At 40.3% G+C, this 230,686-nt stretch carries 191 protein-coding genes and 16 tRNA genes (1 of these 207 cut by a window edge); 134 read left to right on the top strand and 73 right to left on the bottom strand.

Going from position 1 to position 230,686, the window contains the following annotated elements:
- Positions 1-852, top strand: partial view of a YjiH family protein gene (locus PP2015_RS09845; RefSeq protein WP_058030102.1) — the 3' portion only. Its footprint begins 519 nt before the window's first position; 852 of the gene's 1,371 nt are visible here — the last part of the coding sequence; its start codon lies off the left edge, out of view; the stop codon is at positions 850-852.
- 30 nt (positions 853-882) lie between these two features.
- On the opposite strand, the gene PP2015_RS21630 is transcribed toward PP2015_RS09845, so the two are convergent.
- Positions 883-1,044 (bottom strand): DUF2897 family protein, encoded by a 162-nt coding sequence (locus tag PP2015_RS21630; RefSeq protein WP_083496560.1) that lies wholly within the window; start codon positions 1,042-1,044, stop codon positions 883-885.
- Positions 1,045-1,209: 165 nt separating this feature from the next.
- Here PP2015_RS21630 and PP2015_RS09840 point away from each other — a divergent pair, with 165 nt between their 5' ends.
- Complete coding sequence (locus tag PP2015_RS09840) at positions 1,210-2,538, top strand: ankyrin repeat domain-containing protein (RefSeq protein ID WP_058030101.1); 1,329 nt, start codon at positions 1,210-1,212, stop codon at positions 2,536-2,538.
- Between the two features lie 95 nt (positions 2,539-2,633).
- Here the strand turns inward: PP2015_RS09840 and PP2015_RS09835 are convergent, their stop codons facing one another.
- The 5 genes from PP2015_RS09835 to PP2015_RS09815 are packed head-to-tail and all read right to left on the bottom strand — an operon-like array spanning position 2,634 to position 6,145.
- Entirely contained in the window at positions 2,634-3,077 is a 444-nt protein-coding gene (locus PP2015_RS09835; RefSeq protein ID WP_058030100.1) for a DUF2069 domain-containing protein, read from the bottom strand.
- Positions 3,074-3,625, bottom strand: a complete 552-nt coding sequence (wrbA, locus tag PP2015_RS09830) for an NAD(P)H:quinone oxidoreductase (RefSeq protein WP_058030099.1) — start codon at positions 3,623-3,625, stop codon at positions 3,074-3,076. Before wrbA ends, PP2015_RS09835 begins: the two co-directional genes overlap by 4 nt.
- On the bottom strand, positions 3,625-3,972 hold the full coding sequence (gene arsC, locus PP2015_RS09825) for an arsenate reductase (glutaredoxin) (RefSeq protein WP_058030098.1): 348 nt from the start codon (positions 3,970-3,972) through the stop codon (positions 3,625-3,627). Before arsC ends, wrbA begins: the two co-directional genes overlap by 1 nt.
- A gap of 51 nt (positions 3,973-4,023) precedes the next feature.
- The gene (gene bepA, locus PP2015_RS09820; protein ID WP_058030097.1) at positions 4,024-5,472 is read right to left on the bottom strand and encodes a beta-barrel assembly-enhancing protease; all 1,449 of its coding nucleotides are present in this window, start codon (positions 5,470-5,472) and stop codon (positions 4,024-4,026) included.
- 1 nt (position 5,473) lies between these two features.
- Positions 5,474-6,145, bottom strand: coding sequence for a hypothetical protein (locus PP2015_RS09815; RefSeq protein ID WP_058030096.1), 672 nt, complete (start codon positions 6,143-6,145; stop codon positions 5,474-5,476).
- Between the two features lie 349 nt (positions 6,146-6,494).
- Here PP2015_RS09815 and PP2015_RS09805 point away from each other — a divergent pair, with 349 nt between their 5' ends.
- The 3 genes from PP2015_RS09805 to adk all read left to right on the top strand — a co-directional run bounded on the left by PP2015_RS09805 (position 6,495) and on the right by adk (position 10,395).
- Entirely contained in the window at positions 6,495-7,562 is a 1,068-nt protein-coding gene (locus PP2015_RS09805; RefSeq protein ID WP_058030094.1) for an AI-2E family transporter, read from the top strand.
- Positions 7,563-7,686: 124 nt separating this feature from the next.
- Positions 7,687-9,600: a molecular chaperone HtpG gene (gene htpG, locus PP2015_RS09800; RefSeq protein ID WP_058030093.1), complete on the top strand. Its 1,914-nt coding sequence runs from the start codon at positions 7,687-7,689 to the stop codon at positions 9,598-9,600.
- Positions 9,601-9,750: 150 nt separating this feature from the next.
- Positions 9,751-10,395, top strand: a complete 645-nt coding sequence (gene adk, locus PP2015_RS09795) for an adenylate kinase (protein ID WP_058030092.1) — start codon at positions 9,751-9,753, stop codon at positions 10,393-10,395.
- 53 nt (positions 10,396-10,448) lie between these two features.
- Here adk and tpx read toward each other — a convergent pair whose 3' ends face one another.
- Positions 10,449-11,066, bottom strand: coding sequence for a thiol peroxidase (gene tpx / locus PP2015_RS09790; protein WP_058030091.1), 618 nt, complete (start codon positions 11,064-11,066; stop codon positions 10,449-10,451).
- A gap of 193 nt (positions 11,067-11,259) precedes the next feature.
- Between tpx and PP2015_RS09785 the strand changes: the two genes are divergently transcribed.
- Together PP2015_RS09785 and PP2015_RS09780 are read left to right on the top strand one after the other, a co-directional pair.
- Positions 11,260-12,264, top strand: coding sequence for a response regulator (locus PP2015_RS09785; RefSeq protein WP_058030090.1), 1,005 nt, complete (start codon positions 11,260-11,262; stop codon positions 12,262-12,264).
- A 4-nt stretch (positions 12,265-12,268) separates the two neighbouring features.
- Positions 12,269-13,240, top strand: a complete 972-nt coding sequence (locus tag PP2015_RS09780; protein ID WP_058030089.1) for a sensor domain-containing diguanylate cyclase — start codon at positions 12,269-12,271, stop codon at positions 13,238-13,240.
- Between the two features lie 11 nt (positions 13,241-13,251).
- On the opposite strand, the gene PP2015_RS09775 is transcribed toward PP2015_RS09780, so the two are convergent.
- The 4 genes from PP2015_RS09775 to PP2015_RS09760 all read right to left on the bottom strand — a co-directional run bounded on the left by PP2015_RS09775 (position 13,252) and on the right by PP2015_RS09760 (position 18,791).
- Positions 13,252-14,766, bottom strand: a complete 1,515-nt coding sequence (locus PP2015_RS09775) for a SpoVR family protein (protein ID WP_058030088.1) — start codon at positions 14,764-14,766, stop codon at positions 13,252-13,254.
- 15 nt (positions 14,767-14,781) lie between these two features.
- Positions 14,782-16,068 carry a YeaH/YhbH family protein gene (locus PP2015_RS09770; protein ID WP_058030087.1) on the bottom strand — a complete coding sequence of 429 codons (1,287 nt, stop codon included), beginning with the start codon at positions 16,066-16,068 and terminating at the stop codon, positions 14,782-14,784.
- A gap of 25 nt (positions 16,069-16,093) precedes the next feature.
- A complete protein-coding gene (locus PP2015_RS09765) occupies positions 16,094-18,016 on the bottom strand; it encodes a PrkA family serine protein kinase (RefSeq protein ID WP_058030086.1) in 1,923 nt (640 codons plus the stop codon).
- Between the two features lie 193 nt (positions 18,017-18,209).
- Positions 18,210-18,791: a Fe-Mn family superoxide dismutase gene (locus PP2015_RS09760; protein ID WP_058030085.1), complete on the bottom strand. Its 582-nt coding sequence runs from the start codon at positions 18,789-18,791 to the stop codon at positions 18,210-18,212.
- A gap of 240 nt (positions 18,792-19,031) precedes the next feature.
- On the opposite strand from PP2015_RS09760, the gene PP2015_RS09755 reads away from it, so the two are divergent.
- The 24 genes from PP2015_RS09755 to PP2015_RS09640 all read left to right on the top strand — a co-directional run bounded on the left by PP2015_RS09755 (position 19,032) and on the right by PP2015_RS09640 (position 38,557).
- On the top strand, positions 19,032-19,373 hold the full coding sequence (locus tag PP2015_RS09755; protein WP_058030084.1) for a Grx4 family monothiol glutaredoxin: 342 nt from the start codon (positions 19,032-19,034) through the stop codon (positions 19,371-19,373).
- Between the two features lie 848 nt (positions 19,374-20,221).
- The gene (tolQ, locus tag PP2015_RS09750) at positions 20,222-20,911 is read left to right on the top strand and encodes a protein TolQ (protein WP_058030083.1); all 690 of its coding nucleotides are present in this window, start codon (positions 20,222-20,224) and stop codon (positions 20,909-20,911) included.
- 1 nt (position 20,912) lies between these two features.
- Positions 20,913-21,338: a protein TolR gene (gene tolR, locus PP2015_RS09745; RefSeq protein WP_058030082.1), complete on the top strand. Its 426-nt coding sequence runs from the start codon at positions 20,913-20,915 to the stop codon at positions 21,336-21,338.
- A 2-nt stretch (positions 21,339-21,340) separates the two neighbouring features.
- Positions 21,341-22,279 carry a cell envelope integrity protein TolA gene (gene tolA / locus PP2015_RS09740; protein ID WP_058030081.1) on the top strand — a complete coding sequence of 313 codons (939 nt, stop codon included), beginning with the start codon at positions 21,341-21,343 and terminating at the stop codon, positions 22,277-22,279.
- An 8-nt stretch (positions 22,280-22,287) separates the two neighbouring features.
- The gene (tolB, locus tag PP2015_RS09735; protein ID WP_058030080.1) at positions 22,288-23,646 is read left to right on the top strand and encodes a Tol-Pal system beta propeller repeat protein TolB; all 1,359 of its coding nucleotides are present in this window, start codon (positions 22,288-22,290) and stop codon (positions 23,644-23,646) included.
- Positions 23,647-23,684: 38 nt separating this feature from the next.
- On the top strand, positions 23,685-24,221 hold the full coding sequence (gene pal, locus PP2015_RS09730) for a peptidoglycan-associated lipoprotein Pal (RefSeq protein WP_058030079.1): 537 nt from the start codon (positions 23,685-23,687) through the stop codon (positions 24,219-24,221).
- Between the two features lie 15 nt (positions 24,222-24,236).
- The gene (gene ybgF, locus PP2015_RS09725; RefSeq protein ID WP_058030078.1) at positions 24,237-24,986 is read left to right on the top strand and encodes a tol-pal system protein YbgF; all 750 of its coding nucleotides are present in this window, start codon (positions 24,237-24,239) and stop codon (positions 24,984-24,986) included.
- A 150-nt stretch (positions 24,987-25,136) separates the two neighbouring features.
- Positions 25,137-25,212, top strand: a tRNA-Lys gene (locus tag PP2015_RS09720).
- Positions 25,213-25,235: 23 nt separating this feature from the next.
- A tRNA-Lys gene (locus tag PP2015_RS09715) sits at positions 25,236-25,311 on the top strand.
- 28 nt (positions 25,312-25,339) lie between these two features.
- Positions 25,340-25,415, top strand: a tRNA-Lys gene (locus PP2015_RS09710).
- Positions 25,416-25,444: 29 nt separating this feature from the next.
- A tRNA-Lys gene (locus tag PP2015_RS09705) sits at positions 25,445-25,520 on the top strand.
- Between the two features lie 29 nt (positions 25,521-25,549).
- Positions 25,550-25,625 (top strand) — tRNA-Lys (locus tag PP2015_RS09700).
- Positions 25,626-25,652: 27 nt separating this feature from the next.
- Positions 25,653-25,728, top strand: a tRNA-Lys gene (locus PP2015_RS09695).
- A gap of 28 nt (positions 25,729-25,756) precedes the next feature.
- A tRNA-Lys gene (locus PP2015_RS09690) sits at positions 25,757-25,832 on the top strand.
- A 30-nt stretch (positions 25,833-25,862) separates the two neighbouring features.
- A tRNA-Lys gene (locus PP2015_RS09685) sits at positions 25,863-25,938 on the top strand.
- Positions 25,939-25,967: 29 nt separating this feature from the next.
- A tRNA-Lys gene (locus tag PP2015_RS09680) sits at positions 25,968-26,043 on the top strand.
- A 29-nt stretch (positions 26,044-26,072) separates the two neighbouring features.
- A tRNA-Lys gene (locus PP2015_RS09675) sits at positions 26,073-26,148 on the top strand.
- 120 nt (positions 26,149-26,268) lie between these two features.
- Entirely contained in the window at positions 26,269-27,312 is a 1,044-nt protein-coding gene (gene nadA / locus PP2015_RS09670) for a quinolinate synthase NadA (protein ID WP_058030077.1), read from the top strand.
- Positions 27,313-27,414: 102 nt separating this feature from the next.
- Positions 27,415-27,504, top strand: a tRNA-Ser gene (locus tag PP2015_RS09665).
- A gap of 206 nt (positions 27,505-27,710) precedes the next feature.
- Positions 27,711-28,739, top strand: coding sequence for a GGDEF domain-containing protein (locus tag PP2015_RS09660; protein WP_058030076.1), 1,029 nt, complete (start codon positions 27,711-27,713; stop codon positions 28,737-28,739).
- Positions 28,740-28,933: 194 nt separating this feature from the next.
- Entirely contained in the window at positions 28,934-32,218 is a 3,285-nt protein-coding gene (gene recC, locus PP2015_RS09655; RefSeq protein WP_058030075.1) for an exodeoxyribonuclease V subunit gamma, read from the top strand.
- Complete coding sequence (gene recB / locus PP2015_RS09650) at positions 32,205-35,774, top strand: exodeoxyribonuclease V subunit beta (RefSeq protein ID WP_058030074.1); 3,570 nt, start codon at positions 32,205-32,207, stop codon at positions 35,772-35,774. Before recC ends, recB begins: the two co-directional genes overlap by 14 nt.
- Complete coding sequence (gene recD, locus PP2015_RS09645; RefSeq protein WP_058030073.1) at positions 35,774-37,711, top strand: exodeoxyribonuclease V subunit alpha; 1,938 nt, start codon at positions 35,774-35,776, stop codon at positions 37,709-37,711. The genes recB and recD overlap by 1 nt, the downstream gene beginning before the upstream one ends.
- 333 nt (positions 37,712-38,044) lie before the next feature.
- Complete coding sequence (locus tag PP2015_RS09640; RefSeq protein ID WP_058030072.1) at positions 38,045-38,557, top strand: Mpo1 family 2-hydroxy fatty acid dioxygenase; 513 nt, start codon at positions 38,045-38,047, stop codon at positions 38,555-38,557.
- Positions 38,558-38,574: 17 nt separating this feature from the next.
- Here PP2015_RS09640 and PP2015_RS09635 read toward each other — a convergent pair whose 3' ends face one another.
- A complete protein-coding gene (locus PP2015_RS09635) occupies positions 38,575-39,534 on the bottom strand; it encodes an FHA domain-containing protein (RefSeq protein ID WP_058030071.1) in 960 nt (319 codons plus the stop codon).
- 281 nt (positions 39,535-39,815) lie between these two features.
- Between PP2015_RS09635 and PP2015_RS09630 the strand changes: the two genes are divergently transcribed.
- From PP2015_RS09630 to ruvB, 9 genes are all read left to right on the top strand, one after another.
- Entirely contained in the window at positions 39,816-40,406 is a 591-nt protein-coding gene (locus PP2015_RS09630) for a CBS domain-containing protein (RefSeq protein WP_058030070.1), read from the top strand.
- Between the two features lie 185 nt (positions 40,407-40,591).
- The gene (locus PP2015_RS09625; protein ID WP_058030069.1) at positions 40,592-41,848 is read left to right on the top strand and encodes an efflux RND transporter periplasmic adaptor subunit; all 1,257 of its coding nucleotides are present in this window, start codon (positions 40,592-40,594) and stop codon (positions 41,846-41,848) included.
- 27 nt (positions 41,849-41,875) lie between these two features.
- A complete protein-coding gene (locus PP2015_RS09620) occupies positions 41,876-42,583 on the top strand; it encodes an ABC transporter ATP-binding protein (RefSeq protein ID WP_058030068.1) in 708 nt (235 codons plus the stop codon).
- A gap of 10 nt (positions 42,584-42,593) precedes the next feature.
- The gene (locus tag PP2015_RS09615; protein ID WP_058030067.1) at positions 42,594-45,014 is read left to right on the top strand and encodes an ABC transporter permease; all 2,421 of its coding nucleotides are present in this window, start codon (positions 42,594-42,596) and stop codon (positions 45,012-45,014) included.
- A 15-nt stretch (positions 45,015-45,029) separates the two neighbouring features.
- Positions 45,030-46,433: a sigma-54-dependent transcriptional regulator gene (locus PP2015_RS09610; protein WP_058030066.1), complete on the top strand. Its 1,404-nt coding sequence runs from the start codon at positions 45,030-45,032 to the stop codon at positions 46,431-46,433.
- A 1-nt stretch (position 46,434) separates the two neighbouring features.
- On the top strand, positions 46,435-47,790 hold the full coding sequence (locus PP2015_RS09605) for a sensor histidine kinase (protein ID WP_058030065.1): 1,356 nt from the start codon (positions 46,435-46,437) through the stop codon (positions 47,788-47,790).
- A 56-nt stretch (positions 47,791-47,846) separates the two neighbouring features.
- A complete protein-coding gene (gene ruvC / locus PP2015_RS09600) occupies positions 47,847-48,368 on the top strand; it encodes a crossover junction endodeoxyribonuclease RuvC (RefSeq protein ID WP_058030064.1) in 522 nt (173 codons plus the stop codon).
- 5 nt (positions 48,369-48,373) lie between these two features.
- Positions 48,374-48,991: a Holliday junction branch migration protein RuvA gene (gene ruvA, locus PP2015_RS09595; RefSeq protein WP_058030063.1), complete on the top strand. Its 618-nt coding sequence runs from the start codon at positions 48,374-48,376 to the stop codon at positions 48,989-48,991.
- A gap of 8 nt (positions 48,992-48,999) precedes the next feature.
- Positions 49,000-50,004: a Holliday junction branch migration DNA helicase RuvB gene (ruvB, locus tag PP2015_RS09590; RefSeq protein WP_058030062.1), complete on the top strand. Its 1,005-nt coding sequence runs from the start codon at positions 49,000-49,002 to the stop codon at positions 50,002-50,004.
- A 31-nt stretch (positions 50,005-50,035) separates the two neighbouring features.
- Here the strand turns inward: ruvB and PP2015_RS21625 are convergent, their stop codons facing one another.
- The 3 genes from PP2015_RS21625 to PP2015_RS09575 all read right to left on the bottom strand — a co-directional run bounded on the left by PP2015_RS21625 (position 50,036) and on the right by PP2015_RS09575 (position 53,080).
- Positions 50,036-51,886 (bottom strand): aspartyl/asparaginyl beta-hydroxylase domain-containing protein, encoded by a 1,851-nt coding sequence (locus tag PP2015_RS21625; protein ID WP_227009249.1) that lies wholly within the window; start codon positions 51,884-51,886, stop codon positions 50,036-50,038.
- Positions 51,887-51,972: 86 nt separating this feature from the next.
- A complete protein-coding gene (locus tag PP2015_RS09580) occupies positions 51,973-52,512 on the bottom strand; it encodes a PhoD-like phosphatase N-terminal domain-containing protein (protein ID WP_058030061.1) in 540 nt (179 codons plus the stop codon).
- 28 nt (positions 52,513-52,540) lie between these two features.
- Entirely contained in the window at positions 52,541-53,080 is a 540-nt protein-coding gene (locus PP2015_RS09575; RefSeq protein WP_058030060.1) for a GNAT family N-acetyltransferase, read from the bottom strand.
- A 455-nt stretch (positions 53,081-53,535) separates the two neighbouring features.
- Here PP2015_RS09575 and PP2015_RS09570 point away from each other — a divergent pair, with 455 nt between their 5' ends.
- From PP2015_RS09570 to PP2015_RS09530, 9 genes are all read left to right on the top strand, one after another.
- Positions 53,536-53,916: a DUF6916 family protein gene (locus tag PP2015_RS09570; RefSeq protein WP_058030059.1), complete on the top strand. Its 381-nt coding sequence runs from the start codon at positions 53,536-53,538 to the stop codon at positions 53,914-53,916.
- A gap of 32 nt (positions 53,917-53,948) precedes the next feature.
- The gene (locus PP2015_RS09565) at positions 53,949-54,509 is read left to right on the top strand and encodes a phage tail protein (RefSeq protein ID WP_058030058.1); all 561 of its coding nucleotides are present in this window, start codon (positions 53,949-53,951) and stop codon (positions 54,507-54,509) included.
- An 11-nt stretch (positions 54,510-54,520) separates the two neighbouring features.
- The gene (locus tag PP2015_RS09560; RefSeq protein WP_058030057.1) at positions 54,521-55,051 is read left to right on the top strand and encodes a phage tail protein; all 531 of its coding nucleotides are present in this window, start codon (positions 54,521-54,523) and stop codon (positions 55,049-55,051) included.
- Positions 55,052-55,090: 39 nt separating this feature from the next.
- Complete coding sequence (locus PP2015_RS09555) at positions 55,091-55,663, top strand: phage tail protein (protein WP_058030056.1); 573 nt, start codon at positions 55,091-55,093, stop codon at positions 55,661-55,663.
- 165 nt (positions 55,664-55,828) lie between these two features.
- On the top strand, positions 55,829-56,965 hold the full coding sequence (locus PP2015_RS09550; RefSeq protein ID WP_161568512.1) for a S8 family peptidase: 1,137 nt from the start codon (positions 55,829-55,831) through the stop codon (positions 56,963-56,965).
- Between the two features lie 31 nt (positions 56,966-56,996).
- Positions 56,997-58,178: a TIGR03032 family protein gene (locus PP2015_RS09545; RefSeq protein WP_058030054.1), complete on the top strand. Its 1,182-nt coding sequence runs from the start codon at positions 56,997-56,999 to the stop codon at positions 58,176-58,178.
- A complete protein-coding gene (locus tag PP2015_RS09540; protein WP_058030053.1) occupies positions 58,168-73,014 on the top strand; it encodes a tandem-95 repeat protein in 14,847 nt (4,948 codons plus the stop codon). The genes PP2015_RS09545 and PP2015_RS09540 overlap by 11 nt, the downstream gene beginning before the upstream one ends.
- A gap of 481 nt (positions 73,015-73,495) precedes the next feature.
- Positions 73,496-77,953 (top strand): glutamate synthase large subunit, encoded by a 4,458-nt coding sequence (gltB, locus tag PP2015_RS09535; protein WP_058030052.1) that lies wholly within the window; start codon positions 73,496-73,498, stop codon positions 77,951-77,953.
- 10 nt (positions 77,954-77,963) lie between these two features.
- Entirely contained in the window at positions 77,964-79,379 is a 1,416-nt protein-coding gene (locus PP2015_RS09530) for an FAD-dependent oxidoreductase (protein ID WP_058030051.1), read from the top strand.
- A 77-nt stretch (positions 79,380-79,456) separates the two neighbouring features.
- On the opposite strand, the gene recN is transcribed toward PP2015_RS09530, so the two are convergent.
- The 3 genes from recN to nadK form a co-directional block, all read right to left on the bottom strand.
- Complete coding sequence (recN, locus tag PP2015_RS09525) at positions 79,457-81,133, bottom strand: DNA repair protein RecN (protein WP_058030050.1); 1,677 nt, start codon at positions 81,131-81,133, stop codon at positions 79,457-79,459.
- Positions 81,134-81,202: 69 nt separating this feature from the next.
- A complete protein-coding gene (locus tag PP2015_RS09520) occupies positions 81,203-81,766 on the bottom strand; it encodes a hypothetical protein (protein ID WP_058030049.1) in 564 nt (187 codons plus the stop codon).
- A 52-nt stretch (positions 81,767-81,818) separates the two neighbouring features.
- Complete coding sequence (gene nadK, locus PP2015_RS09515; RefSeq protein ID WP_058030048.1) at positions 81,819-82,703, bottom strand: NAD(+) kinase; 885 nt, start codon at positions 82,701-82,703, stop codon at positions 81,819-81,821.
- Positions 82,704-82,786: 83 nt separating this feature from the next.
- On the opposite strand from nadK, the gene PP2015_RS09510 reads away from it, so the two are divergent.
- The 4 genes from PP2015_RS09510 to PP2015_RS09495 all read left to right on the top strand — a co-directional run bounded on the left by PP2015_RS09510 (position 82,787) and on the right by PP2015_RS09495 (position 86,570).
- The gene (locus PP2015_RS09510; RefSeq protein WP_058030047.1) at positions 82,787-83,722 is read left to right on the top strand and encodes a hypothetical protein; all 936 of its coding nucleotides are present in this window, start codon (positions 82,787-82,789) and stop codon (positions 83,720-83,722) included.
- Positions 83,723-83,776: 54 nt separating this feature from the next.
- Complete coding sequence (gene grpE / locus PP2015_RS09505; RefSeq protein ID WP_058030046.1) at positions 83,777-84,367, top strand: nucleotide exchange factor GrpE; 591 nt, start codon at positions 83,777-83,779, stop codon at positions 84,365-84,367.
- 168 nt (positions 84,368-84,535) lie between these two features.
- Positions 84,536-85,330, top strand: coding sequence for a M48 family metallopeptidase (locus tag PP2015_RS09500; protein ID WP_058030045.1), 795 nt, complete (start codon positions 84,536-84,538; stop codon positions 85,328-85,330).
- 397 nt (positions 85,331-85,727) lie between these two features.
- Entirely contained in the window at positions 85,728-86,570 is an 843-nt protein-coding gene (locus PP2015_RS09495; RefSeq protein WP_058030044.1) for an isopenicillin N synthase family dioxygenase, read from the top strand.
- Positions 86,571-86,644: 74 nt separating this feature from the next.
- On the opposite strand, the gene PP2015_RS09490 is transcribed toward PP2015_RS09495, so the two are convergent.
- The gene (locus tag PP2015_RS09490) at positions 86,645-87,445 is read right to left on the bottom strand and encodes a DUF2989 domain-containing protein (RefSeq protein ID WP_058030043.1); all 801 of its coding nucleotides are present in this window, start codon (positions 87,443-87,445) and stop codon (positions 86,645-86,647) included.
- Positions 87,446-87,690: 245 nt separating this feature from the next.
- Here PP2015_RS09490 and PP2015_RS09485 point away from each other — a divergent pair, with 245 nt between their 5' ends.
- The 6 genes from PP2015_RS09485 to PP2015_RS09460 all read left to right on the top strand — a co-directional run bounded on the left by PP2015_RS09485 (position 87,691) and on the right by PP2015_RS09460 (position 95,558).
- Positions 87,691-89,136: a glyceraldehyde-3-phosphate dehydrogenase gene (locus PP2015_RS09485; protein ID WP_058030042.1), complete on the top strand. Its 1,446-nt coding sequence runs from the start codon at positions 87,691-87,693 to the stop codon at positions 89,134-89,136.
- A 179-nt stretch (positions 89,137-89,315) separates the two neighbouring features.
- Positions 89,316-90,443 (top strand): M14 family metallopeptidase, encoded by a 1,128-nt coding sequence (locus PP2015_RS09480; protein WP_058030041.1) that lies wholly within the window; start codon positions 89,316-89,318, stop codon positions 90,441-90,443.
- 71 nt (positions 90,444-90,514) lie between these two features.
- Positions 90,515-92,191: an alanine/glycine:cation symporter family protein gene (locus PP2015_RS09475; protein ID WP_058030040.1), complete on the top strand. Its 1,677-nt coding sequence runs from the start codon at positions 90,515-90,517 to the stop codon at positions 92,189-92,191.
- Between the two features lie 98 nt (positions 92,192-92,289).
- Positions 92,290-92,616, top strand: coding sequence for a hypothetical protein (locus tag PP2015_RS09470; protein WP_058030039.1), 327 nt, complete (start codon positions 92,290-92,292; stop codon positions 92,614-92,616).
- A 1-nt stretch (position 92,617) separates the two neighbouring features.
- Positions 92,618-92,899, top strand: a complete 282-nt coding sequence (locus PP2015_RS09465) for a YeaC family protein (protein ID WP_058030038.1) — start codon at positions 92,618-92,620, stop codon at positions 92,897-92,899.
- Positions 92,889-95,558, top strand: a complete 2,670-nt coding sequence (locus PP2015_RS09460) for a DUF349 domain-containing protein (RefSeq protein WP_058030037.1) — start codon at positions 92,889-92,891, stop codon at positions 95,556-95,558. Before PP2015_RS09465 ends, PP2015_RS09460 begins: the two co-directional genes overlap by 11 nt.
- A 95-nt stretch (positions 95,559-95,653) precedes the next feature.
- Here the strand turns inward: PP2015_RS09460 and PP2015_RS09455 are convergent, their stop codons facing one another.
- Positions 95,654-96,550 (bottom strand): TIGR01777 family oxidoreductase, encoded by an 897-nt coding sequence (locus tag PP2015_RS09455; RefSeq protein ID WP_058030036.1) that lies wholly within the window; start codon positions 96,548-96,550, stop codon positions 95,654-95,656.
- A 110-nt stretch (positions 96,551-96,660) separates the two neighbouring features.
- On the opposite strand from PP2015_RS09455, the gene PP2015_RS09450 reads away from it, so the two are divergent.
- On the top strand, positions 96,661-97,701 hold the full coding sequence (locus PP2015_RS09450; protein ID WP_058030035.1) for an AI-2E family transporter: 1,041 nt from the start codon (positions 96,661-96,663) through the stop codon (positions 97,699-97,701).
- Positions 97,702-97,745: 44 nt separating this feature from the next.
- On the opposite strand, the gene PP2015_RS09445 is transcribed toward PP2015_RS09450, so the two are convergent.
- The 5 genes from PP2015_RS09445 to PP2015_RS09425 form a co-directional block, all read right to left on the bottom strand.
- Complete coding sequence (locus tag PP2015_RS09445; protein ID WP_058030034.1) at positions 97,746-98,156, bottom strand: hypothetical protein; 411 nt, start codon at positions 98,154-98,156, stop codon at positions 97,746-97,748.
- Positions 98,149-99,480 (bottom strand): ATP-binding protein, encoded by a 1,332-nt coding sequence (locus PP2015_RS09440; protein ID WP_058030033.1) that lies wholly within the window; start codon positions 99,478-99,480, stop codon positions 98,149-98,151. The genes PP2015_RS09445 and PP2015_RS09440 overlap by 8 nt, the downstream gene beginning before the upstream one ends.
- Entirely contained in the window at positions 99,474-100,148 is a 675-nt protein-coding gene (locus tag PP2015_RS09435; protein WP_058030032.1) for a response regulator transcription factor, read from the bottom strand. The genes PP2015_RS09440 and PP2015_RS09435 overlap by 7 nt, the downstream gene beginning before the upstream one ends.
- 1 nt (position 100,149) lies before the next feature.
- Positions 100,150-100,398 (bottom strand): PepSY domain-containing protein, encoded by a 249-nt coding sequence (locus PP2015_RS09430; protein ID WP_058030031.1) that lies wholly within the window; start codon positions 100,396-100,398, stop codon positions 100,150-100,152.
- A 79-nt stretch (positions 100,399-100,477) separates the two neighbouring features.
- Positions 100,478-100,777, bottom strand: a complete 300-nt coding sequence (locus PP2015_RS09425; protein ID WP_058030030.1) for a YciI family protein — start codon at positions 100,775-100,777, stop codon at positions 100,478-100,480.
- Positions 100,778-100,955: 178 nt separating this feature from the next.
- On the opposite strand from PP2015_RS09425, the gene PP2015_RS09420 reads away from it, so the two are divergent.
- Complete coding sequence (locus PP2015_RS09420) at positions 100,956-102,380, top strand: sodium-dependent transporter (protein ID WP_058030029.1); 1,425 nt, start codon at positions 100,956-100,958, stop codon at positions 102,378-102,380.
- Between the two features lie 52 nt (positions 102,381-102,432).
- Here PP2015_RS09420 and PP2015_RS09415 read toward each other — a convergent pair whose 3' ends face one another.
- Positions 102,433-103,083, bottom strand: coding sequence for a CPBP family intramembrane glutamic endopeptidase (locus tag PP2015_RS09415; RefSeq protein WP_058030028.1), 651 nt, complete (start codon positions 103,081-103,083; stop codon positions 102,433-102,435).
- Positions 103,084-103,167: 84 nt separating this feature from the next.
- Complete coding sequence (locus PP2015_RS09410; protein WP_058030027.1) at positions 103,168-103,764, bottom strand: inner membrane-spanning protein YciB; 597 nt, start codon at positions 103,762-103,764, stop codon at positions 103,168-103,170.
- Between the two features lie 127 nt (positions 103,765-103,891).
- On the opposite strand from PP2015_RS09410, the gene PP2015_RS09405 reads away from it, so the two are divergent.
- Positions 103,892-104,167: an HU family DNA-binding protein gene (locus PP2015_RS09405; protein ID WP_058030026.1), complete on the top strand. Its 276-nt coding sequence runs from the start codon at positions 103,892-103,894 to the stop codon at positions 104,165-104,167.
- Positions 104,168-104,303: 136 nt separating this feature from the next.
- Here the strand turns inward: PP2015_RS09405 and trpA are convergent, their stop codons facing one another.
- From trpA to PP2015_RS09375, 6 genes are read right to left on the bottom strand one after another with little or no spacing between them, the layout of a single operon-like run.
- Positions 104,304-105,110: a tryptophan synthase subunit alpha gene (gene trpA, locus PP2015_RS09400; protein WP_193330510.1), complete on the bottom strand. Its 807-nt coding sequence runs from the start codon at positions 105,108-105,110 to the stop codon at positions 104,304-104,306.
- The gene (gene trpB, locus PP2015_RS09395; RefSeq protein ID WP_058031600.1) at positions 105,110-106,294 is read right to left on the bottom strand and encodes a tryptophan synthase subunit beta; all 1,185 of its coding nucleotides are present in this window, start codon (positions 106,292-106,294) and stop codon (positions 105,110-105,112) included. Before trpB ends, trpA begins: the two co-directional genes overlap by 1 nt.
- Positions 106,295-106,301: 7 nt before the next feature.
- Positions 106,302-107,669: a bifunctional indole-3-glycerol-phosphate synthase TrpC/phosphoribosylanthranilate isomerase TrpF gene (gene trpCF / locus PP2015_RS09390; protein ID WP_058030024.1), complete on the bottom strand. Its 1,368-nt coding sequence runs from the start codon at positions 107,667-107,669 to the stop codon at positions 106,302-106,304.
- Positions 107,662-108,666: an anthranilate phosphoribosyltransferase gene (gene trpD / locus PP2015_RS09385; protein ID WP_058030023.1), complete on the bottom strand. Its 1,005-nt coding sequence runs from the start codon at positions 108,664-108,666 to the stop codon at positions 107,662-107,664. Before trpD ends, trpCF begins: the two co-directional genes overlap by 8 nt.
- Before the next feature lie 8 nt (positions 108,667-108,674).
- Positions 108,675-109,265 carry an aminodeoxychorismate/anthranilate synthase component II gene (locus PP2015_RS09380; protein ID WP_058030022.1) on the bottom strand — a complete coding sequence of 197 codons (591 nt, stop codon included), beginning with the start codon at positions 109,263-109,265 and terminating at the stop codon, positions 108,675-108,677.
- A complete protein-coding gene (locus PP2015_RS09375; RefSeq protein WP_058031599.1) occupies positions 109,265-110,836 on the bottom strand; it encodes an anthranilate synthase component 1 in 1,572 nt (523 codons plus the stop codon). The genes PP2015_RS09380 and PP2015_RS09375 overlap by 1 nt, the downstream gene beginning before the upstream one ends.
- A 441-nt stretch (positions 110,837-111,277) precedes the next feature.
- On the opposite strand from PP2015_RS09375, the gene rnm reads away from it, so the two are divergent.
- Genes rnm through rluB form a run of 5 tightly spaced genes read left to right on the top strand, consistent with a single transcriptional unit; the run spans position 111,278 to position 115,059 of the window.
- Positions 111,278-112,129, top strand: a complete 852-nt coding sequence (gene rnm / locus PP2015_RS09370) for an RNase RNM (protein ID WP_058030021.1) — start codon at positions 111,278-111,280, stop codon at positions 112,127-112,129.
- Positions 112,129-112,749: an L-threonylcarbamoyladenylate synthase gene (locus PP2015_RS09365; protein ID WP_058030020.1), complete on the top strand. Its 621-nt coding sequence runs from the start codon at positions 112,129-112,131 to the stop codon at positions 112,747-112,749. Before rnm ends, PP2015_RS09365 begins: the two co-directional genes overlap by 1 nt.
- Positions 112,750-112,768: 19 nt before the next feature.
- A complete protein-coding gene (locus PP2015_RS09360; protein WP_058030019.1) occupies positions 112,769-113,557 on the top strand; it encodes a segregation and condensation protein A in 789 nt (262 codons plus the stop codon).
- A gap of 48 nt (positions 113,558-113,605) precedes the next feature.
- Entirely contained in the window at positions 113,606-114,193 is a 588-nt protein-coding gene (gene scpB, locus PP2015_RS09355) for an SMC-Scp complex subunit ScpB (RefSeq protein WP_058030018.1), read from the top strand.
- The gene (gene rluB / locus PP2015_RS09350; RefSeq protein WP_058030017.1) at positions 114,193-115,059 is read left to right on the top strand and encodes a 23S rRNA pseudouridine(2605) synthase RluB; all 867 of its coding nucleotides are present in this window, start codon (positions 114,193-114,195) and stop codon (positions 115,057-115,059) included. The genes scpB and rluB overlap by 1 nt, the downstream gene beginning before the upstream one ends.
- 84 nt (positions 115,060-115,143) lie before the next feature.
- Here the strand turns inward: rluB and PP2015_RS09345 are convergent, their stop codons facing one another.
- The gene (locus tag PP2015_RS09345) at positions 115,144-115,881 is read right to left on the bottom strand and encodes a YciK family oxidoreductase (protein WP_058030016.1); all 738 of its coding nucleotides are present in this window, start codon (positions 115,879-115,881) and stop codon (positions 115,144-115,146) included.
- Positions 115,882-116,077: 196 nt separating this feature from the next.
- Here PP2015_RS09345 and PP2015_RS09340 point away from each other — a divergent pair, with 196 nt between their 5' ends.
- Both PP2015_RS09340 and sohB read left to right on the top strand, forming a co-directional pair.
- The gene (locus PP2015_RS09340) at positions 116,078-118,468 is read left to right on the top strand and encodes a VolA/Pla-1 family phospholipase (protein ID WP_058030015.1); all 2,391 of its coding nucleotides are present in this window, start codon (positions 116,078-116,080) and stop codon (positions 118,466-118,468) included.
- 93 nt (positions 118,469-118,561) lie between these two features.
- Positions 118,562-119,566 (top strand): protease SohB, encoded by a 1,005-nt coding sequence (sohB, locus tag PP2015_RS09335; protein ID WP_058030014.1) that lies wholly within the window; start codon positions 118,562-118,564, stop codon positions 119,564-119,566.
- Positions 119,567-119,599: 33 nt separating this feature from the next.
- Here sohB and PP2015_RS09330 read toward each other — a convergent pair whose 3' ends face one another.
- Complete coding sequence (locus PP2015_RS09330) at positions 119,600-120,487, bottom strand: AraC family transcriptional regulator (protein ID WP_058030013.1); 888 nt, start codon at positions 120,485-120,487, stop codon at positions 119,600-119,602.
- 155 nt (positions 120,488-120,642) lie between these two features.
- Here PP2015_RS09330 and exaC point away from each other — a divergent pair, with 155 nt between their 5' ends.
- Positions 120,643-122,163, top strand: a complete 1,521-nt coding sequence (exaC, locus tag PP2015_RS09325; protein ID WP_058030012.1) for an acetaldehyde dehydrogenase ExaC — start codon at positions 120,643-120,645, stop codon at positions 122,161-122,163.
- A gap of 86 nt (positions 122,164-122,249) precedes the next feature.
- Here the strand turns inward: exaC and PP2015_RS09320 are convergent, their stop codons facing one another.
- The 3 genes from PP2015_RS09320 to PP2015_RS09310 all read right to left on the bottom strand — a co-directional run bounded on the left by PP2015_RS09320 (position 122,250) and on the right by PP2015_RS09310 (position 124,614).
- Positions 122,250-123,164, bottom strand: a complete 915-nt coding sequence (locus PP2015_RS09320; RefSeq protein ID WP_058030011.1) for a M14 family metallopeptidase — start codon at positions 123,162-123,164, stop codon at positions 122,250-122,252.
- A gap of 101 nt (positions 123,165-123,265) precedes the next feature.
- Positions 123,266-123,673, bottom strand: a complete 408-nt coding sequence (locus PP2015_RS09315) for a hypothetical protein (protein WP_058030010.1) — start codon at positions 123,671-123,673, stop codon at positions 123,266-123,268.
- 86 nt (positions 123,674-123,759) lie between these two features.
- On the bottom strand, positions 123,760-124,614 hold the full coding sequence (locus PP2015_RS09310) for a hypothetical protein (protein ID WP_227009250.1): 855 nt from the start codon (positions 124,612-124,614) through the stop codon (positions 123,760-123,762).
- A 152-nt stretch (positions 124,615-124,766) separates the two neighbouring features.
- Here PP2015_RS09310 and PP2015_RS09305 point away from each other — a divergent pair, with 152 nt between their 5' ends.
- Positions 124,767-125,159 carry a tellurite resistance TerB family protein gene (locus PP2015_RS09305; RefSeq protein ID WP_058030008.1) on the top strand — a complete coding sequence of 131 codons (393 nt, stop codon included), beginning with the start codon at positions 124,767-124,769 and terminating at the stop codon, positions 125,157-125,159.
- 3 nt (positions 125,160-125,162) lie between these two features.
- Here PP2015_RS09305 and PP2015_RS09300 read toward each other — a convergent pair whose 3' ends face one another.
- Complete coding sequence (locus tag PP2015_RS09300; protein ID WP_058030007.1) at positions 125,163-126,173, bottom strand: GlxA family transcriptional regulator; 1,011 nt, start codon at positions 126,171-126,173, stop codon at positions 125,163-125,165.
- Positions 126,174-126,286: 113 nt separating this feature from the next.
- Between PP2015_RS09300 and PP2015_RS09295 the strand changes: the two genes are divergently transcribed.
- On the top strand, positions 126,287-128,188 hold the full coding sequence (locus tag PP2015_RS09295) for a beta-ketoacyl synthase (RefSeq protein WP_058030006.1): 1,902 nt from the start codon (positions 126,287-126,289) through the stop codon (positions 128,186-128,188).
- 157 nt (positions 128,189-128,345) lie between these two features.
- Here PP2015_RS09295 and PP2015_RS09290 read toward each other — a convergent pair whose 3' ends face one another.
- Positions 128,346-129,536 (bottom strand): class I SAM-dependent methyltransferase, encoded by a 1,191-nt coding sequence (locus PP2015_RS09290; RefSeq protein ID WP_058030005.1) that lies wholly within the window; start codon positions 129,534-129,536, stop codon positions 128,346-128,348.
- Positions 129,537-129,629: 93 nt separating this feature from the next.
- Here PP2015_RS09290 and PP2015_RS09285 point away from each other — a divergent pair, with 93 nt between their 5' ends.
- The 10 genes from PP2015_RS09285 to PP2015_RS09240 all read left to right on the top strand — a co-directional run bounded on the left by PP2015_RS09285 (position 129,630) and on the right by PP2015_RS09240 (position 139,105).
- Positions 129,630-130,274: an HD domain-containing protein gene (locus PP2015_RS09285; protein WP_227009251.1), complete on the top strand. Its 645-nt coding sequence runs from the start codon at positions 129,630-129,632 to the stop codon at positions 130,272-130,274.
- Positions 130,275-130,507: 233 nt separating this feature from the next.
- Positions 130,508-131,518 (top strand): LacI family DNA-binding transcriptional regulator, encoded by a 1,011-nt coding sequence (locus tag PP2015_RS09280; protein ID WP_058030003.1) that lies wholly within the window; start codon positions 130,508-130,510, stop codon positions 131,516-131,518.
- A gap of 242 nt (positions 131,519-131,760) precedes the next feature.
- Positions 131,761-132,003: an HP1242/YdcH family protein gene (locus tag PP2015_RS09275; RefSeq protein ID WP_058030002.1), complete on the top strand. Its 243-nt coding sequence runs from the start codon at positions 131,761-131,763 to the stop codon at positions 132,001-132,003.
- A gap of 323 nt (positions 132,004-132,326) precedes the next feature.
- Positions 132,327-133,238: an N-acetylglucosamine kinase gene (gene nagK, locus PP2015_RS09270; protein ID WP_058030001.1), complete on the top strand. Its 912-nt coding sequence runs from the start codon at positions 132,327-132,329 to the stop codon at positions 133,236-133,238.
- Complete coding sequence (gene nagA, locus PP2015_RS09265; RefSeq protein ID WP_058030000.1) at positions 133,238-134,362, top strand: N-acetylglucosamine-6-phosphate deacetylase; 1,125 nt, start codon at positions 133,238-133,240, stop codon at positions 134,360-134,362. Before nagK ends, nagA begins: the two co-directional genes overlap by 1 nt.
- 65 nt (positions 134,363-134,427) lie before the next feature.
- Entirely contained in the window at positions 134,428-135,555 is a 1,128-nt protein-coding gene (gene nagX / locus PP2015_RS09260) for a transmembrane glucosamine N-acetyltransferase NagX (RefSeq protein ID WP_058029999.1), read from the top strand.
- Between the two features lie 246 nt (positions 135,556-135,801).
- Complete coding sequence (nagB, locus tag PP2015_RS09255) at positions 135,802-136,596, top strand: glucosamine-6-phosphate deaminase (protein WP_058031598.1); 795 nt, start codon at positions 135,802-135,804, stop codon at positions 136,594-136,596.
- Between the two features lie 10 nt (positions 136,597-136,606).
- Positions 136,607-136,885 carry a hypothetical protein gene (locus PP2015_RS09250; RefSeq protein WP_058029998.1) on the top strand — a complete coding sequence of 93 codons (279 nt, stop codon included), beginning with the start codon at positions 136,607-136,609 and terminating at the stop codon, positions 136,883-136,885.
- Positions 136,886-136,985: 100 nt separating this feature from the next.
- A complete protein-coding gene (gene nudC, locus PP2015_RS09245; RefSeq protein ID WP_058029997.1) occupies positions 136,986-137,906 on the top strand; it encodes an NAD(+) diphosphatase in 921 nt (306 codons plus the stop codon).
- Positions 137,907-137,935: 29 nt separating this feature from the next.
- Positions 137,936-139,105, top strand: a complete 1,170-nt coding sequence (locus PP2015_RS09240) for a cystathionine beta-lyase (protein ID WP_058029996.1) — start codon at positions 137,936-137,938, stop codon at positions 139,103-139,105.
- A gap of 97 nt (positions 139,106-139,202) precedes the next feature.
- Here PP2015_RS09240 and PP2015_RS09235 read toward each other — a convergent pair whose 3' ends face one another.
- The 3 genes from PP2015_RS09235 to PP2015_RS09225 form a co-directional block, all read right to left on the bottom strand.
- Positions 139,203-140,351 (bottom strand): RNA polymerase sigma factor, encoded by a 1,149-nt coding sequence (locus tag PP2015_RS09235; RefSeq protein ID WP_058029995.1) that lies wholly within the window; start codon positions 140,349-140,351, stop codon positions 139,203-139,205.
- Entirely contained in the window at positions 140,348-141,298 is a 951-nt protein-coding gene (locus tag PP2015_RS09230) for an alpha/beta fold hydrolase (RefSeq protein ID WP_058029994.1), read from the bottom strand. The genes PP2015_RS09235 and PP2015_RS09230 overlap by 4 nt, the downstream gene beginning before the upstream one ends.
- A gap of 80 nt (positions 141,299-141,378) precedes the next feature.
- Positions 141,379-142,614, bottom strand: a complete 1,236-nt coding sequence (locus tag PP2015_RS09225; RefSeq protein WP_227009257.1) for a benzoate/H(+) symporter BenE family transporter — start codon at positions 142,612-142,614, stop codon at positions 141,379-141,381.
- A 77-nt stretch (positions 142,615-142,691) separates the two neighbouring features.
- On the opposite strand from PP2015_RS09225, the gene PP2015_RS09220 reads away from it, so the two are divergent.
- Entirely contained in the window at positions 142,692-143,231 is a 540-nt protein-coding gene (locus PP2015_RS09220) for a helix-turn-helix domain-containing protein (protein ID WP_058029992.1), read from the top strand.
- Between the two features lie 36 nt (positions 143,232-143,267).
- A complete protein-coding gene (gene ybaK / locus PP2015_RS09215) occupies positions 143,268-143,738 on the top strand; it encodes a Cys-tRNA(Pro) deacylase (protein WP_058029991.1) in 471 nt (156 codons plus the stop codon).
- A gap of 61 nt (positions 143,739-143,799) precedes the next feature.
- On the opposite strand, the gene PP2015_RS09210 is transcribed toward ybaK, so the two are convergent.
- Both PP2015_RS09210 and PP2015_RS09205 read right to left on the bottom strand, forming a co-directional pair.
- Positions 143,800-144,951, bottom strand: coding sequence for a Card1-like endonuclease domain-containing protein (locus tag PP2015_RS09210; RefSeq protein ID WP_058029990.1), 1,152 nt, complete (start codon positions 144,949-144,951; stop codon positions 143,800-143,802).
- A 174-nt stretch (positions 144,952-145,125) separates the two neighbouring features.
- The gene (locus PP2015_RS09205; RefSeq protein ID WP_058029989.1) at positions 145,126-147,012 is read right to left on the bottom strand and encodes a phytase; all 1,887 of its coding nucleotides are present in this window, start codon (positions 147,010-147,012) and stop codon (positions 145,126-145,128) included.
- 368 nt (positions 147,013-147,380) lie between these two features.
- Between PP2015_RS09205 and PP2015_RS09200 the strand changes: the two genes are divergently transcribed.
- From PP2015_RS09200 to PP2015_RS09190, 3 genes are all read left to right on the top strand, one after another.
- Positions 147,381-147,725 (top strand): VOC family protein, encoded by a 345-nt coding sequence (locus tag PP2015_RS09200; protein WP_058029988.1) that lies wholly within the window; start codon positions 147,381-147,383, stop codon positions 147,723-147,725.
- A 144-nt stretch (positions 147,726-147,869) separates the two neighbouring features.
- A tRNA-Pro gene (locus PP2015_RS09195) sits at positions 147,870-147,946 on the top strand.
- Positions 147,947-148,159: 213 nt separating this feature from the next.
- Positions 148,160-148,984: a DUF2971 domain-containing protein gene (locus PP2015_RS09190; RefSeq protein ID WP_169792725.1), complete on the top strand. Its 825-nt coding sequence runs from the start codon at positions 148,160-148,162 to the stop codon at positions 148,982-148,984.
- Between the two features lie 240 nt (positions 148,985-149,224).
- On the opposite strand, the gene PP2015_RS09185 is transcribed toward PP2015_RS09190, so the two are convergent.
- Positions 149,225-150,517, bottom strand: coding sequence for an anti-phage deoxyguanosine triphosphatase (locus PP2015_RS09185; RefSeq protein WP_058029986.1), 1,293 nt, complete (start codon positions 150,515-150,517; stop codon positions 149,225-149,227).
- 232 nt (positions 150,518-150,749) lie between these two features.
- Here PP2015_RS09185 and PP2015_RS09180 point away from each other — a divergent pair, with 232 nt between their 5' ends.
- The 5 genes from PP2015_RS09180 to PP2015_RS09160 all read left to right on the top strand — a co-directional run bounded on the left by PP2015_RS09180 (position 150,750) and on the right by PP2015_RS09160 (position 154,509).
- Complete coding sequence (locus tag PP2015_RS09180) at positions 150,750-151,574, top strand: glucosaminidase domain-containing protein (RefSeq protein WP_058031597.1); 825 nt, start codon at positions 150,750-150,752, stop codon at positions 151,572-151,574.
- Positions 151,564-152,226 carry a DUF2987 domain-containing protein gene (locus tag PP2015_RS09175; RefSeq protein ID WP_058029985.1) on the top strand — a complete coding sequence of 221 codons (663 nt, stop codon included), beginning with the start codon at positions 151,564-151,566 and terminating at the stop codon, positions 152,224-152,226. The genes PP2015_RS09180 and PP2015_RS09175 overlap by 11 nt, the downstream gene beginning before the upstream one ends.
- Positions 152,227-152,430: 204 nt before the next feature.
- Positions 152,431-153,258 (top strand): AraC family transcriptional regulator, encoded by an 828-nt coding sequence (locus PP2015_RS09170; protein WP_058029984.1) that lies wholly within the window; start codon positions 152,431-152,433, stop codon positions 153,256-153,258.
- Between the two features lie 140 nt (positions 153,259-153,398).
- On the top strand, positions 153,399-154,199 hold the full coding sequence (locus tag PP2015_RS09165) for an AzlC family ABC transporter permease (protein WP_227009252.1): 801 nt from the start codon (positions 153,399-153,401) through the stop codon (positions 154,197-154,199).
- The gene (locus PP2015_RS09160) at positions 154,192-154,509 is read left to right on the top strand and encodes an AzlD domain-containing protein (RefSeq protein WP_058029983.1); all 318 of its coding nucleotides are present in this window, start codon (positions 154,192-154,194) and stop codon (positions 154,507-154,509) included. The genes PP2015_RS09165 and PP2015_RS09160 overlap by 8 nt, the downstream gene beginning before the upstream one ends.
- A 154-nt stretch (positions 154,510-154,663) precedes the next feature.
- Here PP2015_RS09160 and asnB read toward each other — a convergent pair whose 3' ends face one another.
- The 7 genes from asnB to PP2015_RS09125 all read right to left on the bottom strand — a co-directional run bounded on the left by asnB (position 154,664) and on the right by PP2015_RS09125 (position 162,209).
- Positions 154,664-156,325 carry an asparagine synthase B gene (asnB, locus tag PP2015_RS09155; protein WP_058029982.1) on the bottom strand — a complete coding sequence of 554 codons (1,662 nt, stop codon included), beginning with the start codon at positions 156,323-156,325 and terminating at the stop codon, positions 154,664-154,666.
- Positions 156,326-156,542: 217 nt separating this feature from the next.
- The gene (gene pcp / locus PP2015_RS09150; protein ID WP_058029981.1) at positions 156,543-157,226 is read right to left on the bottom strand and encodes a pyroglutamyl-peptidase I; all 684 of its coding nucleotides are present in this window, start codon (positions 157,224-157,226) and stop codon (positions 156,543-156,545) included.
- On the bottom strand, positions 157,219-158,241 hold the full coding sequence (locus PP2015_RS09145; RefSeq protein ID WP_058029980.1) for a DUF979 domain-containing protein: 1,023 nt from the start codon (positions 158,239-158,241) through the stop codon (positions 157,219-157,221). Before PP2015_RS09145 ends, pcp begins: the two co-directional genes overlap by 8 nt.
- Positions 158,238-158,966 (bottom strand): DUF969 domain-containing protein, encoded by a 729-nt coding sequence (locus PP2015_RS09140; RefSeq protein ID WP_058029979.1) that lies wholly within the window; start codon positions 158,964-158,966, stop codon positions 158,238-158,240. The genes PP2015_RS09145 and PP2015_RS09140 overlap by 4 nt, the downstream gene beginning before the upstream one ends.
- Positions 158,967-158,970: 4 nt before the next feature.
- Positions 158,971-159,906 (bottom strand): 5-oxoprolinase subunit C family protein, encoded by a 936-nt coding sequence (locus tag PP2015_RS09135; protein ID WP_058029978.1) that lies wholly within the window; start codon positions 159,904-159,906, stop codon positions 158,971-158,973.
- The gene (gene pxpB, locus PP2015_RS09130; RefSeq protein WP_058029977.1) at positions 159,906-160,553 is read right to left on the bottom strand and encodes a 5-oxoprolinase subunit PxpB; all 648 of its coding nucleotides are present in this window, start codon (positions 160,551-160,553) and stop codon (positions 159,906-159,908) included. Before pxpB ends, PP2015_RS09135 begins: the two co-directional genes overlap by 1 nt.
- Before the next feature lie 141 nt (positions 160,554-160,694).
- Positions 160,695-162,209, bottom strand: coding sequence for a leucyl aminopeptidase (locus PP2015_RS09125; RefSeq protein WP_058029976.1), 1,515 nt, complete (start codon positions 162,207-162,209; stop codon positions 160,695-160,697).
- A 220-nt stretch (positions 162,210-162,429) separates the two neighbouring features.
- On the opposite strand from PP2015_RS09125, the gene msrA reads away from it, so the two are divergent.
- Together msrA and PP2015_RS09115 are read left to right on the top strand one after the other, a co-directional pair.
- Positions 162,430-163,626, top strand: a complete 1,197-nt coding sequence (gene msrA, locus PP2015_RS09120) for a peptide-methionine (S)-S-oxide reductase MsrA (RefSeq protein ID WP_058031595.1) — start codon at positions 162,430-162,432, stop codon at positions 163,624-163,626.
- A 171-nt stretch (positions 163,627-163,797) separates the two neighbouring features.
- Positions 163,798-164,826, top strand: coding sequence for a sensor domain-containing diguanylate cyclase (locus PP2015_RS09115; RefSeq protein ID WP_058029975.1), 1,029 nt, complete (start codon positions 163,798-163,800; stop codon positions 164,824-164,826).
- A 14-nt stretch (positions 164,827-164,840) separates the two neighbouring features.
- On the opposite strand, the gene PP2015_RS09110 is transcribed toward PP2015_RS09115, so the two are convergent.
- The 4 genes from PP2015_RS09110 to PP2015_RS09095 form a co-directional block, all read right to left on the bottom strand.
- Positions 164,841-164,917: transfer RNA gene (locus tag PP2015_RS09110), tRNA-Val, on the bottom strand.
- Between the two features lie 13 nt (positions 164,918-164,930).
- Positions 164,931-165,007: transfer RNA gene (locus PP2015_RS09105), tRNA-Val, on the bottom strand.
- A 102-nt stretch (positions 165,008-165,109) separates the two neighbouring features.
- A complete protein-coding gene (locus PP2015_RS09100; protein ID WP_058029974.1) occupies positions 165,110-166,111 on the bottom strand; it encodes a DUF3080 family protein in 1,002 nt (333 codons plus the stop codon).
- Entirely contained in the window at positions 166,089-167,438 is a 1,350-nt protein-coding gene (locus tag PP2015_RS09095; protein WP_058029973.1) for an MATE family efflux transporter, read from the bottom strand. Before PP2015_RS09095 ends, PP2015_RS09100 begins: the two co-directional genes overlap by 23 nt.
- A gap of 137 nt (positions 167,439-167,575) precedes the next feature.
- Between PP2015_RS09095 and PP2015_RS09090 the strand changes: the two genes are divergently transcribed.
- The gene (locus tag PP2015_RS09090) at positions 167,576-168,205 is read left to right on the top strand and encodes a riboflavin synthase (RefSeq protein WP_058029972.1); all 630 of its coding nucleotides are present in this window, start codon (positions 167,576-167,578) and stop codon (positions 168,203-168,205) included.
- A gap of 67 nt (positions 168,206-168,272) precedes the next feature.
- Here the strand turns inward: PP2015_RS09090 and PP2015_RS09085 are convergent, their stop codons facing one another.
- Positions 168,273-168,476, bottom strand: coding sequence for a CPXCG motif-containing cysteine-rich protein (locus tag PP2015_RS09085; protein WP_058029971.1), 204 nt, complete (start codon positions 168,474-168,476; stop codon positions 168,273-168,275).
- Between the two features lie 81 nt (positions 168,477-168,557).
- A complete protein-coding gene (locus tag PP2015_RS09080; RefSeq protein ID WP_058029970.1) occupies positions 168,558-169,415 on the bottom strand; it encodes a fructosamine kinase family protein in 858 nt (285 codons plus the stop codon).
- A 157-nt stretch (positions 169,416-169,572) separates the two neighbouring features.
- On the opposite strand from PP2015_RS09080, the gene PP2015_RS09075 reads away from it, so the two are divergent.
- Positions 169,573-170,265, top strand: a complete 693-nt coding sequence (locus PP2015_RS09075) for a hypothetical protein (protein WP_058029969.1) — start codon at positions 169,573-169,575, stop codon at positions 170,263-170,265.
- A 68-nt stretch (positions 170,266-170,333) separates the two neighbouring features.
- Here PP2015_RS09075 and PP2015_RS09070 read toward each other — a convergent pair whose 3' ends face one another.
- Complete coding sequence (locus tag PP2015_RS09070; RefSeq protein WP_058029968.1) at positions 170,334-170,699, bottom strand: DUF3718 domain-containing protein; 366 nt, start codon at positions 170,697-170,699, stop codon at positions 170,334-170,336.
- Between the two features lie 562 nt (positions 170,700-171,261).
- On the opposite strand from PP2015_RS09070, the gene PP2015_RS09065 reads away from it, so the two are divergent.
- Positions 171,262-172,644: an amidohydrolase gene (locus tag PP2015_RS09065; protein ID WP_058029967.1), complete on the top strand. Its 1,383-nt coding sequence runs from the start codon at positions 171,262-171,264 to the stop codon at positions 172,642-172,644.
- A gap of 9 nt (positions 172,645-172,653) precedes the next feature.
- The gene (locus PP2015_RS09060) at positions 172,654-173,892 is read left to right on the top strand and encodes an amidohydrolase family protein (RefSeq protein ID WP_058029966.1); all 1,239 of its coding nucleotides are present in this window, start codon (positions 172,654-172,656) and stop codon (positions 173,890-173,892) included.
- A 65-nt stretch (positions 173,893-173,957) separates the two neighbouring features.
- On the opposite strand, the gene PP2015_RS09055 is transcribed toward PP2015_RS09060, so the two are convergent.
- Genes PP2015_RS09055 through PP2015_RS09035 form a run of 5 tightly spaced genes read right to left on the bottom strand, consistent with a single transcriptional unit; the run spans position 173,958 to position 175,984 of the window.
- Complete coding sequence (locus PP2015_RS09055) at positions 173,958-174,287, bottom strand: TusE/DsrC/DsvC family sulfur relay protein (RefSeq protein ID WP_058029965.1); 330 nt, start codon at positions 174,285-174,287, stop codon at positions 173,958-173,960.
- A 1-nt stretch (position 174,288) separates the two neighbouring features.
- The gene (locus PP2015_RS09050; RefSeq protein ID WP_058029964.1) at positions 174,289-174,555 is read right to left on the bottom strand and encodes a hypothetical protein; all 267 of its coding nucleotides are present in this window, start codon (positions 174,553-174,555) and stop codon (positions 174,289-174,291) included.
- Entirely contained in the window at positions 174,552-174,911 is a 360-nt protein-coding gene (locus PP2015_RS09045) for a DsrE family protein (protein ID WP_058031594.1), read from the bottom strand. The genes PP2015_RS09050 and PP2015_RS09045 overlap by 4 nt, the downstream gene beginning before the upstream one ends.
- Positions 174,908-175,261, bottom strand: a complete 354-nt coding sequence (gene tusD / locus PP2015_RS09040) for a sulfurtransferase complex subunit TusD (protein WP_058029963.1) — start codon at positions 175,259-175,261, stop codon at positions 174,908-174,910. The genes PP2015_RS09045 and tusD overlap by 4 nt, the downstream gene beginning before the upstream one ends.
- 54 nt (positions 175,262-175,315) lie before the next feature.
- The gene (locus PP2015_RS09035; RefSeq protein ID WP_058029962.1) at positions 175,316-175,984 is read right to left on the bottom strand and encodes a Bax inhibitor-1/YccA family protein; all 669 of its coding nucleotides are present in this window, start codon (positions 175,982-175,984) and stop codon (positions 175,316-175,318) included.
- A 264-nt stretch (positions 175,985-176,248) separates the two neighbouring features.
- Between PP2015_RS09035 and PP2015_RS09030 the strand changes: the two genes are divergently transcribed.
- The 21 genes from PP2015_RS09030 (at position 176,249) to PP2015_RS08930 (ending at position 205,265) form a co-directional block, all read left to right on the top strand.
- Positions 176,249-176,339 (top strand) — tRNA-Ser (locus PP2015_RS09030).
- Positions 176,340-176,379: 40 nt separating this feature from the next.
- A tRNA-Ser gene (locus PP2015_RS09025) sits at positions 176,380-176,470 on the top strand.
- A 155-nt stretch (positions 176,471-176,625) separates the two neighbouring features.
- Positions 176,626-177,000, top strand: a complete 375-nt coding sequence (locus PP2015_RS09020) for a hypothetical protein (RefSeq protein WP_058029961.1) — start codon at positions 176,626-176,628, stop codon at positions 176,998-177,000.
- A 131-nt stretch (positions 177,001-177,131) separates the two neighbouring features.
- Positions 177,132-177,590 (top strand): GAF domain-containing protein, encoded by a 459-nt coding sequence (locus PP2015_RS09015; protein WP_058031593.1) that lies wholly within the window; start codon positions 177,132-177,134, stop codon positions 177,588-177,590.
- Positions 177,590-177,868: a hypothetical protein gene (locus tag PP2015_RS09010; protein ID WP_058029960.1), complete on the top strand. Its 279-nt coding sequence runs from the start codon at positions 177,590-177,592 to the stop codon at positions 177,866-177,868. The genes PP2015_RS09015 and PP2015_RS09010 overlap by 1 nt, the downstream gene beginning before the upstream one ends.
- Before the next feature lie 14 nt (positions 177,869-177,882).
- Positions 177,883-178,536 carry an RNA chaperone ProQ gene (gene proQ, locus PP2015_RS09005; RefSeq protein WP_058029959.1) on the top strand — a complete coding sequence of 218 codons (654 nt, stop codon included), beginning with the start codon at positions 177,883-177,885 and terminating at the stop codon, positions 178,534-178,536.
- A gap of 10 nt (positions 178,537-178,546) precedes the next feature.
- Positions 178,547-180,583, top strand: coding sequence for a carboxy terminal-processing peptidase (prc, locus tag PP2015_RS09000; protein ID WP_058029958.1), 2,037 nt, complete (start codon positions 178,547-178,549; stop codon positions 180,581-180,583).
- 272 nt (positions 180,584-180,855) lie between these two features.
- Positions 180,856-182,316: a Na+/H+ antiporter NhaC gene (gene nhaC, locus PP2015_RS08995; RefSeq protein WP_058029957.1), complete on the top strand. Its 1,461-nt coding sequence runs from the start codon at positions 180,856-180,858 to the stop codon at positions 182,314-182,316.
- A gap of 54 nt (positions 182,317-182,370) precedes the next feature.
- The gene (gene pepN, locus PP2015_RS08990; protein WP_058029956.1) at positions 182,371-184,968 is read left to right on the top strand and encodes an aminopeptidase N; all 2,598 of its coding nucleotides are present in this window, start codon (positions 182,371-182,373) and stop codon (positions 184,966-184,968) included.
- Entirely contained in the window at positions 184,969-185,190 is a 222-nt protein-coding gene (locus PP2015_RS08985) for a DUF2835 domain-containing protein (RefSeq protein WP_058029955.1), read from the top strand.
- A gap of 315 nt (positions 185,191-185,505) precedes the next feature.
- On the top strand, positions 185,506-187,617 hold the full coding sequence (locus PP2015_RS08980) for a DUF1302 domain-containing protein (protein ID WP_058029954.1): 2,112 nt from the start codon (positions 185,506-185,508) through the stop codon (positions 187,615-187,617).
- Positions 187,618-187,628: 11 nt separating this feature from the next.
- Complete coding sequence (locus tag PP2015_RS08975) at positions 187,629-188,996, top strand: DUF1329 domain-containing protein (RefSeq protein ID WP_058029953.1); 1,368 nt, start codon at positions 187,629-187,631, stop codon at positions 188,994-188,996.
- A complete protein-coding gene (locus tag PP2015_RS08970) occupies positions 188,926-190,095 on the top strand; it encodes a WD40/YVTN/BNR-like repeat-containing protein (RefSeq protein WP_237113191.1) in 1,170 nt (389 codons plus the stop codon). Before PP2015_RS08975 ends, PP2015_RS08970 begins: the two co-directional genes overlap by 71 nt.
- A complete protein-coding gene (locus tag PP2015_RS08965; protein WP_058029952.1) occupies positions 190,095-192,425 on the top strand; it encodes an efflux RND transporter permease subunit in 2,331 nt (776 codons plus the stop codon). Before PP2015_RS08970 ends, PP2015_RS08965 begins: the two co-directional genes overlap by 1 nt.
- Positions 192,426-192,625: 200 nt before the next feature.
- Entirely contained in the window at positions 192,626-197,464 is a 4,839-nt protein-coding gene (locus PP2015_RS08960; protein ID WP_058029951.1) for an NAD-glutamate dehydrogenase, read from the top strand.
- A gap of 80 nt (positions 197,465-197,544) precedes the next feature.
- A complete protein-coding gene (gene pyrD / locus PP2015_RS08955) occupies positions 197,545-198,555 on the top strand; it encodes a quinone-dependent dihydroorotate dehydrogenase (RefSeq protein ID WP_058029950.1) in 1,011 nt (336 codons plus the stop codon).
- Positions 198,556-198,674: 119 nt separating this feature from the next.
- Entirely contained in the window at positions 198,675-199,205 is a 531-nt protein-coding gene (locus tag PP2015_RS08950) for a cell division protein ZapC domain-containing protein (RefSeq protein ID WP_058029949.1), read from the top strand.
- A 68-nt stretch (positions 199,206-199,273) separates the two neighbouring features.
- The gene (gene rlmKL / locus PP2015_RS08945; RefSeq protein WP_058029948.1) at positions 199,274-201,385 is read left to right on the top strand and encodes a bifunctional 23S rRNA (guanine(2069)-N(7))-methyltransferase RlmK/23S rRNA (guanine(2445)-N(2))-methyltransferase RlmL; all 2,112 of its coding nucleotides are present in this window, start codon (positions 199,274-199,276) and stop codon (positions 201,383-201,385) included.
- Positions 201,378-201,605, top strand: a complete 228-nt coding sequence (locus tag PP2015_RS08940) for a glutaredoxin family protein (RefSeq protein WP_058029947.1) — start codon at positions 201,378-201,380, stop codon at positions 201,603-201,605. Before rlmKL ends, PP2015_RS08940 begins: the two co-directional genes overlap by 8 nt.
- 1 nt (position 201,606) lies before the next feature.
- Positions 201,607-203,517 carry an ATP-binding cassette ATPase Uup gene (uup, locus tag PP2015_RS08935; RefSeq protein ID WP_058029946.1) on the top strand — a complete coding sequence of 637 codons (1,911 nt, stop codon included), beginning with the start codon at positions 201,607-201,609 and terminating at the stop codon, positions 203,515-203,517.
- A gap of 11 nt (positions 203,518-203,528) precedes the next feature.
- Positions 203,529-205,265, top strand: a complete 1,737-nt coding sequence (locus PP2015_RS08930; RefSeq protein WP_058029945.1) for a DUF3466 family protein — start codon at positions 203,529-203,531, stop codon at positions 205,263-205,265.
- Between the two features lie 66 nt (positions 205,266-205,331).
- On the opposite strand, the gene PP2015_RS08925 is transcribed toward PP2015_RS08930, so the two are convergent.
- Positions 205,332-205,838 carry a DUF2062 domain-containing protein gene (locus PP2015_RS08925; RefSeq protein WP_058029944.1) on the bottom strand — a complete coding sequence of 169 codons (507 nt, stop codon included), beginning with the start codon at positions 205,836-205,838 and terminating at the stop codon, positions 205,332-205,334.
- Here PP2015_RS08925 and PP2015_RS08920 point away from each other — a divergent pair.
- The 7 genes from PP2015_RS08920 to tcdA all read left to right on the top strand — a co-directional run bounded on the left by PP2015_RS08920 (position 205,818) and on the right by tcdA (position 213,483).
- Positions 205,818-208,100, top strand: a complete 2,283-nt coding sequence (locus PP2015_RS08920; protein ID WP_157599078.1) for a DNA internalization-related competence protein ComEC/Rec2 — start codon at positions 205,818-205,820, stop codon at positions 208,098-208,100. The two genes, PP2015_RS08925 and PP2015_RS08920, sit on opposite strands and share 21 nt — an antisense overlap.
- A 267-nt stretch (positions 208,101-208,367) precedes the next feature.
- Positions 208,368-210,116, top strand: a complete 1,749-nt coding sequence (gene msbA, locus PP2015_RS08915) for a lipid A export permease/ATP-binding protein MsbA (RefSeq protein ID WP_058029942.1) — start codon at positions 208,368-208,370, stop codon at positions 210,114-210,116.
- A gap of 2 nt (positions 210,117-210,118) precedes the next feature.
- Positions 210,119-211,099: a tetraacyldisaccharide 4'-kinase gene (lpxK, locus tag PP2015_RS08910; protein ID WP_058029941.1), complete on the top strand. Its 981-nt coding sequence runs from the start codon at positions 210,119-210,121 to the stop codon at positions 211,097-211,099.
- Positions 211,089-211,286, top strand: a complete 198-nt coding sequence (locus PP2015_RS08905) for a Trm112 family protein (RefSeq protein WP_058029940.1) — start codon at positions 211,089-211,091, stop codon at positions 211,284-211,286. The genes lpxK and PP2015_RS08905 overlap by 11 nt, the downstream gene beginning before the upstream one ends.
- The gene (gene kdsB, locus PP2015_RS08900) at positions 211,274-212,032 is read left to right on the top strand and encodes a 3-deoxy-manno-octulosonate cytidylyltransferase (RefSeq protein ID WP_058029939.1); all 759 of its coding nucleotides are present in this window, start codon (positions 211,274-211,276) and stop codon (positions 212,030-212,032) included. Before PP2015_RS08905 ends, kdsB begins: the two co-directional genes overlap by 13 nt.
- Entirely contained in the window at positions 212,025-212,684 is a 660-nt protein-coding gene (locus tag PP2015_RS08895) for a pseudouridine synthase (RefSeq protein WP_058029938.1), read from the top strand. Before kdsB ends, PP2015_RS08895 begins: the two co-directional genes overlap by 8 nt.
- A 1-nt stretch (position 212,685) precedes the next feature.
- Positions 212,686-213,483, top strand: a complete 798-nt coding sequence (gene tcdA, locus PP2015_RS08890; RefSeq protein WP_058029937.1) for a tRNA cyclic N6-threonylcarbamoyladenosine(37) synthase TcdA — start codon at positions 212,686-212,688, stop codon at positions 213,481-213,483.
- Here the strand turns inward: tcdA and PP2015_RS08885 are convergent.
- From PP2015_RS08885 to PP2015_RS08875, 3 genes are all read right to left on the bottom strand, one after another.
- Positions 213,480-213,884, bottom strand: coding sequence for a SufE family protein (locus tag PP2015_RS08885; RefSeq protein ID WP_058029936.1), 405 nt, complete (start codon positions 213,882-213,884; stop codon positions 213,480-213,482). The genes tcdA and PP2015_RS08885 overlap by 4 nt on opposite strands.
- 3 nt (positions 213,885-213,887) lie before the next feature.
- A complete protein-coding gene (locus tag PP2015_RS08880; RefSeq protein WP_058029935.1) occupies positions 213,888-215,102 on the bottom strand; it encodes an aminotransferase class V-fold PLP-dependent enzyme in 1,215 nt (404 codons plus the stop codon).
- An 80-nt stretch (positions 215,103-215,182) separates the two neighbouring features.
- Positions 215,183-216,469: a citrate synthase gene (locus tag PP2015_RS08875; RefSeq protein ID WP_058029934.1), complete on the bottom strand. Its 1,287-nt coding sequence runs from the start codon at positions 216,467-216,469 to the stop codon at positions 215,183-215,185.
- Positions 216,470-216,869: 400 nt separating this feature from the next.
- Here PP2015_RS08875 and sdhC point away from each other — a divergent pair, with 400 nt between their 5' ends.
- From sdhC to sucD, 8 genes are all read left to right on the top strand, one after another.
- Positions 216,870-217,247 (top strand): succinate dehydrogenase, cytochrome b556 subunit, encoded by a 378-nt coding sequence (gene sdhC, locus PP2015_RS08870; protein WP_058029933.1) that lies wholly within the window; start codon positions 216,870-216,872, stop codon positions 217,245-217,247.
- On the top strand, positions 217,238-217,585 hold the full coding sequence (gene sdhD, locus PP2015_RS08865) for a succinate dehydrogenase, hydrophobic membrane anchor protein (protein WP_058029932.1): 348 nt from the start codon (positions 217,238-217,240) through the stop codon (positions 217,583-217,585). The genes sdhC and sdhD overlap by 10 nt, the downstream gene beginning before the upstream one ends.
- The gene (sdhA, locus tag PP2015_RS08860; protein ID WP_058029931.1) at positions 217,586-219,358 is read left to right on the top strand and encodes a succinate dehydrogenase flavoprotein subunit; all 1,773 of its coding nucleotides are present in this window, start codon (positions 217,586-217,588) and stop codon (positions 219,356-219,358) included.
- A 9-nt stretch (positions 219,359-219,367) separates the two neighbouring features.
- Positions 219,368-220,078 (top strand): succinate dehydrogenase iron-sulfur subunit, encoded by a 711-nt coding sequence (locus tag PP2015_RS08855; protein ID WP_058029930.1) that lies wholly within the window; start codon positions 219,368-219,370, stop codon positions 220,076-220,078.
- Positions 220,079-220,162: 84 nt separating this feature from the next.
- Positions 220,163-222,976 carry a 2-oxoglutarate dehydrogenase E1 component gene (locus PP2015_RS08850; protein WP_058029929.1) on the top strand — a complete coding sequence of 938 codons (2,814 nt, stop codon included), beginning with the start codon at positions 220,163-220,165 and terminating at the stop codon, positions 222,974-222,976.
- A gap of 10 nt (positions 222,977-222,986) precedes the next feature.
- The gene (gene odhB / locus PP2015_RS08845; protein ID WP_058029928.1) at positions 222,987-224,483 is read left to right on the top strand and encodes a 2-oxoglutarate dehydrogenase complex dihydrolipoyllysine-residue succinyltransferase; all 1,497 of its coding nucleotides are present in this window, start codon (positions 222,987-222,989) and stop codon (positions 224,481-224,483) included.
- Between the two features lie 175 nt (positions 224,484-224,658).
- Positions 224,659-225,825 (top strand): ADP-forming succinate--CoA ligase subunit beta, encoded by a 1,167-nt coding sequence (gene sucC / locus PP2015_RS08840; RefSeq protein ID WP_058029927.1) that lies wholly within the window; start codon positions 224,659-224,661, stop codon positions 225,823-225,825.
- Positions 225,825-226,697, top strand: coding sequence for a succinate--CoA ligase subunit alpha (gene sucD, locus PP2015_RS08835; RefSeq protein WP_058029926.1), 873 nt, complete (start codon positions 225,825-225,827; stop codon positions 226,695-226,697). Before sucC ends, sucD begins: the two co-directional genes overlap by 1 nt.
- Before the next feature lie 86 nt (positions 226,698-226,783).
- Here sucD and map read toward each other — a convergent pair whose 3' ends face one another.
- The 4 genes from map to PP2015_RS08815 form a co-directional block, all read right to left on the bottom strand.
- Positions 226,784-227,557, bottom strand: coding sequence for a type I methionyl aminopeptidase (gene map, locus PP2015_RS08830; RefSeq protein WP_058029925.1), 774 nt, complete (start codon positions 227,555-227,557; stop codon positions 226,784-226,786).
- Complete coding sequence (locus tag PP2015_RS08825; RefSeq protein WP_058029924.1) at positions 227,550-227,753, bottom strand: ParD-like family protein; 204 nt, start codon at positions 227,751-227,753, stop codon at positions 227,550-227,552. Before PP2015_RS08825 ends, map begins: the two co-directional genes overlap by 8 nt.
- Before the next feature lie 115 nt (positions 227,754-227,868).
- On the bottom strand, positions 227,869-229,092 hold the full coding sequence (locus tag PP2015_RS08820) for a M24 family metallopeptidase (RefSeq protein ID WP_058029923.1): 1,224 nt from the start codon (positions 229,090-229,092) through the stop codon (positions 227,869-227,871).
- Positions 229,093-229,101: 9 nt separating this feature from the next.
- Positions 229,102-230,343, bottom strand: a complete 1,242-nt coding sequence (locus PP2015_RS08815) for an NAD(P)/FAD-dependent oxidoreductase (RefSeq protein WP_058029922.1) — start codon at positions 230,341-230,343, stop codon at positions 229,102-229,104.
- Between the last annotated feature and the right edge of the window lie 343 nt (positions 230,344-230,686).

Raw genomic sequence — 230,686 nt, 5'->3', positions numbered from 1 at the left:
CCATTATTCGGAGTACCAGGTAGAAGTGCGGTTAATTGCGTGGCTTCTTGGTTAGGCGACGGCAGTGTGGGTATTTTGATGACGGCCCGTCAATATGAAGAAAAGTACTATACACAAAAAGAAGCAGCCATTATTGGAACGACTTTCTCTGCTGTTTCGATTACTTTTTGCTTAGTAGTAATTGGCCAAGTAAAGCTTGAACATTTATTTGCACCTTTTTACTTAACTGTCTGTTTAGCAGGATTTGTTGCAGCGCTTATTGTGCCTAGACTGCCGCCTTTAAGGTTTAAAAAATCAACTTATATTGATGGTACTGAGCCTGCACATGATGCAGAAGCAGTTCCAGATGACAAAACGTTGTTTCAACATGCATTATCTGTTGCTTTAGAAAAGGCAGAAAAAGCGCCCGGTGTTAAAGGTACCTTAAAAGAGGGGATGACAAACGCACTCGATATGGTATTTGCTGTGCTACCTGTTGTGATGGCTGTTGGTACTCTTGCATTGATCATCGCAGAATATACGCCAATCTTTCAATATCTAGGTACGCCGTTTGTGCCATATCTTGAATTATTACAAGTTCCAGAAGCAGCGCAAGCAGCACAAACGATCGTTGTTGGCTTTGCAGATATGTTTATCCCTTCAATTCTTGCCGCAAGCAGTATTGAAAGCGATGTAACGCGCTTCATTGTTGCAGCGATGAGTGTGACACAGCTTATCTATATGTCAGAGGTTGGCGCATTACTACTTGGTAGTAAAATCCCAGTTAACATCCTTGAGTTGTTCACAATCTTCATTTTAAGAACATTAGTCACACTGCCAGTGATTGCTTTGATGGCTCATTGGTTAGTTTAACGCATTCAGGGAGGGTAAAGTTATATCGCTTTACTCTTCCTTTTCATTATCTGGTTTTATCTGCTTATCAATTTTCTTTTTAATATCAAACTTAGCTGAGTATTTAAGCAGGGCGATATTACTCCAAATAATACCTAGAACACCAATAATGAGAAGAATGATTTGCCAAGTCTCGAATTTAGTTGATGCCATGATAGGGCCCTTAAATCGGTTTCAAATTATATTGTCATTATAATTTCGAAAGTTTCATTAAGATACCTTGAATTCAGCTGAAAAAATAAGATTTTATATATATGAACTGCTATTATCAGCGCAATTCAAACGAATACATTTAGCTTCAAACTTTGTGAGTAATCGATGGAAAAAGTTTTAATTTGGCCTGCACAATATCCATTACTTCTTAAAGGTCTTGCGGAGCAAAATGGTGCATTTATTTTAGATGCACTAGAAGCTTGGCCTGAGTGTCAAACCTTGACTGACGAACAGGGTGTTGAAAGTACTATTTTGCCACCGATTTTTTATTTGGTCTGGTTAAAGCCTCTTGATCCATTTGAAGCTTGTCATTTTCAACATATTGATGAATATGAAGAAGAGCACCGTGCTTATACTGAAATGTTGATTTCTCATTTCAATCAGGCCGGACTTGATCATCAAGCTATTGTACTGATGCTTATTCAGCGTCTTGCTCAGTATAGCCAAATTAATGCGCAGTTAAGTTGTGTAACATACCCAGATTTTTTCGAGTTATTATCTGATAAATCTATGACTGATGTCATACTTTGGAATATTCAGAATGGTGTAAATCTATCGCCTGAACAATTGCTTATCTGTTGGCGAGAGGATACTTTAAAAGCGCCTCTCAAAACATTATTACCCGACTGTTTACAGAATCTTGAAGAGACGACGAAGTATTTACTTACTCAAACTAATAAAGAAGAACCTGTTTTTGATTTATTGAGTCATTTAATCGATGCAGATGAAGTTAAAAATCTTATGGAGCAAGCCCTACTTAATTTGATAACGTCCGAACAAGTTAAGCAAGTGGATTTAATTGAATATATTAAGCAAGGTGCAACAGGTTCTTTAAAAGATGAATTTGGAAAGAACGCTTTTATGTATGCTATTGAGCAGGGCTTCGTTAGTATTGTAGAGCAATTAATAGATTCACAAGATCTGACGCAAAAAGATGAGCAAGGTAATGGCATGATGCATTTTGCTGTTTTATCTAACTCTTCAGCTATGATTTCCTTACTGTTTAACCATGGTTGCAAGGCAAAAGTAGTGAATGAGTTTGGCCAAACACCTTATCGATTAGCGCTGAAGCATGGTGCGTTTATAGCTAAGAAAACACTTGAACAGCACGGGATTAAAGAACTCTCTGAAGGAGAGCAATATAATAAAATTAGGTTAGTGCACCTGTTTGTGGCAATCGCATGTTTTGCTTTTCCGCTTCAGCTATCATTATTCTTTAGCGACACTTTTGATTATAAAAGTGAAAGTGTGTGGCTTTTTTCGATATTAAGTATTGCGCTTGTTACCTTGTCTCGAAAAATTAAGAGAGGGGCCTTGTATCCAGTTAAGCGTCACCCATGGTCTTTAAAACTTCTCTACGTCAAAGCGTATTTAAGTACGAGTTTACAAGTAATGTTGTCATTGTTAGTACTATTTACTGTTTTAACGAGTTAATTGATGTACTTTCTTAATAAGAAAGACTGTAAGTAAAAAAGAGCACCAATCGGTGCTCTTTTTCTATATTAAAAATTGAATATTAAGGCTTGTTATCAATCACGATCTTTGGTGTATTCGTGGGCTTCTTTTTCATCAGCAAGATCTTGCTTGAGTTTACGAATTCTTAGTCCCAATTCTTGACCGCGGTGTTTTGCGTAATAAGTACAACCAACAAACATTAAACTTGCAAAGAGTAGTTCTAATAGCACCCAAACCAGTTCATCAGTTGCAATCCACAATAAAGTGAAACCATGCAAAAAGTAAATTAATACTATGAAGTTCGCCCATGCGTACGTGTAAGGATTATCTTTTATAAACCCTCGTAAAGGTAACAATAGTGGAAGAATATATACTGTAAACATAAACCCGAGGCTGTGACCTTCTCTAGGTGAAAGTACAAACAACCATAGCGGCATTAAAATCAGCAAGCCTATGTAGCCTGTTAAAGCCATATTTTGAAAGCGTTTCGTTAGAGGTTTTTTTTCAACAGATGTCATTTTAATTTTTCAGCAATAGTGATGAGACGTTTTCCAACAGAGCGACAGATTTTCATTTCTGTCTCACTGAGCATTGATGTATTTTCAGTGCCTGAGACATGACTAGCACCATAAGGTGTGCCACCAGTTGTGGTTTGAGATAACTCTGGTACATCATATGGGACACCCAATAACATCATGCCATGGTGCAGTAATGGCAGCGATAGGTTAAGTAGCGTTGCTTCATTACCACCATGCATGCTACTTGAAGAAGTAAACACGCAAGCTGGTATATCAATTAGCTGTCCCTTTAGCCAAATATCACTGGTAGTTTCCCAAAATTGTTTAGCTTGTGCTGCCATCATGCCAAATCGAGTTGGTGTACCAAATGCAAGTGCATCACAACGTAACAGGTCGTCCTTTGAGACGACGATGTCATGAGCTTCTCTTTGTTCAAAAGTACGGAGCAAGACTGTTGCGCCTAGTGTCTCAGCAGCTTCTGCAATTTCATTTGCCATGGCTCTTACAGAGCCATGGCTAGAATGAAATAAAACCAGTAGTGTGGTCATTAAAGGATAGCCAGTACAGACTCAGGTGGACGACCAATTGCTGCTTTATCGCCTTTTACTACGATAGGGCGCTCAATCAATTTAGGATTTTCTAACATTGCTTGCTTAAGCGCAGCCTCGTCGGTGTCTTTATTCAGACCCAATTCTTTGTAAAGTGTTTCTTTACTGCGTACGAGTTGATGTGCTGATTCAAAGCCCAATTGTGTGAGCAGTGAGTTTAGCTTTGCTAAATCAACAGGTGTTTTTAAGTACTCAATAACTTCTGGTGTTACACCATTTGATTCCAGTAAAGAAAGCGTTTCTCGAGACTTTGAACAACGAGGGTTATGATAAATTGTCACTGACATAATCAATTCCTAAATAAATTTTTTCATATTTTAATTTAACCAATCTGAGACTTAAAGTTTGGCAAGCTCTTTTTGCATTTGCCTGTATTGCTTTAATAGTGCTTTAAGTCTAGTTTTCTTGACGGCTTCTAGTGTATCAACATGATTTAGTGCACGTTGTATTTCATCAGCAGCCTTTAAGAAGGCTCCATAAGCTGCGAGCACACTTGCTTTTGCTTCGTAATAGGCTGCTTGGTTGCCATTATTTTTGTAAAGCTCTGTGAGTAACTCTTTTGCAAGTAAATGTTCAGGGTCATCGAGTAGAAATAACTTCAAAGTTTGCTCAGCAATATCATATTGTTTTGCTTTGATGGCTGAATTTGCATAATTTAAAGCTAAAACCTGATTATTGGGTCGTAAATTATTATGTTTAGTTAATATGTCTACTGCGTGTTCGGCTCGGTCTTGGCTAATCAAGATATCAGTGTAAACATCCAGATAAAATAGGTTATTAGGTTCATCGTCAAGCAAAGGTAAGAGTATTTTTTCAGCTTCTTTAGTCTTTTTTTGATCTAGCAAGCTGATGGCAAGTCCATATTCAAGATGCTTTTTATCTAACAAAGTTGATTTGCGAATTTCGTTTTCAAAATAGGCTTGAGCATCTTTACTGTCTAATTGATATCGCGCAATGACACGACTTTTAGCTGAATTGAAATCATGGCTTGGCTGTATTTGTCTCGCCTGATATTGCTGAGCCCTTAGCCGAACATCTGAAACTCGAGAGTCAGGCAGAGGGTGAGTGAGTAAAAAAGCTGGTGGCTTTGTTTGAAAACGGACTTGATTTGATAGTTTAGTTAAAAAAGCGCCTGCTTGAGTGGGGTCGAAGCCTGCATTATAAAGGGTTTGCATACCAAATCGGTCAGCTTCTTGCTCTGCTTTTCTACTATGAGAAAGTTGACTCAGACCCGCTTGAGTAGTACTGGCTGATAAAATAGCCATACCAGCATCTGGGGCTATAATGGTTGCTAATATACCTGTGACAATTCCGGCAACAGTCAGGGCTGAGTTATCTTTTTGATGCTGTAACCGCCGAGCTAGGTGTCTTTGTGTGACGTGGGCGATTTCATGACCTAATACTGAAGCAAGTTGACTTTCATTATCTGATTGGGCAATTAAACCTGTATGAATGCCTACATGGCCACCATAAAAAGCAAATGCATTAATTGCTTGGTTATCGATCATAAAAAAGGTAAATGGAAAGCGCACATTATTGGCATTCGCGACAAGCTTATTGCCAAGTGATGAGATGTATTCATCTAAAACAGGATCTTGGACGAGTGGTGATCCGCCTCTGATCTGCATCATCATAACTTTCCCCAAAGTTTTTTCTTTATCTATGGGGAGTACTTCTAAAGCAGATGAGCCTAAATCGGGAAGTTTAAAGTCTGTTTGGGCGTTTGAACTACTAGAAAACAGTAGCATAGTGCCGAGTAAGCCACCCAGCAGTAAGCTTTTTAGCATGTTATTCCTTATAGCCTCCGAGTCCGAGCATGATTTGAGCCAAATCAATTTCATCACTACACATACGGCTGTCTTTTTCGCACAGTTGATAGAATTCTTTTATTGAGACACCTTTAACGGTAACAACGTTCATTTCTTTTTTTAGGAAAGTAATTATTTTATGAACTACTTTGTGAGAATGAAGTATAAGGGCTTTGTCAGCAACATCTCCACGCTCAAAGTAAAAAGCAATAAATTTATGTAGTTGGTTGAAGCGCAGAAGCGTCTTCATAGAATGAGGGTCCCAAGTATTAAATTCTAGAAATTTATTATCCTTAATTAACATATCAGTTTCTAAAGGTTTATCTTTTGCGTATGGGATTGCCCATAATTCAAAACCACGGTCAGTAAAAACTTGGTCTATGGCTATTCTAGGTTTGTTATCACAAGAGATGTTGCCATTATCGTCTTCATACCCTTCGAGAAGGGCCAAGTTCCAATTTCGTTTATCAACAAGGCGTGTTACCGCATTATCAAAGCCATGTTGAAATAAGCCATCACTTTCACTTACTGACGATGCAACTAAGTGGTAGAACGGCGGTAACTCTCCCCAGTTTAGCTGTTTTTTATACCAGTTGATGTCTTTTAGTGTCGGATTGTCTGGTAGTTTTGCTTTGTTATTGACTCTAGCCATAGATATGCGCGTACAAATAAAATTACTTATAGAATAAACGATTGTGGCTGAGCTATCTACTTTCTGGATGGTTATGAGTAATTTTTTAATGTTACACTGTTGCGACTAAAATTTGGTAAAACGATTATGTGTTTAACAATTGATTTAAGTACTTATCAGTGTCCACAATTATTTGTGCAGTTTAAGTTTCAGTTGAAGCAAGCTCAAGTGAAGAAACAAACTGTGTGTTTCATTTATGATAACAACCAACTGATAAATGACATTTTAGTGTTTTTAGAAACAAAAAAGTTTAGTTATGCTCATCACAACGATGCTAAACCATATCCTTTTATAGAGGTAAATCTTTAATATGTTTGAACTTGTTTCAAAGTGGTACAAGAATAAGTTTTCTGATCCTAATTCTGTCACGCTTTTGTTTATTGTATTGGGTCTAGCTATATCACTTTATATATTTGGGCCATTTATTCTTCCTGTATTGGTGGCTTTGGTTATTGCATATTTATTGGAGTGGCCAGTTGCAAAGATTGAAAATGTCATAAAAAGTCGTGTGTTGGCGACCAGTTTTATTATTTTGCTGTTTTCTGGCGTGTTGCTAACCATGGCGTTGGGGCTTATCCCGGTATTATGGCAACAGCTGAGTAATTTATTACAAGAAGCGCCAGTTATGCTGGAGGAGGGGAAAGATTTTCTATTACACCTGCCAGATCAATACCCGACCCTTATTTCCAGCGAGCAAGTAAAAGCTTTAGTTGCAACGACCGAGAGTAAAATCCTTGAAGCTGGTCAAGTTATTTTATCGTTCTCATTAACATCAATTAAAGATATTGTCGCTTGGATGATTTATTTGATTTTGGTGCCACTTTTGGTTTTCTTTATGCTGAAAGATAAAGAAGTATTGACTAAAAGTATGTCTGTATTGGTGCCTAAAGATAGACGTCTAATCCAACAAGTGTGGCATGAGATGGACCATCAAATCATGAACTATATTCGCGGTAAAGTACTTGAAATATTTATCATTGGCACATCAACGTTTGTTGCTTTTTGGGTTTTAGATTTACGTTATGCTGCATTATTAGGTGCTTTGGTAGGGTTTTCAGTGCTTATTCCATTTGTTGGTGCTGCGCTAGTGACTATACCGGTTGCCGCTGTAGCCATGTTCCAATTCGGATTAGATACTCAGTTTTGGACCATTTTAATTGTGTATGGGATCATTCAAGCTTTAGATGGTAACGTGTTAGTTCCGCTTTTATTCTCTGAAGCGGTAGATTTAAACCCCGTGTTCATTATCGTGGCAGTATTATTCTTCGGTGGTTTGTGGGGCTTTTGGGGGGTATTTTTTGCGATCCCAATGGCATCGCTTGTAAAAGCATTATTCAATGCTTGGTCCGATAGTTGGAAACCCCAAACTCAAAATTAAGCATCCTTATTTTTGCGCTGCAGCCTTGCAGCGCAAAAAAATTCAAATTTCCCCTTGAAGTTATTTCTCCTCGCCCCATATACCTCATAACACTGTGCAAATACTGGTTTAATCGGAGATAAAGATGACCACAGCTCAAAAAGAAACATTAGGCTTTCAAACAGAAGTCAAACAATTACTAAACCTAATGATCCACTCTTTATATTCAAATAAAGAGATCTTTTTACGTGAATTGGTTTCAAACGCATCGGATGCAGCTGACAAACTTCGCTTTTTAGCGCTGCAAAATGGTGACCTATATGCGGGAGATGCAAACTTACGCGTTCGTATTAGTGCAGACAAAGATGCAAAAACTGTGACTATCTCAGATAACGGCATCGGTATGACCCGCGAAGAAGTGATCAACTCATTGGGTACAATTGCTAAGTCTGGTACAGCAGAGTTTTTCCAAAACTTGTCTGGTGACCAAGCTAAAGATTCACAATTAATTGGACAATTTGGTGTTGGTTTTTATTCTGCATTTATTGTTGCTGATGCAGTAACGGTCGTAACACGCAAAGCTGGCGAAGAAAAGGCCGTTGAATGGCATTCAAAAGGCGAAGGTGAGTTTACCCTTGCTGAAGTTGAAAAAGCATCACGTGGTACAGACATTATTCTTCACTTACGCGAAGACGAAGGTGAGTTTCTAGAAGAGTACCGCTTACGTAGCATTGTGACTAAATATTCAGATCATATTTCAATTCCTGTTGAAATGTATAAGCAACCGGTTGAAGAGTCTGAAGGTCCAGACGGTGAGAAAATTCCGGCGCAACCAGGCGAGTGGGAAGCAATTAACCGTGCTACAGCACTTTGGACGCGTGATAAATCAGAAGTTTCTGACGAAGAATACAAAGAGTTTTATAAGCATGTAGGCCATGACTGGGAAGAACCTCTCACTTGGGCGCATAATAAAGTAGAAGGTAAGACTGAGTATACGAGCCTACTTTATATTCCTAAAAAAGCACCATTCGATTTGTGGAACCGTGACCGTCAAAGTGGCTTGAAGCTTTACGTGCAACGCGTATTCATTATGGATGATGCAGAGCAGTTTATGCCAAGCTACCTGCGTTTTGTAAAAGGTCTTTTAGATTCAAACGATTTACCGTTAAACGTATCTCGTGAAATTCTACAAGATAATAAGATCACCCAAGCGATCCGAAAAGGTTGTACATCTCGAGTTCTTAAGATGCTTGACCGCATGGGTAAGAACAAGCCAGAAGAGTATCAAACATTTTGGAATGAATTCGGTAAGGTATTAAAAGAAGGCCCTGCTGAAGATATTTCTAATAAAGAAGCTATCGCGAAACTACTTCGTTTCAGCTCAACGCATACTGACGAAAGCACGGAAAATGTGTCTTTAGAACAATATATTGAGCGCATGAAAGATGGCCAAGATAAAATTTACTATGTTGTTGCAGATAGCTTTGAAGCGGCTAAAAGTTCACCTCACTTAGAAATCTTCCGCAAGAAAGGCATTGAAGTATTACTGATGGCTGATCGCGTTGATGAGTGGATGATGAGTCATCTTACAGAATTCAATGAAAAGCAATTTGCGTCAATTACACGTGGTGATTTAGATCTGGGTGATTTAGACGACGAAGAAACAAAGAAAGCGCAAGAAGAAAGCGAAAAAGAAGTTGAAGGCTTAGTAGAACGCATTCAAACAGTATTAGGTGATAAAGTGAAAGAAGTACGATTCACCCACCGTTTGACTGATTCTCCGGCGTGTGTAGTTGTTGATGACAACGACATGAGTTCGCAAATGCAAAAACTGATGGAATCAGTAGGCCAAGCTGTGCCAGAAGCAAAGCCTATATTCGAGTTAAACCCTGAGCACCAACTTGTGAAACATTTAAACGTTGAACAAGATGAAGATAAATTTGCTCAGTGGTCTGATGTTTTATTAGACCAAGCGCTACTAGCAGAGCGTGGTAGCTTAAAAGACCCAGCTGCATTCGTAGCTAAACTTAACAAGCTAATGCTTGATTTAAGCAAGTAAAAGCATCTTTGATTTGAAGAGGCCAAAGTTTTACTTTGGCCTTTTTTTGTTTAGTTAATCAGCAATTAGTATAAGTTGCTTGAGATAACATGCAGCTTGTGAAAAAATCCCATCAACTTCAAATAAACTCCCGAATAAGAGGAACACACTATGCGCATCATCCTTCTAGGCGCGCCGGGTGCAGGTAAAGGCACTCAAGCTCAATTTTTAATGGACAAATACGGTATCCCGCAAATTTCAACTGGTGATATGCTACGTGCTGCAATCAAAGAGGGCACGCCTCTGGGTCTTGAAGCAAAGAAAGTAATGGACGCAGGTCAGCTAGTTTCTGATGAAATCATCATTGGCCTAGTTAAAGAGCGTATTGCAAAAGCAGATTGCGAAAATGGTTTCTTATTAGATGGTTTCCCACGTACGATCCCGCAAGCTGATGCAATGAAAGAGAATGGCATTGCGATTGATCACGTTATTGAATTTGATGTTGCTGATGAGATCATCGTTGAGCGTATGGGCGGCCGCCGTGTACACCCTGGATCTGGTCGTGTTTACCATGTAGTTTACAACCCACCTAAAGTGGAAGGTAAAGATGACGTAACAGGTGAAGACCTTATCATTCGTGATGATGACGTTGAAGAAACAGTGCGTAAGCGTTTAGGTATCTACCACGACCAAACTAAGCCACTAGTTGATTATTACCAAGCAGAAGCAGAGCAGGGCAATACTCAGTACCACCGTTTAGATGGTACACAGGCTGTAGAAGCGGTAAGCGCTCAGCTAGGTGAATTACTAGGTTAATTTAGTTTTTAACCTAAAAGAAAAGCCGCAATAGCGGCTTTTTTATTTTTACTTCATTTTTCCTCAGAATGAGGCTTATTCTTTACGCTTGATAACTCATTTAGATGGGCAATTGCCTCTTCATAATTTGGTTCTGTGGCTAGGTTTGATACAAGCTGCTTGTATGTAATTTTATGCTCCTTGTCTAACACCAAGATAGCACGACTTAAAAGCCCCATATCTTTTATATAAAGTCCATATTGTTTACCGAAATCTCGCCAAACAGAGTCTGACAGCGTTTGAATTTTATCTATTCCCTCAACTGCACAAAACCGCTTCTGTGCAAAAGGTAAATCTGCGCTGATAGTAAGCATTGCAATGTCTGGAAATTTGTCAGCAACTTCTTGGTTGAAGAACTTTGTCTGCAGGCTACAAACACCTGTATCAAGGCTAGGTACTATGCTTAGTAATACAGCTTTACCAGAAAATTCAGTTAATGAAACAGGCTTGAATTGAGCGTCGACGACTTTAAAATTTGGCGCCTGTTGACCAATTGTTACACCATTGCCCAATAAAGTAACTTCTTTACCTTGTGCAAATACTTTGCCTTTATCGACTTTATTCTCTTCAATTTCCAGTGCAAGAGTTGCTGATGAAGCTAAACTCAATGCTAGTATGATTTTTTTCAGCATAAAGTATTCCTTATTGGGTTAACTTAATTGTTTTAACTGTATTATACTTATAATTAGATGATTTGTTACTTAGAATAATTGCGTTGTAAATCTAAGCCAAATTTATTAACATTTGCAATCGTTCTGCACTTCAAATAATTATAATCAAAAGAGAATTACGGTAATTTGTAGTTCAACAGTGAAGAGAGCTTTTATGTCAACATTGGTATTAATTTGTGATGATTCCAAACTTGCGCGTAGGCAATTAGCCCGTTCGTTGCCAGAAGACTGGGATATCAAGGTTGAATTTGCAGAACACGGCTTAGATTGCCTTGAGAAGATCAAACAATTCTCTCCAGAAATACTTTTCTTAGATCTCAATATGCCACACATGGATGGATACGAAGTACTGCAGGCTATCAATGAGCAGCAATTAAATGTTTTGACAGTGGTAGTGTCTGGAGATATTCAACCTAACGCGCATGAGCGTGTCATGTCTCTTGGTGCAATTGATTTTATTCGCAAGCCTTGTGATAAAGAAAAATTAATTGAAATCATTGAACAACACGGAATCCGAGACAGAGCAATTCGTGAGAGCCTAGTCCATAAACTAGGTGAGCAAGTTGATTCTGAGTTACGTGACATTTATCAAGAGTTAACAAACGTAGCTATGGGTCAGGCGGGCGATTTACTCGCAAGGCTGCTAAATGTCTTTGTTGAGCTGCCTATACCAAATGTCAATGTGCTAGAAGTAAGCGAACTTCATATGGCACTGCAAGCTATTGATGCTAATGCATCGACTTCTGGTGTGTGTCAGGGGTTCATCGGCGGCGGCGTTTCAGGTGAAGCTTTATTACTATTAAATGACTCTAGCTTTAAAGAAATTGCCTCATTAATGAATTACTCTGGTGAGTTAAATAATAAAGTTGAGTTAGAGCTGCTGATGGATATCAGCAATATATTGATTGGTGCTATTTTATCAGGGTTATCACGTCAACTAGATATGCCATTTAGTCAGGGCCATCCTGTTGTGTTGGGTCAACACTGTGAGGTAGCAGACCTGGTAAAAGCTAATAAAGGTCGCTGGCAAAGAACATTAGCGATTGAAATTAGTTATGGTATTGAAGATCATGATATTAAGTGTGACCTAATGCTGTTATTCACTGAGGATTCTATCAAAACCCTCAAATACAAAGTTGCTTACTTACTAGAAGAATAATCATATGCCTGCTGCAGATTTTGACATGAATGAAGTTCACTGGCTGATGGATATGTTTAACACCGTTGACGTAGGTCTAGTTGTGTTAGATAGAAATTATCAAGTCTGTGTGTGGAATGGTTTTATGGAAAACCATTCAGGGCTGCTACCCAGTGCGGTTAAAGATAAAGACATTTTTGACTTGTTTCCGAGTTTAGATGAAAAGTGGTTTAGAAGTAAAACAGAACCAGTTTTTGTGCTAAAGAACCGTTCTTTTACGATTTGGGAGCAACAACCATACATCTTCAAATTCAAAAACTATCGTCCAATCACCGGTAAAGCTGATTATATGTATCAGAATTCTACGATTATTCCTTTGACGACTCTCACTGGTGAAGTAAGTCATATTTGTTTGATTATTTATGACGTAACTGATGAAGCAGTTAACAAACAAGACCTAGAATTAGCTAATCGTCAACTAGAGAAAATGAGCCGTACAGATAGTTTAACCAAGCTTTCAAACAGGGGATTCTGGGAAGATCAGCTTAAAAAAGAGTACTTACGATTACAAAGAAGCCAAGGTGTAAGTAGTCTGTTAATGTTTGATATAGACTTTTTTAAGAAGATTAATGACGAGTATGGTCACGGTGGTGGAGATGAAGCAATTAGGCATATCTCTGACTTACTGAAGAAAACCCTAAGGGAGTCTGATACTGCTGGTCGTTATGGTGGTGAAGAATTTGCTGTCACCCTAGTCGATACACCTCAAGAGGGGGCTGTTGTTTTCGCAGACAGATTAAGGTCACTTATTGAGAAGTCATCTATTTTTTATGATGATAAAGTAATTAATGTAACAGTGAGTATCGGTGTCGCCACCTTCTCAAGTGAATTCCAAAAGCATGAAGAGTGGATTGAAGCCGCTGATACTGCGTTATACCATGCAAAAGAAACAGGCCGTAATCGCGTTGCTTGTTATAGTCAGGAAATGAAAGAGTAAGCTGATTAGTTTCAGCTTACTTTTTTTGTATCTTCTTCTTTAGGGCATTGAGCAATAGTATCAACGATACCAGCCTCATTAACTTGTTCAAGTCGAACGGTAAAACCCCAAAGCCGATAAAGATGCTTTATTACTTCTGCTTTAGAGTCATGAAGCGGGATGCCATTTTGAGGCACATATCGAAGGGTTAACGACCGATCTCCTCTTACATCTACATTATAGACTTGTATGTTAGGTTCATGATTGCTTAAGTTATACTGCGCTGAGAGTGCTGAGCGTACTTTTTGGTAGCCTTCTTCATTATGGATAGCACCGACTTCTAAATGTGGCGCCTTTTGTTTATCGATAATGGTGAAGAGTTTGAAGTCTCTAATTAGTTTTGGGGATAAAAACTGACTAATAAAACTTTCATCTTTGAAATTTTGCATGGCGAAATGCAATGTATCAAGCCAGTCAGCGCCCGCAAATTCAGGAAACCAACGCTTATCCTCTTCGGTTGGGTTTTCGCAGATACGTCTGATATCTGTCATCATATTAAAACCAAGCGCATATGGGTTTATGCCAGAATAGAATTTACTATTGTAAGGTGGCTGAAATACAACGTTCGTATGGCTTTGAAGAAATTCTAACATAAATGCATCTGATAGTTTTCCTTCATCATAGAGGTGATTCAGAATAGTGTAATGCCAGAATGTAGCCCAACCTTCGTTCATGACTTGGGTTTGTTTTTGTGGATAGAAATACTGCGAAATTTTACGTACGATCCTAATCACTTCTCGCTGCCATGATTCCAATAGTGGTGCGTTTTTCTCAATAAAATATAAAATATTTTCTTGAGGCTCAGATGGAAAGCGAGCCTGATTTACAGCTTCTTCTTGCTGGTTCTTTGGAATAGTTCGCCAAAGCTCATTCACTTGAGATTGTAAATAGTCTTCTCGCTCCTTTTGGCGCTTCTGTTCTTCATACATTGAAATTTGTTGGGGTCGTTTATATCTATCGACACCATAGTTCATCAGCGCATGGCAAGAGTCTATAAGGTTTTCGACTTCATCAATACCATATTTCTGTTCACACTCAGAAATATAGTTTTTGGCGAATAGTAAGTAATCTATGATAGAAGATGCATCGGTCCAAGTCTTAAATAAGTAGTTGCCTTTGAAAAACGAGTTATGTCCGTAGCATGCATGTGCCATTACCAGCGCTTGCATGGGCAGGGTATTCTCTTCCATCAAATAAGCGATGCAAGGGTTTGAATTTATTACAATTTCGTATGCTAAACCCATTTGGCCACGGCGATAATTTTGTTCAGTTTGAATAAACTTTTTGCCATACGACCAGTGACTATAACCAATAGGCATACCTACACTAGAATAGGCATCCATCATCTGTTCTGCAGTGATAACTTCAATTTGATTTGGATACGTGTCTAAACGATAAAACTCCGCTACTCGAGCAATTTCAGCTTGGTATTCTTCAAGTAATTCAAATGTCCAATCAGGACCATCGTTGATCGGATTATATGTCATAACCCCTCCTTAAGACTAAGCGGCGCCTTGGTGTTGTTTTTGGTTCTTTTTAAATAACTCTCTAAATATTGGGTATATATCTTCAACACTACGAATATGCTGCATTGCAAAGTTACTATGCGTTTGCGCGATACCCTGATATTCTCGCCATAAGCTTTGATGAGCGCGTGTTGTTATTTCAATATAAGCGTAATACCGTACAGTTTTAAGTAGTTTATTTGTTAAAATATCGGTGCAATGTGGAGAATCATCTGCCCAGTTGTCTCCATCTGAAGCTTGTGCAGCGTATATATTCCAATCACCTTGTGAATAACGCTCTTTTACTATTTCATCCATAAGTTTGAGTGCGCTAGATACAATGGTGCCACCTGTTTCTTGAGAATAAAAAAACTCTTGCTCGTCGACTTCCTTAGCTTGAGTATGATGGCGAATATAAACGACTTCGATGTCTTTATAAGTTCGAGTTAAAAACTGATAGAGCAAGATGTAAAAACGTTTTGCCATATCTTTAGTCGCTTGATCCATAGAACCAGATACATCCATTAAACAAAACATAACAGCTTTGCTTGTTGGGTGAGGGCGCTTTTCATAATTACGAAAACGCAAATCATAATTATCAATAAAAGGCACCGCTGCTATCTTTCGCTTAAGCTCTTCTATTTCAAGCTTTAGATTATTGATCTGGTGTTCGGGAGGCACGCTTTCATTCATTAATGCTTTAAGCTCATCCTCAACTTCTTTAAGTCTACGCTTTTTCCCGGCAGACATAGCTACTCTTCTTGCTAAAGATCCCTGCAATGAGCGGACGATATCAAGATTACTTGGCATACCGTCATTACAAAACCCTGATCTGTGGGTTTTCATTTGTACTAATTTATCAAGTTGACTTTGTTGAAGGTTAGGAAGCTCTAAGTCTTCGAACAACAGATCGAGGTACTCATCCTTCGATATTGAAAAAACAAAATCATCTTGACCTTCTCCCTGATCGCTTGCTTCACCTTCGCCGCCGCCGCCCCCTTGACCTGAAGGCGGACGTTGTATCTTGTCACCAGTACTAAATTGGTCATTTCCGGGATGGATCATATCGCGATCCCCCCCTTTACCTTGATGAAATACAGGTTCACTGATATCTCTTTGCGGTATTGAAATGCTTTCACCACTACTTATATCGGTGACACTTCTTTTATTAATTGCATCTGATACCGCTTCTTTTATCTGTTTTTTATACCGCCTGATAAAGCGCTGACGATTCAACGTACTTTTATTCTTCCCATTCAGGCGACGGTCTATAAAATGTGCCATAAATCACCCTCCAAGAACCCAAGCTTTACTGAGACTTCCTAACTCTTAAATACCATTCAGATAGCAGGCGAACCTGTTTTTCTGTGTAGCCTTTTTCAACCATTCGATTTACGAAGTCTTCGTGTTTCTTCTGGTCTTCAGCAGACGTTTTGGCGTTGAATGAAATCACAGGTAGAAGATCTTCAGTGTTCGAGAACATTTTCTTTTCTATGACAGTACGTAGTTTTTCATAGCTAGTCCAAACTGGATTCTCACCGTTATGATGCGCTCTAGCACGAAGAACAAAGTTAACAATTTCGTTTCTGAAGTCTTTCGGATTAGAAATGCCCGCAGGTTTTTCTATTTTCTCAAGCTCAGCATTTAAAGCTGCCCTGTCGAATAGTTGGCCTGTATCTGGGTCACGATATTCTTGATCTTGGATCCAGAAGTCAGCATAAGTGACATAACGATCAAAAATATTTTGACCATATTCGGAGTAAGATTCTAAGTAAGCGGTTTGCAATTCTTTGCCAATAAACTCTACATACTGAGGAATTAAGTAGCCTTTTAAGTGGCTGAGGTAACGCTCTTGCACTTCGGCATTAAATTGTTCACGTTCAATTTGCTGTTCAAGTACGTAGAATAGGTGAACAGGGTTGGCTGCAACCTCAGCATGATCGAAATTGAAGACTCGAGATAGAATTTTGAAAGCAAAGCGAGTTGATAAGCCTGTCATACCTTCATCGACACCAGCATAATCTCGATACTCTTGATAAGACTTGGCCTTTGGATCTGTGTCTTTTAAACTTTCACCATCATACACTCGCATTTTAGAATAAATACTTGAATTCTCCGGTTCTTGTAACCTTGAGAGTGAAACAAACTTAGCGAGGGTTTCGAGCGTACCAGGGGCACACGGTGCAGCAGACAGCTCACTATTGTCCAATAGCTTTTGATAAATTTTGACCTCTTCGGATACTCTCAAGCAATACGGCACTTTTACAATGTAGACACGATCTAAGAACGCCTCATTGTTTTTATTATTCTTAAAACTTTGCCATTCAGATTCGTTTGAGTGAGCTAAAATCATACCGTTATATGGTAGTGCTGAAATGCCTTCTGTACCGTTGTAGTTACCCTCTTGTGTTGCAGTTAAAAGAGGGTGAAGTACTTTAATTGGTGCCTTAAACATTTCAACAAATTCCATCAGGCCTTGGTTGGCTAAGCACAAAGAACCAGAGTATGCATAAGCATCAGGGTCATTTTGCGCATAATGTTCAAGTTTGCGAATATCTACTTTACCAACCAGTGCCGAAATGTCTTGATTGTTTTCATCACCAGGTTCAGTTTTAGCAATCGCGACCTGATCAAGAATTGATGGATAACGTTTCACGACTTTGAACTGGGTAATGTCACCACCAAATTCGTGTAGACGCTTTGTTGCCCATGGAGACATAATTGTTTTTAAGTAACGTGGCTTAATGCCATATTCTTTCTCTAACAAATTTGCATCTTCAACGGGGTTGAATAAAGAAAGAGGGTGGTCGTTAACAGGCGAACCTTTGATGGCATAAATCGGAACTTGCTGCATTAGATATTTCAGCTTTTCCGCAATCGAAGACTTACCACCACCAACAGGTCCTAATAGATACAGCACTTGTTTACATTCTTCTAAACCTTGCGCAGCATGTTTTAAGTATGAAACAATTTGTTCAATTGCTTCTTCCATACCATAAAATTCACTAAAAGCTGGATATCTCGCGATTACACGATTAGAAAATAACCGGCTTAACCTTGCATCTGTTGAAGTATCGACCATCTCAGGCTCACCAATAGCCATGAGTAAACGTTCTGCTGCACTTGCATACGCCGATTTATCGTTCTTACAGATCTCTAGAAATTCAGCGATTGAATATTCTTCTTCTTGGGAAGCTTCATATCTGGCTTGATAATGTTCGAATATTGTCATAACGACCTCCAAATAACCTGTGTGAGCTAAGAATAAGAAACTATTTAATAGTAAAAGGTATAACTAAAGCTTAGACATGAAATCAGGAAATTGCCTAAAAAATCCAAATATTTAATTGATGAATGATAAAGTGAGAAATATAAAAAAGGCGCCAATAGGCGCCTTTATACAATTATCTGCAATTAAAGATATATTAAGCTAGGTTGCTATTAGCAAATTCCCAGTTAACAAGTGCCCAGAAACCTTTAAGGTATTCAGGACGCACATTGCGGTAATCGATATAATAAGCATGTTCCCAAAGGTCAACAGTTAAGATTGGTGTAACACCTTCTTCAGTCAACGGAGTTGCTGCGTTTGAAGTATTAACGATATCTAGTGAACCGTCAGCTAGTTGCACAAGCCAAGTCCAGCTTGAACCGAAGTTATTAACTGCTTTGTCATTGAAAGCTTCTTGGAATGCTGCGAATGAGCCCCATTTCGCATTGATTAGTTCTGCTACTTTGCCTGTAGGCTCGCCACCTGCATTTGGTGCAAGGCTATGCCAATAGAAAGTGTGGTTCCAGATTTGTGCTGCGTTATTGAAAACGCCACCTTCAGAGTTGCGTACTACTTCTTCAAGAGTTTTATCAGCAAAGTCAGTACCTTCAACTAAACCATTTAATTTCACTACATAAGTGTTGTGGTGCTTACCGTGGTGAAATTCTAAAGTTTCTTTAGAAATATGTGGTTCTAGCGCATCGATTGCATAAGGTAATGACGGTAGTTCAAAAGCCATGGTTATCTCCATTTGTTATGTATTTTGCTAATTACGACTGAAACATAGACTACTGAAGCCCAGATTTCTATACGAATTAACTTTATAGTGATACTATAATTCCTGAGTATTTTACTCAAGTTTAGGCAAACAGCAATGGCGTAGTTAGAGACTATTTGTTTTATTTGCCAAAAATGCGTGTTTTACCACGTAACGAATTCGATTTTTCATGGCTACGCATCGTCACATAGAGGTTAATAAATGGAAACCATTGATAAAATTAAGCAACAAATTTCTGAAAACCCAATCATTTTATACATGAAAGGCTCACCTAAGCTGCCTAATTGTGGTTTTTCTTCACAAGCATCTCAGGCATTAATGGCTTGTGGTGAACAGTTTGCTTATGTTGATATTCTTTTAAATCCAGATATTCGTGCTGAGTTACCTCACTATGCGAACTGGCCGACTTTCCCACAGCTTTGGGTTGAAGGTGAGCTAATCGGTGGTTGTGACATTATTTTAGAAATGTTCCAAAAGGGTGAGTTGCAGCCGTTAATTAAAGAAACTGCTGACAAATATAGAGATGAAAGCGAAGAAGCTTAATCTAATTTATTCATTATCAAGAGCTCGAACTAATGTTCGGGCTTTTTTTTGTCTGAATTTTACCTTAATAAAAAATGGGCAAAAAAAAGCCCGCTAAAAAAGCGGGCAAAACAACAAGTTGAAGGAAGTAATAAGGGAACATTAAATACATAAAGTTGTATCTAAATAAGCAATACGACAATCAGAAATCATATTACTAAAATCTGTTTCGGTAAGATGTCTTACTGGAACGAGAAATATAATACGAGTTTTATTATTTGTTATCAAACTAGAAAATTTATACATTTCAAATCAAAAAAACTAATGCGAAGGTGCTTTTGATGACGTTTGTTCTTGATTTGCATTTGCCATTCTTTATTTATATTGTTGATTTAAATAGGAAAGTCATATTTTAATCACTTTTCTCTTGATTAGTTAATTTGTTGGAAATTGGTATTACCAATGCTGTTTTGAGGGTTTATTCATGTATTGTGAATAAGTGCTTTGATTTATGCATTATCCTTTCATAAATAAGCGTCAGTTCAGTTTGCCGCTATTAACATCAAAATTTGGCAGAACTCTCATCATAATCACATGGTCTTAATTAGATTTTCTGTCAGGGTAAAAGCGCAAACTTTAGAACGGTTTTTGAACAAAAAGGACTGAATTAGAGAAATAAAACCAGTGGCTTAGTAAATTAAGAATGCTATTTAAACAGTTTGTCGTTAAATCACTTTAATTCGTAGTAATCAGATTGTCAGGTTTGAAATGTCTGGGTAAACTAAATGAACTATTAGCGCACGACATTGTCGATGAATAAGCTGATGGCGCTGAACGCCCAAACACAACTATTTTAGGAGTATAACAAAGTGGAATCGGGTCTAAATTTCGTTGATCTTATATTAAAAGCAAGTTTATTAGTTCAACTAGTTATGTTGACGTTAGTGGGCATGTCAATTGCTTCGTGGGCAATCATCTTTCAGCGCAAGTCGATTATTTCAAAGGCTATGAACCATACTAAAAAGTTTGAACAAAAATTTTGGTCAGGTATGGAACTCAGTAAGCTATATAATGAAATAAGTGCGCGAACAGGTAGCCCTGAAGGTTTAGAAGCATTATTTGTGTCTGGTTTTAAAGAATTTGCAAGGCAAAAGAAAAGCTCTAATCAAAGCACAGGGCTTGTTATTGAGGGGACACATCGCTCAATGCGTGTAGCACTTTCTAGGGAAGTAGAAAAACTAGAATCTAGCCTTTCGTTTTTAGCAACAGTGGGTTCAATTAGCCCTTACATCGGTTTATTCGGAACTGTGTGGGGTATTATGAATGCCTTTATTGCATTAGGTGAGGTTCAGCAAGCAACACTTCAAATGGTTGCACCAGGTATTGCCGAAGCACTTATCGCGACTGCTATAGGTTTATTTGCCGCTATACCTGCTGTAATGGCTTATAATCGTTTTGCAAAGAATGTTGAAAAGCTTGAAAGTCATTATATTAATTTTATGGAAGAGTTTGCGAATATACTTCATCGCCAAGCTGCAAATTCGGTAGAGGCTAAATAACATGTACTTACGTAAGAAACGACGTCCGGTTGCAGAAATAAACGTAGTACCGTACATCGATGTTATGTTGGTACTCCTTATTATTTTTATGGCGACAGCTCCTCTTATCACCCATGGCGTGAAAGTAGATCTCCCTAAAATGTCAGAATCTGATTTAGTTGAGACAAAAGAGGCGCCACCTATTATAGCGAGTATTGATGCTGAAGGCCGCTATTATGTGAGTGTAGGAACAGATCCAGAAGCACCAATGGACGCGGTTGAGGTTGCAGCAGTTATTAAGCTCAAACTCCAACAAAATCCTGAAACGCCAGTTTTAATTAAAGGTTCAGGCCGAGTTTCTTATCAAGAAGTACTTCTGTTGATGGATTTTTTGAAAAATGCAGGTGTGCCTTCGGTAGGGTTAATGACCAAGTCGTTTGAGGAGTAGTAATGGAATCATTAACCAGCGGATTAATTAAGTCATCCTTACTTCACGTTGCATTAGGGGGATTTCTATTTGCTACGGCAAATTTTGAAATGCCCGCGCCAACAGTAATGGAAGTTCAACTCAACTCAGTTGTTGAGGAACAAGAAGAAAAGGTTGTCTCAGCTGTATCGGTTGATCAGAAGCTTGTAGAACAAAAAATTGCTGAACTTAAACAGCAAGAAGACAAAAAAAAGCGTGCTGAAGAAAAGCGTATTAGAGACTTAGAAAAACGCGCGCAACAAGCGAGGAAAGAGCGAGAGGCTGAAGCGCGGCGAATTAAAAAGTTGGAGCAACAACGATTAGCTAAGTTAGAAGAAAAACGAAAGGCTGAAGCTCAAGCTAAAAAAGCCAGAAAAATTGAAGAAAAACAGAGAGCCGATGCTGAAAAAGCCAGAGCTGAAAAGTTAGCTGCAGAAAAAGCAGCTAAAGCTGCCTCTGACAAGCGAAAGGCTGAAGAAGATGCATTGCGTAAGGCTGAAAATGCCAGGAAAAAACGTGAAGCAGAAGAAAAACGTCGTGCAGAAGAAGCCGAAAAAGCACGCTTAAAGGCACTCGAAGAGCAATTGCTTCAAGAGCAATTAGCTCAAGAACAAGCTGCAAGAAATAAGTTAAGAAAGCAGCAGGTTTTGAGTGAAGTTGAGAAGTTTCAGGCGCTTATTTCACAGCGTATCCAGTCCAACTTACTGACTGATGAAGCAATGAGAGGCAAAGAGTGTCGTGTAAATATTAGACTTGCTTTCAATGGATTAGTGACAAGTGTGAAACCTCTCGGAGGGGATAAACTTGTCTGTGATGCTGCTTTAAGAGCTATTCGCTTAGCGGACACTTTACCTGTTTCTAAAGATAAAGATGTATTTGAACAACTCAAAAACATCAATTTAACAATTAAACCTGAACTATAAGGAAAACTATGCTCAAGCGATTAAAAGTACTACTAGTTTGCTTAGTTTTATCTATTCAAAATTATGCTTTTGCGGCCCTAGAAATTGTCATCACTGAAGGGGTAGACAGTGCAAGGCCTATTGCCATCGTTCCGTTTAAATTCGAAGGTGTAGGTGAGTTACCTATGCAATTAAGCGATGTTATTGCAGCTGACTTAACACGAAGTGGTAAGTTTAAGCCATTAGCTTTGACTGATTTACCGCAAATGCCCTCTACAGATGATGATTTAGATTACGACGCTTGGGTGTCAAAAGGTGTTGAAGCTGTTCTGGTTGGTTCAATTACACAGCAGCCAGCTGGTCGTTATCTAGTTAAGTACGAATTAATCGATGTGATCAGAGCGCAAATTACTGGTGGTGAAACGCGTATGATGACCAATGGTCAGCTAATGAAAAGTCAGGATCATATTCAAGAATCTCGTCAGTCGATCATTAATGAAGCGGGTTTTAGAAGCTATGCGCACCAAATCAGTGATGTAGTTTATGAATCACTAACAGGTGAAAAAGGGGCGTTTAGGACGAAAATTGCTTATGTCATTGTTCGAGAAAATACTGATAAGCCCTACCAACTGGTTGTAGCGGATTATGACGGCTATAACGAGCAAGTATTGCTTCGCTCAAATGAGCCATTAATGTCACCAGCTTGGTCTCCAGATGGAACGAAACTGGCTTATGTCACTTTTGAAAACCGCCAGTCACAAATTATTTTGCAAGACCTGTACACTGGTAAGCGCGAAATTATCACAAGCTACCCTGGTATAAACGGTGCGCCACAATTCTCGCCTGATGGGAAAAAATTACTTATCGTACTTTCTAAAGACGCGGGTGGTGCAACTGAGGTTTACCTATTAGACTTAGAAACACGTAAGGAAAAGCGTCTTACTAAGCACAGAAGTATAGATACTGAGCCGTCTTGGCACCCGAACGGGAAAGAAATTGTCTATACATCGGAAAGGGGTGGTAATGCTCAGATATATAAGTTAAATTTACAAACAGGTAGATCAAAGCGTGTCACCTTTGATGGCGATATGAACTTAGCCGGTTCAATTACACCTGACGGCAAACAGCTTGTTATGGTGAATAGAACGTTAGGAAAGTACCATATTGCGAAAAAAGAATTAAATTCAGGGTTATTCCAAGTGCTAACACGTACTCGTTTAGACGAGTCACCAAGTATTGCGCCGAATGGCTCTATGATTATGTATAGTACCTTGTACAATAACAAACAGGTATTAGCTCTGGTTTCTATGGACGGCAGGTTTAAAGCACGTCTTCCTGTTACTGATGGGCAGGTAAAGTCACCAGCATGGTCACCTTTTTTACAGTAGTTTTACTGGTATAAATTTTTGATATAGGAATATACTCGATGCAACTTAACAAAACCTTAAAAGCTTTATTGGTCGCTTTACCAGTAATGACACTTGCAGCATGTAGCTCATCTTCTAATGTTGACGAAAGTGCAGCAAATCAAACTAATGCTGCTAACGCATCACAATCTGGTAGCAACGTTGAAGTAAACACTTTAACACCAGAGCAAGCTGCAGCTGAGAAACTACAACAGAAATACGAAGCGCTTCGTCAAGAGCAGATCGTTTATTTTGATTTTGATAAATCAAGTATTCGTGGTCAGTATGCTGAACTTCTTCAAGCTCACGCAGACTTCCTAGTTAAAAACCCAAGTGTTAAAGTGCTAGTTGAAGGTCATGCGGATGAGCGTGGTACGCCTGAGTACAACATTGCATTAGGTGAAAGCCGTGGTAAGTCAGTTGCTAAATACCTACAAAGCCTAGGTGTTTCTGACAGCCAAATCTCAGTAGTGAGCTACGGTGAAGAGAAGCCAATGGTAAAGTCTCGCACTGAAGAAGCTTTTGCTAAAAACCGTCGTGCGGTTTTAGTTTACTAATTTGAAAGAGTGATTATGAAGCCGAAATATATTTTGGCAGCCATAATGATGAGCGGGAGCACCCAACTATGGGCTGCTCCCGCTCCTGTATCTGAGGCTGCAAACTCGACCCAAACAATAGAACAGCGTTTAGCCCAGCTCGAAAGCATGATGAAAACACGTAACTTGCTTCAGGTAGAACTTCAGCAACAACTTAACTTGCTGCAAGATGAAGTGTCTCAAGTAAGAGGCGTGACAGAAGAGCAAAGTTATAAACTTGAAAAAGTGTTACAAAGACAACGAGAGTTATATCAAGAAATAGAAAATCGTGTTTCTAAGGTTTATGAGCAGTCAAGCGTAACGACTTCTGCGAATGTCGCAGTTAACAGTTCGCAAGCGATCAGTAGCGACCTATCTGAAAACGAGGCCTATGACCGAGCTGTTGCTTTGATCATGAAAGATAAGCGTTATGATGCGGCTATTCCAGAATTACAAAACTTCTTAACCGCTTTCCCTAATTCTGTATATATGCCAAATGCGCACTATTGGTTAGGTCAGTTGTTTTCAATAAAGAATAACGACGCACAAGCGCGAATTCATTTTCAAGATGTTGTGAGTAATTATCCGAACTCAAATAAACGTCCTGATGCTTTATTAAAGTTAGGTATTATCTTCCAAAAAGAAAACAACTTTGAAAAAGCCAAAGAGTTGTTGAATACTCTAATTAAAGAATATCCAAGTACGACTGCTGCAAAATTAGCCACAGAACGTCTTGGTAAGATGTAATGGCATAATATTTTGCCAGTATGGTTTAAAATTAGGCGCTTAGACGCAAAAACTGAAAAAAACTACGCATTTCAGTTGCACTCATTTTTTAAATAAGTATTATAAGCGCCCGCAGCAGGCGATTGATTCAAATCACTTGTTGCACTAAGTGGGTCATTAGCTCAGTTGGTAGAGCAGTGGACTTTTAATCCATTGGTCGATGGTTCAAGTCCATCATGACCCACCACTTATTAAGTTTTGATATCCTGCGGGTCATTAGCTCAGTTGGTAGAGCAGTGGACTTTTAATCCATTGGTCGATGGTTCAAGTCCATCATGACCCACCATTACTTAATTAAGAACTGATATCCGAGCGGGTCATTAGCTCAGTTGGTAGAGCAGTGGACTTTTAATCCATTGGTCGATGGTTCAAGTCCATCATGACCCACCACTTTTAATAAGTGTCAGATATCCCCGAGCGGGTCATTAGCTCAGTTGGTAGAGCAGTGGACTTTTAATCCATTGGTCGATGGTTCAAGTCCATCATGACCCACCACTTCTTAATTAGCTAGATATCTCATGAGCGGGTCATTAGCTCAGTTGGTAGAGCAGTGGACTTTTAATCCATTGGTCGATGGTTCAAGTCCATCATGACCCACCACTTCTTAATAAGTTTGATATCCAGAGCGGGTCATTAGCTCAGTTGGTAGAGCAGTGGACTTTTAATCCATTGGTCGATGGTTCAAGTCCATCATGACCCACCACTATTTGAAGTATCTGATATCCTCGAGCGGGTCATTAGCTCAGTTGGTAGAGCAGTGGACTTTTAATCCATTGGTCGATGGTTCAAGTCCATCATGACCCACCACTTACTTTTAAGTGTCGAGATCCCTAGAGCGGGTCATTAGCTCAGTTGGTAGAGCAGTGGACTTTTAATCCATTGGTCGATGGTTCAAGTCCATCATGACCCACCATTTACTTTAAATATCGATATCCTTTGAGCGGGTCATTAGCTCAGTTGGTAGAGCAGTGGACTTTTAATCCATTGGTCGATGGTTCAAGTCCATCATGACCCACCATCTCAAAAAATCTTAATTCCTATCTGTATGGGTCATTAGCTCAGTTGGTAGAGCAGTGGACTTTTAATCCATTGGTCGATGGTTCAAGTCCATCATGACCCACCATACACCTCTATGTTCATTAAATTTTAATAATCCTGCACTATTCGCGTCACAGACTAGGATTATCAACTTCAATTTCGTATAATTCGCGTCAATTTTGCAAAGTGCACTGATGGTCGAGAAATGAGTTTAGCAGAACAAATTATGCCAGAGGATTACATCTTTCCTCCAAAGCCGGCGCCTCTTAATGACGCCGAAAAAGCTGAATATAAAGCACGTATAAAACAACTTCTAAAAGATAAAAATGCCGTATTGGTTGCGCATTATTATACAGATCCTGAGATCCAAGCATTAGCTGAAGAAACTGGCGGCTGTGTTGCAGATTCTTTAGAGATGGCACGTTTTGGTGCTAACCAAGAAGATAAAGACATCATTATCGTAGCGGGTGTTCGTTTCATGGGTGAAACGGCAAAGATATTAACGCCTAACAAAACCGTTGTTATGCCAACACTTGCAGCAACCTGTTCACTCGATGTGGGCTGTCCAATTGATGAATTCTCAAAGTTTTGTGATCAATACCCTGATCGCAAAGTAGTGGTTTATGCGAATACGTCTACGGCGGTAAAAGCCCGTGCAGATTGGATCGTAACCTCTTCTTGCGCCCTTGAAATTGTTGAACATCTGGACTCTGAAGGTGAAAAAATCATTTGGGGTCCTGATAAGCATCTAGGTTCTTACATTCAGAAGAAAACTGGTGCTGATATGATCATGTGGAATGGCGCTTGTATCGTTCACGATGAGTTTAAAACGAAAGCGCTGAAAGATATGAAGGCACTGCACCCAGATGCTGCAGTTTTAGTCCACCCTGAGTCTCCAGCCGAAATTGTTGACCTTGCTGATGCTGTAGGCTCGACAAGTCAGCTAATTAAAGCTGCACAAGACATGGATAATCAAAAGTTCATTGTCGCAACTGATCGCGGTATTTTTTACAAGATGCAACAGCTATGCCCAGAGAAAGAGTTCTTTGAAGCACCAACAGCTGGTGAAGGTGCAACTTGCAAGAGCTGTGCTCACTGTCCTTGGATGGCGATGAATGGCCTTAAAGCAATCGAAGAGGCACTTGTTAGTCCTGAAGGTAAAGAAGTGTTTGTTGATATGGACTTACGTGAAGGGGCACTGCGCTCTCTCAATCGTATGTTAGATTTCTCTTCGAACTTGAAGAAGTAATCAAATTTGCCGATAAGTTAAGCAGTTAGCTCAGCATATTGGCAAAAAAGCTTGCTTAAGTGTGGTGCTTTACTTAGTATAGCTTCGCGCTTAGGCGCAAGTGGAGAGGTGGCTGAGTGGCTGAAGGCGCACGACTGGAACTCGTGTATAGGCTAACCCCTATCGAGGGTTCGAATCCCTCCCTCTCCGCCATTCCTCATTATTAGAAAATTTCAATTAATCTCCATATTTCTCCCTTTAAAGGGTACATATGCAAAATTCTTTATTCCTATCTTAATACTATTCGATTAGAATTGTCTTCCGTCAAAGAAATTGGACTTTAACTGTGTTTTTGCTGCTCATGGTTAGCGAATGAATGGTGCTTTAGTTCGAACTATCATTTATTGATTGGAAGTATTATGCAAGAAGAGCTACTTAACTCGGTCATCAAAATTACAAAAACTCGTGATGTTGACTCTTTAGAATACAGTTTAATATCGACCATACAGGAGTTTATAGGTTGCCAAGAAATTGGTATTTATAAAGATTTACAAGTGCAAGGCCAGTTAGTGATTGAGCGAAGCTTGTGCTTAAAAGTATTGCCTCATGACGATTTTTTATGGGAAGACCGTGATGTAGTCAAAGAGCCACCTTCAGAGCTGGTTTCTTGTTTACAGTCTGCTTGTATCATCACAGTTCAGTCTGCCGACGGAACTGAACGCCGTTGGTTGCCTATCACATTACAAGAAAAGCCTATAGGTGCAATTGCAATAGTGAGTAAAGGGCTTAGCAGCCCAGATCAAGTCTTGCTAAATGCTTTTTGTCGAATATTTGAAAATTACTTAAGTATTCTGCATGAAAATGAGCGCGATAAATTAACGGGTTTATTAAACCGTCAAACATTTGAGAAGAAACTGAAGCAATTACTTGAAAAGCAATTGATTGATCATCATAAATCTTCTTACCCTAATGACAGTCGAAAGCGTGGCATGGGTGCAACTTCATGGTTGGCGATGGTAGATATTGATCACTTTAAAAAGATAAATGACAGTTATGGCCATGTCTGTGGTGATGAAGTGTTATTAATCTTGGCTCAAAAGATGCGTCAGTACTTTAGATCGAGCGATTTGATTTTCAGATTCGGTGGTGAAGAGTTTGTCTTAGTATTTGAGCCTTGTAACTACGATTCTATCAAAGCGAAAATTGAAAAATTCATGGAGTTAGTAAGAAGTACACACTTTCCATTCGTGAAAACCATGTCCGTAAGTATCGGAATGTCACGCATAAGCCCTTACGATTTTCCAATTACTGTACTCGAGCAGGCGGATAAAGCACTTTATTTTGCTAAAGAAAATGGTCGAGACAAGCTATGCTTCTACGAGGAGCTTATAGAACAAGAGCTTATCGCCCAGCAGAGCGATGAAAGTAACGACATCGACCTGTTCTAGTTCATTTTAAAATCATCAAAAGTGCAGTTTGTTTGGGCTGCACTTTTATTTCTACCAGTTTTAGCCCCTTAAGACTATTTCAATTCTTTCCAAGCTAGCTTTCAGGTTTATTGGCTATATATTGTTTTTATTAAATAAATTAAACTAGAAACAGTAATTTTTTCATATGCATTGGAACGCAAAGGCTTGTCATCATGTTACATATCATTCAGTCAAATCGGATGGAGGCGTTGCAATCGCAACTCCATAAAGTATTAGACACAGCGCCGCTAGACAGTATTTTTAGTAAAGAAATTATCCTTGTTCAGTCACCGGGTATGTCGCAGTGGTTAAAACTGGGAGTGAGCCAACATTCAGGTTTGGCTGCGCAACTCGATTTTCCATTGCCTTCAAGCTTTATTTGGCAGCTATATCAGACATTTCTACCGCAAGTTCCGAAAGAGTCACCTTTTAACAAAGCGAATTTAACTTGGAAGCTGATGACGTTGTTGCCTGAGCAACTCGGATTACCTGTTTATGAGCCTCTGAAACGTTACTTAGAAGATGATGAAGCTGGCAAAAAGCGTTTTGCTTTGTGTGAAAAAATTGCTGACGTGTTCGACCAATATTTAATGTATCGTCCCGAGTGGTTAGATACATGGGAGTTGGGCATGGATGAATTGCCGGATGTAGACGTTTCTATAGCGCCATGGCAGCCTGACTTATGGCGAAAGCTTGTTTCATTAACTGAAGATTTAGGGCAAAGTCCTTACCACCGTGCCAACATGCATGGCATGTTACTCGAAGCCTTAGCTGAAGCCTCTGCGGAGCACTTACCTGAGAGAATAAGTTTATTTGGTCTGTCCGCCATTCCAAGTAGTCAGCTTGAGATTTTCCAAGCGTTAGCTCAGAAAACCAATGTGTTGCTGTTCTTGTTCAATCCGAGTGAGCACTATTGGGGAGACGTGGTTGACGAAAAAACACAGGCTAAAATAGCCGCTAAATTTGTAAAGTATCCAGAGCTCGAAGCGCAATCAGGGGAATATTTCCAAATCGGTAATCCGCTCTTATCGGCATGGGGTAAGTTAGGTCGAGATTATTTTGAACAGCTGCTGCAATTGGACGCCTCATGGATAGATGGATTTGTCGAAGACTTTAGCGATAACTTACTGGGCAAAGTACAAAAAGAAATTTTCGATTTATCCTTTAAAGGCGAAACCCTAGTCGAAGACACACAGTGGTTTATAAACGATGAGGGTCAACTACCTATCGAAGAAGAAGATAACTCTATTGTGTTTCAAGACTGTCATACGCCACTTCGTGAAATTGAACGCTTACATGACCATATATTAGCTTTGATGCACGAAGATCCAAGCCTTACTCCGAAAGACTTTATTGTTATGATGCCAGATGTAGCTAAATACAGTCCTTATATCGAGGCTGTATTTGGCGGGGCAACCGCAGAGCGATATATACCTTACTCGTTGGCAGATTTAGCCATTGATCAAGAAAAACCCGTGATCAATTCATTTTTGTCTTTGGTTGATTTACCTTTTAGCCGCTTTGGCGTATCAGATATCTTGGATTTATTTGCGGTTGAGCCAATTGCGAAACAATATCAGTGTAGTGAAGATGAGTTTGAGCAGTTCAGATTTTGGCTTGAAGAAGTTGGAGTACGCTGGGGCATCAACGCAGAGCATAAAGCCGAGCATGAACTACCTAAAATGCACCTTAATACCTGGCAACAAGGCTTAAATCGTTTATTGCTTGGCATTGCTATGAGCGATGAATCTTTAGCATTTGAAGGCATTTTCCCAAGCGATCAAGTTGAGGGTATGGCCACTGAGTCTCTCAGTAAACTGATTCACTTTATTGATGATTTAATTAGTCACAAAAATATTTTGAGTGAACAAAGCTCCCTTAATGTTAAAGCCGAACAGCTCAAATCACTGATAAAAACCTTCTATCATCCAGATTCAGATCAAAGCTGGGATCTGCAAGTGCTCAATAAAGTGATTGATACTTTACAGACCCACTTTGACAATAAAGATATGCTTGAAGCGGTAAGCCCTGAAATTATCAGTTACTGGGTTAAACAAGGGGTTGCACAGAAAGGCGTAGGGCAACGTTTTCTCGTTGGAGCTGTTAACTTTTGTACGTTAATGCCCATGCGTGCTGTACCGTTCAAAGTCGTTTGTCTACTTGGTTTGAACGACGGTGACTATCCGCGAAGTGTTCAGCCTATAGGCTTTGATCTTGTATCGCAAAGTCAGCGTAAAAAAGGTGACCGTTCACGTAAACTTGATGACAGGTATCTATTTTTAGAAGCATTATTGAGTGCGCGAAAACAACTATTTCTGAGCTACGTAGGTCGCTCTTGCTACAACAACGAGCCGCAAGTACCTTCAATTTTGGTCAGCGAACTTATTGACTACATTGACCGTTGTTTTTATATCGAAGGTAAAGCGTGTAAACCTTCTGAGCATTTATTAAATCAAGCCACACTGCAGCCATTTTCTTCGTTAAATTATATTGAGAGCGAGCAACAAAGCTTTAACCCCACTTGGTTGATTTCAGAGGTCTACAAAGAGCAGCAGAGTAATGAAAATAACACAAGCTTTAGTGAAGGCCTGCCAAATCCGTTTGATACAGCGGAGCATGAGCTAGATATCAATCAGTTGATCCGAGCCGTTTTAAATCCACAAGTAGCGTTTTATCAGCAACGTGTGGGTGTGCGATTATACAATACGGAAGAAGTGATAGAAGATGATGAACCATTTGCACTCGATGCCTTGTCTCGCTATCAATATCTTGATGAATTATTGACAGATTCTTTGAATGAAGCAGAAAAAGCCCCTGAGCAACTTTTACAACGAGGCGACTTGCCACAAGCCGAAGTCGGTAAAGTGCAACTTGGTCTATTACAGCAAAGGATCACCCCCCTAGCTGAGCGTTTAAAAACATCACTCATATCACAATCAGAAGCAGTAGAAATTGATATCGACTGCGGTGCAATAAGACTACAAGGGTGGCTCGATAAACTCTTTGCGTCGCAACAAATCTTTTATCGCCCAGCGAGTATTAAAGCCAAAGATAAGGTTAGTGCGTTTCTTTACCATTGCGCATCGAATTGTATGGGCCAATCGATCACGACTTCTGTTTATGGTTTAGACGAGCAAGTTAGCTTTGCTCCATTGGAGGCAGAAGAGGCCAAAACGGAGCTACAGAAATGGGTCAATTTTTACATTTCGCTTATGAGCCGTCCCCAACCTTTCTTTGTTGCATCTAGCTATGAATATGCGCTCACTGAAGACATCAATAAGGCGGCCAATAAATTTAACGGTGGCCAATATATTGGCATGGGTGACAGTGAAAACCCATATGTGGCGCTCGACTTTAAAAACCTGTTTGATTTCGAAGCTGAGTTTGTCAGCCTAAGTAAATCGTTATTTGGCACACTGATTGACCTTGCGAAGGAAGAAAAATATGCAAATGCTTGATCCAACAGTCATGCCTTTGGTTGGGCAAAACTTAATTGAAGCCAGTGCAGGGACGGGTAAAACCTACACCATTACGGGCTTGTATTTACGTTGCTTACTGGGTTTGACTGTACCTGAGCAAGAGAGCACGCCATTAAACGTTGAGCAAATCTTAGTGGTAACTTTTACTGATGCGGCAACTGCAGAGATCAGAGACCGAGTAAGAAAACGCATTGTCGAAGCGCGGGATGTGTTACTCGGTAAAGGATCAAAAGACGACCTCATTCTGCGAGTGTTAAAAGACGTTAAAGACAAAAAGCAGGCTTTTACGTTACTTGATGCTGCAGCCAAGTCGATGGATGAAGCCGCGATTTACACCATTCATGGTTTCTGCCAGAAAATGCTGAAACAGCATGCTTTTGAATCGAACATGGGCTTTAACCAAACGTTTGTACTCGACAGTGCAGATTTAATCGACCAAGCAGTAAAAGACTATTGGCGCAGTTTTATTTACCCGCTCGATACCGATACCACTCAGACTATTTTAGAGCATGTGCCAAACCCCCAATCTCTGAATAGTAAAGTGAGTAAACTGCTGAGTAAGGGTAATATCACTATAACACCAAGTTATGACTTAGATGATGTACTGGCCACTAAAGCGCAATACCAGCAACAAGCACAAACATTTAAAAGTGCGCTGTTAGCAAGCGACTTCTTTACTGCATTAGATAATTCGGGCCTTGCGAAAAACAAAGCGCCTGGGCGAGTAGCGAATATTGCGGCTTTAATTGACTACTGCCAATCGGATAGTTGGTATTTTGAATTTGGCTCTGCGAAGCACTCATTCAACTTGTGGAGTGAAGAAACGCTTTCAGACAGTCAGTATTACAAGAAAGGGCAATCGCCGATGTCGCATCCCTTGCTTAAATCGTTTTCTGAGATGTTTGCACTACACCAGAAGTTACAAGAAGGGTTACCGCTGGCCATAGTTCAACAGGCGGCGAAGCAAGTTGCGACCTTACTAGAAAAACAAAAACGAAAGCAGGGGGTTTTAACGCCTGATGATTTGCTTACTCAGTTGCATGCTGCACTCACTGCTGAACAAGGCGAGCTATTAGCTGAGAAAATTGCCACGCTTTTCCCAATGGCGATGATCGATGAATTCCAAGATACGGATCCCATTCAATACGGTATTTTTCAATCGATTTACGGCACGCGCGAAACGACTACTTTGACTATGATCGGCGATCCAAAGCAGGCGATTTATGGGTTTAGGGGGGCAGATATTTTCACCTATATCCATGCCAAAAAGCAGGTGCAAGAAACACATCAATATACCCTTGCGACTAACTTCCGCTCTGCAAAAGGCGTGGTCGATGCAGTTAACAGTATTTTCAAGCAAAACGAGAATAGCTTTATCTATAATAAAGACATTCCGTTTGAAGCCGTGGCTGCAAATGGCAAAAAGCCCGACGAAGGCTTTGAGATAAGCAATGAGCCTGCAGCACCATTGTGTTTTAGCGTTTTAAAAGATACCTCTGAGGTCACCAGTAAAGGCGTGGCGCATCCAGCGCTGGCTGAGCTTTATGCCAGTAAAACTGCGACGCTTTTGAATCAAGCACAGCAGGGTGAAGCCACAATTGCAGGCGCACCAGTGGCGGCAGGAGATATTTGTTTTTTAGTACGAGACAGAAATGAAGCGGCTTTGATAAAACGTGCTCTAACCAATAAAGGCATAGACAGTGTGTATCTTGCTCGAGAGAGTGTTTTCCAGCAGCCAGTTAGCCAAGCCTTGATGCAATTTTTGATGGTGCTTCATGGTCCATACGACGAAGCTCTATTAAGAGGAGTTTTGGCTAATGATTTATTTGGTTTGAATTACCAGCAAATTTTTGCATTGCAGAACGAATCAGACAACCTTAAAGCAGCTCAAAATCATGTAGTACATAAAACCTGGCAGGAGTATTTGTTACAGTTTTCTAAGCTAAAAGCTTTGTGGTACAAAAAGGGCGTGATGGCGATGCTTGAGCAATTGTTGGTTGAGAATGACCTCCCCTTGCTGTGGCAACAAAAAGGCCATCACGTAGAGCGTTGGTTAACGGACTACCGTCACCTTGCAGAGCTCTTACAACATAAGCAAATTGAACTCGAAGGCACACAACGGGTTTTGCGTTGGTATGAAAAACAGTATACCGAGTCGTTAAGCGATACCGCACAGGTACGTTTAGAAAGCGACGAGAACCTAGTTAAAATCATCACCATGCACGCCTCAAAAGGATTGGAATATCCAATAGTGTATCTACCGTTTGCTAGCGGCTATCGTGAAGCGAGCGAAGCGATTTATCATAAAGACGACGCGTTGGTGTATGACCTATCTAAATCCGATGACGCGATGCAACTGGCTGAAAAAGAGCGTTTAGCTGAAGATATTCGTCTGCTGTATGTAGCCCTTACACGCGCTGTACACCACTGCGATGTGGGCATGTATAACCTAGCCGAGGGGCGCAGTAAAAAGCCAGGTATTACTCGCACAGCACTGGGTTACGTGCTCTTTGCGCCAGATTTGATGACTTCTGCAGAGCAATGGCATGCGCGACTTGACGCACTTTGTACAAGTGATGCAAATTTACAGGTCGCTTATTTTGGTATTAATGCTTTGCCAAGCGAAAGTTATACACCGACTCAACAAGCGCAGACGATTGAGTGCTCAGTAAAAGCCGTGTCAGCGCATATTGAGCGCGATTGGCGAGCAACCAGCTTTAGCCAGTTAACCTATCATCAAGATCACGATGACAGACCATTAGGTGCAATTGATGAAAACCACTTGCTTGACCTACCATTGGCAGAAAGCCAAGAAACCCTAGATGCTTACACCTTTCCAAAAGGGGCTAAAGCGGGTAGCTGCTTACACGAAATTTTTGAGCTTATTGATTTTAGTGAGCCAGAAATGCCGCAATCACCTAACCTGACACTAGAGGAAGCAGTAAAGCAGACACTGGATAAATTTGGTTTTGAAGAGAAATGGCAAGCACCGGTCAAGCAATGGGTATCAGCGTGTCTGGCATGCAAACTTGATAGTCATTTAGCGCTTAAAGACATAACGCCTGCACAGCGTTTAGTGGAGATGGAGTTTAATTTACCTCTTGCGCCATTAAATCAAGTGACGCTTAATAATATTGTCTCAAACATCACCCAGCATCCGAGTAACCTTAAATTTGATAATGTCAAAGGGCTACTTAAAGGCTTTATAGATTTAATCTTCGAGCATCAGGGCAAGTATTATATTCTTGATTACAAATCGAACTACTTAGGGGATGCACCGAGCGACTACGCCAGCGATAACCTAGTGCAAGCCATGAACGCACATCAATATCATCTGCAATATATGATTTATACCGTGGCATTACATCGCTTACTTAAAGCACGCTTACCTAACTATCAGCCAGAGCACCATTTAGGTGGCGTCTATTATGTTTTCTTACGCGCCATGGGTGACGGAGAAGGAGTGTTCTTTAAACAGCTATCTCTCAGTGAACTTGAACAGTTAGATGCCTTATTTTTACAAGGAGCAACATAATGGAACAAACCGATTTATTTGCTCAACCCGCATTCACAGCGCCTTTTGATCATCAAAGCTTTATTGCGCTTTTAATCGAGCAAGAAAAACTGCTTCACAGCGATATTGCGCTGGCGAAATTACTCAATGCGTCCAAAATTGATGACGCATTTTATCTAATCTTGCTGCTACTTAGAGCGCAAAGGCAGCAGCATAGCTGCTTGGAGTTAGAGCAGATTGACTGGCAAAATCCGTTTGCTCTGCCTTCAAAATTGCAAGGCGAAAATGTGTTAACCGCGCCTTGGTCTGAAGACAAACAAGCCGCGATAAAAGCGTTAGCGTCACACGCAGCTGTGGGTGACGATAAACCAATGAGGTTATTGAATAATAACTTATATTTAGCCCGTTACTTTGACTACGAAGCAAGCCTTGCTGAAGCTTTCCAAGCATTGAATGATAACAAAGTGACCCTGAACCTAGACACACTGACTGAATTACTCAATCACTTCTTTGATGATCAAAATGATATCGACTGGCAAAAAGTGGCGTGTGCGATGGCCGCATTAAATCGTTTTTGTGTGATCACTGGTGGCCCTGGTACAGGTAAAACCACTACAGTTACTAAGTTGCTGGCAATTTTACAGTCGCTGTATCGCAGTGCACCGCTGAGTATTAAACTGGTTGCACCAACAGGTAAAGCCGCTGCACGCTTAACAGAGTCAATGATAGGTGCAAAGAAAAAGTTAGTAGAAAGCGGCATGATAGATGGTGAGTTGTTTGATTTGTTGCCAGAGCAAGCGCAAACCATTCATCGCTTGCTGGGGGTCGTACCACATACTCATCACTTTAGGCATAACGAGCAAAACCCGCTGCACTTAGATCTACTTATTGTCGATGAAGCGTCTATGATAGATTTGCCCTTGTTAAGCAAATTAGTCAAAGCGTTACCATCTCATGCTCGCCTAGTCTTACTTGGTGACAAAGATCAATTGGCCTCAGTCGATACCGGTAATGTGCTCGGGGATTTATGTGAGCATCTAAAGTTGGGTGAGCAGCCCCATTACTCACAAAACTGTGTAAACGTACTTAATCAAATTTGTTTTAACAATGCGACAAAATTGCACGAAAAGCAGAGTTACTTTTTGCTTTGCGACAACATTGCATTCTTACAACAAAGCCATAGATTTAATGCTCAAAGTGGTATTGGTCAGTTGGCACAAGCGGTAAACAATAACGATCAGAGGCATTTACAACGGACCATTCAACATGGTTTTGAAGATTTAGAATTATATGATTTTAGTAACGATGCCTATCACGCGTTAATCGACAGAGCAGCAGGGCACTACCAAAATTATTTACGCCTTATTCAAAATAAACCCATCTTGAATGCGGAAGATGTGCAAGCTGTGCATCATGCTTTTAGCCAGTACCAGTTACTTGCCGCAGTGAAAGAAGGGCCTTACGGGGTAAACGCACTGAATCAACGTATTGAACAAAGACTGCATCAAGGTGGCTTAATCGATTTAACTCAGCGTCAATATGCAGGCTTGCCAATTATGATCACCCAAAACGACTATCAACTTAATTTATTTAATGGTGATATTGGTATTTTAGTCAATTATCAATCAAATAGTTCTGCATCGGCGAGTTTAAAAGCTGTGTTTGTTGATGAGCAAGGTCATGTACGGGACTTCTACCCGAATAGACTACCTAGGCACGAGAAGGTGTATGCCATGACCATACACAAATCTCAGGGCTCTGAATTTGCTCATACTGCAATGTTATTGCCGCCAATGCAAAGGGCGCATTCAGGTATAAACCGACAGTTGGTTTATACTGGGATCACGCGAGCAAAACAAAAATTCGAGCTGGTGGCACAGATGTCGGTTTTAACTCTTTCAATGTCTAGACAGTTGCAACGTTGTTCAGGTTTAAGGCAAAGATTGCAGACAAGTTAGTTCGTGAATACCAATCCTCAATAATACTCAATCATTTTGAGGGACTAAAACGGACGCTAACTTCGTTTAAAATTTCTTATTTACGACTGCATGGATGCAGAAGGTAGAACAATGCAGGAGCAATTGCCGAGAACAACTAAATAGCAAAATTTCCGCCTTGCCTACATGGATGTAGGTACCTCGGCGATAGCAGGACGCGTGAGCGGCGTTACCGACAAATTTTCCTTGCCTCAAAATAGGTCGCTTAATTAAGAAGGTTGATATAAATTGACAATCAGGCGAGAAGTGTGGTTTTAATTTAGTGTTAAGACTCTATTTATAAGTAGAACTAAAATGAAAAAATTAGACCAACACTTAATTAAATATGCGCTCTACCATCGTGATGAGCGCAATATTTTAACCCATTTTGTGGGCGTGCCGCTGATTGTATTTGCGGTAATAGGCTTGCTGTATTTTCCTTTAATGTCAGTCAACAGTCTATTGATCACCCCTGCATTAGTTGTTGCGATACTCGCCATGCTGTTTTACTTAGCTTTAGATATTAAGTTAGGCCTACTCATGAGTGGCTTATATTTACTAGGGCTTTGGGGGGTAGACAGTATTTTTGAAAGCATGAGCGCGCAAACGGCGAGTTTCTATGGGTTATTTGCGGGGCTGTTTGTTGTAGGTTGGATAATTCAATTCATCGGGCACTATTATGAAGGAAAAAAGCCAGCATTTGTTGATGATTTAATAGGTTTATTAGTTGGGCCATTATTCGTTGTGGTCGAGTTACTATTTAAACTTGGCCTACTTAAAAGCTTAGAAGCCCGCATAATTGAACATGCAGGCCCCTACAGAAATTAGCACTTTTGAGGCTTGCTCTAGATAGAGATGCGGGTCTCAAGTTTACTGCCTTTGACGATGGTAATGTCGTTACAATTTATTCTGACCTTACCATTTTCAGATTCAAGCATGTAAGCAAACTCAGGACAAACATCTAAACAGGCATCAGCTAATTGCTTTTTCGCTCGGTGAACCATAATATTCATATGGTTCATCTGTATTCCCAGTGCTTTAGTTAATTCTTCACGGTACATCCAGCCCTGTAATTCAGGCTCTAGGCCAGCTTGTTTATCAAGAATACGAGTTCGTGCGAGCAGTAGTAATAGATAGTGATGAGTGCGTGTACCTAAATCGAATGTTTTACTTGCAACGTTTAAAGTTAGGTGGGTATTCTCTTCATCTAAACTAACATTGAAAGATAAGGCATACTCGATATTCTGCGCTACCTCATTTTTAAGTTGTTTGGTAATGGTCGACGGGCTTGAGCAGTAAAATTGCCACTGATCATTAAAAATGCTGATCAGCCCTCCATCAATTAAAACTTGTCTGTCATTTGTAAATAAATCTTCTAAGAACCAATAATTAAGCATGCTATCGAAATAGGCAATATGTGATGCTTCTTGCTCGTTAGGTAGGAGAAGCTGGTCTTTAATTTCAATAACTTTATTGCTATCTGATTGAGATACCAAAAACTGACAATCTGTGCTGAGATCGCCGACAACAAAAGAACTTCGACCAGGGGCGGCAAAATCAATTTTATCGTTAAGGCACAACTGATATGGAAGGTTTTTACTTATTTTTTTATCATTGATCCAAATACCATTGGTACTTACATCTCGAATTAACCAATTACCCTGAGTGTGTTCAATAATTGCGTGATGGCGAGAGATTTCGGGTGAATCAATAAGCGTATCAACGTTGTATTTGAATCGCCCAATGGTGTGATAGCTCTTTAGATAGATCTTTTCAAGCTTTTGTTCATCAATGAGATAAGCCATATATGCTTCCTTTTCCTAATTAAAACTAAAATTTTTCCGTTGAAACAATCGGCTGATACTAAACTGTGAAGTCGCTCAGCACAATATGATTTAACTTGTTAATGCACACATTGAACGAATAGAGTTTATCGAAAGTTCAAATTGTATTAACCCAGATCAAGTCTAAGCTTTTTTTTTGTAATATGCGATTACAGTCACTTACACCAGCTTGCGAATTCGTCTTTACTGAACCATATTTTTATTATTGCAATAAAGTAAAAAGTTGATTTATGAGGTATCAAATGGGCGAATTCAAAAAAATAGACACAGTTGAATTAAAAGGTGTGTATCAATTCTGCGATCACTTCGATTCTGAGAAATTAGATCTTAAGAGTACTGCACTTAAGATAGTGACTGATTTTACCCGACGAACGCCGCAAGTTATTTTAAAAGACGTAGATGTTGATCATGCTTTATTTATGATGGTAAATGGCCATGTTAGGTCGAAGTTAGTCATAGATCATGATGATACTTTTTTAGGAGTCATCAACTCTCGTGATTTAACCGGTAGAAAAGTACTGACAGTAGCACAAAAGCGAAATCAGTCTCGAAGTGACCTAACAGTTGAAGATTTAATGACAAAAAAATCAGATCTACGTGCGATGCCTTATTCAATGGTAGAAAATTCTAAAATAGGCGATGTACTCGAAACGTTAAAAGGTTTAGGTCATCAACACATCTTATTAGTTGATGAAAAAGGCAGCTTAAGAGGCATGATCTCAGCCAGTGATATTGCCAGAGCATTACATATTCCTGTTAATATTCTTCAAACAGCCCATTCATTTAAAGAGATTTTCGAAATTATCCATGACCACCAAGAAATCATCGCTTAAAAACAATTTTGAAATTATAAGAGTGTCCCATAATTGAGACACTCTTATTTTATAAGTTGTCTCGGTTTCGACACAAGAAAACATTGCTTGCAGTTTTAGAAATATAAAAATCATTAAATAACAATAAGATAAACCTTGGCTCGATAGTTGATTTAAGTTACCCAGTTCAACTAATGGAGCCAGCTATGGATACGAAGAGAACCCCACAACCAAAACCTGTAATTAAGCGATATTGGTACTTACCTGTTATATCTTTAATCGTTTTAGCGATTTACCTATCAAAGCAGTTTTTAGGCGATGCTTCTTATTTTGTCGCACGAGATAAATTACAAATGGCTAACGTGAAGCAGGGAGACTTCAAAATTGAAGTAAGAGGCTCTGGGGTTTTAAAGCCAAAATCATTGCAATGGAGTGCAGCGCAATCAAGAGGCAGAGTACAACAGTTACTTGCAAAACCCGGAGACAGTGTTGTGCAAGGACAGAAAATTGCGGTGTTAGAAAATGTTGAACTGCTGAGTGAACTAGAGAAAATTCAATGGGAACTTAAAGCCATTAAGGCTGAAAATAACGCGGCTGCAGTTGCGCAACAAGCTCAACAACTTGATCTTGAAAATGCTGTTATGGAAGCAGAGTTTAATTACAAAAGCTCAAAATTAAAACTTGATGCAGAGCAATCATTGCTAGATCAAGGTAAAGGCTCATTGTCAGCATTAGATTTTAAACGCACTCAACTTGCGGTTACGCAACAGTATGCTCGTTGGCAGGCACAAATAAAACGTGCTGATAAAATGCAACAAAACTACCAAGCCAGTGAATTAGCAAGACAAGCACGTCTTGAGCAGGTCGAAAATAACCTCAGAAAAGCACAACAGCAGGTAAGTGGCTTAACTATCACAGCGGGCATTTCAGGCATAGTTCAAAAGCTGCCGATTGAACTTGGTCAACAACTTAATAACGGTGAAAATGCAGCTTTAGTAATAGATCCAGGTTCGCTATTTGCCGAGATAAACGTACAAGAAATACAAGTTAAAGACGTTGTGATGGGTCAACCTGTCACCATTGATACCCGCTTTAATAAACTCTCAGGTGAAGTGCAGCGCATTTCCCCGCTATCTGAAAATGGCCTAGTGGCAGTGGAGGTGGGGATTATCTCTGAGCTACCTAAGGAAGCGCGCTCAGATCTCAATATTGATGGTTACATTGAAGTGACAAACATCAAAAATACGCTTTATGTGAAACGCCCTGCATTTGCACCAAAAAACCGTACGGTAGATTTGTTCAAAACGACCAATGACGGTGCGTTTGCACAAAAATATGAAGTCAAACTTGGCACCAGTACTGCCAAATATATTCAAATTCTTTCTGGTCTTAACCCAGGCGATCAAATTATTATCTCTGACACCAGCGCATGGGCATCTCATAGCAGTGTCAAAATACAATAATATCAATAGGTTTAAAAAGGATCTCTCATGTCATTATTAAGTTTAAGTAACATCAATAAATCATTTTTAACTGAAGACATCGAAACCCATGCGTTAAGTAATATTAATCTTGAAATAGCACAGGGTGAGTATGTTTCCCTGTCAGGCCCTTCTGGCTGCGGTAAATCTACCTTGTTGTCTATTTTAGGCTTACTCGACACCGCTACCAGCGGACAATATTTATTTAATGGTCAGGATGTTACGGGTTTTAGCAGAGATAAACGGGCTCAGATCCGTTGTTATGACATCGGCTTTGTTTTTCAATCTTTCAATTTAATTTCTAGTCTCACAATCAGTGAAAACATCATGTTGCCGCTGACTTACCAAAATGGTGTCTCTAAGAGCTTGATGCAAAGTAAGGTGGATGAAGTATTGGAGCGGGTTGGAATGCAACATCGTGCGAATCACTATCCTTCTCAGCTGTCAGGTGGTCAACAGCAGCGAGTGGCCGTTGCAAGAGCCTTGGTGAACGATCCGAAAATTATCTTTGCCGATGAGCCAACAGGTAACTTAGACAGTCAAAATGCAGAAAAAGTGATGGCGTTATTTGACCAGTTGCACCGAGACGGCAGCACGATTTGCATGGTGACGCACGACCCTCGTAGTGCTCAGATGGCGCAGCGACAGGTTAGTATACTTGATGGCACATTAGTTAATGATGTCATGCTTCATTCTGTCGAAAAAGTACCAGCGTAAGGAGCACATTATGTGGCTTGATATTAAGTATGCACTCAGACAATTACTCCAGTCGCCAAAATTCTCAGCCTTGACGCTGCTGGTACTGATTGGCGGCCTATTTGTCAGCTTATATAGTTTTTCATTTTTGAATTCCGTGCTTTACAAAGACTTGCCTCTACCTGAAGGTGAAACCATTCTACATATATCTTCTCAATCACAAGAAGATGCAGACTTAGATCCTATGCCAGCGTGGGAAACCGCTAATCTAATTGAATCACAAACCAGCTTCGCGCAGATTGGTCGCTATGTTTCAACATACGGACATATTCTATTTGAACAAACATCGAAACGACTTAGTTTAGAAAAAGTGGATAGTAACTTCTTTGAGTTTACAAAAGTTCAACCATTAATGGGACGTACACTACAAGTTGAAGACTACCAAGTCAGTGCAGAGCCTGTGGTGGTGTTAAGTTATGTTATTTGGCAGAGCACTTTTAATGGTCAGCAAGATATTGTTGGCCAAATTATTAATCTCAACAACCAATTAACGACGGTTATAGGCGTTATGCCTGAAGGTTTTGCGTTTCCAGTTGCTGGTAGAGCCTGGCAACCATTATCTTTGCAATATAGGCAGCCACAAATGAGCAACGATGAATGGCTTAGTTTGTACGGTCGTTTAAATAAAGGCACGTCTGTTGAGCAAGCAGAAACTGAATTATCCAGCTTGCTAAAAGGGTTTTATACTCAGAAGCAGCAAGCACTGGGCCGTGACTATGAACCAAGAACAGTTGCGATTACATCGTTTCCGAGTGCGCAAGTAAATGGTGCGGGTGGTATTGTTTTTACCTTTATCAATGGTGTTGCACTGTGCATATTATTACTCGCTTGTATCAATGTTGGTAACTTGTTGCTTGCTAGAGCGTTAGAAAAAAATAAAGAGACGGCGATCCGTGCTGCGCTAGGTGCCCCCACTAAACGTTTAATTTCTCAGTTAATGTGGGAGGGGAGCATTTTAACCATTCTTGGTTCTGTGTTAGCGGTTTTATTAACTGGAGCTGCCCTGGGTTATACAGAAATCGTATTACAAAGTCATATGGCTGATAACCTTGCATTCTGGTGGCATTGGGGAATGGATACTGACACCTTATTCGCAGCCTTGGTGTTTGCTTTAGTGACCCTCTTCTTTGCTTGTTTCTTACCTGCGTATAAAGCAGCAACACAAGATGTGAATGCTACTTTACGGGACGGTACGCGTGGGGCTCAGGGTAAAAAAGCGGGCCGACTTTCTAGGGTATTATTGACGGCACAAATATTTTTGATTTCTACTCTCATGCTGATTGGCGGATTATCTGCGTTTTTATCTCAAACTATTATTAATATGGATATGGGCGTCGACTTCAAGAATAGTTTAGATGTGAATCTAACGTTAGAAGAAAAGCGTTACACCTCTGCAGAACAAAAACTTACTTATTATCAATTACTAAAAGCTGAACTTGAACAGCAAAATAGTATTAGCGATGTCTCTCTCAGTGCCTATTTGGGTAAAAAGCCTGTCTACCCAGCGGGTCAAATCACCGAAAGAGAGCAGGATAAACCACAAGTAGATGTGATTGAGCTGATTGGAAACACACAAAGCTACGGTCCGTATTTGCTCGAAGGTCGTCACCTTGACGAGCAAGATCATCGAAATGCCATGCGAACAGCCGTGATCTCAGATTCAATGGCAAAACGATACTGGCCGAATGCCAGCCCGCTTGGGGAACAAATAGAAGTTGAACTTAAATCAGGAAAAGAGACGCACACAATTGTTGGAGTTGTGACGAATAGAATGAATGCATCGTCTCTATTTGCTGCACTAGATAAAGAAGACGAAATTTATACATCGGCGTTGCAAGGTGAAGTTGGTCCCTTAAGAGTGACATTAAAGCACTTTGGAGATAGCCAACGAGCTCAGACCGATTTTTATCATGTATTTTACCGTTTAGATCCAGCGTCTGATCTTGGCTATTTCAGATCGAAAGAAGATGACTTTGGCATGCTGCACAAAATGGCCAAAACAGCGTTCTTTATTACTTTTGGATGTGCTTTCTTCGCGTTGTTTTTAGCACTAACAGGTATTTATGGTTTGAGTGCGGGTACAGTTTTCCAACGCTACAACGAAATTGGCGTCCGCCGCGCTGTCGGTGCGACTGATAGAGCGATAGTCAGTTTATTCGTAAAACAAGGTAGTAAATTGTTGATACTGGGAAGTGGTTTAGCCTTACTACTTTTTGTCTTGATTGCTTATGTATTTCATAATTTTACAGAGCAGCTAGTACCGGCTTACATTTATCCGATACTTGCGTGCATCGTAACAGTGCTAGTTGCCAGTGCGGTGTTACTTGCCATTTATTTTCCAACCAGAAATGCGGTAGTATTGGAGCCAAGCCAGGTACTTCGCTATGAGTAAGGAATAACAATAATAATGGCAAACATTTTAGTGGCTGACGATGATATTAATATCATCGCCAGCCTACAGTTTTTACTAGATGACCATGGTTTTGATGTGCAAGGGGTCACGTCTCTTGAAGCAGCTAAAACCCAATTAACGCAACATAACTTTGATCTCGTCATGCTGGATATGAATTTCCATCGTGATACCACATCAGGCTGTGAAGGTATTGAATTTATTCAGCAAATGAATAAGTTATTGGCAGATAAGCTGCCGCCGATTATTGCCATGACAGGCTGGGCGACCATAGATATCGCAGTTTCAGCATTGAAGGCCGGTGCAAAAGACTTTGTGCAAAAGCCGTGGCAAGACGACGCACTCATTAATACCATTCAAACCCAAATTAAACTGGCAGAGCGAGAGCAACAGCTCGAACTTGCGCAAGACGAAAATAGTCAACTGAAACAAGACCTATATCTCCAACATGGCGATCTTATCGCTGAATCTGCAGTGATGCAGCAACTGCTCAAACAGGCACAAAGTTTAGCAAAAAGTGATATGAACATTTTGATCACAGGTGAAAACGGCACAGGTAAAAGCTTACTTGCAAGCAAAATTCATCAATTTTCAAAGCGCGCTTCAGGGCCCTTTGTTAGTGCAAATATGGGCGCGATTGTAGAAAGTTTATTTGAAAGTGAGCTATTTGGTCACGTAAAGGGCGCGTTTACAGATGCCAAACAAAACCGCGCAGGGCGTTTTCAAATGGCGCAGCAGGGCACATTATTTTTAGACGAAATAGGTAATATTCCACTTGCTCAGCAGGCAAAATTGCTGCGCGTATTAGAAGAAAAACAATTTGAACCTGTGGGTTCAAGCAAAACCCAACGTGCTGATGTAAGATTAGTCTCTGCGACCAATACAGATCTTGAATCTGCCATTCAAGCAGGGTCATTCCGACAAGATTTATTTTATCGTTTAAATACGGTTACCTTGCACATGCCTGCTTTGAAAGCGCGTAAAGACGACATAGTGCCATTGGCAAATTACTTTGTTGCGAAGCACAGTAAGCATTATGGCAAAAACGATGTTTGTTTGTCTGAGTGTGCTAAAGCTGCATTGCTCGCATATCACTGGCCGGGCAATTTAAGAGAGTTGAGTCATTGTATAGAGCGAGCACTGTTTTTAAGTGACACAAGTATCACAGTTGAGAGCCTGAATCTCAATGTAACCAGTAATCTCACTCAGCAAAATGCACTGACATCGATGCCAGAAGACAGTATTACCACGCAAGCCAAATTAACCTTAGATGAAATAGAGTTTCAGGCAATGGAGCAAAGACTTAAACACTTTGCAGGGAATGTCACCGAAACAGCCAAATCTTTGGGCCTCAGTCGCAGCGGTTATTACCGTCGGCTGGCTAAATACGAAGCGCAATAGCATGCAATTTTTCGCACGCTCCAAAACGAAAGTGGTTGATCATAAACAACAACAGACTCGGTTAATATTGGGTTTGTCGCTGCCGGCCATTTTAGTGGCGTTTTTTAGTTTGCTTTACGTAGGGCTCAATACCTATTTGTTGGCATTTTTCAGCATCATCGCCTTGTTAGGGTTATTTTATGTGGTCTATGCCACACGAAATAACATAGACAAACAACAACAGCTTATTAGTAACTTATTGGCGGCTTTGATTGAAGAAGATTACACAATGCGTGGAAACTTACAGCAAGATGCCGCCATCGCGCCACTTTTGAAACTAATCAATACGCTTGCAGATAACTTACAAACAAAGAGTCGCCAAGTATCTGAAAAGCAGATACTGATCGATAAAATTTTAGATCAGGTTCAAGCTATGTGTTTTGCTTATGACAATGAGCAAAATATCGTGATGGCAAATCATGCCGCACATACCCAGTTATTTTTAGGTCAAGAGATAGAAGATTGTTCACTTCAAGATTTCAATTGGCTGAAATCACTCACTGAGAAAAATTCAGCAGTTGTGACGTTAAATACTTCACAGCTTCAAGGCGAGTATTTTGCTTTTAAAGATAAATATTTAAGCGCTGGCAACCCACATACACTGCTGCTATTAATAAAAGCAGAACAAATACTAGATGAGAGAAAACAGCAAGCATGGCAAGACTTATTGCGCGTGTTAAGTCACGAACTTAATAATTCACTTACGCCAATTGCAACAATCAGCCGCAGTCTTAATAAGAAAGTTCAACAATGTGAATTTTCTAAACAACCTCAGTTTCAACAAGGGCTTGAGATTATTTCCGAGCGGGCAAGTTCTTTGCAAGCATTTATTTCCAGTTATCGAGAATTGGCTCAATTGCCAAAGCCGAGTAAATCAGCGGTCACCGTACAAAGTTTATTTGGTCCTATTCTGCCTTTGTTTGATTGTGAATTTACTTATAGCGAAAATTGGCCAAAACCTGCCTCACAGTTAGTGCTGAATGTTGATAAAAAACAGCTTCAGCAAGTGCTTATCAATCTGATAAAAAATGCTATTGAAGCCAATACAGTAAATAACCAGCAAGGCATTGAGCTAGACCTTGAAGAAAGTGATGACATGTTGAAAATTTGTATCCGAGACTTTGGGCAGGGGATCGCCAATTTTGATAACTTATTTGTGCCTTTTTATACCACTAAACAGCAAGGCACAGGTTTAGGGTTAGCATTAAGTCGACAGATAATGTTGAACCATGACGGGCAATTACAATTAGAGAATCATCTTGAGCAAGGTGCAATCGCAACCGTAACTTTGCCAGCGTTGCAAAGAGATAATGAATAACTGGTAATTCATACAGTATTTTGGCATTATGCCAAAAAAATAAATGAGAATGTGCTTTGGCTGTAATTTTAGGCATAGATCCCGGTTCAAGGTTTACTGGGTACGGCGTGATTGATCATCAAGGAAGTAAGTTTACCTACTTAGGCAGTGGTTGTATTAAAGTGGGTGAGCATGATTTTCCGACCCGATTAAAAATGATCTTCCAAGGTGTTACCCAGCTGGTGGAGCAATTTAACCCGCAAAGCTTTGGCATTGAGCAAGTATTTATGGCACATAATCCAGACTCTGCATTAAAACTAGGGCAAGCCCGAGGCGCAGCAATTGTTGCTGCAACTATGCAAGATGTTCCTGTCTATGAATACTCAGCTAGGCAAGTAAAACAAGCGGTTGTAGGCACAGGTGGCGCTAAAAAAGAGCAAGTTCAAGAAATGGTGAAACGTATCTTGAAGTTACCTGGCACACCGCAAGCCGATGCCGCAGATGCATTAGCCATTGCCATTTGTCATGCACATTCTGAGCAAAATTTAATTCGTTTAGCTGGTAACGCCAGTAAAACGGTTCGTCGAAGATTAAGGTAATAAACATGATTGGAAGACTAAGCGGCACACTATTAGAAAAACAACCACCGGAAATTTTACTTGATGTAAATGGGGTAGGTTACGAAGTTCAAATGCCAATGACCTGTTTCTATGAGTTGCCTAATGTTGGCGAGCAAGCAGCGATTTATACGCATTTTGTGGTACGAGAAGACGCCCAGTTGCTATTTGGTTTTAATCATAAAAAAGAGCGTGCTTTATTTCGAGAGCTCATAAAAGCCAATGGTGTTGGTCCAAAACTCGGTTTAGCGATTTTATCGGGTATGTCAGCTGAGCAATTCATCCACTGTGTGAATAACGAAGATGCGACCACTTTGGTGAAAATTCCGGGCGTAGGTAAGAAAACCGCTGAACGTTTAGTGCTAGAAATGAAAGATCGCTTAAAAGACTTCGGCAATGATTTACTCACGCCATTTAGTGATAATGCAGTCATTGCGCCACAAGAAGATCCGACGGTTGCCAATAATCCAGCCGATGATGCAGTTGCTGCATTACTCGCATTAGGCTATAAACTAGCGCAAGCACAAAAAGCGGTGAAGGCAGTAAGCCAGCCAGATATGAATACCGAAGCGCTGATTAAAGAAGCGCTTAAATCTATGATGTAATAACCCTTATGATTGAAGCTGATAGACTGATTGAGCCAAGTGTTCAAGGCAACGAAGAAGTAATAGACAGAGCCATTCGGCCAAAGTTATTAGATGACTACACAGGCCAGCCCCATGTAAAAAAACAGATGGAAATTTTCATTGAGGCTGCTCGATCTCGTCAAGAAGCACTCGATCACCTTTTGATCTTCGGCCCTCCAGGTCTTGGTAAAACAACTCTTGCCAATATTGTTGCTAACGAGCTTGAAGTGAATATTAAGACTACGTCGGGTCCTGTACTCGAAAAAGCCGGTGACTTAGCAGCATTGCTTACCAATTTAGAAGAAGGTGACGTGCTGTTTATTGACGAAATTCACCGTTTGAGCCCACAGGTAGAAGAAATTCTTTACCCTGCAATGGAAGACTATCAGCTTGATATCATGATAGGTGAGGGGCCTGCGGCACGGTCGATTAAACTAGACCTGCCACCATTTACACTGATCGGTGCCACCACGCGCGCTGGGTCGTTAACGTCACCGCTGCGTGACCGTTTTGGTATTGTGCAGCGTTTAGAATTTTACTCAGCTGCAGATTTAGCAACTATTATTTCTCGTTCGGCATACTATTTAGACCTAGCTATTAGCCCAGAAGGGGCCGATGAAGTGGCACGTCGCTCTCGTGGTACCCCGCGTATTGCTAATCGTTTATTACGCCGAGTGAGAGACTTTGCCCAAGTGAAAGGCGACGGTAAAGTCAGTCAAGATATCGCAAAACAAGCCCTAGATATGGTCGATGTCGATAAATGCGGCTTCGACTACATGGACAGAAAGTATCTGCTTGCACTCATTGAAAAATTTGCTGGTGGTCCAGTCGGCCTAGATAATATCGCGGCGGCCATCGGTGAAGAGCGTGAAACCATTGAAGATGTCATTGAACCTTTCTTAATTCAACAAGGCTTTATTCAGCGCACGCCAAGAGGGCGTATTGCGTCAAATGCGGCTTATCTGCATTTTGATTTGGTGCCTAAAGAATAGATAAAACAACCGAGTTTGATAGCTAAGTTTTTTAATTATTCACAGCAAGTTGTTCATCTAACCAGTTTTCAAATTCTTCTAAGCTCGCTTTGTTACCCTGAATAAAAGCGAGCGCAGAGAAAATATTTATACCTAGCTGTTCGAATAATTGTCTATCTTCATCAAATTCAGTTTCAAGTTCTTTGACCGTCTTTCCAGAACAAGCCTTAAACTGTTTGTGCCAATATCTTGCCAAGCCAGGCGTATTCATTACCTTAGAATCTTCTCTACTAATAAGAGGTAGTTCAGAATCACATTGCACTGCTACATATTCAAAATCGAATTTTGGATAGGCTATTTTATGATATTTAAAAGTCATAAACGTGTTTGCCCTGGCTTTTAGATAATGAAGTTTAGGTAAATTTAGACTACATTCATTTTTATCCAAGCTATGTTTGCCGAATATCTTTACGACTGTATTTAGCTCAAGGGCTTTAAAGCGTTCACTTGTCTCGGGCATTCTTATTCTGCGAGATAAAGCATCCACACCTTCTGACTGGATTCTTTTTACTGACTCTCTATTCAAGGTGGCGATTTCACCTAAATAATAATTTTCACTAAAATTTTTACTTTGGGTCAATGAGGCACTAAGTACGATTTCTTGAGGGATTAAACTACCTTCATGATTTAATAATGGCTCCAGGTGAGTAAATATTTCTACCTGTGGCTCTTGTTCTAGCATTGCTTTCATTGTCTCGGATATTAATACATCAAATTTTAATGTTGATGACCATTTCGTTGCATCTACACATTCTATAGTCTCAATGAATTTGCCTAGATTTAGGTATTCAATTACTTTTTTGAGATATGAAATAGATTCTTGATGAATATCCAGTAAGTGCACCCTTACCCGACTGTCTGGAAATAAATGTAAGATAGGCAATAAAATCGTGCCAAATGGGCCTGTACCTGCATATAGTATGTTTATTGTCTTATGGTTTTGAAGTTGATAGTTAATAGCTTCATATGTTCCGCGCCAAAATTGCATTGTGCGCATAAACTCTTGTGCACATCGCATAGCAGTAATGGTCGAACAAGCTTTACCGTATTTGGTGAGAGTCCCTTTATCACAACCAGATTCAACAGGCTCTCCCAATCCAGTTAAATTGCTTATTTGCTTAACCCAAGACTGAATCTCAGAAGCATATTGATACAGTCTGTTTCTTTCAACTTTCAGTACTTTTTGAATGAGCTGTTCTGTTTGGGTTTTAAAATCTAATTTTTCGTTAATATTTTCGACGCTGTGTTTATAAACTTTATCTCTTAACCAGTCAGATACCTCGCAGTCAATAACAAGGTTAATTCGACTCTCGGACCCTAAATTTTGTACTTCGTGGATCTGATCAGCATTAATATACCAACACTCGCCAGCAGACATTGGAACAATTTGTCCGTCCACAAGGAACTTGAGATTTTCAGAAGTTTGAATTGGAATATGAATACGGGCCTCTCCTTGCTCTAAGCTCAAGCCTTTATCTCTATGAGGTTTTATGTGACAGCCAGGGTCTAAACGCATAAGCCTAACTGACTTAATTTTGCATTTGAGTTGAGATAATGCACTTTTAAACTCAACTGCTGAATCCAAAGCTGGTAAGTTTTGATATGCCTCAGTGCCCTCAATGCTAAAGGCTTGAAGTATTGGTGATGTGTAAATTAATTGAGATTTACACCTTAATGGCCTGACTTGCCAACCGCCTTTATGGGCGTTTGAATTTACATGTTCGACCCAAAACTGTTCATCCAACATTTTTGAAAGATCTTGTTTTAATTTTGTAGGATTAAATTTTATTCCTAAGAAGGCGTAAGAAATAGCAGGCATAGCAAACCTTTGATTAATAAACACATAAGTAAGGATATCGAGGTGAAAATCGTTAAACTCAAAGAAAGCACCTATAAATTAGGGCTTTCTTTTTAAAACATACAATAGATTTAAGCCATTGATTGTGCTTTTAAATTAGTTTCTAAGATGACGTCAGTCTTCTTCTTTCTGAGGTTTATCAGTGAGGTCTTGATGGTTCTATTAGGCTTTAGAGAGTAGCTGTAATCGGTACTTGGTAGTTCAGTTTGAGACTCTAAAAAACACCCTTTATATAAAAATCTTGCATAAATTGTCGTTCCAGAAGGGACCTGCTCTAAACTAACATCTAGTGAAAATGATTTTTCTCCTAAATGGATCATAGAACCTTCAGATACAACTTCGCTAAAGTCATTTTCAGTAGAAAATTGCCAGGTGATTTCACTTTTACGCTCATGTCCAAAGGTTGGGTTTGTAGTTTCAGGCGTGAAACGAGCAAAAATAATGACAGGGGTCACACGCTTGTCTTTCGGAGGAGTATGGTAATCGTTCTCTTGGCTTACAAAGCGGGTCGTGGGCGAAATAATTGTATTTGCGCTTGCATGTGAAAGTGTTGTTAAAGCGCTTGCTGCAGCAGCTGCTTTTAGGAATTGTCGTCTACTTGATGCTGTCATGAATATATTCCTTTTTAGTATTTTTACATCAATTTGATAATTCGAAGTGTGATGAATTTACTGAAAATCTGGCAGTTTTCGACTCTGGCAACCACATCATTAACGCGTGTGGTAATTTATTTTCAACAATCTTAAAGCCAAGTTTCTGGTATAGGTTTATTGCTGAAACATTCGAATGAAGCACGGTTAGAGTGAGAGGGACTTTGTTTTGTTCTGCAGCTGATTTTAATGCATTAATGACGACGCTGCCGTAGCCTTTATTTTGAGCTGCTTTGATAAACGAAATATCTATGATTCGAACTTCATTATGGCCAAAATCAACCGCTATTCTGCCAATCTTTTCTTGTTGTCTCTCAATGACAAAATAAAATGCATTAGGAAATTGCTCCCCGTAGCCTTCGAATTGTGCTTTAAATTGCATCTCAATCAATTCTTCAATGAAATCATGGCTCGCGTCCACGTGTTTAAGGTCGTCACGGGTACTATTGTACAAATTCATTAGAAAAGGCTTGTCTCTATCATTAGATGGGCGGATAACTAACCCACCTTGCATGGAGTTATTGAACATAAATATTTTCCTTAACTATTTACTCTACGACCGTTTAATTATTGAAGTTTTTATATGCTAGTCTGCTTTTCAGGTAATAGCAATACATAGGATTATGCTAAAAAAAGGTCCCTCAAATTATTTTTTAAGCTTATAAATAGAGTCTGAAACACAGTGATTTTTTACTGGTTTATTTTTATTTAGTTTATATAAATCAATGTCTTAACTTTTATTTCCATCTTCATTTTTTATTTTGTTTTTTTATATTTTTTGTTAAATGCAGACTCTGAAAATGGTGGTCGTATGGAATGTCGTGTAATGCGGTGTAATGTACTAAATATTCAAGTTTTCTGACTAATCTGCAATTATATAATTGTAATTGTTAAATTGTTGTGCAAGCTTAAATCATAATATCGAAACGCTTTCGAATGATTATTAAAGCGCTTAAAAATTTAAAATTAAATTAAGGACAAATCATGCCTGAAAACGAACAGCAAGAAATTGGTGATATAAACTTCGCACAAAGCTTAATTAAGTTAAGTTTAGAGTCACTTAAGCCAATGGAAGGGAATACGATTGAAATCACGTCGTTGACAAGCAATCAGTCATTCAAAGCACAAATTGATGAGGTTGTTATTGGTAAAACAGAGGGCAAGCGTTGGGAGTCATTTGTAATTTACTTAGATGTTTGTCCCAAACAAGATGTTGTTTTAACTCAAGGTTATTACAGAGTTAATTTCAACGAGCTGGGTATTTATGATCTATTTAGCAGTCCTAATAGTGAAACAGAGCTCGAATTTTGCTTTAACTTTGATAAAAAGTTAAGAGCTGAAGAGAAAGCATTGAAAACTTCTTAATTTAAGATGCAATTTTTATAAGGAAAATATATATGGCAAACCCATTTTTAGGTCAAATAGTTCAATTTGGCTTTGGTTGGGCACCCGTTAACTATGCATTATGTGATGGACAGGTTCTTCCAATTAATAGCAACAATGCATTATTTTCATTGTTAGGCGTTCAATTTGGCGGTGACGGTAACGAACAGTTTAATGTACCTGACCTTAGGAGTAGAGTGCCAGTTTCACAAGGCGAACTTCTCGACCCTTATGGTCAAACAAATTTCCAAATGGGTCAGTTTGGAGGGCTCGAAAGTGTTGTTCTTACCATTCAGCAAATGCCGTCTCATAGTCATTCGTTAGGTTGTGACAATTTGGACGCAGACAAGCCACGTGGAGATAACAATACTTTCGCTCAGATTAAATCTAGAAATCTATCAGAAGCTGCTTCACCACTATATAGATCTAATCTATCTACTAACGAATTGAAAATGCTTAACGAAAATGGGTTACCAACATCATCAGGTGGTAATCAAGCTCATACTAATATTCAGCCAAGTACGGTTATTAATTTTGCCATAGCATTAATTGGCGAATATCCGGCTAGAAATTAAGGAGAATCACTATGTCTGAAAACTTTACTGGTGAAATTATTATGTTTGGTGGGACTTTCTCAATTCAAAATTGGGCGTTATGTAATGGGCAAATTATAGGAATTGCGGACCAGCAAGCTCTCTTTTCTCTCTTGGGTACTACTTATGGAGGGAATGGTATTAATACTTTTGCGTTGCCAGAAATGAGGGGACGTATTCCTATGGGGAGCGGTCAAGGGCCCGGTTTATCAAATCGACAAATAGGAATGCAAATAGGCTCCGAGTCTGTCCCATTGAGAGAAGTAGATATGCCCGTGCATACGCATTGTCTACAGGCTTCAAGTGGTCAAGCGAATAGTACCTCTCCTGTTAACTCTATACTTGCGAATGTGTCTAATGAGAACGGCACTTTTTATGAAACACAGCCATTTAGTAATGTGTTTGCTATGGCGAGTGGTCAGGTGGGGTCAACTGGAAAAAATGAATCTCACCCAAATATGATGCCTTATTCAGCTGTGAACTTTCAAATTTGCTTGACTGGTATTTATCCATCTAGAAATTAATCAATTAATTAATATTCAACCCTTATTAAGGAAAAGATTATGGCGAATCCTTTCATAGGACAAATTCAAGGCTTTGGGTTTTATTTTGCACCGAGAGAATGGGCGCGTTGTACCGGAGCATTATTACAGATTTACCAATATCAGGCGCTCTATAGTATTCTTTCAAATTATCATGGTGGAGACGGAAGAAATACTTTTGCGGTTCCAAACCTATCAGGCCGAGCACCACTTCATGTAGGGGGAGGTCAAGCGAGTGGCCCAGGGTTAAGTTATCACTACATTGGAGAGAGAGATGGCTCGAGTGAAGTGTCATTAACAGTTGACCAACTACCTAGTCACAGTCATGGTCAAGTATACGTTTCTGCACCTGGTGACTCTGCTGAGGGATCTTCGCAAACGCTTGGCGGCCTTTACAAGAGTGACTCAGATGGTGATGGGACAATAAGTAGGCAAAATACGTTTAGCTCAACCCCTTCGACACCAGCAAATTTTTCAATGAGTGAACATGCTATTTCGAGTACAGGTTCAAGTATGCCTCATAATAATACACAACCATACTTGACACTTAACTTTTGTATTGCGTTGTCTGGTATGTACCCATCTCGAAATTAATTTACAGGCTCCTATGTTTATAGGAGCTTTTTATATTTAATTGATATGAGTCGTTCTAGAACATTATTTTTAATGTAATATTATTTAAGTAAGTTAAATTATTTATAAAGGATTATATTTAGCCAGTTTATGCGTTTATTTATTTGCTGTTTTTTAGTCTTCTTTTTGACAGCATGTCAATTAGTCGAAATTCCAAAGGCTCAAACTATAACCTTTACTAATTCTAATAGTGAAGTCCGACTATATGCAATAAGAAGCCAACCAGGTCTTTATGCAAGTAATATAGGGCTCAACTTCATTTTAACTGGTGACTTGCTTGCTCTTGTTACGCCTTCAGCAAAGGCGCAGCTTACCCAAATTTTTGGTGTTGATTCATTTAATACAATAGCAGCTATGAGTAATAAAGAGGTTGTGTTAATCAAGACATCTTCTGATAATTTACAAGAAATGATTGGTCAATTAGAAGCGGTTGATGGAATTGAGCAAGTCCAACCAGACCATTATATAAAGAAGCAACTCGATCAAGCTACCAAGCCAGTCTCAAACCCACAAAATGATGCTTTACCAATGCTCGAACTGTCAATTCCTAGTCAATGCCCAGAGCCGCTTCGTTCCGTAAGAGTCGCTCTCATTGATAATGGTTTTGACTTTAGACATGAGGCTTTTAGAGATACAAAAGTTTTACTGCATTATGATGCTGATAACTTGATTGAAATTGGTGGTACTCCAAATAAACGTTTAGGGCATGGCACGGCAATGGCGGGGGTGATCCTTGCTAAAAATTTTTCAACTGGCGAAGAAGGTATTGCGCCTGCAAGTGAAATTATCGCTATCGAACAAGCTAGCAGTAAACTTTCTTCTATGCTCTTAGGCTTTTCAGTGGCCAGAATGATGTCTGCAGACATTGTAAATTGTAGCTGGCTAATGGAGTTTAAAAGCGACTTACTCGTGTCTTTTATACAAGATTGGCAAGCTCAAGAAAATCCAGCCTTTATTGTAACAGCGGCAGGTAATGGATCTAAAGATGCGTGTTTGGTAAATAAGCTAAGTCTTATACCTGACGTACTGACAATAGGGTCGATAAACAGTGAAAAGAACTTAAGTGATTTCAGTAACTACGGCCCCTGTGTAGACGCATTTGTACCCTCTAAGCATATGTCTATTCATGAAAGAGGCTATGTTACAGCATCTAGCACTTCAGCCTCAGCTGCATTCTTCACAGGCCTATTAGCAAGAAACCTGCAATGCGGTTTGCAAAAATCTGAATTGCACCAGAAACTTTTTAAAAATCACATAAACTAATTAGAGCGCTCAATATAAGGACTTATTTTTAATGGCAGTAAATGAAAATAAATTACCGAATGAAGAATTTTATCTAGATTACTCTAGTAGAGCATCAGACAATTTCGCGGGCATTTTGTCTGCACTCAATATTTCTCTTTTGGTGAGTAGCTATCAGAGTAACGCAGTTTTTCTTCTTACTGGTAAAGATAGCCAATTGCACTGCGAAGTGAAGCCAGTTAATAAACCTATGGGGCTCTATGCTGACTCTCAAAGGATCACACTTTCTAGTTACAATGGCGTACATGATTTTATTCTTAATGAGCCTGCAAAAAATAGCATTGACAACGGTTATTTGGACTCAACAGAGCGTTTACCTAAAAAATTACAAATAGATGAAGCATTACAGCAAGATGTCATTGATCAAGCGCAGGCGATTAAGCGAAGTGATGCATTGTATTGCGAAAGGTTTAGCCTTTCGACAGGCGTAATAAATATTCATGATATTGCTTGGGGGCAGCAAGGTCTATGGGCTGTTAATTCTTCGTTTTCGTGCCTATCAACCCTTGATGCGACCTTTGGTTTCGTAGCCCGCTGGAAACCTGAATTTATCAGTAAAATAGCCCCAGAAAATCGTTGCCATTTAAATGGCATGGCAATGAAAGATGGTGCCCCTCGTTTTGTCACAACTTTTGGTAAAGGTGATTCGAAAGAGTCGTGGCGAGATGGTGCAACTGGTACTTTAATAGATACTAAGAGTAATGAAATTCTACTCGATAAGCTTACCTTACCCCATTCTCCAAAATATGATGATGGCTATGTGTATTTCTGCGATTCAGGTTACGGCAGTGTTAACCGTTATAATTTGCAAACAAAAAATAATGAAGTGATAGCCACGCTACCTGGTTTTACACGTGCCATCAAAGTGCTAGATGACTTACTCATAGTTGGTACAAGTGCAATTAGAAAATCCGATGTAAAGCGTCAGTTACCAGCAACAGATTATCAGTTGCCCATCGATAAAAGCATTGGAGCTGAAAATTCAATATGTGGGCTTTGGATTTTAAACAAGGCCACCGGTGAACAGATAGCCCACCTACATTTTGATGGTGAAGTGACTCAAATTTATGACATTGCGGTGATCCCATATGGCTCACCTTCTTTAATTGAAAGCGCTCAAGCCATCGCTAGCCATTTATTTTATTTCTCTGAGGAATTAGCTCATGCTCTTTGATATACCCGTTAATAAAACGCTACTCGCAACGGTTATTCCTGCTGTTATTGTAGGCGTACCTACTTATGCAAATGTTGACAATGCGATTCAAAAGAATTTCTCTCAGAGTTCAAAGGCATCTAAAGCTGGAGAAAAAACAAATAATATTGCAGCTTCCTCAGTCACAGTAAAAATACCACTAAAAACTGATCAGAAGTTAGATGTTGACTTTAACCAGCTAGCCAGACAAAACGCAAAGCAAAGCACGTTAAAATTCTTAGAACAGCAGGGGTTACTGACAAATACGTCTGTTAAGAAAACTGAGACGATTCTAACTAAGGGCACCAATAAGCGGTTTGCACAAGGGTCATGTTTTGTTTATGGGAAATGCGAAAATGGTGTTAATCAAAATTCTTGTACCCCAACCACATGGGGAACTGGTAAATATTACACAGCTCCTAACTGCCAAAGCTCAAGTAACCCTGAGATTAATGTCAAGGAAAGTGGAAGTAATGTAAATCATAATGGCAGTATTAACTTTGGGAGTATTGAAGTTGGCTCTTCTTCAACAAAAACTTTTACCATAGAAGAGACGGACGGGGCAGATTTAACGATTAACTCGATTACTGTGTCATCAGGTAATGGGTATACAAAATCGGGTGGCACATGTACCTCAAATCAGTCTTTGAACAACAGCAGTTGCACCTTTGAGGTTCAATTTAGCCCAGCAAGTACAGGTGGTAAATCAGGTACCATCACAATAAGCAATACCGACAGTGATGAGAATCCTTATACAATCTCACTAAATGGCAGCGGAGTTGATACGACAGCACCAACAGTCTCAAGTGTAGGAGTACCAAGTAACGCCACTTATGTAGAAGGGCAAAATTTAGAATTCACCGTTAATACCAGTGAGAATGTGACGGTCGACACCACTAATGGCACTCCAAGCATTGCTATTACCGCAGGCAGTACTACAAAAAATGCGACCTATGTCAGCGGCAGTGGCAGCAGTGCACTGACATTCAGATATACAGTTGAAAGTGGTCTAGTTGATAGTGACGGTATTTCAGTTGGTGCGTTGAGCACAAATAGCGGCACGCTTAAAGATGCAGCAGGTAATGATTTAACACTGACGCTGAATAGCGTAGGTGCCACATCAAGCGTACTGGTAGACAGTGTGGTACCGACCGTTTCAAGCGTGAGTGTGCCTAGTAATGACACGTATATTGCTGGAGAAAACCTAGAGTTCACCGTCAATACCAGTGAGAATGTAACGATCGACACCACTAATGGCACACCAAGCATTGCTATTACTGTGGGCAGTAGTACAAAAAATGCGACCTATGTCAGCGGCAGTGGCAGCAGTGCACTGACATTCAGATATACAGTTGAAAGTGGTCTAGTTGATAGTGACGGTATTTCAGTTGGTGCGCTGAGCACAAATAGCGGCACGCTTAAAGATACAGCAGGTAATGATTTAACACTGACGTTGAATAGCGTAGGCGCAACATCAAGCGTATTGGTAGACAGTGTGGTACCGACCGTTTCAAGCGTGAGTGTGCCTAGTAATGACACGTATATTGCAGGAGAAAACCTAGAGTTCACCGTTAATACCAGTGAGAATGTGACGGTCGACACCACTAATGGCACACCAAGCATTGCCATTACCGTGGGCAGTAGTACAAAAAATGCGACCTATGTCATCGGCAGTGGCAGTAGTGCACTGACATTCAGATACACAGTTGAAAGCGGTCTAGTCGATAGCGATGGTATTTCAGTTGGTGCGCTGAGCACAAATAGCGGCACACTTAAGGATTCTGTAGGAAATGACTTAACATTAACGCTAAATAGTGTTGGCGCAACGAGCAACATTTTGGTTGATAGTGCATTGCCAACGATCAGCAATGTGACCTCAAGCAATGCTGATGGCTCATATAATGCAGGTGACACCATAACATTGTCAGTTGCTTTTTCTGAGTCAGTCAATGTTACTGGCACGCCGTCTTTATCATTAGAAACTGGAGTAACCGATAGAGAAGCAAGTTATGTATCTGGCTCTGGTACTGATACGCTCAGCTTTACTTATACCGTGCAGTCAGGTGATGAAAGTGCTGATTTAGATTATAAATCCTCGACCTCCTTATCTTTAAATAGTGGCACAATCAATGATGCCGCAGGTAATGCCGCAACATTAACTCTAGCAACGCCAGGAGCAACTAACTCATTGGGGGCAAATAAAGCTATCATCATTGATGCTGTAGCACCAACAGTGTCAAGCGTGAGTGTGCCAAGTAACGACACGTATATTGCAGGTGAAAACCTTGAGTTCACGGTCAACACTAGTGAAAATGTGACGGTCAATACCACTGGAGGCACACCAAGCATTGCCATTACCGTAGGCAGTAGTACAAAAAATGCGACCTATGTCAGCGGCAGTGGCAGTAGTGCACTCACGTTCAGATATACAGTTGAAAGTGGTCTAGTTGATAGTGACGGTATTTCAGTTGGTGCGTTGAGCACAAATAGCGGCACGCTTAAAGATGCAGCAGGTAATGATTTAACACTGACGCTGAATAGCGTAGGTGCCACATCAAGCGTACTGGTAGACAGTGTGGTACCGACCGTTTCAAGCGTGAGTGTGCCTAGTAATGACACGTATATTGCTGGAGAAAACCTAGAGTTCACCGTCAATACCAGTGAGAATGTAACGATCGACACCACTAATGGCACACCAAGCATTGCTATTACTGTGGGCAGTAGTACAAAAAATGCGACCTATGTCAGCGGCAGTGGCAGCAGTGCACTGACATTCAGATATACAGTTGAAAGTGGTCTAGTTGATAGTGACGGTATTTCAGTTGGTGCGCTGAGCACAAATAGCGGCACGCTTAAAGATACAGCAGGTAATGATTTAACACTGACGTTGAATAGCGTAGGCGCAACATCAAGCGTATTGGTAGACAGTGTGGTACCGACCGTTTCAAGCGTGAGTGTGCCTAGTAATGACACGTATATTGCAGGAGAAAACCTAGAGTTCACCGTTAATACCAGTGAGAATGTGACGGTCGACACCACTAATGGCACACCAAGCATTGCCATTACCGTGGGCAGTAGTACAAAAAATGCGACCTATGTCATCGGCAGTGGCAGTAGTGCACTGACATTCAGATACACAGTTGAAAGCGGTCTAGTCGATAGCGATGGTATTTCAGTTGGTGCGCTGAGCACAAATAGCGGCACACTTAAGGATTCTGTAGGAAATGACTTAACATTAACGCTAAATAGTGTTGGCGCAACGAGCAACATTTTGGTTGATAGTGCATTGCCAACGATCAGCAATGTGACCTCAAGCAATGCTGATGGCTCATATAATGCAGGTGACACCATAACATTGTCAGTTGCTTTTTCTGAGTCAGTCAATGTTACTGGCACGCCGTCTTTATCATTAGAAACTGGAGTAACCGATAGAGAAGCAAGTTATGTATCTGGCTCTGGTACTGATACGCTCAGCTTTACTTATACCGTGCAGTCAGGTGATGAAAGTGCTGATTTAGATTATAAATCCTCGACCTCCTTATCTTTAAATAGTGGCACAATCAATGATGCCGCAGGTAATGCCGCAACATTAACTCTAGCAACGCCAGGAGCAACTAACTCATTGGGGGCAAATAAAGCTATCATCATTGATGCTGTAGCACCAACAGTGTCAAGCGTGAGTGTGCCAAGTAACGACACGTATATTGCAGGTGAAAGCCTTGAGTTCACGGTCAACACTAGTGAAAATGTGACGGTCAATACCACTGGAGGCACACCAAGCATTGCCATTACCGTAGGCAGTAGTACAAAAAATGCGACCTATGTCAGCGGCAGTGGCAGTAGTGCACTCACGTTCAGATATACAGTTGAAAGTGGTCTAGTTGATAGTGACGGTATTTCAGTTGGTGCGTTGAGCACAAATAGCGGTACGCTTAAAGATGCAGCAGGTAATGATTTAACACTGACGCTGAATAGCGTAGGTGCAACATCAAGCGTACTGGTAGACAGTGTGGTACCGACCGTTTCAAGCGTGAGTGTGCCTAGTAATGACACGTATATTGCAGGAGAAAACCTAGAGTTCACCGTCAATACCAGTGAGAATGTGACGGTCGACACCACTAATGGCACTCCAAGCATTGCTATTACCGTGGGCAGTAGTACAAAAAATGCGACCTATGTCAGCGGTAGTGGCAGTAGTGCACTCACGTTCAGGTATACAATTGAAAGTGGTCTAGTTGATAGTGACGGTATTTCAGTTGGTGCGTTGAGCACAAATAGCGGCACGCTTAAAGATGCAGCAGGTAATGATTTAACGCTGACACTGAATAGCGTAGGTGCAACATCAAGCGTACTGGTAGACAGTGTGGTACCGACCGTTTCAAGCGTGAGTGTGCCTAGTAATGACACGTATATTGCAGGAGAAAGCCTCGAATTCACCGTTAATACCAGTGAGAATGTGACGGTCGATACCACTAATGGCACACCAAGCATTGCCATTACCGTGGGCAGTACTACAAAAAATGCCACCTATGTCAGCGGCAGTGGCAGTAGTGCACTTACGTTCAGATATACAGTTGAAAGTGGTCTAGTTGATAGCGACGGTATTTCAGTTGGTGCGCTAAGCACAAATAGCGGCACGCTTAAAGATACAGCTGGTAATGATTTAACGCTGACGCTGAATAGCGTAGGTGCCACATCAAGCGTACTGGTAGACAGTGTAGTACCGACCGTTTCAAGCGTTGGGGTACCAAGTAACGCCACTTATGTAGAAGGACAAAACCTCGAATTCACCGTTAATACCAGTGAGATTGTGACGGTCGATACCACTAATGGCACACCAAGCATTGCCATTACTGTGGGCAGTAGCACAAAAAATGCGACCTATGTCAGCGGCAGTGGCAGCAGTGCACTGACATTCAGATATACAGTTGAAAGTGGTCTAGTTGATAGTGACGGTATTTCAGTTGGTGCGCTGAGCACAAATAGCGGCACGCTTAAAGATACAGCAGGTAATGATTTAACACTGACGCTGAATAGCGTAGGTGCCACATCAAGCGTACTGGTAGACAGTGTGGTACCGACCGTTTCAAGCGTGAGTGTGCCTAGTAATGACACGTATATTGCTGGAGAAAACCTAGAGTTCACCGTCAATACCAGTGAGAATGTAACGATCGACACCACTAATGGCACACCAAGTATTGCCATTACTGTGGGCAGTAGTACAAAAAATGCGACCTATGTCAGCGGCAGTGGCAGCAGTGCACTCACGTTCAGATATACAGTTGAAAGTGGTCTAGTTGATAGTGACGGTATTTCAGTTGGTGCGTTGAGCACAAATAGCGGCACGCTTAAAGATGCAGCAGGTAATGATTTAACACTGACGCTGAATAGCGTAGGTGCCACATCAAGCGTACTGGTAGACAGTGTGGTACCGACCGTTTCAAGCGTGAGTGTGCCTAATAATGACACGTATATTGCAGGAGAAAACCTCGAATTTACCGTCAATACCAGTGAGAATGTGACGATCGACACGACTAATGGCACACCAAGCATTGCTATTACCGTGGGCAGTAGTACAAAAAATGCGACCTATGTCAGCGGCAGTGGCAGCAGTGCACTCACGTTCAGATATACAGTTGAAAGTGGTCTAGTTGATAGTGACGGTATTTCAGTTGGTGCGCTGAGCACAAATAGCGGCACGCTTAAAGATACAGCAGGTAATGATTTAACGCTGACGCTGAATAGCGTAGGTGCAACATCGAATGTACTTGTCGATAGTATAGTTCCTTCTGTATCTGCATTTAATACATCATCACTGACCTTAAAATCAGGTGAAACTTCTCAAATCACGATTGTTTTGAGTGAGTCTAGCTCTGATTTTACTATTCAAGATATAGCAGCAACAAATGGTAATTTATCTGACTTTTCAGGCAGTGGATCTTCTTACTCGGCAACTTTCACTCCTTCAAGCGATATAGAAGGCTCTGCTTTGCTTAATGTTAATGCTGGAGCATTTACAGACGCAGCAGGAAACTCAAACTCAGCTTCTAATCAGCTTTCAATTACAATTGATACAAAAGCTCCTTCCGGGCAATCTGTCTCAATTGACCAAAGTGTTATTAATAAGAGCAATGAATCTGCTTTGAGTTTTAGCCTAAGCGGCTTAGAAAGTTCAGGTTCATTCACTTACTCAATTACCGATGGTGTAAGCACTGTATCGAGTCAAAGCTCAACAAATATAACAGCTTCAACTGCATCTTTAGACAACTTAGATGTCACTAATTTAAATGAAGGTACACTAACCCTTTCTGTAACTGTTACTGATTCTGCGGGCAATAGTGCGCAAGCAATCACAGATACAGTAACTAAAAAGTATAACGTTGCCCCTGTGTTATCGGGTTCTCCCGCTACATCGGTAAACGAAGATTCTGAATACAATTTTACTCCAACACTCACTGATTCTGATTCTAACGATACTCATACATTTAGTATTACAAACAAACCGAGTTGGGCGTCATTTGATAGCCAAACCGGCAAGCTATCTGGAACCCCCACGGATTCTGATGTTGGTACAACATCTAATATCACTATAAGTGTAAGTGATGGTATAGACTCGGCGAATCTTACGGCATTTAGCATTGAAGTTATTAACACCAATGATGCGCCTACAGGACAAGATACAAGTTTTACTCTTGATGAAGGCGCTACATTAACAAAAGATTTTAATAATGGCTTATTAACTCTTGCTAGCGACGACGATACTGATAGTAGTGATACATTAACAATATCCGCAGTGGAACAACCTCAATATGGGCAGTTGTCATTGAACACAGACGGAAGTTTTAGTTATGTTCATGATGGCAGCGAAAATCATAGTGATAGTTTTACATACCAAGTTGTCGACAGCAGTAATGCAAAATCAGCAACTCATACAGTGACCTTAACTATGACGCCTGTTGCTGATGCACCTACAACGGTCAACGATACGCAAACAACCAATGAAGATGTGGCTATTACTTTTGATGTGCTAAATAACGACAGCGATCCTGAAAATGACATGGTTGCATCTTCTGCGGCAATTGCAACTCAACCTAGTAAAGGCTCGGTTAGCATTGCAAATGGAGTCGTGACTTATACGCCAAATTCAAACGAAAATGGCCAAGATACTTTCACTTATACAGTGAAAGATGCTGCGCTAAATACATCAGCTGAAGCCACCGTAAGTATTACAATCACGGCGGTCAACGACCAACCCACAGTGCAAAACTATTCAGCTTCCATAGATGAAGATAACGCCAGTGACGCAATTGCGGTTCGTGCAGGCTCGAGTGATGTCGAGGACGGCAAGCCTTCGGGCGATATTGCGCTGGCATCTCAACCATCTAAAGGCAGTGTTGCGATTGATCAAGACGCAGGCACATTGGTATACACACCTAATGCGAATGAAACTGGCTCAGATACTTTCACTTATACGATCACAGATAGTGAAGGCAGTACTTCAGAGCCTGCTACTGTCTCGGTAACAATAGGTGCGGTGAATGATAAACCGACAGTTGCCAATGACAGCGTCACTACAGATGAAGATGCTAACGTCAACTTATCCGTTCTTGATAATGATTCTGACGTTGAAGATCAGGGCTTTAATGGTGCAAATATTACATTAGAAGATCAAGGTAATGGTGCAGGAGCTTATACCAAAGCTGACGTAAGCATCTTAACAGATGGTCGTCTGCAGATTTCACCTAAGCAAGATGAAAATGGATCGTTTAGCTTCACTTATACCTTAACTGACAGTGAAGGTTTAACGTCTGATCCTGCAACGGTTACAGTTACTCTGGCACCTGTTAATGATGCGCCAGTTGCAGTCGCTAACACTGCAGAAGTGGCAGAGGAAGGCTCGTTTGAGGTCAACGTATTAGGTAATGATACTGATGTTGATGAAAACGATAGCTTTGATGCTTCAAGTGTAACGGTTGTTCAAGCCCCAAGTAGTGGTCAAACTCAGGTCACTTCTGCAGGTGCGATTGTTTATACACCAAATGACAACTTTGCAGGTGAAGACACATTTACTTATACAGTGTCGGATGCGGCAGGTGCGGTGTCGAATGAAGCCACTGTAACTATGACAGTCACGCCAGTGAATGACACACCAGTTATTTCTGGTTCACCGGCTACGACAGTAGATGAAGATAGCACTTATAGCTTTACGCCAACTTCTAGTGATGTAGATGGTGATTCTCTAACATTTAGTATTCAAAATATGCCTCAATGGGCAAGTTTTGATACCAGTACTGGTACTTTATCAGGCACGCCATCTAATGATGATGTCGGTACTTATCAAGGCGTTGAAATCAGTGTTACTGATGGCACTGAAACTGCCAGCTTGACGTCATTTGCTATCACCGTGGTTAACACCAATGATGCACCAACGATATCGGGCACACCTGCAAGCAGTGTTGATGAAGACACCACGTACAGTTTCACGCCTGTAGCAAACGATGTTGATTCTGAGGATACACTGACATTCAGTATAACGAATCAACCTAGTTGGGCAAACTTCGATTCTCAAACAGGTACGCTTTCTGGTACGCCTGAAAACGATCATGTAGGCACGACTTCAGACATTACTATAAGTGTTAACGATGGCACTGAAACCACAGCGCTTTCGCAATTCTCTATTACTGTCGTTAATACTAACGATGCGCCAGTGATATCAGGCTCACCAATAAGCAGTATTGATCAAGATACACAGTACAGTTTCGTGCCAACTGCATCTGATGAAGATGTGGGGGACACCCTGACTTTCAGTGTGACAAATTTACCTTCATGGGCAAGTTTCTCAACCTCAACGGGAGTTATAAGTGGGACGCCTGGTAATAGTGATGTGGGTGTTTATCAAGGTATTGTTATAAGCGTGAGTGATGGGACCGAAGCAGTTAATCTTGATGCATTTAACGTTACTGTGGTTAATGTCAATGACGCCCCTGTAATTGCTGGGACGCCAAGCACTTCTGTAAATGAAGACAGTGCATACAGCTTCACACCTTCGGCATCAGATATTGATGGCGATAGTCTAACATTCAGCATTTCGAATAAGCCTACTTGGGCAAGTTTTGATACACAAACAGGCACACTGTCAGGAACACCTGTCAACGCAGATGTGGGCAGTAGTAATGATATCGTCATTTCAGTAAGCGATGGTGCAATTTCGGTTTCGTTAGATGCTTTCTCTTTAAGCGTGATAAACACCAATGACGCGCCTGTTATAAGCGGAACACCTGCAACAAGTGTGAATGAGGATTCGCTTTACAGCTTTACGCCTTCGGCATCAGACGTAGATGTGGGTGATGTGCTAACTTTCTCTATCAACAATAAACCGAGTTGGGCTAACTTTGATACTACAACGGGCGTTTTATCTGGTACTCCTACAGATGCCAATGTGGGGTCGCAAGCGCAGATAGTCATCACCGTAAGTGATGGCATGGTTTCTCAATCATTGAATACTTTTAACCTTGAGGTGATAAATACCAATGATGCGCCAACGGTTCAAGATTACACGTTTAATCTTGATGAAGGTCAATTGTTAACGGTTACTGAAATTTTAGGCTTATTAAGCACCGCAAATGATGATGACTTGGACAGTAATGATAGTCTTTCAGTCACTGCGATTACTCAACCACAGTATGGCGAATTAACACTGAATACTGACGGAAGCTTCAGCTATCAACATGATGGCGGTGAAAGCACCAGTGATAGCTTTACCTTTGAAGTGACTGATTTGCAAAATGCGAGCTCTGGTATTCACACTGTTTCGTTAACTATCAACCCTGTTGCGGACGCGCCAATTACTCAGGATGACACTACAACAACTAATGAAGACACCGCTGTTCAGATAGATTTATTGAAAAATGATACCGACGCCGAAGGTGATATTAACGCGGCATCGGCGGTCGTTGTCAATGAACCAACTAAAGGTACAGTGAGTATTGTTAATGGTATTGCGACTTACACACCTTCTAGCAATGTAAATGGCCAAGATAGTTTCACATATACTGTGGCTGACACAGGGTTAAATGTATCCGAGCAAGCGACAGTCGTTGTGACGATTACACCTGTAAATGATGCACCAGAGGCAGCAAATCTGACCATAAGCACTGATGAAGATACAACTTCTACAGCACTTAATATTCGAGCAGCAGCAACCGATGTTGAAGAGGGCGTGCCAACAGGAAGCATAACGTTAGTGACGGCTCCAAATGTCGGTTCAGTTGTGTTTGACCAAGATGCTGGTACTGCGGTTTATACTCCAAACTCTAATGAGATCGGTGAAGATAGCTTTACTTATACGATTGCTGATAATGAAGGGTTAGTTTCTTCTCCTGCAACCGTGAGCGTGAACATTGGCGCAATCAATGACCGTCCTGTGGTAGGCGATGATTCAGTCACAACTGATGAAGATGTGACAGTGACGTTAGATATTCTTTCTAACGACTCTGACGTGGAAGATCAGGGCTTCAATGGTGCCAATATTACCTTGGAAGATCAGGGTAATGGCGCAGGTATCTATGATAAAGCCAGTGTTACTGCTTTGGCTGATGGCACATTAGAAGTAGTACCAAACCAAGATCAAACGGGCATCTTTAGTTTCACTTACACACTGACAGATAGCGAGGGTCTAACTTCGCTGCCTGCAACAGTCACTGTAACACTAACTCCTGTCAATGATGCACCAGTTGCCGTGGATAACAGCGTTGAATTACAAGAAGAAGGTGCTTTCGAAATCAATGTTCTGGGTAATGACACGGATGTGGATGAAGGAGACAGTTTTGATGTAAGTAGCGTGACAGTTGTCAGTGCTCCCCAAAACGGTCAGGCAGAAGTCACAACTGAAGGCACAATTATTTATACTGCGAATACTAATTACTTCGGTGATGATAGTTTTACTTATACGGTAAAAGACCAAGCCGGAGCGGTATCCAATGAAGCGACTGTTTTATTAAGCGTGACACCTATCAATGATGCCCCAGAAGTCGAAGCACAAACATTAGCACTGAATGAAGATGAGACTCTGTTAGTTACACTCAGCGGAACAGACATTGATGCTGATGTACTTACTTACAGTATTGTATCGGGTGTGGCTTCTGGGACGTTAGAGCAGCAAACAGACACCACTTGGTTGTATACACCAAATGCAAACTTCAATGGTTCTGATAGTTTCAGCTTTATGGCAACTGATGGAACTTTAGACTCAAATATTGCAACGGTAACGCTCACAATCAATGCTATAAATGATGTACCAGTTATTTCTGGCTCACCTGATACGACGGTTGTACACAATAATTCATACACCTTTACGCCACAAGCAACTGATGTTGATAATGACACACTTACATTTTTAATCAGCAACCAACCCGCTTGGGCTGAGTTTGATAGTGCAACAGGCACGCTCTCTGGTACACCAAGCAGAGAAGATGAAGGGCTTTACAGCAATATTGTAATAAGTGTCAGTGATGGTGACGCTCAAGCAGCCTTAGACGCTTTCGATATAGAAGTTCAGTTTGTTAATAACCAGCCAGTGGCCAATGATATGACGGTATTGGTTAATGAAGATGGTACAACCAGCTTTACGGCCGATACATCAGATGAAGATGGCGATTCGGTGACTATATCAATATCGCGTCAGCCAGTAAGTGGTTCACTTGTTCTTCAAGGTAATACATTCACGTATACACCATTGAGTAATTTCAACGGCTTAGATAGCTTTAGCTATATCGCGAATGACGGCAGTCTAGACTCTTCTGCAGGTGAAGTGAATATCACGGTTAATGCGGTGAATGATTTGCCGCTTGCAGTAAACGATAGTTTTACTTTTGAGGCGCAGACTAATAATACTTACATTCTTGATGTATTGGCTAATGACACGGATGCTGATGAAGGCGACCTACTAACAATCGTTGGTGCCAAAGCATCAGTGGGAGCGGTTTCCATAGTTGATAACGAGCTTTCATATCAAGCTGAGGCAGATACACAAGGCTTAATTGTTATTGATTATCTAATTGAAGACAGCCAAAAAGCACGTAGTAAAGCTACGGCTCAGTTACAAATAAATTCTGCGCCGGCCAATACATTACCTGTAATTATAGCGCCTAATGATGTAACAACTAACTCGACTGGATTGTTCACAAAAGTCGCTCTGGGTAATGCTACAGCGACTGATAGCAGCGGTAATAGTATTGCTGTGTCTTTGGTTGATGGCACAACACTATTTGCCCCTGGTGCTCATTTTGTTTATTGGCAGGCTACTGACAGTCAAGGGTTGCAATCAATCGCGACTCAAAATGTGTTCGTGAATCCGCTTATTTCACTCGAAAAGAACAGTGATGTTGCAGAAGATCAAAATCATACTGTGAATGTGTTCCTCAATGGACCTTCGCCAAGTTACCCAGTAACAGTACCATATACTGTCTCTGGCACTGCGGATGCTGCAGACCATGACTTGGTTGATGGTCAAATACTGATTGAGTCAGGAACTTCTGCGCAAATTAGTTTCAACGTATTTGCAGATAGTGAAGTTGAAGGCAATGAAAATATTATTATTACGCTTGGCGACGCGTTAAATAAAGGTGCTAAATCATCTACAACAGTGACCATAGTAGAGGAGAACGTTGCACCGACTGTCACAACCCAAGTTGTGCAAGGTGGAGAAGTACGTTCATTGTTAACGATTAATGATGATGTAGTGACGGTGACAGCGACAGCTAAAGACGCTAACCCGCAAGATAATGTCTCCCTTTCTTGGAATGCAGAAGACAGTGGGCTTATCAATCAAAGTGCAGAGCAAAATACCTTTGTCTTCAGTACCGCTGAATTAGCCGAAGGTATTTATCAATTAACAGTGACGGCAACAGACGATGCAGAACCGAGCCTTTCTTCTGTGAGTGAGATTTATTTGGAAGTTGTAGCTGAACTTCAAACATTGACTCAGGAAGATACTGACGGAGACCTTATACCAGATGATCAGGAGGGTTATGTTGACTCGGATGGCGATGGAATTCCTGATTTCCAAGATGCCATTACTGACTGTAACGTAATGCAAGAGCAGGCGACAGAGTCAAACCAATTCTTAGTCGAGGGTGAACCGGGTGTTTGTTTACGTAAAGGTGCAACCGTTGCTCAAAACAGTACAGGCGGTGTGCAACTGCTAGTGAATGAACTGCCAAGTGATGAAAATGCACTTAATATAGGTGGCTTATTTGACTTTATTGCGACTGGTTTACCGCAAGCAGGTGATACGTACAGCATTGTAATTCCGCAAAGAAGACCTATACCACTCAATGCTGTTTACCGTAAATTAAGGGCAGGTGAGTGGGTTGATTTTTCAACGGGCAATGGAAACCTTATTTTATCGGCTACAGGTGAGCCTGGCTATTGTCCACCTCCGGGAAGTAACGAGTGGACAGAAGGGTTATCTGAAGGCGACTGGTGTGTCCAACTGCAAATAGTAGATGGTGGACCAAATGATGATGATGGTATCGCTAACAGAGCCGTGGTTGATCCTGGTGGCATAGCCGTACCTATGAGTAGTAATAATTTACCTGTAGCTCAGACTGATGAAATAACTATCCGGTCAGGAGAGTCAATTACTATAGATGTGCTAAACAATGATAGTGATGCAGACAACGATACACTCACAATCACAGGGGCGAGCGTAGATTTTGGCTCAGTTATTATTGATGATAATAAGCTCGTTTATACCCCACCAATAGATTTAATCGGTCTTGCGACTATTCAATATAGTATTTCAGATGGAAAAGGCGGTACGTCAAACAGTACTGCAACGGTAAATCTGATTGTGAACAATGCACCAACAGCAGCTGTTGATTTTGCGAGCACTGATGATAAAGCGAGTATTACTATAGATGTATTAGCAAATGATATTGATAAGGATGGAGACGAACTGACATTGGTAAGTGCAATCGCTCAGTATGGTGAAGCACAAGTTAATCTCAATGGAACACTGACATATGTGCCAAAAGTTGGTTTTAATGGCATTGATGTTATCAAGTACACCTTAAAAGACAGTAAAGGCGCTCTTTCTCAAGGTGAGGCGCGTGTGACTGTCACTGCGCATCAAAGTGTCGCTATAGAAAACAAGTCATCAGGTAGCCTAGGAGGCTTAGTTGTTATTATGATTTCAGTTTTATTAATGAGGAGAAGAAAGGCTTTACTTCCAAGTTTTGCATTGATTACATCCAGCTGCTTAGTTAGTTCAGGAGCGATGGCGTCTGATTGGGGAATAGAAATTGGTGTAGGGCAAGCGAAAGCTGATTATTCTATGACGAACATTGATGGTGTCACAGAAGTCATGGTTGATGACAGTAGTGATAGCTGGTCAGCAGGAGTCTATTATCAACTAAATACTGATTGGACGACGACTTTGCGTTTTATCGACTTAGGACAAGGCAGAGTAACTTTTAAAGGTGAGTCAGTAACACCTAAAACAGTTCATAAAATGGTTGCTGAGCAATCCCCAAATTTTGCAGAAGGGTTTGCGCTTCAAACAAAATATAATTTCTTAACGTTTGATAAAGCCCGAGTAAGCGCATTTTTAGGCGCTTATAAATGGGACTATAAAGTTGAGAGTGTTATGAACAACCAACTGATCAAAAGTGAGAAGGATGGTACAGATTTATACTATGGTATCGGAGTGAGCTACGCATTGACTGACTCTCTCAGCATTCAACTTGAGTATAGTCATTTCAATCTTGAGCCTGAATCTATCTCAGACCTTCAGCTTGGACTATCGTATCGCTTTTAACCAAAGTTAAACCCCCCAAGAAAAGGCCTTGCATATAGTAAGGCCTTTTCTCTATTTTTCTACAGCCACTTTACAAAGCTTTTAGTTCATATAATTAGAATATTAACTTGAATTTAAGTTAATTGTTCTTCAAGTAAGGTTTCCCTGACTTATATTAATAGCAGTTATTGTGAATATTTATTCTTTGTATTTTTCAGTTTACGTAAACGTAAACTCATCTTATTTATCCAGTAATCATCTGACGATTAAACTTTCATTAAAATGTCACCGGTGTCATTTGCTGTTTGTTAGTCTTGGTTTAACATATTTGTTGTTTTTATCTTCTCTTGGTGAATTTGTCTGACCAATGAGAAATATTCAAGTTAATGAATATCTATTCATAATTTTGTTGACTCAATTTTAAAACAAAGCTAGTTTGAATATCTGTCGGAACAATCGTCTTGTTCATTTCCGACCATTGATGTAGCAGGGGGAGGGGTGCATGCTATATGACTCTAAGTTAGAAAAAGATAATTGTGGTTTTGGTTTAATTGCTCAAATAAACGGGCAAGCAAGTCATAAACTGATCCGCAATGCAATTACAGGGTTAGACCGAATGCAACACCGTGGTGGTATTGCATCAGATGGTAAAACAGGTGATGGCTGTGGTTTATTACTGCAAAAACCAGACAGCTTCTTTAGAGCCATTGCCATTGAAAACGGTTGGCATTTAGGTAAAAATTATGCCGTTGGTATGATGTTCTTAAATGCTGATGAAACACTTGCATCTCAAGCCCGTAAAGTGATTAACGAAGAATTAGAAAAAGAAACGTTAACGCTCGTTGGCTGGCGAGTAGTACCAACTGAGCCAAGTATGCTTGGCCCGATAGCATTGAAGCAACTACCGAAATTCGAGCAGGTGTTTGTATCTGCACCTGAAGGTTGGCGTCCAAAAGATCTAGAGCGCCGTCTGTACATAGCAAGACGTCGAATTGAAAAACGCTTGCTTGAAGATGAACAGTTTTATATCTCGAGTCTTTCAGGTTTGGTAACGGTTTACAAAGGCTTAATGATGCCTGTTGATCTTCCAAACTTTTATCTAGATTTAGCAGATATGCGAATGAAAAGTGCAATCTGTGTGTTCCACCAACGCTTTTCAACTAACACGCAACCACGTTGGCCACTAGCACAGCCATTCAGATATTTGGCTCATAATGGTGAAATAAATACCATTGCTGGTAACCGTCAGTGGGCGAGAGCGCGTGCTTATAAGTTTTCTTCACCATTGTTACCTGATTTACAAACGGCCGCGCCATTTGTAAATGAAGAAGGTTCAGATTCATCAAGCCTAGATAACATTCTTGAATTATTCCTTGCCGGTGGTATGGATATTTTCCGTGCTATGCGCATGCTTGTGCCGCCTGCATGGCAAAAAAACCGAGCTATGGACGATGATTTACGTGCCTTCTACGATTTTAACTCTATGCATATGGAACCTTGGGATGGCCCAGCAGGTATCGTTATGTCAGATGGTCGATTTGCGGCATGTAACCTAGACAGAAATGGTCTACGTCCAGCGCGTTACGTGATCACCCAAGATGGCTTTATCACGCTTGCATCTGAAGTCGGTATTTGGGATTACACAGCCGATGAGGTGGTTGAAAAAGGCCGTGTTGGTCCAGGTGAGTTGCTTGTTATCGATACCCTTCATGGCAAGATTTGGCAGTCTGACGAAATCGATCAAGACTTAAAATCACGTCATCCTTACAAAACTTGGCTTGAGCAAAATGTTAAGCGTCTTACGCCTTTTGAAGACTTGTCAGAAGAAGATGCAGGTGTTCGCGATTTTGACGACGAGTTACTACTGACATATCAAAAGCTATTTGGCTATAGCAACGAAGAGTTAGACAACGTCATTCGAGTAATGGGCGAAAATGGCCAAGAGGCAACAGGTTCAATGGGTGACGACACCCCATTTGCTGTATTGTCTGAAGGACACCGCTCTTTGTATGATTACTTCCGTCAAAAATTCGCGCAGGTAACTAATCCACCAATAGACCCACTTCGTGAAAACCATGTGATGTCATTAGCGACTTGTATTGGTCGAGAGCAGAATGTATTCAACGAAACAACAGGTCATGCAAAACGCCTTCAGTTCGCCTCACCAGTACTGACTTTCTCTGATATGCAGCAGTTAGTGAATGCGGATGATGAACATTACTGCGCATGCAAAATTCAACTGAACTATGACAGAACTGAATCTTTGAAGTCAGCATTAGAACGAGTTTGTGATGAAGCTGAGCAAAAAGCTCGATCTGGTTGTGTCATGTTGGTATTGAGTGACAGAAATATCAGCAAAGATATGTTACCAATTCCTGCTGCTATGGCAGTGGGCGCAGTGCAACAGCGTTTGGTAAATACTAATTTACGCTGTGATGCCAACATCATAGTTGAAACGGGCAGTGCGAGAGATCCACATCAGTTTGCCGTGTTATTAGGGTTTGGTGCGACTGCGATCTACCCATATTTGACATACGAAACACTGGTCGCCATGTGTGACAGTAAAGTGATTGATAAAACTTACCGCGAGGTGACGCTGGCTTATCGTAATGCCATCAATAAGGGCCTGTTTAAGATCATGTCTAAGATGGGGATCAGTACAGTCGCGTCATACCGTTGCTCAATGTTGTTTGAAGCTGTGGGTTTATCAGATGATATTGTTGAAATGTGTTTTAAAGGTGTGGCAAACCGTATCAAGGGTGCAGATTTTGAAGATTTTGCCTATGAGCAAGCACAGCTCCATAAGCTTGCTTTTAGCAAACGCAAATTATTGTCACATGGTGGATTATTAAAATTTGTCCACGGTGGTGAATATCATGCGTACAACCCTGATGTGGTACAAACATTACAAGTTGCGGTTAAATCAGGAGAATATCAAGATTATCTAAAATATGCTGATCTTGTTAATAACCGTCCAGTGACAAACATTCGAGATTTATTAGCGCTTAAATCAGATATTAATTCAGTAAGCGTTGATGAGGTTGAGCCAGCTACAGAGTTATATAAGCGTTTTGACTCAGCAGCCATGAGTATCGGTGCATTATCACCAGAAGCTCATGAAGCGCTGGCAATTGCCATGAACCGCTTAGGTGGGTGTTCGAACTCAGGTGAGGGCGGTGAAGATAAACTGCGTTTTGGAACAGAGAAAAACTCTCGTATTAAGCAAGTAGCTTCAGGCCGATTCGGTGTCACTCCGCATTACTTAAGAAATGCAGATGTTATTCAGATCAAAGTTGCACAGGGTGCAAAACCTGGTGAAGGTGGTCAACTACCTGGTGAAAAGGTAACGCCTTACATTGCTAAATTACGTTACTCGGTACCTGGGGTGACACTAATTTCGCCACCACCGCATCATGATATTTACTCTATTGAGGATTTAGCTCAGCTTATTTTCGACTTAAAGCAAGTTAATCCAGAAGCGATGATCTCAGTTAAGCTGGTATCTGAGCCGGGTGTCGGCACAATCGCAACGGGTGTTGCCAAAGCTTATGCTGATTTAATCACGATTGCAGGTTATGACGGAGGTACAGGGGCAAGTCCATTAACATCGGTTAAATATGCAGGTAGTCCTTGGGAATTAGGCCTTGCAGAAACTCAGCAAGCTTTAGTTGAAAACGGCCTTCGTCATCGTATTCGACTACAAACGGATGGTGGCCTTAAAACAGGTTTAGATATCATCAAAGCAGCTATTTTAGGTGCGGAAAGCTTCGGCTTTGGTACTGGGCCAATGGTTGCGCTTGGTTGTAAATATCTACGAATTTGCCATTTAAATAACTGTGCAACAGGTGTTGCAACTCAAGACGATACACTTCGTCAGAAGCACTATCATGGTTTACCTGAGATGGCGATGAACTACTTCAAGTTTATTGCCCAAGAAGCCCGTGAAATCATGGCGCAATTAGGCGTAACTCGTTTAGTCGATTTAATTGGTCGCACTGATTTACTAGAAATGATCGAAGGCAAGACGAGCAAGCAAAGCAAGCTAGATTTATCAGACCTGTTAGCCAAGCCGAATAACCCAACTAATGAGACTTTATACTGCTCAGCAGCGAATACCTCTCATTATAAGGGGGAGCTAAATGAACTACTGCTATCAAAAGCACAAGCTGCAATTGAGAGTAAATCAGGTATTTCATTGGTGAATCGTATTAGCAACACCGACCGTTCTGTAGGCGCGATGCTGTCTGGTTACATAGCCAATTTACATGGCAACCAAGGCATGGCAGCAGACCCGGTGGCAATTGAACTACACGGCACTGCAGGTCAATCATTCGGTGTTTGGAATGCCGGTGGCCTTGAAATGACTTTGGTTGGTGATGCTAACGATTATGTCGGTAAGGGCATGGCTGGCGGTAAACTAGTCATTCGTCCACCAGTTGGTTCAAGTTTTGAGTCACACCAAGCAAGTATTGTTGGTAATACCTGCTTATACGGTGCGACAGGCGGTAAGTTGTTCGCAGCTGGTAAAGCTGGTGAGCGATTTGCGGTTCGAAACTCAGGTGTGACGGCAGTAGTTGAAGGCTTAGGTGACAATGGCTGTGAGTATATGACCGGCGGCGTTGTCTGCGTTCTTGGTAATGTCGGTATCAACTTCGGTGCAGGCATGACTGGTGGATTTGCCTATGTGCTAGATGAAAAAGCAGACTTCGAAAAGCGTATAAATCCAGAGTTGGTTGAAATTGTTGAGCTTTCAGAACTTAATGCCCATCAAGAGCATCTTCGCGGTTTAATTGCTGAGCATTTAGATCTTACGGGTTCTGCTCGAGCTGAACAGATTCTGGCTGAATTTGAATTATATTTGCCTAAGTTCAAACTAGTTAAACCAATTTCAAGTGATGTAAAAAGCCTATTAGGTCATCGTGCTCGCAGTAGCGCTGAATTAAGAGTACAGGCGCAGTAAGGGGAAGAGTATGAGCGAAAATGTTTACCAATTTATCGATGTTCAACGTGTTGATCCAAGAAAAAAACCAATTTCATCACGTAAGCAATCATTCGTAGAGATTTACGAGCCATTTTCACAAAAACAAGTTAATTCTCAGTCTGATCGTTGCTTAGACTGTGGTAATCCATATTGTGAATGGAAGTGTCCAGTTCACAATTACATTCCACAATGGTTAAAGTTGATCAGAAATGGCCGAATTTTAGAAGCTGCAGAACTGTCGCATCGAACAAACAGTTTACCAGAAGTATGCGGACGTGTTTGTCCACAAGATCGTTTGTGTGAAGGTGCATGTACCCTTAACGAAGAGTTTGGTGCTGTAACAATCGGCAATATCGAGAAATACATCACAGATACAGCCTTTGCTCAAGGCTGGAAGCCCGATATGTCGTATGTGGTATGGACAGATAAGAAAGTTGCAATTATTGGTGCGGGTCCTGCGGGTCTAGGTTGTGCTGATATTCTGGTGCGTAATGGAGTTAAACCTGTTGTATTCGACCGTAACCCTGAGATCGGTGGTCTGCTGACTTTTGGTATTCCATCTTTCAAACTTGAAAAATCAGTGATGGAAAATCGACGTGAAATTTTCACTGAAATGGGCGTTGAGTTTAAGTTAAATACAGAAGTTGGCAAAGATATCAGCCTTGATGAAATCATTGCTGAATATGATGCCGTATTCATTGGTGTGGGTACATATCAAAGTATGCGCGGTAACCTTGAGAATGAAGATGCCGAGGGCGTTTATGATGCTCTACCTTTCTTGATTGGTAATACTAACCGAGTGATGGGTTACGATGAAACTCAGCAGCCATATATCAGCATGGTGAATAAGAAGGTTGTGGTGTTAGGTGGTGGTGATACTGCGATGGACTGTGTGCGCACATCAATTCGCCAAAACGCGGCCCATGTTACTTGTGCGTATCGTCGTGACGAATCAAACATGCCTGGCTCAGTTCGAGAAGTAAAAAACGCCAAAGAAGAAGGCGTAAAATTCAAATTTAATGTTCAACCTAAAGGCATTGAACTAAACGCTGAAGGTAAAGTTGTTGGTGTTAAAATGGTTGAAACACGTTTAGGCGAGCCCGATGCAGCTGGACGTCAACGTGCTGAAGAAGTACCTGGTACTGAGCATGTGCTTGATGCCGATGCGGTGATCATGGCGTTTGGTTTTAAACCACATAATCTTGATTGGCTTGCACAATACGATGTTGAGATTAATAGTTGGGGTGGTGTCGTTGCGCCAGAACAGGGGGCATATACCCACCAAACAAGTAACCCTAAGATTTTTGCCGGCGGCGATGCAGTTCGAGGTTCAGACTTAGTTGTAACAGCTATTTTTGAGGGCCGTAATGCTGCTGAAGGTATTCTGGATTACCTAGAAGTTTAAAGTCCAATATTAAATATCTTTACCCAAAAAACCCAGTTTGCAAACTGGGTTTTTGTTATCCTATTCTCGCTTCTCGCTTATGCTGCTTGAATAGCTAGTAACTCTTTTGCACTTGCTCGGGTTGTTTCGCTAATCGATTCACCACCAATAAGACGGGCAATTTCGTCAACACGATGCGCATCTTCTAACGGCTTCATTGAAGTAAAAGTTTCCCCTTTGATAACTTTTTTACTGACAAAAAACTGTTGATGTCCACTACACGCAACTTGCGGTAAATGGGTGACACATATAACTTGCGTCGATTTTCCAAGTTTACGAAGTAATTTACCAACCTGAGAGGCGGTTGGACCAGAAATACCTACGTCGACTTCATCGAAAATAAGCGTTGGCGTTGTCACTTTTTCAGCGATTATCACTTGAATAGCCAAACTGATACGAGATAGTTCACCACCCGAGGCGACTTTTGCTAAAGCTTGTAAAGGTTGACCAGGGTTAGTTGAAACTAGAAACTCTATGGCATCAAAACCTTCACTATTCGGTCTGAGTTCTGGTTTTGGCTGCAATTCAATCGCAAACTTACAGTGCTTCATCGCTAAATCATCCATGCTCGCACTAATCAGCTTTTGTAGTTTTTTTGCCGACTGGCTTCGGCTATCACTCAGGGCCAGCGCTGCTTGTTGGTAAGCTGATAGTGTTTGAGCTATTTCTTGCTCTAGAATATCAATACGTGCGTTATCTGAGCTTATATTATCTAGCTGCGCTTTTAACGATTGATGATGCTCGTAAAGTTCTTCAGGTCTAACATGATGTTTACGCGATAGATCCATGATTTTAGATAGACGATCTTCGACTTCTTGTAATCTGAGCGGGTCTTGGTCAATTTGGTCTGCATAGTCTCGAATTTCGCGGCTTGCTTCTTCAACTTGTACAACGGCTTCCTCTAGCAACTGAGCGATGTTAGAGAGGCTACTATCAACACTGGTTAAACTATTGAACTGTTGTGCACTATGCTGGAGCTGGCTTAACACTGTGGTGCCATCTTGCTCGTACAAAGACATTAACTCATGTTGACAGGTGTTAATAATGGTTTGGCTGTGGCTCAGGCGATATTGCTCTTCTTCAATTTGCTTGAATTCATCAGCTTCAAGCGAAAACTCGTCTAATTCAGCCACTTGATATTCTAGCAGTTGCTGTTGTGCCGCTTTAGCCTGCTGCTCTTTTAAAAGTGTTGAATACTCTCGCTGTAATTGCTGATAATGTTGAAATTGATTTTTTACGGCAGTTTGTAGGTGAGTGTGTCCTGCATAGGCATCAATGAGATGAAGCTGATGTTCAGTTTTTAATAGTAATTGGTGAGCATGTTGTCCATGAATAGCGATTAAATATTCGCCTAACTCTTTAAGTTGACTGGCAGTAACTGAAACACCATTTATGTAACTCTTGCTGCGACCGCTTCGGCTAATGACACGACGTAAAATACAATCATGCTCATCGTTATTTAGCATGTGCTCTTTAAGAAATTGCTGAGCTTTAGGAAGTTGTTGAATATTGAATTGTGCCACTATCTGAGCACGGTCAGCACTCGGCCTGATTGCACCTGCATCCGCTCTTTCACCTAAGCAAAGTGATAGGGCGTCAATGGCAATAGATTTACCCGCGCCAGTTTCACCAGTGATGGCAGTCATGCCATCACGCCATTCGATATTTAGGTCATTTACGATTGCGAAATTACTAATTTCTAGACTGATCAACATATCTGTATATCCAAACAGTATTAATACTGTCAATTTATACAGTAGTTGAAAATAAATCAAGCAAGAAATTTATATTTGTGCAGCAGCGAGTTTGTTTGTTTCACTTTGGTTATGCTCACCTTCATCTCGCTCAGAATTTCCGTCTTCTTTATCATCAATATCTGTTATATCTGCAGTTTTTAATAAAGTTATCATCGCTGGTAATGACTCAAAATAAAAGTCTCTGTTGTAAGCGACGCCATTGGTTGGTAATTCTTTTGCAAAAGCAGTTAATGTGTCTTTTAAGCTATCCATGGTGTCTTTCTCACGATGCTTATGGACTTCTTCTCCGACAGTAAGAATAAACAATTCAACGATTCGTTCTAGCTGATTCAGATTGTCTTCTGAATGAGCTTGCACAACAAAAAAATTATTCACGATAGCATTTACAGTACCACTGTATTTTGATGGTAGAGCACCTGCGGCAACAAATTCAGATGTTTTTGTTTTAAAGTGCAGTGTTACTTCATTATGTCTTTGGTTAAAAATCTGCTTTTCAGCATTTTTTGCTTTTTGTCTATTATTTTCGATAACAAGATATACGCCTAAAAGTGTGATAAGTAACACAATTGTAGCGATAATAATGTAATTCATAACGTTTATACTTCCAGTAAGTTATGTACCTATTTTGAATGTTTTGTCAGACTTAGTAAAGTCTACTGCCCCAATTCAATTTCTGTCTAAGAACGTCATAGTATGAATAGCTTTTCGGATGAATCAAGCGTAAAGACTTTTCTGCTTTTTTAATAACCACTTCATCACCCGGTAAAACAGCTAAGACTACATGACTATCACAACTGACTTGTAAGCTATCAGTATTTTCCAAGCTAAGTTTTAACCTGACTTCTTTGTCGCCATCTACAACTAACGGCCTACTTGATAAAGTATGAGGGAACATAGGAACAAGTGCCATGGCATTTAATTCAGGTGTGAGAATTGGGCCTCCACCAGACAGTGAATAGGCTGTTGACCCTGTCGGTGTGGAGACAATTAGGCCATCTGAACGTTGAGAAAATACAAATTGATTATCAATAAAAGCTTCGAATTCAATCATGTGTGCCACTTTATCTGCGTGAAGCACAGCTTCGTTCATCGCGGAATTTGCACTTTTTAATTCATCGTGGCGATAAACTTCTACTTCCAATAGGAAGCGTGATTCAGCGATGAATTCGCCTCTTAGCACTTCTTCTAGTGCTGGTTCGAAGCCTTCAGGGTTTAGATCTGTTAAAAAACCCAGATTGCCACGGTTAACACCGATCACAGCGACATCAAAACGAGCCAGAACCCTGGCAGCACCAAGCATATTGCCATCGCCACCGATTACAATAGCTAGATCGCAGCGTTTCCCCAGCTCAACCAACTCTATGAGTCCTTCTGGTGCAATTTCTTTGACTTGTGCACCAACACGCTCTTCTACAAGTACCTCATATCCTAATGCTTGCAAAAAGGTATAAAGGCGGTGTAATGTCAATGCCGCACCTTTGTGATTAGGTTTACCTATTAAACCTATGGTTTTAAAAGGGCTTGTCATGATTATTTTCCTTGATTTAGTTAGCGCAAGACTAACCGAAAAACATCTAAGAGAAAACTGTTTTGATGGCCTGTGGATAGAGTATGAAATTAAGCCCTAGAGATCAGCAAATCTTTACTGCTGTGATGAGTATGTATTGCAATGGCGAAGGCCAACCTGTGCCGTCGAGTAAAATAGCCAAACAAAAAGGCATGGCAGTGTGTTCTGCTACTGTTAGAAATGCTATGGCAAGACTAGAAAAAGTAGGCTTACTCTGTTCTCCTTATACGTCAGCCGGAAGAATGCCCACAAGTGAAGGTTTTAAATTTTGGCTAAATGAATACTTCAATTTGCCTGATATTGGTCAATATTGGCAACCTGAACAATCTAAACTGGTTGAGTTAGCCCATTCGTTGAGTCAAAAATACCAAGTTTGTTGCTGCGTGGGGTTACCACAGGCTAGCTCACAGTTAATTTTCAGAGTTGAAGTGCTTGGTTTTGATAGTAGTTCTTGGTTGGTACTTTTAATTGATAGAGCAGGGCAGTCACAGAATATCTTGATTGATAAACCCGATTTTGAAACTGATGCACAGCGCTATCAATTTGCTTCTTGGATGAATACAGTGTTCAGTCAGCAGCCTTTGAAAGAAGGTTTACAACGCATGTTTGCGATGGCAAACAGCGCCCCTAAAACCTGTACTGCGCAATTAACACAATGGACTTCACAGTTGCACCAACAATTGGGATCAGATAACTGTATCTTACTTGGTGAGAGGCACCTATATAATTCCGTGGAGTCTGACAGTGAGCTTAATCTTGGTGTTGGGTTTCTTCACGATATAGAAGATAAGTTGGCGTTTAAAAATGGCTTATCACTTACCATGGGTAATGAATTGACAAATTATCAGCTAGGTAAAACCGTGATACTGAGTTTGCCTTATTTTGAAAATGGTGAATATCAAAGCCGATTTTGTGTTATCTGCTCAACTTCTGCGCCGATTGAAGCAATTATTGAAGAATTTTCGTTGGCGAGTACTTGAAACTGATTTTTCCATCCCCATAATGTCCGCAGTTGTAAGATTTTGGAGAAAAAAATGTCTGAGCAAAATAATGCCCCTGAGCAAGAAGTGGTAGATCCTGTTGAGCAAGTAGAAGTAGAACAAGAGCAAGCTCAAGAAGAGGTACAAACTGAACTGAGCCCAGAAGAAGAAATTGCAGGCTTATACGCTGAGCTTGAAGCAGCAAAACAGACAATTGTAGATCAAAAGGACAGTGTTGTTCGTGCCGCAGCAGATGTAGAGAACATTCGTCGCCGAGCAGCACAAGATGTAGAAAAAGCGCATAAATTCGCACTTGAGAAGTTCGCTAATGAGCTATTGCCTGTGATCGACAATCTTCACCGTGCGATTGAGTTTTCAGACAAAGAGAATGAAACACTCAAGCCTGTACTTGAAGGTGTTGAAATGACACTGAAGAGCTTTGAAGATGCTGTTGCTAAGTTTGGTGTTGAAACAGTAAATCCACAAGGTGAAGCGTTCAATCCAGATTTCCATCAAGCCATGTCAATTCAACCTAGCAATGATGTAGCACCAAATACAGTATTAGCAGTGATGCAAAAAGGCTACACATTAAACGGCCGTTTATTACGCCCTGCGATGGTAATGGTATCTAAAGCAGCTGATTAATCAGTTTCTTAATAAAAAATGAAACGGGCTCTCATGGCCCGTTTTTTATTGCTTAAATTACATTATTTGATTAAATGTTGATTTAATTACACTTCGGTTTATTAAGTATTACTGAGTGTTGATATAAAATAGCTATATACACTTAAAACTTCCCCTAGAGGAATTACTATGAAAAAACTGATTGGCATTGTTGCATTGTCTTTATTGGCTGCAGGTTGTAAAACTTCTCCGACAGGGCGAACACAAATTGCACTTTACTCACCACAAAAGATGAATGAGATGGGGGTTGCAAGTTTTGCCCAAATGAAAGAACAGCAAGCAATAGAAAAAGATAAAAACACCAATGCCTATGTACGTTGCATCGCAGATAAGCTGATTTCACAACTGCCAACACAATATGCAAATCAAGACTGGGAAGTTGTCGTTTTTAAAGAAGACAGTGCTAACGCATTCGCCTTACCGGGTGGAAAAATTGGTGTACATACCGGTCTACTAAAAGTAGCAGAGGATCAACACCAACTGGCTGCGGTTATGGGCCATGAAGTGGCGCACGTGATCGCGGAGCACGCCAATGAGCGAGTTTCTCAGAATAGCTTATTGCAGTTTGGCCTGCAGGCAAGTGATGTCGCACTGCAAATGGGTAATGTTGAATACCGCCAAGCGATTATGCAAGGTTTAGGTATAGGGGCTCAAGTAGGAGTAGCTTTACCTTTCAGCCGTTCTCATGAAAGTGAGGCCGATGTGATTGGCTTAGATCTAATGGCAAAAGCGGGTTTCGAACCAACTGGTTCAGTGAAGCTTTGGGAAAATATGAATAAACTCAGTGGTGAGCGTCCAGCAGAGTTTTTATCAACTCACCCAGCGCCAGACACCCGCATGCAAACTTTGAATAGTAAAATGCCTGAAGCTGAGACATTAAAACGTTCAGCATGGCAAAAAGGGCTTAAACCCGAGTGCAAATAAAGAGAAAAGGTTGCATTTATGCAGCCTTTTTTATGTATTTAGAACAAAACTAATCCTCAATAATAATTAATCACTTTGAGGAATTAAAATTGACGCTAGCTGTGTTTAAAATTTCTCATTTAGAACAACTAAATAGCAAAATTTTAGCTTTGCTATCGACAAATTTTTCTTGCCTCAAAATAGCTTCCTCAATTAAGAGGATTAGTATAATTGATCTATCTCAATTAAGTTTAACACTTATGCAAAAGGCGGACATAAGTCCTTATGTAGCTCGGTCTATTTTCTTATGCTCGCCGCACTCTTATGTAAAGGGTCAACACTATTTGATAAGGCTAGTAAATAATTGGCTACACTTATCAAAAAGCTGTTTTAACTAAACACAACTGAGTGGACCATTATGCAACAATTACCTACGGTAGATTACCGCGCAGATGACGCAGCTGCGCAATTCGTTGAATCTCTTCGTAACACAGGATTCGGCGTTTTAAAGAACCACCCAATCCCACAAGAATTAGTTGAATCAATTTATAAAAATTGGCAAGAGTTCTTCTATACAGAAGAGAAGCACAACTTCCTATTCGATAAAGACAATCAAGATGGTTACTTCCCTCCAGAAGTTTCAGAAGTTGCGAAAGGCTTTACTGTTAAAGACATCAAAGAATACTTCCATGTATATCCAAAAGGCCGTGTTCCAGCACAATTAGATGCTGAGATCCGTGAGTATTACCGTATTGCAAATGAGTTTGCCGCTGAGCTATTAAGTTGGGTTCAAGCGCAAGCACCAGAAGATGTTAAAGCGAAGTTTTCTATTGATCTAAAAGATATGATCAAGGATTCTGAGCAAACTTTACTTCGCGTGCTTCACTATCCGCCAATGACAGGTGATGAAGAACCAGGTGCTATTCGTGCAGCAGCACACGGTGATATCAATTTACTTACTGTACTTCCAGCTTCAAATGAACCAGGTTTACAAGTTCAAACACAAGATGGTGGCTGGTTAGACGTACCATGTGATTTTGGTAACTTAATTATTAATATCGGTGACATGCTTCAAGAAGCATCAGGTGGCTACTTCCCATCAACGATTCACCGTGTTATCAACCCATCGGGCAAAGCGTCTAAGAATTCACGTATTTCTTTACCGCTATTCTTACATCCTAAACCAGAGGTTGTGTTATCAGAGCGTTATACAGCTGATAGTTACTTACAAGAGCGCCTTGAAGAACTAGGTGTTAAGTAAACTTTTACTCGAATAGTCAAGACACAAAAAACCCTAACAAATGTTAGGGTTTTTTATTAGCTGAGATTTTTTAATCAAAAGTCACGAGGTGAAACAAACGTGCCTGCTTGAATTTCTTCATAGGTTTGCATAGCAAGTTCATCTAATGGGTCAAGAGAACGTCCTCGACTGGTGATTTCATGTGTTACAGGTAAAATATCTATGTCTTCAAATCCAGACATTTGAGCTATTTTTGCAAAAGTATAAGCATGTTTGTATTTCTTTTGTTTGAAGAAAATGCTGACTAGGCTGCTATATACTTCTAATTTAGGCTGTTGACCTGCTTCGTTTAATTCCAGAACTCGATACAGTAGATCTACTGTTTTTTCATCATCAAATTTAGCGTAATAGGTAGCTAAAAATAACTGTATTTCAGCATCATTTTTAACATTTTCTTGGTCTTGCATATTCAACAGTTTGTTCATTGCAAAACGACTGTTATTTCTGGACCAATGGTAATAGAGCAAACCTGGGTGGTCAGTTTGTTTTGTATCTTGAAAAATACGATTTATCTCTTTGAGGCTAGTTAAATGGCCCTCAACTCTTGAAGTGGTTTTTTCTTTTAACTTTATATGTTCTATTTTTGCAGCCAGAGATACACAAGAATCATATGACTCTAACTTTTTTAATAAGTCATATTTATTATCATCTGTTGGTGATTTGTATTCATGATATCTGGCAAAAATAAGATCAGAGCGCAGATCTTTACAGTGACTATCTTTATTTAAATCTTCACAAAACCCAGGTGTTTCTTCGCACACTTTACTTAAGGTCAAGGATTGCTCACAACCTACAAGAGTAAAAATACTTAGTGCGAGCAGCGTCCGCAATGCCATCTTGCTTCCTCTTTATCATTTTAATTGTTTAGGGCGCTTTTTTTGCTGTAATTACTCTGCTAGGAATCCATTTTAACCAACACACAGTGCAAGTAGACTTAGAAAAACAGCCCAAATATATAACTCTATTTAGTTTAGCCTAATGAATTAGACAGTAACAGTGGAGAATCGCAGCAGTTTAAATTAGAATAGCGTTGCCCTGAGGGGCTATCCGTTCAAAAAAATTGTTTAATTAGGCAGAAAAAATGACCTTATCTCACGAGCAAGAATATCAAAATAGCTGGCAAGAACGCCAAGATTATGCTGAAAACATGCAACCAATCATTGGTCGTTTGTACCGTAACAAAGGTGTTGAAATCGCTGTTTACGGTCGTCCACTTGTAAATACAAGCACAATCGACGTGATCAAAGCTCACAAGACTGTGGCACGTTTCGAAGAAAGCAAACTACGCTTACGTGAAAGCTTCCCTTTCCTAGAAGCTATTAGCAAAATGGATTTAGCACCTGCACGTATCGACCTAGGCAAATTAGCTTATGGTTACGTTCATAAAAATGCAGGCGAAGGTCGTTCAATTGAAGAATACCTAAACGCTGAATTATCTGACATTGTAAACAAAGGTGACAATCAAGAGCCTCGCGATGTTGTTCTATACGGTTTTGGTCGTATCGGTCGTTTATTAGCACGTCTACTTATCGAGCGTGGTGGCTCTCACACTGATCTACGCTTACGTGCAATCGTTGTTCGTGGTGGCCGTGATGGTGACCTTGAAAAGCGTGCAAGCCTTTTACGTCGTGATTCAATCCATGGTCCTTTCAATGGTTCAATCACTGTTGATAACGAGCGCAACGCAATTAAAGCTAACGGTAACTATATCCAAGTTATCTATGCGAACTCTCCAGATGAAATCGATTACAATGAATACGGTATCAACAATGCACTTATCGTTGATAACACAGGTATCTGGAAAGACAGAGATGGCTTAGGTCTTCACCTTAAGTCAAATGGCGCTGCGAAAGTACTTCTTACTGCGCCTGCTAAAGGCGACATCAAAAACGTCGTTTATGGTGTTAACAATAAAGATATCCTTTCTGAAGATTCAATCGTTTCAGCAGCAAGTTGTACAACGAATGCAATCACGCCAACACTTAAAGCACTTAATGATAAGTTTGGTATCCAGAATGGTCACGTTGAAACAGTTCACTCTTACACCAACGACCAGAACCTGATTGATAACTACCATAAAGCAGAGCGTCGTGGTCGTGCAGCAGCACTAAACATGGTTATCACGTCAACGGGCGCGGCTAAAGCAGTATCTAAAGCTCTACCTGAACTTGAAGGTAAGCTAACTGGTAATGCTATCCGTGTTCCTACGCCAAACGTTTCGATGGCAATTCTTAATCTAAACTTAGAAAAAGAGACAACGGTTGAAGAGCTAAACGAGTACTTACGTGAAACATCATTGTACTCTGATCTTCGTGATCAAATTGATTACACAGCATCAACAGAAATCGTTTCTACTGACTTAGTAGGTAGCCGTTACGCAGGTGTTGTTGATTCTCAAGCAACAATTGTTGATGGTAACCGTGTTGTACTATACGTTTGGTACGATAACGAGTTTGGTTATAGCTGTCAGGTTATTCGTGTTATGCACGATATGGCTGAGGTTGAATTCCCAAGCCTACCTCGCTAATAGCGAAAAGTAATAAAAAGCCAGCTTTAGCTGGCTTTTTTAGTTTTTGAACTTAAATCGGTGTGATACTCTTTAAATATAATTTTTACAAGTGAATTACACTTCCTAAACGATAAAGACAAACAGTTAATGTTTGTCTGCGACTATTGCGTCGTTAATTTATAAAAAGAAGGTTACGGATGAAAATCACCAGTAATTTTGACAGTGGTAATATCAAGGTGCTTGCGAGCAACGAGCCACTCGATATTCAACTAGCTATCAACAATGATAATGAATCTGAATTTTTTCAGTGGTTCCATTTTCGTTTAGAAAGCACTCCTTTTTTACAGCATAAAATGCAAATTGGTGGTCTAGAAAAATCAGCTTACCCTGAAGGGTGGGATGACTATCAAGCTGTAGCATCATATGATCGCCAAACTTGGTTCCGAGTGCCGACATCATATGAAAACGGCACTCTTACAATTGATTTCGAACCTGAACAGAGTCATACCTACTTTGCTTATTTCGCACCTTATAGTTATGAGCGTCATTTAGACTTACTATATTGGGCGCAAAGCCATGATGCATGTGAAATTGAAACACTTGGCGAAACGCTAGACGGTCGTGACATTAGCTTGCTTACAATTGGTGAACCTGAAGAAGGTAAAAAGAAAATTTGGATCACTGCTCGTCAGCACCCAGGTGAGACAATGGCAGAGTGGTTTGTAGAGGGCTTACTTCACAAGCTTCTAGATGACGAAGACCCGCATGCAGCAGCTTTACTTTCTAAAGCGGTTTTCTATGTTGTTCCAAATATGAACCCTGATGGCAGTGTTCGTGGTCACCTTCGTACAAACGCAGTGGGTGTTAACCTTAACCGCGAGTGGGCTGAACCGAGCCTTGAAAAATCACCAGAGGTTTTCCATGTGTTAAATAAGATGCATGACACAGGCTTAGATATGTATTTAGATATTCATGGTGATGAAGCATTGCCTTATAACTTTGTTGCCGGTAGTGAAGGTATTCCAAGTTATGACGCACGTTTAGAATCATTAGAAAACGATTTTAAAGCAGCATTGCTTACTATTACACCTGAGTTTCAAGATGAATTTGGCTATCCAAAAGATGCGCCAGGTGAAGCTAACTTAACAGTTGCATCTTGTGCGGTAGGTGAGGCGTTTAAAGCGTTGGCTTATACGATTGAAATGCCGTTTAAAGATAACGCGAATCTACCAGACCCATATTACGGTTGGTCTGACAGACGTTCATACCAATTCGGTCAAGATACGCTTGCTGCAATTGTTTCGGTTGTAGACAAACTAAGATAATAATCAACAGTAAAATCAAAAGGTAGCGCCAGGGTGCTACCTTTTATGTATAACAATAATGAGGATGTTCCATGGATGCATTTGGGCAATTTCTAGATTCTCTAGATGGCATGTTGGGGGGGGCAGATTGGTTCCCATACGTATTACTTGGTGTGGGTTTATTCTTCACCATTTATCTTAAATTCCCACAGATCAGATATTTCAAACATGCTTGTAAGGTAGTAACCGGCAAGTTTGATAAAAAAAGCCATGAAGGTGACACAACGCACTTCCAAGCGCTTGCGACTGCACTTTCTGGCACCGTAGGTACTGGTAATATCGGTGGTGTGGCACTGGCAATTTCAATTGGTGGTCCAGCGGCATTATTTTGGATGTGGATGACTGCATTCTTCGGTATGACGACTAAATTTGTAGAGGTGACCCTATCTCACAAGTATCGTGTTAAAACCGATGATGGCACGATGGCTGGTGGTCCAATGTATTACATGGATCGTCGTTTGAATATGAAGTGGTTAGCTGTATTGTTTGCTGTTGCCACTGTCATTAGTTCTTTTGGTACAGGTAGCCTGCCGCAAATTAATAATATTGCTCAGGGTATGGAGTCTACCTTTGGTTTTGAGCCTTGGCATACAGGTGGTGTGCTATCTATCCTACTTGCACTTGTTATTTTAGGTGGCATCAAGCGTATTGCCGCAATCACTTCTCGTGTTGTGCCACTGATGGCAGCGGTTTATATCATTGGTGCATTGGCTGTAATCTTCTACAACATTGAAAACATTGCTCCATCATTTGCTGCTGTTTTCACTGACGCATTCTCAGGTTCTGCAGCTGCAGGTGGCTTCTTAGGTGCATCATTTGCTTACGCCTTCAACCGTGGTGTAAACCGTGGTTTATTCTCAAACGAAGCAGGCCAAGGTTCTGCACCCATTGCACACGCATCTGCGAAAGCGGACGAGCCAGTATCTGAAGGTATGGTGTCAATTCTTGAACCTTTCATCGATACCATCATTATCTGTACTTTAACCGGTTTAGTGATCCTTTCTTCAGGTGTGTGGACGGAAAAATTTGAAACACAGTTTGAACGTTCGTCCATGGTTATTTTACAAGGTCAGTATTCTGAAGATAACGAGCAAGATCGTCTAGCGCTATACAAATACCTAAATGATGAAAAAGATCATGGTGTTGAGCTTTTCAATGGTGAGTTACACTCTATTCAAGGTAAAGCGGTAGAGAAAGAGTTTACTATTATTCATTCTCGCTCAATTGCTGAAGATGTTCGCTTCGGTTTAACTGAAAAACACGTTTACACGGGCACTATTGAGATCAAAGATGGTATGCCTGTAGACAAAGATATTATGATCACAGGTAAATCGTTAGTACATTCTGCAGAGCTGACAACTAAAGCATTTAGCCGAGGTTTTTTTGGTGAAAATGGTAAATATATCGTATCAATAGGCTTATTATTATTTGCTTTCTCGACAGCAATTGCGTGGTCTTATTATGGCGACCGTGCAATGATTTATCTACTTGGTAGCAAGTCAGTGATGCCTTACCGAGTATTTTATGTTGCAGGCTTCTTCTGGGCATCATTTGCAGACACGACTTTAGTTTGGAAACTTGCAGCAGTTGCAATCGTTGTGATGACCTTACCTAACTTATTCGGTATTTTCTTACTTCGTAAAGAAATGAAAGAGTCAGTCACTGAATACTGGGATAAGTTCAATAAAGAGCATCCAAACGAAAAATAAATCGTTTTTGAACGTACCTTAGTAAAAGACTTTTGGTACAAAAACGAGTAAAATGGCGTCCTCGAGACGCCTTTTTTGTATCAGCAGGAGTCATAAATATGGCAATAGTTTCTTGTCCAAGTTGTAACGAGTCTATTTCAAGTAAAAACAAGGTTTGTCCACACTGTGACCTTCAGCTCGGAGAAGTCAGCGAAGAGCAACTAGCTCGCATTGCTGCACGTAAAAGAGTTAAAAAACAGCAGATGTTTATGAATCACTCTTTCTTAGCATTGATCCTTTTCCTCGGTGGTTTCTTATATCTTTATTCTCGCCAACCCACACCAGACTCAATAGAAATGTGGTTAACCAGAGGCGCCATTGCGGTTGGTTGTCTTTGGTATTTAATAAACAGAATTATTTTAGTGTATTTAAAAAAGAAAAAGTGACATGAACATAGACAGCTTAGTAAATAATTTAACACCCGAATTATTTGAGCGTTTGCAGTATGGGGCCTCAACAGGTAAGTGGCCTGATGGCACTCCACTGACAGAAGCTCAAAAAGAGCAAACAGTACAACTTGTTATGCTTTACCAGGCTAAAGTAGCCAAGACTAATGAGCAATTCACCATCAATGCAGAAGGTGAAATGGTGCAAAAGTCAAAAAGAGAACTACAACAAGAATTTAAAAAAGAAAATGAGATAGCTAGGTTCAGTGAAAATGATCTTTAAACACCTATTTACACCAAAATGGAAACACCCAAAAACTGAAGTAAGACTTCAGGCGCTTAATAAGCTAGAGCAAGACAAGGATGCCGATGTTTTAAAGACGATGGCATTAGAAGATAATTCGACTGAAATCAGACAAAAAGCCTTAAACAAATTAAACAGCTTGAGTCTTTGGTGGCAAGCTTATAAACAAGATCAAGCCCTTAAAGATCTAGCTGAGCAACATATTAGCAGTGCAGTCTTAAACGGTAAAAGTGAGCTTGATGGTACTATTCGCCAAGAATATGTAGATCGATATGCATCGAAACGAGTGCTAGAAAAGTTAGCTTTCTCTGAATCAAGCTTAGAAGTCCGCGTAAAATTACTAAAACGTCTCGCTCAGCCTAAATTGATAGAGCAGAGCTTTAAACAAGACGACGAACAGCTACAGTTGTTGCTTTTACCTTTGGTCGAGCAATACGGTTTGCAAAAGCAGTTATTAAAATCAGCGAAAGGCCAAGCAAAATCGTCACTTGAGCAAGCACTTGAGCAACAAAAACTGGCAAAAGAAAAACCGGCTGAAGTACTTGCGCAAGTCAAAATGATTTTAGCTAAGCTTAATGCGCTTAGAGACAAGCACGATTACAAAGAAGTAAACAACCAATTCGGTATTTTAACTGAGCAGTGGCAAGGTCTAGAGCTATCTTGGTTAGATCAGGAAGCAGTTAAAGAAAATCAACAAAAGTACAGCACAATAGAAGCGCGTATCTCTTCACATTTAACTGCTTTGAAAACTGAGTTTGAAGCAGCAGAAAAAGCTGAGCAAGCGAAGCGAGAAAAAGCGGTATTCCTGACAGAAGTTGAGTCACAATTGAATCTAGCTGAACAAGCATTAGTAAATGCACTCGAGCAACTAGATGTTTCAAAACAGGCGGATTTAGAGACACAGCTCAGTCAAGTACGTAGTAAAATAACATCAAGCGAGCACAGTGTTGAGCTCGTTAAGCATTTAGACACACTTGCAGACTTTGAAAGTCAATTAAAGCAATTACCTGAACTGGTTGTTGCAAATCAAGCCGCCCAAACTGCACTTGACGCACTTGCGAATGTCACGCCATCAACAGAGTTGAGTGAGCTTGATGACACTTTAAATTCGCAAAAGTCGGCTTACAACAATGCGAAAGGCATTATTGAACAATTACCTAACACACTAAAAAAACCAGCTAAAGCAAAGCTTAGTGCATTAAGCAAGCAGTTTAAAGCCGCCATGGCTGAACAACTTGATGCGCAACAAAATGAGCTTAAGCAAGCAAGACGTAAAGCCAAAGATGTTCAACGGCTAGTTGAGCAAGGCAGAAGTAAAGTCGCATTCGGTGTCTTCAAAGGGTTCAACGAACACTATGAGCGTTTAACTACAGCAAACCAAGCCCAACTTGAGCCACTTAGAGAGCAAATTTCTGCACAATTAGATGATATTCGTGATTGGCAAAAGTATGCGTCAGCACCAAAACGTGTAGAGCTTTTAGCTGTGTTAGATGAACATATTGAAAGCTGTGATCTAGCGCCTAAACAACGCGCAGAGCTAGTTAAGAAGCTGCGTGTACAATGGCATGAATTAGGCCGAATTGATACTGACGAAGAGAAGTCACAAGCAAAGCAGTTCGATGAAAAGCTTGAGGTATTGTTTGCACCTTGTCGCGAATTCTTTGCTGAGCAAGAACAGCAGCGAGAACAAGCAAAGCACGCTCGTGAAGATTTGATTTCAGAAATCACAAAGCTTGCTGAAATAGATACATCATTAGAAGGTTTTAATTGGCGAGAATTTGAAAGTCAGTTTAATAAGTTGAACAAACAATGGCGTGCTGCAGGTAGTGTTGATAGTGATATTTATAAGTCTTTGAATAGTGCATTTAAAGTTCAAGCCAAATGTATTGGAGATGCTATTCGAACGCAGCATGAGCTCAATGCGCAATTGAAACAGGCATTAGTAAATACTGCTGCAGAGCAAGTTGAAAGCGAAGATCTTGCACAAGCATGTGATGTGTTAAAGTCTCTTCAAAAGCAGTGGCAAAAAATAGGCTTTGCAGGCAACAAAAAAGAAAATCAGTTATGGCAAGCTTTCCGTGAGCATAATGATAAGGTGTTCGCTAAACGCAGCGCAGAGTTTGAGTCTCAAAAAGCAGAAAAAGATACTTTAAATTCAGAGCAACAAAAACAATTTGATGAAATTAAGTCACAGCTTTCTGAAAACGGAAGCGAAGCTGAAATAAAAAAGCTGATTTCTCAATTATCTGAAATCGACTTTCTGCCAGCAGTGAAAAAGCAAGCTCAAAAATTCATTACTGAATTACAGCAAAAGTTAGTAGAGCTTGAGCAGCTTGCTAATGCCGCTAGATTCGATGCTTTAAAAGTTGCGCTTAAAGACGGTTCTATGATCCCAGCTGAGTTCATCAGTAAAACGGATGTGGACTTGTCTAGTGAGCAGCTTATTTTAAGACTTGAGCTCTTATCTGATAAAGTGAATGATGAGAGTACAACTCCTGAGCGTATGGCCGAGCAAGTTGCTATGTTAGATGATAAATTACAAGGTCAAAATGTAGATTTTGATTGTTATCTATCCGCATATTTATCAAACACGCCTTCAGCTGAATTACAGTCAGAAAGGCTGCTTAAGCTCCTTTAGATACAAATAATTTTTATAATAGAAAACCACGCTACTGCGTGGTTTTTTTTTTGGACCTTCAAAATTACGGCTAAGAGCAAGGCTATTGAAGGAGATTAATTTAAAATATCATTAAGCGCAGTATTAAGATTCCTGTGCTTAAATGCAAAGCCTTGCTGCTCAAGCTTTTCAGGGATGACATTTTGCCCATAAATTAATAAATCTGACATCTCTCCAAAGAGTAGTTTTAGAACAAATTCAGGCATGGGAAATAAAGCAGGGCGTTTTAAGGTCTTTGCAAGTATGTCAGTAAAGGCTGAGTTGCTAACAGGCTCGGGGGCTGTCAGGTTAAACGCCCCTTGCGACTCTTGGTCCTCAAGTAAAAATAAAATGGCATTGACCATATCATCGATATGGATCCAAGACATCATTTGTTTACCTGACGCCATTTTTCCACCCAATCCTAACTTAAAAGGGGGGAGCATTTTGTTCAAGGCTCCTCCTTGGTTACTAAGCACAATACCTGTTCGTAGCAAACAGACTCTCACGTCAGGACATTGTGCCTGTAGTGCGAGTTCTTCCCATTGTTTACAGAGTTGATGGCTAAATTCAGGGTAAGTTGATGAGTATGATTCAGTAATAACATTCTCTGCAGGTTGACGACCATAAAACCCAATAGCGCTTCCCGAAATAAATACCTTAGGAGGATCATCACTGGCATTTATTTTTTTGACAATTTCCTCAGTGATACTTAACCGACTCTGAAAAATTTTCTGCTTTTGCTGAGCACTCCAGCGTTTGTCTGCGATAGGTTCACCAGCAAGATTAATTACCGCATCTAAGTCATCGAAATTGATGTCTTCGAGATTATCAATTGCGGCAACAGAGCTTGGTAATAAGTTTTTCGATTTGTTTATATCTCTAGTTAGAACAACTAGTTCGTGTGTTTCGAAGAGCAATTTACAAAGCGCTGAGCCAATTAATCCTGTTGCGCCTGTTATTAGAATTTTCATTATACAACCTCAGCTCATTAATTTAGTTTTGATACGAAAAAAATCATTTATGGATCAATTAAGTATTGTTGAAGTAGAATAAATGTAAACTTGTTTTCGAAGGAATTTCAGTGTCGTCACTCCAAGGTTTAAGTAAAAGTTTGGTGATCATCGCATCACTGTTTATCGTGCTAGCGGGCCTTAAATTGGCAACAGATATTATTGTGCCTTTTATACTCGCCGCATTCATCGCGATTATCTGTAATCCACTACTACGTTTTTTTGCTCGTTACAAAGTGCCTAAAGGTATCGCAATTTTGCTAATTATGCTCATGATAGTTGCAGTTGGGTCTAGCCTTGCCGGTCTTGTTGGACAATCTCTGAATGATTTTTCGCAACAGTTGCCACAATATAGAGAGGACCTTCAAGGCAGATTTGTTTGGTTGGTAGATACAGCTGCCCAATACAATATTTTAATCGATAAACAGCAGCTTATCTCTTTGTTTGACCCAGGTAAGATGATCGACATGGCAACGAATATGTTGACAGGTTTTGGTGCGGCAATGGCCAACATTTTCTTAATCATCTTGACGGTCGTATTTATGCTATTTGAAGCACCAATGATCAATAAAAAAGTACACTTGGCTCTTGATGATCCCGAGATGCGACAAAAGCAAATCGATAAGTTTTTGGAATCCATTAATTCTTATTTGGCCATTAAAACCTTGGTTTCTCTGGCGACAGGTTTTTGCGCGGCGTTATTACTTTGGATATTAGATGTCGATTACTTTGTTCTTTGGGGCGTTGTCGCGTTCTTATTAAACTATATTCCAAATATCGGCTCTATTATTGCCGCAATACCTGCGGTTTTAATCGCGCTTATCACACAAGGTCCTTTAGTGAGTGGCTTTGTTGCGCTCGGTTATGTGGCGATAAATACGGTTATGGGTAATGTTATTGAGCCCAAATACATGGGAAAGGGGCTTGGTTTGTCAACTTTAGTCGTGTTTCTCTCTTTAATCTTTTGGGGCTGGTTATTTGGTACTGTCGGCATGCTTTTGTCAGTTCCTCTTACTATGGTTGTAAAAATAGCCTTAGAAAACAGTGAAGAAGGTCAATGGTTAGCCACCATGTTAGGAAGTGGCGAAGAGACTGAATCAAAATTGAGTTAAATATTGAAACGGCGCTGTAAAGCGCCGTATTGTTTATCTTAGTTTCAGTAGCCTATTTTCAAATCTTCAATGTGTCTACTATATAAACGGATTTTACATTCCTTATATGAAACTGCTGCTTTGGTTGAATTTGGCATTTTATGAAGATATCGCCAGCGGCAACTATCTTCAATGTAGTTATCTTTGTGTTTTAGACTACGTCTAATGATAGGTAAGAGCTGAGTATTCCCAGTATCCTGCTCAAGTTCTTCCATATCCATAACAATTTTATTAATCCAGATAGTCCTTTCTCTTTCTAGTGTTTCAATATTACTATCAAGGCATTTGATAAATTGCCTCGCTTCAGCGGGAGAGTTACTTTGTATTGGTTTACATTCTCGCAACTCATATGCAGGCGTTGATAGTGATACTAAAGATATACTTGCAAACAGGAATAGCTTTTGAAAATTAGTCATATTTAAACTCAACAATAAAAAGTGCGCCCCCTAAAGGCGCAGAACCTATTTCTATAGTTCCTTGATAGTCATTAACTAAATCGGCCACTATCGCAAGACCAACGCCATGACCTGATTCGTACGTATCTAAACGGGTACCACGTTGCAATAATTTTTTGCGAGCGCTTAATTCAATACCCGGACCATCATCGCTGATTTCAATCGTTAGTATTTTTTCATTACTTATGACATTAACACGGACTGTCTCATTACAAGCTTTACATGCATTGTCTATAAGGTTACCCAATATTTCCATTAAGTCAGTCTTATCACCTAAAAACTTAGTTTGTTCAGGACAATTTGATTGAAATTCAATTGCTTTTTGATGATATACCTTTTTCATTGCATTTAAAATCGATTCAAGTACAGGGCCAATGGAAGTGGTTTTTTTCCATGTATCAGTACCACCAGTTGCTGCGCGCTTTAGCTGGTGCTCGATCATGCTGTTAATCCTATCAAGTTGCTCTTGAGCATCATTATCATTGGCCATAGGGCTAGACTTTAATATGGCTAATGGCGTTTTTAACGCATGTGCTAAATCGCTGAGTGAGGCCCTATATCGCTCTTTTTGTCTTCGTTGAGACTCCAATAGAAGGTTTAAATCTTCTGTAATGGCTTGAAGCTCTATAGGGTATGAGTGTGATAAGCGCTCTTTTTTACCAGATTCAATCGCTTTAATTTCTTTATCGAGACGCTGCAGAGGGCGCATATTCCAAAGAAAGCCTAAGCCCATTAGAAGTGTCATGATGGCTCCTAAAATCAACATCCAAGTCATAAGAGTGTCTGTAAATTCAGACAGTACGTCGGTGAGGGCTTTATCATCACGAAGCAGTATAAAAACAGCTTGTTGGGACTGTTCTGCATTACCTAAAATAACGGTAAGGCTAAGTTGCCAATAGGAATTTCCTTGGTAAAAAACTTGTTTAAATTCAGACGCGCCAGTTTCAGAGTCAATTGAATTGGGGTTAAATTCGAGTGACACAGCTGACTCTGAATACCAAACTAAGTCATTATTTTGATAAATAAGCGCAAAAGTATCGGAATCAATTCGGTTTAATTCGGGCGCCAGTATGGTATTTGGCATTTTCACAGATTCATCAATAAACTCGACTTCTGAAATCAGTGAATACAAATGTGCTTCTAAATTATTTTCAGTGGAATCAACAAGTGATGCATAGTACGCACTACTTACAGAATAAAATAAGAAGGGAAGGGCGATAATAAGCACAAAGACAAGGACGAAGCCTTGTCTTATTTTTAATGGAACCTGAGTAGAATTTACCACTGATTCTTAAACCTGTAACCTCTGCCTCTGAGTGTTTCTACGGGATTAAGAGTCCCATCAGGGTCGAGTTTTTTACGTAGTCTGAGTACAAAAACTTCAATTACATTCGAGTCTAAGTCGAAATCTTGATCATATATATGTTCTGTTAACTCCGATTTAGAAATTACTTTTTGGGGGTTAACCATTAAGTACTCAAGTACTTTGTATTCGTAGGCGGTGAGCGTTAATTCTTTTTCATTTACCCAAACTTGTTGAGATCGAGTATGGATTTTAACAGGGCCAATATTAATTTCAGGATTAGCTTGTCCTGCACTTCGACGGATTAGCGCGTTACAGCGAGCAACCAGTTCTTCAACGTGAAATGGCTTGGTTAAGTAGTCATCCGCGCCTGCATCTAGGCCCTCTACCTTATCTTGCCAACGCTCCCGAGCAGTTAGGATTAAAATAGGAATAGTCACTCCCGCTTTTCTGGCACGTTTAATGAGTTCGATGCCGTCTAGTTTGGGTAGGCCTAAATCAACTACCGCCAAATCGAGTGGATATTCTTGTAAGTGAAACAAACCTGATTCACCATCATGACAGAGGTCGATACTATATTTTTCTTTTTCTAAAGCCGAACGTAAATTCTCGGCCAGTTGAATATCATCTTCGATCACTAAAATTCGCATATTAATCCTTCTTCACTTTGCCTGTTTTCTTATCAACTTTGAGGTCAACAATGCGCCCATCCTTTTGTAAAATCCTCACGACAAAAAAGTTGTTTTCTTCGGATACTTTTAAAGTTTTGCCGGCATATTCTGCCAGTGCCAATGTAATAGCTTGTTTTTTGTCGATATTGGATTCGTTACTGGCAATGGTTGTCACTGAAATCAATGACAAATTCAAAACAATAACAAAACCAACCAATGTAAGACGCATTTTGAGCTCCAGTTACAGGGCTGCTTAACAATTGAGTTCAGAATATAAGTTAACGAATTAACCAAAGCTGAACTTGAAGTTAAGGCAAAACCTTTTTGTACGGTTTAACAACACTGTGAGAATATACGCCAGCGGCGATATATGGATCGGCCTCAGCCCATTTTTGCGCATCTTCAAGAGAGTCGAATTCAGCAATTACAAGAGAACCCGTAAATCCAGCTGAACCCGGCTCTTCACTATCAATTGCTGGCAATGGCCCAGCTGAGAACAAACGGTTTTGTTCTTTTAAAGATGTTAACCTTTCTAAGTGCGCAGGACGAGTTGCTAAACGTTTTTCCAGAGAGTTTTCGACGTCAGTAGAGTAGATCATATACAACATAAAATTCACTTTCTGCATTTATCATTGAAATTGTATGCAATGGTAAGCTTTCTATACGCCTTTTGTAAATGACAAAACCTTTAGATGCGCTCTTTCACGTTAAAAACTTGATAACAGTATCCTATGACGGTAGAGTCGGGCGGAAGTAAAAAAACAATAACAACAGGATGGCGTTTTAATGAGTGCGAACAGAGAGCATTTTAGTTCAAAGCTAGGCTTTATTTTAGCTGCTGCAGGTTCTGCAGTAGGTATAGGAAACTTAGTTGGTTTTCCCGTCTCTGCAACAAAAAATGGTGGTGGAGCTTTTCTTTTAGTTTATGCATTGTTTGTTGCTTTCATCTGCTTACCTGTGATGATGGCTGAAATGGCAATGGGCCGAAAAGCACAGAAAGACCCTTACGGTGCATATAAATCTTTATCTGGTAATGACAAAAAGTGGTCTTTTGCTGGGGGCCTTGCGGTACTAACCCCTTTCATGATTGCTGTATTTTATATGGTGATTACAGTTTGGATATTTGGTTATCTAGCGCAAACTGCATTAGGTAACTTGGATATGTTGGCTAATCCAGACCATTTTGGTCAGTTCATTAACCAAAACACCGTTTTTGGTTACATGGTTGTAGTTGCAATTATTGTGAACTTAATTCTAGTGGGTGGTGTTAAAGAAGGCATTGAAAAGGCAGCTAAGTTTCTAATGCCTGCACTGTTTGTACTGCTAATTGGTTTAGTAGCGTATGTACTTACGCTAGATAACGCCATGGCTGGTGTTGAGTATTACATTGTCCCAGACTTTTCTAAGATGGATGCCAGTGTTCTAAATGGCGCCTTGTCTCAAGCATTTTTCTCATTATCTTTAGGTATGGGTATCTTAATGACTTATGCGTCTTATATCTCTAAAAAAGACGACATTGTAGGTGGCGCAAAAATGGTCGCCATTACTGATTCTTTAGTGGCATTTATTGCTGGCCTTATGGTTCTGCCTGCTATCTTCAGTTTCAATCCAGCGACGAATCCAGAAGAGCTATCTGACTCATCTGTTTCAATGATTTTCGTTTATCTACCTAAAATTCTTTTAGCACTGCAAACTGACATTGGATATACCGGTGCTTCGATCGTGGCGTTTGTCTTCTTCTTACTGGTATTTTTTGCGGCAATTACTTCTCTTGTATCAATTGTTGAAGTGCCAACAGCTGCTTTAATCGAAGAAAAAGGCGTAAGTCGTAAGGTAGCATTATTAATTTTAGCGGGTGCTACAGGTTTACTGACAGTGCTGTGTACGATGTCATTTGGTATGGTTGATTGGCTAACTAAATTTGTCAGCTATGGTGGTGCTGATAAAAGTATGTTCGATATCGTTTACGATGTTTTTTACGACACAATTTTACCGCTGAATGGTTTAATGGTTTGTTTATTCGTTACTTATCGCTGGAAGAAAGCCAAACTATCTGAAGAATTGTCCCAAGGTTGTGACAGTTATTCAGGTAGTTTTATGGAAAAATATGTGAATTTCTCACTGTCGACTTTCATACCTGTGATCTTGCTACTTATCTTTGTAAATACTGTCGCCACTAAGTTTTTTGCAGTAAGCCTATTTGGCTTTTAACTCGCATAAAATTAAAACTAAAAAAGGCCGATTATTCGGCCTTTTTTAGTTTCTAGCCGGTGGTTATTCGCATCCCAGAATCTAAATAGCTGCCAACCCCTATGGTAAACATCCATAAACCCCACAAACTATGCTCTAGTACACACACCATCAATGAGCGACTGTGCGCATAGGTGTAAGAAAATAACAACCCGCCGGCGAATGAAAGCGCAATTGCAACCCAGTTATCGTAAACACAATGGGCGAGGGCAAAACTGAGTGCACTTAAAAAGATGCGCACGTTTTTACTTGGCAGAATATGCTTGTAACGATGGAAGAAATAGCTTCTAAAAATGAGTTCCTGAGGCAACACGGATAGCAGTGGGTAAGCAATTAATAAGATTAACCATTGGGTAGTTTCATTCTTTGGCATAGCAAACCAAAGCGTTTGATTGGCCAAGCCGAATAACATGGCACTAAACAATGCGCCAATGAAGAAGCCTGTAAAAAGTCGATGTTTGACTTGTGAAAATTGGCCCAAAGAAGTTAAGCGAAAGCGCTTAAAATGTGGATCAGTAAGCAGCAAAAAGGTGCATACAATCATTAAAATCAGTAAAGCAGGGAACAACCAACTGGACAGGTAATCTTTAAATAAATAAGTAAACAGCGGTAAGCAGAAAAATACGCCACAGAGCTCAAACCAACGATATTGCGAAGCAGTCAAAGGCAAACTCCATTCTTAATATAATTAAAAAAGTATAGTTTGCCCCTAGACTAAAAAAGCGACAGTTTTATTAAATTTGCGGGGCTATTTTTTGTTTTCTTGTTCTTGAAACCCATCGGGTAAGTATTCAAAAATTCGAAAAACAGTGAGTAATACAGCAATAAATGTGACGATTGCGAGACCGAAGACTTTGAAATTCACCCAAAAGTCGAGTGAGAAATTATAGGCGACATAGAGGTTCAAGATTGCAATACTGATTAAGAATACAAACCAAATCGTATTAAGCTTTTCATACACAGATTTTGGTACATCCACCTTTAATTCTTTCTCACCTTGTTTCTCAGCTGCAGTTTTTAGCATACTGAGTAGAGCCGTTTTTACTAGGTTCTTATTAAATATAAATCGAGAAATGACCAAGGCAGCCGCTAATAGGCCATATATAGCCGTCGTTTTCCACATAATGTACTGTTCATCTTGGAATATGATTGTCATACCGCCTAGGAATAAGGCAATCACACAGAAGACCCAAGTTTTGGTAGAGATTTTACCCTTAGTGAAATATTGATATGCAATTTGCAGTAACGATATTCCGACCAATACCGCAGTCGCCCAGAATATATCGACCAATTTGTAGACTAAGAAAAATAGGATAAGGGGTAAGTATTCAAATAATGCAGCCATAGATACCTCTCTTAAATTACGTCCTACAACAAAGTATTAACAATATTTGAGTAAGACTGCAAGTTGACATTCACAAAAAATATTTTTAGGCTCTGCCACCCTCTAGCAGTAATAAACCAGTATATATATGAACAAGTCAGAATTAGTATCGGCCATGGCGGCACACAGTGAGTTAACGAAGAAGGATTCTCAGGCAGCTTTGAATAGTATTTTGGCGATCATAAAAAAGCGCTTATCTGAGGGCGATCAGGTGCCTATCTCTGGTTTTGGTACGTTTGCGCTTAGTTATCATCCGGCTAAGATGGGCAGAAATCCACAAACGGGTGAAGAGATCATGATTGAAGGGGCAAACAAGGTGCAATTTAAAGTTGCTAAGGCGCTGAAAGACGCCTTAGCGAACTAAGCATAAAAGTTTCGTCAAACTACTTGGAATTGCAGCTAGGCGGCAAGTGAGTTAACCCCAATGAACATAGGTTTTCTATGTAAGTTGGGTTAACGAGCTTAGCCAACACCGCTGCAGCCTCAAGAAAACGAAGAAACTATTTTTGCGTTGCGGCTTTCATAGTCTCAACAAAGCTTTGTAACGAGTCTAGCATTGCGCTTGGCTCGTTCAGGTTTTGCTCAATAATTTTAACCACAGCAGAACCTGAGATTGCACCTGCAGCACCAGAGTTCAGTGCCGCTTTTACATCATCAGGCGTTGAAATACCAAAGCCTAACAGCGCAGGCGCTGCATGATATTCTTTTAATTTAGAAATCATAGAGTCAGCTGGCATCTGCGCTTTTGTTTCTGTGCCAGTTACCCCAGCGCGTGAAAGCAGGTAGGTGTAACCACGGCCGTAGCTTGCACAAGTACGAACAGTATCATCATCTGCGTTTGGTGTTGCAATGAAGATAGGCTCAATGTCTGCAGCTTTTGCAGCGTTTCTAAACATTTTAGATTCATGAAGCGGCACATCAGCTACTAAAATTGAGTCCACGCCCACTTCTTTTGCTTCACGATAAAAATTGTCAATACCACGTGCAAAAATAAGGTTTGAATACAGTAATAGGCCAATCGGAATATCTTGATTGTATTCACGAACTTGTTTAATGATATCAAAGCAGTCTTGGGTATTAATATTTTGCTCTAGCGCACGAATATTCGCAGCTTGAATCACTGGGCCATCCGCAATCGGATCTGAAAATGGAATACCTAGCTCTAACGCATCGGCACCACCGTCGATCAAGCTTTTAATGATCTCGAAGCTCAGCTCTTTGTTTGGATCGCCAATTGTCACGAACGGGACAAACGCACCCTGATTTTTTTCTGCAAGCGCGGCAAAAGATTGTGCATAACGGCTCATTATAGCGCTCCTTGTTCTGCTAATACTTGGTGAACGTGTGCTAAGTCTTTATCACCTCGACCACTTAAGTTCACCACTAAAATTGTCTCTTCAGTTTGCTCTTCGGCATATTTTAATGCGTACGCAAGGGCATGACTTGATTCAAGCGCAGGAATAATACCTTCATGTTTAGCAAGGGCTTGGAAAGCATCAAGTGCTTCTTTATCAGAAATACCTACATACTGAGCGCGACCTGTTTCATGCAAAAATGCATGCTGAGGGCCAACAGCAGGGTAATCAAGACCTGCAGACACAGAGTAAGACTCTTCAATTTGGCCATCATTGTTTTGCATAATATAAGTATAAGCACCGTGTAAAATACCTTTCGTACCTTTACATAAAGCAGCGCCGTGCTCTTCAGTATCAAGTCCTTTACCCGCAGGCTCAACACCAATGAGTTTCACATTTTCATCACCGATGAAGTCACTGAACATACCAATGGCGTTTGAACCACCACCCACACAGGCAATCACAGCGTCAGGTAAACGACCTTCAGTGTCTAACACTTGTTGTTTTGCTTCTTCACCGATCATTTTTTGGAATTCACGTACGATGGTCGGGAATGGGTGCGGGCCAGCAGCCGTACCTAAAAGGTAGTGGGCTGTTTTATAGTTTGCAGACCAGTCACGCATGGCTTCGTTTACAGCATCTTTTAACGTGCCAGAGCCTGCAGTTACAGGGATCACTTCGGCACCCATTAAACGCATTCTGAATACATTTGGCTGTTGACGCTCAACGTCTTTTGCACCCATGTAAACACGGCATTTCAAGCCAAGTAGGGCACAGGCAAGGGCTGTTGCCACACCATGTTGACCAGCACCTGTTTCTGCGATTACTTCTTTTTTACCCATGCGCTTGGTAAGCAATGCTTGGCCAAGTACTTGGTTGGTTTTATGTGCACCACCGTGGAGTAAATCTTCACGCTTTAAATACAGTTTTACTTTTGGGTTTGTAACTAAATTACGTGTAAGCGTTAGTGGCGTTGGACGGCCCGCGTACTCGTTTAATAATTTTGTAAACTCAGCCTGAAATTCAGGATCTTTTTGGGATTTATTAAATTCACCTTCAAGCTGCTTTAGTGCAGGGACGAGTAGTTCGGGTACAAACATGCCACCGAAATCGCCAAAATATGCTGCGTTATTCATTTCCACCTCAATAACCTCTTATGTTTTTAAAAGCATCTGCAATTTTTTGCGAACACTTTTTACCAGGGCTAAGTTCAACCCCTGAATTCAAATCTAGTCCTTGTGCGCCTGTATAAGCTGCATCAAGTACATTTTCTGCGTTTAAACCGCCAGCTAACATAAAGCTGTTTGCGCTCTTTTCAGTCAGTAATGACCAATCAAATACTTCACCTGTGCCACCAAATCCTGCAGAGGTTTTAGTATCGTACAAATGTTTATCTACTCCTGAGATTGGTTCAGGTAGCACATCAGTCACACCTTGTGCTTTCCATATTTGGCAAGTTACAGGTAACTTAGCGCGCAGCGCTTCAATATACGTTTTATCTTCATTGCCGTGTAACTGCACGGCTGCAAGTTTTAATGTTTGCGCAATTTCACTGACTTGTTCTAGGTCTTCGTTTACAAATACACCAACATATTTTAATGGTGCACTATCAATGACGGCTTTTGCGCAATCAATGTCAACGTAGCGGGGCGATTTAGGGGCGAAGATCAAGCCGCCGTAAATAGCCCCTGCTTTAAAAGCCGCTTGGGCATCCTGAGAGCGTGTTAAACCACAAACTTTATTTTCACCCAGAATAAGACGACGGCAAGCAATTTCTAAGTCTTGCTCAGCCATAATAGAGCTGCCTACTAAGAAACCATTGCAAAGAGGTGCTAGACGCTTTACATCTTGATGGGTGTAAATACCTGATTCAGAAATCACAACTTTGCTATCAGGAATTAGCTTTCTGAGCTTCTCGGTTGTCGCTAAATCCGTGCTCAAGTCACGTAAGTTGCGGTTATTAATACCGATAATTTCAGCATTCAGATCAAGTGCGCGGTGCACTTCTTCTACATTACTGACTTCGGTTAAGATTGACATATTCAGTGACTTTGCCACATTGGCAAGGTGTGTATATTGCGCATCATCAAGTACTGAAAGCATAAGCAAAATGGCGTTACCACCATGTAAGCGCGCTAGATAAACCTGATACTCGTCGATAAAGAAGTCTTTACAAATAAGCGGTTGGTCAACTTTTTTGCTGACATATGTCAGGTATTCAAAACTGCCCTGAAAATATTTCTCATCGGTTAACACACTGATGCATGTGGCATATTTGCCATACACGCCAGTGATTTCATCAAGGTTAAAGTTCTCTCTAATAAGACCCTTTGATGGCGATGCTTTCTTACACTCTAAAATAAATTGTGTGCCAGATGCTGCCAGTGCCGCCTGAAAATCTCTGTCACTTGGCACAACGTCATTAATAAAAGAGTCCAGTGGCTTTTGTTGTTTTCTTAGAGCGACCTCTTGTTGCTTATCTGAAACGATTTTTTCTAGTACGTTAGCCATTGCTTACCTCAACGATCTCTTTTAGTTTGTCTGCTGCTTTACCTGATTTTAAGACTGCTAATACTTGCTGCGTGGCGGCTTTAAAATCAGCAGCTAAGTTATGCATTACCAATAATGCAGCGACGTTTACTGCAATAGCGGCATTGTGTGCATCAGGTGCTGAGCCATTTAAAATCTCAATACTGGCTTTGGCATTGTATTCTGGCGTATCTCCAGCGATTTGGTCTAATGAATAATGTTCAACGCCAAAGTCGTCAACGGTTAAGGTGTATTCTTTAATTTCACCATCAACCAGTTCAGCCACATGGGTTGTGCCATGTAGGGCAATTTCATCTGTGCCTTCACCGTGTACTATCATCGCTCGCTCAGTACCTAGTGTCTTTAATGTCTCGGCCATCGGACGGCATAAACTTTTATCATACACACCCAGTAACTGTACTTGTGGGGCTGCTGGGTTAGTCAGTGGACCTAAAATATTAAAAATCGTGCGAGTTTTTAACGTGGTACGCACTGGCATCGCATGTTTAACACCTAAATGATAAAGCGGCGCGAATAAGAAGGTGAAGCCGGTTTCTTTTAAACATACACTGGCTTGCTCAGGCGTCATTTCGATATTAATGCCCAGAGTTCTGAGTAAATCCGCAGAGCCTGATTTACTCGATACACTGCGATTGCCGTGTTTCACCAAATTGATACCACATGCCGCAGCCGCAATTGCCGCTGTGGTACTAACGTTAATGGTATTTGAACCATCGCCACCTGTGCCGCAACTATCTGCACAAACAAGGTTATGTGCGTTGAACTTTGTGGCATGATCGCGCATGGCTTTTGCTGCACCAGCAATCTCTTGTGCCGTTTCTTTTTTAATTTTTAATGCAATCAGTGCGGCGGTGAGTTCAATTTCAGACACTTCACCCTGCATGACTAAGTCGAAGAAGCTATTTGCTTGCTCAAATGTTAAGTCTTGTTGTTCAAGTAATAGATTTAAACTGTCCATGTTGGCTCCTATTGTGTTAAGTAATCGATACTTTGTTTTAATAACTGAGCACCGTCTGGGGTAAGAATAGACTCAGGGTGAAATTGATAGCCGATCACCTTATCTTCAGGATGATAAATAGCCATCGGAATAGTGTCGTATTTGGCAATCACTTTTAAGCTTTCAGGAACATGAGTCGCCATAAGAGAGTGGTAACGCGCAACCGGGAAGCGTTTGCCAATACCTGCAAATACAGGGTGGTCGTCAGCTTCAATAATTGAAGACTTACCATGAACAGTTTCACCTGCATGACCAACAGTTCCGCCATAGCTTTGTGTTAAAGCTTGTTGGCCTAAACAAATTCCCAGCATAGGGAATTGGCTTTTAGCGAGTTCAATTAGCTCTAATAAGCAACCTGCTTGAGCTGGGTTACCTGGGCCTGGCGATAACACTAAAATTACCGGTACAGTTTCTTGCTGCATCTTGGCGAAGATCTTTTCAGCGGAGATATTGTTACGGTAAACCACTAAATCTAAGCCTAGTAGTGTCAGTTCATCAACAAGGTTGTAGCTGAATGAATCAAAGTTATCTAAAAAATATACTTTTGTGTTATTAGACATTAGCAGGCTCCTTGATACGTAGATTGCACGGCTTTTATGACGGCTTGTGCTTTGGCTCGAGTTTCATCTGCTTCTGCTTGTGGATCAGAGTCATATACAACGCCGGCACCTGCTTGAACGAATGCGGTACCATTTTTTACAAATGCAGAGCGGATAACGATACAAGAGTCCATTGCACCATCGCCTGTTAAGTAACCTACAGCACCACCATAACTGCCGCGTCGTTGCTTTTCAGTATGTCGCACTAACTCTGCAGCTTTTACTTTAGGTGCTCCTACTAGAGTACCCATGTTCATACAAGCTTGATAGGCATGCAGTGCGTCTAAATCTGGTTTTAATTGACCCACAACGCGTGATACTAAATGCATGACCTGTGAATAGCGGTCGACTTTTAAAAGCTCTTTTGCGTGGCGTGAGCCTGCAACACTAATTCGCGCTACGTCATTACGTGCTAAATCAACCAGCATAAGGTGCTCTGCTCGCTCTTTTTGATCGTTGCGAAGCTCAAGTTCAATGCGGCTGTCTAGATCTGGATTAATATTGCCATCTGCAAACTTACCGCGAGGGCGTGTGCCTGCGATAGGGTAGACTTCGACTTGATTACTGTTCACACAATATTTTAAGGCTGATTCAGGCGAGGCACCAAACAACACAAAAGATTCATCTCGCATATAAAACATATACGGACTTGGGTTTTGTTTTTTTAGTTGCTGGTAAGCTGCTAGTGGCTGGGCACAAGGTAAAGAGAATGTACGAGAAGGCACAACTTGGAAAATATCACCATCGATAATGTTTTGCCTTAAAGTTTTGACTTGCTGACAGTAAGTTTCATCGTCAATGTTTACTGTCACTTCAGACTGTCCTTCATTTGGCGCTGCTAAATACGGTGTTAAGTTATCACAACGCGTATTAAGCTCTTCTAGCTGTTTACCTACTTCAAAACAGTTGGCATGCACTTCTGGGCCGTTAAAAACATTACCAATTAACTCAGTGGTTTGTGCTTGATGATCAATTAATACGAGCGTTTCTGCTAAATAAAACACATAGTCAGGACAGTCATTATCACCGTCTGGGACTTCAGGCAGTGTTTCAAAGTTGGCTACCATGTCGTAAGCAAATACACCGCCTAAGAATAATGCAAAAGGGGTGTCTGAGTTACGTTTGATTTTATTTATACAAGTACGTAGGGCACTGAATGCATTATCTGCTTTAAGCTTACTGTATTCATCCAGTTCAGCTTCGAACGGTGCGTATTCAAGTGTTAATACATCACCTTCAACAACCGCTGTACAGTTTTCAACTTGTTCAGCCAAGAAACTTAACACTTGCTGACCGTTGTTAGACAATGCTTTGGCAATCACGGTTTTGCCCCTGCACTCAATGCGAAGTGCGGCATCGACTAAAATGATGCTTTTCACATTATCTTTAGAGTCAATTTCTGCTGACTCAAGTAATAATGAATTTGTTTTATCGAGTGCCGCATATAATGACAATGGGCTGCTAATGTAATCGCGCCGTTGTCTTATACTCGTCACTTCCCCTGGTGTTGTCGTAATATGACTAAAAATCAAAACCTCATTCCCCATAATAAAAAACCCCCGCCAGTGTTAACTTGCGGGGGTTGTGTAACAGATACAACAATGCCGTCCCGCTAGTTCAGGCGCCACCACCAAGAATGTGTGTTGATATTGTTGTTAATCATGTTTGTATTCCAAAAAATTTAGATATAAAAAAACCCGCATTTGTGTGCGGGTTTTGAAATCGTATAGATACGACAAAGCGCCCGCAATGTTACGAGTGCCACCACCAGATTTTATTTTTAGTTAATGTTTTCATATCAGGTATACGTCGAATCAATTTATGCACACAGTAAACCTTATCGGAACGAGCGAGTCAAGCTAAAAAGTTGCAAAAATATTAAAAATATAAAGTATACAAAATTTAATGGGGTGTATTAGTGATATAATCCGACCCGTTGACACGAACATGAATAATAATGAAGAGAAATAAACTTGATAAAATATGATTTACACAGTCATAGCACCTTTTCTGATGGTCGTTTAAGCGTAGGCGCATTGCTTGAGCGAGCAACAGAAAAGGGCGTTGATGTTTTAGCCCTCACCGATCACGATACCGTTGCGGGTATTGAACCTGCAAAGCAATTTATTGCTGACCGAGATTTAAATCTAGAGTTAGTGACTGGGGTTGAGATTTCGACAAAATGGGAAAGTTTTGAAATCCATATTGTCGGCCTATCTATAGATACTGAAAATACACATTTACTTAATTTATTGACTGAGCAGCAAAACAAACGTGAAGCTCGTGCTCAAGAGATTGGTCGACGCTTAGCGAAAAAAGGCTATGAAGATATATATGAGCAGGCCAAAGCACTGGCTAAAGATGCTGAAATCACCCGAGCACACTTTGCACAAGCGTTAGTCGAGCGCGGTGTAGCTAAAAACATTCAAGGTGTGTTTAAAAAGTTTTTAGCCAGAGGCAAAACGGGTTATGTACCAAGCAATTGGTGTGATATGACAACTGCCATTACAGCAATTCAGGCAGCTGGTGGCGTTTCTGTGTTGGCGCACCCTGGTCGATATCAAATGTCTAATAAGTGGCTACGTAAATTACTGAGCGAATTTAAGCTTGCGGGTGGACAGGCAATGGAAGTCGCTTTACCGCAGCAAGCACCGAGCGAAAGACAGTTTTTAGGGCAATTAAGTCAAGAGTTTGATCTACTTGCGAGTCAAGGTTCAGATTTTCATTATCCTATGCCTTGGTCAGATCTCGGAAAAAACCTATACTTACCAAAAGATTGCCAAGCTGTTTGGCAGTCTTGGCAAGACGCACAGGAGTGTAACTAATGAGCCAATTTTTTCATATTCACCCAGAAAACCCTCAGGCACGCTTAATTAAACAAGCGGTTGAAATTATTCACAAGGGTGGGGTGATAGTCTACCCAACCGACTCAGGCTATGCACTTGGCTGCAGTATTGGTAACAAACAAGCGAAAGAGCGAATTGAACGTATTCGCGGTATTGAAAAACACCATAACTTTACACTTGTTTGCCGAGACCTATCAGAACTGGCAACCTATGCCCGTGTTGATAATCAAATTTTTCGTTTAATAAAAAACAATACGCCAGGGCCTTACACCTTTATTTTCAAAGGCACAAAAGAAGTGCCTAAGCGTTTATTAAACGAGAAGAAAAAAACCATTGGTATGCGTGTCACCGATAACCCAATAGCAGCTGCTTTACTCGAAGAGCTCAATGAACCGCTTATGTCATGTTCCTTGATTTTACCTGGTGAGCAATTTACTGAGTCAGACCCTGATGACATTCGTATGAGCCTAGAAAAACAGGTGGATCTTATTATTCATGGTGGTTATTTGATTGAACAAGCCACTACCGTAATTGACTTCTCTGACGATGATATTGTCATCCTTCGCGAAGGATGCGGTGATGTTACGCCGTTTCAATAGCTAGCAAAATAGTCATTAAATGAGTAACTCTGCGCCACTGGCCTTTCTTCACGGCGAAGCCGTTTTAGAAAAGCCTGAAGACTTATACATACCGCCCGATGCCCTTAAAGTGATATTAGAAAGCTTTGAGGGCCCACTCGATCTGCTTTTATATCTTATTAAGCGCCATAAGCTAGATATTCTGCAACTGCCAATCCATAGCATTACCAAACAATATGTGAGCTATGTTGAGCTGATGAAAGATTTACAGCTTGAATTGGCAGGGGAATACTTAGTGATGGCAGCGTTATTGGCGCAAATTAAGTCACGTATGTTGTTACCGACTCATGAAGAGCTTGAAGAAGAAGCCGACCCGCGTGCTGAATTAGTTAAGCGTTTGCAAGAATATGAACAATTCAAAACAGCGGCGGAAACATTAAAAGAACAGCCTCATGTCGGAAAAGACTTCTTCATAGCTAATGCTGAGTATGTCGACAATGCAGTTGATGAAGAGAAATTACCTGATTTAAGTTTAATAGACCTAGTACTTGCATTTGGTCACGTGATGGCTCGAGTAAAAACGCTCGCTCACCATCAAATATCAAGTGAAGTTTTGTCTACCCGTGAGCGTATGACACGAATTCTGCGCCATCTTTCAGAAAATAGTGGACCATGTGCTTTCGTCACTTTGTTTGATTTTGCTGAAGGGCGTCAAGGCGTGGTGGTGACATTTATAGCAATGCTTGAACTGATCAAAGAGCAATTAGTCACTTTCACCCAAATTACCCCGCAGTCAGAGATTTATTTATCTTTAAAACTACAAGAGTAACCGAACCTCTGTCATAATATTGCCTTGTGTTTGCAATTGTAGATTAATATGGCTTTTAAGCGTCTTAGTGATGAACAACTCGTTGAGCTAGTCGAAGCAGCGATTTTTGTTTCTGAGAAGCCATTAAGCAAGCGTCGTCTTCAAGAAACCGTTCTGCAAGATTTCAATATTTCTGCTAAAAGATTAACCCAAGCCATAGACTCACTGGTTGAGCACTATTCAACAAGAGGTGTTCAGTTGGTTGAAGTGGCCTCTGGTTATCGCTTTCAAGCAGGGCCTTCTTTGGCTGAGCCATTAAGTAAATTATGGCCTGAAAAAGCAGTGAAATACTCTCGAGCGACCATAGAAACCCTTGCCTTGATAGCCTATCGTCAACCTATTACCCGAGGTGAGATAGAGCAGGTGAGAGGGGTTGCTGTAAGCAGCAATATAATGAAAAGTTTATTAGAGCGTGAATGGATAACGGTTGTTGGGCAAAAAGACGTGCCTGGTAAACCTGCGCTATATGCAACCACCAAACAATTTTTAGATTATTTTTCTTTATCTGGTTTAGAACAGCTGCCTAATTTACCTGAGCAGCAAGATGTAAAACTAGAGCAGATATTGAGTGATCCTTCTGTGAGAGAACCATCCTAATGAGTGAAAAGTTACAAAAAGTATTGGCCCGTGCTGGTGTGGGTTCACGCCGCGAAATGGAAAAATACATTGACTCTAATCGTGTCAGCGTTAACGGTAAAGTGGCACGTTTAGGTGATCGTGTTGAAGAAAATGCGGTTATTCGTGTTGACGGTCATGTTGTTAAAATAGAGCAACAAGAAGAACGTGTTTGTCGTGTTTTAATGTATCACAAGCCTGAAGGAGAATTATGTACGCGTAAAGACCCTGAAGGTCGCCGAACAGTTTTCGATAGACTACCTCGTCTAGAGGGCGACCGTTGGATTGCGATTGGCCGTTTAGATATCAATACATCAGGTTTATTACTATTTACCAACGACGGTGAGTTAGCGAATCGTTTAATGCACCCTAAATATGAAGTAGAGCGTGAGTATTCTGCACGTGTATTTGGTGAGGTAACAAATCAAACATTGAGTACCTTAACTAAAGGGGTTGAGTTAGAGGATGGCCCAGCGAAATTCTTAAAAATTAAGCCTATGGGCGGTGAGGGCATTAACAAGTGGTTCAACGTTACGCTAACTGAAGGTCGTAATCGTGAAGTACGTCGTTTATGGCAATCTCAAGAAGTTGAAGTATCTCGCCTAATTCGTATTCGTTACGGTAAATTAGAGCTTAACAAACGTCTTCCACAAGGGGGCTGGGAAGAGCTTAAGTTAGAAGACGTAAACTACTTGCGTAAATCTGTGAAAATGCGCCCTGAAACGCAAACTAAACTGTCTGTGATGCCAGAAAAGCGTAAAGACAAGCGTGCTAAGATCAATCAGATCAGAAAAGCTGTGAAAAAGCACAACCAACGTGCGCAAAAGCCAAAGCCAAAAAGAAAGTAACTTTATAAAAGTAACTTTAGAATTGAATAAAGACTAAAAAGGCACTCGATTGAGTGCCTTTTTTAATGGTGTCAGAACTATAAGTTATTGCGCGTTAATTGATTCACCGTTAACGTCTTTAGAATCATCAGCCATTAGGTATAAATACGTCGGCATTAGTTCTTCAGCAGTTTTAAGCTTTTCTTTATCTTCCCCTGGGAAAGCAGAAGCACGCATGCTAGTACGTGTGGCACCCGGGTTAATACAGTTGATACGAATGTTCGTCTTACCCACTTCTTTAGACCAAGTTTGCATCATACCTTCAGTTGCAAATTTTGAGATTGCGTAAGGGCCCCAAAATTCTCGTCCTTCTCGACCTACACCTGATGAAGTGAAAATCACAGATGCACACGGTGATTTACGAAGTAGTGGAAACATATATTTAGTGATCATCGCTTGCGCAGTCACGTTTACTTTCATGATATTTTCAAACGTAGATACACAAAAATGCTCAAGTGGTCCTAGTGAGCCTAAAATAGACGCATTGTTTAGTAGGCCATCTAATTTGCCAAATTGCTGCTCAATGGTTGCAGCAAGGTCACGGTAATTTTGTTTTGTCGCACCGCGCATATCCATAGGAACGATAGCCGGTTGTGGGTAGCCTGCATTTACGATTTCATCGTATACACATTCAAGCTTTTTAGTTGTTTTACCAAGTAGGATTACAGTTGCACCGTGTTTCGCATATGTTAATGCCGCAACACGGCCAATTCCATCGCCAGCACCTGTAATTAAAATGGTTTTATTTTCGAGTGCATTGTCTGCTGCTTGATAATTATGCATTGTAGATCTCTATTTGAACGTTTTGCGCATTTTATCACAGCATTAGGGTAAGTTATCTAAATTATTGTAAATTTGGGTGGCGAAACTTTACATATTGAGTTAAGTTTAACTGGTCTAATGTCTCATTAAAAACAGAATTACATTATATTAACGCGTTAATTGCATAAGAATAATAAAATTTGTCGGAGCCCATTCAATGAAAAAAATGCTTCTCTCACTCGCAATTTCTACGGCTTTGGTCGGCTGTGGCGGCGGTGAAACACTACAAGATGTAAAACAAGAAACGACCCCAGTGCTACCTTCAGCATCTATCAAATTTGATCCATCAAACGGTGTGATATCTATTCCAAATGATTTGCTTCTGAGTGGTACTAAAGACGGTACTTTAAACCTGCCAGGAGAATTTGACGATCAAGGTCAACCTTTAGCCGCGGCAGCTTATGCTAATCCAAGCCTGACAATGGGCGGTTTAGACGGTTGGTCTACTAACATGCCTTATGTCATCGACTTAGATGTGCCAAGCGAAGTAAGTATTAATGCTGATTCAGTAGCAACACCAGATGCTGTGCGTATTTTTGAAGTTGTTATGGGTGCGAGTATTACAGATCCTGACTGCGCAAGTGATAAAGTGCCTGCGGGTATTGCTTGTAAATATGTCGGTGAGTTGACGTTTGGTGTTGATTACATCGCCAAGCTGACTGATTCTGGCAATGGCATCATGGTTGTACCTTTAAAACCGTTGAAGCCAGGCGCGTCATATATCACAGCCCTTACAAAAAGCATCGTAATGGCAGATGGTCGTCCACTTGAAGCATCATCAACTTACAGTCTAGTAAAAGCCGAAGCACCACTGGTTACTGACTCACAGAGAAGCCTTCAGGTTGTTGTTAACAAGTATGAAGAAGTCATTTCTGGTCAAGTTGCAAAAGAAGACATTATTTATACTGCGGCAATGACGATTCAGTCTGTTGGTGCGGTAATGAATAATATTAAACTTGGTTTGGCGCAGAGTTTACAAACTCAGACAAACCCTAGGGTATCTGTACCTGAGCAACCGATGATCACTGTATCAGATGCGCTAGCAACAGTTATCCCAGATGCTGAAACTCGTGCACCTTTTCAGGCTGTTCAATACATGCAAGGTAGCATTATGTTGCCTATGTATTCAAAGAAACCTGAAGGTACAGCGATTGAAGATTTAGCGGGTACATACTGGAAAGCTCGTTGTGATAGTGCGGCAACACTTGCTGGTGCAGTTGCGGCCGGTGTTGATTTATCAGGTTTAACACCAGGTGTGAACGATGCGTACTGTAATGCTATTACAGAAGGTCAACTGCGTGATTTTGGTTTAGATCAAAGCCGTTTCTTAACTAAATTTAATAGCATTCCTTCAATTGAATGGATTGCAAACGTACCAGTACAAATCACTAAGCCACGTGCAGAACTACTAGGTATTGAAATGCCAGCAACAGGTTGGCCAGTCGTGATTTTACAACACGGTATTACCGCTAACAAAGAAAGCCTACTAGGGTTAACACTTGCCTTAAGCAACGCTGGTTTTGCAACGGTCGCTATTGATCACCCAATGCATGGTGCTCGCGGTTTGGATATCGATTTAGACGGTAAAGATGATTTCAATGCAACAAGTGGTCAGGGCTCAGTGCTTTCATACATGAACTTGACGTCACTACTAGTCGCACGTGATAACCTAAGACAGTCTTCAGCTGACCTGTTGGCTCTTAGACTTGGTTTGAACTTCATTGACCCAACACTTGGTATTAACCCAACAGATGTGAGCTTCTTTGGCCATTCTCTGGGTTCAATTGTCGCACCTAATTTCATCGCGAATACAAATAAGTCTATTGGTAATGAAACGGTTGATAATTTATTTAAGGTTAATACAGTTGGTCTAGCAAGCGGTGGCGCTGGGATAGCTAACTTCTTAACTGAGTCGGGTTCATTTGGCTCGTTTGTTAAGGGGTCGGTACTTGCAGCAGCGGGTAACTTATCTTCTAAAGCGTTCTTAGAGTTCGTGGCAAGTGAAGCAACAGCAGCTTGCCCTGTAGAGACTAAGATCCCATGTTCTTACGCGCTATACGAAAAGCAACTTGTTGAAGCAGGTAATACAGCGGCACTTGGCAGTATTCAGTCAATTATCAGCCAATTCGTTACGGTAGCTCAAACAACATTAGATAGTGCAGATCCTGTTAACTACGCATCTGCGGTTCAAGCTCTTGGTACACCAACATACTTAAGTGTGGTGACTGGTGGTGTTGATGGTAACCAACCAGATGCCGTTATTCCGCCAACAACGGCATTGCCTTTGTCTGGTACTATGCCAATGGCACAGTTGATGGGCATGACGCCAGTGACCGAAACTCAACAAGGTGAACCAAAAAATTACGTAGTTAAGTTTTCTCAAGGTCATCACTCATCTATTGCAACGACTTCGTTTAATGAATCAGTAGGTGGTACAGCGCAAGGTCATGCTATGACTACAGTTGAAATGCAAACTCAACTAGCTGCTTTCTTGAAGAGCAAAGGCATGATGCTGCCAATTTCTAACCCGGCAGTCATTGCTAATTAATCTCAAGTACGAGATGATGAAAAAGCCGCATTAAGCGGCTTTTTTATTTTTAGAACATTACTTTTAAATTATAAGAACAACGAGGAGAGTAGATTGACGTTCTTATTTGAATACGGTTTATTTTTAGCTAAAGCAGTTACTGTTGTGTTATCGATTGGGATCATCATCATCTTAGCTGTGGGCGCGAGTCAAAAGCCTAAGGCAAGCGCAGGTGAAGTCGAGCTTCAAGACTTATCTAAAAAGCTAAAGCGAAATAAACAAGACTTTATAGAGCAGACTCTTGATAAAAAAGCACTTAAGAATTACAAAAAAAAGCAGAAGAAAGAGCAAGAAGATAAGCTTGCAGCAAAAGCATTTGTGATTAATTTCGATGGTAGTTCAGATGCCAATGAAGTGAATAACTTACGTGAAGAAATAACAGCTGTGTTGCAAGTTGCTGATAAAGATAAGGATTCAGTGATTGTAAATATCAATAGTGGCGGCGGTGTGGTTCATGGCTATGGCTTAGGTGCTTCTCAGTTAAAGCGTCTCACTAGTGCAAAGCTCCCTTTAACTGTGTGTGTTGATAAAATTGCTGCAAGTGGTGGTTATATGATGGCCTGTGTGGCAAATAAAATTGTTGCTGCACCGTTTTCAATTATTGGCTCCATTGGCGTCATTGCACAAATCCCCAATTTCAACAAGCTTTTGAAAAAGAATGACATTGATTTTGAAATGATCACTTCAGGCGAATTTAAACGCACGTTGACGATATTTGGTGAGAACACTGATAAGGGGCGTGATAAATTTCAACAAGAAGTAGAATCAACCCATGGCTTGTTTAAAGAGTTTGTACAAACTCATAGACAAGATATAGAACTAGAACAAGTGGCAACAGGTGAATATTGGTTTGCAACTGAAGCGCTAAAATTAGGTTTAGTCGATGAGTTAAACACCAGCGATGATTATATTTTATCTTTATTAGAAAGCCATCAAATCTATACGGTTAAATACACTAGCAAAAAATCGCTACCAGAAAAGCTAGGACTTGGCATAAGCAAAGCGGTCGCGAGTGCAACTAATAGCCTTTGGACTAAGTTACAAGACGCTAAATGGTAGAAATAAAACGCTCTATTAATTGGTATAATTTAGTTAGTTCTTTTGAAATGCCTTTGGAGAAACACCAAAGGCATTTTTGAATGTTCGACTAAACTGACTGGTATGGTTAAAGCCTAAATCAAATCCTATTTGGGTAATGCTTTTACCTTTTCTAAGCAACTCTTTGGCTTTTGTCAGTCGCCTTGCTTGCAGCCATTGCTGTGGAGTCATGTTTAAGCATGATTTAAAATAGTTAAAAAATTTACTGCGACTCATACAAGCAATTTTGCACAAAGTATCTATATCTAGAGGCTCGCTCAAATGATGCTCTATGTATTCAACGACTTCTGAAATTGGGTCCTGATGACTCTGAGAGTTTGCACACTTTAATATAAGTTCGCGGGTTTGCTGAGTGAGTAATCGAGTCACCAATTCATTAAGCGCAAGATCAATCAGAAAACCACGCTGATCTTCATTTTCGGTAAATAAATGTACCATGCGATCGAGTAACGCTTGAGTTTGCCAATTGTGCTCGACATGAACGAGTTCATTTTGATAAGCCACTTCGATACTGGTTTGATTTTGTATATTAAGCTTTTGGGCAATATCAGCCAGTTTATCAGAGTTGATTTCAATGGCTAAACAGGTTGTAGGCGTTGGCTCTGATGCGTCAGGAAAATCAATATGAACGGTTTGCTCTGGTGCAAGCACAAAACTCTCATTAGGCAAAAAATCGTGATGATAATCACACGTTTCAACGTGCATCACTTTTTTGCCCTGAAGCATGCCGCAAAACAACACATTATTTGACGACAAAGGCACGTTAAATGCGCGCTCGTAAGTGTCATAAATACTTAATTGGGCATGCTCTGAGTTAAAGCTAAGCTTATTTTCAACCAGTTTATCTATTTGCTGATGTCTAGCTTGTAAATCAAATCGCATACTTACTCCCTGTTAATATCAAGACTGAGTGTTAAGCAAAAAATACCGAGAGTTAATTTTTTAAGCTTCCTTTCGCTTAATGTCAATTCAATCGGCTCAAAAATAAACATATAACCGAGTATGAGCCACACAACAAGTTGATAAAAGAGGACATTATGATTTATTCAAACCCAAATACCCAAGGCGCGGTAGTTAATTTTAAAGACAAGTACGACAACTACATTGGCGGTGAGTGGGTTGCACCGTTAGATGGTGAGTATTTTGAAAACAAAAGCCCTGTAAACGGTAAAGTGTTTTGCCAAGTGGCACGCTCTAAAGCTGCAGATATCGAATTGGCACTCGACAAAGCGCATGAAGCAAAAGAAGCGTGGGGTACAACCAGTGTCACTGAGCGTAGCAATATTTTACTTAAAATTGCTCAGATCATTGAAGAAAACAAAGAATATTTGGCGGTTGCTGAAACTTGGGACAACGGTAAGGCAGTACGAGAAACTCTTGCAGCCGATATTCCGCTAGCAGCAGATCATTTTAGATATTTTGCTGGCTGTATCCGTGCGCAAGAGGGCAGTATTGGCGAAATTGACGAGCACACTGTGGCCTACCATTTTCATGAGCCGCTAGGTGTCGTGGGTCAAATTATACCTTGGAACTTCCCGCTATTAATGGCCGCTTGGAAATTAGCCCCAGCCCTTGCTGCAGGTAACTGTGTTGTACTAAAACCTGCGGAGCAAACCCCCACTTCAATCATGTTATTAGTAGAACTGATCGGTGATTTATTACCTGCGGGCGCTTTAAACGTGGTGAATGGATTTGGTAAAGAAGCTGGTGAAGCGCTCGCGACCAGCAAACGTATCGCTAAGATTGCTTTTACAGGCTCTACACCTGTTGGTTCGCACATATTGAAATGCGCTGCAGATAACATTATTCCATCAACTGTTGAGCTTGGCGGTAAATCACCAAATATCTTTTTCAGTGATGTATTAGAAAAAGACGATGATTATCTCAGTAAGTGTATTGAAGGTGCGGTATTGGCTTATTTCAACCAAGGTGAAGTATGTACTTGTCCTTCGCGCTTATTTGTTCAAGAAGACATCTATGACGAGTTTATTGAGCGTGTGAAAGCGCGTACTGCGCAAATTAAGCGAGGCAACCCGCTAGATACAGAAACTATGGTGGGCGCGCAAGCCTCTCAACAACAATTTGATAAAATCTTAAGCTATATCGAAATAGGCAAACAAGAAGGCGCAGAAGTACTGTTTGGTGGTGAAGTCGAGCAGTTATCCGAAGAGTTTGATTCAGGCTATTACATTCAACCTACCTTGCTTAAAGGCAATAACTCAATGCGTGTCTTCCAAGAAGAGATTTTTGGCCCAGTTATTTCATTGTGCACGTTTAAAGATGAAGCCGAAGCCTTAGAATTGGCAAATAGTTCTGAATTTGGCTTAGGTGCAGGTGTGTGGACTCGAAACATGAATCGTGCCTATCATTTTGGTCGCAAGATTGAAGCAGGTCGTGTATGGACCAATTGTTACCATATGTATCCTGCGCATGCTGCTTTTGGAGGTTATAAAAAGTCGGGAGTCGGTAGAGAGACGCACAAAAAAGCGTTAGATCATTATCAGCAAACTAAGAATCTGTTAGTTAGCTACAGCGAAAGTCCGCTCGGCTTTTTCTAAAGAGCTAGTTATTTAATAGGTTATTTAGATATCACAATGCAAAGGGGTAAGTAGCGCAATGTTAAATTGCGCTACTTTTTTGTTTATTAATCATCCATTGATTTTATGTAGTTTAAAGCACCGACTACTGAAGCTACTTGGCCTTGCACACAAATTTCATCATTAGCAGATGGGCTATCAGGGTAAACTTCAGTTGTTGTCACATACTCAGCATTTGTCATGCCCATGCAAAGACCCAGTTTAGTGCCGTCATAATTAATCACACCGAATTGCTCAATTGGAACACCAATTAATCTGCCATCTTCGTCAGCAGGGGCTATGTGGGTGACTTTTTCTACTTCTTTGATTATCGCAGTTTGAAACGAGTACTGTGGTTTTTGAGTATGTCCTACCAAGTAAAAGCCATCTGGAATATTCCAATTATCATGGCTTACACCATCTCTTGCTGCGAGTGCGGGGCGAAACTCAGAGTTATCAGTATCCGTGGTTTCATGTAAATCAACATGACACAGTAAATCATCGAACTTAGCGACATAAGCCATTGCTTGTTTTGATTCAGCAGCTGGGCTGTCAGCATAAAATGAGCGGTTTGGATCAATTGCATCAGGATTCCAACGGTTGATTGTTTCATAACCCCAAGGGCTAATACATGGAAGCACCACAATATTGAATTCAGCCTCATAATGTTTACCTTGAGATTTAATGAATTCAATCGCACCATGTACACCACTGGTTTCATAACCATGTACACCGCCTGTCACCAAAATAGTAGGCTTATTGTCAGAAAAGTCACGAGACTTCACTGCATACAATTTATATTCATTTTCACCATAATTAAGCTCACCATATTGCTCAACATCATACTCATCAGCGAGTGCAAGTATTTTAGTTTCTACTTCTTGTTGGTAACTGCGTTTAATTACTTGTGCTGCAAGCCACTGTTTTTTATCTGCTTCTTGCCATGGTGTGCCAGGTTTGCCAATTGGGTAAGCGGTTGTCATAATCGTCCTCGGTGAAAGTTTTTTGCCATCCTAGTGATAAAGCCGGGGTCAGTAAAGTAATTAAATCTAATTGGACTTCACCCGAACACTTTTATAGTCGCTTATTTTGCAAAGTACCCAAGTTGAGCCAGTCGACTTTTTTGTTGAGTTGTTAATTTGCAGCTGAATAGAAAAATATTCTTTTCTTCAAGTTTTACATGAGTGACTTTACAGCAAATAATAGTGTGAACTTTAACTTGTTGGATTTGCTCAATCGGTACATATTTCTGAACGCCCAAGAAGTTATAGTAACTAAGTCCATTAATACACCAAGAAGATGTTCTTTTACCCATTAAGGTTTGTATCAATGTAACGCATACAAATAAAGTCAAAGCGAATATAAGAATCATTTCTAACGCTTCTAACCACGCTGTAAAATTAAATGCCGTGCTAATTGAAAGTAGCAATGCAATGACGCTTGCGGCAAGAATATAAAAACCAAAGTTGATTGATGATTTGATTTCGTACATTTTTTACTCCTACGTACCTTTTTTATAGGCGTGCAAAGTAAAGTAAGAAAATGAATAAAATATGGAGTTAATACTTAAAGCTTAAATTACTGCATTTTTGCTTTTATTTCTTGCCAATCATCAACAAGTGGGTTTAAGAAACCGCATTCTTTATATGCGCGTTCGATAAAACCAGACTTTCTCAACTGTTTTAAACCTTTTTGTAATGCAATAAATGTTTTGTCACCTAGAGGATGCTTTTTTGAAACAACAAAGTGTCGGCTATCTTGAAGCGCGACTTTTACACCATCGATTGCTCTGATGTTGTAGTTTTTTCCAATATATTCGAAAGGCATACTTGGCTTAAAAGGGGCCAACATAGCATCGACCCAACCATTGCTTACCATCTTAGCCATAACTAACCAATCAGCTTCAATAACTAGGTTTTTGGGTTTAAGGGCAGTTAGCGTTTTAACATCAGTATGCCAGGCTTCACTGGTAACAAAGCTCAGATTGCTGATACTTTGCGCAAGTTTGGGTTTTAAGTCAGAGACTTTATTATGTGAAACATATATCCCTGCGTAAAACTCACCATTACGTATCACAGGGTCAGATATGAATACATCTTTATCGTATTGAGATGCTTCATTTAACCAAATTGAGTCAAAACTAATCAGTAACAGTCCATGCTGAATAAGGCGAATATTACGCGCGTCATAATCACCAAGTACAAAATCATATTCTAAGTTTACACCACCCAGTTTTATTGCTTTTTGTACCAAAATAAATTCAACAACATCTCTAAGGCAGCTAGGGTGGTTAAAGTGTTCAATTGACTCAATAGTCTCTCCCCCAAGCACTTGTTGGGCATAGTTATAAATATCGGTTTCGATCGAGATCGGAATTTTCGCCTTGGCATTCAAAGCGACGAAAAAACATAAAAACAAACTTACCCATTTCATAAACATGATTCAGTGGTCTGTATTTGAGTTAAGTATCGTATAAGATGAGATAAATTAAAGTGACAATGCCAAACTAGTTCACTATCTTGTTAAATTGATGTAGTTACATACGTTAAAATTCGTGACTATCGTGCACAATAAAAGGGGATTTTATGAAATTCGAACAACTACTTAATCATCTTGATTCAGGCACTTGTGTGGATCAATTGCAAACTGAATCGGTTGTAGATTTAGCTGTTTTGCTTATGTCGATCGACGGTGAGGTCTGTGAGAAAGAATTAACTGTGCTTAATCAGTGGATAGAAAAGCTTTGCTGGAATAGTGAAATTGAAGCGGGTCTTTATATCTCAAATATGATCACTCACTGTCGAGATGTAATAGCGAAAGGCGACATTGAACACTTTATACACCACAGAATGAAGCACATTGTCGATGCACCAATTAAAGAGTTAGCATACAAATTAACGACTCAGCTTGCGAAGGCTGATGGGATTGTAACTGAATCAGAATCAAGTGCTTTGAAAGTTATCGAAGCTGAGCTTTAGCATTTAACGGCTTTGTGAAAACAGTTTTTTACGCACGATTTTGCGATACTCGCTCGGTGTTTGATTGAGCCTTTGCTTAAATACCCGAGTGAGTAAGCCCTGAGAATTAAACCCCACCGATATTGCCACATCTTGAATTGACAAATTACTAGAAGCCAGCAACTCTTTGGCATTTTCTAGGCGTATAGTTTGCAAGTAATGTGCTGCAGTTTGGTCCGTCGCCATTTTAAAGCGTCGATTAAACGTCCTATAACTTAAATCAAATTGCTCTGCCACATCAGAAAGTGCTATTTCGGTGTGGTAATTGTTTTTCAACCAAAACTGAATCGATGCGATTAACTCATCTGGGTGTGTATCAGCATCACCTTCTAGAAAGCGCTGTTCTTCGTATGGTTTTCTAATTTCGTGAGAGAAATTTTGTTGTACATGTTGTGCCGCTGCTACGCCATATAATTGCGAGATCAAATGCACTATCACATCTGCTAGGGCATTTAAACTTGCTACCGTATAAATGCGTTCTGACTGAGTGATAAAAAAGTCGGGTTTTAAATCGACCGATGGATAATTGAGTTTAAATTGTTTCGCGTAATGCCAATGGGTTGTTGCAGGGTGGTTTTGAAGCAAACCTGACTCAGCTAAAAAACATACGCCGGTGCCAACGCCAATTATAGTCGAACCATGTAGCCAAGCTTGATTTAAAGCCTTAGCAAGTGATTGGTTCTTTCTTATAACGGGCCTAGGGTTTCGCCAAATACTCGGCACAATAATGTAATCTTGTTCCGATAAGTAACCAAACGCCTCGTCAGGCTGTATTTGTAGACCCAGTTCATTACTAATAGGTGAAGTATCATTTGCCAACCAAGTTAGTCGTAGTGGTTTAAAGTCATTTCCTAAGTGCCTTTTTGCAAATGCTTCACCTGCTCTGAGCATTTCTGCAGGCAGCGAAACACTGGTAAAAAGCATACTTGAATAAATACAAAATCCAATTTTTGTTGGTTCTTCTGGTCTGACCATGCTTATTTGGCGAAAAATGAATGATATTTGGCTATTTTTACAAAATGTAATCTAAAGTTCAAACTAGAATCAAACATATCTAAGTTGTGTGAAAATTTTAAGAAAGATTATTTATGACTGCATTACCAATTATTGTCGGAATGGGCGGCATTAACGCTGCTGGCCGAACCTCTTTCCATCAGGGCTATCGCCGTATTGTTATAGATAAGTTAGACCAACATGCTCGACAAGAGACTTTCTTAGGCCTTGCAACACTAATGAATTTAGTACGTTTTGAAGACGGTAGATTAGTAACTCAAGCAGGCGATGAAATTCTAGCAGAACAAATTGAAGCGAAATTTGGTGAGCAGATTAAAGCAGGTACTTTGATCCGTAAAATAGAAAAAGACCATTTTGATTGTGATGCAACACACTGGCAGCAAAAACTAACTATTGATGCGAATGATGAGGCGGGTCTTAAGTTTACTTGCCGCAAGCGTGATTTACCAAGCCCAGTACCAGCATCATGGCAAGTTGATGAACTGGACGCAAAAACAGTCAATGTGGTTGTACCAGACTCTTTAGAAGTAAAACACGATAGCTATCGTGATAATCCAATCAAAGCAGCTGGTCAATTACCGACCGGTTTTGATCCTGCAGCGCTATACAACAGCCGTTATCAACCTCGTGGCTTACAGGCTACTATTTTTGCCGCAACCGATGCAATTCGCTCAACGGGTCTTGATTGGGACAAGGTGATGAATAGTGTTGAACCAGACAAAATTGGTACTTACTCAGCATCAGTGGCAGGGCAGATGCAGCAAGAAGGCTTTGGTGGCCTTGTACGCTCACGTCAACAAGGCGATCGCGTAAGTACTAAGCAGCTGGCTTTGGGCTTAAATACGATGTCGACAGATTTCATCAATGCTTATGTAACAGGTAGCGTTGGTACGACTTTCACAACATCAGGTGCATGTGCAACCTTCTTATATAATTTACGTGCTGCAGTAAATGATATTCAAGCCGGACGAACGCGTGTAGCGATAGTTGCGAGTGTCGAATGTGCGATCACACCTGAAATCATAGAGGGATTCGGTAATATGAGTGCTCTTGCGAATGAAGAAGGTCTTCGTAAGCTAGATAATACTGAAAATGTTGATTATCGTCGCACTAGTCGTCCGTTTGGAGAGAACTGCGGCTTCACAATCGGTGAAGGTGCACAGGTTGCGATCCTAATGGATGATGCGCTTACCCTCGAGCTTGGTGCAGAAGTTATGGGCTCGGTAGTAGATGTGTTTGTTAATGCAGATGGTATTAAAAAGTCAATCACGGCACCTGGCCCAGGTAACTACATCACAATGGCTAAGTCAGTCGCGTTAGCTGAGCAAATTGCAGGTGCTGATGCTATTAAAGAGCGTAGTTTTATCTTAGCCCATGGCTCAAGTACACCGCAAAACCGTGTGACTGAATCGCTGATTTACCACAGAGTGGCAGAAGCGTTTTCAATCAATGGTTGGAAAGTAGTTGCACCTAAAGCATACGTAGGCCATACAATTGCGCCAGCAAGTGGTGACCAGCTAGCACTAGCGTTGGGTGTATTTAGTCACAACATCATGCCTGGTATTACAACAATTGATAAAGTTGCTGACGATGTTCACGCAGAGCATTTAGATATTCGCAATGAGCACTATGAATGTGCACCTATGGACGTGGCTTTTATTAACTCAAAAGGCTTCGGTGGTAACAACGCAACAGCAACGGTATTTTCCCCAAACTTTACCAATAAGCTGCTAGCGAAACGCTATTCTGAAGCGCAGTTAAATTCATATCAAGTAAAGTTAGAGCAAACTAAGCTTGCTCAAGCTGACTACCAGCAAGCTGCAGATAATGGCCAATATGAGCTTATTTATCGTTTTGGCAACGGTATGATTGATGAAAATGAACTAGTACTAAACCAAGACAGCTTAAGTTTACCTGGCTTCGATAAAGCAGTATTACTGAGCACAAATAACCAATATGGTGACTTAAGCGAATAAGCTTAAGAAGAAAAGAATGTTAAGCAAACTTAGGCGCTCTGGGATGAGCGCCTTTTTTATATTTAAAACATAAAAAAGGCCACAAATGTGGCCTTAATAATTAGCCAAACTGGGTTGGCTTTAAATTTTATCTACGTTATCCAGAGCTCAGCTTACGTTAATAAACCTTACAAATAATGCCTTTAAGGTAGAAACCTTCAGGGTAGTTACCCGCGATAGGGTGATCGGCTGCTTGGTTCAGACGCTCCATAATCAACAACTCTTTACCTGCATCAAGGGCTGCGTCAGCAACAACCTTTTGGAACAGGTTTTGTTCCATTAAACCAGAACAAGAGAAGGTTAGTAATGTGCCGCCAGGCTTGAGAATTTGCATTGCGATCATATTAATATCTTTATAACCACGACATGCACCCGTTAGCTGTGCTTTGCTCTCAGCAAACTTAGGTGGGTCCATTACGATGGTATCGAATTGACGACCTTCCTCACGATACTGACGCAGCAACTTAAATACATCTTGCTTAACAAACTCAGCACGCGATAAATCAAGTTCATTGTGTTCTACATTTCGCTTTGCTGTATCAAGGGCTGGTTGTGACACATCCACGTTAATAACTTTATTACAACCACCGCGAAGCGCATATAAACCAAAAGTGCCTGTATAACAGAAACAATTTAAAACGTCTTTGCCTTTAGAAAACCGTTCTAGTGCTGCACGGCTGTCACGTTGGTCTAAATAAAAACCAGTTTTGTGACCATTTAAAATATCGACTTCAAGCTTTAAGCCATTTTCTGTAATGACAACAGGCTCAGTCGGCGCATCGCCCCAAAGTGCACCAGTGGTTTTTTCAAGGCCTTCTTTTTTACGCACGTCTACGTCAGAACGTTCATAAATGTGGCAATCAGGGAAAAGCTCACGGAGTGCTTGTACGATATCGCCTTTATAACGCTCTGCGCCCGCACTTAATAGCTGACAAACAATATAATTGTCGAATTTATCAATAGTGATACCCGGTAAGCCATCAGACTCAGCTGCGCTTAAGCGAAAACCAGTTAAACCACCTTCTTCGATGACTTGTCTGCGCGCGTCAAAAGCACGTGTTAAACGGCGTAAGAAAAAATCTTTGTCGATGCTTTCAGATTCATCAAAGCTCCATATACGTGCTCTAATTTGAGAATCTGGACTGTATGCAGCAGTGGCAAGGTATTTACCTTCATTAGAGTAAATTTTTACGGTATCACCCAGAGCAGGTTTGCCTTTTACTTTTTTGATGGCCTTGGAAAATATCCAAGGGTGTTTACGTTTTAACGATTTTTCTCTACCAGGCTGCAAGTACACTGCACAAGACATGAATTTTTCCTAACTTAATTGTATGCTGGGCATTTTAGTTAAGCGTTTACAAACATACAATGTTGATCAGTGAATTATCCGGAGAGTAGGGCATTGAATATCGATAAATTAGCGTCATTAGAACAAAGTTGTCGCGAATTTGTACAAACATTACCCATAGCGGATGCAGGGCATGACCTTGCTCATGTGCAAAGAGTGGTTACGGCCGCAAAGTTATTAGCTGAAAAAGAGCAGGCAGATTTGCAAGTGGTCGTTGCTGCTGCATGGCTACATGACTGTGTCGCAGTCGCTAAAAATAGCCCCCTGAGAAGCCAAGCTTCAAAATTAGCAGCTGACAAAGCATCCGAATTTTTAACCAGTATCGATTTTGCAAGTGAAAAGTTGTCTGCTGTGCACCACGCCATAGTTGCGCATAGCTACAGTGCAAATGTGAAGGCTGAAACGCTTGAAGCTAAAATTGTTCAAGATGCCGACAGACTAGATAGCTTAGGAGCAATCGGTATTGCACGTTGTTTTACCGTTGGCGGTGCGATGCATCGCAGTGTGTATAATGTTGACGATCCATTCTGTGAATATCGCGAGCCAGATGATTATTCATATACAGTTGACCATTTTTATAACAAACTTTTTAAATTACCTGAAGTTATGCACACGTATGCAGGAAAACAAGAAGCAGAGTCTAGAGTGTTGTTTATGAAAGAGTTTATGGGAAAGTTAGGCCAAGAAATAGGCATATAAGAAGCGTCAATTGAAAAATTGTATTGCGCAACTCTGACACCGGTGTCATAATGTCGGCGTTTTATCATTTTGTTGTCAAAACGTGTTGGCTGCCCATGTATGTGGGCAGCATTTTTTTAAAGCAAATGATAACCCATTAATCAAAGAATTCTAGATTGATATTTCTTTCGTTCAGGATGAATTGCAGTAGAGGTTGAAGTACTTACTCCCTCGAATGTAGAGCGGGAAACCAGATGAAGAAAGTAACAATAAACAGTGTTGCAGAATACGCAGGTGTATCAAAGAAGACCGTTTCACGCGTCTTGAATAATGAGCCTAACGTTAGCCCTGCAACACGAGAAAAAGTACTAAAAGTTTTCAAAGAACTTGATTACACACCGAATCCTATTGCAAGAGGACTTGCTCGCAATCGCAGCTTTATCATCGGCTGTTTGTACGATAATCCAAGTAAAAGTTACATCACTCGCGTTCAAAGTGGCGCTTTAGAAGCTTGCCATAAGCACAACTACAATTTACTAATACATCCATGTGAACTGCGCGGTGAAGCACTGATTGAAAACATCGAACATCTATTAACAACATCTCGTTTAGATGGTCTTGTTCTCACTCCACCATTTTCTGACTCGCAAGAATTGATAGAGTTTCTTAAAAAGAAAGATATTAATTACGCGCGTGTTGCCTCAGCGCTTGAGGATGAGAGCTCAATATCTGTTAGAAGTAACGATGAGCAAGGTGCTTTCGAAATTACAGAGCATTTAATTTCTCTTGGTCATAACCGAATTGCCTTCATCAAGGGTCACCCAGATCACAGTGCAACAGAGCAGCGTTTCTCGGGGTATCAGAAAGCGCTCGCTGAACATAATATTGAGTATGACGCAGAGCTGGTGGCTGAAGGTAACTTTAGTTATCACTCTGGTGCTGATAGCGCAAAAGAAATACTAGACTTGCAACCAAGACCTAGCGCAGTATTTGCATCGAATGATTACATGGCTGCAGCGGTGTTAAAATTAGCGACGCAAACAAAGCTGAATGTACCAGAGGATATCTCGATAGCTGGTTTTGATAATGCGCCTATAGCTCGCCACATCTGGCCTGGGCTTACAACAATCGCTCAACCAGTCGAAGAAATGACACGCCAAGCTGTGGAACAATTAATACTTCAGATCAGTGACCCTGACATTGAGAATACTCAAACAACGCTTGAAGCTAAACTTATAGTTCGAGAATCTACAGCTCGAATTTAGATACCTTTTCAATTTCTTTACTTGCCCAAGCCTAGCGGTTCGCTGTTAGGCTTTTTCTTTTTTGAATAATACTCAAAATTGCTTAAAAATCCCAAAGCATTGTTATAAATCTAGCTGCAAAAATTGTTTCATTAGGCTGGTTAAAACTTGTGCTAGATCAACATTAGTGAACGCTGTAGGCGTACTATAAAAGTGAGCCAAGCATAAGGTTTGTTTGGAAAAAACTTAAACAGGACTTCACTATGATTATTGATCGCCACAGCCTAGCAAAAGAGTTACCTGAATTTAAAGAAAAAATACACGAACTCAAAATGAATGATCGACATTTTGCGCGCTTGTTTGATGATTACCACAATCTTGATCATGAAGTTATTCGCATTGAAGAGGGGGTAGAAAATACCTCTGATGAGTATCTTGAATCACTAAAAAAACAGCGCTTGCATTTAAAAGATCAACTCTATGCAATTTTGAGAAGTGCATCATAAAAGTTTTCATAATACAAAGGGGTAGCTTGCTGCTCCTTTTTTGCAATATGTACCTATATAAAAGACCTCATACCAGTAAAATATCCTTATAAAAATTAATGTTTTAAATTTATTAGTTCATTCCTGTTAATAGTTAGACTTTGGTTTCGGTGACAAAAAGAATCTTTTGTGCAATATTAGAAATTATCAATTTCAGACATTTTTCTAAAAAATTTAATGACAACGCTGTCATTTTGTGTGTAACATTAAATCAACATGAAAAATGCTCTGCCAAATAATTATAAAGCTATTTGAGCAATACGTTACAGATCAGGGGTCGCTAAATGATGGCTAAACAGGTTGAACAAGACCAGTTATTTATTGGAATAGATGGGGGAGGCACAAAATGTCGTGCAACTATCTACTCAGCAACACAAGGGGTGTTAGGGACCGGTTTAGGTGGCCCTGCAAATCCATTACATGGTCTTGAACGCACACTAGAGTCAATCATGGTTTCAACTCAATTGGCTCTACAAGATGCAGGTCTGCGCGTTGAACAAGTTCATGACATTATTGCAGGGCTTGGCTTAGCAGGTGTAAACATCCCTGGTCTTTACGACAAAATTATGCAATGGGATCATCCATTTAAAGAAATGTATTTAACAACTGACTTGCACACTGCATGTATAGGCGCTCATGATGGTCACGATGGCGCAGTGATAATTACCGGCACAGGTTCGTGTGGTTTTGCCATAGTGAATGGAGAAACAGTGAATTACGGTGGTCATGGCTTTGCACAAGGTGACATGGGCAGTGGTGCATGGATGGGTTTGGAAGCGGTGAAGGCATCTCTTGTAGACCTTGATGGTTTAGGTCCAAAAACAATTTTATCAGAGTCTTTAAAACAACATTTCCATGTTACAACAGCAATGGGGATCGCCGAGCAAATGGCAGGACAACCTTCAAGCGGTTATGCAAAACTTGCACGTCACGTATTTACCGCTGCAGAGCAAAACGATGAAGTAGCATTGCAAATTGTCAAACAAGGTGCTGAATACATCAGCAACCTTGCAAAAAGATTATTAGAAATCAATCCTCCGCGCTTATCTATGATAGGTGGTCTAGCTGAGCCTTTAAACAAGTGGCTAGATGCTGATATTGCGAAACTTGTTCAGTTACCAAAGCAGCCACCAGAAATCGGTGCTATCTATTTTGCGATGGAAAGTACTCAGCATGAAATTAGAAAGGTGAACTAATGAGCCAGCAAATTTACAAAGCTAAAAAGCTTTTTGATGGTGAGAAATTTCATCATGACGTCGTATTCTCAGTAGAAGATGGCAAAGTGAGCTATAAAGCTTCTGCCGAAAACGCCGGAGTAATCAATCTTGATGGCTTAGTCGTGCCAGGCTATATCGACGTTCAAGTAAACGGCGGTGGTGGTGCATTTTATAACGCTGAGCAAACCACTGCTTGCCTTGAAAAGATGGTGTCGGCGCATGCGCAATTTGGTTCTACTGCGCTCATGCCAACGCTGATCACAGATAAAATTGAAGTGATGCAAGCGGCTGCAGATGCTATGGCAGCTGCAATTGGAAGTAATCAAGCAGGTGTTGTTGGGATCCATTTTGAAGGTCCGCACTTGTCTCACCCAAAAAAAGGCACGCACAGCGAGCAGTTTATTCGACCCATCACTGAACAAGAATTTGATATTTATGCGCGTCAAGACTTGGGCATAAAAATGGTCACTTTAGCACCTGAGACAGTACCTCTAGCTGATATCGAGCGTTTAATTAGCTTAGGTGTTAAAGTGAGTATTGGTCACTCAAATGCAGATTTTGAAACTGCTAACACTGCATTAAAAGCAGGTGCTGATGGTTTTACCCATTTATTCAATGCTATGTCTGCTTTCACATCTCGCGAGCCAGGCGTTGTTGGTGCAGCATTATGGGACGACAATAGCTGGTGCGGTTTAATTGTTGATGGCCATCATGTTCATAACACATCTGCTAAATTTGCGATTCGCTCAAAACAACGTGGCAAAATCATGCTAGTAACAGATGCGATGCCACCTGTGGGTACAGACGATACTGAGTTTGCATTCTTCGATGGCCGTAAAGTCATCCGTACTGGCGATCGTTTAAATTCAACAACCGGCGAGCTTGCTGGCAGTGTGTTAGATATGGCAAGCGCAGTACGAAATACGGTTGATTGGCTAGATGTAAGTCTACCTGAAGCGCTTCGTATGGCATCTTTATATCCTGCGCAATATCTAGGCTTAAACAGCAAAGGTCATTTGCGTGAGGGCGCAGATGCAGACTTTGTTCATCTTGATGAGAATTTATTTGCACAGGCAACGTACATCGCAGGTGCTCAGATTTAACTTTCCCTGAGGAAAAAACCCCGCTGCAGTATAGCGGGGCTTTTTTATTTGTACTGGAATAAAATATGACAGCAAAAACACAAAAAAAACGATTAGCATCTCTAGATGCACTCCGAGGCATGGATATGTTTTGGATTTTAGGCGGACAGGGTATTTTTGCCGCTTTGTTTGTTTTAACAGGCTGGCAGGGATGGAAAGCGTTTGAAGCACATACAGTGCATAGCCCTTGGCATGGCTTTACTTTTTACGATTTAATATTCCCGTTATTTATCTTTTTATCTGGTGTTGCTATGGGTCTGGCACCTAAGCGTATCGATCACCTTCCTTTTAACGAAAGACGCCCGTTATACAACAAAGCAATTAAGCGACTGTTTTTACTTATGGCATTTGGTGTTTTGTATAACCACGGCTGGGGTACAGGTGCACCATTTGCATTTGAAGAAGTACGTTATGCGAGTGTGTTAGGGCGAATCGCAATCGCATGGTTCTTCTGTGCTTTATTAGTGTGGCACTTTAGCTTACGTGTTTTAGCTTACTCTGGTATCGGTATTTTAATCTTCTATTGGGTACTTCTTTGCTTTATTCCTGTACCGGGTGGCGTTGCGGGTGACTTATCTGCGGCAGGTAGTTGGAATGCATGGTTCGATAAGCACCTTTTACCAGGCATTTCATATCAAAACCGTGTGGTTGACCCTGAAGGAATTTTGTCGAGTTTACCAGCGATTGTGAATGCAATTGCTGGTGTATTTGCAGGACAGCTGATTGCCAAAGCCAATGAGCGCGGTGAGTGGAAAACATGTGGTATGTTATTCGGCGCAGGTGTTGTAAGTTTATTGCTCGGTTGGACATGGGACTTACACTTCCCAGTTAATAAAGAGCTTTGGACCAGTTCATTCGTATTAGTAACAGTAGGGTGGAGTGCAATTTTACTTGCTGTTTTCTTCGCAGCAGTCGACATTTTAAATGGCCAAAAGCTGGCTTATCCGTTTGTAATCATTGGTGCGAACTCAATCATTATCTACTTAGCGTCTTCACTGGTGGATTGGGAGTACATTAGCCGCAGTGTGTTCGGTGGTGTGGTAAATGCAGCGCCAAGTGAATGGCAGCCTTTATTGGCGGTCACTGCGCTGATGGCGGTGCAAATGTTAGTACTGCACTGGATGTATCGTCGTAAGATCTTTGTTAGCGTTTAATTTTAAACTTTACTATCTACTTATGCAAAAGGCTCATTAATATGAGCCTTTTTGTTATAAAAAATCCAAAGTTTTTTTTCACTTTTACTTTACAAGCGCTCAATTAATGATAATAATGACAGCGTTGTCATAATGGTACAGCCTAATAAGATTATCCCGATTAGGTTTGATCTGGCGCTTATTTTGATTGCACGCAAAGTAAGCCCAGATCCCATTTTTTCTTTTCTTCTACAACGAGCCAAAACCATGCAAATAGTAATCTTAAACGACGCCAATGAAGTTGCAGCTTATGGCGCAGATATCTTTACACAACAACTAAAAAAGAAAGCAGAGTCTGTGTTAGGTTTAGCGACCGGTTCGACACCAGTAGCGCTTTACCAAGAACTAATTCGTCGTAATGAAGCAGGTGAAATTAGCTTTAAAGACGCGACAACATTCAACTTAGACGAATATTTAGGTCTAGATGGTTCACACCCACAAAGCTACCGTTATTTTATGAACGAGCAGTTGTTCAACCACGTAGACATCGACAAAGATAAAACGCATGTACCACCGAGTGATGCGAAAAACCCAATCACTGCATGTCAGGAATACGAAGGTCACATTGTTGCGGCAGGTGGCATTGATGTTCAACTGTTGGGTATTGGCCGCAACGGTCACATTGGTTTCAACGAACCATCGTCAGGCTTAACGTCACGTACACGTGTTAAAACATTAACCAAAGCAACCATTGATGATAATGCTCGCTTCTTTAAAGAAGACGAATACCAGCCGCACTTATCAATCACTATGGGTATCGGTACTATTCTTGATGCCAAAAAAGTGGTGTTATTAGCGACTGGTGAGAACAAAGCAGAAGCAGTTCATGCAATGATTGAAGGTCCGTTAACAGCAGCTTGCCCAGCATCTGCACTACAAATGCACCGTGATGCGGTTATCGTGATTGATAAGGCTGCAGCAAGTAAGTTAAAAGACATTGAGTTTTATCAGCACATAGAAGCTGAAAACCAAAAGCTTCAGGCTTATTTAGCTTCTTTATAGTAAGGAGCTGTTGATCTTTCAAGTTGGTTTTTACAGCAGTTTGATTGGTATTTATACACGGCAAAGCCTGCGTAGTATGGTATTTCCATATAAGTCAGGCGATAACATAGTTGAAATTCCAATCAAGCGCTGCCAAATAGGCTCTTCGGAGCGAACTTTTCTCATTGTTACTCGATTTTTACTTAGCCCACTAGGTAAAAAACCGAGTGCCGTGATAAAAGCCCGCTCAGAAAGAGTAAAACTCGAACAGCAAAGAGTAACAGGCCCTTTACGCAACTACATATTTTAAAAGCCCGTAAGGGCTTTTTTTTTGCAAATTTTACGGCTTATTTATTTAGCTTAGAGTGTCTGTGTGTTAGCTTAGGCTCAAATCACGCAAAGGAGTGAATATGCTTCATTACACGCAGATGAGTTTAGACAGAGCGTCGCAGCAACGCAAAGATAGCAACTGGCTAAACACGCAAAAAACGACCAACAGCCGATGGCTTTTAATTCACCAAGATAAAAACTTATTTAGCGCTGATTTACAAAAGCTTCAGCTATTACTCTGGTCGTCAGTCGCACACTTAAATACCGATGATGCCGTGTATATTGGTCATCAAGACGAAATACATTACTTTGTGTTAGATGTGTCGAATATAGACCAAGATGAAGTGAATGATTTATCAGCGGGTGGCACATTTGAAGATATGCGTAAAGTCGGGCCAAAACTAAATGGTTTTGAAGCATCTATCGGCGTACTAGCAAGGGGTATGTGCTATTGGCATAAAACTCATGTTTTTTGTGGCCGTTGCGGTACAGCAAATAAGCCCTATGAGGGCGGTCATGCACGTCGTTGTCAAAATGGTGAGTGTCGTCATATTACATTCCCGCGAACTGATCCTGCGGTGATCATGTTAGTGACCCATACTTTTGATGATGGCATAGAGCGCTGCTTGATGGGCCGTCAGGAAAGCTGGCCAGAAGGCGTTTATTCGACGCTGGCAGGTTTTGTTGATCCAGGAGAATCATTGGAGCAAGCGGTACTGCGTGAAGTAGAAGAAGAGTCTGGCATTATTGCCGAAGATGCCCAGTATATCGCATCACAGCCATGGCCTTTTCCGTCGTCATTAATGCTGGGCTTTATAGCTAAAGCGAAAACCACAGAGATCTCAGTGGAACAAGATGAATTACAAGATGCTAAGTGGTTCTCAAGAGCAGAATTAAATACATTCGCAGAGTGGGGCGATGATATGCCTGGGTTTAAACTTACCCGAAGAGATTCAATTTCACGCTATTTAGTCGAATATTGGCGCGCACTTGGCGAATAAAAGAAGTTAAAAAATACCAAGGTTTAACAATGAAAAATAATACTAAGATTGTCAGTGCTGGCAGAAAAAAACAATATACCCAAGGGGTCGTAAACCCTGTTGTACAGCGTGCTTCTACGGTCGTATTTGATACCGTAGAAGAAATGCAAACTGCCATCAAAGAGCGTGCTGATCGCACCTTATTTTATGGTCGTCGTGGTACAAACACCCACTATGCGCTACAAGATGCCATTACCGAACTTGAAAATGGTGCAGGGTGTGCGCTTTATCCATCGGGCGCCGCTGCCATCAGTCAATCTTTATTGTCTTTTTTGAAGTCAGGTGACCATTTATTAATGGTTGATAACGCATACGAGCCGACACGTGATCTATGCGATAAGATTTTAGCCGGCCTCGGTATAACGACGACGTATTATGACCCGACAATTGGTGCTGGCATCGAAGCCCTTATACAAGAAAATACCAAAGTGATTTTCTTGGAATCGCCGGGTTCAATCACCATGGAAATTCAAGATGTGCCTGCACTTGTTGAGGTTGCGAAAAAGCATAACATCATCACTATGTTAGATAATACCTATGGAAATGGCTGGCATTTTAGACCGCTTGATTTTGGCGTTGATATCAGTATTCAAGCTGCAACCAAGTACATTGTTGGTCACTCAGACGTGATGATGGGCGTTGCGGTAGCAAATGAAACCCATTGGCCGACATTGCGTGAGCATTCTTACTTGTTAGGTCAATGTACGTCTGCTGATGATGCTTACTTAGCATTACGTGGTCTTCGTACTATGCCTGTGCGTTTAGCCCAGCACGAAAAAGCGGCGATACAAGTCGCACAGTGGTTGTCTGAACATGAACTCGTTGATCATGTACGCCACCCAGCATTTGAAACTTGCCCTGGGCATGAGTTCTTTAATCGCGATTTTGATGGCAGTAACGGTTTATTCTCGTTTGTTATGAAAGAGGGCAATCTAAAATCAATCAATGCGTTTTTAGATGCATTGCATCATTTCAAAATGGGGTTTTCATGGGGAGGTTACGAAAGTCTAGTGACTGCCAATAAAACCATGGCAAAGCTGCGCTCAACAACAGGGTGGGAGCACGGTCCTATTATTCGCCTGCACATAGGTTTAGAAGATGTTGAAGACCTAATTGCAGATTTAGAGCAAGCACTGCAGGTGTATAAAGACAATTTGTAAGGTTCGCGTAGGGCAAACCAAAGTCCAAAACGAAGCCTTAACTTGTAGGCGCGACTTTATGTCGCGCAACTTTTAAAACCTCTTCGACTAATTAAACTCATAAAACTAATCTGCCCGAGCCAATTAACCCCATTACTAAACCAAAGCCGCCGCTGGCAAACCCAAGCACCAGACCAATTCGGCCAAAAAGCTTTTGCCATTTAGGGCGACATAGAAATGGTTTTGCTGCCACTTCACTTTCAGTCATGTGTTGCTGGTCTATGTTAATGATATTTTGAGCTTGGAAAATCTGTAAACCAAGTATCAATGCAAATGCTGTATAAGCGAGCGTTGGCATAATCCACCCCGAGCTAAATGAGTAACTCATAACGAATAGCACCCCAAACACAAACGTGGTGATTAACATTCTGGTTCTCATAACTTTAAGTATTGCTTTTGTCTGCTCAGTCTTTGCGTACTTAATCGGAAATTTCATACTGTAAAATACAGCAAGCATAGCTGCGAATGCGCCAATAAAAGCACCACCAAGCACTGCAAAAAGTTTTAGTATTGGTGAGCTATACGTTGTATTGGTCACCAGTGTTGCCGCAGCAACTGGCGCACTTGGGGCGACCAAGCCTAAAGCAACCGCTGGGGTAATTGTCGAAATTGCCAATGTACCAAAACGATTTAAATATTGAGACTTAAGCTTCTTTCGGCTTCTTGATAACTGCTGACGTACTTTTTCTTCAGAGATATCTAATAACGCAGCGACTTGCTTGCTAGATTGCTCTTCTCGATAGTACAAGATTAAAATCTCACGGCTCTCTTCTGGTAAAGCTGAAACAAGTTGATTCATCAGCATGACTTGTTCATCTTTTAATAAATCACTATCAGGACAATCATGGTGAGCAAGTAACTGCTCAAGTGATTGCTCGAGTGACTCATCATTGTCAGACACTAAACTCGACTTTTCTCGCAATACGTTTAAAGCTTTATAACGAGCAGTTTGGCGAAGCCAAGGTAAAAAGCTGTGATCGTTTTTTAACTTATCGAGGTTTTGCCATGCATTGATAAATACTTGTTGCGCTACATCTTCACTCGCATGCACGTCCTTCGTGATAGCGAGCGCAATACTGCAAATGAGTTGTCGACATGCTTTGTGAAGTGCTTCAAAGGCATTTACATCACCTTTTCGTGCATGCGACACATATAAAGCAATACTGTTACTGTCTTTCATGTCTAGTTTATACGCTAATGTATTCATGATTTATCCTTAATGAATGCCGTAATTTGGTCGTTTAGCCATTTAGGATCATCATACATAATAAAATGGCGAGAGTTTGTATTCATTTTGACTACAGCGTTAGGTAAATTTGCCACTTGCCCTTTATATAGTTGTTCAACGGCTTGTTTGCGAGAGTTATCGTTAAATCCACCTGATGCACCCAGAATAAGTAAATCCGCTTTTATTTCAGTCAGTGATGGTCTCAAATCATTGTTCATTAAATAGTGCATTGCTTTGCCAACGGTAACCGGATCAGAGCGTTTAGCCATATCAATGATATGTTTTTGATGCTTAGCCTGAGTCGCATGGATATATATACCGCGCTTAGTTTGCTCTGCTAGTTGCGTTTGAGTCATTGATTTGTGCATTAAAAGTATGCGTTCAGCTTGGTTGCTAAGTGAAGCCGGTGTCGTTTGATTTGTGCCGGTAAATATTGGGCCAATATAGGGTAGGCTATCAACTGAAACGACCTTACTAATAAGCTCTGGCTTTTCTAATGCGATAGACATAGCTAAAAAGCCTCCCAGACTATGACCAATTAGAATTGTTTTATTTGCTACAGCATTTGAAGCTTCTGACTTGCGACTCTCTTCAGTAATAAAATCAATTAGCTCATTTTTTAACTCGTTCATCGAAAAGTTTGTAGGTTTTTGACTATCGGCAAATCCGGTGATTGATACCATATGTACACGGTGTTTATCTTTGATTGTGTCTAGAGTGCCTTGCCAAACTTCACCGTTAGACATAAGACCCGGGATCAGAATGATATCGGCATTTTCTGTTTGGCTATTTCCGACTGTTTTAACAGTAAAGTGATTATGCGCCCAAACTTTAGCGGTATTTAATGCTGCCGCAATCGCGATGAACAAAACAATCAATAGGCTTAATTTTGTAGGTTTATTTGGTTTGTTGTGTGACTTAATCATAGTAGCTCCTGTTGGTTATATAACTAAGTCACACGAGTCATTTAAAGTGTGACAAATATTTTTGAATTTTTTTAAAATAATTAGCCGAGCTTTTCAGAACCCTCTGTTTTTAACTCTGGTTTCAATCGATGCTTTTGTAAGTTCGAGTAAATTAACCCCACCATGAGGCCCAGCATTATAGAGTTAATGCCAAATAAGCTGACGCCCGAAAAGCTAATTAATAAAGTGAGTAAAGCCGCATCACGACTTTTAGGATCAGAAAACGCATTTTGCAGGCAGAGTAGGAGCGTGCCGAGTAAAGCAAAGCCAGCGAGTATTGAAGTTATACTCTTTGGTAAAGCCAAAAATAAACTAACCACGCTACTTGCGAATAGCCCGGCAATTAAATAAAACACGCCTGCACACATTGCCGCTTTATAGCGTTGAGTTTTTGAAGTGTCTACATCTTCATTCATGCACACAGCAGCAGAGATAGCCGCCAAATTTAACGAAAATCCACCAAAAGGTGCGGTCAGAAAATTTAATGCGCCTGTGGTGACTAAAGCCGATTTCGTTGGCGACCTATAGCCATAGGTTTGCAATAAAGCGAGGCCAGGTAAGTTTTGAGAAAGCATGGTAACCAAATACAGTGGAACAGCTAAATTGAGTATGGCGGTTAGGTTCGATGCATCTAAATTTGGAGGCATGAATTCAAATGCACCAAAAGAAATAGAGAAATCTGTTTGGTCAAATGCCCCAACTACAATGGCTAAAACTAAGCTGCCACCCAATAAAATAAACATAGTGAGTTTGGGAAGCCATAACTTAGCCAAACAAAAACAGCAAAACAGCAGTGCGAAATAGCTTGGTGCTACTTCAACTACTTCAAAAGCAGTTAAACAAAAAGGAAGCAGAATGGCTGCCAACATAGCACTAGCGAGCGGTGAAGGAATGTTTTCGACAGCTTTGCAAAGTGGCTTTATATATCCGGTTAATATTGTGGCAATGCCAACTAACATAAAGGCAGCAATGGCCGTATGTATATCGTATTGTGAACCAACACCGACCAACAAAACAGCACTTGGCGTTGACCAAGCTGTGAGAATGGGGGTTTTAAACCACCATGACAAGCCAATTGAACTTAACCCCATAATGAGGCCTAAAGTCATCAGCCAGCTTTCGATTTGAGCTTCACTCGCGCCCAAAGCAGAAGCCGCTTGAATAACGATCACTGCCGCACTGGCATAGCCGATCATCACGGCTGTAAAACCAGCAGATAAATGGCCCATTGTTACAGACTTGAGCATACTTGCACCTTTGTTGTTGAGTGTTAATATTGAGGTTGTGCGTTAAAGCGCACGAAATAAACAGTAACATCGTGCGCTATAGCGCACAAGTTTTAAGCAGGCTTTTTATGTCAGAGCAAATATTCAAAAGTAAAATTTCAAAGCGCCTGAAAACTTTGCGCAAAGAAAAAGGCCTGAGTTTAGACGCAACCGCCAAGCTTACGAACGTGTCTAAAGCCATGTTGGGGCAAATTGAGCGAGAGGAATCTAGCCCGACTATTGCCGTACTCTGGAAGATAGCCAGTGGATTAAACGCGTCATTTTCTTCATTCTTCTCAAATCAAAAAGAAGCCGATATAGCGCAGCGTACTTTTCCAAATGATGAAAACATGCAAGTGAAAACCCTCTTTGCATTTAGCCAAGATAGCGCGATGGAAATGTTCGAGATAACCCTGACTCACCATCATAAACAGCTATCAACAGCACACAGTACAGGAGTGATTGAACATATCATTGTGCGTTCTGGGTGTTTGTCTGTGTTTTATGATGATACTTGGCATAACTTGGAGGCTGGGCAAACATGTCGTTTTTTAAGTGACCAACCACATGGTTATCAAGCCGTGTCTGAATGCTGTGTATTTGAGAACATAATTTGTTATCCAAAGTAGCACTCGTTACATGAAATAATTAAAAGGATTAAAGTCATGACACCTGCGATTTTACTCGCCAAAAAAGCCAAAATCTCATTTAACGTGCATGAGTATAAGCACGAGCCAAAAGCGCAATCTTATGGCTTGGAAGCGGCTGAAAAGCTAGGTTTGAACCCATCTCAAGTATTTAAAACCCTAGTTGTTGAAACTGATAGCAAACAACTTGTGGTCGCGGTTTTACCCGTTAACCAACAACTGAATTTAAAATCGTTAGCAAAAGCCGTGGGGGCAAAGAAAGCCGCCATGGCGCCACAGCAATTAGTCGAGCGTTCAACGGGGTATATTTTAGGTGGCGTTAGCCCATTGGCACAAAAGAAACGCCTCGCCACCGTAATAGATAGCTCAGCCAAAAATTTTGAAACCATTTTTGTGAGTGCAGGGCGCAGAGGGCTCGAAATAGAACTGGCGGCAGATACTCTATGTGAATTAACGCAAGGACAGTTTGCAGATATTCAAAGTGTGTGACTGACTTCTAGCTATGTAAGAGATAAATTACCCACCAACTAAGATGGGTAAATTGATCGAATTAGGCTTGCTCTAGCCAGCTTTTTAGTTGTTTTCTTAGCTGGGCTAATTGGTTTTCACAGAAGAGTTCGATCTCTAGTTCTTTTGCGCGAAGCTGTTCGTGTGTCCTTATTCCTTTGTAGCTGATCAGCGCTGCGCGGGCTTGGATACCACCGAGTAAATCGGTCAATGAATCTAGTTTATAAATTACTTGGTTACCTTCGCCTTTATCGAACTTTTTAGTTTTACATTCGATTAGATGAAGCTTGTTGTTCGCCATGATGACGATATCAAGTTCATTCACTACGGTACCTTGACCAATCTTTCGCGTAATTTCTACGCCTTGTGCAATGTCTTGAATGTGTGGCACTTCTTTTTTTAAACTTAAAAGTAAGCCATAAACATATTCTTCTAGCCAGCCCCCATTGGCAAAAAAGCGCGCTTCTTCATTTATAAAAACTAACCTGTCATTCTTGCGACAAACAAGTTCAGCATCTTCTAAATCGTCAATCAGAGTTTGTAAATCAGCGCAATTTAATTGAGATCTATTCAAAACGGCAGATGTTAAGTGTGCATTATCACTGCTGGCAGCTAAGTAATTTAAATTGCCAAGCGCCTGACCTAGATTGTCTTGGCTAGCTGCCCATTTAGCACCAAGCTTACGATAACGAATATCAACATTGCCTGTGTTTGCAATATTATTTATTTGGCTGTCGATAAGAGCAAAGAAATCACGAATTTTAAGTTTATCGGCTAGTTGTGTATTTTTTCGCTCTGAAGGTACCAGCCAATGTAATTCATCACTGTTAGGCTCTACCATAAAACACTCAAATTCATAGGCTCTAACAACTTCATACATGGCTAAAACATGCTGGCGGTCGCCACAACTGGCATTAAATGCGTATAGAGTTTTATGATTGTGAGTGACTAACGAATCTATCTCTTGATGAAAATACGAGACCAACTCCTCTGTATTTCGAGTTTGCGGCATCACTTTAAAATTCAAGCTGATCCCACGTGGATTTAACACTGCTCTAATGGCGTCAAGTTTTGCTAACTCTGTTTGTTCAACAAATACGATCACTTCATTGGAAGGAATGTGTGTATCGAGCAAAGGAGTAACAAGGTTGATAAGTTTGTTATCTAAAAAGCAAATATGAGTATGATTTTGCACGGTGTTCCTTATAGTGCATTTATTATTGTTATCGGTACGTTACCGCAAAATTTGGGCGAGGGGAAATACCAATTAGTTTTGAAAAAGAGTGCAAAAAGGTATGAAAATTACAAATGAGTTTAGATTGAGTCAAAGAAGGAAGCGTGTCCCTTCTTTGATTTAGAAATTTAAAAACTACTTTGCGACTCTATTTAAAATCCAATCCCTCAACAAACTGCCATCCACAAGCTTAAAGTTTTGTGTGCTTTTAGGCATCACATTATGACCATCTTGAACAACCAATAAACCATTAGGGAGGGCTTCACCAAGATAGCTGCTTGTTACTGCCAAACCATCGGTTTCTGAAGCACCATCGATCATGCTTCCCCAGTTTGCACCGACTTCAAAAACACCCAAAAATTCATTGTTATCATCAACGTCGTATACCGCATAGCGGTTATTACCTTGGCTAGATACAACAAGGTATTGTTTGCCGTTTAAGCGATATAAGCTCATGCCTTCAATATCAGCTTCGACTTGCTCATTTAGACCAGTGATTAACTTGTCAGGTTGTTTACCTTTAAGATCTTTTAGCCATACACCCGTTGACTCTTCACCATAAAACAAGCGTTGATTCGCATCATCGCTTACGCAGCCTTCAGGTTGACTAGGCACTGTCCATTCTAGAGTTTTCTTGCCTGTTATCTTTTGCTTATTAAATGTAATCTCGTATTTTTGAAAGCGACCATCGGTGTCATTAATCCATACCGCCAGTTCATTATCGTATTGTCCCAGGCATAAACCATATGGATCAGCCAAGTCTGTTTTAATATCGGTAAGAAAAGTAGGGAGCCCAGATTTTTGATCGATTTTAAATAGGCTGATGCTTTTATTGGTTCGATTACTGGCTGCTGCAATATTAACAACTTCACCATTGAATTTAACGCCGTAACGAATATCGACATTGTTTACTCGACCAACGAGTAAAGTTTTTACAAGATTGCCCTTTAGATCGTATACGTTGAGACCTGACTTTTTATCAGTACCATAAACCAAGCTATTTGAAGGGTTAACTTTATTTACCCAGATCTCAGGGTCATCTGCGGCATCACCATGAGATGCAACAGGGGTCGTTTGTGCAAAGGGGATCAGATTGGCAATCGGTTGCTCATTCTTCTTTTTGAACGGTAACTTGTACTTGCCCAAATTGATTTTGATATTCTTTGATGTTTCATCATCGAAGACATAAGCAATTAAGTTTTTGTCAGAGCGGTGAAGTTGAACGGTTTTAGGTGCTATGTTTTTGGGCAGCTCAAAAGGTTTGAACGCGTGATTATTTTGGTCAAGTAGCCAAAGCTGGTTTGTACTCGGTGACACCACAGACACATCACCCGAGGCGGTTGTATCTAAGTATTCTACTTCGAGCCCCTCAGCAAGCTGGAAAAGCTCGCGAATAATTTCAAGCTCAGGGTTAGTCGAGTACTGCCAAACGCCAATATTTTCTTCTGCAATATAGAGTGATCCGGTCAGGTCGTTCACTGCACAAGACTTCATATTAAGGCCAACTGCAAAATGTCGAACTTCATTTAACTGCCAATCAGTCTCGTTTTCGGTATTCAGCGCCATTTGACTAACGATGCCGTTTACATCAACTGTAAATAACTCAATATGGTCAGATGAAGAGCTTAAGCAAATTGCATCAAATGCTGTTTTATCAGCCAAAAGCGCATACGTCTTTTCAATACGATTGTGTTTAAAGTCAACTTTAATGAGTTCGATATTGCCGGTATTTTTATTTAGGGTTGATAACACCCCAACAGACTTTGAATTTGGTAGCCACCTAAAATCTAAATGTTCAGACTTAGAGTTAATTGTCGATAAAGCGTTACCTTGCTCATCGAGTAAAGCGATACCGTGCGCTTCACTCACAGCAAGTTGTTTATGGCTAGTCTGTGCGACTTCAATAGGCGAAATAAACTCAGACTCGGTTAACCATTGTTTATTAGTCTTCGAAGCATTGGCAACGCCACTACAAAGTAATCCACCAATCAGCCAAGATAGTTTTAAAGATGTGTTTGTCATGTTGAGCTCTTAAAGCTGTTACTAAATCATTGCGGCAGACAGTAGCGATGAAAAATGACATAAATGTTTCAGCTATCTCTATGTAAAGTGTCAGCAGGGCACTTTAAGGCCTTTAAACATCTCATTACGAATTTTTTGAGCTAATTTGACCCCTAAAAAAGGCGTTTAAAGCTTTGCTGCGAAATGAAATGAGGAGCAATTTAAGAAAAGTCACTTAATGCACATTCTTGTATGAGCCAATAAGACCCTTGGGCGAATCTGCATGATAAATAGAGCACTTCATGCGCTTTAATAGGCTATCTTATATGTTATAGCTCTAAGTGGTTTTATTAAATTTAAGAGAAAAGGCGTCTCAACAGAGTATCACTATGAAAATACATTACCTTGAAATCGTTACCCCAGATGTTGAAGCCGTGTGTAAAGCTTATGAGCACTCACAAAATGCAAGTTTTAGTCAGCCAGATGAAATGTTAGGCGGTGCTAAAACTAGTCTTTTACAAGATGGCAGTATTCTAGGCGTTCGAGGGCCCCTAAGGGAAAACGAAACGCCAGTAGTTAGGCCATATTATTTAGTCGACGATATAGAGGCTGCTGTTCAGCATGTTGAGGCTCAAGGCGCTGAAATAGCTATGACGCCTATGGAGATATCAGAGAAAGGCAAGTTTGCAATTTACATAATAGGCGGCATTGAGCAAGGATTTTGGGAGTTATAACCCAAGAGAAACTTATTCCTTATTTATAAACTCTGGGATTGGATCAGTTAAGCATCTTCAAATTGAAATAAAGAACACAAAATGTTCAAACAATCCAACAGGTTGTTGCCTTTTAAGATTAATCTTGTATAGTTGCTAGCAAGTCGGCATATAGCGCAGCTTGGTAGCGCACTGTCATGGGGTGTCAGGGGTCGCAGGTTCAAATCCTGCTATGCCGACCAGCTTTTCCTTTACCCATTCAACAAATGTAATAAATCCCAAAATAAAATCTCATTTTAAACATTACAAAGCGTTTTGAATTTTTTCATTTTTAAAACAGTAGTTGATCAATTACACCTTCTAAAATTACACTCAAAGATATTAGCGACTAATATTTTTATTACAAAAGCCTGATTGATAAAATGGATTATAAAAATCTCTATAAGTTTCGCGTCATGGATACTAACTCCTTGGCATGTTTGGCTAATTGCCATCTATGGTTTTCTAAATTAGATGATTTAAATGACCCATTTGAAGGTGTCTATGATGTAGATACTTTAGTAGAAAATATGAAACCTAAAGACTTATACGATTTGGCTCGTAAGATACAATGCATGCAAAGGCCGAATGAAAACGTTGAGCAAAGAACTGAGTCATTGATTAAAATGTTTTTAGATAAAGGACAAAGGGACTTTGAATACGCTCACAAACAATTTGTTAAAAAACATGTGCATAAAAGAATGACGGAGATGAGAAAAAATTCTGGAGTTTTATCTCTTTCATCTGATATACCAACTGAAAATCATAGTTTTGACATTCTTAATTCGAATGTGGCTAATTTACATATGTGGTCTTTATATTCGGATGGTTTGAGAGGCTTTGCACTTCATTTTGACGGAGAGGAACTTGCAAGAAGTATTAAAGAGTTGAATGATTCTAAATTTGCTTTTAACCCTGTGAATTATGATATTAGGACAGCAACCCCCCATTTATCAATAGATAAAAGCGAGATAATTGATTCATCTTCTTTGTTCAAAGCTCTAAATACGAAGCATGAAATTTTTTCCAATGAAGTTGAATATAGAGTCCTAAGCAACTCTTTTGGGCTAAAGAAATATTCACCTGAATCACTTAAACATGTTTTCATCGGTGAAAAAATGCCAGCAGACCAAGTTGAACTTTTGAAGATGATTGTTAATTCAAAATATAAAGACACTAGAATACTAAAAGTAACAACTATAAAGAACAGCTTTCATATAGAACTTAAAGAGTTAGATTAAGAATAGCTTTGACTTGAAAAATTATGAACAAACAACAGGGGCAACTCTTACAATTAGCAAAATGAAATCACTTGTTTAATATTTATTTTCCTGACATAACTCGTCAGAGCAGTATGATTTGAACCTACGATCCCTGACACCCCATGACAGTGAGCTACAAACAAATACACATTCATTAATGATAAAAAGACCCTGAAAAATTCAGGGTCAAAATTAATGAATACATTAGATTAAATACTCTCAAACTGCTCCCGCAAACAATCTCGCATGCGTCTTTCTCGCATATTCATCAGACATACCCGATAAATAGTCGGTTAGCACGCGCATTCTTGCATTTTCATCATGTGCTTCTTCAAAGATCACCTGAGTCGTATGTGGCAGTAGCCGCATCGGGTCGCTGGCGAATGCTTTGAATAAATCCATTAACAGGTTTTGACCGCTGAATTCTATTTGCTGCATTTTGGGTTCGCGGATGAGTCGCTCGTACACGAAAATTTTCAGGACTTGCAGAATTGCTGCAAATTCAGGCTCTAGTTCTACGGTGTTTCTAAGTAACTCTGATTCAAACGCATCGTTTTGTGTTTGCATGCTGCTGTTTACGATGAATAAGTTTACAAGCTCGCCAATGGCGTCTTTTCTGAATGACTCATCATCTGAAAATAAACGTTGCGTGAGGCTTTCTAAGTTTTGATTTAACCAAGGTGAGTCGAGCGCTTTGAGCTTTGGCATGGCGTAGTTGTGCCAATCTGATGCTGATAATGTTTCTGTGGCAATGGCGTCTTCTAAATCGTGAACAGCATAGGCGATGTCGTCGGCCATTTCCATGATGGCGCAATCGAGCGACTTAAATTGGGTTTTATTTTTAAAGTCATCCCAAGGTTTATTCGATTGCAGTAGATCTTTATCAGCGTTTGAAAATGGCGCAAGTACCCAGTCAAAAATATCTTGGTCGCAGTTATACACGCCTTTGGCGGGTAGCCAGTGATGGGCGGTAATAAATGACGAAGCAGGGTCGTGCTCAGCTTGTGAATGCCATAGCTGGTTGATTAATGCCGGATATTTTATAAAGCCCAGTAAGGTACGGCGCGTAAGATTCATGCCGAACCCTTTTGAGTAAGGCTCAAGTTTGGCGACAATGCGCAGTGTTTGGGCATTGCCCTCAAAGCCACCATGTTCACGCATCATAAAGTTGAGTGCTGTTTCTCCGCCATGACCAAAGGGCGGGTGGCCGATATCGTGGGCTAAACATAAGGTTTCAATTAAGCTTGTGTTTGGAAACAGTGAAAAATCAGGATGGCTATTTTGTAAGTGGCGTAATAAGCCGGTACCAATTTGTGCAACTTCGAGCGAGTGAGTCAGTCGAGTACGGTAAAAGTCGTTAACGCCAATCGACATGATCTGCGTCTTGGCTTGCAGTCGCCTAAAAGCGGCTGCATGAATAATACGAGAGCGGTCAACTTGAAAAGCTGAGCGGTTATCGTTGGGTCTATTTTTACGTTGTTCACATCGTCTTTGCTGCCAAATCAAGTCCATAAATCCTCGAATATTCCTCATTCTTGTGTATCAAAATAATGACATAATCTCAGCGTATTTTGGGGCCATTCGCGTTTTTTGGCGAATTTATATATAATTACGCGCTTTTGAGTTCATTAATAGTATACATAGTGCAGGTTACAATTGCTTTTCGCAACGCATAAAGTGTGATGTTTAGCTGGTAACAACCCATTCATGGAAGCGGGGAATGCGCTGTTTTATCGGAGAAAAAATGCTAAGAAATTTACTTAAACTGGTTATTGCTGTGGTTGCAATTTATGGTTTGATTTACCCATTTATTCAACCTGAAGAAGTGACTGAAGAGGTGGTTGAAGCGCCTGTTCAAGAACAGCAACCAGTAAAAAAAGTGGAAGTAGAAAAACCACTTCATGATGTAAAGTTACCTGACTTTGCAAATATCAAAGATGTGAGAGCCAAAAAGAAGGCGTTCTTTGATTTCATTAAACCTCATGTAGTAAAAGAAAACCAAGCTATTTTGCAGCAACGCGCGTCGATTGAGATTGCATTAATGATGCTGCAATTTGAAGAAGAGCTGACCCCAACACAAGTTAAAAAACTAGACGATATTTTTGCTTATTACCGTTTGGGTGATGCCGACTATACAGTTGAAAGCCTACAATCTGCTTTGATACATGTTGATATTATTCCAAAAGAATTGGCGTTAATGCAGGCCGCCAATGAATCAGCTTGGGGTACATCAAGGTTTGCGCGAATTGGTCTTAACTTTTTTGGACAGTGGTGTTACAAGAAGGGCTGCGGTTTGGTTCCTAAAAGACGTGCAGATGAAGCAGCTCATGAAGTTGCAGCGTTTAAGTCTGTGAGAGCCAGTGTTAAATCGTATTTTAGAAATTTAAACACCCATAATGCGTACACCGAGCTAAGAGCAAAGCGTGCACAATTACGTGCTGAGAAAAAGCCAATCGATGCAACAGAGTTGACTGCAGGCCTGCTTTCTTACTCTGAGCGCGGTGATGCATATATTGAAGAATTAAATGACATGATCCGTCATAACAAGGCTTATTTTAATGAAGAATAAATTTTTTGCGCTCGCGTTAGCGGCTATTGGGTTTGCTCAACCAGCTATGGCCGATAACTTTGTGGTGTCTTACGATGGCTTTCACGACCGTTTGAAGGTAATCGAAAAAGGTGAGTTCGAGTTTGCACGCGTTAATTTTTATATTGTTGATATTGCTACGCTTGAGCCGTGCAAAATTGCCAAAGGTAAAATTGTAACCGAGAACAGTGAAACGCCTTTAACTTACACTGAAGACGCGCAATTACTATTACCTTATGACGACAAGCTAGATAAAGACAAAGCGGTATTGGTCATTGAGCCACAAAACCCAAAGCATGAGTGTCAGTTAAAGTTCCAGATTGAAGCTGAACACTTTGGGTTAGAAAATTTAACCAAAGCAGATATTTATCAGCTTCACCACGAGTTTGATGAACTGTTATCGGACTTATCTGGCTTCTTTGTAAGTAAGCTAATGAGCTTTTTATTGCCATCACAGAAAGGGATCTCGGTGAAGTTTGATAATCAGGTTACTTTCAATCAGCCCGGTGTCAGTTGCGTGAATAATGTGTGTAAATTTACTGTGGAAGACAGCTGGGAAGGCGATGATTTTAAATTTATCAGTGATTCTATGAGTGCAAAGCCTGTATTAATCACACCTTGGATTGAAAAGTAATCGTTTAAATTAACGGCTTGTTTTATCGATATTGAGAAAGCGTTGAGTTATGAACTCAGCGCTTTTTTTGTGCTTTAACCCGACATAAAGTCGGTTCTACCGAGATGTGGTTTATAAAATAGGGCATTGAAAAAGCAATTTTGTACAAAACAGATTGCTCAAATAGTGTTATAAAAGAAATACCATTATTTAGAGGCAAATCGGTTGGCAAAAGAGCAGGCAAAATATCACTACGCCGATGTATTAAACGGCCTTGAGGTGGTCGATGCACAATACGAGCGACAAACCTTTTCTAAGCATGTTCATGAAGGCTATACCATTGGCTTGATTGAGCAGGGGGCGCAACGTTTTTATCGCAGTGGGGCAAATCATGTTGCGGCTGAAAATAGTATTATTCTAGTTAATGCCGATGACGTGCATACAGGTGAAACAGCAACGGCGGGTGGCTGGAAATATAAAGCCCTTTATCCGACTGTTGAGCACTTTAATCAAATCTCTAAAGATTTAGTAAATAATCAAAGCCTCACGCCTTATTTTAAAGACTCTGTCATTGAAGATGCTCGAATAGCGGCGCAGCTCAGATGTGTATTTGAACAGATTGAAAATGGGGCATCTAAATTACATATTGAAACGCTGTTGTACAGTACCTTGGCACAATTGGCGTCTGGCTATGGCCGCCATGTCGAAGCGGTAAAAGCAGCCAGTGTTGATGTGCAAAAACTCAAACTCGCAAGAGAGTTTTTAGACGAATATACCCAGGTTAACGTCTCGTTAGAGCAGCTAGCGAATGTAGTTGGCTGTAGTAAATTTCACTTTGTGCGCCAATTCAATCAGGCATTTGGTATTACGCCCCATGCCTATCAAATTCAAGCCAGGCTTATCAAAGCAAAGAAGATGCTTCGCGCTGGTGCATCTATTTTAGATACCGCTGTCGACTGTGGTTTTCACGACCAAAGTCATTTCAACCGCCATTTTAAAAAAGCATTGGGCACAACCCCTAAACAGTTTCAACTCACGTCTGTAGTAGCCTAGATAATACCAATCCTCAAAATAGATCACTTATTTAAGGGGATGGGCATAAAAGTAATTTTGCGAGTGCAACTTTGTACAATAAATTGTTTTGAACCCTGTCTATGCTTTAACGACGAACTATTCATCATTGAGCTTAAAATATGGCATCATCCAAACCCCTAACAGAAGAATTAGATAATACAGCACCTATGCAAGCTGAAAATCAACAAGGTAATTTGAGTATTATTGTGCGCGGGTTCATTGATATGTTTCCGCTCTGTGTGGCTGTGATCCCGTGGGGGATCTTATGTGGTTCTTTAGCCATTCAGGTTGGGTTGTCGCCTTGGCAAGCACAGGCCATGTCTTTGTTTGTTTTTGCAGGAGCCGCGCAGTTAGCGGGCATGCAATTAATTGGCTTGGGTAGCCCAGCCATGCCGATTTTATCTTCAACATTTGTGATTAGTTCTCGGCATTTATTATATTCAGCGGTTTTTCAGAGTTACGTGAAAGATTTACCCTTGTTTAAACGTATCGTTTTTGCCTTCTTTTTAACTGATGAAATGTTTGCGTTGACTAACGCCTACATCGCAAAACATAAACGTTTTTGTTATGTATATGCGGTTGCGTCGGGTATTGCCTTTTATGTGATGTGGAATCTAGCCACGCTGGTGGGCATAGTGGCGGGTAATAATATTGATAATTTACAAGCCTACGGATTGGAGTTTGCGATTGCGGCAACTTTCATCGCGTTGGTTGTGCCAGCTATAAAAGACAAGCCTGTTTTGATGTCGGTATTGGCAAGTGGAGTCTCTGTTATGGTTTTAGAGCTGTTAGCATTTGAGTATGCATTAATTGCCTCGACTTTTATAGGTATGTTGGCGGGGTATTACTTTGCAAGAAAGAGTGCCTCAAGAAATATGAACGATAAATACACAACTAAGCAGGAGCAAAGTGATGAGTAACGATCTATTGATAGTATTAATGACAATGATCACTTTCTCATGTCGGTATCTGTTTTTTATGAAGTCACTACCCATCAGTTTAAGCCCTAAACTCCAACATTTGTTGCAGTACACGGCACCATCAGTGTTAACCGCAATGTGGGTGCCGATTGTGTTTTTAGGACATAAAACCGAAGGCGCTGCGTTTTTCCATAGTCCATTTTTGTATGCTGGATTAATTACAGTGTTGGCGAGTTTAGAAATTAAAAATACCTTGGCAGTGGTGGTTGCAGGTATAGGGTCATTTTTGATACTGAATTGGGTTTTATGATTTAAGAGTGAAAAGCGCGATATAAAATCGGCGCCTACAGGTTTGAAATTGGTATTGGAAAATGCTGGCTTTACTTGTAGGTGAGGGTTTATCCCACGCAAATAAAAACGCAGCCCATGGTGGGCTGCATTTTGTTTAGAGTAAAACGTAAAATTTAATACGCGTCGTTATGCACTTTTGCTGCGCGACCAGATGGATCGGCATTTTCTAGGAATGCTTTGTCCCAAGCTAAAGCCTGCGGTGTCGAACAGGCAACTGATTTACCATGTGGTACACATTTCGCAGCAGCTTCACCCGGAAAGTGCTCTTCAAAGATTGTGCGATAGAAATAGGCTTCTTTGCTATCAGGCGTATTGATAGGGAAGCGATATTGCGCATTTTCAAGATCAGAATCAGATACTTGCTCTTCAACAAACTCTTTCAAAGAATCAATCCAAGAATAGCCTACGCCATCAGAGAATTGTTCTTTTTGACGCCATAACACTTCATCAGGCAAATAGCCGTCGAATGCTTCACGAACAATATGTTTCTCAATGCGGCCATCTTTACACATCTTGTAATCAGGGTTGGTGCGCATGGCAATATCAACGAATTCTTTGTCTAAGAATGGTACGCGCGCTTCAACACCCCAAGCGGCCATTGATTTGTTCGCGCGCAAACAGTCAAACATATGCAGTTTTGATACTTTACGGTTTAACTCTTCATGGAACTCTTGGGCATTTGGTGCTTTATGGAAGTATAAGTAACCACCAAATAGCTCATCAGCCCCTTCACCTGAAAGCACCATTTTAATACCCATGGCTTTAATTTGACGGGACATTAAATACATTGGCGTCGATGCGCGTACCGTAGTCACATCGTAAGTTTCAAGGTGATAGATCACTTCTCTAAGTGCATCTAAGCCTTGCTGAACAGTAAAGTGAATAGGGTGATGCACGGTCCCAATTTCATCTGCGACTTTTTGTGCAGCGGCTAAATCTGGTGAGCCTTCAAGACCAATAGAAAAAGAGTGTAGTTTAGGCCACCATGCATCAGATTCATCGTTGTCTTCAATACGTTTTGCGGCAAACTTTTGGGTAATGGCTGAAATAACCGAAGAATCTAAACCGCCAGACAGTAATACGCCATAAGGCACATCACACATGAGTTGGCGTTTAACTGCAGCTTCAAGGCCGTCTTTTACTTCTTCAGCACTTGCTGGGTTGTCTTTCACCGCATCAAATGACTGCCAGTCACGTTGATAATAGCTATGTAGTGTCCCTTCTTTTGAATACAGATAATGACCCGGAGGAAACTCTTCAATACTGGTACAAATCGGTGTCAGCGCTTTCATTTCACTGGCGACATAAAAGTTTCCGTGCTGATCCCGACCCGTATAAAGTGGGATAATGCCAATGTGGTCACGACCAATTAAATAAGCATCGTTTTCTTCATCGTATAAGCAAAAAGCGAAAATACCGTTTAGATCATCTAAAAACTCAGGACCTTTTTGTTTGTATAGCGCCAGGATGACTTCGCAATCTGATTCGGTCTGAAATTCAAAGTCGGTTGTTAAATTCTCTGCTAGCTCTTTGTGATTATAAATCTCACCGTTAACTGCAAGAATATGCGTTTTCTCTGGATTGTATAGTGGTTGCGCACCACTTGAAACCCCAACAATCGCTAAGCGCTCATGCACTAAGATGGCTTTATCTGAAGAGTAGACACCTGACCAGTCTGGGCCTCGATGTCGCAGTTTTTTTGACATCTCAATTGCTTGGCTTCGCAACTGAGCGGGATCTGTCTTAAGTTCTAGTACACCAAAAATAGAACACATAATTACCTCATTCCTGTTAATTGCTGTCTGCGCATAGCCTTTTAGTTAGGCATAGTTAAAGAGTTGTAAAATTGCGCAGCTACAGTTTCTATAACTAACAGAAAAAATTAGTTAAGTCACATAGATAATTAGGCTTAAAATGAATTTTTTATGTCAAAGCTGGTGCAATAGCAAAACACTATTGCACCAATATGAAGAAGAGAGAGAATTATTGTGGTTAATGTGTGGTGCCAGCGGCTACTTTGAGATCGGGGCCGCTTGAAAGTCCATTTTTTATCAATAGCTTAAGTGCAGCAACAACCGTTGTTTGACTCATGCTTGGTGCACCACTGTGGTGCACAGCTTGCTCAGGTAAAAATGGAATATGGATAAAGCCACCTTGAATTGATTCTTCATTCTCACCAAAATGGCGCGCTATATAATCGAGTAAGCCAAACATCACATGGTTACACACATAAGTACCAGCTGTATTCGATACTTCTACAGGAATTCCCGCCTCTAGCAAGCCTTTATACATGGTTTTAATAGGGAGTTTGGCAAAATATGCAGCTGGTGCATCATCAATAATGGTGATATCGACTGGTTGATTACCGGCATTGTCAGCAATGCGAGCATCATCGATATTAATGGCGATACGCTCTATCGAAATATGAGAGCGGCCGCCTGCTTGACCAATACACAACACTAAGCTTGGCTGATGTTTTTCTATCGCTTGATATAAGTGTTCAAGGGAGCGCCCGAACTCACAGGGCAGCTCTACACACTCAACCTGGTGGTCATTAATGCTTTGGCCATGTAATTGTTTTACCGCCTGCCATGATGGGTTAATACTTTCGCCACCAAAGGGTTCGAAACCCGTTAGGAGCACGGTCTTTAATTCGGTCTTGGTCTGTTTAGTCATTAAAGATCACTCCGTACATTAAGAAAATATTGATAATAAGTAATGCAATAGCCGTTGGGATCTGCACTTTTATAACTTGATATTTGTCTTTTAAATCAAGCAGTGCGGCAGGCACAATATTAAAGTTCGCAGCCATTGGCGTCATCAGCGTACCACAGTAACCAGAATACATACCTATGGCGACAAGTGGTGCTGCGGCAGCGCCGTGGCCTTCAATTAAAAATGGCAGAGCGACACCCGCAGTCATCACCGGGAAAGCCGCAAACGCATTACCCATGATCATGGTAAATAGCGCCATACCAACACAGTACAACACCACTAACATAAATCGGTTATCTGGCGAGATAAATAGCTTCACAAGATCTTGTATTGCTGTGCCGGTGTTAGCTACGATAAATACGCCACCTAACATGGCGAGCATTTGCGGTAAAATAGCCGCCCAGCCAATTGAATCAACCAAACGGCGCGATTCAGAGAGCGCTTGGAAAGGCGAGCCTGAGGTAAAACGCCAAGCAACAATCAGTGCAACACCACATGCGAGGGTGAGTGAAGCAAGCGTTACATGTTTTTGGTCAAATAAATACACCTCAGCAATGTTCAAATTACTTAAAAGCAATGTACAGACCACAGTGACTACTGGGATTAAAACTGCGGGCACAAACAACTTATTGCCTATTCGCTTAGCGTCACTTTCAAGTTGCTCTGCTGATGGCTGGTGGTACGAGCCCATCGAGACCTTGCCAAAGCCAGCAAGTAAGGCAATGGCGATGACACTAAAGCCAACCCACTGATAGGTGAGAGACTCGCCAATTAATTTTATTGAGAGATCGCCAAATAAAAATACATTACCAAACAAGAACCAAAATAGGGCAGTGGTGTATTTTTGGGGATGTTGTTTATCTTGTAGGGTTTTAACCACTAAAAACATCACCACAAAGCCAATCAAAAGATAGATGTTTTCAATTGAAATAATGGCTGTGCTATTCACTGTATTCTCGTTTACTGGGGCACTCATGATAATGCCCCCTCAGCGTTTTTCGTTTGTTGTGATTTATGCTCTGCAATGAGGTTTCTAATTTTTGCTTCAAAGCGCGCTAGACGGAATAGGTGTACAATTAAAGCGGCGATGGCAGTTGGAATAGCCCAAAGACCAATATGCAGAGGTTCAATGCCCGCAATGCCATTTTCTTTTAAGAAGGCGTCCATCAAAAGTACAGCGCCAAAAGCGATAAAGATATCTTCACCAAAAAACACCGCGATGTTGTCGCAAGCCGCGGCGTGGGCACTAATTAAGTCTTTAATTGGTTTAGGCAAATCACCATGCGTATTTGTGGCGGCGCCTAATACCATTGGGGCAAGTAATGGGCGAACTGTTTGCGCTTGACCCGCTAGGCTTAATAAGCCCAAAGCCGCTGAGCATTCACGTACTACAAAATACATACTTAAGATACGGGTGGTCGTAGCGCCTTTGATGTTAGCAATCCAAGTTTTTGCGCGCTGCTGCAGCCCGTAACGTTCTAGAATAGCTATCACAGGCAAGATAAGTAAAAAGCTGGCGAGTTGGCGGGAATTCATAAACTTTTCGCCAAAGGTTTCGATTAAGGCGATAAAGTCCATATCCACGGCAATGCCTGTGGCAAGACCTGCCGCGGTCACAACCAGTAGTGGGTTGAACTTTAAGGCAAAGCCAACCACAACGACTAGAATGCCAATCAGCGGCATATAGTTTAAATCAAACATGATGTTACTTCTTATTTTCAAATTGTTGGTTTGCGATTTTGAATCGCGTTATTTCTTGTTCTTGTTTTTTCAATGCAGTGTTAGCCTCATCAAAATCTACCAGCTTAAAGCGACAAGTTTTAGTTGGCGCTAATTGGCTAAAATGACGTAAGTCTGCTTGGATCACAGAGGCAATAATTGGATAGCCACCTGTTGTTTGGCAGTCATTGAGCAAAACAATCGGAGTGCCTGTTGGCGGCAATTGTATAACGCCGGGATGAACACCTTGCGAATCAATGCTTTTTTGGTGCGGTAACAGTGTGGGATGCTCTAAACGGGCACCCATACGATTACTCAAGTCGCTGATCGTCCAAGTTTTCGATAAAAGCTGTGCCAAATAATCCTCTGGCAAGATATCACAATGTGGGCCTTTGAGTACTCTTACCACGTTAGTATAGTCAGTAGGCTTTATAGCCAGCTCTGAACAAGGAACACAGCTTTCAGAGAAGGGAATGACATCACCTTTTTGCAAAGCGTTACCCTTGAAACCGCCAAATTGGGTTTGGCAGTCGGTACTGCGAGAGTTCATTAGATTCGGTACATCGAAACCATTCTCTACACATAAATAAGCGCGTAAAAACTCTGGGTGACTGGCAAATTTAATGATGTCGCCAGCTTTTGCATGGTAGCGCCATCCAGGGTAGAGGGCTGTAGAATTAAGTTTTGCATTCAGGTTGCCACCGGTAATAGCAAAATTACATGGCTGAGTAAATTCAAATTCAGCTAAACCAACAGTAATTTCAATACAGGCGGCAGTTTCTATATTACCCAGTAGTGCATTGCCAGCTTTCAATGCGATTGGATCTAGTACGCCAGATTGCGAGACACCTAAATGACGATGCCCGTGACGACCTAAATCTTGAATGCTACTGAAAACGCCGGGTTTGATTACTCTTAGCATCAGCGGTGCTCCTTTGGAATAAACCTGACAACGTCACCGGGTGATAACAAGCTTGGCGAATCAGTATGAGGGTCAAATAATGGTTGCTCGCATCTACCTAAAAGGTGCCAACCTCCGGGGGAGCTAGACGGGTAAATAGCAGTAAGAGATTCTGCTATTGCAACACTGAGTGCAGGTACATGCGCCCTTGGCGTGGCTTTTCGAGGCAACTTAAGTTGCTCTGGGAGCGATTCTAAATAACCAAATCCAGGTAAAAAGCCTAAAAATCCGACCTGATAGTCTACAGAGGCATGTAACTCGATGACTTGTTTTTGGCTTAAACCGGTAAGCTCAGATATTTCATTCAAGTCAGGGCCGTATTCACCGCCGTAGAAAGTATCGATTAGATGTGTTTTAGGGATGAATGCTTCAGGTTCACTCTTTGCCCACAGGGTGATTAGTTGTTCTAACCAATAATCAGCTCGAGTAAAATCATTGAGGTAGAAGGTAATAGATGAGTTGGCTGGAACTATGTCAAAAAAATCATTGGTATTATTTGCGGTTTGTGCGAGCGCAAAGATTTTTTGTCGTACTTCCTGAGTAATTAATCCGTCAATTGATAGAACTAATGCTTGTTCACTAAGTTGATAGCATTGCACGCAGGTCATGGTTGTTCCGATTATTATATTTATTTTCTTATTGTGTCATAACAGACAAGTATTGAGTACCTTGGCGACAAACCAATACAAAAAAGCCACATCTTTAAATGGATGTGGCTTTTAGATTAACTGTTTTAACTGAAGCAGGTATTACTGCTTGTTAGTTAAAAGCCAGTTACTTAGCATACGAACACCGTAACCTGTGCCGCCTGCTGGGATTTCATCTTTTGCAGAGTTCGTTAACGCATTACCCGCGATATCGATGTGTAACCAACGTGTGTCACCAGCAAAGTGTTGTAAGAATGATGCTGCAGTTGTTGCACCAGGGCCACCTGAACCAATGTTTGCGATGTCAGCAATTGGTGACTTAAGCATGTCTTTGTAGCCTAATGGTAAACGCCATACCGGCTCGTTTACTTGCTTACCAGCAACAGTGATTTGGTCAACTAGCGTTTGGTCATCTGAGAAGATTGCAGAATAGCGGTTACCTACTGCACGGATCTTAGAACCTGTTAGTGTTGCCACATCGATCATGATCTCTGGCTTGTAGTATTCACGCGCATACCACATAGCATCACTTAATACTAAACGGCCTTCAGCGTCAGTGTTTAACACTTCAACACTAATACCTTCAGCTGTGCGAAGTACATCACCCGGTGCGATTGAGTTTTCTGACACCATGTTTGCAGCCATACCCATAACCGCAACTACGTTTACGTCTGCTTTGCTTAGTGCCATTGCTTTAACAGTACCAAGTACCGCCGCAGCACCTGCCATGTCAGATTTCATGCGGTTGATAGATGAGCCAGTTTTGATGCTGTAACCACCTGAATCGAATGTAATACCTTTACCAACAAGTGCGATTGGTGTGCTGTTATTACCTTCATAGTGTGCAACAACTAGACGTGAACCGTCTTTAGAACCACGACCTACACCTTCAAGTGCGCCCATGCCAAGCTCTTTAAGTTTAGCAGGCTCTAAGATAGTTACTTTAACGCCGTATTGCTCAAGCTCTTTTGCTGCTTTTGCGAAATCAACAGGTGTCATTTCAGTTGGTACTTCAGACGTTAGATCACGTGCTAAAAATACACCTTTTTCGATGTTTTCTAGTTGCTGGTACGCTTTCGATGCTGCTTTTTTGTTAGCTACATCGATGTTGTAAGTTACGTTAAATTTGTTTGGCTCTTTTTTATATAGCTCAAACGTGTAATCACGTAAGTTTGCACCGTGTGCAAGTTGTGCTGCAAGGTCAGCGTTGCTCACTGCGCCTTTTACATCTTCAAACGCAATTGTCGCTTTATTTACTTTTTTACCTTCAAGTTTAGCGTGTAAGTTAGCACCAAGCTTAGCCATTTTTGCTGAGTCAAGCTTGTCTTCTTCACCTAAACCAACCACTAATATGCGGCCATAATCGCTGTCAACTGGTGCGATTACTTCTAATGTTTTACCGTAAGCACCCTTGAATTCAGCTGTTTTAATAGCGCGATTAATTTGCTTTTTGGTATCTCTATCTAAGAAATCAAATTGTGTTGCTGCTTCGCCGGCTTGGAAAACAACAAGCGCATCACCCTTGCTTAATTTAGAGTTGAAATTGAAGTCTGCTGCAAATGCGCTTGATGCAGAAACTGCTAACGCGATTGCACTGATCTGTGAAACAAATTTCATAGTACATTCCTAGATAAATAATTTGTTGGCTTTTTACATTAAATTCGAAAAAAAAGACACTCAATGTCGTTCAATTTACGAGTTTAAACGGTGGATGAAAGTAAATTCACACCCACAAGGTCATAGTTAATAAGTTTCAAGCACATTTTAGGTCAATTAAATGAAAGTAATAATTACGATTCTGTCTGCCTTGCTATTTTTTCCTCTATTTTCAAATGCAATGGATAAAGACAATGCAACTTCTCATATTCAAACATTGGTGCTGGGTTCGGGATGTTTCTGGGGGGCTGAAAAAGGCTATGAGCAGTTAGAAGGGGTGTTAGACGCTGAGTCAGGTTATGCAGATGGCCGTGGCTTTAAAGCAACCTATAAAGAAATCATCAAACGTAAACGACGTTTTGATGACAATAATTATGCCGAAGTCGTGAAAGTTACTTACAACGCCAATATGCTCAGTACACGCGCATTGCTAGAACATTTTTTTGAAAAGCATGATCCGACGCAAGAAAATCGCCAAGGTAATGACATTGGCACGCAGTACCGTTCAACTATCTTGTATAACACACCTGAACAGCTCACAGTGATTAATGAGGTAAAAGCAGAGTTTCAGGATTTATTAAGCAAGGCTGGGTATGGAGCAATAAAAACCCAAGTGAAGCCACTTGAACAATTTTATCGTGCCGAAGAATATCATCAAAACTACATTGCTAAAAACCCAAATGGTTACTGTCCTGATCATTCTACTGGTGTGACATTTAAGCAAACAAAACCAAGTAAAGTTGATAACAGTTCATTGCTGGTGGGCAAGCAAGTGGTGATTATTGATTCTCGCAATTACTGCCCATATTGTGAAAAACTTAAATCTACCGTTCTAAACGACTATCAAGGCACGATCCCATTAACCTATCGTTATGCAGATCAACTTAACGGTTTAGTGGTTCGTTCTGCGACATGGGCAACCCCCACTATTTTATTTTTTGAAAATGGCAAAGAGGTGGCAGGTTTTCAAGGTTATATGACCCGTGAAGATTTTTATCAAGCGCTGGGTGCATTTAAATTAGGAGAGTCAGAAGCGTATGAAGTGGCTTTTCAAAAAGGAACTGATAGACCGTTTTGTAAAGAGTATGACTTGTTTAAGAAGACAGGTGAGGGCGTGTTTATTGATAAACTCAGCGGTGCGCCATTGTTTGAAACATCAAAACGGTTCAACTCAGGTACAGGTTGGTTGTCGTTTACTCGTCCTGTGAAAGACAGTGTTACTTACCATGATGATAATAGTTTTGGTATGAAACGTATTGAAATACGTTCTAAATCAAGTGGTATTCACCTTGGCCATGTTTTTAAAGGTGAAGGTCCAAGAGGGCAAGATAGATACTGCATTAACGCTACCGTGTTAGAATTTAAAGAAAAAGTATAAATTTAATTACAAATCACAATAAATTAAGTCTGCGTTCTGTAGAACATGTTTATGCTAAATGATGCAAAAGTGCACTATTTTTCATTGTTTAGCGTATACTTTAAGTGAAATAAATGCGTGAGTTAGGGCAAAGTTCTATTCGCAAGTATTAATCTTTTAGATGGTGTAGTTTTGGACCAGAATTTATTTTTACTAACAGTTCATAGGCAATTTAACCGCCTTTTAAGTGATTTAGCGCTCAGTTCAGATATTGCTCCTTTTTTGAAAGAAGTGATATCAACAGTTGAGCGATTTTTGCCTGGCTGTAAGGTCTCTATTTTAACACTCAATAAAAAACACTTAACACTTCACAGTGGTGCTGAAAATAATTTGCCTGATTTTTACAATGATGCAATCGAAGGTGTAAAAATAGGCGAAAATGTGGGCAGCTGTGGTGCGGCAGCTTTTCTGAATAAACCTATAATTGTAGGTGATATAAATACGCATGAGAATTGGCAGCCTTATTTAGCACTAACACAAGAAGCTAACCTACACGCATGTTGGTCGATACCTTTTACAAATTCACATAAAGAGGTAATGGGCACATTTGCGATATATCACCATGAGAAGAAAGTTCCCACAGAAGCCGAAATAGAAATTGTAAAGGTCGCAGCCTTGATTACTTCAGTTGCGATGGAGAAGTTAAAGTTAGAAGAGCAATTGATTTTCAGTGCTACGCATGATGAGTTAACCCGCCTTCATAATCGAGCATACTTGAATGAGGCCGGTGAAAACTTTCTTTCCTTTTGCTCCAGAAATGAAATGATTTGTTCAGTACTTTTTATCGACTTAAATAAGTTTAAGCGTGTCAATGACGAACTAGGACATAAAGTAGGTGATGAGTTACTCATTGATGTTGCAAAAGTGATTAAAGAACAAACACGAGATAGTGATATTTCTTCAAGGTTCGGGGGAGATGAATTTATTATCATCATGAAAAATACATCTGAAAATGATGGTGAATCAGTGGCCAAAAGGATTTACAAAGCTATTATGCAAAGCGTTCCTCGCAAAATATTAGAACTTGAGTTTGGCTTGAGTATAGGTATTGCTAAGATGTCTTCAACTGACAAGAAATCACTTAAAGCACTTATTCATACTGCAGATGAAGCAATGTATTTTGCTAAGAATAACAATTTAGGTGTTTACGCTAAGCAATAAAAAGCAGTGAAGTTTGGTACAACCGAGTGGATTCGAACCACCGACCCCTACCATGTCAAGGTAGTGCTCTAACCAACTGAGCTACGGTTGTATAAAAGGAAATTTGGTACAACCGAGTGGATTCGAACCACCGACCCCTACCATGTCAAGGTAGTGCTCTAACCAACTGAGCTACGGTTGTACAATGCTAGGAAGTTCCTAGGCAACGGCGGCTAATATATAGCGCTGAAATAAAATGTTCAAGCGTTGAAGCTAAAATTTTGTTTAATTGCAGTTTTTTTGTTCATAACGGTCTAATGTCACACGCTTTATAAAAGTTTTGCCACCATATTACGTGCTCTTTGCTTGTTTGTTTTAACTGGTTAATTAACGAGTTCTTACTTTCAACATCGACTATCTCTGACAGCTCTGGGTGTGATTGCCACAATTCAAACAACATAGGAGAGGTCTTTTCGAGTAGCCCTGTTAAGTCGGCCTGATACCCCTGAATTTTGTTTAAATAAAATTTATTGAAAATCGTATTTAGAATCTGCGGCTCTTTTTTACTTTTACCCTCTCTACATACCAAGTTCATATAATCAAAACTTGATATCCACGATGTAAATTGTTGGTTGTACGCGATTTGCAGTTGTGCGCTTGATAAAAGCTGCCTAATAAATCGATTCTGATGTAATTTTTCTAATGATTCTGTAATTGATGAGGTTTGAATTAAGGAAATTTCTAATTTATTTATTCTTTCACGTATGTAAATCAATTCATGAAGCGCTTCTAATGCACTGGCACTACTGTATTTGTTATTGTCGGTTGGAAGAAAGTCGCTGGTAAGTTGCAATAAACCTTTTAATTCAGCTTCATTAAAAAGCATATAATTAAATTCGTTCATTAGGTTTTGCTGCTTTTCTACAGCTGCATTTTTAAGTGTAGCTTTTAGCGATTCATTTCTTGTGAGCGGGTCCTTTAAGCAATCATTAGCAAGTTTAATGAACTGAATTTGATACTTTAGACGCTCACTGGCAACTTGCGTTTTACCGAGCTGGTTATTTCTTTTTGCAACTAAGTTAGAAAGCTTGCAGTGCCCCAGTGAGCCTAGTTCGAGTATAGAAATTTGAAATTGTGATTCAAGTTTAGATACAACAGGTATTCGGGTATTTTTTAATACCGGCCTGTCAGGTGCATCGCCTAACACGCTATTTAAACGTGCTTTATAATCTTCATTGACGTCAGTAGCGTGCTCGGTGCACGCTGAAATGAAAAATAAACAGCTAATTAGTAACCATTTTTGCAAGACGAGTCCTCACACTAAGTAAGAGTAAACAGGCGGCAACAGATAAGCCTACGATTATGCCAATCCAAAAACCTTTTGCGCCCATTGGTTCAACGAGCCAGTTTGTTTTTGCCAGCACATAACCTAAAGCAAAACCGATCAACCAATAAGATACAAAAGTAATCCCCATGATAGGCTGAGTATGTTTCAAGCCTCTGAGTACACCGCTGGCTGCAACTTGAAGAGCATCTGGTAACTGATAAAAACAAGCTAAGATGATGATCCCCATTGCCAACTGAGCAACTTGGTCATTTTGAGTATACAAGTAAGTAACCGGCTCTCTGAATATAAATGTAACGAGTGCGACAAAGAAAGCGATCATTGCCGCCAGGCAAAAACTCGTAAAAATGGCCGTTTTAAGTTGAGTGTATGCTTGTTGGCCTGAAAGGTTACCAATACGAATTGCAATGGCCATAGAGAGACTCAAAGGCATCATAAATAATACGGCAGTGACACTCGCAGCAATCTGGTGTCCAGATACCATAATGGCTCCTAAGTCAGCAATAAAAAGCGGAATACATGCAAATAAAGTAACTTCAAAAAATGTCGCCATCGAAATTGGAAAACCAAGTTTAGTTAGGTAAAACATGGATCTAAAGTTTGGCTTTTCAAAGCGACTAACAAGCCAACGGCCTTTTAATTTATTGCTATTAAAACTATAGATAATTTGACTCAACGCCATTGCACATGCCACTAGGCTTGTCGCCACACCACAACCTGCAGCCCCCATTGCTGGCATGCCCAATTTTCCATAGATGAAAATATAGTTAGCAACTACGTTTACTAGTAGACCTATAATACTGATATAAAAAGTTACCTTAGTCAGGCCAATGCCTTCTGAAACGTTCCTGTAAACGTTAAAGACTAAAAAGCCCAGAACACCCCACTTTACATACTCAATATAAGCTTGTGAGGTGTTAATGATTTCAGCTTTCGCGCCGAGCTTTGAAAATATATATGGCGTGATGAGAGGAAACAAAAAGACCAACGCACTTAAAATGGCAACTAAAAATAAGCTTTGTTGGAAGTAGTGTTTTATCCCTTTTTTGTCTTTAGCGCCATGGCAGTGGGCAACCACGCTGGTCAACGCCAGTAAGATCCCTTGTAAAGAAAAGATAACTGGATTTAATACCCCTGTTGCAATTGACAGAGCTGCAAGATCATTAGCACTGACTTGGCCGGCCATCATAGTGTCTACCACTGACATTAAGACGAGAATGATTTGTGCAAAAAAAACAGGGATTGCTAGTTGCAGAAGGCGCTTGGCTTCCCAAAGGCTAAATTTCATAAAGCACGACGTTAAAAACCCTAATTCTAAGCTGGTTATAAGTCATAAGCTATTAAAAGAGATAAATAACTTAAATGATCGCTTACTCCATATATTTCGTTCCTGTATGATTGCCTAATCTAGATATAGGAGCATTCATGTTTACAGGCATTATTCAAACAAAAGCGAGTGTGATTTCGACAAATCTTAATGGCGGTGTTTTAAGGCTGGTTTTGTCAGTTGGCACTGAATACCTTCAGCATCTTAATTTAGGTGCTAGCATTGCCATCAATGGATGTTGTTTAACGGTCGTAAGTTACGAATTAAATCCGCAAGATGTCGTCGGGCAGGTGACTTTCGATGTGATTGAAGAAACACTAAAGTTGACGAATCTTGGTGAGTTAAAGCGTGGTATGTTCGTGAACTTAGAACGTTCGGTGACATTCGGCACTGAACTCGGCGGTCATATTGTGTCAGGTCATATTCACTGTACTGCTGAAATTGAAGATATTGTTGTGAATGAAAGCAACTGTAAAATCTTGCTTGATTTACCAAAAGCATGGTTAAAGTACATTGTTTATAAGGGGTTTGTCTGTATAAATGGTGCAAGCTTGACAGTTGGGGAAATGACAGACACAGGGTTTTGGCTTCACCTAATTCCTGAAACACTATCTATCACAAATCTCGGACTTGCGAAAATAGGTGATAAATTAAATATAGAGGTAGATCAGCAAACCTACACAATAGTTAACACCGTAGAAAACTACATGCAAAAGCACCTTAATTAGTATTTATTAGGGCATGTCGATCGTAGTTGTATATCAACTAATTTTACATGCCCTAAATCGGTCAGATTTAAAAAATCTGCTCGTCATCACTGTCGACATGTAATTCCAATTTTTTATTAGCATAGTCAATGTGCATGTTTAAATGAATGGGATTACAACACGCAGCGCAATCTTCATACATATCTTGATCACCGTCGCTTGCATCTAAGCTGACAAACACATGATGCCCACAATGTGGGCAGCTAATACGTTGTTGATATAAAGACTTCATAGAAGCCTCCATAAACCAAAGAATGTAACTTAAATATAGCAGCTGTCATGATAATTACATTATTGCTAAAAGTTGTTTAATTTATAGCTGCTCAAGTATATGTTTTATTTTATCTTTTGACTGGTTAATGTAATCTCCAGAAAACCGGTTAGCAAGAATTAGCAATGGGTAAAGCTGGTAAATATCTTTTAAAATAGGTGGAAGACTAATAGGACAAATTGATTGATAACCAGCATAGAAGTTATCAGGTAAAGTGGCAAACAGTTCTGCTGTTGCTATATCTACAAGCTTATCACCGTAATAACACGCGGGATCAAGCAACATAGGCTTATCATGATAAAAGCGGATATTCCCTTTCCAAAAATGCCCATGAAGTAGTGACGGTGCAATATTGTGAGGGATATGAGGTTTAATTATATTAACGAATTCATCAATATCGACGAGGTTTATTGCTTGTTCAGATAAAAGTTGAAGTTGCCAACCAAGTCGCTCCTCGGCAAAGAATATGTGCCATTTTTTATGCCACTGATTAGGCTGAGGTTGACCTATCACATAATTATCTTCATCTGAGCCAAACATTTCTTGTTCACATTTCACGTGCATTTTTGCTAATGTTTTTCCGCACAAATACCAATTATCCTGAGATGTTAAATCTTCAAGAAACTCTAAAACGATGAATGCAAACTCTTTTGAGGTGCCCAGTGTTATTGTATCTGCAATGATGAAATCAGAATCTCTGGTGAGTGTATCTCTGGCATGCTTTTCAGCTTCGAAAAGTTCAATTTGATCGACTGGCGCTACCTTAACAAGAAATGTGTGATTTTCATCAGAAATTTTAAAATGCTTAAAAGCAGAATGTGTGTTAATTACGCGCTTTTGGGTTATTTCAAATGGGGTATGAATGGCCGTAGAAACTTGTTGTTTGACACATTGCCACATAAGACAGCTCAACTCTTTCGCATTGAATATTAAAACTATGGTTTAAATTTCAAATAACTCAATAAAAGCAAACAAAAATATACATGTTATTTGTAAATGATTCTGTATTTTACTGAACAGCATAGTTACAATCCGAGGCCATATCTTGGGAGGAACAATGAATAAGAGCTACATTACTAACATAATTGCATTTCTACTGGTACTGATCGGCTATTTTTATCCGCAACCCATTTTATTCTCGATTGGTATTTTTGCTTTGTCAGGTGCAATGACAAATCTGATTGCTATTCATATGTTATTTGAAAAAGTCCCTTTTTTATATGGCAGTGGCGTTATTACGCTAAAGTTTAAAGAATTTAAAGCATCTATACGTTCGCTCATCCTAGAGCAATTCTTTACCAAAGAAAAAATAGAGACGGTGCTAGAAAACCAAGGTGATGTAGACCTTAAACCTGTCATTGAGAAAGTAGATTTAAGCCCGGCATTTGATAAGTTAGTCACTGTCATTGAAGGGTCTCAATTTGGTCCAATGTTAGGCATGTTTGGTGGAAAAGAGGCCCTAGAGCCCATGCGCGAGTCTTTCACTGAGAAGATGCAAGGGGCGATCATTGACATTACCGAAGAAGAAAAATTTAAGCAGTTATTAAAAGATGAGTTATTTAGCCATGGCGGTTCAGATAAAATATTCTCAACCATTGAGAAAGCGGTTGATGGTCGGCTTGCTGAATTAACGCCTGTAATGGTTAAAGATATTATTCAAAATATGATCAGAACTCATTTGGGCTGGTTAGTTGTTTGGGGCGGTGTATTTGGCGGCTTGTTCGGTTTAGTCGCTGCGCTTTTAGACTAAAGAACAGAATGCGCCGAATATAGAGGTTCGACGCATTATCTTCGAATAACATATTAAAAAATCCAACTTTATTTTGAACCAGCAACAACAAGCACTTTTTGCTCACGTTTAGCCGCTAAGTCTCGAATTGTTGTAACAGTATTCAAGTCAAGGTTAAGAAACTTAGCACTGTTATTTAAATCATACGTTGCGGCAAATTTAGCGACGCTTAAATCATTACATGTTAGCTTGTTTACGAGTGAGTGCTTTTTAATACGGACATTTTTCATTGTTTTTGAGAGTGCCAGCTTGTCGTCTTTCGCAACAGCCATGCAAAGTTGAGTGCCAATTGAGTTGTCAGCAGCTATGAATTCTGTGGCATTTGCATTCGTTGATACCAATGTTGATGTAGCTAAAATTAAAGTTGCGCTTAATGTAGATAACGTATTCATCATTGTGCTCCATGTGTTTATGAGATACAGGTTAAGTATTACCCGTAGCTTATAAGAATGCTGTAAATCAAAATCGACAGAATGTAATGAAATGTGTTTTATATGAACAAGTTTTTAATTGTCTGATTTTTAATAACTATTTTAGAAAACATGTAACTTTCGGAACGAAAAAAAACGTCAAAATTTCTTTGTTAACAGCATATTTTCATAAATTGCACCTTCTATTATCTGAAAATATTTATTTGCAACGGTAAATGGTAAAGTGTGTCATTTACGACATACTTTTCGGTAATTCTTACAACTGAATATTTAAACCTTTTGAAGGACTAAAACTGACGCTAGCTTCGTTGAATATTCCCCATTTAGAACAACTAAATTGCTAGAATTACGCTTTGATATCAAAAAGTGTTACTTGCTTTAAAATAAACCTCTTAATCAAGAGAGTTGGTATATGCTTGGTATGCGCCGTAAAAATGTAATATTTCATCGTAAATCATTGCAGTGACAGACACTCACGTCGTAACCTGTTAATGGCAAACTAAAATCAACAAACTGAGATAACTTTATGCAAAAATTTGCAATGTCTACGGTTGTACTTGCACTTGCTGCAGCTTTATCTGGATGTCAGGATAAAGGCCCGCAAAAAGAGTTCGTATCAATCGAAAAAAATCCATATCCGAGTACTTATAAGCCGGTATCTAACAAATCAGTACTAATTACTGATGCCACTGTACTAACAGGCACGGGTGAGCGTTTAGAAAGTGCTGATGTATATATTGTTAATGGTAAAATTCAACAAGTAGGTAAAGATTTAGCCGTCCAAGCAGACACTACAGTGAATGCAGCTGGCAAATGGGTAACACCAGGTATCATTGATGTTCACTCACATCTAGGGGCGTACCCAAGCCCGTCGGTTGAATCACACCAAGATGGTAATGAAATGATTAGTCCGAACACTGCTGAAGTGTGGGTTGAGCACTCGGTATGGCCGCAAGATCCTGGTTTCAACCGTGCTCGTGAAGGCGGTATTACCACGCTACAAATCTTACCAGGTTCTGCTAACTTATTTGGTGGTCGTGCTGTAACACTTAAAAATGTGCCAGCACATACCATGCAGGCAATGAAATTCCCTGAAGCACCATACGGTCTAAAAATGGCATGTGGTGAAAACCCGAAACGCGTTTATGGTCGTAAAGGCGTTGCGCCATATACACGTATGGGTAACATGGCCGGCTACCGTCAAGCTTGGATCGAAGCAACAGAATATAAAGCAGCTTGGGAACAATATGAAGCAGCTTATAAAGCTGGTTTGAATCCAACAGCACCAGAACGTGATATTAAATACGATACGTTACGTGGTGTATTAGACGGTGAAATTCTAATTCATAACCACTGTTATAAAGCAGAAGAAATGGCGATGATGATCGACTTATCCAAAGAGTTTGGTTATCACGCAGGTACTTTCCACCACGGTATTGAAGCTTATAAAGTCGCTGACTTACTCGCTGAAAACGGAAACTGTGCGGCACTTTGGCCAGACTGGTGGGGCTTCAAAATGGAAGCATATGACATGGTTCAAGAAAACGTGGCTATCGTTGATGCGGTTAAGAACTCTTGTGCTGTTGTTCACTCAGATTCAGACACGACAATTCAGCGTCTAAACCAAGAAGCTGCAAAAATCATGTATACAGCGAACCAAAATGGTTTCAACCTAACTGAAGAGCACGCCATTAAGTGGATCACTTACAATGCAGCTAAATCACTAGGTGTTGCAGATAAAACAGGTTCACTTGAAGCGGGCAAACAAGCTGATGTGGTAATTTGGGATAAAAATCCGTTCAGCGTATACAGTAAAGCACAAGAAGTTTACGTTGATGGTGCAAAAGTATATGACCGCAACGACGAAAAGTATCAAGCAGTCAGTGACTTTATGTTAGGTCAGCGATAGGAGTAAAGCATGAAAAAGTTTAATTTATCTTTAGTAACGGGTGCTTTACTTGCGAGCTCTGCAGCATTTGCACAAGTTACGGCAATTACGAATGCCACAGTTCATACTATGACTGACAAAGGTGTACTTAAAGACGCCACAGTACTAATCGAAGATGGTAAAATCATCGCGATTAACCCATCATCAGTATCAGCAGACGTAACAATTGATGCGAAAGATAAAATCTTAACACCTGGTTTCATTGGTTCAATGAATCAGGTGGGTCTAGTTGAAGTGGGTGCTGTTTCACGCTCAAACGATGGCTATGACAAGAAAGCGAGTGCAATGTTTGATGCAAGCACAGCGTTTAACCCTCGCTCTTCGTTAATTCCATATGCGCGTAAAGGTGGTCTAACGCAAAATGTAGTTGTACCACATGGTGGTGAGAGTATTTTCTCAGGTTTAAGCTTTGTAACAGATCTAAGCGGCGACTTTGAAAGTGTGACTGCAACAGAGACTGCGTTGATTGTGCGTTTAGGTGCAAAGAGCAGCGGTTCTCGAGCTGTGTCTTTAAAGCAGTTGGTTGACAAACTTGAAGGTCAACAAAAGAAGCTTGCTAAAGAAGACAAAAAAGATGACAAGAAAGACGAACCTAGCAAAGAACAAAAGGTACTAACAAAAGTACTAAAAGGCGAGCTACCTGTGATCACTAAGGTATCTCGTGCATCAGATATTTTAGAGTTATTAAAGGTTAAAAAGCAGTTTGGCTTAAATTTAGTACTTTGGAATGCAGAAGATGCGCCTTTAGTTAAGGAACAGATCTCAGAAAGCAAAACGCCGGTTATTTTAAGCGCAGTTAGCAACCTGCCTAGTGACTTTGATTCGCTTCACGCTAGTCTTGAAACAGCGGGTGAGCTTGAAAAAGCGGGTGTTAAAGTATTATTAGCTGTGGGTTCAGACTCAAGTCACAACGTCTATCAGCTTCGCTTTGATGCGGGTATTGCTGTTGCAAATGGCATGAGCCATGACGGTGCATTAAAAGCAGTGACAAGCAATATTGCGGATGTATTTGGTCTGAATGCAGGTAAGGTAGCGAAAGGTCAACGCGCTGATTTAGTACTTTGGAGTGCAGATCCTTTTGAATTCAGCACGAGTATCGAATCAATGTGGATCAACGGCGAAAAAGTGAACACAAATGATTCACGCCATGACAAGCTACGTGATCGTTATAATACGCCTTCAGATATGCCGCGAGCATATACTAAGTAAGGTCTAAAAAATGAGAAAGGGCTGATAATCAGCCCTTTTTCTATATCTAAATTTTGATTAGATGCTTAAATACATCTCGCAGGTTTTGGAAGGCCAGCTATTTTTGTCGCTTGTTTAGCTGGACCTTTTGGGAATAGTTTATATAAATACATACTATTGCCTTTATCTTCACCAAGTGCTTTGGCCATGGCTTTCACGAGCATACGGATTGCAGGGCTGGTGTTGTACTCTTCATAAAAGTCTCTGACAAAACGCACAACTTCCCAATGGGCTTCAGATAGCTCAATATTTTCTTCCGCAGCAATGATAGGTGCTAATGCTTCGCACCACTGTGTATGGTCAACTAAGTAACCTTGTTTATCAGTCTCTATTTGGATGTTATTAAATTCGATCATATTACCAATTTACTGTGTTGTTGGTGGAGATTAGTTCGACCCAAGTTGAGTCGTCAACTAAGTTAACAGCGTCAGAAGTTTCAATATTTCGAAGCTCAACACATGTTTTTAATAAATATACATTCTTTACTTGAAGTGATGTAAATGTGCGCCAATCAAAGCAAGCATCACCGGTTAATAAAACCTGGTTAGTTTCATTTTGTATCAGCTCAATTGTTGTGACGTTATAGTTACTGAATGGCTTTGAGAAAATATGGACAGTACTCATGATAAAACCACCGTATGATCTTGCTTAGTAATGAGTGATTGCTGCTCTTCTAAAGAGAGTGGGGTGATCTCGATACTTAAATCATCGCAAGTCAGTGCATATTTTTTTAAGCTTTCGGCACACACATACACTTGTTCAACATCATAGATTTCAAGTGTCTTAAGAGTTTTAAAAAAATCTTTTAAACCTGAATTTGAGAGGTTGTAGCCAGATTTTAAAGCTAAAACAGCATCATCTTTAAATAACCAACTGATGTTTTGCTCAATGGCTGCGAAAATTAAGCACGTATCCAATGATTCGCGAATATGCATTTTATCGAAAGGGGCTTTATTGCTGATGACTAAGATATTCTTCATTTGAATTGTACCCATTTATCAGCTTTTGCTGCCAACATTGAAAACTCAGCCAGACCTGCGACTTTAAAACTACCAGTGTTATCAATATCAATGCCTCGTTTTTCTGCTGCTGTGACGCACAGTAAAATAGGAATGTTTAAAGCATGTAGCGATTGCCAAGTCTCTACGAGAGGAAACTCGTCACTAGCAAGTTGTATATTTTGGTTGGCGTGATACACACCATCTTGGTACAAGAAAATACAATCAATCTGATGACCCACTTGTAAAGCAGCATCAACAAACCGTTTTAAAAGGAATACATTGTGGTGATCATCAACACCAGAATGCAGTGACAAGACGAAATTGCGCAAATTTTTCTCATAAAAAAAGCCCCAGATGGGGCTTATTTTAACAAAACTTATGACTTAGTCATCATTTGACATGCCAAGAAGTTGAAGTAGTGATACAAACAGGTTGTAGATGTTTAGGTAAAGACTTACCGTCGCCATTACATAGTTTGTTTCGCCACCGTTAATGATACGGCTAGTATCAAATAAAATCATACCTGACATCAGCAATACAACAGCAGCGTTAATAGCCATAAACGCAACTGAACTACCAATGAAAAGGTTTACTAGGCTTGAGATTACAACCACGATTAAACCAACTGTTAAAAAACCGCCCATGAATGAGAAGTCTTTTTTAGTTGTTAACGCGTACGCTGAAAGACCGAAGAAAATCAGTGCTGTAGAACCTAGTGCTTGAGTAATAAGTAGGCCGCCATTTGGCATTGCTGCGTAGTGAGCAAGTAGAGGACCTAAACCAAAACCCATAATACCAGTGAAAAGGAACACTAGACCGATTGCTGATGATGAGTTGGCTTTTTTCTGAATTACGAAGATCAAACCAAAACCAATCAACGAGCAAACCAGGCCAGTGAAGCGTGGTAATGCCATTGTCATTGAAATAGCGGCAGTCACTGCACTAAATGCCAGTGTCATAGCCAGTAGGAAATAAGTATTTTTTAAAACCTTGTTCGTTTCAATTGTCGACATTACCGGTTTAGCGGCGCCGTACGAATGATTGAATGCCATGGTTAAACTCCTTAAATGAAACAAATGTTCCGATAAATGAACTACCTAAGAGTATCAAGTCTTATAAATGTGGGCAAATATAGTTAATCAAATACCCGATCGGTTTTTTTTGGGTAAAACACAATAAAAACCTGATTTCGATATGTTGAATGACCATTTTCGCTGAAATAACGAACGTTGTGTCCTTTTTTTGCTCGGTTAAACAAAAAGTTGAAAAAAAAGCTTCACAACAGCCTCAGCTTTCCCTATTATTCGCCCCGCTGCGGAGAGATGGCTGAGTGGTTGAAAGCACCGGTCTTGAAAACCGGCATACGTTAATAGCGTATCTAGGGTTCAAATCCCTATCTCTCCGCCACTAATTTTGACTTTTTGAGTAATCGAAAAGTTCCGACTTCGGAGAGATGGCTGAGTGGTTGAAAGCACCGGTCTTGAAAACCGGCATACGTTAATAGCGTATCTAGGGTTCAAATCCCTATCTCTCCGCCACTTATTCATAGAATAAGTAAGCCGCTAGTAATCTAGCGGCTTTTTTTTTGCCTTTCATTTATACACTTGGCTAGTGCTTCGACTAAAGTCCACTGGTTATTTGTACGTTTTCATACACTCTCTAATTGATACATTAAAAAGAAGGGTGAGCTTCAATGAAACAACAACTAGCTAAAAGTGTGGCAATGTCACTACTGGCTCCTGTAATTGTAGGGACAACGTTAGGGGTATACTACGCACTGAGTGTAGAAAGTGGTGGGGCAAAAATGTTTTTTTCTTTGTTGATGAGTGCTATAGCTAATGCGCATATTGTCGGGCTTTCGATGGCGTTACTCGTAGTGCCTGGTTATATGCTCATGTATAAATATAATAAAGTTCAATATTCAGGTGTCTTGACTCTAGGGATGCTTGGTGGGGCCTTATTTAGCTTCTTATTTTCAGCTTCAGCAGGTATGGTATTTTTAGTCAATACAGTGATGGCTGCACTTGCCTCTGGTCTATTTTTGTATGGCTTAAGACGCTTTAATTAACGTGTAGCCTGAAAACTAACCAATTAATGCTCTGTTTTTCAGTTTATTAACAGTTTTTCTGCTGAAAAGGTTTTAATTCTTAACGCTAAAGAGTACCTTAAGCATTTGAACACTTTATTTTGATGAGTCGAATGCAAAAAACAGACTTCTATCAATCTTTGGCAAAACAGGCTGAAGGTTTGATCAGCGACGAAAAAAACGCAATCGCAAATATGGCAAACTTAAGTGCTTTGCTTTTTACATCGTTAGATGACGTTAACTGGGCAGGTTTCTATTTAATCGATACGCCTGAAGAGTTAGTGCTAGGGCCTTTCCAAGGTAATCCTGCATGTATCCGTATTCCGGTTGGAAAAGGGGTGTGCGGTACTGCAGCAGGTTCGAAAAGAACTCAACTTGTTGAAGATGTGCATGCTTTTGCTGGACACATTGCCTGTGATGCTGCTTCAAACTCCGAAATCGTAGTGCCTGTTTTCAAAAACGGCGAAGTTTTTGGTGTGTTGGATATTGATAGCCCACTTCATGCTCGCTTTGATTTAGATGACCAAGCAGGTCTTGAACAAATTGTGAAAATTTTTGAGGCCACACTTTAGTGAAAGACCTTTTAAATGTACAAGATTATCTTTTTGCCATTCATGATGTTGGTGATTGGGAAGGAGAGGAAGAGCAGGTAGCTGAAACACTAAATGAGTTAATTCATTTTGCATGGGGTATGCTACCTGATGATTTAGATTGTGAAACAATCGACAACTTGATTAACGGTATCTGGGAACATCTTCGTGGTGATTTGGCGCTTATAGAGGCTGAGTTTGAAGAGTTAACAGATTGGGTTACTCACTATATTCATTCATCATTAGATGAACAGGTATAACAAATAGGTTAAACATGGAAACCACAAACAAGCTAAAAGACATTAATGAAGTGTTGGAGTTCTTATTTAAAGAATTTCCTAATTGCTTCAAGAAAAAAGACGGCATTAAGCCGTTAAAAGTTGGTATTTTTAAAGACGTTGCTGAACGTATTGAAGGCTCAGAACTTGTAAGTAAAACTCAGGTTCGTCAAGCCCTACGTAAATATACTTCGAACTGGCGCTATTTAGAAGCCGTAACTAAAAATGAATTCCGCGTTGACCTAGATGGTAATGATGCTGAAAAAGTGGAACAAGAGCACATTGAACACGCTCAGAAAGCACTTGAAGAAAGCCGCGCAAAAATGGCTAAGCGTAAAAAGCCTCAGCGTTCGCGTCAGCAAGACGGTGACACAAAATCTTACAAAAAGAAACCGCACGGACAATCACGTTCTAACGACAAAGGCGCTAGAGTTAACAAGAAGCCTGCACCACAGCAAGCAAAACGTAGTTCAGGAAAAGTTGAACCTTTGCCAGCTTCTGAAGTCAAGGTTAATAACAAAGTAAAAGTTAAACTTGGTCAAGCACTTGTTAATGCGACTATTACTGAAGTAAACAAAGACGAAGTTCATGTTGAATTAGTAACAGGTATGCAAGTTAAAACAAAAGCTGACAGCTTATTTATCGTTTAAGGAGTAGTGTATGAGTAAAAAGTTTTCGCTCATTCCCGTTGTCGTTGCACTCATCTCTAGTGCTTCTTTCGCTGCAGTTGATGCTGTTACAGCGAAAGATATCCCCGTATTAAAGCAAGAGGCTCAGCATACAACAGCAAGTAAAAGGGTGACTAACTTATTTACTCGTCAGCATTACAAGCGATTTAGCTTCAATGACGCGCTGTCAGAGCAAATATTTGATAGATATGTTGAGTCTTTAGATTTCAGTAAATCTATTTTTTTACAGTCTGATATTGCGCGTTTTGAAGTGAATAAAAAGCAATTCGATGATGCGCTTATGTCAGGCAAACTTGATTTTGCTTATGACTTATTCAATTTAAGTTTGCAGCGCCGTTTTGAACGTTTCCAATATGCAATCTCGCTTCTAGACAAAGAGATGACCTTTGATAAAGAAGATGCATTCTACTACGACAGAGAAGAAGTTGAGTTTGCTACAACACAAGAAGAATTGAATGAGTATTGGCGTCAACGCGTTAAATCTGATGCGTTACGTTTAAAATTGACAGGTAAAACGTGGCCTGAAATTAAAGATTTACTGACTAAACGTTACAACAATGCATTGAAGCGTTTAAGTCAAACAGATAGCGAAGATGCGTTCCAAGTCGTAATGAATGCGTTTGCGCGAAGCATTGAAGCACATACATCGTATTTATCGCCACGTAGAGCTGAACAGTTCAAGATGGACATGGATCTTGAATTAGAGGGTATTGGTGCAGTACTTGGTTATGATGAAGACTACACTGTTATCCGTTCACTTGTGCCTGGTGGTCCGGCAGATAAATCCGAGAAGATTAAACCCGACGATAAAATTGTCGGTGTGGCGCAAGAAGGTGAAGAGTTTGTCGATGTTATAGGTTGGCGTTTAGATAATGTTGTAGATCTCATTAAAGGGCCAAAAGGCACTAAAGTTAGACTTCAATATCTAAAAGGTTCAGATACCCATGGCACACCTAAAGTGGTTGAAATTGTTCGCGACAAAATTAAGCTTGAAGACCGTGCTGCAAAATCTGACGTATTTGAAGCTAAATATTCAGATTTAACGTCGAAAATTGGTGTTATTGAGATCCCAAGTTTTTACAATAATTTATCTAAAGACGTTAAGGTCGAGCTAACAAAGTTAAAAGAACAAAACGTTGATGGTATTGTGATTGACCTTCGTCAAAACGGCGGAGGCTCATTGTACGAGGCAACACAACTGACTGGCCTATTTATTGACCAAGGTCCAGTTGTTCAAATTCATACAGCATACAATCGAGTAGAAGCACAAAAAGACAGAGACGGCATTACTTTTTACGATGGTCCAATCACTGTACTTGTAGACAGATATAGTGCATCGGCATCAGAAATTTTTGCTGCAGCTATTCAAGATTACGGTCGTGGTATTGTCATTGGCGAGCAAACGTTTGGTAAAGGTACAGTGCAGCAGCATAGACCTCTTGCAAAAAACTATGACTTATTCAGCAATGCCCTCGGCAGCGTAACTTATACCATTGCGAAGTTTTACCGAATTAATGGCGGTAGTACCCAGCATAAAGGTGTCGTACCTGACATTTTATTACCTTCTGCTATTGACCCTGAAGAGTGGGGTGAAAGCCAAGAGGACAATGCACTTCCATGGGATAAGATTAAACAAGCAAAATATAAAAGCTTAGATAACTTAAATCCTCTAGTAACATATCTAAATGAAAAGCATGATTTACGTGTAGCGCAAGAACCTGAGTTCAATTATGTATTGTCAGACATTGCTCGTTACAACGAAGAGAAAGACAAAAACTTCATTTCTTTAGTAGAGTCTCAAAGGTTAAAAGATAGAGAAGAATCAGAGCAGCGCTCATTGGCTAGAACAAATGAAAGATTAAAGCGTCTTGGTTTAGAACCCATTAAAGATTTAGATGATGTACCAGATGTGATATCTGAGCTTGACCCTTATTTAGAAGAAGCAGCTCTAATTACTCAAGATCTAATCCGATATGGCCGACTAGCAAAAAATAATATTCAGAAATAAGCTAAAATTTATTCAACAAAGGCGCTTCGGCGCCTTTTTTATTACTCTAAGCAATATGTTTTGTTATTATTGGAATAAGTACGTAATTTTCTTCTGGCAGAAAATTATAGTGAATAAATCATAATCCGTTTGTCTCAAATGACCTTTTGCTAAAACACTGAGAAAAGATCAGTGCTTTAGCAAACATTCAAATGTGAAAACGGAAGATAAAAATAGGCTATTTGCCTTTGAATATTAATTAGAGCAAGGTCCACCTTGCCGGGAGAACACGCTTGAAACAACAAAAACAAGCATCATTTCTTGATGCATTCATTCCAATCTTAGTGTTGGTGTGCTTATTAGGGTCCGCAGTTTATTTATACGGAGATAACTCTTCATCAGGTCCGAATCAAATCGCCCTTTTATTCGCAACGTTTACAGCAGCTTTAGTTGGTTTAAAAAACGGCTACACTTGGCGCTTATTAGAAGAAGCTATGATTAAAGGCATCACTTTATCATTAGGGGCAATTTTAATACTCTTAATGGTAGGTGCATTAATAGGAACTTGGCTTTTATCTGGTACTGTTCCGACTTTAATATACTACGGCTTACAAATTATCAGTCCTCAGTGGTTCTATGCTGCAAGTTGCTTAATTTGCGGCATTGTCGCTATGAGTATAGGTTCATCCTGGACGACGGCAGCAACCATAGGTGTAGCATTACTTGGTGTGGCAACAGGTCTTGGTTTAGATCAGGTCGTCACAGCGGGTGCTGTAATCTCTGGCGCATATTTTGGTGACAAACTGAGTCCTTTATCTGAAACAACAAACCTTGCCCCAGCAGTTGCCGGTAGCGATCTGTTTGAACATATTCAACACATGCTGTGGACTACGGTACCAAGCTTTGTGATCGCAATGATTATTTTTGTCATCATGGGGTTCAGTGCAGAAGTTTCAAGTGATATCGGTCGAATTGATGATATCGTTTCTATCTTGAATGCCAACTTCAATATCAACCCTATGATGTTGATACCTCTGATTGTTTTGCTTGTTTTAGCATATAAAAAGATGCCAGCTTTCCCTGCAATTTCAATTGGTGCAGTTATCGGTGCTGTTTGGGCGCTTATCTTCCAATCAGACTTACTTGCAACGCAAGTTGATGTGTCTCAAGGCCAATTAGTTGGTTATTTTAAGCTCGTTTGGGCTACATTCTATGATGGTTTTGCTATTCAAACAGGTGATAGCACCATGGATGATTTATTAAGTGGTGGCGGTATGGCTGGTATGCTGACAACCACATGGCTTGTAATGACAGCTTTAATGTTCGGTGCCATTATGGAAAAGACAGGTCTGCTGGAAGTGTTTGTAAGAAGTATTTTAAGAGTGGCACGCAGTACAGGCTCTTTGATAGCGTCAACAATTGCAACTTGTTTCGGTACAAACCTAATAGCTGCCGATCAATACATCGCCATTGTTGTACCTGGTCGTATGTTTAAAGAAGAATACAAAAAACGCGGATTGAAGAGTGTGAACTTATCAAGAACACTTGAAGACGGTGGTACAATTACCAGCCCATTAATCCCATGGAATACATGTGGCGCTTACATGCAAAGTGTTTTAATGATCAATCCACTCGACTACGCAGTCTATGCTTTCTTTAACTTAATTAATCCATTCTTGGCCATAATCTATGCGTACATAGGCATTAAGATTTTAAAAATTGAGCCAAAACAGTTAGACAAAGAACAAGCATAATCCATGCATAATGATTAGCCCTTTTAAAGGGCTAAATCTTTTAAGGAATTCGATATGCAAAGCCAGCCTCAAGCTAAGTATTTAAAAGATTATCAAGCACCTTCTCACACAGTAACGAATTTAGAGTTAACCGTAGAATTAGATCCAACAGATACCAAGGTAGTCAGCAAAGCACTTTATTCAGCAGCGCAATCAGTCTCTGAGCTTTGTCTAGATGGTGTTGAATTGAACTTGATCTCGGTAAAAGTGAATGGTCAATTATTTAAAGATTTTGTTCAAACTGAGACATCATTAACGCTCAAGAATCTTCCAAATGAATTCACACTAGAAATTGAGAACACGATTTCTCCTAGTACAAATACATCATTGGAGGGCCTTTATCTTTCAGAAGGTGCTTATTGCACCCAGTGTGAGGCTGAAGGGTTTAGAAAAATCACGTATTTTTTAGATAGACCTGACGTGTTAACTGATTACTTAGTAACAATTATTGCCGATAAAGACATTCCTTACTTGTTATCTAATGGCAATAAAATCGAAGAGGGCAATTGGCCTGACGGACGTCGTTTCACTAAATGGCAAGATCCACATAAAAAGCCGAGTTATTTATTCGCCCTTGTAGCTGGTGATTTTGATGTTCTTAGAGATACTTTTGTGACCAGAAGCGGTCGTGAAGTTGCACTTGAGATTTTTGTTGATAAAGGCAATTTAGATAAAACACCTCATGCGATGGCATCGCTTAAAAATGCCATGAAGTGGGATGAAGAGCGCTTTGATCTAGAGTACGATCTAGATATCTATATGATAGTGGCTGTTGACTTCTTCAATATGGGCGCAATGGAAAATAAAGGATTAAATGTCTTTAACAGTGCTTGCGTTTTGGCAAATCAACAAACAGCAACAGATCGTGATTACCATACGATCGAATCAATTGTTGGCCACGAATACTTTCATAATTGGACGGGCAACCGTGTTACTTGCCGCGATTGGTTTCAACTGTCTTTAAAAGAAGGGCTAACAGTATTTAGAGACCAAGAGTTTAGTAGTGATCTTGGCTCACGCGCATTGAATCGAATCGATGCAGTTATGGCAATGAAAACGCATCAGTTTGCAGAAGATTCCGGCCCGATGGCTCACCCAATCCGTCCTGAGAAAGTTATTGAGATGAATAACTTTTATACAGTGACGGTTTATAACAAAGGCGCTGAAGTCATTCGAATGATGCACACCTTGTTAGGTGAAGCTAACTTTCAAAAAGGCATGAAACTTTATTTTGAACGTCACGACGGTCAAGCTGTGACATGTGATGATTTTGTTGCGGCTATGGGTGATGCAAGTGGCAAATGCTTAGAGCAATTCAAACTTTGGTACCGACAGTTTGGTACGCCAACGGTTCAAGTCGAAACTTCTTATAATGTTGAGCAACAAACCTTCACATTGAAACTTAATCAGATTCATGCTGAAAATGATCCTGTTTCTGAACCTCTGCATATTCCTTTCGCAATCGAGCTCCTTGATACAGCAGGCAATACGATACCGCTTATTTCTAATGGCAAAGATTTCGATGCTGTTATTGAATTGAAAGAAATCAGTGCAGAATTCACTTTTGAAAATATTTTATCTAAGCCAACGCCTGTCTTACTAGAAAACTTTTCCGCGCCTTGTGTTGTTAGCTATGACTACGAGTCTGAAGAGTTGATACACATTCTTAGACATGCTTCTAGTGATTTCACACGTTGGGAAGCGGCCCAGCGTGCTTTCACAATGGAAATTCAACATGCTGTGAACACATTGTCGGGTAGTAACCCAGTTAGTATCTCTGACACATTAATTAAGGCACTAAAATCAATAATTGCTGAAGAAAACACTGATAAAGCACTTATCTCTGAGCTGATAAAATTACCTAATTTTGATACTGTCAGTGCAGAGTTTTCTCCTGTTCCTGTCACTGAGCTTGTTGACATCTACAAGCAATTCGAACTTCAAATTGCGACGCAATTACAATCAGAACTAACGGCTGTTTATAAGAGTTGTTTAGAGTCAGGTGAAATTAGTGCTAGTGCGGTTGCAGCAAGAAGTTTAAAAGCAACGGCACTGTATTATTTGGCACTTCTTGAAAATGATGAGGTCACTGATTGGTTGCTTGCGAACAGCCAGCAAGACAATATGACTCTTAAATTGGCTGCGCTTAAAGCAGTAAAAAATGCCGATCATGAAGTTTCTGAACAGTTAATCTCACAATTCGATGCTCAATGGCGACATGATCCATTGGTTATGGATAAATGGTTTGCACTACAGGCCACAACTGATAACGATAGTGCGATTGATTTAATTAAGTCGTTATATGATCACCCCTGTTTTGATAAATCAAATCCAAACCGAGTTCGTGCTTTAGTTGGCCAATTTGCGCGTAGTAACCCAGCTCAATTCCATCGAATTGACGGAAAGGGTTATGAATTACTGGCAGATTTATTAATTGAGCTAAACGCAATTAATCCTCAGAATGCTTCTAGAATGGTTACGCCTTTCATGTCTTGGAAAAGGTACGATCCAACGCGACAACAATTGATCAAGTCTCAATTAGAACGTATTGCAAGTGTTGATAATTTGAGTGATGACTTATATGAAAAAGTAGATAAGGCGTTGAACGTTTAAATGGTTGAATATCATTTTTATTTGAATCTCACTAATGACGAATGTATGGCTTATTACAGAGGCGATTATGAGTTTGTTCAAGTAATCGAAGATGGTGGTAAAAGCATTCGTTTTCCTGCTTCTCATATTCGACGTTTTGTTAGCTCACTAGGGATAAGAGGGCGTTTTAGGCTTTGTCTGACAGATTCGAATAACTTTATTTCCTTGGAGAAAGTTTCCTAGAAATAGGTATTTGCTTCAGAATGGTTTGATTTTTATCGCTTTAAAATTAAACAATAATTCAGAATAAAATATTATTTGTTTATTGTTCAGCGTATTAAATCGTCACAATTTTAAGAATAGGATTTGTTATAAAGCAGAATTACGTGTTATAAATTATCTGGTAAGACGTCTTACCATGGGTAAAGTCGTGTCCAGAACAAAAAAAATAGTAACTTTTGGTTTTGTGAATTTGAGTTTTTGTACGTTCACTTCTAATGTTACTTCAATATAAAAACAACAACTTGATTAAAATAACCCGCATAGGGGGAACGCATAATGATTAAAAGAGCGCTCTTTGTTCCAAACAAAATAATGCTCGGCTTAGCGGCCACAGTTGCTGTAACAAGTGCAAATGTTTCAGCTGCAAGTTTCCAAGTCGGTGATTTTGATATCACATTCGATTCTACTTTTTCATACGGTCAAAGTATCCGTATTGAAGATCGTGATTTCCAATATATTGGTAAAAGTAACCATCCTAGATTTGATTGGTCTGGTTACAATGCTGGTCTTGGCAACACAAAGTATAGTTCTGCGCAAGTATGGGCTCAGCCTGGCGCTTATTCGAATAATGGTGATGCTGGTAACCTTAACTTTGATTCTGGAGACACTTTTTCTCAATTAATCAAAGGCACTCACGATTTCAGTATCACAAAAGACAATTGGGGTATCTTCTCGCGCTTCATGTATTTTAAAGACTTTGCGATGGAAGATGGTGACTTTGCTTATACAAACCCAGTATCGGGAAAAAAAGTCGACCCTTGTGCTGATAAATTAACAAAGGAACAGGTTTGTTCTGATGTTCGCCTATTAGATGCATTTATTTGGGCTGATTTTGATATTAATAACGGACAAAATCCATTATCAGTTCGACTTGGCCAACAAGTTGTGAACTGGGGTGAAAGTACGCTTATTTCTCATGGTATCAATGTTAACCCAGTTGATATTGACCGCTTAAGAGCGCCAGGCTCTGAATTAAAAGAAGCGTTTATCCCTGTAGGTATGTTTTGGGCATCATTGGGCATTACTGAAAACGTTACTTTAGAAGGTTTTTATCAGTACCAATGGCAAGAAACACGCTTACCTGCATCAGGCAGTTACTTCTCAACAAACGATTTTGCTTCTGAAAATGGATATATGCAAAATGTTCAATTAGGTTTTACATCTAATCCTGATATAGATCTTTACCACTTAACAGAGTCTCTTAACAGCCTGTATGCTGATGCGACATCAGCACTCATTGCTCAAGGCATTGAACCAACTCAACAGTTAGTGGCTGAAACAGCTGCTTCAATGTATATGGCTTATCCAACTAAAGTGGCGCTTAAAGGTAAAGGGTTGAATGGTAAAAGTGAGCCTAAGGATGCTGGTCAATATGGTATTCGTCTTGGCTTATTCGCACCTGAACTAAATGATACAGAATTTGCGCTGTATTACATTAATTACCATAGCCGCCGTCCGCTTATCTCTGGTAAAGCGTCAAACTTCCAAGCTGACGTCATTGCACAAGATTTAGCGTACATTGCAGCAAACACAATTGATGAAAACAATGTCACTAATTTGAATGCATTTACACAAGCTACAATCACTTACCCAGAAGATATCAAGCTTTATGGATTGAGCTTCAACACAGCTATTGGTGAAACGGCTTTCTCTGGTGAGTTTTCTTATCGTCAAGACGAACCTCTTCAAATCGATGACGTAGAGTTATTGTATGCAGGTATGGCTGAACAACTAGCGGCAGCTGGGTTACGAGAAGACTTCAGTAGCTTATCGCAACTAAGCACAAAAGACCAAGTAAGCTACGTTGGTCCAGGCGAAGTAGCACAGGGTTACATTCTTCGAGACTCAATGCAGCTTCAATTTACAGCAACGCATTTATTTGGCCCATCACTAGGTGCCGATAGCTGGGCTGTAGTGGGTGAAGTTGGTGCGGTTACAATTAAAGACATGCCTAGCTACGACGAACTTCGTCTGAATGTTGCAGGTACTGGCCGTAGTGGCACGATTGAAGGTTATGGACCGTTACTCGATAAAGGTGCTGAGTATGACCTTCTACATACAGCATTATCTAATGGACCAGAAACTAACCCGTTTCCTACAGCTTCGTCGTGGGGTTATCGCCTAATTGCTAAAGGTGATTACAACAACCTTTTTGCTGGCGTTAATTTCTCACCGCGTTTTGTATTCTCACACGATGTTAATGGTACTACGCCAGATCCTATGTACCTATTTGTCGAAGATAGAAAGTCTTTAGGTATGACAATGAACTTCACTTACCAGAATGCTTGGTCGTTTGACTTTAGCTACAACACATTCTGGGGTGGCGGTGCAACTAATACCTTCGCAGACCGAGATTTTGTATCTTTTAATATTAAGTATTCAATTTAAGGGCTTGTTATATGTTTAAAAAACCAAGCATGATCGCAGCAACGATAATAACAATGATGGCTGCACCTTTTGCTAATGCAGATATGACTGCAGAGCAAATAGCTAGACTAGGTGCTGATTTGACACCAATCGGCGCAGAAAAAGCGGGTAACGCGGACGGTTCAATACCAGCTTGGACTGGTGGTATAACTAAACCACCTGCGGGCTTTCAAGCTGGCATGCACCACATTGACCCTTATGCTGATGATAAGGTTATTCTTACCATCGATAAGAATAACCTTGATAAACATAAAGACTTATTGAGCCCGGGCCAAATTGCGTTATTTGAAACGTACCCTGATACGTTCAAAATGAACATTTACCCAACTCGTCGAAGTGCAGCATATCCTCAGTTTGTTTATGATGCGACGAAGAAGTATGCACAAACTGCAGAACTAATCGAAGGTGGTAATGGTATAAAAAATACTGCTATTGGTATTCCATTCCCAGTACCTGCAAATGGTTTAGAAGCAATTTGGAACCATTTATTACGCTACCGTGGTCTATCGATCGCGCGTTTCGGTGGTCAAGCAATGCCAACTGCATCAGGCTCTTATAACATTATCGGCTTTGATGAAAAGCTACTTGTTAAATACTCTGATCCAGCGGCAACGCCTGAAGCACTTCAAGAGTCCAATGTATTATTCAAGTTCAAGCAAAAAGTAACAGAGCCAGCAAGACTTGCCGGTACTGCGCTTCTTGTACATGAAACAATGGATCAAATTTTAACGCCTCGCCAAGCGTGGACTTATAACACGGGTCAACGTCGTGTTCGTCGTGCGCCAAATGTAGCATACGATGCACCAGGTACAGCATCTGATAGCTTACGTACTACAGATGACTTCGATATGTTCAATGGTTCACCAAATCGTTATGAGTGGACTTTGAAAGGTAAGAAAGAAATGTATATTCCATACAACAGCTATAAGCTTCACAGCGATAAGCTAAAGTATGATGACATTCTTCATGCCGGTCATATTAATCCAGAACATGTTCGTTACGAAAAACACCGTGTTTGGGTAGTTGAAGCAAATCTTAAAGACGGCACGCGTCATATTTACAAAAAGCGTGTTTTCTACATTGACGAAGATAGCTGGCAGATCCATGTAACAGATATCTACGATAACCGTGATCAAATGTACCGAGTGGCGATGGCTCACGGTTTGAACTACTATGATGTGCCTACTCATTGGAGTACATTAGATGTTTACCATGACTTAAACTCTCGTCGCTATTTAGCAATCGGTCTTGATAACGAAGAGTCAATGTATGACTTCACTCAGTCATTCAAAGACAATGAGTTTACGCAAAGTGCACTTCGTCGCGAAGGTAAGCGTTAATCTTCTTACAGAAATAAAAAAGTGGCTGTCACCCAGCCACTTTATTCAACATTCAAGACAAATTCCTTTGTCTTCGACAACAGATGTTCGAGTATTCAGCATGAAATTTAATCAGTACGCGTTTTGCTTGATGGCGACTTTTTCTTCCTATGAAGTATTATCAGCTCCGTCAGCTTCTTTACAAGTTGCAAAACCAAATTCAACACTATTTACAGACATAGATAGCACAGATGACCAAGTCGTTGCTGTTGGAAAGTTTGGCACTATTGTAACTTCAACAGATGGCCAAAATTGGCGACAAGCTGAAGTACCTGTTCAATCTCTTTTAACAGCTGTTACGATAAAGTCTGACAAAGCCGCATGGGCATGTGGCCATGATGCAACCATAGTGCATAGTTCAGATAATGGTAAAACTTGGCAATTACAGCAGTATTTACCTGAACAAGGGAAGCCATGCTTAGATATTGAATTTATAGATGAAAATACAGGTTTTGCTATTGGTGCCTATGGCATGTTTTATAAGACCACTAATGGCGGTAAAACTTGGCAATCACAATTCATTAGTGATTTTGTGCACCCTGATGACAAAGAATATCTTGAAGAACTAAAGCAGGATGATCCTGAAGCCTATCAAGACGAAATTAAATTTATTTTACCTCACTTCAATCGTTTATTGATTAAAGATCGGGCATTTTACCTTGTTGGTGAAATGGGTTTAGTAGCAAAAAGTGAAGATAAAGGTCTTACTTGGAAAAAATTTGATGAGTTTTACCCAGGTTCTTTTTTTAGTGTAAACGAAACAGCAGAAGGGCAAATTCTGGTTGCAGGACTAAGAGGAAATGCCTTCATTAAGTCACAAAGTGATATTGATTTCACTGAAATCGACATTGCGCAAACGGCAACTATCAATACGATTTTGCCACTTGAGGACTCAACTTTACTGTTTGCAAACTCAGGTTTGATACACAATTTTGATGGTCAGAAGGTTTCCAGTGAGCAACTGCCTTCAGGTCAAGCAATATTATCAGCGACCATTTTTAAAAATAAAGTAATTTTGGCAACGGAAAAAGGGCTAATTACTTGGGGAGATAGCAAGTAATGCAAGCTATATTGAATAAACTCGAATATGTCGTATTCCGTCACAGACTATTTATGGTTTTGGCGTTTATATTCGCCACTATTTTTCTTGGTTACAAAGCAACACATATTCAACTAGACGCAGCCTTTACTAAGAATATTCCTCTGCAACATGATTACATGAAAGTGTATCTTAAGCATGAAAAGCAGTTTGGGGGGGCCAACAGTATTTTAATTTCGGTGTGTGATGCCAATGGCGATATTTTTAATGAACCATTTTTCTCAACACTAAAATCAGTTCATGACCAGCTTTATTTTATCCCTGGTGTTAATAGACCGCTGGTAAATTCTATTTTTTCTCCGAGTGCACGCTTTGTGGAAGTCGTAGAAGATGGTTTCGCCGGTGGGCCTATTATTCCTGCTAATTTTGCACCAACAGAAAATGGTTTAGCAGTCGTAAAGCAAAACATTGAAAAAGCCAATGTAGTAGGGCGTATGATTGCCAGTGACTACAGTTGTGCCATGGTAACAGCGCAATTACTAGAGACTGATCCGCAAACGCAGGAGAAGTTAGATACGTTGGCGTTTGCTAAAAAGCTAGAGGATGAAATTCGTAAGCCATTAGAGAGTGATAATGTGACTATTCATATTATTGGCTTCGCTAAAATGGCTGGTGACATTGCAGATGGTGCTAAAGGTGTTGTGCTATTCTTTGTTATAGCTATCTTGTTCACCTTTATCATGGTGTGGCTATTTTGTAAGAGCTTTAAGCTAACTCTTTTACCTATTTTATGTTCATTAATTGCTGTTATCTGGCAAATGGGCTTACTGTCTTCTCTAGGCTTTGGCTTAGATCCTATGTCTATTCTTGTGCCATTCTTAGTATTTGCAATTGGTGTGAGTCATGGCGTGCAAATGATCAATGCCATTGGTAAGAAAGTATCTGAAGGTGTTTCGAGTAAAGTTGCTGCTCAAGCTAGTTTTAAAGCACTACTTATTCCGGGTGGTATCGCGTTGTTATCAGATACGGTTGGCTTCTTAACCTTATTAGCAATTGATATCGGAATTATTCGTGAGCTTGCTATCACGGCAAGTTTAGGTGTCGCTGTTATTATCTTTACTAATTTACTATTGTTGCCTGTATTAGCTTCTTATTTTAACTCTTCAAAGATCCATCGAGTTGATGATGGTGACACAGCCTCGCATAAATTATTCACCGCTATGCGTGAAAGTTTAGTTGCAGCGACTGACCCTAAAAAAGCAAAAATAATCATCTTTATTTCAGTTGTATTATTTGCCTTTGGTTATTGGCAATCAAACAATATGAAGATTGGTGATTTACACGCAGGTGCACCTGCTTTGCATGAAAGTGCACGATACAACCAAGATACGTTCTTAATTAATGACAGGTATACGATTTCGTCAGATATCTTAAAGGTACTAGTAGAAGCGTATCCGGCTGCCTGTACTGAATTTGATACTATGGAACGAGTTAGTCGTTTCCAATGGAGAATCGAGAACTTAGAAGGTGTGCAATCGGCAGTGTCTTTAAGTTCTGTAGCGCAATCAGTAAATGCTGGCTACAACGAAGGAAACCTGAAATGGCAAACGCTTCCTCGCAATAGTGCCTCGCTGGTTCAAGCAACTTCTCGTGTAGAAACAAGTACGGGTCTACTGAATGGTGATTGTTCTGTGATGCCTATAGTTATTTTCATGGAAGACCATAAAGCTGAAACCATTGATTATGTGGTTGCAAAAATCAAAGAGTTTGCAGCAATTGAAAATACTGACAAAGTGCAATTTAAGTTAGCCTCGGGACCAATTGGTGTTATGGCCGCAACCAATGAATCTGTTGCCGAAGCACAAATTCCAATGATGATTTATGTATATGGTGCAGTAATTATTCTTTGTTTATTGAGCTTTAGAAGTGTTAAAGCGACCATCGCTGTTGTTTTACCTTTATACATAGTATCAACTTTGGCTCAAGCGCTGATGGTAAAACTTGAAATTGGTTTAACTGTATCTACATTACCTGTTATTGCACTTGGTGTGGGTATTGGTGTCGATTATGGTATTTATATCCTCTCGTCGATGATGTCACAGCTTAAGCAAAACGTGCCATTATCTATTGCGTACCGTAATGCACTTGCCGAACGTGGTAGTGCGGTGCTATTTACAGGTATTACATTGGCAATAGGCGTAAGTACGTGGATATTCTCAGCGCTTAAATTCCAAGTTGATATGGGTATTCTTTTAACCTTTATGTTTTTAGTCAACATGCTGGGGGCAGTACTGTTATTGCCTGCTATAGGTACGCTTCTCTGGCCTGACCAGAAAAAAAAATGTGAATAAATGTGCTTTAAAATGGCAAGGATTGCCTATTTATATCTATTATTTGTGAATAGATGAGCAAATGGCTGAAAAGCTTGAAATGTTTTCGTCGAAAAAGCTGTTTATTAGCGTCAGAAAGGTTAGAATTTACCTGACTCCACGCTAATAAATGGCTGTACAAATAATCTACCGTTCAAGGTGGTATAGATTAAGGAACACATATGACACAAAATGAAGGTCCAGCATCTGTTATCTTAGATAATGTATGTAAGTTGATCCAAAAGAAAGTTCATGCAGACAATGTGTCACTCGTTGAAACTTTTGCCAAAGCCTTGTACAGCAATATGTCTAAAGAGGATCTGGCAAAACGTAACGACAGTGACCTATACGGTGCAGCACTGAGTCTTTGGAATTCACTTGAAAAAAATACGTCTGATGAAGCCGTAATTAGAGTGTTTAACCCAGAGGTATCAAAAGATGGTTGGCAATCGTCGCATACGATTGTTGAGATCATCGCAAACGATATGCCGTTCTTAGTTGATTCAGTGCGTATGGCAATGAATCGTCTGAACATCGTCTCTCATCTTCTTCTTCACAGTCCGTTGAAAATCAAACGTGACGAAAACAGCCAAATCTCTGCAATTTCAAACTTAAAAGCCGAGCAAGAATCAAATTCTACAAAAACTGTTTTCTTTATCGAAATTGATCGTCAAACTGATTCAGAAGCAATTGTTACACTAACAAGTGAATTACAGTCAGTTCTAAAAGACGTTTCGCTTGCTGTAGCAGACTGGTTGCCAATCAGAGACAAACTTGTTTCTGTGACAAATGAGCTGCCATCTCGTAACTTTGGTTGTACTGAAGCTGAAGTAAAAGAAGCCGCTGAATTTTTAGAATGGCTAGTGAAAGACAACTTCACTTTCATGGGCTATCGACAGTATGACTTGAACCCAGTGCAAGGGGATTACGAGTTAAAACCGGTTACAGGCACTTCTTTAGGTCTTATGAAAAATACGTCTGATGAAAACAGCCGTTTGCTTTCTGAGTTACCAGAAGTCGCCCGTAAAGAAGCACGTAGCAATAACTTATTAATTCTTACAAAAACAAATTCGTTATCGCGTGTACACCGACCAGCTTATGTTGACTATGTTGGTATTAAGCGTTTTGATGATAAAGGCAATGTAGTAGGGGAAGACCGTTTCATTGGTTTATTTTCTTCAAGCTTTTATAACAACAGCGCAGCAGATGTCCCAATTTTAGAGAGCAAAATTAATCGCATCATGGAAGCATGTGACTTTGCAAAAGGCACGCACGCATACAAAGCGGTATTGAACATCCTTGAAACATACCCTCGTGATGAATTAGTTCAGGCTCGTGAATCTGAGCTTTTAGAAGTTGCTACCGGTGTATTACAGGTGCAAGAGCGAAATATGTGTCGTTTATTCATCCGTAAAGATGTATATGGCCGTTTCTTCTCTTGTATGGTGTATGTACCGCGAGAAAGATATAACACCGCGCTTCGTCGCGAAACTCAGCAACTCCTTGCCCGTTCGTTTAATTCAACGGATAAAGTTGAATTTACTACTTTCTTCTCAGAATCTACGTTAGCGCGTACTCATTATATTGTGCGTGTAGCTGACAACAATATTGAATATAACGTGAAAGATATCGAAAATAATTTAATTGAAGCGGCCCGTACTTGGGAAGATAAGCTTCAAGCTGCTCTTTTAGAGAGTAATGGTGAGTCTCGAGGTAATGAGCTTAACCGTAAATATAGCAATGCGTTCCCGTCAGCATATAAAGATCAAGTTTTACCTTCAGCTGCGGTTGTCGATATCGAAAAACTTGAAACGCTAGACGAAGAGAACAAGCTAGAAATGTTGTTCTATCGTCCTCAAGAAGAAGCAAACTCTAACATTGTTCGTTTAAGCTTATTCCATAAAGATGAGCCTATTCACTTGTCTGACGTAATGCCGATGCTTGAAAACTTTGGTTTACGTGTCATTGGTGAAACACCATATGCAGTGAAGACCAGCGATGGTCAAGTAAACTGGATTATGGACTTCTCTATGCTGCTTGATAGCAAGGGAATTTCTGACTTCAACCAAGTTTCAGCGCGTTTCCGTGCGGCACTGACAAATGTTTGGAACAATCGTTTAGAAAATGACGGTTTCAACCGCTTAGTGCTTATGGGTGGCTTAAAAGGCCGTGAAGCGTCAATTCTTCGTGCATACGCTAAGTATATGCGTCAAATCGGTGTGACTTTCTCTCAGTCATACATTGAGAATACTTTTGAGCATTATCCTCAGATTGCAAGCAAGATTGTCGAACTATTTATCAAAAAGTTCTCTCCTGCAAAACCAGCAGCGCAGAAGACCTTAGACAAACTAGTTGCAAGCATTCATGAAGACTTAGAACATGTAGCAAACCTAGATGATGACCGAATCATTCGCTTATATGTTGATATGATCAATGCAACACTTCGTACTAACTTCTTCCAAAAAGAAGCAGATGGTACGAACAAATCATATGTTTCATTCAAAGTTCAGCCAAGTGCTATTCCTGAAATGCCATTACCGCTGCCAGCATTCGAAATCTTCGTATACTCGCCTCGCGTAGAAGGTGTTCACTTACGTGGTGGTAAAGTTGCACGTGGTGGCCTACGTTGGTCTGACCGTCGTGAAGATTTCCGTACTGAAGTACTGGGCCTAGTAAAAGCACAACAAGTTAAGAACACTGTTATCGTGCCTGTTGGTTCAAAAGGTGGCTTCGTTTGTAAGCAGCTTCCAACAGAAAGAGAAGCTTTCTTCAAAGAAGGTCAAGAGTGTTACAAACTATTTATCCGTGGTCTATTAGACATCACTGATAACATCATTCATGGTGACATTGTCCCTCCTGTTGATGTTGTTCGTCACGATGAAGACGACCCTTACTTAGTTGTAGCTGCTGACAAAGGTACAGCGACGTTCTCAGATATCGCAAATGGTATTGCTGAAGAATACAACTTCTGGTTAGGTGATGCGTTTGCTTCAGGTGGTTCTATTGGTTATGACCACAAGAAGATGGGTATCACAGCGAAAGGTGCTTGGGAATCAGTTAAACGCCACTTCAGAGAAATGGGTATCGATTGTCAAACAACTGATTTCACAGCGGTTGCTATTGGTGATATGGCCGGTGACGTATTCGGTAATGGTATGCTTCTATCTAAGCATATTCGTTTACAAGCTGCATTTAACCACATGCACATTTTCATCGACCCTAACCCTGTTGCGGCAAGCTCTTACCTAGAACGCGAGAGATTATTTGCACTACCTCGCTCAAGCTGGGAAGACTACGACAAGTCATTAATTTCAGAAGGTGGTGGCATTTTCTCTCGTGCTGCTAAGTCAATCACATTGACACCAGAAATTAAAAAGATGCTAGGCACTAAGAAAGCCAGCATGACACCAAACGAATTGATCAAAGCATTATTAATGATGCCTTCAGATCTTTTATGGAATGGTGGTATCGGTACTTACATTAAAGCTAAATCTGAAACAGATGCTGATGTAGGCGACCGCGCGAATGATGCACTGCGTATCAATGGTTCTGAACTTGGTGCAAAAATCTTCGGTGAAGGTGGTAACTTAGGTGCGACGCAACTAGGCCGTATCGAGTTTGCTGCTAAAGGTGGTCGTATTAATACTGACTTTATTGATAACGTAGGTGGCGTTGCGTGTTCAGATAATGAAGTAAATATCAAAATCTTGCTTAACGGTTTAGTGGCTGAAGGTGACTTAACTAAGAAGCAACGTGATGAGTTACTTTATGCAATGACGGATGAAGTATCTGAGCTAGTATTGGCTGATTGTTACCGTCAAACTCATACGCTGTCTATTACAAAGTCTAAGGGGCCTGCGACGCTTAAAGAGAAGATCCGCTTCATCCATGCTCTAGAGAAAGATGGGAAGTTAGACAGAGCTATCGAGTTCTTACCAACAGATGAAGAACTCGCAGAACGTGCTGCTGCTGGTCAAGATTTAACACGCCCAGAGCTGTCTGTTCTTGTTTCTTACTCTAAGATGGTATTAAAAGAGTCTTTAGTTACAGATGAAGTTTCTGAAAATCCTTATTACCGTCAGTTATTGGTGAATTCTTTCCCTGTTCCACTTCGTGACAAATTCAATGCAGCAATGGATAACCACCCACTGCGCAAAGAAATCATCGCGACTAAACTTGCGAACAATATTGTTAACGACATGGGTCTTAACTTTATGGTTCGTATGCATGAAGAAACAGGTGCTTCAGACAGCGAGATTGCACTTTGTTACTCAATCGCAAGTGCGATTTTTGAAATGAAGGGTACTTGGAACGACATTGCAAACCTTGATAACCAAATCTCAGCTGATGTTCAAACTGAAATGCTGTATCAACTTCGTCGTACGGTTCGTCGAGCAACACGTTGGTTCTTACGTCACCGTAACAAGGCAATGACAATTGAACAAACTATCGAGTTCTTTGCTCCTACATTCAAAGATGTTAGTGCAAACCTAAGCGAATACTTAGTTGCTGATGAAGCGCAATCAATTGCTAAAAATGCAGATAAATTGACTGAGCAGGGGGTACCTTCAGAGCTTGCTACACGAATTGTGTCATTATCAAGTTTATTCTCGGTAATGGATTTAGCTGAAGTTGCAGATAACTCGTCAAAAGCGATTGATATGGTATCTAATACTTATTTCAAGCTTGGCGCGAAAATGGGTCTTCACTGGTTCTTAGATCAAATCACTGCTCAGCCAGTGACAAATCACTGGCAAGCTCTTGCTCGTGCTTCATACCGCGAAGAGCTAGATTGGCAGCAGCGTTCGTTGTCTGAGGTTGTTTTAAACAGCTTAGAAACTGAAACTGCGGATGTGAATGAACTTGTTGAATCTTGGATGGACAAGCAATCTGTGTTACTGACGCGTTGGCAGCATATGGTTCAAGAGTTCAAAACGTCTCAAAGCCATGACTTTGCGAAAATTTCAGTCGCACTGCGTGAATTAATGTTACTAAGCCACAACTGTGACACTTCCAAATAATTTATAAACCGCTAAAATACCTCAGCTTTGCTGGGGTATTTTTTTGCCCAGATTTTTTTTACGATTACTAAGGAGTTTTCATGTTTTATGAACTAGCGCGTCGCTATATGTTCGGTCGAGATGCTGAGTGGGCCCATGATTTTGCATTGGGTAACCTTCGTCGTTTTGCCAATACACCGCTCAGTATGGCTTGGTCGCAATCTGTTGCAGATAAACCTGTAAACTTTCTTGGTATAGATTTCAAAAACCCAGTTGGTCTCGCTGCTGGATTGGACAAAAATGCTGAATGTATTGATGCTTTTGGTCAAATGGGTTTTGGCTTTATTGAAGTAGGAACGGTTACACCCCGACCTCAAGCGGGTAATGATAAACCACGAATTTTCAGACTACCTGAAGCACATGCTGTTATTAACCGCATGGGTTTCAATAACAAAGGTGTTGATAATCTAGTTAACAATGTAAAAGCTTCAAAATACACAGGTGTTTTGGGTATCAATATTGGCAAAAACAAAGACACGCCAAACGAAAAGGGTAAAGATGATTACATTCACTGCATGCGAAAAGTTTTTGAACATGCTTCTTACATCACTGTGAATATTTCATCACCTAACACTCCAGGGCTTCGTGACCTACAGTATGGTGATGCACTAGATGATTTACTACAAAGCCTTAAAAATGAACAAGTTGATTTAATCGCTAAGCACGACAAATCAGTACCTATGCTTGTAAAAATTGCGCCTGATGTTGACGCGGTCCAAGTTCAGCAAATCGCTGAATCACTTATGAAGAATCGGATTGACGGTGTGATTGCAACGAATACGACGCTTGAGCGTGAAGCAGTCAAAGGTTTACAGTATGCAGATGAAATGGGTGGCTTATCAGGTCGCCCAGTTCGAGAGAAATCTACCTTTGTTGTTAACGAATTGAAAAGGATCACTGAAGGAAATCTTCCGATCATTGGTGTTGGTGGGATCGATTCGGCTGATTCTGCTAAAGAAAAACTTAATGCAGGTGCAGATTTAGTCCAGGTATATACAGGGTTTATCTATGAAGGGCCGCAATTAGTTAAGCGAATTGTTGACGCTTTATAATGATCAGTTATATAACTAAATGATCCTTTAAAATTTGTTCTTATAAACATTTTTAACATTTTCTATTTTTCGCTATACTCCTGTCTCTAACTAGATAAGGCTAGTAGGCAGGAGATCTCATAGTGCAAGCTTCTAAAGAATGGCAGTGGTTACGTTGTAATGAACGCAATCGACTTCTTATTGACTTAGGTGATGAGCTTCAACTATGCACGCCTTTTAAATTATACCAACTTACTGGCGACTCCTTATCTAATCCAAAGTTTTGTATCGACGATGCAGAATATTATCAAAACGTTTATTTTTACCTTCAGAATTTCAAAGTGTGGACTGACGCTCAATGTTGTCAGGTCGCTTTAAATGCAACTGCAGCGAAATTTCATTTAAAACCTATGCTTGCAAAAAGTTGGTTTTTTACTGAATACACCGGCAATGCTGACAGGACTGAAGCAATCGTAGCGCTAAATTCATCTCAACAAACTGGTGAGTTTTTTATTGTTGAATGTGATGCTGAGAGCTCATTGTGCATTAGTTTAAATTCTGAGTTTAAATTAGATGAGCATCTTACTTTAGACCCGTTTCAAGCAATACGAGTTTTGAATAATCGTATTCATCCTCTGATGTTAGCTGACAAAATTACCAAAACAGCTTAACTCAACAAAGCAAGCAACAAACAACCTGTGATATACTTTCGTGCATTAAAGTATATAGGGTTAAAACATTGCAATTTATCGCGCTTACTTCAATTGGTATTGAGAATTTATTAGTAGATGAAATCAAAGAGCAAGGCTTAGATGTTATCAAACAATCTGTTGGGTCAGTAAAGTTTGAGGCGGATAATAGCCAAGCACAACGATTTTGTTTAGTCACACGTTTTGCAACACGTGTCATGCTGCTTTTAGAAGAAAATGCAGAGATTAACACCAAAGAAGATTTATATAAATTTGCACGTTTTCAGCCTTGGCAAGAATTCTTTGGTCCAAAACAAACATTTGCGATTGAATTCAATGGTACAAACCAGGCTTTAAAAAATACTCAGTTCTCAGGGTTAGTGATTAAAGATGCCGTAGTTGATTACTTCAACGACCTATTTGAGCAACGTCCAAACGTAGACAAAGCCGAGCCAAATATTCGTATTGTGGCAAAATTAAATAAAAGCCATTGCATGCTTTATTTAGATTATTCAGGCCCACGTTTATCTGACAGAGGTTACAGAACTCGACAAGGCAAAGCGCCTATTCGTGAAAATTTAGCAGCCGCATTGGTAAAGCGCAGTGGTTGGTTGAATGATGTAAGTCTGCCTCTATTTGATCCATGTTGTGGTTCAGGTACTTTACTTATTGAAGCAGTTGGAATGGCAAACAAGGTACCTGCGAATATTAATCGTAAGTTTGCGTTCCAAAACCTGCCTAGCTTCAGACCAGCAAAATTTGATGAAATCAAACAGGCTTTGAAAAGCGAAATAAAAGAAAACAATTTATGGATCATGGGTTCAGATTTTGATGAACGAGTTATTAATGTTGCGAAGCAAAATGCGCGAAGAGCTGGCGTTGAGAATCTCATTGATTTTAGTGTTAAAGATGCGAATAAATTGTCTCAAGTTGCCAAGCGTTCTGGGGTTGTATTAAGTAACTTACCTTATGGTGAACGTTTAGGTGCGATGGCCGAACTTATAAACCTATACAGAAATATGGGTCTAGGGTTTAAAAAGTACTTCCAAAATTGGCAACTGGCACTTTTAGGCACAGACGAAAGTTTATTCAAATTACTCAAATTAGCTAAATCTAAAACCTATAAGTTTAAAAATGGTCCACTTGATGTCGCACTCTACCTTTACGATGTGAACGAAAAACAGGTAAGCCAAAGCCAAGAGAAGACAGGTTTGAACTTTGAAGGTTCTTCAGCTTTTGGAAACCGTTTAAAGAAAAATAAAAACGCCCTTAAATCATGGATTAAAAAGGAGGGCATTAATGCGTATCGTTTATATGATGCAGACATTCCTGAATATAATGTCGCTGTCGATGTTTATAACGATTCTGCGGTTATCTTCGAATATGCAGCACCGAAAGAAATTGACGATACCGTTGCTCAAAAACGTCTACAAGACGTCATCACCTTAACGTCTGAACAACTTAATATTCCAGCTGAGAATATTGCAGTTAAGGTTCGTAAAAAGCAAAAAGGCGATTCGCAATACAATAGTTTCGATAAGCAAAATAGAGTCGATGTAGTTGAAGAGTTTGGTGCGAAATTTAAAGTAAACTTGTTCGACTATTTAGATACGGGCTTATTCTTAGATCACCGTCTGGCACGTCGCTATATCCAGCAAAATGCAAAGGGCCAACGTGTATTGAACTTATTCTCTTACACCGGCAGTGCATCTGTTCATGCTGCAGTGGGCGGTGCGAAGTCGGTTACAACCGTTGATATGTCAAAAACCTATTTAAAGTGGGCAGAAGAAAACTTTGCACTAAACAATCTTAAAAATCCTCGTTTTAGATTTGAGCAGGCAGATTGCTTAAAATGGCTTGAACACGCACAAGGTCAATATGATTTGATCTTTTTAGATCCACCAACCTTCTCTAACTCGAAGCGTATGAAAGCAGAGTTTGATGTGCAGCGAGATCACATCAAATTGATGGAGTGGGTGAAAAAAATTCTAAGCCCGAAAGGCACTTTATTGTTCTCGAACAATAAGCGTGGGTTTAAAATGGATGAAGTCGCTTTAATGGGGTTAGGTCTGAAGGCTGTGAATATCTCTGATAAGACGCTCTCACCTGACTTTAAACGTAACAAACAGATCCATAATAGTTGGTTGATCACACATGGATAAATTTACCCTTTATCACACCGAGGGCTGCCATTTATGTGAGCAAGCTCTTGCGTTACTGAATGCTCATTTAAATTCTGAGCAAATAATTTTAAGAGATATTGTCGAAGAGCTAGAGTTGGTAGAAAAATATCAGTACACCATTCCTGTAGTGGCAAATAAAAACAATCAAGAGTTAGGTTGGCCATTCGACGAGCAAAAATTAAAAGAGTTTATAAACTAAGATGGATTTAATCAGAATTGCAAAAGCGCAGTTAGCTTTTGGTACACACCCACTATTAGATAATGCCGATGCGGTGATTGAAGCCGGTGAACGCGTCTGTATTGTTGGCCGTAACGGCGCAGGTAAATCAACTTTACTCAAAGTACTTGATGGGCAAGTTCAACTAGACGATGGAGAAATCAACCAAGTTGGTGATTTAAAAGTATCTCGTCTAGAACAAGACCCACCAAAAGGTGCTGAAGGCTCAGTGTTTGATTATGTTGCCAATGGTATTCCTGACATCGCTAATTTACTCATTGAATACCATCACGTCAGCGAGCAAATGCAATCAGATTATTCTGAATCTGTGTTAAATAAATTTGAGAAACTATCTTCTCGTATTGAAGCTCAAGATGGTTGGCGCTTTGAAAGCCGTATTAAGCTGGTTTTAGCACAATTAGAGCTGACTCCTGACATGCGATTAGAGAAGCTATCAGGTGGCTGGTTAAGAAAAGTTGCTTTGGCAAAAGCACTTGTGAGTGAACCTGATTTGTTGCTACTTGATGAGCCAACGAACCACTTGGATATGAACAGTGTTATTTGGCTAGAGCAGTTTTTAAAAGATTTCAAAGGCGGCATTGTATTTATTTCGCACGATAGGGCGTTCATCCGCAGTATTGCAACACGCATCCTAGATTTAGATCGCGGCCAGTTAATTTCTTACCCAGGTAACTACGAAAAATATCTTGAGCAAAAAGCGCATGACCTGAAAGTTGAAGAAGCGCAAAACGCTCTATTTGATAAAAAGCTAGCCGAAGAAGAAGCTTGGATCAGACAAGGCATAAAAGCGCGTCGTACACGTAATGAGGGACGTGTTAGAGCTTTAAAAGCACTTCGAGTCGAAAGAAAACAGCGAGTTGAGCAAGTTGGTAAAGCTGACTTTAATATCGAAACAGCTGAACGCTCTGGAAAACTTGTATTTGAAGCTAAAAACTTAAAACATGCCTTTAAAAATAAACCTATTGTTAATGATTTCTCTACCCTCGTTATGCGTGGAGATAGAGTCGGTTTAATTGGACCAAACGGTGTAGGTAAAACAACCTTGCTTAAATTGCTATTCGGTCAACTTGAAGCCGTATCAGGCAGTGTCAAACAAGGCGTAAACCTTGAAGTTGCTTACTTTGATCAATATAGAGAAAAGTTAGACGAAGAAGCGACGGTGCAGGACAATGTTGCAGAAGGTAAGCAAGAAGTTATGATGGGCGGTCGTAGCCGACACGTTTTGGGTTATCTCCAAGACTTCTTATTTCCGCCTGCACGAGCTAGAACGCCAGTTAAAGCATTGTCAGGGGGTGAGAAAAACCGTTTATTATTGGCCAAGCTTTTCTTGAAACCTTCAAATGTCCTTGTTTTAGATGAACCGACCAATGACCTTGATATTGAAACACTTGAGTTGTTAGAAGACATCATTAACCAGTACCAAGGCACTATTCTTATTGTAAGTCACGACCGTGAGTTTATCGATAACACTTGCAATAGCGTATGGGCGTTTTCAGGTGATGGGGAAGTCATTGATATTATTGGTGGTTACACTGATTATCAAGTTTATAAAGCTGAACTTGATGAAAAAAGAAAGCAACTAGAAAAGCAGCATATTTCGCAGACCCCTAAAGAGATAAAAAAAGATAAGACAAATAACAAAAGTAATAAGCTAAGTTACAAATTAAAACTTGAATTAGAACAACTGCCCAGTAAAGTAGAGGCTCTTGAACTTGCACTAGAAGAGCAGCAAACTTTAGTTAACGATCCTGAGTTTTTCAAAAAACCTCAGGAAGAGACTCAAGCAGCATTGAACCAATTAGCAAATACAGAGTCTGAGCTTGAAACCGCTTATGCCCGCTGGGAAGAGTTAGAAGAATTACAAAATCAGTAGTAAGGATTAAAATGAAAAAAACAATCTTAGCAGCCAGTTTATTATCAGTACTAAGCAGTACTGCCTTTGCTGCTACTTACCAGTTAACTGAGTTGCCTAGGCACGAAAATAGCAAGAATACCTTTATTTCTGATGTTAATGAATCCGGAGAAGTAATAGGTGCTGCAAGTTCTCTATTCAATACAGCCATCGATATCTCTTACCTTGACTTTGAAAGTTCGGAATTAGAATCATTGTATAGCCGATATGTTAGCAGCCTAACGAGTAATGAAGAGGCAACATTTACTCTTGAAGATATAAAAAATGGTGCGGCTAACACTAATGCTGACGCTCATGCATTCATGATAGGCGCTCTAGCATCATATAGTGGTAACGCAGACTACCAAAAAATAAATGATCGAATTGGGCTTATAATTTCAGCAAACTCAGCTGACGAATTAACACTTTTTGATATTCAAGCAACCTATGCTGATTCATTAACTCGTTCAGTTACCAACTTCCCAACCGCAATCTCTGATGATGGAGTTATTGCTGCTTGGGGATCTTCACCATATAGACAAGAGGTTTTCACAAAAGAAGGAGAAGACGATAAAACTGTTTTTGTGAGGGATTGGACATCACGTGGTTTAGTGATTTCGCCAAGTGGAAAAAGAGTAACGCTTGAGCCTGGATTCGACACTTACGGTGGAACCTCAATGGTTACTGACATAGTTCAGCTCGACTCTGGTAATTACATCGCTGTGGGTAGCAGCAGTGTTTCAATTCCAGAAAATAGTCAGGAAAGCTACGATGATAATTGCGATGGTATAGATGAACTTGTATCAGTATGCTCATGGCAATTACAAAGAGGCAGCTTTTATAACACCGAAGCTTTTCAGTGGGAACTAGATAACAATTTGGATGTTGTAGGTTCACAAAGCCTTGGATTAGGTATAGTTCGTGAAGATGATGAGAAAGGTGCTTTTAACAGCTTAGCACTTGCAACCAATAAAAATGGCATTGCGGTAGGTTATTCAATTGTAAGAAATACTGACGATGACAGGATATATGCTTATGAGCAAGCAGGGTATTTTAAAGATGGTGAGTTTAATCGCATCCATGCTCACGAAACATATATACAAGGTGGTAAAGCAATAGATATTAATAACAGTGATATTGTTATTGGTAATTACTATGAGCAAGGTACTTCGTTCAATGGGCAATTAGTAGTTAGGAAGCAAGTAGGTTTCTACTACGATATTAATTCAAAGACTTATGAAGAAATTCCAGCTTTCTTCACTGGTTCTAAAGTTACTGTCAGAGATATCAACGACAAAGGACAAGTCGTAGGTCAAGGTGAAATTGAAAAAAATACTTCATCACCGAAATACGAAGCATTCTTATACGAAGTGGGTGCTGATAAGGTTACAAATATAAATGACCTTCTTCCTTGTCGGTCTGAAGACGGCGGTGAGTTTCCTTACACGATTGCTGAGGCTACGAAAATCACTGACTCTGGATTTATTTATGCCAATGCGACTAAGACAGTGGAAAGAAGAGATACACTTGGTCAAGTCATGAAAGACAGTGATGGCGATATAGAGTATGAAGCGGTTGTAGTTCCAGTTTTATTAACCCCAATTGCAGGGGGGACAATTGATGAATGTACTCCTCCAGAGGCAGAAGAATATGAGAGACAATCAGCTAGTTTTGGCTTTCTTTCTTTTCTTGCTCTTCCATTACTATGGTTAAGAAGAAGAGTTTCTTAAATATTCTATTATAGACATAAAAAAAGCCCTTAAGGGCTTTTTTTATGTCTATAATTTATCTAGCGTTTATTGACCTCTAGAATTCCAAGCTTTGTTGACCGAGTGGCGCCAAAGCCAATCAATGCCAAAGTATCCAATAATCGCAGCGATAGACGCACAAATTAGAGAACCAACTATAAATGCAGGACCAATTGTCGATAGACTTTCTGTAAGCCACTCCCAACTTGCTTCAAAATGGAAAGGTTGAGTTTCTTGGCCTAAAGCGAATACACCCACTCTGTATGAGCAATAGAAGATTGGTGGCATGGTAAGCGGATTGGTGAGCCAAACAAGTGCAACTGATAAGGGTAAATTCACACGAAAAGGAATTGCACAAGCAGCAGCTAATACCATTTGAAAGGGAACAGGGATGAAAGCAAAAAATAAACCGACTGAAAAGGCGCCTCTAGCAGAGCGACGATTGAGATGCCAAAGATTTGCATCATGGAGCAAACTGCCAAAAATTTTCAAAGATTTTTGTTGTTTGACCTTATTGTGATCAGGTAAGAATTTTTGGATCGTTTTTTTTGGCATAACAAGCAACCATATACTTCAATGTTGATCTGCTGGGGATTTCTGTATGGCTGTGTTCAAGCGGTTTTTTACTTTCACACTTGGCAGTTTTACAGCTCACTGATATTCCTCATCGTAATGTGTTGCTATTTTAAGCCCATTTTGAATCTATTGTTAGGGTTTATTTTTGCTATTTTTGTCGTAGTCTCTCATTCTGAGCTTTTTTATAGCTATAAAGCTTATAAAACCTCTGTAAGTGATGTTAGTGATATAAATGCTACAGTTACTAAAGTTATTTCTACCAATAATAATACACTCGTAGAATTAAAATTATTGTCTGTTAATAATCATAAAATTCCTTTTTACAAAACTGTTAAAGCTCAATTGGCGATAAATAATGAAATTGAGGGGGTTAATTCAGACGACTATGTGACCATCAAGGCAAAACTTAAATCATTTCGTTCAAGAAAGAATACTCATACTTTTGACTCTGAGCTTTATGCTTTTAAAGAGCACATTTACTTCAAAGGAAAGATAACGGAAATAATATCTATAGTTTCAAGAGAGAATTCATTAAGACAATCGTATCAAAATAAAATATGGCAAGTATTCAAAGATAAAAAATTAAATTGGCTTTTTTATGGGCTGAGCACTGGAGACAAATCAAGAACTCCTAAAGAGGTCAAAGATCATGTTATAAAAATCGGAGTAGGGCATGTATTGGCAATATCAGGATTACATGTAGGCATTATAACCTTTCTTTGTTTATATATAGCTAAAGGGGTTGTATGGGTGGTGTTAAGCTCGTTTTTAAAGCTAAATTTTCAAAAAAACAATCTAAATTGCTTTTACTGTATTGTAAGTCTAATAACTGCACTGTTGTATATATATCTTTGTGGTTTTCCCGTGTCAGCAATTAGAGCGTGGTTGATGGTTGCAATATTGGTTTTCGTATACCTCACGAAACGACATGTAACTTTGCCCAAAATGTTATCTTATACGCTCGCGCTTATTTTATTTTTTGACCCATTCTCATTACTTGACCCAGGTTTATATTTATCTTTTATAGGATTTGCTACGGTTATATTAACTTTGCAAAAGACAAGAAAACGCAAGTTGTATTCAAATGCATTAATCAGACTTTTTATCATCCAATTGGCGCTTCTCATCACTTTAGCCCCTTTAAGCATTTTTTATTTTGATGGGGTAAGTATTGTCGGCTTACTCGTAAATTTACTGGTACTTCCATTACTCAGTAGCATTATCTTTCCATACATTGTCGTGTGCTTCTTTTTAGATTGCATAAAATTAAATATAGATTTTATGTTCATAGATCACATGCTTGCAGTTGGCTTCGACTTTACAGCTCATTATTTCAATGAATACGCTTGGTTGAATTGGTCAAAATTGTCTTATAAAACGGTTATCTTATTTTATTTAAGTATGACGTTGCTTCTAAATCAAAGTCTCCGGTTTATTTCACTGGTTCCTATATTTGCCTTAATTTCGAATAGTTTTAATGTAAAGCCAGCTTGGCAAGTTGATGTACTAGATGTTGGCCATGGTACATCTGTATTAGTCACGTCAGAAGGTCAAGCATTGCTCTATGATTTAGGTGCAAAATATTTTAATTTTTATTCATTATTTGAGCGTGTTGCGTTGCCGGAAATTCAAGCACGTGGATTAACTCTAAGGCACACTATTATTAGCCATGACGACAAAGATCACAGTGGTGGAATAGACGAGCTAAGAGCCTTTGATAGTTTCAATTCCTTAAAAATCTTTCACGATGGCAATCCGCTTAATCATTGCAAAAGTCAAAAAATTAAAATGAACCAGGTCATAATACAGTCAATATGGCCAATCGTACCAATGGGATCTGATAACAATAATTCTTGTGTAGTTAAAATAACAGGACCAGGTGGTTCGATTTTACTTACAGGTGATATAGAGTATGAAGCAGAGCAGTTACTTGTTCAAAGATACCAAGAAAGCTTAAAAGCAAATATTTTGCTTGTACCTCATCATGGAAGTAAAACATCTTCAAGCGAAGAGTTTTTAACTTCTGTAAATCCTGATATTGGTGTTATTTCAAGGAACTACTTCTCGCCTTGGGCTTTACCTCACAGAGAAATTACAGACCGATATGCATCAAAAAAAATCAAACTTTTAGATACTGCATTGAGTGGACAAATTACTATTAGGTTTTTTGATGACTCTTACAAAATAGAAGGTGCTCGAGAGCAGACAAATTTTTGGGTGAACCACCGTGAAAGGCTTTAATTTATAAGATTAGGTACCATTGGATTAAGCTAACAATTATTAAAATACTAAAAATATTTTAAAATGACACTGATATTAAACTTAAAGATAGAAAAAATTTACTTGTTAAAATTTGGCCTACTGCTAGTAAGTTTTACAAAGTTAGTACCAAAAAAAGTCTGTTGAGACAGATTAATGTCTGTCAATTGAGGTTATTTGAGCTTGAGCATTTTGTTTTATACGTATGAGCAGTACAATAGCAAAGTTATTAAGTAGTTGAGAGCTTTTATGCAAACGAATGCCAAGCATAATGCAAAGCAAATTTATAAACGCCTGTTTTCATATACCTATGAGTTTAAACTAGCAGCCATATTTTCTGTAATCGGTATGCTTGGATATGCGGCTATGGATGCGCAGTTTATTCGATTAATGCAGCCATTCATCGATGATGGCTTAACATCAAGAAACACGGAAGTATTAACTTGGGCCCCAGTTGTTGTCATTGTGCTTGTATTGGGTCGCGGTGTATTTAATTATATGGCTTCTTATTGCCTAAGTTATGTCGGCTCAAGGGTTGTTCAAAAACTAAGACAACAATTATTTGAGCATATGCTTTTCTTACCAGTTTCATTTCATGATCAGCATTCCAATGGAGAACTAATCTCTAAGATTACATTTGACACTGAACAAGTTCAGCAAGCGATTACTCGAGCCTTGCAAGTGATTATTAGGGAAGGGGCATTTGTTGTTTTCTTACTTTACGTTATGTTTGAAGCAAATTGGAAACTATCGTCTATATTCTTAACTGTTATTCCAATTGTTGCTTTAATTGTTGCTGTTGTCGCAAAGCGTTTTAGAAAAATATCTAAAAATATTCAAGATGCTATGGGCGGTGTAACGCGTGGTTCTGAACAAATGTTGGCAGGCCACAAAGTAATTCATGGTTATGGTGGTCAAGATAAAGAAATTGCTAATTTCGCCCAAGTAAATAACCAGAACCGTCAACAACGCGTAAAAATGGATGCGACACGCGCAATTAGTGTCTCTGTTATCCAGTTTTTGGCGGCAGCCGCGATGGCATTAATTTTAGCAATTATTGCTATGCCTAGTGTTATCGATACGATTACATCGGGAACCTTTGTGGTTTTGTTGTCATCAATGATGATGATGTTAAAACCGCTAAAGCAATTGGCAAATGTGAATGTCGAGTTACAACGCGGTATTACTGCAGCACAAAGTATTTTTGAAATCTTAGATTTAGAAATTGAAAAAGATACGGGGACATTAACCCTCGAAAAAGCCAAGGGTAATATTGAAGTCAATAACGTTACTTTTACCTACCCAAGCAAAGATGAGCCAGTTTTAAGTAATTTGTCTTTAAAAATTAGAGCTGGTGAAAATATCGCACTGGTCGGTCGTTCAGGTTCTGGTAAATCAACACTATCATCGCTACTTCCTCGCTTTTATGATTTTAAGGACGGTGAAATTTTACTAGATGGCCATAATATATCTCAATATCCACTCAAAAGGCTGAGAGCACAATTTGCAATAGTTTCTCAGCAAGTGGTGTTATTTAACGACACATTAGCAAACAACATTTGCTATGGTGCTGATAGGAATTTGACTGAACAAGAAATCATCGACGTTGCGAAAAAAGCTCATGTATGGGAATTTGTAAAAGACTTACCAGAGGGACTTAATACAGTTGTGGGTGAAAATGGAGTGATGTTGTCTGGTGGTCAAAGACAACGTATTGCAATCGCACGTGCAATCATCAAAGATGCACCGATTTTAATTCTAGACGAAGCCACTTCTGCACTCGACACTGAGTCTGAGCGTTTGATTCAAGCAGCCCTTGATGAACTGATGAAAGAAAAAACGTCTATTGTTATCGCTCATAGATTATCGACGATAGAAAACGCTGATTGTATTTATGTACTTGATAAAGGCAAAGTGATTGAACAGGGCGATCATAAATCGTTACTTACGCAAAAAGGCACCTATGCAGCCCTTTGCCAAATGCAGTATGGCGAATAACTATGAGCTATATAGAATCATCTTGGTATAAAAAGAGGTCAACGATCACTTGGTTGCTCGCTCCATTAAGTGGCCTTTTTTTTCTGCTATCCAGCTTTAGAAAGCTATTGTTTAAACTCCGTGTTATTAAATCATTTAAGGTTGAAATACCAATCATAGTAGTTGGTAATATTAGTATTGGTGGCAACGGTAAAACCCCGTTTGTTTTATGGTTGGTACCGCATTTAGAGAGTAAGGGACTGAAAGTTGGTGTAATCAGTCGAGGATATGGTGCTAAAGCGCCTGTATATCCTTATGAATTAACAAGTACATCTACTGTAGAAGAAGCCGGTGATGAACCCTTCCTAATTTATAATCGATTACAATGTCCATTGGTAATAGGCGCTGATAGAGAAGCGAGTTACAGAATACTCAAAGAAAAATACAAAGTTGATGTGATTGTTTCTGATGACGGTATGCAGCATTACAAAATGCCAAGAGCTATTGAGTTTTGTATAGTCGACTCGAAAAGACGTTTCGGAAATGGTTTTTTAATTCCTGCGGGCCCATTACGCGAATTACCTTCACGTATTAAAAGTGTTGATTTAGCAATAGAAAATGGTGGCGACAGTCTCTTCTCATATCAGTTATCTTCATCAGGTTTTTATAGGGTTGAAAACAAAGAGTTTGCTGAGGACTCACCGAATGAGGGGATTGCTGTCAGTGCCATTGGTTCTCCGCAACGATTTGAAAAAAGCCTCGAAGTGCTTGGTAAAAAGCTTGTTGACCGAAAACATTTTCGTGATCATCATGCATATACTGAACAAGACTTTACAGGTACAGAGTCTCAAGCTGTATTTATGACAGAAAAAGATGCTGTAAAATGTCAGCAGTTTGCAAAAAATAATTGGTATTACTTAAAAGTAGACGCCACACCAACCAAAGAATTGATTGTAAAAATCGATCAATTATTAAAACAAAAGGGTATTACACATGGCATTTGATAGAAAGTTATTAGAAATCATCGCATGTCCAGTAACAAAAGGAAAGTTACAGTACGATGCAGAAAATAAAGAATTGATCAGCACGGCAGCTAAGCTAGCATACCCTGTTAATGATGATATTCCTGTTTTGTTAGAAAATGAAGCACGTGAGCTTTCTGCTGATGAGGTAGAGCAGTGGAATTCATAGTCGTTATTCCTGCGCGTTTCGCATCAACTCGATTACCAGGCAAACCTTTGGCCGATATCTGTGGTAAACCAATGATCCAAAGAGTTTACGAGCAAGCGTGCCAATCAAAAGCTAAAGTAGTTTATATTGCAACAGATCACCAAACTGTTTTTGATAAAGTTAAAACCTTTACTGACAATGTTTTAATGACCAGAGAAGATCATCAATCTGGGACTGAACGCTTATCAGAAGTAGTTGAAAAACTGTCACTTTCTAAAGATGAGATTATTGTCAATGTTCAGGGTGATGAACCGCTATTAGAAGCTGAAAATATCGACCAAGTTGCAGAGCTGCTATTTAACTCTACAGCACCAATGGCTACGCTAAGCGTGGATATTGTAGACGAAGAAGAGGTTTACAATCCAAATGCAGTGAAGGTTGTTCAAGATGTGAATAACAACGCGTTATATTTTTCTCGTGCGTCTATTCCTTTTCAAAGAGATAGTATGCTAGCGAAAAAAGAAGCGATTCCTTTGCAGCACTTTCAGAGACATGTGGGTATTTATGCTTACAGAGCGGGTTTTATTTCTGAATATCTAAATCTTGATGTCTCACCATTAGAGGTTCAAGAGTCGCTAGAGCAGTTGCGTGTTTTGTACCACGGTTATCAAATAAAAATCACCAAAGCGTGTAAACCTGTTTATGCAGGTGTTGATACCCCTGAAGACTTGGTTAGAGTTAATAACATTCTGAGTGGCAATGCTTAAAGTTATTTCTGACGAAGCTGATTTTATCGTTGCAGTAAAACCTGCTGGTCTGAGCTTTCACTCTGAGCAAGGCGCGGGTTTCGTTGCGCTTTTGGAAGCACAGCAAGCTTACAAACTTTATCCTGTTCATAGGTTAGACAAGGTCACCTCAGGTTTAATCGTCTTGGCTAAATCTAGTCAAGCAGCGGCTAGTCTAACTGAGCTATTTTCAAATCGATTGGTAGATAAGTTTTATCTGGCAATCACTGAAGGTAAACCTAAGAAGAAACAAGGTTGGATAAAAGGCGATATGTCAGCGTCTAGGCGTGGTACCTATAAGCTCGAGAAAACATCTAATAACCCTGCTGTAACACGCTTTTATTCAACAAGTCTCGGTGAAGGCTTGAGAGGGGTAATATTAAAACCATTCTCAGGGAAAACACACCAGCTGCGAGTGGCGATGAAAAGTATCTCAAGTCCAATATTGGGCGATACTGCATATACTTCCTCGCCATCCGACAGGGTATATCTACATGCCTTTGCTTTGTCATTTCAATGGCAGCGACAAGACAAGTATTTTTCTTATTTGCCTGAGTCAGGTAAAGAGTTTAATAAACTAGTAACAACAGATGCTTTTCAACAATGGAAAGCGCCTTTGAATTTAGATTGGTAACATGACAGAAGAGCAACAATTACGATTTGGTGGCATCGGCCGTTTATATGGTGCACAAGCTTTAACATGGCTAGGTGAAGCACATTTTTGTGTCATTGGTATTGGCGGTGTTGGTAGTTGGGTTGCAGAGTCTCTAGCACGAACAGGTGTTGGTAAAATCACCTTGATTGATATGGATGATATTTGTGTGACCAATATTAATCGTCAGATCCATGCGTTAACCGACTCTGTTGGTGAACAAAAAATAGAAGCTATGGCTGCGCGTATTAGACAAATTAATCCAGAGTGCGATGTTCAACTTGTAGATGATTTCTTAACGCTAGAGAATATCCGTGAATATATCACTGGTTATGATTATGTTATTGACTGTATTGATGCGGTAAATGAAAAAGCGGCACTGATCGCGCATTGTAAAAGAAACAAAATTCCAGTTATTACAACTGGTGGTGCAGGTGGTCAAATCGATCCAAGCCAAATCTTATATGGTGATGTGGCGAAAACGACTCAAGACCCGTTAATGGCTAAAGTCCGTTATTTATTACGCAAAAAGTACAACTTCACTACTAATCCTAAGCGTAAATTTGCAGTAGACTGTGTATATTCAACTGAGCAATTGGCTTACCCCACAGGTGATGGTGAAGTGTGTTTAGCAAAGCAGGGCACTGAGGGGGCAAAGAATATGGACTGCGCGACTGGGTTTGGCTCTGCAACTATGGTCACAGCTAGTTTTGGCTTTTTCGCTTCATCAAAAGCAATAAAAAAATATCTAGAGAAAAAGAAAAAAACAGTGGCGGCTTAAAGCCACTGTTTTACTTTCTCTTGAATGGTATCTGCAATGGCTTTGATACCATTTCCTCTTGATGGGCTTAAGTGCTTGATCAAGCCTAATTGTTCGAATTCATCATATGTATTAATACTTAAGCTTTGCTCAGGCGTTTTACCTTGGTGCATAAGCATAATTAGTCCCATCAGACCTTTGACAATGCGGGTATCAGAATCACCAATCAGCACAAGAATTTGATCATCACTCAACTCAACTCTCAGCCACACTTTACTTTCACAGCCTTTAATCAAAACATCGTCAGTTTTTAGTAGCTCAGGCATTTCTGGTAAGCTCTTACCGAGTAACATGATTTCTCGGTACATTAATTGCCAAGATTTTAAACCTGAAAGTTTTTCTTTAAATTCTTTATACGTCATTCTTTAGATTTCAAGTAGGTCAATGGACTCTTTTAATGCGTGAATAAATGCATCAATATCGTCACGATTATTATAAAAGGCCAGGCTTACACGGATTGTACCGTCGATACCAAGTGACTTCATTAAAGGTTGTGTACAGTGGTGACCGCTACGTATTGCGATCCCATAGCCATTCAATAAGGTTGCTAAATCAAAATGGTGTTCATTTTTATATCTAAAACTCACCGTGCCTATATTATTTTCTGTATCACCATAAATGATAATGCCATTAATACCGTTTAGCTGAGTAAGCAAATAGTGATAGAGAGTTTTTTCGTATTTTAGTAAATCATTGTGATTAATTGAATTTAGAAAATCGAGCGCAGCTGAAAAACCAATGACACCTGAAATATTTGGAGTACCTGCTTCAAACTTGCTTGGTGCATCTTGAAATGATGTTTGCTCAAAAGAGACTTCTTTGATCATTTCGCCACCAAACCTTAAAGGATTAAGTGCGTTTAATAGGTCATATTTACCATACAAAACTCCCAATCCTGTCGGTCCTAATGCTTTATGTGCAGAAAACACATAAAAGTCGCAGTTAAGTTTACGAAGATCAGGGCGAAGGTGCATAAAGGCTTGTGCGCCATCAACAACAGTAGTTGCTTCAACTTCATGAGCAACTTCAATAATTTTTTCTACAGGTTGAATATTTCCTAAAGCATTTGAAGCATGGCTTATGGCCACTATTTTTGGTTTTTGTTCGAAAATTAACTCAACAGATGATTTTATATCTAAAATCCCCGATTTTGTGATAGGTAAAACTTTAAGAATACAGCCTTTTTGTTTACATAATTCTTGCCAAGGTACGATGTTTGCGTGATGTTCCAAAGCAGATACACATATCACGTCACCTTGCTTTAGCTGGGCTTTAATACCATTCGCTATAATGTTAATGCTATCTGTTGCACCTGCCGTCCAAACAATTTCTTTACTCTGAACATTTAAAAAATTAGCTATTTTTTCACGGGCTAACTCAAATGCTGAGGTAGCTTCAGCACTTAGTGTGTGTAAACCTCTGTGTACATTTGCATTTTGCTCGCGATAAAAAGAATCTATTGCCTCGATAACCTGTCGCGGTTTTTGGCTTGTTGCACCTGAATCGAGATAGATAAATGGGTCTTCATTCTTTGAAGTCAAGATAGGAAACTGTTGTCTAAGTTCAGAGATAAGGCACATACTAGAAAGATTAAGTAAAATTTCGCAAATTATAACAATAAAAAAGGCCGCGAGTGCGGCCTTTTTTAAATCTTAAAGCATTATCTTTCTGATTTTGCTTTGTAGTCGCGCTGTGTGTAGCCAGTGTAAAGCTGACGAGGACGACCAATTTTGTGACCAGGTTGAGAAAGCATCTCATCCCAGTGTGAGATCCAACCAACTGTACGAGACATTGCAAAGATCACAGTGAACATACTTGTTGGAATACCAATCGCTTTAAGAATGATACCTGAGTAGAAGTCTACGTTAGGATAAAGTTTCTTCTCGATGAAGTAAGGGTCTTCAAGCGCAATTTGCTCTAAACGCATTGCAACGTCTAGTAGCGGATCTTGAATGTTTAGTTCTTCAAGTACTTGGTGACACGTTTCACGCATTACTGTTGCACGAGGGTCAAAGTTTTTGTAAACACGGTGACCGAAGCCCATTAGACGGAATGGGTCGTTCTTGTCTTTCGCTTTAGCAACATACTCGTCAATGCGATCAACTGAACCGATCTCTTCTAACATGTTTAAACATGCTTCGTTTGCACCACCATGCGCAGGGCCCCATAGTGACGCGATACCAGCAGCGATACATGCATATGGGTTTGCACCAGATGAACCAGCCAAACGAACAGTAGACGTTGAAGCGTTTTGCTCGTGATCAGCGTGAAGCATGAAAATACGGTCCATTGCTTTAGCAAGAACTGGGCTGACTTCATACTTTTCAGCCGGTACTGAGAACATCATGTGAAGGAAGTTTTCAGCATAGCTTAGGTCGTTACGTGGGTAAACGAATGGCTGACCGATGTTGTACTTGTAACACATAGCCGCAATAGTAGGCAGCTTAGCGATTAGTTTAACCGCACTACGATGACGCTGATCAGCATCTGAGATGTCTAAATCGTCATGGTAGAATGAAGAAAGTGCACCAACAACACCACATAGCATAGCCATTGGGTGTGAATCTACACGGAAGCCTTGGAAGAAAGCAGCAATCTTCTCATGCATCATAGTATTAGTTGTGATTTCTTCTGCGAACTCAGCGTGTTGTTCTTCTGTAGGAAGTTCACCGTTAAGAAGTAAGTAGCATAACTCGATGTAGTTTGAGTTTTCAGCTAACTGCTCGATAGGGTAACCACGGTGAAGTAGAACACCTTTGCCACCATCGATGTAGGTAATAGATGACTCGCAAGAGCCAGTAGACATAAAACCTGGGTCATATGTGAAGTGGCCGTGAGCGCCTAGGGTACGAACGTCAATTACATCTTGACCTGCAGTGCCAGAATAAATCGGAAGTTCGATTGGATCATGACCATCAATATGGACTGTGGCTTTTTTATCTGCCATCTATTTATCTCCTATGAAATAACAATGTCGATTGTTATGTTGTGATACTAATGTTAAGCAAATTCAGATCATTTTAACGTATAACAGGGGTGTAAAGTCAATTTTTATAAGGATTATGCAAAAATGAATAATAAATATTCTACTCAAGTTTAAATATTATACCATTGGCTAATTCGCAAGCTTCTCAATCTAAACAAGAATTGTAAAAGCACTCACGGCCTTATATACTGTATGCGGTTTAATACCATGTCGTCTGTGGGTAAACCTATTTTTACAACAAAAATTCGTTTCTGTTGCAAAAAAGGTTTACTTAGAGTGTGTCATTTATACATTCGGTATAAATGGTTTTATAAAAACAAGTAGATGAAGCTCCTTATGTGGGCAAGATGGGCAAGTAACTGTGAAAAAGCAAAGACCTGTAAATCTAGATCTTACGACTATATCTATGCCAGCAACTGCTAAAGCATCAATCCTTCACCGTATTTCGGGTGTGGCATTGTTCATAGCTTTAACTTTTGTTATCTGGGCTTGGTCTGAGTCTCTTTCTTCTCCTGAAGGGTTTGAATTTGTAAAAGAGCTATTCACTGGCTTTATTGCAAAATTCATTGCATGGGGCACCTTCGCGGCGCTTTCATATCACCTAATCGGTGGTATTCGCCACATGATCCAAGACATGGGTCACTGGGAAGAATTAGAATCGGGCAATAGCAGCGCTAAAATTGCGATTGCACTTTGGGTAATCGTTGCAATTCTAGCTGGAGTGTGGATATGGTCTTAAATCAAGCAACTCTGAAGCGTGATGGTGTACAAGATTATGTATCATTACGTGCTACCGCGTTAATCATTGCAGCATATGCATTCTTTATCGTTGGTTATTTATTCCTTACCCCTGAACTTACTTATGAAGCTTGGACGGGTTTATTCTCAAACCTTTTCGTTAAAGCAGCAACGTTTATCACTTTAGTGTGCATTATGGTTCACACTCGCATTGGTCTTTGGCAAGTCCTAACAGACTATGTGAAAGCATCTGCGTTGCGTTCAGTTTTAGGTTTCGTATTAAACCTTATGGCCGTTGCTTACGTAGCAATTGGTCTATTCGTTTTATGGGGTGTTTAAGTGAAATATAATGTTCGTGAATTTGATGCAGTAGTAGTAGGCGCCGGTGGTGCTGGTATGCGTGCTGCTCTTGCGATTTCTGAATCAGGCAAAAGCTGTGCCCTGATCTCTAAAGTATTCCCAACTCGTTCGCATACAGTGTCTGCGCAAGGTGGTATTACAGTTGCTCTTGGTAATTCTCATGAAGATAACTGGGAATGGCACATGTACGATACGGTTAAAGGTTCTGATTACATCGGTGACCAAGACGCTATCGAATACATGACTAAGACAGGTCCAGAAGCTATCACAGAACTTGAGAACATGGGTTTACCATTCTCGCGTTTCGAGAACGGCCGTGTTTACCAACGTCCATTTGGTGGTCAATCTAAAAACTTTGGTGGCGAACAGGCTGCGCGTACTGCAGCAGCAGCTGACCGTACTGGTCACGCACTTCTTCACTGTCTTTACCAACAAAACGTTAAAAACAAAACAAACGTATTCTCTGAGTGGTATGCGTTAGACCTTGTTAAAAATGACAAGGGTGACGTTGTTGGTGTAACAGCCATCTGTATTGAAACAGGTGAAGTTGTTTACTTCAAATCAAAAGCTGTTGTACTTGCAACAGGTGGTGCTGGTCGTATTTATGCGTCAACAACAAACGCACACATCAACACTGGTGACGGTGTTGGTATGGCAGTTCGTGCTGGCATTGCTATGCAAGACATGGAAATGTGGCAGTTCCACCCAACGGGTATTGCTGGCGCAGGTACACTTGTAACTGAAGGTTGTCGTGGTGAAGGTGGTTACCTTCTAAATAAAGACGGCGAACGCTTCATGGAACGTTATGCGCCAAATGCTAAAGATTTAGCAGGTCGTGACGTTGTTGCACGTGCAATGATGACAGAGATCCGTGAAGGTCGTGGTTGTGAAGGTCCTTGGGGTCCACACATCAAACTTAAGCTTGATCACCTTGGTGCTGAAATGCTTAACCTACGTCTTCCTGGTGTTTGTGATCTGTCTAAGACATTCGCACACGTTGACCCTGCAGAAGAGCCAATTCCAGTAATCCCAACTTGTCACTACATGATGGGTGGTGTACCGACTAACGTAAATGGCCAAGTACTAAACGTGAATGAAAACGGTGACGAGCGCATCGTTGAAGGTTTATTCGCTGTTGGTGAGATTGCATGTGTATCAGTACACGGTGCAAACCGCCTAGGTGGTAACTCACTACTTGACCTTGTTGTATTCGGTCGTGCGGCAGGTAACTTCTTAGGTACTTACCTTAAAGATTTCGAATCTACAGGTGATGCGACGCAAGATAACATTGATGAAGCATTTGCTCGCTTCAATCGTTGGGAAAACTCTGAACCTGGTAAAGGTGAAGACCCAGCGCAAATCAAGAAAGACTTACAAGAGTGTATGCAGCTTAACTTCTCGGTATTCCGTGAAGGTGATTCAATGGCCGAAGGTCTTGAGCAGCTTAAAGCGATTCGTGAGCGTCTTAAGCACGCGCGTCTTGACGATAAGTCGTCAGACTTCAATACACAACGTATCGAATGTCTTGAGTTAGACAACCTTATGGAAACTGCTTACTCTACAGCCGTAGCTGCAAACTTCCGTACTGAAAGCCGTGGTGCTCACTCTCGCTTTGACTTCCCAGAGCGTGACGATGCAAACTGGCTATGTCACTCATTACATCACCCAGAGTCAGATGTGATGACTAAACGTGATGTAAACTTTGCGCCGACTACGCGTGAAGCATTCCCACCTAAAGCACGTACTTACTAGGAGTTAACGATGGCAACATTAGAATTTTCTGTTTATCGTTATAACCCTGATGTGGACAACGCGCCACGTATGCAGGATTATAAACTCGAGGTAGAAGAAGGCCGTGATATGATGGTTTTGGATGCGCTTTTATTATTAAAAGAGCAAGATCCAACACTATCTTTCCGTCGTTCTTGCCGTGAAGGTGTATGTGGCTCTGATGGTTTAAACATGAACGGCAAAAACGGCCTTGCATGTATTACTCCGTTATCTGCATTAAAGGGCAACAAAGTTATTTTACGTCCTTTACCAGGTTTACCAGTCATTCGTGACCTTGTTATCGACATGACTCAGTTCTACACTCAATATGAGAAAGTTAAGCCTTTCTTAATTAATGATAAGCCAACAGGTGGTATTGAGCGTCTTCAGAGTGTTGAAGATCGTGAAAAGCTTGATGGTCTTTATGAGTGTATTTTATGTGCTTGTTGTTCAACATCTTGTCCTTCATTCTGGTGGAATCCAGATAAGTTCATTGGTCCTGCAGGTCTATTACACGCTTACCGTTTCTTAGCGGATAGCCGTGATACTGCGACTGAAGAGCGTCTGAAAGATTTAGATGATGCATTTAGCGTATTCCGCTGTCACAGTATCATGAACTGTGTAAGCGTATGTCCAAAAGGCTTAAATCCAACTAAAGCCATTGGTCAGATTAAATCTATGTTGTTAAATCGTTCGGTTTAATCCATAGTTAAATCCACAAGATGGCATCTGCAGATGCCATCTTGTTTTTAGTTTAATTTCTGCGCGAATAAAAAGGGCTAATTAATGCACGAAGGTGTGATGAAGGCATGGCTAGAATCTTCGCATTTATATGGCGGAAACGTAGCTTATGTAGAAGAGCTTTATGAAGCGTATCTAGACGATGCGACTTCAGTGCCAGAAGAATGGCGTGAGGTGTTTGATCAACTTCCTAAAGTTGATGGTGTGGATGTTGATGTAAAACATTCAGAAGTGAAAGCACAATTTGCTGAACTTGCGAAAAACAAACACAGAGAAGTAGTTGTTGCAGCAGCTGGTACTACAGATGCTAAACAAGTACGTGTACTACAGCTTATCAATGCGTTTAGATTCCGAGGCCATCAAAATGCAAACCTTGATCCGTTAGGTTTGTGGCAACGAGAACGTGTTAGAGATCTAGATTTGTCTTACCATGATCTAGACAATGCTGACTTAGACAAAGAATTTAACGTTGGCTCTTTTGCTTGTGGCAAAGAGACAATGAAACTCAAAGACTTGTATGCAGCCTTGAAAACCACTTATTGTGGTTCTGTTGGTGCTGAATACATGCATATCACTTCTACAGAAGAAAAACGTTGGTTACAAAAACGTTTAGAATCTACCTTCTCACAGCCTCAATTTAGCAAAGAAACTAAACTTAGAATTCTTAAAGGTCTAATTGCAGCTGATGGTCTTGAAAAGTATTTAGGTGCAAAATTCCCTGGTGCAAAACGCTTCTCTTTAGAAGGTGGTGATGCATTAGTACCTATGCTTAAAGAGCTTATTCATCGTGCAGGTGAAAGCGGCCAAGAAGAAGCTGTAATTGGTATGGCACACCGTGGTCGCTTGAACGTTCTTGTAAACGTACTAGGTAAAAATCCACAGGTTCTTTTCGATGAGTTTGCTGGTAAATACGGTGAACTAGCCGGTTCGGGTGATGTTAAGTATCACATGGGTTATTCGTCTGACTTTGCTACTAATGGTGGTGATGTTCATATGGCGCTTGCATTCAACCCATCTCACCTTGAAATCGTTAATCCTGTAGTTATGGGGTCAGTAAGAGCACGTCTTGACCGTTTAGGTTGTAAGAACGGTTCTAAAGCGCTACCTATTACTATTCACGGTGACTCAGCAATTGCTGGTCAAGGTGTTGTTCAAGAAACATTCAATTTATCGCAAACACGTGCATTTGGCGTTGGTGGTACAGTTCGAATCGTTGTAAACAACCAGGTAGGCTTCACAACATCTAAGCAAGAAGATGTGCGTTCTACAGATTATTGTACTGACATCGCTAAGATGGTTCAGGCACCAATTTTCCACGTGAATTCTGATGACCCAGAAGCAGTTGCGTTTGTAACTCAGCTAGCGCTTGATTTCCGTAATCAGTTTAAGCGCGATGTTGTTATTGACTTAGTTTGTTACCGTCGTCACGGTCACAACGAAGCTGATGAGCCGAATGCAACTCAGCCATTGATGTACCAAAAGATCAAAAAGCACCCAGTGCCACGTCAGCTTTATGCAGACAAACTTGCTGCTGAAGGTGTGATTTCTGCTGATGAGTCAAAAGCGCTTGCGAATGAATACCGCAATGGCTTAGACAACGGTGTATGTGTTGTTGAAGAAGTTAAAGAAGAAACTAAGCACTCATCTGATTGGTCTAAGTTTGTAGGCCATGATTGGGACGTAGCTTACGATCCTAAAGTGTCTGTTGATAAGTTGAAAGAGCTTGGTAATGTGCTTGCTGCTTATCCAGAAAGCCACAAAGCACAGTCTCGTGTTAAGAAAATTTATGATGACCGTAAAGCAATGGCGAGCGGTGATAAATTACTAGACTGGGGTATGGCTGAGTCTTTAGCGTACGCTACATTAGTTGACGAAGGCACAGACGTTCGTATGACTGGTCAGGATTCTGGCCGTGGTACTTTCTTCCACCGTCATGCTGTTGTTCACAATCAAGAAGATGCATCTGTTTACCTACCTCTACAGAATATCCGTGAAGGTCAGGGCGCATTTGAAGTTTACGACTCAGTGTTATCTGAAGAAGCTGTATTAGCGTTTGAATATGGTTATGCAACAGCAGAGCCTACTTCACTGGTTCTTTGGGAAGCGCAGTTTGGTGACTTTGCTAACGGTGCTCAGGTTGTATTTGACCAGTTCTTAAGCTCAGGTGAGCAAAAGTGGGGTCGTTTATGCGGTTTAACTATGCTTCTACCTCATGGCTATGAAGGTCAAGGTCCAGAGCACAGTTCTGCACGTTTAGAGCGTTACCTACAACTATGTGCTGACCATAATATGCAGGTGTGTGTTCCTTCAACACCAGCGCAAGTTTATGCAATGCTTCGTCGTCAATCAGTTCGTCCTTTACGTCGTCCATTGATTGTAATGACACCTAAGTCACTATTACGTCATCCTCTAGCTGTTTCTTCTCTAGAAGAGCTTTCGGAAGGTGTTTTCCACAACATGATTGATGAGATTGACGATATCAATCCTGAAAATGTTGAACGAGTGGTTTTCTGTAGTGGTAAAGTTTATTACGAACTACTGCAAGAGCGTCGTAAGCTTGAATTAAACAATGTTGCTATTGTTCGTGTTGAACAGCTATATCCATTCCCTCATCAGGAAATGGAAGACATTATGTCTCGCTATCAACATGTTAAAGATTTCGTATGGTGTCAAGAAGAGCCACAAAACCAAGGTGCTTGGTATTGTTCTCAACACCACTTCTGGGAAGCAATCCCAGCAGGTGCAAATCTTTCTTACGCAGGACGTAAGGCTTCAGCTGCTCCAGCATGTGGTTATATGTCTACTCATACTAAAGAACAAAACGCGTTAGTTGCTGACGCATTAACAATTAAGAAATAAGGGATAAGAGATGACAACCGAAATTAAGGTTCCAGTTCTTCCTGAGTCAGTAGCAGACGCTACTGTCGCGACTTGGCATGTTAAAGTTGGTGACGCTGTATCACGCGACCAAAACTTAGTTGACATCGAAACTGACAAAGTTGTTCTAGAGGTAGTTGCACCAGAAGATGGTGTCATTGTTTCTATCTCTGAAGATGAAGGCGCAACTGTATTAGGCGAGCAAGTGATTGCTCAACTTGGTGCTGCTGGCGAAGCTGCTGCACCAGCTCAACAATCAAATGAACAAGCTGCACCAGTAGCTGCTGCAGCAACAGAAGGTAAAGACGTGGAAATTAAAGTACCTGTACTTCCAGAATCAGTAGCAGACGCTACAATTGCAACTTGGCATGTTCAACCTGGTGAAGCGGTAAGCCGTGACCAGAATCTTGTTGATATCGAAACAGACAAGGTTGTACTAGAAGTTGTTGCACCTGAAGACGGTGTGATGGGTGAGCAGATCCATGCTGAAGGTGAAACAGTACTTGGCGAACAAGTTATCGGTAATATCGTTGTTGGCGCGTCTGCTCCAGCGGCGGCACCTGCTGCAGAAGCGGCACCAGCTTCTGATGAGTCTTCAGACGTATTAACACCTTCAGTTCGTCGTTTAATCGCTGAAAAAGGCCTTGATGCTTCACAAATAAAAGGTACTGGTAAAGGCGGTCGTATCACGAAAGAAGACGTTGATGCATTCCTTAAAGCTCCAGCGGCTAAGCCTGCTGCGGCACCTGCGGCAGCATCTGCACAAGCACCTGCTGCGCCTTTAGGTGACCGTTCACAGAAACGTGTTCCTATGACACGTCTACGTAAGACAATTGCTAACCGTCTTCTTGAAGCTAAGAACTCAACAGCAATGCTTACTACGTTCAACGAAGTTAACATGAAGCCAATCATGGACCTTCGTAAGCAATACAAAGACGTATTTGAAGAGCGTCACGGTATCCGTTTAGGTTTCATGTCTTTCTATGTGAAAGCAGTAACAGAAGCACTTAAGCGTTTCCCTGAAGTTAACGCGTCAATTGACGGTGATGACATTGTTTACCACAACTACTTTGATATCAGCATCGCGGTTTCTACTCCACGTGGTCTTGTTACACCAGTACTACGTGACTGTGACAAGCTTTCAGTTGCTGAAATCGAGAAAGGTATTCGTGAACTAGCGCTTAAAGGCCGTGACGGTAAACTAACTGTTGACGATATGACAGGCGGTAACTTCACTATTACAAATGGTGGTGTTTTCGGTTCACTTCTTTCTACTCCTATCATCAACTTACCTCAGTCTTCAATTCTTGGTATGCACAAAATCCAAGAGCGTCCTATGGCTGTAAACGGTAAAGTTGAAATTTTACCTATGATGTACCTAGCGCTTTCTTATGACCACCGTCAAATCGATGGTAAAGAATCAGTGGGTTTCTTGGTTACAATTAAGGAACTTCTTGAAGATCCAACGCGTCTTCTTCTAGACGTGTAATCGTTATTGTTTAGATATTAAGCTGTATGACACATCATACAGCTTTTTTTTTGCGGCTTTGGTCTAACTAGGGTTTTCATACTTAGCCTTGGGATCTATACTAGGGGCGCAATTTGGGATAGCTATTTATGAAATGTAGATAGCTTTAATAGTATAAGAAATTGGATAAAGCATCATGAATTTGCATGAGTATCAGGCAAAACAACTTTTTGCCGACTATGGTTTACCTGTATCTGAAGGTTTCGCTTGTGATACACCACAAGAAGCAGTTGAAGCTGCTGGTAAAATCGGTGGTGACAAGTGGGTTGTTAAATGTCAAGTGCACGCAGGTGGACGTGGTAAAGCTGGCGGTGTAAAACTAGCTGACAGCAAAGACGAAATCCGCGCATTCGCAGAAAACTGGTTAGGTAAAAACTTAGTAACTTACCAAACAGACGAAAAAGGTCAGCCAGTTGCTAAAATCTTAGTAGAAAGCTGCACTGATATTGCAAATGAATTATACCTAGGTGCTGTTGTAGACCGTGCTTCACGTAAAATCGTGTTCATGGCTTCAACTGAAGGTGGTGTTGAAATCGAGCAAGTTGCTGAAGAAACACCTGAACTAATTCACAAAGCAGAAATCGATCCACTTGTAGGCCCTCAAGCTTACCAAGGTCGTGAGCTAGGCTTCAAGCTAGGTCTAACTCCTGCACAAATCAAACAGTTCACTAAGATCTTCCTAGGTCTTGCGAACATGTTCATCGATCACGATTTCGCACTTCTTGAAATCAACCCTCTAGTAATCACAGACGCTGGTAACCTTCACTGTCTAGACGGTAAGATCGGTGTAGACGGTAACGCATTATTCCGTCAGCCTAAGATCCGTGAATTCCACGATCCTTCACAAGAAGACGCGCGTGAAGCTCACGCAGCAAGCTTCGAGCTTAACTACGTTGCGCTAGACGGTAACGTTGGTTGTATGGTTAACGGTGCAGGCCTAGCAATGGGTACTATGGACATCGTAAACCTACACGGTGGTAAGCCAGCTAACTTCCTAGATGTTGGTGGCGGTGCTACTAAAGAGCGTGTTGCTGAAGCATTCAAGATCATCCTTTCTGATGACAATGTTAAAGCAGTTCTAGTTAACATCTTCGGTGGTATCGTACGTTGTGACATGATCGCAGAAGGTATCATTGGTGCTGTTAAAGAAGTTGGTGTAAATGTACCAGTTGTTGTACGTCTTGAAGGTACTAACTCTGAACTAGGTCGTGAAGTTCTTGCTAACTCTGATCTTGACATCATTGCAGCTGAGTCTCTAACTGACGCTGCTGAGAAAGTAGTTGCTGCTGCGGAGGGCAAATAATGTCTGTTTTAATTAACAAAGATACTAAAGTAATCTGTCAAGGTTTCACTGGTGGTCAAGGTACTTTCCACTCAGAGCAAGCTATCCAGTACGGTACACAGATGGTTGGCGGTGTTTCTCCAGGTAAAGGTGGTACAACTCACCTAGGTCTTCCTGTATTCAACACTGTACGCGAAGCTGTAGAAACTACTGGCGCAACTGCATCAGTAATCTATGTTCCAGCAGCGTTCTGTAAAGATGCTATCTTAGAAGCAATCGATGCTGGTATTCAGCTAATCGTTTGTATCACTGAAGGTATCCCTACACTAGACATGGTTGACGTGAAAGAGAAGCTTGAGCAAACAGGCGTTCGTATGATCGGTCCTAACTGCCCAGGTGTTATCACTCCAGGTGAAACTAAGATCGGTATCATGCCTGGTCACATCCATAAGCCAGGTAAAGTAGGTATCGTATCACGTTCTGGTACGCTTACTTACGAAGCAGTTAAGCAAACAACTGACGCTGGTTTTGGTCAATCAACGTGTGTTGGTATCGGTGGTGACCCAATTCCTGGTACTAACTTCATCGACGTACTTGAGATGTTCGAGAAAGACGAGCAGACTGAAGCTATCGTAATGATTGGTGAGATCGGTGGTACAGCTGAAGAAGAAGCTGCTGAGTACATCAAGCACAACGTAACTAAGCCAGTTGTTTCTTACATCGCTGGTGTTACTGCTCCTCCAGGTAAGCGCATGGGCCACGCTGGTGCAATTATCTCTGGTGGTAAAGGTACAGCTGACGAGAAGTTCGCTGCACTAGAAGCTGCAGGTGTTAAGACTGTTCGTTCACTAGCTGACATCGGTGTTGCACTTAAAGAAAAAGCGGGTTGGTAATTCTAATCTTGCTTAAAAAAGGCTCCTAAGGGAGCCTTTTTTGTGTCCTGGTTTTGTTTCCTAGAAGCTAGAAGTCTATAAATAACTTAAATTTGTTCTTCTTCGCGAAGTGTGAGCACTTCAAAACCGTCTTTTGTGACAAGAATAGTGTGTTCAGCTTGTGCGGAAAGCTTTCTGTCTTTAGTTACTACAGTCCAACCATCTTTTTTAGTTTTAACCTTTGCTGTGCCTTGGTTGATCATTGGCTCAATGGTGAAAGTCATGCCTTCTTTTAAAGTTAGGCCAGTGTCAGGGCGGCCATAGTGTAAAACATTTGGTTCTTCATGCATTTCTCGGCCTATACCGTGACCGCAATACTCTTTTACAACCGTGTAGCCAAATTTACTCACATAACTTTGTATTGCAAATCCAATATCTCCTAGCTTTGCGCCTGGCTTAACTGTTTTTATACCTAACCACATCGCTTCAGTCGTGACTTTGACCAATGCTCTGGCATCAGGTTTAGCATCTGGCATGACATACATTTTGCTTGAATCTGTGATAAAACCATTCTTTTCTAAGGTAATGTCTATATTGACGATATCGGTGCTTTTTAAAACTTGGCTTGCACTAGGTATGCCGTGACAGACTACTTCGTTAATTGAGCTATTGAGACAATACTGATAGCCATATTGTCCTTTTGAAGCTGGGCGCGCCTTTAATTCATTAACGATATAGCTTTCAACTTGTGAGTCAATTTCGAGCGTTGAAATACCTGGCTTGATGAAATCATCCAGCATTTTGAACACTTGGGCGAGCAGCTTGCCTGATTCTCGCATCAGTGCAATTTCTTCCACTGATTTGATTGTTACTTCATTCATTCAGTGACGCCTCTTTTTGTCGCTGTAACATGAGCTCTTGTTGAATTAAATCGTTAAATGTTTTGTCAGGATGCATTTCGCATAAGCGACCGATTTTTATCCAAAATTCGGCTTGTGAGTTGATAGAACGAGACATAACTGATGACGTTGTACGAATTTCTTCATGCAGTTCATCTGAAATTTTTACAATACCCATTATATATTCCATATATAAAACATATATATATTGTATATCGTAAAATAAAAAAAGGAAGCGAATGCTTCCTTTGGTTTGCTTAACATTACATCTAAAATGCTTTAGTCATACTTTACTATTTTGCTAATCCAAATGGGTCATCAATACTATGACTTGGCTCAGTAAACCATTTAGGACCGTTTTCCGTCATATAGAAGTGATCTTCCAGACGAATACCAAACTCATCAGGGATCACCAGCATAGGCTCGTTACTAAAGCACATACCTGTGGCCAATAGTTGTGGGTTATTCTTTACAAGATAAGGCCATTCATGAATATCTAAGCCGATACCATGGCCTGTTCTATGCGGGCAACCAGGTGTTTGATAATCAGGCCCAAGATTGACAGATGCTAAATAATCTCTTGCTGCTTTATCAACGTCGCCACATGTATTACCGATTTGTGCCGCTTCAAATGCAGCAGCTTGCGCATTCTTCTCATGTTGCCACATTGCTCTTTGGCGCTCTGTTGCTTCACCAAATACAAATGTGCGGGTAATATCTGATAGGTAATCATGTACTTTACAGCCAGTATCAATTAAAACCACATCACCTTCTTTTAATTTCTGTGGGTCTTTCACACCATGAGGAAACGAGCTCGCTTTACCAAACAGTACTATCACGAAGTAGTTTCCTGATGGTGCGCCCACTTTTTTATGGGCTTCGTTTATGAAGGCTTCAACTTCTGTCGTGGTGATCCCTTCATACAACATGCTCGCTGTTGCTTTATGCACTTCTAAAGTCATGTCCATAGCACGTTGAATAAGCTTTAATTCGTTCTCTGATTTATGCATACGACAATGTGCAGTGACTTCTTTACCGTTAATTAGATTAAGAGAGGGAGCAAGGTTTCGAATACCATCAAAAATGAAAAACGCCGCGCTTTCATCAATGGCAATTTTAGCATCAGAGCCAATGCGATGCTGTTCAAGCACGTTTAAGAATAATTGATAAGGACTCTGTTCTTCTTGCCAGCCGTGAATTGGACCTTCAACGACTTGGTAGTCTAATAGTGTGCCAATTTCGAAATAAGGCGCAATGAATTGCACATCGCCTTTTGCTGGCAAAATCGCGCCAACCATACGCTCACTGGCATACCATTGCATGCCTGTGAAGTATTTTAAATTCGAGCCTGCATTCAAATATAAAGCTGCAATATCGTTGTCTTGCATATAGCGCTGTGCTTTTTCAATACGCTGCTGGTATTCTTCGATGCTAATTGGCTTTAAGTCATGAGTCATATTTTGTAATGACTCTAAAGCTTCTTGTTTGGTTTTCGTACCAACGCCTAATGGCTTCATATTTTGCTCCTAGAATCTGTCTATTCTGTAAGGGGTTAAATCTATGCTAGTTTTCTCACCTAAGCAAAGTTGTGAGACAATTTGTGCTGTAATTGCCGCTTGGGTTAGACCTAAATGTTGATGACCAAAAGCAAATACAATATTTTTATTATTGGGTGCTGTATTTAATACAGGTAATGAATCAGGAAGAGAAGGGCGATGACCCATCCAGGTGGCTTTGACGGTTTGTTTTTCTATACCGTTAACTAGCGCTTTAGCGTGATCTAAAAGCTTGGTTGCTCTTGTCATGTTTTCAGTTGCTTCTAGTCCAGCAAACTCTACTGTCCCAGCTAGTCTAAGTCCATGCTTCATTGGGGTGATAATAAATTGCCTATCGGCTGAAGCTACGGGGCGTTGTAAACTAGTTGGATTATCAATCATGGCATGGTAACCACGCTCGGTGTCTATCGGTACTTTAAAACCAAGTTGTTTTGCTAAAGGTTTGCTCCAAGCGCCGGTTGAAACTACGACTTTTGAAAACTGATGTTTGGCACCTGATGCGAGCTCTATCATCACCCCATTTTTGTTCGGGATAATGTGTGTAACTTTACCTTTTTTAAACTCTAAACCCTGACTCTTTGACATTTTATAAATGGCTTGACATAAGTCATATGGGTCAGCGCTGTGGCCAACCTCAGTAAAATATAAAGCTTGTTTAATGTTTCTGCTTAGGCTTGGCTCTAACTCAAAAACCTCATCACCTTTTATGTGTTTAACTGCGACGCCATTTGCTCTAAATGATTCAGCCATAGACGCAGCCAGTTTAAAATCTTCATGTTCAAAGCTGAGTAGGCTGCCATCTACATGGATCAACTTTTCGAAGTTTTCTTCACCTAATAAATTTTTATAGGCAGGTAGTGAGGCTTCGTTTAATTGGCTAAGTGCCTTGGTATGCGCACTAAATTTTGACTTAGACATATTGATTAAGAAGCGAGTGAACCAAGGTAAGGCTTTGAACAGATATAACCAATCTATTCTTAAAGCGCCTTTTGGATTTAACAACATACTAGGAAGTTTTGGTAATAAACTCGCTTGTGCGAGTGGGAAAACCTGTTCTGTAGCAAAGTGACCGGCGTTACCTTTCGAACATTTTTCAGCAATACCGTGTTCATCAAATAATGTCACTAAAAAGCCAGCATCAGTCAGACTTTTCGCATTACAAAGCCCAATGATCCCAGCGCCGATAACAGCAATATGTTGCTTTTTTTGCATATATTGTCTCCAAAACACCTTGAAACCCTGATTTCAAGATATTGCATGTCTCTATTTTTTAGTTTGCATAGAAAACTTTGTTCGTCTTCAAACTGTAAAATTTATTAATAGTTTCAGTTGCTTAATCTTATAAATGTCAATATGTCTTTAGAGCGATAAAAACTTTTAAAGAAAAATACACAGTGGAATATTGAACATTGTATACAATATGCGTAGGATGTAAACCATAAAAGGTAAAGAGGAAAGACAATGAACATTAATTGCCAAGTTCAGTATTCAGTAGTTGCTCCGCAATTAAATGAAAGTTTTATGAATCAACTCCAAAATGCTGTGAACACGAATA

Origin of the sequence: Pseudoalteromonas phenolica, assembly GCF_001444405.1 — a bacterium.
Taxonomy (GTDB): domain Bacteria; phylum Pseudomonadota; class Gammaproteobacteria; order Enterobacterales; family Alteromonadaceae; genus Pseudoalteromonas; species Pseudoalteromonas phenolica.
This window is presented reverse-complemented; position numbering and strand designations above follow the sequence as displayed.

Coding starts and splice junctions, on each gene's coding strand:
- PP2015_RS09275 (WP_058030002.1), top strand. CDS start 131,761: ATGATTATTGATCGCCACAGCCTAGCAAAAGAGTTACCTGAATTTAAA.
- nadK (WP_058030048.1), bottom strand. CDS start 82,703: ATGACAAGCCCTTTTAAAACCATAGGTTTAATAGGTAAACCTAATCAC.
- nagA (WP_058030000.1), top strand. CDS start 133,238: ATGAGCCAGCAAATTTACAAAGCTAAAAAGCTTTTTGATGGTGAGAAA.
- PP2015_RS09620 (WP_058030068.1), top strand. CDS start 41,876: ATGTCATTATTAAGTTTAAGTAACATCAATAAATCATTTTTAACTGAA.
- recD (WP_058030073.1), top strand. CDS start 35,774: ATGGAACAAACCGATTTATTTGCTCAACCCGCATTCACAGCGCCTTTT.
- PP2015_RS09605 (WP_058030065.1), top strand. CDS start 46,435: ATGCAATTTTTCGCACGCTCCAAAACGAAAGTGGTTGATCATAAACAA.
- PP2015_RS09555 (WP_058030056.1), top strand. CDS start 55,091: ATGGCGAATCCTTTCATAGGACAAATTCAAGGCTTTGGGTTTTATTTT.
- PP2015_RS09035 (WP_058029962.1), bottom strand. CDS start 175,984: ATGGCATTCAATCATTCGTACGGCGCCGCTAAACCGGTAATGTCGACA.
- PP2015_RS09410 (WP_058030027.1), bottom strand. CDS start 103,764: ATGGCTGCATTATTTGAATACTTACCCCTTATCCTATTTTTCTTAGTC.
- msrA (WP_058031595.1), top strand. CDS start 162,430: ATGGATAAAGACAATGCAACTTCTCATATTCAAACATTGGTGCTGGGT.
- recB (WP_058030074.1), top strand. CDS start 32,205: ATGCAAATGCTTGATCCAACAGTCATGCCTTTGGTTGGGCAAAACTTA.
- PP2015_RS09455 (WP_058030036.1), bottom strand. CDS start 96,550: ATGAAAATTCTAATAACAGGCGCAACAGGATTAATTGGCTCAGCGCTT.
- PP2015_RS08825 (WP_058029924.1), bottom strand. CDS start 227,753: ATGGGTATTGTAAAAATTTCAGATGAACTGCATGAAGAAATTCGTACA.
- PP2015_RS09475 (WP_058030040.1), top strand. CDS start 90,515: ATGGATGCATTTGGGCAATTTCTAGATTCTCTAGATGGCATGTTGGGG.
- PP2015_RS09205 (WP_058029989.1), bottom strand. CDS start 147,012: ATGACAAACACATCTTTAAAACTATCTTGGCTGATTGGTGGATTACTT.
- msbA (WP_058029942.1), top strand. CDS start 208,368: ATGCAAACGAATGCCAAGCATAATGCAAAGCAAATTTATAAACGCCTG.
- proQ (WP_058029959.1), top strand. CDS start 177,883: ATGGAAACCACAAACAAGCTAAAAGACATTAATGAAGTGTTGGAGTTC.
- PP2015_RS09190 (WP_169792725.1), top strand. CDS start 148,160: ATGGATACTAACTCCTTGGCATGTTTGGCTAATTGCCATCTATGGTTT.
- PP2015_RS08975 (WP_058029953.1), top strand. CDS start 187,629: ATGTTTAAAAAACCAAGCATGATCGCAGCAACGATAATAACAATGATG.
- tolA (WP_058030081.1), top strand. CDS start 21,341: ATGGAATCATTAACCAGCGGATTAATTAAGTCATCCTTACTTCACGTT.
- PP2015_RS08930 (WP_058029945.1), top strand. CDS start 203,529: ATGAAAAAAACAATCTTAGCAGCCAGTTTATTATCAGTACTAAGCAGT.
- PP2015_RS08970 (WP_237113191.1), top strand. CDS start 188,926: ATGACTTCACTCAGTCATTCAAAGACAATGAGTTTACGCAAAGTGCAC.
- PP2015_RS09520 (WP_058030049.1), bottom strand. CDS start 81,766: ATGAATTACATTATTATCGCTACAATTGTGTTACTTATCACACTTTTA.
- trpA (WP_193330510.1), bottom strand. CDS start 105,110: ATGAGCCGTTATGCACAATCTTTTGCCGCGCTTGCAGAAAAAAATCAG.
- trpCF (WP_058030024.1), bottom strand. CDS start 107,669: ATGGCTAACGTACTAGAAAAAATCGTTTCAGATAAGCAACAAGAGGTC.
- gltB (WP_058030052.1), top strand. CDS start 73,496: ATGCTATATGACTCTAAGTTAGAAAAAGATAATTGTGGTTTTGGTTTA.
- PP2015_RS08960 (WP_058029951.1), top strand. CDS start 192,626: ATGACACAAAATGAAGGTCCAGCATCTGTTATCTTAGATAATGTATGT.
- PP2015_RS08815 (WP_058029922.1), bottom strand. CDS start 230,343: ATGCAAAAAAAGCAACATATTGCTGTTATCGGCGCTGGGATCATTGGG.
- tpx (WP_058030091.1), bottom strand. CDS start 11,066: ATGCTGAAAAAAATCATACTAGCATTGAGTTTAGCTTCATCAGCAACT.
- PP2015_RS09625 (WP_058030069.1), top strand. CDS start 40,592: ATGGATACGAAGAGAACCCCACAACCAAAACCTGTAATTAAGCGATAT.
- PP2015_RS09345 (WP_058030016.1), bottom strand. CDS start 115,881: ATGCATAATTATCAAGCAGCAGACAATGCACTCGAAAATAAAACCATT.
- sucC (WP_058029927.1), top strand. CDS start 224,659: ATGAATTTGCATGAGTATCAGGCAAAACAACTTTTTGCCGACTATGGT.
- PP2015_RS09075 (WP_058029969.1), top strand. CDS start 169,573: ATGAATAAGAGCTACATTACTAACATAATTGCATTTCTACTGGTACTG.
- PP2015_RS09405 (WP_058030026.1), top strand. CDS start 103,892: ATGAACAAGTCAGAATTAGTATCGGCCATGGCGGCACACAGTGAGTTA.
- PP2015_RS08885 (WP_058029936.1), bottom strand. CDS start 213,884: ATGACGTATAAAGAATTTAAAGAAAAACTTTCAGGTTTAAAATCTTGG.
- uup (WP_058029946.1), top strand. CDS start 201,607: ATGGATTTAATCAGAATTGCAAAAGCGCAGTTAGCTTTTGGTACACAC.
- scpB (WP_058030018.1), top strand. CDS start 113,606: ATGGCTTTTAAGCGTCTTAGTGATGAACAACTCGTTGAGCTAGTCGAA.
- PP2015_RS09580 (WP_058030061.1), bottom strand. CDS start 52,512: ATGACAGCATCAAGTAGACGACAATTCCTAAAAGCAGCTGCTGCAGCA.
- PP2015_RS09080 (WP_058029970.1), bottom strand. CDS start 169,415: ATGTGGCAATGTGTCAAACAACAAGTTTCTACGGCCATTCATACCCCA.
- PP2015_RS09480 (WP_058030041.1), top strand. CDS start 89,316: ATGAAAATCACCAGTAATTTTGACAGTGGTAATATCAAGGTGCTTGCG.
- PP2015_RS08965 (WP_058029952.1), top strand. CDS start 190,095: ATGCAAGCTATATTGAATAAACTCGAATATGTCGTATTCCGTCACAGA.
- PP2015_RS09340 (WP_058030015.1), top strand. CDS start 116,078: ATGAAAAAAATGCTTCTCTCACTCGCAATTTCTACGGCTTTGGTCGGC.
- ybgF (WP_058030078.1), top strand. CDS start 24,237: ATGAAGCCGAAATATATTTTGGCAGCCATAATGATGAGCGGGAGCACC.
- PP2015_RS09200 (WP_058029988.1), top strand. CDS start 147,381: ATGAAAATACATTACCTTGAAATCGTTACCCCAGATGTTGAAGCCGTG.
- PP2015_RS09540 (WP_058030053.1), top strand. CDS start 58,168: ATGCTCTTTGATATACCCGTTAATAAAACGCTACTCGCAACGGTTATT.
- PP2015_RS09780 (WP_058030089.1), top strand. CDS start 12,269: ATGCCTGCTGCAGATTTTGACATGAATGAAGTTCACTGGCTGATGGAT.
- PP2015_RS09840 (WP_058030101.1), top strand. CDS start 1,210: ATGGAAAAAGTTTTAATTTGGCCTGCACAATATCCATTACTTCTTAAA.
- PP2015_RS08895 (WP_058029938.1), top strand. CDS start 212,025: ATGCTTAAAGTTATTTCTGACGAAGCTGATTTTATCGTTGCAGTAAAA.
- trpD (WP_058030023.1), bottom strand. CDS start 108,666: ATGGACAGTTTAAATCTATTACTTGAACAACAAGACTTAACATTTGAG.
- ybaK (WP_058029991.1), top strand. CDS start 143,268: ATGACACCTGCGATTTTACTCGCCAAAAAAGCCAAAATCTCATTTAAC.
- PP2015_RS09050 (WP_058029964.1), bottom strand. CDS start 174,555: ATGAGTACTGTCCATATTTTCTCAAAGCCATTCAGTAACTATAACGTC.
- arsC (WP_058030098.1), bottom strand. CDS start 3,972: ATGTCAGTGACAATTTATCATAACCCTCGTTGTTCAAAGTCTCGAGAA.
- PP2015_RS09315 (WP_058030010.1), bottom strand. CDS start 123,673: ATGTACGAAATCAAATCATCAATCAACTTTGGTTTTTATATTCTTGCC.
- PP2015_RS09435 (WP_058030032.1), bottom strand. CDS start 100,148: ATGCGAATTTTAGTGATCGAAGATGATATTCAACTGGCCGAGAATTTA.
- adk (WP_058030092.1), top strand. CDS start 9,751: ATGCGCATCATCCTTCTAGGCGCGCCGGGTGCAGGTAAAGGCACTCAA.
- PP2015_RS21630 (WP_083496560.1), bottom strand. CDS start 1,044: ATGGCATCAACTAAATTCGAGACTTGGCAAATCATTCTTCTCATTATT.
- PP2015_RS08850 (WP_058029929.1), top strand. CDS start 220,163: ATGCACGAAGGTGTGATGAAGGCATGGCTAGAATCTTCGCATTTATAT.
- pepN (WP_058029956.1), top strand. CDS start 182,371: ATGCAAAGCCAGCCTCAAGCTAAGTATTTAAAAGATTATCAAGCACCT.
- tolB (WP_058030080.1), top strand. CDS start 22,288: ATGCTCAAGCGATTAAAAGTACTACTAGTTTGCTTAGTTTTATCTATT.
- PP2015_RS09280 (WP_058030003.1), top strand. CDS start 130,508: ATGAAGAAAGTAACAATAAACAGTGTTGCAGAATACGCAGGTGTATCA.
- exaC (WP_058030012.1), top strand. CDS start 120,643: ATGATTTATTCAAACCCAAATACCCAAGGCGCGGTAGTTAATTTTAAA.
- prc (WP_058029958.1), top strand. CDS start 178,547: ATGAGTAAAAAGTTTTCGCTCATTCCCGTTGTCGTTGCACTCATCTCT.
- PP2015_RS08905 (WP_058029940.1), top strand. CDS start 211,089: ATGGCATTTGATAGAAAGTTATTAGAAATCATCGCATGTCCAGTAACA.
- PP2015_RS09640 (WP_058030072.1), top strand. CDS start 38,045: ATGAAAAAATTAGACCAACACTTAATTAAATATGCGCTCTACCATCGT.
- rluB (WP_058030017.1), top strand. CDS start 114,193: ATGAGTGAAAAGTTACAAAAAGTATTGGCCCGTGCTGGTGTGGGTTCA.
- tolR (WP_058030082.1), top strand. CDS start 20,913: ATGTACTTACGTAAGAAACGACGTCCGGTTGCAGAAATAAACGTAGTA.
- PP2015_RS09235 (WP_058029995.1), bottom strand. CDS start 140,351: ATGAATACATTAGCGTATAAACTAGACATGAAAGACAGTAACAGTATT.
- sucD (WP_058029926.1), top strand. CDS start 225,825: ATGTCTGTTTTAATTAACAAAGATACTAAAGTAATCTGTCAAGGTTTC.
- PP2015_RS09090 (WP_058029972.1), top strand. CDS start 167,576: ATGTTTACAGGCATTATTCAAACAAAAGCGAGTGTGATTTCGACAAAT.
- trpB (WP_058031600.1), bottom strand. CDS start 106,294: ATGAATAACGCAGCATATTTTGGCGATTTCGGTGGCATGTTTGTACCC.
- pcp (WP_058029981.1), bottom strand. CDS start 157,226: ATGACTAAACAGACCAAGACCGAATTAAAGACCGTGCTCCTAACGGGT.
- PP2015_RS08925 (WP_058029944.1), bottom strand. CDS start 205,838: ATGCCAAAAAAAACGATCCAAAAATTCTTACCTGATCACAATAAGGTC.
- nagK (WP_058030001.1), top strand. CDS start 132,327: ATGATGGCTAAACAGGTTGAACAAGACCAGTTATTTATTGGAATAGAT.
- PP2015_RS09465 (WP_058030038.1), top strand. CDS start 92,618: ATGAACATAGACAGCTTAGTAAATAATTTAACACCCGAATTATTTGAG.
- pal (WP_058030079.1), top strand. CDS start 23,685: ATGCAACTTAACAAAACCTTAAAAGCTTTATTGGTCGCTTTACCAGTA.
- PP2015_RS09055 (WP_058029965.1), bottom strand. CDS start 174,287: ATGATCGAATTTAATAACATCCAAATAGAGACTGATAAACAAGGTTAC.
- PP2015_RS08880 (WP_058029935.1), bottom strand. CDS start 215,102: ATGTGCCTTATCTCTGAACTTAGACAACAGTTTCCTATCTTGACTTCA.
- asnB (WP_058029982.1), bottom strand. CDS start 156,325: ATGTGTTCTATTTTTGGTGTACTAGAACTTAAGACAGATCCCGCTCAG.
- PP2015_RS09430 (WP_058030031.1), bottom strand. CDS start 100,398: ATGCGTCTTACATTGGTTGGTTTTGTTATTGTTTTGAATTTGTCATTG.
- PP2015_RS09485 (WP_058030042.1), top strand. CDS start 87,691: ATGACCTTATCTCACGAGCAAGAATATCAAAATAGCTGGCAAGAACGC.
- PP2015_RS09380 (WP_058030022.1), bottom strand. CDS start 109,265: ATGTCTAATAACACAAAAGTATATTTTTTAGATAACTTTGATTCATTC.
- PP2015_RS09775 (WP_058030088.1), bottom strand. CDS start 14,766: ATGACATATAATCCGATCAACGATGGTCCTGATTGGACATTTGAATTA.
- PP2015_RS09230 (WP_058029994.1), bottom strand. CDS start 141,298: ATGATTAAGTCACACAACAAACCAAATAAACCTACAAAATTAAGCCTA.
- ruvA (WP_058030063.1), top strand. CDS start 48,374: ATGATTGGAAGACTAAGCGGCACACTATTAGAAAAACAACCACCGGAA.
- PP2015_RS08985 (WP_058029955.1), top strand. CDS start 184,969: ATGGTTGAATATCATTTTTATTTGAATCTCACTAATGACGAATGTATG.
- PP2015_RS09425 (WP_058030030.1), bottom strand. CDS start 100,777: ATGTTGTATATGATCTACTCTACTGACGTCGAAAACTCTCTGGAAAAA.
- PP2015_RS09165 (WP_227009252.1), top strand. CDS start 153,399: ATGGCATCATCCAAACCCCTAACAGAAGAATTAGATAATACAGCACCT.
- PP2015_RS09835 (WP_058030100.1), bottom strand. CDS start 3,077: ATGACATCTGTTGAAAAAAAACCTCTAACGAAACGCTTTCAAAATATG.
- PP2015_RS09060 (WP_058029966.1), top strand. CDS start 172,654: ATGAAAAAGTTTAATTTATCTTTAGTAACGGGTGCTTTACTTGCGAGC.
- PP2015_RS09065 (WP_058029967.1), top strand. CDS start 171,262: ATGCAAAAATTTGCAATGTCTACGGTTGTACTTGCACTTGCTGCAGCT.
- PP2015_RS09660 (WP_058030076.1), top strand. CDS start 27,711: ATGCAAGAAGAGCTACTTAACTCGGTCATCAAAATTACAAAAACTCGT.
- PP2015_RS09575 (WP_058030060.1), bottom strand. CDS start 53,080: ATGTTCAATAACTCCATGCAAGGTGGGTTAGTTATCCGCCCATCTAAT.
- PP2015_RS09490 (WP_058030043.1), bottom strand. CDS start 87,445: ATGGCATTGCGGACGCTGCTCGCACTAAGTATTTTTACTCTTGTAGGT.
- PP2015_RS09460 (WP_058030037.1), top strand. CDS start 92,889: ATGATCTTTAAACACCTATTTACACCAAAATGGAAACACCCAAAAACT.
- recC (WP_058030075.1), top strand. CDS start 28,934: ATGTTACATATCATTCAGTCAAATCGGATGGAGGCGTTGCAATCGCAA.
- PP2015_RS09330 (WP_058030013.1), bottom strand. CDS start 120,487: ATGCGATTTGATTTACAAGCTAGACATCAGCAAATAGATAAACTGGTT.
- PP2015_RS09300 (WP_058030007.1), bottom strand. CDS start 126,173: ATGGTCAGACCAGAAGAACCAACAAAAATTGGATTTTGTATTTATTCA.
- PP2015_RS09615 (WP_058030067.1), top strand. CDS start 42,594: ATGTGGCTTGATATTAAGTATGCACTCAGACAATTACTCCAGTCGCCA.
- PP2015_RS09240 (WP_058029996.1), top strand. CDS start 137,936: ATGAAAAATAATACTAAGATTGTCAGTGCTGGCAGAAAAAAACAATAT.
- recN (WP_058030050.1), bottom strand. CDS start 81,133: ATGTTGATCAGTCTAGAAATTAGTAATTTCGCAATCGTAAATGACCTA.
- PP2015_RS09185 (WP_058029986.1), bottom strand. CDS start 150,517: ATGGACTTGATTTGGCAGCAAAGACGATGTGAACAACGTAAAAATAGA.
- PP2015_RS09365 (WP_058030020.1), top strand. CDS start 112,129: ATGAGCCAATTTTTTCATATTCACCCAGAAAACCCTCAGGCACGCTTA.
- PP2015_RS09610 (WP_058030066.1), top strand. CDS start 45,030: ATGGCAAACATTTTAGTGGCTGACGATGATATTAATATCATCGCCAGC.
- PP2015_RS09135 (WP_058029978.1), bottom strand. CDS start 159,906: ATGCTAAGAGTAATCAAACCCGGCGTTTTCAGTAGCATTCAAGATTTA.
- PP2015_RS09530 (WP_058030051.1), top strand. CDS start 77,964: ATGAGCGAAAATGTTTACCAATTTATCGATGTTCAACGTGTTGATCCA.
- map (WP_058029925.1), bottom strand. CDS start 227,557: ATGAATGAAGTAACAATCAAATCAGTGGAAGAAATTGCACTGATGCGA.
- PP2015_RS09295 (WP_058030006.1), top strand. CDS start 126,287: ATGACTGCATTACCAATTATTGTCGGAATGGGCGGCATTAACGCTGCT.
- bepA (WP_058030097.1), bottom strand. CDS start 5,472: ATGCTAAAAAGCTTACTGCTGGGTGGCTTACTCGGCACTATGCTACTG.
- pyrD (WP_058029950.1), top strand. CDS start 197,545: ATGTTTTATGAACTAGCGCGTCGCTATATGTTCGGTCGAGATGCTGAG.
- nadA (WP_058030077.1), top strand. CDS start 26,269: ATGAGTTTAGCAGAACAAATTATGCCAGAGGATTACATCTTTCCTCCA.
- PP2015_RS09140 (WP_058029979.1), bottom strand. CDS start 158,966: ATGTTTGATTTAAACTATATGCCGCTGATTGGCATTCTAGTCGTTGTG.
- PP2015_RS09565 (WP_058030058.1), top strand. CDS start 53,949: ATGGCAAACCCATTTTTAGGTCAAATAGTTCAATTTGGCTTTGGTTGG.
- nudC (WP_058029997.1), top strand. CDS start 136,986: ATGCTTCATTACACGCAGATGAGTTTAGACAGAGCGTCGCAGCAACGC.
- PP2015_RS09560 (WP_058030057.1), top strand. CDS start 54,521: ATGTCTGAAAACTTTACTGGTGAAATTATTATGTTTGGTGGGACTTTC.
- PP2015_RS08855 (WP_058029930.1), top strand. CDS start 219,368: ATGGCAACATTAGAATTTTCTGTTTATCGTTATAACCCTGATGTGGAC.
- lpxK (WP_058029941.1), top strand. CDS start 210,119: ATGAGCTATATAGAATCATCTTGGTATAAAAAGAGGTCAACGATCACT.
- PP2015_RS09500 (WP_058030045.1), top strand. CDS start 84,536: ATGAAAAAACTGATTGGCATTGTTGCATTGTCTTTATTGGCTGCAGGT.
- PP2015_RS09160 (WP_058029983.1), top strand. CDS start 154,192: ATGAGTAACGATCTATTGATAGTATTAATGACAATGATCACTTTCTCA.
- PP2015_RS08875 (WP_058029934.1), bottom strand. CDS start 216,469: ATGGCAGATAAAAAAGCCACAGTCCATATTGATGGTCATGATCCAATC.
- odhB (WP_058029928.1), top strand. CDS start 222,987: ATGACAACCGAAATTAAGGTTCCAGTTCTTCCTGAGTCAGTAGCAGAC.
- PP2015_RS09785 (WP_058030090.1), top strand. CDS start 11,260: ATGTCAACATTGGTATTAATTTGTGATGATTCCAAACTTGCGCGTAGG.
- PP2015_RS08940 (WP_058029947.1), top strand. CDS start 201,378: ATGGATAAATTTACCCTTTATCACACCGAGGGCTGCCATTTATGTGAG.
- PP2015_RS09805 (WP_058030094.1), top strand. CDS start 6,495: ATGTTTGAACTTGTTTCAAAGTGGTACAAGAATAAGTTTTCTGATCCT.
- PP2015_RS09305 (WP_058030008.1), top strand. CDS start 124,767: ATGAAATTCGAACAACTACTTAATCATCTTGATTCAGGCACTTGTGTG.
- PP2015_RS09545 (WP_058030054.1), top strand. CDS start 56,997: ATGGCAGTAAATGAAAATAAATTACCGAATGAAGAATTTTATCTAGAT.
- PP2015_RS09085 (WP_058029971.1), bottom strand. CDS start 168,476: ATGAAGTCTTTATATCAACAACGTATTAGCTGCCCACATTGTGGGCAT.
- PP2015_RS09570 (WP_058030059.1), top strand. CDS start 53,536: ATGCCTGAAAACGAACAGCAAGAAATTGGTGATATAAACTTCGCACAA.
- PP2015_RS09045 (WP_058031594.1), bottom strand. CDS start 174,911: ATGAAGAATATCTTAGTCATCAGCAATAAAGCCCCTTTCGATAAAATG.
- grpE (WP_058030046.1), top strand. CDS start 83,777: ATGTCTGAGCAAAATAATGCCCCTGAGCAAGAAGTGGTAGATCCTGTT.
- pxpB (WP_058029977.1), bottom strand. CDS start 160,553: ATGACCTGCGTGCAATGCTATCAACTTAGTGAACAAGCATTAGTTCTA.
- PP2015_RS09760 (WP_058030085.1), bottom strand. CDS start 18,791: ATGGCTTTTGAACTACCGTCATTACCTTATGCAATCGATGCGCTAGAA.
- tcdA (WP_058029937.1), top strand. CDS start 212,686: ATGACAGAAGAGCAACAATTACGATTTGGTGGCATCGGCCGTTTATAT.
- PP2015_RS09510 (WP_058030047.1), top strand. CDS start 82,787: ATGAAATTAAGCCCTAGAGATCAGCAAATCTTTACTGCTGTGATGAGT.
- PP2015_RS09125 (WP_058029976.1), bottom strand. CDS start 162,209: ATGAAATTTGTTTCACAGATCAGTGCAATCGCGTTAGCAGTTTCTGCA.
- PP2015_RS09420 (WP_058030029.1), top strand. CDS start 100,956: ATGAGTGCGAACAGAGAGCATTTTAGTTCAAAGCTAGGCTTTATTTTA.
- PP2015_RS09015 (WP_058031593.1), top strand. CDS start 177,132: ATGCAAAAAACAGACTTCTATCAATCTTTGGCAAAACAGGCTGAAGGT.
- PP2015_RS09180 (WP_058031597.1), top strand. CDS start 150,750: ATGCTAAGAAATTTACTTAAACTGGTTATTGCTGTGGTTGCAATTTAT.
- htpG (WP_058030093.1), top strand. CDS start 7,687: ATGACCACAGCTCAAAAAGAAACATTAGGCTTTCAAACAGAAGTCAAA.
- PP2015_RS09755 (WP_058030084.1), top strand. CDS start 19,032: ATGGAAACCATTGATAAAATTAAGCAACAAATTTCTGAAAACCCAATC.
- PP2015_RS08820 (WP_058029923.1), bottom strand. CDS start 229,092: ATGAAGCCATTAGGCGTTGGTACGAAAACCAAACAAGAAGCTTTAGAG.
- PP2015_RS09320 (WP_058030011.1), bottom strand. CDS start 123,164: ATGACAACCGCTTACCCAATTGGCAAACCTGGCACACCATGGCAAGAA.
- PP2015_RS09095 (WP_058029973.1), bottom strand. CDS start 167,438: ATGAAATTTAGCCTTTGGGAAGCCAAGCGCCTTCTGCAACTAGCAATC.
- PP2015_RS09495 (WP_058030044.1), top strand. CDS start 85,728: ATGCAACAATTACCTACGGTAGATTACCGCGCAGATGACGCAGCTGCG.
- wrbA (WP_058030099.1), bottom strand. CDS start 3,625: ATGACCACACTACTGGTTTTATTTCATTCTAGCCATGGCTCTGTAAGA.
- nagX (WP_058029999.1), top strand. CDS start 134,428: ATGACAGCAAAAACACAAAAAAAACGATTAGCATCTCTAGATGCACTC.
- PP2015_RS09145 (WP_058029980.1), bottom strand. CDS start 158,241: ATGAGTGCCCCAGTAAACGAGAATACAGTGAATAGCACAGCCATTATT.
- PP2015_RS09070 (WP_058029968.1), bottom strand. CDS start 170,699: ATGATGAATACGTTATCTACATTAAGCGCAACTTTAATTTTAGCTACA.
- PP2015_RS09220 (WP_058029992.1), top strand. CDS start 142,692: ATGTCAGAGCAAATATTCAAAAGTAAAATTTCAAAGCGCCTGAAAACT.
- PP2015_RS09630 (WP_058030070.1), top strand. CDS start 39,816: ATGGGCGAATTCAAAAAAATAGACACAGTTGAATTAAAAGGTGTGTAT.
- PP2015_RS09310 (WP_227009250.1), bottom strand. CDS start 124,614: ATGAAATGGGTAAGTTTGTTTTTATGTTTTTTCGTCGCTTTGAATGCC.
- PP2015_RS09290 (WP_058030005.1), bottom strand. CDS start 129,536: ATGTCTTGTGCAGTGTACTTGCAGCCTGGTAGAGAAAAATCGTTAAAA.
- PP2015_RS09815 (WP_058030096.1), bottom strand. CDS start 6,145: ATGGCTAGAGTCAATAACAAAGCAAAACTACCAGACAATCCGACACTA.
- PP2015_RS09635 (WP_058030071.1), bottom strand. CDS start 39,534: ATGGCTTATCTCATTGATGAACAAAAGCTTGAAAAGATCTATCTAAAG.
- PP2015_RS09770 (WP_058030087.1), bottom strand. CDS start 16,068: ATGGCACATTTTATAGACCGTCGCCTGAATGGGAAGAATAAAAGTACG.
- sdhD (WP_058029932.1), top strand. CDS start 217,238: ATGGTCTTAAATCAAGCAACTCTGAAGCGTGATGGTGTACAAGATTAT.
- nagB (WP_058031598.1), top strand. CDS start 135,802: ATGCAAATAGTAATCTTAAACGACGCCAATGAAGTTGCAGCTTATGGC.
- PP2015_RS08980 (WP_058029954.1), top strand. CDS start 185,506: ATGATTAAAAGAGCGCTCTTTGTTCCAAACAAAATAATGCTCGGCTTA.
- PP2015_RS09470 (WP_058030039.1), top strand. CDS start 92,290: ATGGCAATAGTTTCTTGTCCAAGTTGTAACGAGTCTATTTCAAGTAAA.
- PP2015_RS09765 (WP_058030086.1), bottom strand. CDS start 18,016: ATGACAATATTCGAACATTATCAAGCCAGATATGAAGCTTCCCAAGAA.
- PP2015_RS09020 (WP_058029961.1), top strand. CDS start 176,626: ATGAAACAACAACTAGCTAAAAGTGTGGCAATGTCACTACTGGCTCCT.
- PP2015_RS09360 (WP_058030019.1), top strand. CDS start 112,769: ATGAGTAACTCTGCGCCACTGGCCTTTCTTCACGGCGAAGCCGTTTTA.
- PP2015_RS09445 (WP_058030034.1), bottom strand. CDS start 98,156: ATGACTAATTTTCAAAAGCTATTCCTGTTTGCAAGTATATCTTTAGTA.
- PP2015_RS09175 (WP_058029985.1), top strand. CDS start 151,564: ATGAAGAATAAATTTTTTGCGCTCGCGTTAGCGGCTATTGGGTTTGCT.
- ruvB (WP_058030062.1), top strand. CDS start 49,000: ATGATTGAAGCTGATAGACTGATTGAGCCAAGTGTTCAAGGCAACGAA.